Source organism: Kitasatospora sp. NPDC058170 (assembly GCF_042883905.1).
Classification (GTDB): Bacteria; Actinomycetota; Actinomycetes; order Streptomycetales; family Streptomycetaceae; genus Kitasatospora.
Window position 1 is genome coordinate 89,620 of the sequence record NZ_JBHVUV010000005.1, and the last position, 219,356, is coordinate 308,975.

The 219,356-nt window shown below is 73.7% G+C and carries 163 protein-coding genes, 1 tRNA gene, 1 pseudogene and 1 riboswitch (1 of these 166 running past the window's edge); of the genes and pseudogenes, 86 read left to right on the forward strand and 79 right to left on the reverse strand.

Annotated elements, in window-relative coordinates:
* From ACFVVX_RS07905 to ACFVVX_RS07935, 7 genes are all read left to right on the forward strand, one after another.
* Positions 1–181 carry the end of a discoidin domain-containing protein gene (locus ACFVVX_RS07905; protein WP_387942623.1) on the forward strand. Its footprint begins 2,387 nt before the window's first position, so 181 of the gene's 2,568 nt are visible here — the last part of the coding sequence; its start codon lies beyond the left edge, outside the window; it ends in the stop codon at positions 179–181.
* 274 nt (positions 182–455) lie between these two features.
* Positions 456–2,201: a glycosyltransferase family 2 protein gene (locus ACFVVX_RS07910; protein ID WP_387942625.1), complete on the forward strand. Its 1,746-nt coding sequence runs from the start codon at positions 456–458 to the stop codon at positions 2,199–2,201.
* A gap of 15 nt (positions 2,202–2,216) precedes the next feature.
* Positions 2,217–5,261 (forward strand): acyltransferase family protein, encoded by a 3,045-nt coding sequence (locus ACFVVX_RS07915; protein ID WP_387942627.1) that lies wholly within the window; start codon positions 2,217–2,219, stop codon positions 5,259–5,261.
* A gap of 249 nt (positions 5,262–5,510) precedes the next feature.
* On the forward strand, positions 5,511–6,029 hold the full coding sequence (locus tag ACFVVX_RS07920; protein ID WP_387942629.1) for a cupredoxin domain-containing protein: 519 nt from the start codon (positions 5,511–5,513) through the stop codon (positions 6,027–6,029).
* A 307-nt stretch (positions 6,030–6,336) separates the two neighbouring features.
* On the forward strand, positions 6,337–7,944 hold the full coding sequence (locus tag ACFVVX_RS07925; protein WP_387942631.1) for a hypothetical protein: 1,608 nt from the start codon (positions 6,337–6,339) through the stop codon (positions 7,942–7,944).
* 229 nt (positions 7,945–8,173) lie between these two features.
* Entirely contained in the window at positions 8,174–8,488 is a 315-nt protein-coding gene (locus tag ACFVVX_RS07930; RefSeq protein ID WP_387942633.1) for a hypothetical protein, read from the forward strand.
* Complete coding sequence (locus tag ACFVVX_RS07935) at positions 8,485–10,620, forward strand: hypothetical protein (RefSeq protein ID WP_387942635.1); 2,136 nt, start codon at positions 8,485–8,487, stop codon at positions 10,618–10,620. The genes ACFVVX_RS07930 and ACFVVX_RS07935 overlap by 4 nt, the downstream gene beginning before the upstream one ends.
* A gap of 51 nt (positions 10,621–10,671) precedes the next feature.
* Here the strand turns inward: ACFVVX_RS07935 and ACFVVX_RS07940 are convergent, their stop codons facing one another.
* Positions 10,672–11,184 carry a histidine kinase gene (locus tag ACFVVX_RS07940; protein ID WP_387942637.1) on the reverse strand — a complete coding sequence of 171 codons (513 nt, stop codon included), beginning with the start codon at positions 11,182–11,184 and terminating at the stop codon, positions 10,672–10,674.
* A 371-nt stretch (positions 11,185–11,555) separates the two neighbouring features.
* On the opposite strand from ACFVVX_RS07940, the gene ACFVVX_RS07945 reads away from it, so the two are divergent.
* Positions 11,556–11,735, forward strand: a complete 180-nt coding sequence (locus ACFVVX_RS07945; protein ID WP_387942639.1) for a hypothetical protein — start codon at positions 11,556–11,558, stop codon at positions 11,733–11,735.
* Between the two features lie 116 nt (positions 11,736–11,851).
* On the forward strand, positions 11,852–15,133 hold the full coding sequence (gene lanM, locus ACFVVX_RS07950; protein WP_387942641.1) for a type 2 lanthipeptide synthetase LanM: 3,282 nt from the start codon (positions 11,852–11,854) through the stop codon (positions 15,131–15,133).
* A 114-nt stretch (positions 15,134–15,247) separates the two neighbouring features.
* Here the strand turns inward: lanM and ACFVVX_RS07955 are convergent, their stop codons facing one another.
* Positions 15,248–17,548, reverse strand: coding sequence for a M9 family metallopeptidase (locus ACFVVX_RS07955; RefSeq protein WP_387942643.1), 2,301 nt, complete (start codon positions 17,546–17,548; stop codon positions 15,248–15,250).
* 357 nt (positions 17,549–17,905) lie between these two features.
* Between ACFVVX_RS07955 and ACFVVX_RS07960 the strand changes: the two genes are divergently transcribed.
* A complete protein-coding gene (locus tag ACFVVX_RS07960) occupies positions 17,906–18,508 on the forward strand; it encodes a superoxide dismutase (RefSeq protein WP_387942645.1) in 603 nt (200 codons plus the stop codon).
* A gap of 72 nt (positions 18,509–18,580) precedes the next feature.
* Here the strand turns inward: ACFVVX_RS07960 and ACFVVX_RS07965 are convergent, their stop codons facing one another.
* The 4 genes from ACFVVX_RS07965 to ACFVVX_RS07980 form a co-directional block, all read right to left on the reverse strand.
* A complete protein-coding gene (locus ACFVVX_RS07965; protein WP_387942647.1) occupies positions 18,581–19,087 on the reverse strand; it encodes an NUDIX domain-containing protein in 507 nt (168 codons plus the stop codon).
* 278 nt (positions 19,088–19,365) lie between these two features.
* Positions 19,366–20,367 (reverse strand): methylmalonyl Co-A mutase-associated GTPase MeaB, encoded by a 1,002-nt coding sequence (meaB, locus tag ACFVVX_RS07970; RefSeq protein WP_387942649.1) that lies wholly within the window; start codon positions 20,365–20,367, stop codon positions 19,366–19,368.
* A 12-nt stretch (positions 20,368–20,379) separates the two neighbouring features.
* Positions 20,380–22,584 (reverse strand): methylmalonyl-CoA mutase, encoded by a 2,205-nt coding sequence (gene scpA, locus ACFVVX_RS07975; protein ID WP_387942651.1) that lies wholly within the window; start codon positions 22,582–22,584, stop codon positions 20,380–20,382.
* Complete coding sequence (locus ACFVVX_RS07980; RefSeq protein WP_387942653.1) at positions 22,581–24,536, reverse strand: methylmalonyl-CoA mutase family protein; 1,956 nt, start codon at positions 24,534–24,536, stop codon at positions 22,581–22,583. Before ACFVVX_RS07980 ends, scpA begins: the two co-directional genes overlap by 4 nt.
* 471 nt (positions 24,537–25,007) lie before the next feature.
* On the opposite strand from ACFVVX_RS07980, the gene ACFVVX_RS07985 reads away from it, so the two are divergent.
* Positions 25,008–26,030 carry an NlpC/P60 family protein gene (locus ACFVVX_RS07985; protein WP_387942655.1) on the forward strand — a complete coding sequence of 341 codons (1,023 nt, stop codon included), beginning with the start codon at positions 25,008–25,010 and terminating at the stop codon, positions 26,028–26,030.
* Positions 26,031–26,116: 86 nt separating this feature from the next.
* Here the strand turns inward: ACFVVX_RS07985 and ACFVVX_RS07990 are convergent, their stop codons facing one another.
* The 4 genes from ACFVVX_RS07990 to ACFVVX_RS08005 form a co-directional block, all read right to left on the reverse strand.
* Positions 26,117–27,013, reverse strand: coding sequence for a M56 family metallopeptidase (locus ACFVVX_RS07990; RefSeq protein ID WP_387942657.1), 897 nt, complete (start codon positions 27,011–27,013; stop codon positions 26,117–26,119).
* On the reverse strand, positions 27,010–27,396 hold the full coding sequence (locus tag ACFVVX_RS07995) for a BlaI/MecI/CopY family transcriptional regulator (RefSeq protein WP_387942933.1): 387 nt from the start codon (positions 27,394–27,396) through the stop codon (positions 27,010–27,012). The genes ACFVVX_RS07990 and ACFVVX_RS07995 overlap by 4 nt, the downstream gene beginning before the upstream one ends.
* A 137-nt stretch (positions 27,397–27,533) precedes the next feature.
* The gene (locus ACFVVX_RS08000; RefSeq protein WP_387942659.1) at positions 27,534–28,787 is read right to left on the reverse strand and encodes an RNA polymerase sigma factor; all 1,254 of its coding nucleotides are present in this window, start codon (positions 28,785–28,787) and stop codon (positions 27,534–27,536) included.
* Positions 28,788–28,791: 4 nt separating this feature from the next.
* Positions 28,792–29,154, reverse strand: coding sequence for a YciI family protein (locus tag ACFVVX_RS08005; protein ID WP_387942663.1), 363 nt, complete (start codon positions 29,152–29,154; stop codon positions 28,792–28,794).
* Between the two features lie 273 nt (positions 29,155–29,427).
* Between ACFVVX_RS08005 and ACFVVX_RS08010 the strand changes: the two genes are divergently transcribed.
* The 4 genes from ACFVVX_RS08010 to ACFVVX_RS08025 all read left to right on the forward strand — a co-directional run bounded on the left by ACFVVX_RS08010 (position 29,428) and on the right by ACFVVX_RS08025 (position 33,016).
* Positions 29,428–30,072 (forward strand): dihydrofolate reductase family protein, encoded by a 645-nt coding sequence (locus ACFVVX_RS08010; protein WP_387942665.1) that lies wholly within the window; start codon positions 29,428–29,430, stop codon positions 30,070–30,072.
* A gap of 339 nt (positions 30,073–30,411) precedes the next feature.
* The gene (locus ACFVVX_RS08015; protein WP_387942667.1) at positions 30,412–31,560 is read left to right on the forward strand and encodes an acyltransferase family protein; all 1,149 of its coding nucleotides are present in this window, start codon (positions 30,412–30,414) and stop codon (positions 31,558–31,560) included.
* A gap of 32 nt (positions 31,561–31,592) precedes the next feature.
* Positions 31,593–32,807, forward strand: a complete 1,215-nt coding sequence (locus tag ACFVVX_RS08020; RefSeq protein WP_387942669.1) for a cytochrome P450 — start codon at positions 31,593–31,595, stop codon at positions 32,805–32,807.
* 11 nt (positions 32,808–32,818) lie between these two features.
* Positions 32,819–33,016, forward strand: a complete 198-nt coding sequence (locus ACFVVX_RS08025) for a ferredoxin (RefSeq protein ID WP_387942671.1) — start codon at positions 32,819–32,821, stop codon at positions 33,014–33,016.
* Between the two features lie 76 nt (positions 33,017–33,092).
* On the opposite strand, the gene ACFVVX_RS08030 is transcribed toward ACFVVX_RS08025, so the two are convergent.
* The 5 genes from ACFVVX_RS08030 to ACFVVX_RS08050 all read right to left on the reverse strand — a co-directional run bounded on the left by ACFVVX_RS08030 (position 33,093) and on the right by ACFVVX_RS08050 (position 40,290).
* Positions 33,093–34,613, reverse strand: coding sequence for an MFS transporter (locus ACFVVX_RS08030; RefSeq protein ID WP_387942673.1), 1,521 nt, complete (start codon positions 34,611–34,613; stop codon positions 33,093–33,095).
* 211 nt (positions 34,614–34,824) lie between these two features.
* Positions 34,825–35,625: an SDR family oxidoreductase gene (locus ACFVVX_RS08035; RefSeq protein WP_387942675.1), complete on the reverse strand. Its 801-nt coding sequence runs from the start codon at positions 35,623–35,625 to the stop codon at positions 34,825–34,827.
* An 83-nt stretch (positions 35,626–35,708) separates the two neighbouring features.
* Complete coding sequence (locus ACFVVX_RS08040) at positions 35,709–36,077, reverse strand: YciI family protein (RefSeq protein ID WP_387942677.1); 369 nt, start codon at positions 36,075–36,077, stop codon at positions 35,709–35,711.
* Positions 36,078–36,769: 692 nt separating this feature from the next.
* Positions 36,770–39,514 (reverse strand): FtsX-like permease family protein, encoded by a 2,745-nt coding sequence (locus tag ACFVVX_RS08045; RefSeq protein ID WP_387942679.1) that lies wholly within the window; start codon positions 39,512–39,514, stop codon positions 36,770–36,772.
* Positions 39,511–40,290: an ABC transporter ATP-binding protein gene (locus ACFVVX_RS08050; protein WP_387942681.1), complete on the reverse strand. Its 780-nt coding sequence runs from the start codon at positions 40,288–40,290 to the stop codon at positions 39,511–39,513. The genes ACFVVX_RS08045 and ACFVVX_RS08050 overlap by 4 nt, the downstream gene beginning before the upstream one ends.
* A gap of 393 nt (positions 40,291–40,683) precedes the next feature.
* On the opposite strand from ACFVVX_RS08050, the gene asnB reads away from it, so the two are divergent.
* On the forward strand, positions 40,684–42,516 hold the full coding sequence (gene asnB / locus ACFVVX_RS08055) for an asparagine synthase (glutamine-hydrolyzing) (RefSeq protein WP_387942683.1): 1,833 nt from the start codon (positions 40,684–40,686) through the stop codon (positions 42,514–42,516).
* Between the two features lie 228 nt (positions 42,517–42,744).
* Positions 42,745–43,434, forward strand: coding sequence for a DUF1275 family protein (locus ACFVVX_RS08060; protein WP_387942935.1), 690 nt, complete (start codon positions 42,745–42,747; stop codon positions 43,432–43,434).
* Between the two features lie 57 nt (positions 43,435–43,491).
* On the opposite strand, the gene ACFVVX_RS08065 is transcribed toward ACFVVX_RS08060, so the two are convergent.
* Positions 43,492–44,013, reverse strand: coding sequence for a GNAT family N-acetyltransferase (locus ACFVVX_RS08065; RefSeq protein ID WP_387942685.1), 522 nt, complete (start codon positions 44,011–44,013; stop codon positions 43,492–43,494).
* 84 nt (positions 44,014–44,097) lie between these two features.
* Positions 44,098–44,775 (reverse strand): hypothetical protein, encoded by a 678-nt coding sequence (locus tag ACFVVX_RS08070; RefSeq protein WP_387942687.1) that lies wholly within the window; start codon positions 44,773–44,775, stop codon positions 44,098–44,100.
* 398 nt (positions 44,776–45,173) lie between these two features.
* Here ACFVVX_RS08070 and ACFVVX_RS08075 point away from each other — a divergent pair, with 398 nt between their 5' ends.
* From ACFVVX_RS08075 to ACFVVX_RS08085, 3 genes are read left to right on the forward strand one after another with little or no spacing between them, the layout of a single operon-like run.
* A complete protein-coding gene (locus ACFVVX_RS08075; protein ID WP_387942689.1) occupies positions 45,174–45,698 on the forward strand; it encodes a PadR family transcriptional regulator in 525 nt (174 codons plus the stop codon).
* Positions 45,695–46,405, forward strand: a complete 711-nt coding sequence (locus ACFVVX_RS08080; RefSeq protein ID WP_387942691.1) for an ABC transporter ATP-binding protein — start codon at positions 45,695–45,697, stop codon at positions 46,403–46,405. Before ACFVVX_RS08075 ends, ACFVVX_RS08080 begins: the two co-directional genes overlap by 4 nt.
* The gene (locus tag ACFVVX_RS08085; RefSeq protein WP_387942693.1) at positions 46,402–48,630 is read left to right on the forward strand and encodes an FtsX-like permease family protein; all 2,229 of its coding nucleotides are present in this window, start codon (positions 46,402–46,404) and stop codon (positions 48,628–48,630) included. Before ACFVVX_RS08080 ends, ACFVVX_RS08085 begins: the two co-directional genes overlap by 4 nt.
* A 33-nt stretch (positions 48,631–48,663) precedes the next feature.
* Here the strand turns inward: ACFVVX_RS08085 and ACFVVX_RS08090 are convergent, their stop codons facing one another.
* Positions 48,664–49,131: an NUDIX hydrolase gene (locus ACFVVX_RS08090; RefSeq protein WP_387942695.1), complete on the reverse strand. Its 468-nt coding sequence runs from the start codon at positions 49,129–49,131 to the stop codon at positions 48,664–48,666.
* A gap of 47 nt (positions 49,132–49,178) precedes the next feature.
* Positions 49,179–50,717 (reverse strand): SDR family NAD(P)-dependent oxidoreductase, encoded by a 1,539-nt coding sequence (locus ACFVVX_RS08095; protein ID WP_387942697.1) that lies wholly within the window; start codon positions 50,715–50,717, stop codon positions 49,179–49,181.
* A gap of 281 nt (positions 50,718–50,998) precedes the next feature.
* Here ACFVVX_RS08095 and ACFVVX_RS08100 point away from each other — a divergent pair, with 281 nt between their 5' ends.
* Positions 50,999–52,438, forward strand: coding sequence for a GuaB1 family IMP dehydrogenase-related protein (locus ACFVVX_RS08100; protein WP_387942699.1), 1,440 nt, complete (start codon positions 50,999–51,001; stop codon positions 52,436–52,438).
* 6 nt (positions 52,439–52,444) lie between these two features.
* Here the strand turns inward: ACFVVX_RS08100 and ACFVVX_RS08105 are convergent, their stop codons facing one another.
* The 3 genes from ACFVVX_RS08105 to ACFVVX_RS08115 form a co-directional block, all read right to left on the reverse strand.
* Positions 52,445–53,317 carry a DUF5995 family protein gene (locus ACFVVX_RS08105; protein WP_387942701.1) on the reverse strand — a complete coding sequence of 291 codons (873 nt, stop codon included), beginning with the start codon at positions 53,315–53,317 and terminating at the stop codon, positions 52,445–52,447.
* Positions 53,318–53,492: 175 nt separating this feature from the next.
* Complete coding sequence (locus ACFVVX_RS08110) at positions 53,493–53,882, reverse strand: DUF3224 domain-containing protein (RefSeq protein ID WP_387942703.1); 390 nt, start codon at positions 53,880–53,882, stop codon at positions 53,493–53,495.
* A gap of 112 nt (positions 53,883–53,994) precedes the next feature.
* Positions 53,995–55,086: a PP2C family protein-serine/threonine phosphatase gene (locus tag ACFVVX_RS08115; protein WP_387942705.1), complete on the reverse strand. Its 1,092-nt coding sequence runs from the start codon at positions 55,084–55,086 to the stop codon at positions 53,995–53,997.
* 173 nt (positions 55,087–55,259) lie between these two features.
* On the opposite strand from ACFVVX_RS08115, the gene ACFVVX_RS08120 reads away from it, so the two are divergent.
* Complete coding sequence (locus ACFVVX_RS08120; protein WP_387942707.1) at positions 55,260–56,243, forward strand: pseudouridine synthase; 984 nt, start codon at positions 55,260–55,262, stop codon at positions 56,241–56,243.
* 80 nt (positions 56,244–56,323) lie between these two features.
* Here ACFVVX_RS08120 and ACFVVX_RS08125 read toward each other — a convergent pair whose 3' ends face one another.
* Positions 56,324–60,154, reverse strand: coding sequence for a ricin-type beta-trefoil lectin domain protein (locus ACFVVX_RS08125; RefSeq protein ID WP_387942709.1), 3,831 nt, complete (start codon positions 60,152–60,154; stop codon positions 56,324–56,326).
* A gap of 279 nt (positions 60,155–60,433) precedes the next feature.
* On the opposite strand from ACFVVX_RS08125, the gene ACFVVX_RS08130 reads away from it, so the two are divergent.
* From ACFVVX_RS08130 to ACFVVX_RS08150, 5 genes are all read left to right on the forward strand, one after another.
* Entirely contained in the window at positions 60,434–67,897 is a 7,464-nt protein-coding gene (locus ACFVVX_RS08130) for an RHS repeat-associated core domain-containing protein (protein WP_387942711.1), read from the forward strand.
* 2 nt (positions 67,898–67,899) lie between these two features.
* On the forward strand, positions 67,900–68,337 hold the full coding sequence (locus ACFVVX_RS08135) for a hypothetical protein (RefSeq protein WP_387942713.1): 438 nt from the start codon (positions 67,900–67,902) through the stop codon (positions 68,335–68,337).
* 184 nt (positions 68,338–68,521) lie between these two features.
* Complete coding sequence (locus tag ACFVVX_RS08140) at positions 68,522–69,346, forward strand: SDR family NAD(P)-dependent oxidoreductase (RefSeq protein ID WP_387942715.1); 825 nt, start codon at positions 68,522–68,524, stop codon at positions 69,344–69,346.
* A complete protein-coding gene (locus ACFVVX_RS08145) occupies positions 69,343–70,410 on the forward strand; it encodes an S-adenosylmethionine:tRNA ribosyltransferase-isomerase (protein WP_387942716.1) in 1,068 nt (355 codons plus the stop codon). Before ACFVVX_RS08140 ends, ACFVVX_RS08145 begins: the two co-directional genes overlap by 4 nt.
* Before the next feature lie 163 nt (positions 70,411–70,573).
* Positions 70,574–71,383 carry an arylamine N-acetyltransferase gene (locus ACFVVX_RS08150; RefSeq protein WP_387942717.1) on the forward strand — a complete coding sequence of 270 codons (810 nt, stop codon included), beginning with the start codon at positions 70,574–70,576 and terminating at the stop codon, positions 71,381–71,383.
* A 70-nt stretch (positions 71,384–71,453) separates the two neighbouring features.
* On the opposite strand, the gene ACFVVX_RS08155 is transcribed toward ACFVVX_RS08150, so the two are convergent.
* The 3 genes from ACFVVX_RS08155 to ACFVVX_RS08165 all read right to left on the reverse strand — a co-directional run bounded on the left by ACFVVX_RS08155 (position 71,454) and on the right by ACFVVX_RS08165 (position 77,848).
* On the reverse strand, positions 71,454–71,879 hold the full coding sequence (locus ACFVVX_RS08155) for a nuclear transport factor 2 family protein (RefSeq protein WP_387942719.1): 426 nt from the start codon (positions 71,877–71,879) through the stop codon (positions 71,454–71,456).
* A 154-nt stretch (positions 71,880–72,033) separates the two neighbouring features.
* Positions 72,034–75,663 carry a SpoIIE family protein phosphatase gene (locus ACFVVX_RS08160; RefSeq protein ID WP_387942721.1) on the reverse strand — a complete coding sequence of 1,210 codons (3,630 nt, stop codon included), beginning with the start codon at positions 75,661–75,663 and terminating at the stop codon, positions 72,034–72,036.
* A 1,000-nt stretch (positions 75,664–76,663) separates the two neighbouring features.
* A complete protein-coding gene (locus ACFVVX_RS08165) occupies positions 76,664–77,848 on the reverse strand; it encodes a thiolase family protein (RefSeq protein ID WP_387942723.1) in 1,185 nt (394 codons plus the stop codon).
* A gap of 308 nt (positions 77,849–78,156) precedes the next feature.
* Here ACFVVX_RS08165 and ACFVVX_RS08170 point away from each other — a divergent pair, with 308 nt between their 5' ends.
* Positions 78,157–78,687, forward strand: a complete 531-nt coding sequence (locus tag ACFVVX_RS08170) for a GNAT family N-acetyltransferase (RefSeq protein ID WP_387942725.1) — start codon at positions 78,157–78,159, stop codon at positions 78,685–78,687.
* Positions 78,688–78,835: 148 nt separating this feature from the next.
* Here ACFVVX_RS08170 and ACFVVX_RS08175 read toward each other — a convergent pair whose 3' ends face one another.
* Complete coding sequence (locus ACFVVX_RS08175; protein ID WP_387942727.1) at positions 78,836–79,924, reverse strand: serine hydrolase domain-containing protein; 1,089 nt, start codon at positions 79,922–79,924, stop codon at positions 78,836–78,838.
* Positions 79,925–80,187: 263 nt separating this feature from the next.
* On the reverse strand, positions 80,188–81,288 hold the full coding sequence (locus tag ACFVVX_RS08180) for a glycoside hydrolase family 19 protein (RefSeq protein WP_387942729.1): 1,101 nt from the start codon (positions 81,286–81,288) through the stop codon (positions 80,188–80,190).
* 272 nt (positions 81,289–81,560) lie between these two features.
* Between ACFVVX_RS08180 and ACFVVX_RS08185 the strand changes: the two genes are divergently transcribed.
* Both ACFVVX_RS08185 and ACFVVX_RS08190 read left to right on the forward strand, forming a co-directional pair.
* Positions 81,561–82,334 carry a GntR family transcriptional regulator gene (locus ACFVVX_RS08185; protein WP_387942731.1) on the forward strand — a complete coding sequence of 258 codons (774 nt, stop codon included), beginning with the start codon at positions 81,561–81,563 and terminating at the stop codon, positions 82,332–82,334.
* Positions 82,335–82,733: 399 nt separating this feature from the next.
* Positions 82,734–84,245 (forward strand): alkaline phosphatase family protein, encoded by a 1,512-nt coding sequence (locus tag ACFVVX_RS08190; RefSeq protein WP_387942937.1) that lies wholly within the window; start codon positions 82,734–82,736, stop codon positions 84,243–84,245.
* 16 nt (positions 84,246–84,261) lie between these two features.
* Here the strand turns inward: ACFVVX_RS08190 and ACFVVX_RS08195 are convergent, their stop codons facing one another.
* Together ACFVVX_RS08195 and ACFVVX_RS08200 are read right to left on the reverse strand one after the other, a co-directional pair.
* Entirely contained in the window at positions 84,262–84,681 is a 420-nt protein-coding gene (locus tag ACFVVX_RS08195) for an HIT family protein (protein WP_387942733.1), read from the reverse strand.
* A 131-nt stretch (positions 84,682–84,812) separates the two neighbouring features.
* Positions 84,813–85,508, reverse strand: a complete 696-nt coding sequence (locus ACFVVX_RS08200) for an MSMEG_1061 family FMN-dependent PPOX-type flavoprotein (RefSeq protein ID WP_387942735.1) — start codon at positions 85,506–85,508, stop codon at positions 84,813–84,815.
* Between the two features lie 132 nt (positions 85,509–85,640).
* Between ACFVVX_RS08200 and ACFVVX_RS08205 the strand changes: the two genes are divergently transcribed.
* The 10 genes from ACFVVX_RS08205 to ACFVVX_RS08250 all read left to right on the forward strand — a co-directional run bounded on the left by ACFVVX_RS08205 (position 85,641) and on the right by ACFVVX_RS08250 (position 94,485).
* On the forward strand, positions 85,641–85,946 hold the full coding sequence (locus ACFVVX_RS08205; protein WP_387942737.1) for an antibiotic biosynthesis monooxygenase family protein: 306 nt from the start codon (positions 85,641–85,643) through the stop codon (positions 85,944–85,946).
* A gap of 449 nt (positions 85,947–86,395) precedes the next feature.
* Positions 86,396–86,523, forward strand: a riboswitch (FMN riboswitch).
* Between the two features lie 209 nt (positions 86,524–86,732).
* Complete coding sequence (locus ACFVVX_RS08210; RefSeq protein ID WP_387942739.1) at positions 86,733–87,395, forward strand: riboflavin synthase; 663 nt, start codon at positions 86,733–86,735, stop codon at positions 87,393–87,395.
* Positions 87,392–88,039, forward strand: a complete 648-nt coding sequence (locus tag ACFVVX_RS08215; protein ID WP_387942741.1) for a nicotinamide riboside transporter PnuC — start codon at positions 87,392–87,394, stop codon at positions 88,037–88,039. Before ACFVVX_RS08210 ends, ACFVVX_RS08215 begins: the two co-directional genes overlap by 4 nt.
* The gene (locus ACFVVX_RS08220) at positions 88,036–89,397 is read left to right on the forward strand and encodes a bifunctional 3,4-dihydroxy-2-butanone-4-phosphate synthase/GTP cyclohydrolase II (protein ID WP_387942743.1); all 1,362 of its coding nucleotides are present in this window, start codon (positions 88,036–88,038) and stop codon (positions 89,395–89,397) included. The genes ACFVVX_RS08215 and ACFVVX_RS08220 overlap by 4 nt, the downstream gene beginning before the upstream one ends.
* A 41-nt stretch (positions 89,398–89,438) precedes the next feature.
* On the forward strand, positions 89,439–89,912 hold the full coding sequence (gene ribH, locus ACFVVX_RS08225; protein WP_387942745.1) for a 6,7-dimethyl-8-ribityllumazine synthase: 474 nt from the start codon (positions 89,439–89,441) through the stop codon (positions 89,910–89,912).
* A gap of 139 nt (positions 89,913–90,051) precedes the next feature.
* Positions 90,052–90,324 carry a phosphoribosyl-ATP diphosphatase gene (locus ACFVVX_RS08230; RefSeq protein WP_387942747.1) on the forward strand — a complete coding sequence of 91 codons (273 nt, stop codon included), beginning with the start codon at positions 90,052–90,054 and terminating at the stop codon, positions 90,322–90,324.
* Between the two features lie 49 nt (positions 90,325–90,373).
* Positions 90,374–91,222, forward strand: coding sequence for an ATP phosphoribosyltransferase (gene hisG / locus ACFVVX_RS08235; protein WP_387942749.1), 849 nt, complete (start codon positions 90,374–90,376; stop codon positions 91,220–91,222).
* A 126-nt stretch (positions 91,223–91,348) separates the two neighbouring features.
* The gene (locus ACFVVX_RS08240) at positions 91,349–91,786 is read left to right on the forward strand and encodes a PH domain-containing protein (protein WP_387942751.1); all 438 of its coding nucleotides are present in this window, start codon (positions 91,349–91,351) and stop codon (positions 91,784–91,786) included.
* Between the two features lie 309 nt (positions 91,787–92,095).
* Positions 92,096–93,442 (forward strand): hemolysin family protein, encoded by a 1,347-nt coding sequence (locus tag ACFVVX_RS08245; RefSeq protein ID WP_387942753.1) that lies wholly within the window; start codon positions 92,096–92,098, stop codon positions 93,440–93,442.
* Positions 93,439–94,485 (forward strand): hemolysin family protein, encoded by a 1,047-nt coding sequence (locus tag ACFVVX_RS08250; protein WP_387942755.1) that lies wholly within the window; start codon positions 93,439–93,441, stop codon positions 94,483–94,485. Before ACFVVX_RS08245 ends, ACFVVX_RS08250 begins: the two co-directional genes overlap by 4 nt.
* A gap of 72 nt (positions 94,486–94,557) precedes the next feature.
* Here ACFVVX_RS08250 and ACFVVX_RS08255 read toward each other — a convergent pair whose 3' ends face one another.
* Positions 94,558–96,546: an AAA family ATPase gene (locus ACFVVX_RS08255; RefSeq protein WP_387942939.1), complete on the reverse strand. Its 1,989-nt coding sequence runs from the start codon at positions 96,544–96,546 to the stop codon at positions 94,558–94,560.
* A gap of 445 nt (positions 96,547–96,991) precedes the next feature.
* A complete protein-coding gene (locus tag ACFVVX_RS08260; RefSeq protein WP_387942757.1) occupies positions 96,992–97,624 on the reverse strand; it encodes a uridine kinase in 633 nt (210 codons plus the stop codon).
* Between the two features lie 210 nt (positions 97,625–97,834).
* Between ACFVVX_RS08260 and ACFVVX_RS08265 the strand changes: the two genes are divergently transcribed.
* On the forward strand, positions 97,835–98,998 hold the full coding sequence (locus ACFVVX_RS08265) for an acyl-CoA dehydrogenase family protein (RefSeq protein WP_387942759.1): 1,164 nt from the start codon (positions 97,835–97,837) through the stop codon (positions 98,996–98,998).
* Positions 98,999–99,114: 116 nt separating this feature from the next.
* Here ACFVVX_RS08265 and ACFVVX_RS08270 read toward each other — a convergent pair whose 3' ends face one another.
* On the reverse strand, positions 99,115–99,567 hold the full coding sequence (locus tag ACFVVX_RS08270; RefSeq protein ID WP_387942761.1) for a hypothetical protein: 453 nt from the start codon (positions 99,565–99,567) through the stop codon (positions 99,115–99,117).
* A gap of 229 nt (positions 99,568–99,796) precedes the next feature.
* On the opposite strand from ACFVVX_RS08270, the gene ACFVVX_RS08275 reads away from it, so the two are divergent.
* The 5 genes from ACFVVX_RS08275 to fxsA all read left to right on the forward strand — a co-directional run bounded on the left by ACFVVX_RS08275 (position 99,797) and on the right by fxsA (position 104,881).
* Positions 99,797–100,237: an Lrp/AsnC family transcriptional regulator gene (locus ACFVVX_RS08275; RefSeq protein WP_030243361.1), complete on the forward strand. Its 441-nt coding sequence runs from the start codon at positions 99,797–99,799 to the stop codon at positions 100,235–100,237.
* Between the two features lie 75 nt (positions 100,238–100,312).
* The gene (locus ACFVVX_RS08280; protein ID WP_387942763.1) at positions 100,313–101,935 is read left to right on the forward strand and encodes an amidohydrolase; all 1,623 of its coding nucleotides are present in this window, start codon (positions 100,313–100,315) and stop codon (positions 101,933–101,935) included.
* 90 nt (positions 101,936–102,025) lie between these two features.
* Positions 102,026–102,481 (forward strand): GNAT family N-acetyltransferase, encoded by a 456-nt coding sequence (locus tag ACFVVX_RS08285; protein ID WP_387942765.1) that lies wholly within the window; start codon positions 102,026–102,028, stop codon positions 102,479–102,481.
* A 134-nt stretch (positions 102,482–102,615) separates the two neighbouring features.
* Positions 102,616–104,256, forward strand: coding sequence for an apolipoprotein N-acyltransferase (gene lnt, locus ACFVVX_RS08290; protein ID WP_387942767.1), 1,641 nt, complete (start codon positions 102,616–102,618; stop codon positions 104,254–104,256).
* A 55-nt stretch (positions 104,257–104,311) separates the two neighbouring features.
* On the forward strand, positions 104,312–104,881 hold the full coding sequence (gene fxsA, locus ACFVVX_RS08295) for an FxsA family membrane protein (protein WP_387942769.1): 570 nt from the start codon (positions 104,312–104,314) through the stop codon (positions 104,879–104,881).
* A 171-nt stretch (positions 104,882–105,052) separates the two neighbouring features.
* Here fxsA and ACFVVX_RS08300 read toward each other — a convergent pair whose 3' ends face one another.
* From ACFVVX_RS08300 to ACFVVX_RS08310, 3 genes are all read right to left on the reverse strand, one after another.
* On the reverse strand, positions 105,053–105,427 hold the full coding sequence (locus ACFVVX_RS08300) for an RNA polymerase-binding protein RbpA (protein ID WP_030396357.1): 375 nt from the start codon (positions 105,425–105,427) through the stop codon (positions 105,053–105,055).
* A 287-nt stretch (positions 105,428–105,714) separates the two neighbouring features.
* Positions 105,715–107,370, reverse strand: coding sequence for a hypothetical protein (locus tag ACFVVX_RS08305; RefSeq protein ID WP_387942771.1), 1,656 nt, complete (start codon positions 107,368–107,370; stop codon positions 105,715–105,717).
* 191 nt (positions 107,371–107,561) lie between these two features.
* Positions 107,562–107,756 (reverse strand): hypothetical protein, encoded by a 195-nt coding sequence (locus tag ACFVVX_RS08310; RefSeq protein ID WP_063346460.1) that lies wholly within the window; start codon positions 107,754–107,756, stop codon positions 107,562–107,564.
* Positions 107,757–108,154: 398 nt separating this feature from the next.
* Here ACFVVX_RS08310 and ACFVVX_RS08315 point away from each other — a divergent pair, with 398 nt between their 5' ends.
* The 4 genes from ACFVVX_RS08315 (at position 108,155) to ACFVVX_RS08330 (ending at position 111,111) form a co-directional block, all read left to right on the forward strand.
* The gene (locus ACFVVX_RS08315) at positions 108,155–108,571 is read left to right on the forward strand and encodes an ankyrin repeat domain-containing protein (RefSeq protein ID WP_387942773.1); all 417 of its coding nucleotides are present in this window, start codon (positions 108,155–108,157) and stop codon (positions 108,569–108,571) included.
* A gap of 24 nt (positions 108,572–108,595) precedes the next feature.
* Positions 108,596–109,126 carry a GNAT family N-acetyltransferase gene (locus tag ACFVVX_RS08320; protein ID WP_387942775.1) on the forward strand — a complete coding sequence of 177 codons (531 nt, stop codon included), beginning with the start codon at positions 108,596–108,598 and terminating at the stop codon, positions 109,124–109,126.
* A gap of 59 nt (positions 109,127–109,185) precedes the next feature.
* Positions 109,186–110,295 carry a serine hydrolase domain-containing protein gene (locus ACFVVX_RS08325; RefSeq protein ID WP_387942777.1) on the forward strand — a complete coding sequence of 370 codons (1,110 nt, stop codon included), beginning with the start codon at positions 109,186–109,188 and terminating at the stop codon, positions 110,293–110,295.
* Positions 110,296–110,613: 318 nt separating this feature from the next.
* Positions 110,614–111,111, forward strand: coding sequence for an NUDIX domain-containing protein (locus tag ACFVVX_RS08330; protein WP_387942779.1), 498 nt, complete (start codon positions 110,614–110,616; stop codon positions 111,109–111,111).
* Between the two features lie 64 nt (positions 111,112–111,175).
* Here ACFVVX_RS08330 and ACFVVX_RS08335 read toward each other — a convergent pair whose 3' ends face one another.
* The 3 genes from ACFVVX_RS08335 to ACFVVX_RS08345 all read right to left on the reverse strand — a co-directional run bounded on the left by ACFVVX_RS08335 (position 111,176) and on the right by ACFVVX_RS08345 (position 115,788).
* Positions 111,176–111,661, reverse strand: a complete 486-nt coding sequence (locus ACFVVX_RS08335; protein ID WP_387942781.1) for a hypothetical protein — start codon at positions 111,659–111,661, stop codon at positions 111,176–111,178.
* 17 nt (positions 111,662–111,678) lie between these two features.
* Positions 111,679–115,224: a CHAT domain-containing protein gene (locus ACFVVX_RS08340; protein ID WP_387942783.1), complete on the reverse strand. Its 3,546-nt coding sequence runs from the start codon at positions 115,222–115,224 to the stop codon at positions 111,679–111,681.
* Between the two features lie 237 nt (positions 115,225–115,461).
* Complete coding sequence (locus ACFVVX_RS08345; RefSeq protein WP_387942785.1) at positions 115,462–115,788, reverse strand: carboxymuconolactone decarboxylase family protein; 327 nt, start codon at positions 115,786–115,788, stop codon at positions 115,462–115,464.
* A 239-nt stretch (positions 115,789–116,027) separates the two neighbouring features.
* On the opposite strand from ACFVVX_RS08345, the gene ACFVVX_RS08350 reads away from it, so the two are divergent.
* Entirely contained in the window at positions 116,028–117,734 is a 1,707-nt protein-coding gene (locus ACFVVX_RS08350; protein ID WP_387942787.1) for a SulP family inorganic anion transporter, read from the forward strand.
* On the opposite strand, the gene ACFVVX_RS08355 is transcribed toward ACFVVX_RS08350, so the two are convergent.
* Together ACFVVX_RS08355 and ACFVVX_RS08360 are read right to left on the reverse strand one after the other, a co-directional pair.
* The gene (locus ACFVVX_RS08355; protein WP_387942789.1) at positions 117,713–120,451 is read right to left on the reverse strand and encodes a cation-translocating P-type ATPase; all 2,739 of its coding nucleotides are present in this window, start codon (positions 120,449–120,451) and stop codon (positions 117,713–117,715) included. The genes ACFVVX_RS08350 and ACFVVX_RS08355 overlap by 22 nt on opposite strands.
* Positions 120,452–120,511: 60 nt before the next feature.
* Positions 120,512–121,468, reverse strand: a complete 957-nt coding sequence (locus ACFVVX_RS08360) for a polyphosphate kinase 2 family protein (RefSeq protein ID WP_387942791.1) — start codon at positions 121,466–121,468, stop codon at positions 120,512–120,514.
* Positions 121,469–121,933: 465 nt separating this feature from the next.
* On the opposite strand from ACFVVX_RS08360, the gene ACFVVX_RS08365 reads away from it, so the two are divergent.
* The 4 genes from ACFVVX_RS08365 to ACFVVX_RS08380 all read left to right on the forward strand — a co-directional run bounded on the left by ACFVVX_RS08365 (position 121,934) and on the right by ACFVVX_RS08380 (position 126,435).
* Positions 121,934–122,698, forward strand: coding sequence for a sensor domain-containing protein (locus ACFVVX_RS08365; RefSeq protein ID WP_387942793.1), 765 nt, complete (start codon positions 121,934–121,936; stop codon positions 122,696–122,698).
* Positions 122,695–124,815, forward strand: a complete 2,121-nt coding sequence (locus ACFVVX_RS08370; protein ID WP_387942795.1) for a polymorphic toxin-type HINT domain-containing protein — start codon at positions 122,695–122,697, stop codon at positions 124,813–124,815. Before ACFVVX_RS08365 ends, ACFVVX_RS08370 begins: the two co-directional genes overlap by 4 nt.
* Positions 124,815–125,294, forward strand: coding sequence for an Imm1 family immunity protein (locus tag ACFVVX_RS08375; protein ID WP_387942797.1), 480 nt, complete (start codon positions 124,815–124,817; stop codon positions 125,292–125,294). Before ACFVVX_RS08370 ends, ACFVVX_RS08375 begins: the two co-directional genes overlap by 1 nt.
* 262 nt (positions 125,295–125,556) lie before the next feature.
* Complete coding sequence (locus ACFVVX_RS08380; protein WP_387942799.1) at positions 125,557–126,435, forward strand: GNAT family N-acetyltransferase; 879 nt, start codon at positions 125,557–125,559, stop codon at positions 126,433–126,435.
* Between the two features lie 95 nt (positions 126,436–126,530).
* Here ACFVVX_RS08380 and ACFVVX_RS08385 read toward each other — a convergent pair whose 3' ends face one another.
* On the reverse strand, positions 126,531–127,454 hold the full coding sequence (locus tag ACFVVX_RS08385) for a LysR family transcriptional regulator (protein WP_387942801.1): 924 nt from the start codon (positions 127,452–127,454) through the stop codon (positions 126,531–126,533).
* Positions 127,455–127,689: 235 nt separating this feature from the next.
* On the opposite strand from ACFVVX_RS08385, the gene ACFVVX_RS08390 reads away from it, so the two are divergent.
* The 4 genes from ACFVVX_RS08390 (at position 127,690) to cydC (ending at position 133,666) form a co-directional block, all read left to right on the forward strand.
* Complete coding sequence (locus ACFVVX_RS08390) at positions 127,690–129,000, forward strand: cytochrome ubiquinol oxidase subunit I (RefSeq protein WP_387942803.1); 1,311 nt, start codon at positions 127,690–127,692, stop codon at positions 128,998–129,000.
* 60 nt (positions 129,001–129,060) lie between these two features.
* Complete coding sequence (locus tag ACFVVX_RS08395; RefSeq protein ID WP_387942805.1) at positions 129,061–130,110, forward strand: cytochrome d ubiquinol oxidase subunit II; 1,050 nt, start codon at positions 129,061–129,063, stop codon at positions 130,108–130,110.
* 68 nt (positions 130,111–130,178) lie between these two features.
* A complete protein-coding gene (cydD, locus tag ACFVVX_RS08400) occupies positions 130,179–131,897 on the forward strand; it encodes a thiol reductant ABC exporter subunit CydD (RefSeq protein ID WP_387942807.1) in 1,719 nt (572 codons plus the stop codon).
* Positions 131,894–133,666, forward strand: a complete 1,773-nt coding sequence (gene cydC, locus ACFVVX_RS08405; protein WP_387942809.1) for a thiol reductant ABC exporter subunit CydC — start codon at positions 131,894–131,896, stop codon at positions 133,664–133,666. Before cydD ends, cydC begins: the two co-directional genes overlap by 4 nt.
* Positions 133,667–133,766: 100 nt before the next feature.
* Here the strand turns inward: cydC and ACFVVX_RS08410 are convergent, their stop codons facing one another.
* The 3 genes from ACFVVX_RS08410 to ACFVVX_RS08420 all read right to left on the reverse strand — a co-directional run bounded on the left by ACFVVX_RS08410 (position 133,767) and on the right by ACFVVX_RS08420 (position 136,179).
* Entirely contained in the window at positions 133,767–134,426 is a 660-nt protein-coding gene (locus ACFVVX_RS08410; RefSeq protein WP_387942811.1) for a vitamin K epoxide reductase family protein, read from the reverse strand.
* Between the two features lie 68 nt (positions 134,427–134,494).
* Complete coding sequence (locus ACFVVX_RS08415; protein ID WP_387942813.1) at positions 134,495–135,313, reverse strand: DsbA family protein; 819 nt, start codon at positions 135,311–135,313, stop codon at positions 134,495–134,497.
* Between the two features lie 188 nt (positions 135,314–135,501).
* On the reverse strand, positions 135,502–136,179 hold the full coding sequence (locus ACFVVX_RS08420) for a hypothetical protein (RefSeq protein ID WP_387942815.1): 678 nt from the start codon (positions 136,177–136,179) through the stop codon (positions 135,502–135,504).
* A 209-nt stretch (positions 136,180–136,388) separates the two neighbouring features.
* On the opposite strand from ACFVVX_RS08420, the gene ACFVVX_RS08425 reads away from it, so the two are divergent.
* The 3 genes from ACFVVX_RS08425 to ACFVVX_RS08435 all read left to right on the forward strand — a co-directional run bounded on the left by ACFVVX_RS08425 (position 136,389) and on the right by ACFVVX_RS08435 (position 138,471).
* Complete coding sequence (locus ACFVVX_RS08425) at positions 136,389–137,003, forward strand: hypothetical protein (protein WP_387942817.1); 615 nt, start codon at positions 136,389–136,391, stop codon at positions 137,001–137,003.
* A complete protein-coding gene (locus ACFVVX_RS08430) occupies positions 137,000–137,386 on the forward strand; it encodes a hypothetical protein (protein WP_387942819.1) in 387 nt (128 codons plus the stop codon). Before ACFVVX_RS08425 ends, ACFVVX_RS08430 begins: the two co-directional genes overlap by 4 nt.
* A gap of 197 nt (positions 137,387–137,583) precedes the next feature.
* Positions 137,584–138,471 carry a CHAD domain-containing protein gene (locus ACFVVX_RS08435; protein ID WP_387942821.1) on the forward strand — a complete coding sequence of 296 codons (888 nt, stop codon included), beginning with the start codon at positions 137,584–137,586 and terminating at the stop codon, positions 138,469–138,471.
* Positions 138,472–138,540: 69 nt separating this feature from the next.
* Here the strand turns inward: ACFVVX_RS08435 and ACFVVX_RS08440 are convergent, their stop codons facing one another.
* Entirely contained in the window at positions 138,541–139,329 is a 789-nt protein-coding gene (locus ACFVVX_RS08440) for a uracil-DNA glycosylase (protein WP_387942823.1), read from the reverse strand.
* A 148-nt stretch (positions 139,330–139,477) separates the two neighbouring features.
* Between ACFVVX_RS08440 and ACFVVX_RS08445 the strand changes: the two genes are divergently transcribed.
* Together ACFVVX_RS08445 and ACFVVX_RS08450 are read left to right on the forward strand one after the other, a co-directional pair.
* A complete protein-coding gene (locus ACFVVX_RS08445) occupies positions 139,478–140,440 on the forward strand; it encodes a slipin family protein (RefSeq protein ID WP_387942825.1) in 963 nt (320 codons plus the stop codon).
* A 151-nt stretch (positions 140,441–140,591) separates the two neighbouring features.
* Positions 140,592–141,056, forward strand: a complete 465-nt coding sequence (locus ACFVVX_RS08450; protein WP_387942827.1) for a CBS domain-containing protein — start codon at positions 140,592–140,594, stop codon at positions 141,054–141,056.
* A 104-nt stretch (positions 141,057–141,160) separates the two neighbouring features.
* Here ACFVVX_RS08450 and ACFVVX_RS08455 read toward each other — a convergent pair whose 3' ends face one another.
* The gene (locus ACFVVX_RS08455; protein WP_387942829.1) at positions 141,161–144,049 is read right to left on the reverse strand and encodes an FAD-binding and (Fe-S)-binding domain-containing protein; all 2,889 of its coding nucleotides are present in this window, start codon (positions 144,047–144,049) and stop codon (positions 141,161–141,163) included.
* A 130-nt stretch (positions 144,050–144,179) separates the two neighbouring features.
* Here ACFVVX_RS08455 and ACFVVX_RS08460 point away from each other — a divergent pair, with 130 nt between their 5' ends.
* Complete coding sequence (locus ACFVVX_RS08460) at positions 144,180–144,806, forward strand: hypothetical protein (RefSeq protein WP_387942831.1); 627 nt, start codon at positions 144,180–144,182, stop codon at positions 144,804–144,806.
* Between the two features lie 9 nt (positions 144,807–144,815).
* Here the strand turns inward: ACFVVX_RS08460 and ACFVVX_RS08465 are convergent, their stop codons facing one another.
* Together ACFVVX_RS08465 and ACFVVX_RS08470 are read right to left on the reverse strand one after the other, a co-directional pair.
* Positions 144,816–145,850: a glycosyltransferase family 2 protein gene (locus ACFVVX_RS08465; RefSeq protein ID WP_387942833.1), complete on the reverse strand. Its 1,035-nt coding sequence runs from the start codon at positions 145,848–145,850 to the stop codon at positions 144,816–144,818.
* A gap of 245 nt (positions 145,851–146,095) precedes the next feature.
* A complete protein-coding gene (locus ACFVVX_RS08470; protein ID WP_387942835.1) occupies positions 146,096–150,046 on the reverse strand; it encodes a ricin-type beta-trefoil lectin domain protein in 3,951 nt (1,316 codons plus the stop codon).
* A 428-nt stretch (positions 150,047–150,474) separates the two neighbouring features.
* On the opposite strand from ACFVVX_RS08470, the gene ACFVVX_RS08475 reads away from it, so the two are divergent.
* Both ACFVVX_RS08475 and ACFVVX_RS08480 read left to right on the forward strand, forming a co-directional pair.
* Positions 150,475–158,622 carry a ricin-type beta-trefoil lectin domain protein gene (locus ACFVVX_RS08475; RefSeq protein ID WP_387942837.1) on the forward strand — a complete coding sequence of 2,716 codons (8,148 nt, stop codon included), beginning with the start codon at positions 150,475–150,477 and terminating at the stop codon, positions 158,620–158,622.
* Complete coding sequence (locus ACFVVX_RS08480) at positions 158,606–159,076, forward strand: SUKH-3 domain-containing protein (RefSeq protein ID WP_387942839.1); 471 nt, start codon at positions 158,606–158,608, stop codon at positions 159,074–159,076. The genes ACFVVX_RS08475 and ACFVVX_RS08480 overlap by 17 nt, the downstream gene beginning before the upstream one ends.
* 176 nt (positions 159,077–159,252) lie before the next feature.
* Here ACFVVX_RS08480 and ACFVVX_RS08485 read toward each other — a convergent pair whose 3' ends face one another.
* From ACFVVX_RS08485 to ACFVVX_RS08495, 3 genes are all read right to left on the reverse strand, one after another.
* Positions 159,253–159,945, reverse strand: coding sequence for a transglycosylase SLT domain-containing protein (locus ACFVVX_RS08485; protein ID WP_387942841.1), 693 nt, complete (start codon positions 159,943–159,945; stop codon positions 159,253–159,255).
* Between the two features lie 565 nt (positions 159,946–160,510).
* Entirely contained in the window at positions 160,511–161,488 is a 978-nt protein-coding gene (locus tag ACFVVX_RS08490; RefSeq protein ID WP_387942843.1) for an EI24 domain-containing protein, read from the reverse strand.
* Positions 161,489–161,682: 194 nt separating this feature from the next.
* A complete protein-coding gene (locus tag ACFVVX_RS08495) occupies positions 161,683–163,155 on the reverse strand; it encodes an amino acid permease (protein ID WP_387942845.1) in 1,473 nt (490 codons plus the stop codon).
* 275 nt (positions 163,156–163,430) lie between these two features.
* Between ACFVVX_RS08495 and ACFVVX_RS08500 the strand changes: the two genes are divergently transcribed.
* Positions 163,431–164,714 carry a metallophosphoesterase gene (locus tag ACFVVX_RS08500; protein WP_387942941.1) on the forward strand — a complete coding sequence of 428 codons (1,284 nt, stop codon included), beginning with the start codon at positions 163,431–163,433 and terminating at the stop codon, positions 164,712–164,714.
* 117 nt (positions 164,715–164,831) lie between these two features.
* Here ACFVVX_RS08500 and ACFVVX_RS08505 read toward each other — a convergent pair whose 3' ends face one another.
* A complete protein-coding gene (locus tag ACFVVX_RS08505; protein ID WP_387942847.1) occupies positions 164,832–167,054 on the reverse strand; it encodes an MMPL family transporter in 2,223 nt (740 codons plus the stop codon).
* Positions 167,055–167,207: 153 nt separating this feature from the next.
* A complete protein-coding gene (locus tag ACFVVX_RS08510) occupies positions 167,208–167,432 on the reverse strand; it encodes a hypothetical protein (RefSeq protein WP_387942849.1) in 225 nt (74 codons plus the stop codon).
* A 193-nt stretch (positions 167,433–167,625) separates the two neighbouring features.
* Here ACFVVX_RS08510 and ACFVVX_RS08515 point away from each other — a divergent pair, with 193 nt between their 5' ends.
* Positions 167,626–168,660, forward strand: coding sequence for a Ku protein (locus ACFVVX_RS08515; protein WP_387942851.1), 1,035 nt, complete (start codon positions 167,626–167,628; stop codon positions 168,658–168,660).
* A 44-nt stretch (positions 168,661–168,704) separates the two neighbouring features.
* Entirely contained in the window at positions 168,705–168,986 is a 282-nt protein-coding gene (locus tag ACFVVX_RS08520; protein WP_387942853.1) for a hypothetical protein, read from the forward strand.
* A gap of 114 nt (positions 168,987–169,100) precedes the next feature.
* Here the strand turns inward: ACFVVX_RS08520 and ACFVVX_RS08525 are convergent, their stop codons facing one another.
* Both ACFVVX_RS08525 and ACFVVX_RS08530 read right to left on the reverse strand, forming a co-directional pair.
* A complete protein-coding gene (locus ACFVVX_RS08525) occupies positions 169,101–170,507 on the reverse strand; it encodes an NADP-dependent succinic semialdehyde dehydrogenase (protein WP_387942855.1) in 1,407 nt (468 codons plus the stop codon).
* 123 nt (positions 170,508–170,630) lie between these two features.
* Positions 170,631–170,912, reverse strand: coding sequence for a DUF6158 family protein (locus ACFVVX_RS08530; protein WP_387942857.1), 282 nt, complete (start codon positions 170,910–170,912; stop codon positions 170,631–170,633).
* Positions 170,913–171,194: 282 nt separating this feature from the next.
* On the opposite strand from ACFVVX_RS08530, the gene ACFVVX_RS08535 reads away from it, so the two are divergent.
* The 3 genes from ACFVVX_RS08535 (at position 171,195) to ACFVVX_RS08545 (ending at position 174,036) form a co-directional block, all read left to right on the forward strand.
* The gene (locus tag ACFVVX_RS08535; protein WP_387942859.1) at positions 171,195–172,193 is read left to right on the forward strand and encodes an adenosine deaminase; all 999 of its coding nucleotides are present in this window, start codon (positions 171,195–171,197) and stop codon (positions 172,191–172,193) included.
* A 116-nt stretch (positions 172,194–172,309) separates the two neighbouring features.
* Positions 172,310–172,948 (forward strand): RNA polymerase sigma factor, encoded by a 639-nt coding sequence (locus tag ACFVVX_RS08540; RefSeq protein WP_387942861.1) that lies wholly within the window; start codon positions 172,310–172,312, stop codon positions 172,946–172,948.
* Positions 172,945–174,036 (forward strand): CU044_5270 family protein, encoded by a 1,092-nt coding sequence (locus tag ACFVVX_RS08545; protein ID WP_387942863.1) that lies wholly within the window; start codon positions 172,945–172,947, stop codon positions 174,034–174,036. The genes ACFVVX_RS08540 and ACFVVX_RS08545 overlap by 4 nt, the downstream gene beginning before the upstream one ends.
* Positions 174,037–174,166: 130 nt before the next feature.
* Here ACFVVX_RS08545 and ACFVVX_RS08550 read toward each other — a convergent pair whose 3' ends face one another.
* The 7 genes from ACFVVX_RS08550 to ACFVVX_RS08580 all read right to left on the reverse strand — a co-directional run bounded on the left by ACFVVX_RS08550 (position 174,167) and on the right by ACFVVX_RS08580 (position 180,076).
* Positions 174,167–176,296 carry a ribosome-inactivating family protein gene (locus tag ACFVVX_RS08550; RefSeq protein WP_387942865.1) on the reverse strand — a complete coding sequence of 710 codons (2,130 nt, stop codon included), beginning with the start codon at positions 176,294–176,296 and terminating at the stop codon, positions 174,167–174,169.
* Entirely contained in the window at positions 176,290–176,754 is a 465-nt protein-coding gene (locus ACFVVX_RS08555; protein ID WP_387942867.1) for a hypothetical protein, read from the reverse strand. The genes ACFVVX_RS08550 and ACFVVX_RS08555 overlap by 7 nt, the downstream gene beginning before the upstream one ends.
* Positions 176,755–177,162: 408 nt before the next feature.
* A tRNA-Met gene (locus tag ACFVVX_RS08560) sits at positions 177,163–177,236 on the reverse strand.
* A gap of 138 nt (positions 177,237–177,374) precedes the next feature.
* A complete protein-coding gene (locus ACFVVX_RS08565) occupies positions 177,375–177,977 on the reverse strand; it encodes a vitamin K epoxide reductase family protein (protein ID WP_387942869.1) in 603 nt (200 codons plus the stop codon).
* Positions 177,974–178,777 carry a DsbA family protein gene (locus ACFVVX_RS08570; RefSeq protein WP_387942871.1) on the reverse strand — a complete coding sequence of 268 codons (804 nt, stop codon included), beginning with the start codon at positions 178,775–178,777 and terminating at the stop codon, positions 177,974–177,976. Before ACFVVX_RS08570 ends, ACFVVX_RS08565 begins: the two co-directional genes overlap by 4 nt.
* A gap of 70 nt (positions 178,778–178,847) precedes the next feature.
* On the reverse strand, positions 178,848–179,516 hold the full coding sequence (locus ACFVVX_RS08575; protein WP_387942873.1) for a hypothetical protein: 669 nt from the start codon (positions 179,514–179,516) through the stop codon (positions 178,848–178,850).
* 86 nt (positions 179,517–179,602) lie between these two features.
* Entirely contained in the window at positions 179,603–180,076 is a 474-nt protein-coding gene (locus ACFVVX_RS08580; protein ID WP_387942875.1) for an SRPBCC family protein, read from the reverse strand.
* Between the two features lie 192 nt (positions 180,077–180,268).
* Between ACFVVX_RS08580 and ACFVVX_RS08585 the strand changes: the two genes are divergently transcribed.
* Positions 180,269–181,138, forward strand: a complete 870-nt coding sequence (locus ACFVVX_RS08585; protein ID WP_387942877.1) for an Fpg/Nei family DNA glycosylase — start codon at positions 180,269–180,271, stop codon at positions 181,136–181,138.
* A 103-nt stretch (positions 181,139–181,241) separates the two neighbouring features.
* Here ACFVVX_RS08585 and ACFVVX_RS08590 read toward each other — a convergent pair whose 3' ends face one another.
* Positions 181,242–182,096 (reverse strand): SAM-dependent methyltransferase, encoded by an 855-nt coding sequence (locus ACFVVX_RS08590; RefSeq protein WP_387942879.1) that lies wholly within the window; start codon positions 182,094–182,096, stop codon positions 181,242–181,244.
* Positions 182,097–182,358: 262 nt separating this feature from the next.
* On the opposite strand from ACFVVX_RS08590, the gene ACFVVX_RS08595 reads away from it, so the two are divergent.
* The 7 genes from ACFVVX_RS08595 to ACFVVX_RS08625 all read left to right on the forward strand — a co-directional run bounded on the left by ACFVVX_RS08595 (position 182,359) and on the right by ACFVVX_RS08625 (position 191,844).
* Positions 182,359–183,201, forward strand: coding sequence for a polysaccharide deacetylase family protein (locus ACFVVX_RS08595; RefSeq protein WP_387942881.1), 843 nt, complete (start codon positions 182,359–182,361; stop codon positions 183,199–183,201).
* 194 nt (positions 183,202–183,395) lie between these two features.
* Entirely contained in the window at positions 183,396–183,731 is a 336-nt protein-coding gene (locus ACFVVX_RS08600; RefSeq protein WP_387942883.1) for a hypothetical protein, read from the forward strand.
* A gap of 173 nt (positions 183,732–183,904) precedes the next feature.
* The gene (locus tag ACFVVX_RS08605; protein WP_387942885.1) at positions 183,905–185,590 is read left to right on the forward strand and encodes a beta-N-acetylhexosaminidase; all 1,686 of its coding nucleotides are present in this window, start codon (positions 183,905–183,907) and stop codon (positions 185,588–185,590) included.
* A gap of 163 nt (positions 185,591–185,753) precedes the next feature.
* A complete protein-coding gene (locus tag ACFVVX_RS08610) occupies positions 185,754–186,845 on the forward strand; it encodes a class I SAM-dependent methyltransferase (RefSeq protein ID WP_387942887.1) in 1,092 nt (363 codons plus the stop codon).
* A 91-nt stretch (positions 186,846–186,936) separates the two neighbouring features.
* Positions 186,937–189,183: a BTAD domain-containing putative transcriptional regulator gene (locus ACFVVX_RS08615; protein WP_387942889.1), complete on the forward strand. Its 2,247-nt coding sequence runs from the start codon at positions 186,937–186,939 to the stop codon at positions 189,181–189,183.
* A gap of 89 nt (positions 189,184–189,272) precedes the next feature.
* On the forward strand, positions 189,273–190,145 hold the full coding sequence (locus ACFVVX_RS08620; RefSeq protein ID WP_387942891.1) for a sulfurtransferase: 873 nt from the start codon (positions 189,273–189,275) through the stop codon (positions 190,143–190,145).
* A gap of 163 nt (positions 190,146–190,308) precedes the next feature.
* Positions 190,309–191,844 (forward strand): M1 family metallopeptidase, encoded by a 1,536-nt coding sequence (locus tag ACFVVX_RS08625; RefSeq protein WP_387942893.1) that lies wholly within the window; start codon positions 190,309–190,311, stop codon positions 191,842–191,844.
* 75 nt (positions 191,845–191,919) lie between these two features.
* Here ACFVVX_RS08625 and ACFVVX_RS08630 read toward each other — a convergent pair whose 3' ends face one another.
* Together ACFVVX_RS08630 and ACFVVX_RS08635 are read right to left on the reverse strand one after the other, a co-directional pair.
* The gene (locus ACFVVX_RS08630; RefSeq protein ID WP_387942895.1) at positions 191,920–193,308 is read right to left on the reverse strand and encodes a condensation domain-containing protein; all 1,389 of its coding nucleotides are present in this window, start codon (positions 193,306–193,308) and stop codon (positions 191,920–191,922) included.
* Positions 193,309–193,516: 208 nt separating this feature from the next.
* Positions 193,517–194,449, reverse strand: a complete 933-nt coding sequence (locus ACFVVX_RS08635) for an MBL fold metallo-hydrolase (protein ID WP_387942897.1) — start codon at positions 194,447–194,449, stop codon at positions 193,517–193,519.
* Positions 194,450–194,846: 397 nt separating this feature from the next.
* Between ACFVVX_RS08635 and ACFVVX_RS08640 the strand changes: the two genes are divergently transcribed.
* The gene (locus tag ACFVVX_RS08640) at positions 194,847–197,651 is read left to right on the forward strand and encodes a M4 family metallopeptidase (protein WP_387942899.1); all 2,805 of its coding nucleotides are present in this window, start codon (positions 194,847–194,849) and stop codon (positions 197,649–197,651) included.
* A gap of 78 nt (positions 197,652–197,729) precedes the next feature.
* On the opposite strand, the gene ACFVVX_RS08645 is transcribed toward ACFVVX_RS08640, so the two are convergent.
* The 7 genes and pseudogenes from ACFVVX_RS08645 to ACFVVX_RS08675 form a co-directional block, all read right to left on the reverse strand.
* Complete coding sequence (locus tag ACFVVX_RS08645; protein WP_387942901.1) at positions 197,730–198,557, reverse strand: class I SAM-dependent methyltransferase; 828 nt, start codon at positions 198,555–198,557, stop codon at positions 197,730–197,732.
* Positions 198,557–199,276 (reverse strand): ABC transporter ATP-binding protein, encoded by a 720-nt coding sequence (locus ACFVVX_RS08650; RefSeq protein ID WP_387942903.1) that lies wholly within the window; start codon positions 199,274–199,276, stop codon positions 198,557–198,559. The genes ACFVVX_RS08645 and ACFVVX_RS08650 overlap by 1 nt, the downstream gene beginning before the upstream one ends.
* Before the next feature lie 5 nt (positions 199,277–199,281).
* A complete protein-coding gene (locus ACFVVX_RS08655) occupies positions 199,282–200,025 on the reverse strand; it encodes an ABC transporter ATP-binding protein (RefSeq protein ID WP_387942905.1) in 744 nt (247 codons plus the stop codon).
* Positions 200,022–201,973 (reverse strand): annotated as a pseudogene (locus ACFVVX_RS08660) (ABC transporter permease). Before ACFVVX_RS08660 ends, ACFVVX_RS08655 begins: the two are co-directional and overlap by 4 nt.
* 30 nt (positions 201,974–202,003) lie before the next feature.
* Positions 202,004–203,224 (reverse strand): ABC transporter substrate-binding protein, encoded by a 1,221-nt coding sequence (locus tag ACFVVX_RS08665; protein WP_387942907.1) that lies wholly within the window; start codon positions 203,222–203,224, stop codon positions 202,004–202,006.
* A gap of 44 nt (positions 203,225–203,268) precedes the next feature.
* Positions 203,269–203,682 (reverse strand): roadblock/LC7 domain-containing protein, encoded by a 414-nt coding sequence (locus ACFVVX_RS08670; RefSeq protein ID WP_387942909.1) that lies wholly within the window; start codon positions 203,680–203,682, stop codon positions 203,269–203,271.
* Complete coding sequence (locus tag ACFVVX_RS08675) at positions 203,679–206,117, reverse strand: nitrate- and nitrite sensing domain-containing protein (RefSeq protein ID WP_387942911.1); 2,439 nt, start codon at positions 206,115–206,117, stop codon at positions 203,679–203,681. Before ACFVVX_RS08675 ends, ACFVVX_RS08670 begins: the two co-directional genes overlap by 4 nt.
* A gap of 574 nt (positions 206,118–206,691) precedes the next feature.
* Between ACFVVX_RS08675 and ACFVVX_RS08680 the strand changes: the two genes are divergently transcribed.
* Entirely contained in the window at positions 206,692–207,663 is a 972-nt protein-coding gene (locus ACFVVX_RS08680) for a GNAT family N-acetyltransferase (protein WP_387942913.1), read from the forward strand.
* 39 nt (positions 207,664–207,702) lie between these two features.
* Here ACFVVX_RS08680 and ACFVVX_RS08685 read toward each other — a convergent pair whose 3' ends face one another.
* Together ACFVVX_RS08685 and ACFVVX_RS08690 are read right to left on the reverse strand one after the other, a co-directional pair.
* Entirely contained in the window at positions 207,703–210,396 is a 2,694-nt protein-coding gene (locus tag ACFVVX_RS08685) for an ATP-binding protein (RefSeq protein WP_387942915.1), read from the reverse strand.
* 233 nt (positions 210,397–210,629) lie between these two features.
* Entirely contained in the window at positions 210,630–211,439 is an 810-nt protein-coding gene (locus ACFVVX_RS08690) for a class I SAM-dependent methyltransferase (RefSeq protein ID WP_387942917.1), read from the reverse strand.
* Positions 211,440–211,733: 294 nt separating this feature from the next.
* Here ACFVVX_RS08690 and ACFVVX_RS08695 point away from each other — a divergent pair, with 294 nt between their 5' ends.
* Together ACFVVX_RS08695 and ACFVVX_RS08700 are read left to right on the forward strand one after the other, a co-directional pair.
* Positions 211,734–212,240 (forward strand): DinB family protein, encoded by a 507-nt coding sequence (locus tag ACFVVX_RS08695; protein WP_387942919.1) that lies wholly within the window; start codon positions 211,734–211,736, stop codon positions 212,238–212,240.
* Positions 212,241–212,331: 91 nt separating this feature from the next.
* A complete protein-coding gene (locus ACFVVX_RS08700) occupies positions 212,332–213,240 on the forward strand; it encodes an oxidoreductase (protein ID WP_387942921.1) in 909 nt (302 codons plus the stop codon).
* A gap of 252 nt (positions 213,241–213,492) precedes the next feature.
* Here the strand turns inward: ACFVVX_RS08700 and ACFVVX_RS08705 are convergent, their stop codons facing one another.
* The 3 genes from ACFVVX_RS08705 to ACFVVX_RS08715 all read right to left on the reverse strand — a co-directional run bounded on the left by ACFVVX_RS08705 (position 213,493) and on the right by ACFVVX_RS08715 (position 216,914).
* A complete protein-coding gene (locus ACFVVX_RS08705; RefSeq protein ID WP_387942923.1) occupies positions 213,493–214,035 on the reverse strand; it encodes an ATP-binding protein in 543 nt (180 codons plus the stop codon).
* 337 nt (positions 214,036–214,372) lie between these two features.
* Positions 214,373–215,950, reverse strand: a complete 1,578-nt coding sequence (locus ACFVVX_RS08710; protein WP_387942925.1) for a CehA/McbA family metallohydrolase — start codon at positions 215,948–215,950, stop codon at positions 214,373–214,375.
* 118 nt (positions 215,951–216,068) lie between these two features.
* Entirely contained in the window at positions 216,069–216,914 is an 846-nt protein-coding gene (locus ACFVVX_RS08715) for an SMP-30/gluconolactonase/LRE family protein (protein ID WP_387942927.1), read from the reverse strand.
* A gap of 478 nt (positions 216,915–217,392) precedes the next feature.
* Between ACFVVX_RS08715 and ACFVVX_RS08720 the strand changes: the two genes are divergently transcribed.
* Entirely contained in the window at positions 217,393–218,124 is a 732-nt protein-coding gene (locus tag ACFVVX_RS08720) for a polysaccharide deacetylase family protein (protein ID WP_387942929.1), read from the forward strand.
* Positions 218,125–218,184: 60 nt separating this feature from the next.
* Here ACFVVX_RS08720 and ACFVVX_RS08725 read toward each other — a convergent pair.
* Positions 218,185–219,356: KR domain-containing protein (locus ACFVVX_RS08725; RefSeq protein WP_387942931.1), on the reverse strand; the 1,172-nt coding region annotated here is incomplete at its 5' end.

Here is a 219,356-nt window from a genome sequence, read left to right on the forward strand (position 1 = left end):
GGACCCGACGATCCGGATGGACCACGGCTTCGAGGCCCCCGTCCGTCCGGGCGTGCGGTTCCACGACCTGCTGGTGGTCTCGCTCGGCGGCAACGGCCAGTATGAACACGTCGTGAACTCCACCGGGGCCGCGACCTCCGGCACCGCCACCACCCCGTCGACGGTGGTCTCCTTCCCCTGACCTCCTCCGGACCGCCCCGACCGCGGTGCGGTCCGGCCCCGACGGGCCGGGCCGCACCCGGCGGCGAACGTGCCCCGTACGGAAGTTGGACGACTGTTAACCCCCGCGCGACCTGCTGATTCCCGCCCCGGCCGGGCCGCCGCGATCAGATGATCACCGGCCGGGCGCGGCCCCGGCGGGAGGTGTTCCACCGCTCGGCCACTGGCGCTAATGGTCTATACCAATGGGGTACTGTGACCGCCGGAGCTGTCAGAAACGCGGCTGTGGGGGCCTCATGACCGTCCAACACCTTCCTCAACCTCCTTCCGATCAGGAGCTCTATTGGTATTTCGGGCCGCAGCGCCGCTGGGTGCTGATCTGCACCTCGCTCGCCTTCGTCTTCACAGCGGCGACCATGTTCACCTTCTCGCTGCGGACCCCGGCCCTGTGGGGCTTCCTCGCCGTCCTCGGCCTCAACGTCGTCGCCCTGGCACTGTCCTCGGTCAACAGCCTGCGCCAGCGCCGGCTGACCCGGCAGTCCCACGAGGTGCTGGTCAACGCCTGGAACCCCGGCGAGCTGCCGACCGTCGACCTGTACCTGCCCACCTGCGGTGAACCGCTCGACGTCCTGGAGAACGCCTACCGGGCGGTCCGGGACCTCGACTGGCCGGGTGCGCTGACCGTCTGGGTCCTGGACGACGCGGACCGCGCCGAGGTCGCCGAACTGGCGGCCGCGCACGGCTACTCGTACGTCGTCCGGCCCGACCGCGGGCACCTCAAGAAGGCCGGCAACCTCAACCACGCGCTCACCCTGAGCAGCGCGGAGTACATCGCCATCCTGGACGCCGACTTCGCCCCGCGCCGGGACTTCCTGCGGCACCTGGTGCCGTACCTCGCCGATCCCCGGATCGGCATCGTGCAGAGCCCGCAGTGCTTCGACACCGACGAGTCCATGGACTGGATCCAGCGCGCCGCCGGCTCCGCCCAGGAGTGGTTCTTCCGGTGGATCCAGCCCTCCCGGGACGCCAGCGACGCGGCCATCTGCTGCGGGAGCAACGCGGTCTACCGGCGCTCGGCCATCGACGCGGCCGGCGGCTTCGCCCGACTCGACCACAGCGAGGACCTGTTCACCGGCCTCGGCCTCTACGAGCAGGGGTACCGGACCCTCTACGTCCCGGTGCTGGTCGCCAAGGGCACCTCGCCCGACAACCTGGCGTCCTTCGTCAACCAGCAGTACCGCTGGGCGATGGGCAACCTTCACCTGCTCGGCTCGCCCGTGCTCAAGCGGATCCGCGCGCCCTGGCGGATGCGGCTCTGCTTCTACGAGGGCATCGTCGGCTACCTGGCCGCCTCGGTGAACCTCTTCGTGGCCCCGCTGCCGCCGCTGGTGATGATGTTCTGGTACCCGGACCAGATCCGGCCCTGGCACGTCCTGCCGCTGCTCGCGCCGCTCTGGCTCTGGCACGTCCTGCTGCCCCGGATCAGCCGGACCCGCTGGCGGATCGAGGTGATCCGCTCGAACGTCCTGATGAGCGTGGCCGCCGCGGCCGCCTTCTGGCACACCCTGCGCGGCCGCAGCGCGGCCTGGGTGCCCACCGGCGCGGGGCGGGCGAAGCCCGGCGGCCTGGCCCGCCGGGTGGTCCTGGTCTCGCTCGGCTGGCTCTGCGCCTCGATCGGCGCGGCCGCCGCCGGGCTCGCCCTGGCCACCGCCCGCAACGGCTGGGGGCACACCTGGGGCCTCGGCCTCTACCTCGCCGTCCAGTGCCAGGTCGGCCTCCCGCTGATCCGCGACCTGCTCGGCGAGCTCCGGCCCGCCCGCGCGGACCGCGCCGCCGCCGCCACCGGCCCGGACGGTGCCACCGGCCCGGACCGCACCGCCGCACCGGCCCGACGCCGGCTCGGACTGCCGGCCCTGCGCCCGACCGGCCCCGGCATGCTGCCCAGGCGCTGGCCCGAAGCGCTGGCCGCCACCGCCACTCTCGTGCTCACCGCTCTGCTTGCCTCCGGCTGGGTCAGCCCGATGCTGCCCTGGCTGGGGTGAAAGGTCATCACACCGATGTCTGAGACCACGGCGACGGACCTCCGTCCGGAGTCCTACACCATCCCCGGCCCGCCACCCGGCGGCTCCGGCTCCCGGAGGTCCGGCACCCCGGGGCCGACACCCCGCTCCGCCGGCTTCCGCCCCGACATCGAGGGCCTGCGCGCGGTGGCGGTCCTCGCGGTGCTCGCCTTCCACGCCTCCCTCCCCGGCCTGGCCGGCGGATTCGTCGGCGTGGACGTCTTCCTCGTCATCTCCGGCTACCTGATCACCGGACTCCTGGTGCGCGAGGCGGTCACCACCGGCCGCGTCCGGCTGGGGGAGTTCTTCTCCCGCCGGGCGCGCCGGCTGCTGCCCTCCGCCGCGGTCGTGCTCGGCGCGGTCGCGCTGGCCGGCGCCTGGCTCACCGTCCCGCTGCGCCGCGCCGACCTGGAGTACGACGTCCTCGCCGCGGCCCTGTCCGTGGCCAACTGGCGCTTCGTCGCCCAGCAGACCGACTACCTCGCGGCCGGCCGGGACCCGAGCCCGCTGCTGCACTTCTGGTCGCTCGCCGTCGAGGAGCAGTTCTACCTGTTCTGGGCGCCGCTGCTCGCGGTGCTGGTCCTCCTCACCGCCCGGGCCGCCCGCCGCGGCGCCGCCGTGCGCTCGGTGGCGACCGCCGTCGCCGGGGCGGCGACCGTCGGCTCCTTCGCCCTGTCGCTGCACTGGACGCACGGCTCCGTCTCGCTCGCCTACCTCGGCACGCCCTCCCGGGTCTGGCAGTTCGGAGTGGGCGCGCTGCTCGCCCTGCTGCCCTGGCACCGGCTGCCCGGACCGCGCGCGCTGCGCGTGCCGGCCGGCTGGGCCGGACTGGGCGCGATCGCCTGGTGCATCCTCCGCTACGACGCCACCACCCCCTACCCCGGGTACGCGGCGCTCGTCCCGACGCTCGGCGCCGCCGCCGTCATCCTCGCGGGCACACCGGACCGCAGCGGCGCCGGCCAGGCACCCGGCACCGGCCTCGGCGCGGACCGGCTGCTGGGCCTGCGCGCCCCGCGGGCCGTCGGCCGGCTCTCCTACAACCTCTACCTGTGGCACTGGCCGGTCCTGGTCCTCGCCGAGGCGCGGCTCGGGGCCCTCGGCTGGCCGGCCAAGGCGGCGCTGACCGTGGCCGCCGCACTGCCCGCCGCGGCGGTGCTGCGCTGGATCGAGCAGCCGCTGCGCCGCAACCGGACGGTCTCCGAACTCCCCAGGCGGGGGCTCTCGTTGGGGATCGCCGCGGTGATCATCCCGGTGGTGCTGGCGCTGGTCGTCGGCACCGGGACCTTGCGCCTGCTCGGTCCGGCCGCCCCCGTCGACATGCTCGGCCTGCCGCCCGGCTCACCCGACGGCACCTCCCTGCTGGCGCGCACCGCCACCCCGCCCAAGGGCGGCCCGGTGGTGCCGGACGCCGTCCAGGCCCGCAAGGACTTCCCGCCCGACGGTGAGTGCGAGGTGGCCCCGAGCGCCACCACCAGCCCGGCCTGCCTGTTCGGCGAGACCGGCAGCCTGGACCGGATCGTGCTGCTCGGCGACTCGCACGCCGGCCAGTGGTTCTCACCGCTGCTGGCCATCGCGGCCGGCCGCCACTGGGCCCTGGAGGAGCTGGTCAAGCAGGGCTGCCCGCTGCCCGAACTCACGGTGGTCAACCCGCAGTTGGGCCGCACCTACCGGGAGTGCGACAGCTGGCGGGCGAACAGCCTGGCCCGGCTGCAGCAGGGGCCGAAGCCCAAGCTGGTCGTGGTCTCCTCGCTCAACCGCTACACGGACGACCAGGACCTCCTGCTGCAGGCCTGGGAGAAGACCCTGGCACCGCTGCGCGCGATGGGCGTGCCGATCGTCTACCTCCAGGACACCCCGATCCCGGGGACGGACATCCCGGCCTGCGTCTCCGGGCACACCGACGACCCGGCGGCCTGCGCGTTCGCCCGGGACGGCGCCCAGTGGCCGGACCCGCTCGCGGCGGCGATCGCGGCCGGCCGGGTGCCCGGCGTCCGGTCCGTCGAGGTGAACTCGGTGCTCTGCCCGGGGGCGGGGCGCACCTGCCCGGCGGTCCTGGAGCGGATCCTGCTCTACCGCGACGACGCGCACCTGACCAACGTGGCGGCCGTCGTCCTCACCCCGAGGCTCGAACGGCTGCTCACCGAGGCCGGGTTGGTGCCCGCCGTCACACCGGGCGGCTCGGCGGGCGGTGCCGCGGGCGGCGCCGCGGCGGGGCCGGACGGCTGGACGCAGGTCCTGCGGGACGACTTCGACGGTCCCGGCGGCAGCCGGCCCTCCGCCACGAACTGGCAGTACGACCTGGGCACCTGCTACCCGGGCTGCCCGGCCGCCCAGTGGGGCACCGGGGAGATCGAGACGATGACCGACTCGACCGCCAACGTCCGCCTCGACGGCAGGGGCGCATTGGAGATCGTGCCCACCCTGGAGAACGGCCGCTGGAGCTCGGGCCGGATCGAGTCCCGCCGGGCGGACCTCGCGCCCCCGCCGGGCGGGGTGATGCGGATCGAGGCCTCGATCGCGCTGCCCGACGTCACCGGGCCCGCGGCCGCGGGCTACTGGCCGGCCTTCTGGACCCTCGGGTCCGGGCTGCGCGACGGCTACACCGGGTGGCCGGCGATCGGCGAGCTCGACGTGATGGAGAACGTCAACGGCCGTGACTCCGTCTTCGGCACGATGCACTGCGGCACGCTGGACGGCGGCCCCTGCCAGGAGCCCAAGGGCCTCGGCTCGGGCGACCGGGCGTGCCAGGACTGCCGGACGGGCTTCCACTCCTACGCGGTGGAGGTCGACCTGACGCCCGGCGCCGAGCAGGTGCGCTGGTACCTCGACGGGCGCGAGTACCACCGGGTGACGGCGGCCGGGATGGACGCCGCGACCTGGGACCGGGCCGTGCACCACGGGCTGTTCCTGATCCTGAACGTGGCCGTGGGCGGCAACCTGCCCGCCGCGCTCGGCGGCGTCCCGGGCCCGGCCACCGAACCCGGTCACCCGATGCGGGTCGACTACGTCGCGGTCTCGACCCGGGGCGGCGGCCACTCCTGACGCCGGCGCCGTGCACGCCGTCCGGGCCCGGGAGCGCAGTCCGCTCCCGGGCCCGGACGGCGTTCCGGGGTGTTCCAGGGGGTTCCGGGCTCTCCGGCGGGCCCCGGTGGTGCGGTGTGTCCGCGCGTACCGGCGTTCGGGTGGCCCGCGGTCCGGCTGACGGGCCGCCACGGCCGTGCTTGCGCCCTGTCGTTTCGGCAGGGCCTAGCGTGGGCGGGTCGCCGCAGGTAGAGAGGCTGGAGCCGCCCGATGACCCTCCGTTCTTCCCGTTCATGGCGGACCGCTGTCGCGGCCGGCGCGGCGGCCGGGCTGCTGCTCGGCGCCGCCGGCTGTTCCAGCGGCGGGGGCGGATCGTCCGCCTCCTCCGGTGCCGCGGCCGTCTCCTCCCTCGCCTCGGCCGCTTCGTCCCTCGCCTCGTCCCTTGCCTCCGCCTCCGCCTCCGTCTCGGCGAGCGCGTCCGCGTCCGCGTCCGGCTCACCGTCCGGGTCGCCGTCCGCCTCCGCCTCCGCGGGCAAGATGGTGGTGACGATCAAGAACTTCGCGTTCCATCCCGCGACCTTTACGGTGTCGCCGGGGACGACCATCACCGTCACCAACCAGGACGACACCGGGCACACGCTGACCGCCACCACACCCGGCCGCCAGTTCGACACCGGCCTGCTCTCGGCGGGGGAGTCGACGACGATCACCGCACCGTCCGGCCCCGGCCCGTACGCGTACCACTGCGACGTCCACCCGAACATGACGGGCACGCTCGTGGTGGCCTGACCGCGCCCGCCACCGGGCCGCACCCCTGCCGAACGGCGGGGGTGCGGCCCTGCCGTTTGAGGGGGTAGCGGGGCGCCGACTCCCGCCGAAGGCCGGGCCTGGATGCCGGCCGAGTTGACCTGACGAATAGTCAATATTCTTGACTGACAACAGAATTGATGCCGAAAAGCCGCCGTCGAGGCTGTTTGCATGTCTTCGACAAACTTATTCCTCATCAGTAACATAGCGCTCGCGGCCGTTCGCGCCGCCTTCGCGTCCCCTGATCACGAGCGGTCGTGTCCTCGTCCGCCGCTCCGGAAGAGTCTTGTTGAAGAGCTCCATAGGCACGGCCGTCCGCCCTGCCCTCGTCTCCCTGCTGCTGCTCGGCGCCGCCGCCTGCGGGCCGAACTCCGCTGTGCCGCAGGCCGGTTCGACCGCCGCCGACGCGGTCGCCCCGGTCGTCCCGTCCGTCGCCGCCTCCCCGGCGGGGGTCGCGACGCCCCGGTCGGGGGCCGGTGCGCCGCGCGCCGCCGCCTCGACGCCGGCCGCCGCCCCGCCCGCGTCCCAGCGCCCCGCGGCGGGCGCCCTGCCGGTGGCGGCGGCCCAGCCCGGCGTCCAGCAGGTCGCCATCGGGACCCCCGGGAAGGACGGCGCCGCCGTCTCCTCCGCGGCGAGCACCCTGCAGCTGGCCGCCTACGACCCGGTCAAGGGCACGGCGGTGCTGTCCGGAGCCGCGGCGGCCACCGCCCCCGCGGGCCCGGCCTCGCCCTCCGCCGCAGCCACGTCCGCGCCGGCCTCCGCGGCGGCCTCCGCGCCCGCGGCCTCGCCCGCGTTGCCGTCCGCGCCGTCCTCCGGCTCCTCGGCCACGCCCCCGCAGACGGGCCAGGCCGCGGCCGTCAAGCCCGGCCAGCTCATCGCCAGCCCGCCGACGGCCGCCGCCCCCCAGGGCGCGCTGGTCGCGGTGACCGAGGTGCGCCCCGGCACCGGGGACACCGTCGGCATCTCGACCCGGCCGGCCACCCTGGCCGAGCTGCTGGGCGGAGCCGAGGCGGACGGCCAGGTCGCCGTCGACCCGCAGGCCATCAAGGTGACCCCGCTGGTCAAGGACCTCAAGGCCACCGTGGGCCGGGAGAACGGCACGACCCGGGCCGACGCCTCCGGCACCCTGGAGGTCGACGTCAAGGCCCCGATCCCGCTGCCCGACGGCGCGAGCGCCGACGCGTCCGGATCCCTGCAGCTGCACCCGGCCGTCCACTTCGCCTACCACGGGGCGGGCGCGGGCAGCCCGCGCACCGCGTCGATCGGCTTCGACCTCGGCGCCCACGCCCAGTGGAAGGTCACCGGCGACCTCGGCCGCGCCACCGGCACCCCGGTGCGCCTGCCGTTCGCCAAGCTCCAGGCCAGCCCCGTCCTCACGGTCGCGGGCCTGCCGGTCGTGGTCAACCTCGGGCTGACCTGCTACCTGGAGATCAGCGCCGACGGCAAGGTCCACCTGGAGGCCGAGCAGGAGGTCACCGGCGCCTGGAGCGTCCGGGCCGACTACGCGGGCGACCGCGGCTGGAGCCCGGTCACCGACGCGGCGAACACGACGGTCTCCCCCGTCCGGCTGCGGCTCTCGGGCAAGGCGGCGGTGCGGGCCGGCCTCGGCGCCGAGGTGAGCGTCGGCCTGTACGACACGGTCGGCGTGGAGGCGACGCTGGCGCCGTACCTGCGCGGCCAGATCGACGGCTCGCTCGCCGTGGACACCTCGGGCAACCCGCCGCAGGTCCAGGGAAGTTGGGGCCTCTTCGGCGGGATCGACCTGAACGGGTCGCTGCTCGCGCACCTGAAGGTCTTCGGGACCCCGATCGTGGAGGGCAAGCTGCCGCTGCCGCCGTTCCACCGGGAGTGGCCGCTGCTGACCGGCGCGCTGCCCTCGTCCCGTCCGACGGGCTGAGCCGCCGCGGCACCGACAGCGACGCGAACCCCGGGCCGGCTACTCCGGCCCGGGGTTCGCGTCGCTGTCCACCCCCGCCGCCCGTGCGTCGTGCGCTTTCGATGAGTTGGTAACAACCCGTCAAGGCCTCTTGCTGGCAGTAGCGGTGGCCAGTTGAGTAGAGCCCGTCACGCGGGGTCCGTGCGTGACATTCGACCGGTTGTTTTCCGATGGGGGAGGAGTTCCGGACATGACCGCACCGGGACCGAACGGCGGGTTCAGCGTGAACACGCAGGCGCTCAACAGCGCCCAGACGGCACTGAACGGCATGGCGCTCGACAGCGCGAACATCGGTGCGCTCGCGAACGAGTCCACCGAGACCGCGGCCCAGGGGCACCGGGGGTGGGACACCGCGGCGGCGCTGCGCGCCTCCCTGACCGAGTGGCACGAACAGGTGGAGGCACTTACCGCGCGGCTGCACAAGAACAGTGCGGCCATGCAGCAGACCTCGCTCAACTACCAGTCCACCGACGGCTTCCTGGCCGACCCCTTCAAGGCGGGGTGAGCACCGTGCTCGGATACGAGGACGTCCTCAACGCAAAGCCCGAAACCCTCTCCGCCGCCGCCGTGCAGTGGCGCGCCATGGCCGAGCGCTTCCACGCCATGGAGGGGACGATGGACCGCGACGTGCTCGCGGTGACCGGCACAGGGTGGAACGGGCCGGTGTCCTATCTGGCCTCTATCCAACTGCAGGGCACCAAGGGCCAGATCGTCGCCGCGCAGGTCGAGGCGAGGGCCATGGCCTCCCTGCTCGACGACGCGGCCGCGGACTTCGCGGCCGCGCAGAAGCAGGTCCGGGACGCCGCCGACGGCGCCGTGAAGGCGGACCTCAAGGTCACCGGTACGGGCGTCGTGGTGTTCGACATCGGCATGTTCGACCCGCAGACCCGGAACGCGATCCAGCACGACCCCGGGGCGTCGCGGGAGTACCAGGAGGCCGCCGCCAAGTGGAGCGCCGCCATCCAGGCCGGGATGCAGCGCGCCACCGACGCCGACCAGCGGGCGTCACGCGCCCTGCGCAGCGCCTCCAAGGCCGGCAGTGTCGAGAACTCCTTCAACAAGGACGCCATCGGCGGCGGCGACGCGGCCGACGCCCAGCGGGCCGCGGCCCTCGCCACCCGGATCGACGGCCTCAACGCGGACGAGCTGCAGCAGCTGCAGAACCTGATGCGGGCCAACGCCGACAGCCCGCAGTTCTCGCAGGCGCTGCTCGACAAGCTCGGCACCGACGGCACCCTCAACCTGGCCGAGAAGCTCAACGACCCCGGCAAGGACGCCGCGAAGAAGGCCGCGTTCGCCGGTCTGCAGACCGACCTGACCCGATCCCTGGCCTCCGCCACCCAGGACACCAACAGCGACTTCTACCGCAGGTGGCGGGAGGAGATGAAGAAGACCGGGACGAAGAACTTCGGCTCCGGCACCGAACCGGTCTACGGCTACCAGATCCTCGGCACCCTGATGGCCAAGGGCGACGCCAAGTACTCCACCGGCTTCCTCAGCAACCTCGCCGACGACATCATCGAGGTCGAGAAGCACGACAAGAACCCGTGGGGCTACAAGGCCTCCCACGACGGCACCTCGCTCGGCGCGGACCCGTTGGACGAGGTCCTCGGCGTGATGGGCCGCCAGCCCGAGGTGGCCACCTCCTACCTGGACCCGGGCCCGGACGGCTCCAACAAGAGGCTGCACTTCCTGCTGAAGGACCGGGACTGGCCCGAGGGTTGGATGACCGCCTACGTCGCCCTGGCCAGGACGGACGACGCGCTCGCCCGGAGCGGTCTGGCCGCCGCTCTCGAAGCCGCCTCCACCGGCGAGCCGGCCGGCGCCCCCCACGACGGGAGGCACACCGAGGCACAGGCCCGCATCATGCACGACACCATCGTCACCCTGGACGAGGGCCACGGCGGGGACAACATCAAGGGCCCGTTGCGTCAGCCGCTCGCGAACGCGCTGGCCGACTACACCGGTGACACCCACGAGCTGCTCAACGGCCGCAACGACCTCTACAACGGCCACACCGGGCACGACTCGGTGTGGACGGAGGGAGACACCGTCCGGATGGCGGTCGGCCAGGACAGCCTGGTGCGGTTGATGCGCGGCGTCTCCGAGAACCCGGATGCGTACGGCACCCTGCACCAGGCCGAGACGGCGAAGGTCGCCCAGGAGTTCGCGGCCCTCGGGCCCAACCCCAGCAGTGACCAGCTGAAGGACGTGATGGGAAAGGGCGCGGCCGGGCTCGGCACCTACGACGCCATCCGGGCCGACATCGAGATGGACAAGCGCGACGACAAGAACGCCCAGGCCGACTGGAAGGCCAAGGCGCTCTACCACACCATCGGCACCCCGATCACCGCGGTGAAGTGGGTCGGCGACGGCGCCCAGCGCCTGCTCGACACCTGGACGTACGCGGTCAGCCTCGACGTCAAGGACCACAACAACAGCGAGGCCAACGCCAAGATCTCGGACACCTACCTGGGTGCCAACCGCGAGATGTCCGACCTGGTCGCCATCTGGGCCCGGGACCACGGCCGGAGCCCGGACAGCGCGGAGATCAACGCGCTCCAGGACGACATGCTCAACAGCCGCAACCGCAGCAACGACGTCGCCAGCCGCTACCTCGGGCGGGGCAACGCCTGACACCGGCAGGGTGCCGCTCCCGCCACCGGCTTCCCGGGGGCGGGAGCGGCGTCAGCCGGCGTCCTCGGAGGACTCCTCGGCCCGGCGCTCCGCGGCGCGGACCTGTTCGGCGAACTCGTCGGCCACGATCCGCTCCACCGTCGCCGCCCCGAAGCGCGCGGCCAGCCGGTCGGCCGGTTCCGGGGAGGACTCCCTGATGTCCAGGACCAGCAGCGACGCCCCGTCCGGCACCCGGGCCGACAGCACGATCAGCCCGGCCCCGTCGGCCGTCGTCCGGCCCTCCTCGGCGGCGTTGCCCAAGGCTGCCCCGGCGGCGAAGCCCAGCAGCATCCCGAGCGGGCCGCCCAGCAGCCCGACCAGGCCGCCGACCACGCCGGAGCCGACGGTCGCCACGCCCGCCCCCCGGGTGTAGCCCTCCCGCACCTCCAGCAGGCCGTCGGCGGAGCGCTCCAGCACCGCGCACTGGCGGATGCCCGGCAGGTGCTCGGCCTCCTCGAAGGCGGGGTGGCAGCCCTCGCCGCCCTCGAAGGTGAGCAGAACGACATGGTGCTGGTGGTCGGTCATCGCACTCCGATCGGGTCGGGCTCGCCGTGGACCTTCATCCTGGTCGCGGCCGACCGGGGGTGCCACTCAGAGCAGCCCCTCGGCTCCCCCGGGCGAGGCGTCCGAAACCTTCCGTCCTGTTCGACCGGTCGGCGTCGTCCGGATTCCGGTCACATGCCGCCCGGCGGGCGCGGAGCCCCGTCCGGCGGCCGAGGCGCAGGCCCGGGGCCCGCCCGGCGGGTCGCGGGGGCCCCGGGCCGGGCCGAGTCGGCAGCGCGATCCTGGCCGGAACCGAGCCGCGCCCGCGGCACGGCCCTGGTGCGGCGGATGACGCGCTGGGAGGATCCGGGGCCTGGCACGTTCATGTCGGATTCGACTCCCCAGGAGGCATCATGCTGCCCACGGCAGACCAGGTCCGCGCACTCAAGGACGAGGACTTCCGCCTGACCCTCGGCCAGGGCCACCAGCTGCACCCGGCCGGCGACCCGGCGGGCGAGGTCTACGTCACGGCCGCGGTGCAGAACAGCACCTGCTTCTCGCAGTCCAGCTGTAGCCGGCTCTGCAGCTTCTGAGCCGCCGCAGCCGCTGACCGCGCGGTGTGTCCCCGGGCGCCTCGGCCCGGGGGCGCACCGCACCCGGGCCCGTCCACCCCGGCCGGGTCCACGAAACGAGAGAGGTGGCACCGGCCGTGCCCGACGCGTCCGAATTCCGGCGGGCCTCGGCCCGGGCCGTACCGCTCGGCCGGCGCGGCCGGGCCGCGCAGGGCGGCACGCCCGATCCCGCGAGTGTGGAGCGGGCCGAGCGCGTACTGCACCGCTGGCGGGGCCAGGCACCGTTCGACCAGGACGACTGGTTCGAGCGTCGGCTCGCCGCCGACGGCCTCGCCACCGACACCCTGCGCGCCCTGCTCGCCGAACCACCCGAGGCACTGGCCGAACGCCTCGGCGCGCCCGAACCGTGGGCGGAACGGCTCGCCGCCGCCTACGAGTCGCCCGCCGCCCCGGACGGGCTGCGGATCGGCGAGGAGAACGCCTTCGCCGCCGTCGCCGCCCCGCTGCTGGCCGCCGCCCGGGACCGCCTGCGGGCCGGCCTCACGGAGCTCCGCCGCACCGACCCCGGCGCCGCCGCCCTGGGCACCCCCGAGGAGCTCACCGCCCTGCTCGTCCCGGCGCTCACCGCCGCCGCGCACGCGCTGACCGTCCGCACCGTGATCACCGAGCTCCACATCGCCCGCCTCACCGGCCAGTTGACCGGCGACACCCCCGAACAGCGCTACCAGTCCTTCCTGGACCGGATCACCGAGCCCGAGCAGGCGCTGCACCTCCTCACCGAGTACCCGGTGCTGGCCCGCCGCCTCGCCCTGGCCGCCGAGCAGTGGACCGACACCAACCTCACCCTGCTGCGCCGCCTCGCCGCCGACCTCCCCGCGCTCTCCCGGGTCTTCGCCGCCGGCCGCCCGCTCGGCCGGATCACCGAACTCGCCACCGGCCTCGGCGACTCCCACCGCGGCGGTGCCACGGTCTGCGCCCTGCGCTTCGAGCACGGCACCCGGATCGTCTACAAGCCGCGCCCGTTCGGCGTCGAACTCCACTACCGCCGACTGCTGCAGTGGCTCAACGCGCGGCTGCGGCTGCCGCTGCTCGACCCGGACCACCTGGCCGGCGACGGCTACGGCTGGGCCGCCCACATCACCGCCGAACCCGCCCGCAACCAGCGCGAGTTGCGGGACTTCCACCACCGGGCCGGCTCGCTCGCGGCGCTCCTCTACGTCCTGGACGCGGTCGACTGCCATGCCCAGAACCTGCTCGCCGTCCGCGACCAGCCCGTCCTGATCGACCTGGAGGCGCTGCTCCACCCCGACCTGCGCGAGCCCGCCAAGGACCTCTCCGAGTCCGAACGCCTGGCCCGCCACCAGGCCCGCCACTCGGTGCTCCGCTCCGGCCTGCTCCCCGAGCGGATGTGGGACGAACAGGGCAACGGCGGCACCGACCTGTCGGCGCTCGGCTGGGATCCGGACAGCCTGCCGCCGCGCGCCGCCCCCGTCCTGGCCGGCCTGGGCACCGACGAACTGCGCATCGAGTACCGGCGGGTGCCCGTCGAGGCGACCGGCAGCCGGCCCGTCCCGCCGGGGCAGCCGCTGCGGACCGCCGACTACGCGGCCGAGCTGGAGGCCGGGTTCACCGAGGCCTACCGGCTGCTGGGGGGGGAGAAGGACCAGGTCCGCGCGCTGCTCATGGACTTCGCGGGCGACGAGACGAGGCTGCTGCGCCGCGACACCCTGGAGTACCGCAGCCTGCTCGCCACCGCCTGCCACCCCGACCTGCTGCGCGACGCCCTCGACCAGGACCGCCATCTGGACCGCCTCTGGGCCCTCGCCCGCTGGGAGGAGCACGCCCGCGCCTTCCTCGACCACGAGCGCGCGGACCTGTGGCTCGGCGACGTCCCCGTGTTCACCATCCGCCCCGACGGCGTCGACGCCCGCGCGGCGAGCGGTGCCGTCATCCCCGGCGTCACCGACCGCCCCGCGCTGGACCTCGCCCTGGAGAAGCTGGCCGCCCTCGGCCCGGCGGACCTCGCCCGCCAGGTGCAGCTGCTGCGGCTCTCCGTCGCCACGGCCGACGGCGCCCGGGAGCCGCGCCGGACGGCGGCGCCTGCCTTGTCGGCCGCATCGGTCGCATCGGTCGCTCGGCCCGCCGCTGAGTCTGCTGCTGGGCCCGTCGCTGAGCCCGCCGTCGACCCTGACGCCGAGCCCGCCGGGGCGGCGCTGCGGTCGCGGGCACTGGCCAAGGCCGTCGAGGCCGGCGAACAACTGCTGCGCGAGGCGTACCGGGGCCGGGCCGACCTCGCCTGGGCCGGGCCGAACTGGGCGCCGCCCGGCCGCTGGGCCCCGGCCGAACTCGGGCCGGACCTGTACAGCGGCACCGCCGGAGTCGCCCTCTTCCTCGACCGCCTCGCCCGGGTCACCGGTGAGCGCGAGCACCACACCGCCGCCCGCGCCGCCGAACTGACGCTCCGTCACCAGATCCGCCGCAAGGCCGACCGCCTCGGCGGCGGCCTGACCGGCACCGGCGGACTCCTCTACGCCCTCGCCCAGCTCGCCGCCCACCGGCCGGACCCCGAACTCGACGCCCTCGCCGAGCGGTTGGTCCGGCGGGCGGCGGCCACGGCGGGCGAGGACACCGCCCACGACCTGATCGCCGGCGGGGCCGGCACCATCGGCGGCCTGGCCGCCTGGGGAGCGCTGCGCCCCGGCGCGGCCGTCACCGACGCGCTGGCCCGCTGCGCCGAACGGCTGGTCCAGCAGGCCCGCCCGCACCCCGAGGGCGGCGCCGGCTGGCTGCCCGCCGCGCTGGCCGGCACCGCGGACCGGCCGCTCGCCGGCTTCGCCCACGGCGCCTCCGGCATCGCCTGGGCGCTGGCCCGGGCCGGCCGGCTGCTCGGCGACGAGCGGCTGCCCGAACTCGCCCTCGCCGCCCTGGCCTACGAGGACACGCTGTTCGACCCGGGCGAGGCCAACTGGCGCGACGTCCGCGAGGACGGCGGCCCGTCCGGCCCGTCCTTCCCGGTGCTCTGGTGCCACGGCGCCGCGGGCGTCGCGCTCGCCAGGGTCGAGCTGTCCGGGCTGCTGGACGGCCGCCGGGCCGAGCTGCTCCGCAAGGGGCGGGAGACCGCCCTGGAGACCGTGGCCGGCCACGGGTTCGGGCTCAACTTCTCGCTCTGCCACGGGGATCTCGGCAATCTGGAGCCGCTGCTGCTGGCCGGCGGGCCCTGGCGCGGCGCCGGTTTGCGGCAGGCCGCCGCGACCCTGGACGCCCTCGACGGGCGAGGCTGGGTCTGCGGACTGCCGCGCGGGGTCCACAGCCCCTCCCTGATGGTGGGCCTGGCGGGCATCGGGTACGGCCTGCTCCGGCTGGCCGCGCCCGAGCTGGTCCCCTCGGTGCTCGCCCTGCATCCGCCGGTCCGGGACTGACGGTCCGCGGCGCCCGTCGCCGCCCGTGCCGCCCTGCGGCTTCTCCGTGGGAGGCGCACGGAAACGGGCCCCGCGGAGAGATCTCCGCGGGGCCCGCCGTGAGGTGACGGTGTATCAGCTCGTGGTGTACGTGGTGGTGACGGTCGCGCCGCTGAAGCCCTGCTGGGCGTAGAGGCTGAAGTAGACCCAGCCGGCGGGCGGGTTGGTGATGGTGAGGCTCTCGCCGTTGCCCTGGTTGGCGGACTTCGCGAGGTACGAGCTGTTGGTGGCCCAGCTGCCGCCGTTGTAGTACAGGTCGGCGTTGCCGGCGCCTCCGGCGCTGGTGATGGTCAGCGACTTCACCCCGGCCGGCAGGTACAGGAAGCTGTAGCTGTAGTTGCCGGTGGTGGCCGCGGCGTTGTCGCGGCGGCAGTTCTTGTCGAACTGCCGGGTGTCGGGCAGCGTGCAGAGCGGAGCGGTCTGGACCGGCGGCAGGGTGCCGCAGTTGTCGGCCGCGCAGGCGGTCAGCCAGCTGGCGAAGTCGGCGTCGTACGAGGTGCCGATGGTGCTCTTGAGCAGGGTGCGGGCGCCGTTCCAGTCACCGGTGCGGTACTTGGCGAGCACCGCCTTCACGTCGTCCGGGTGCGACTGCAGCATGTAGCGCACGGCCAGGTAGCCCCACCGGTAGACCCGGTTCGAGTTGACGTTGGCGTCGGGGGTCTGGTCGTAGACGGTGTCGAAGAGCTCGCTGAGCTTGTAGGTCTTCTTGCCGGCCTCGGTGATCGCGTCGGCGTTGCGCACGTTGCGGTAGCTGTAGGAGATGTACTCCGCGATGCCCTCGACCCACCAGATGGTCGGGGTGACCATGCCGGCGTCGAAGTCGCCGTACATGTTGTAGCGGCCGTCGAGGTAGTGGGTGTACTCGTGGTTGAGGTTCCAGATCTGGAAGTCCGGACGCAGCCAGCTGGCCTCGTGGGCGATGAACCGGGCCTGGTTGCCGGCCTTGGTCGGGTTGCCCTCCTCGTACATGCCGCCGTTGTCGACCGCGATGCCGTACATCGCACCCGCGTAGAGGCTGTACTCGTAGTAGTCGTCGAAGACGACGACCTCGAGGTTGGTGTTGACGTCACCGGGGATCGCGCCGTTGTCCTGGATCACCTTGTGGAACAGGGCGTCCTCGTTGATCAGGCTGGTGCAGGTGTCCGCCAGCTGCTGCGCGGTCATCTCCTGGGCGCGGACGCGCAGGTTGGCGTTGCAGGTGCGCTCGTTGGTGAGCACCAGCGGGGGGAGCCGGGTGGGCAGGTCACAGAGGCCGTAGACGGAGCAGTTGCCCTTGTCCTTGTTCTCCGTGAACCAGACCAGGTTCATGGTGAGCGGCGCGGTGGCGCCGACCAGCGGGAAGCGGGTGACCAGGTCCTTGATGATCGGCCGGCCCTGGGCCTTGAGCTCGTCGTGGGCGACGAGGTTGCCGATCAGGATGCCGATCGAGGTGACCATGTCGCCGCCGTTGATCAGCGAGGCGTTCCGCGTCACGAACGAGGACATGGTGGTGGCGAAGCCCGGGTCGGCCTGGAGGGCGGCGATGTAGGCGGGCTGGTCGAAGCCGTCCTCGATGACGGTCTTGGTGTTGGCCACGGCGTCGGTCATCGACTTGGGCCAGGAGGTGGTGTAGTCGCCGAGCAGGCGCTTCACCGGGGCGGTGTACCGGGCGTTCTCCTGGGCACTGTCGATCAGGGTGACGGCCTCGGACAGGGTCTCGCCGTTGGCCTGGGTGACGTCCGTGCTGTGCGGGGCGGCGAAGAAGGCGTCCAGCGCTCCGCGGATCGAGGTCTGCAGCGTGGGGCCGTACTGGCCGACCACGTCGCTGTGGTACCACTGCACGTAGTAGCCGGCGCGCAGGAACTGCACCAGCTGCCCGGTGGAGGCGGAGTTGTCGCCGGGGTAGGCGGCGGCGTTGGTGCGCAGGGCGTCGGCGACGGCGACCATCTTGGCCTCGCCGAAGACCTTGCCCGCGTCGGTGCCGGTCAGCGGGTAGAGCGTGTTGAGACAGTCGAGGCTCGCGGCCTTGACGTTGGCGACCAGTGCGCTGCCCGAGGCGTTGGTGAAGGCGGAGAGGTCGCAGGTGCTGCCCGCGGCGGCCGCCGAGAACTGCTTGGCGGCCCTGGTCGGGGTGGTGGTGGCGGCGGCCTTGGGCGTGGCGGCCTTGGCGTCGTCCTCCGCGGCGAGCGGACGGCCGCCGGTGGTGGCCTCGGGGGACTTCGGGACCGGGATCGCCCGCGGGGCGGCGGCCTTGGTGGCCGGCGGCGTGGCGGCGGACGCCTGGCCGGCCGGGGCGGCGAAGCTCTGCGGGGCGAACAGGCCGAGCGCGACGAAGAAGGCGGCGCCGAGCGCCGGCACCCTTCGCGCCTGGGCCTTGGATATCCGGAAGGGACGCATCTGTGGGGGCCTCCGGGGCCGTTCGGGGCCGCGTGTTGGGGGGCGCGACCGCTCGATGTGTGACATGTAAAATGGCACATGTCGCATCGCGACGGGAAGGCCCTGGGCGGGATTGATCCCCACCGCAACCGAAACGTTGTCAGGGACCCGTACACCGGCGTGCGCCGCCACCCCCCTCCGGCGGGGCTCGCGCAGCGCCCCGCAGCGTCTCGCAGCGTGCGGAAGAGTCGGCCGGTCGGAGCCCCCGGGCCGCCAGGAATACACAGACGCATATGCTTCGTTCTTGCAACTAATACGCAATAGTGTGTACCCGGCACGATCATCACAGCTGAACTCGCCGAAAGGGGCCGTGTCCTGATGGGCACCTACTCGCTTCCCGACCTGCCGTACGACTACTCCGCGCTCGAGCGGGCGATGTCCGCCGAGATCCTGGAGCTGCACCACTCCAAGCACCACGCGGCGTACGTCAAGGGCGCCAACGACACCCTGGAGCAGCTCGCCGAGGCGCGCGACAAGGAGCAGTTCGGCGGCCTCGTCGGCCTGCAGAAGACCTTCGCCTTCCACCTGTCCGGCCACGTGCTGCACTCGCTGTTCTGGGAGAACCTCTCCCCGGAGGGCGGCGACCGCCCCGACGGCGAGCTGGCCGATGCGATCACCGAGCACTTCGGCAGCTTCGAGGCCTTCAAGAAGCAGCTCACCACCGCCACCACCGGCGTCCAGGGCTCCGGCTGGGGCATCCTCTCCTGGGAGCCGCTCGGCAAGCGCCTGATCGTCGAGCAGGTCTACGACCACCACGGCAACGTCGGCCAGGGCACCACCCCGCTGCTCGCCTTCGACGCCTGGGAGCACGCCTACTACCTCCAGTACCGCAACGTCCGCCCGGACTACGTCACCAAGCTCTGGGACGTCGTCAACTGGCAGGACGTCTCGCAGCGCTTCACGGCAGCCACCTCCGCCTGACGGACCCACGGCAGCAGAACGCCCCCGGCCCGGCCTCGGCCGGGCCGGGGGCGTTCTGAGGTCCGGAACCCGTCACCAGAGGGGTGCTCCATCGTGGAGGTACCGGGTGCGCCCGTCGTCGAGTGCGAGGAGCGCGGCGTCTAGCCGCCTGCGCAAGCGGTCACGCACCAGCCCGCGGACCTCCGATGCCGGTAGGAACGCGGCCTCGGAAAGCTCGTCGTCGTGCGGCTCCAGCCGTCCGCCGACCGAGGTCACACCGGCATCGAAGATGAAGGAGATCTGGTCGTCCCAGGGACCGTGGGGTGCCACCCAGTCCACGACCAGCAGGCCACGAAGCGCCACGTCCAAGCCCAGCTCCTCGCGCAGCTCGCGGACGGCTGCGGAGTGCGGCGGCTCGTTCGCCTCGACCATGCCCCCTGGCAGGTCCCAACCGTCCTTGTATGTCGGGTTCACCGCGAGGATCCGGCCGACCGGGTCACGGAGAAGGACGTCGGCGGCGACGCGCTTGCGGGCCTGCTTGGCGTTGCCCTCCGCGAGGTAGGCGTTCCAGGCGGCAGGGTCGGCAGGCGTGGGCCTCACGATGTTCCTCCCCGAGACGGCGGGATGATGTCGGCGAGCAGCAGCATCCGGGCAGCTCGCGCCTCGTCGAATCGTGCCAGGTACTCACGGACCATCGCGGCCCCCACCTCGACAGCTGGGACAGGCTGCCGTGCGCGGCCAGGAAGAGTCCACCGCGGCATTCTGGCTCGGCCGCTGGCCGTGCGGTGTCTTCTCGGCCTGATGAACGGTTGCCGGTGCCGCCTGGTCGACGCAGGAGCAGGGACGCCCCCGGCGTTGGGCCGGGGGCGGTTCCGTGGTCAGGTCTGGTCGGGCGGGCCGAAGAAGCCGTCCAGGATGTGCTGGGCTGCCAGGCTGGCGGGGAGGGTGCCGTCGCGGACCTGGCGTTCGAGGCCGGGGGTGAGGCGCTGGACCTCGGGGTGTTCGTGGAGTCGGGCGAAGAGCTGGTCGTGGACCATCGCCCAGGTCCACTCGACCTGCTGGTCGCGGCGCCGGGCCTCCAGGGCGCCGGTCGCGTCGAGCACCTTGCGGTGCTGCTGGAGGCGCTCCCAGAGGGTGTCTAGTCCGCTGCCGTCGCGGCCGCTGCAGGTGAGCACCGGCGGCGTCCAGGCGGCGTCCGGGGCCTGCAACAGGCGCAGTGCGCCCGCGAGTTCGCGGGCGGCGGCCTTCGCGTCGGTCTCGTGCGGGCCGTCCGCCTTGTTGACCGCGATCACGTCGGCGAGCTCCAGCACGCCCTTCTTGATGCCCTGCAGCTGGTCCCCGGTGCGGGCCAGGCTGAGCAGCAGGAAGGAGTCCACCATGCCGGCGACCGCGGTCTCCGACTGTCCGACGCCGACCGTCTCGATCAGCACCACGTCGTAGCCGGCCGCCTCCATCACCACCATCGACTCGCGGGTGGCCCGGGCCACGCCGCCGAGCGTGCCCGAGGTGGGGGAGGGACGGACGAAGGCCTTCGGGTCGACCGCCAGCCGCTCCATCCTGGTCTTGTCGCCGAGGATGGAGCCGCCGGTGAGGCTGGACGTCGGGTCGACGGCGAGCACCGCGACCCGGTGGCCGAGTCCGGTGAGCTGGGTGCCGAAGGCGTCGATGAAAGTCGACTTGCCGACACCGGGCACACCGGTGATGCCCACCCGGATCGCCCCGCCCGCGTGCGGCAGCAGCATGGTGAGCAGCTGCTGCGCGAGCGCGCGGTGGTCGGGGCGGGTGGACTCGACGAGGGTGATGGCCCGCGCGATGTGCGCACGCGAGCCGGCCAGCACCCCCTGCGCGTACTGGTCGAGGTCGATCGTCCGGGGCGGCATCGGCTCAGCGGCTCACAGCTCGTGGCCGAGGTCGGCGGCGAGCGCCTTCAGCAGGTCGAACGCCGCGTCCGGGATCACCGTGCCGGGCGGGAAGACCGCCGCGGCGCCCGCCTCGTACAGGGCGTCGAAGTCCTGCGGGGGGATGACCCCGCCGACCACGATGGTGATGTCCTCCCGGCCCGCCTCGGCGAGTTCGGCGCGCAGCGCGGGCACCAGGGTGAGGTGCCCGGCGGCCAGCGAGGAGACGCCGACGATGTGCACGTCCGCCTCGACGGCCTGGCGGGCGACCTCCTCCGGGGTCTGGAACAGCGGGCCGACGTCCACCGTGAAGCCGAGGTCGGCGAAGGCCGTGGCGATCACCTTCTGGCCGCGGTCGTGGCCGTCCTGGCCCATCTTGGCGACCAGGATGCGCGGGCGCCGGCCCTCGGCCTGCTCGAACCGCTCGACCAGGTCGCGGGTGCGCTGCACGGGGGCCGACGGCCCGGCTTCGTCTCGGTACACACCCGAGATGGTACGGATCTGGCCGGAGTGCCGGCCGTACACCTTCTCCAGGGCGTCGGAGATCTCGCCGACCGTGGCCTTGGCCCGGGCCGCGTTCACCGCGAGGGCGAGGAGGTTGCCGTCCAGCGAGCCGCCGCGCTGCGGGCCGGCCTCGGCGGCCCGGGTCAGCGCGTTCAGGGCGTCGCGGCAGACGGCCTCGTCGCGCTCGTCGCGCAGCCGGCGCAGCTTCTCGATCTGGAGGGTGCGCACCGAGGAGTTGTCGACCTTGAGCACGTCGATCTGCTCGTCGCTGTCCACCCGGTACTTGTTGACGCCGATCACCGGCTGGCGGCCGGAGTCGATCCGGGCCTGGGTGCGGGCCGCGGCCTCCTCCACGCGCAGCTTGGGGATGCCGGCGTCGATCGCCTTGGCCATGCCGCCGGCCGCCTCGACCTCCTGGATGTGCTGCCAGGCGCGGCGGGCCAGGTCGTGGGTGAGCTTCTCGACGTACGCGCTGCCGCCCCACGGGTCGATCGAGCGGCAGGTGCCGGACTCCTGCTGGAGCAGCAGCTGGGTGTTGCGGGCGATCCGGGCCGAGAAGTCGGTCGGCAGCGCCAGCGCCTCGTCGAGGGCGTTGGTGTGCAGCGACTGGGTGTGGCCCTGGGTGGCGGCCATCGCCTCGACGCACGTGCGGGTGACGTTGTTGAACACGTCCTGGGCGGTCAGCGACCAGCCGGAGGTCTGCGAATGAGTGCGCAGCGACAGCGACTTGGCGTTCTTCGGGTCGAACTGCTTGACCAGCTTGGCCCAGAGCAGCCGGGCCGCGCGGAGCTTGGCGACCTCCATGAAGAAGTTCATGCCGATCGCCCAGAAGAACGACAGGCGCGGCGCGAAGGCGTCCACGTCCAGCCCGACGTCCAGGCCCGCCCGCAGGTACTCCACGCCGTCGGCCAGGGTGTAGGCCAGCTCCAGGTCGGCCGTCGCCCCGGCCTCCTGGATGTGGTAGCCGGAGATGGAGATCGAGTTGTACCGCGGCATCTTCTGCGAGGTGTACGCGAAGATGTCCGAGATGATCCGCATCGACGGCTGCGGCGGGTAGATGTAGGTGTTGCGGACCATGAACTCCTTGAGGATGTCGTTCTGGATGGTCCCCGCCAGCTTCTCCGGCGGCACCCCCTGCTCCTCGGCCGCCACGATGTACAGCGCCAGCACCGGCAGCACGGCGCCGTTCATGGTCATCGACACCGACATCCGGTCCAGCGGGATGCCGTCGAAGAGCTGGCGCATGTCGTAGATGGAGTCGATGGCCACGCCGGCCATGCCGACGTCGCCGGTGACGCGCGGGTGGTCGCTGTCGTAGCCGCGGTGGGTCGGCAGGTCGAAGGCGACCGAGAGGCCCTTCTGACCGGCCGCCAGGTTGCGGCGGTAGAAGGCGTTGGACTCCTCGGCGGTGGAGAAGCCCGCGTACTGGCGGACCGTCCAGGGCTGGTTGACGTACATGCTCGGGTAGGGCCCGCGCAGGTACGGGGCGATGCCCGGGTAGGTGCCCAGGAAGTCCAGGCCGGCCAGGTCGGCCGAGGTGTACAGCGGCTTGACGCCGATGCCCTCGGGGGTGTCCCAGACCAGCTCGTCGACGTCCTTGCCGGTGGCCTGCCGCCAGGCGGAGCGCCACTGGCCGTCGCCGACCGCCGCTCCCGCTCCGCCGTCCAGCCCGATTCCGGTGAAGTCGGGAATCATCGCGCCACTCCGTCCGTGTCGAGGACCCCGGCCGGGATCTCGTTCAGGCTCTCGCCAAGGGTCGGCGTCGGGGCCTCGCCGAGGATCCGGTCCAGCAGCGAGGTCAGGACGGCGACCGCGTCGCCGCCCGCGAAGACGAAGTCGTCCACGCCCGCCCGCTCGTACGTCTCGCGCTGCTCACCGGGACGCCCGGCCAGGAGCACTCGTGCGGCGCCCGCCGCCTTGAGCGCCTTCGCGACCGCCTCGGCGTGCTCGCCGTAGAGCTGGTCGCTGGAGCACAGGCAGGCCACGGTGGCGCCGCTGGCGGTGAACGCCTCGGCGAACGCCGCCGCGTCGGTGCCCGCCACGGAGGTGGTCGCGATGCCGCCGGCCTGGAACAGGTTGGCGGCGTAGGTGCTCCGGGCGGTGTGCGCGGCGGCCGTGCCGATGGAGGCCAGGAACAGCCGGGGGCGCTCGCCGGTGGCGGCGAGGTGCGCGTCCGAGCGGGTGCGCAGCACCTCGTACGCCTCGGAGCGGCGCACCCGGGGCAGTCCGCCGCCGGGCCGGGCCGGGGCCGGCGTGCGGACCAGCGGCTGCTCGTCCAGGTTCGGGAACTCGCTGACGCCGGTGACGGGTTCGCGGCGCTTGGCCAGCGCCTTGGTGCGCACGGCCCAGGTGGCGGCGATCCGCTCGCCGACCAGCCCGGCGGCCAGGGCGGCGCGCTGGCCGCCGGCCCCCTCGATCTCCTGGAACCAGGCCCAGGCGGCCCGGGCCAGTTCGTCGGTGAGCTGCTCCACGTACCAGGAGCCGCCGGCCGGGTCGACGACCCGGGCCAGGTGGGACTCCTCCAGCAGGATCGACTGGGTGTTGCGGGCGATCCGGCGGGCGAAGGCGTCCGGCAGGCCGAGCGCGCTGTCGAAGGGCAGGACGCTCACCGCGTCCGCGCCGCCGACCCCGGCGGCCAGGCAGGCCACCGTGGTGCGCAGCATGTTCACCCAGGGGTCGCGCTCGGTCATCATCACGGTGGAGGTGACGGCGTGCTGACGCTGCGCCGACGCCTCCGCGGCGGCGCCGGAGACCTCGGCGACCCGGGCCCAGAGGCGGCGCGCCGCACGGAACTTCGCGATCGTCAGGAACTGGTCGGCGTCGGCCGCGTAGCGGAACTCCAGCTGGCCGAGCGCCGCGTCGACGGTCAGGCCGGCGGCGGTCAGCGTCCGCAGGTAGGCGACGCCGGTGGCCAGCGAGCAGCCGAGCTCCTGCGCGGGGGAGCCGCCGGCCTCGTGGTACGGGAGGGCGTCGACGGTCAGTGCCCGGACGCCCGGGTACTCGGCGGCGCAGCGGGCCGCGAGCGCGGCGGCGTCGGTGAGCAGGGCGTCGGTGGGGCCGTCGTCACCGGTCCGGGCCAGCAGGCCCAGCGGGTCGGCGCCGAGGTTGCCGGTCGCGGCGCCGGGGGAGACCTCGCGCTCGCGCAGCAGTGCGAACAACTGCTCGGCGGCGGCCACCGATTCGGGGCCCGCGTCGAGCACGACGGCGGCCAGGTCGAGGTAGACGCCGGACAGCGCGTCAGGCAGCGCCGTGACCGGCAGACCGTTGCCGCCCAGCTCCAGCCAGATCGAGCTGCCGCCGTTCTCCAGGTCGGCGAGGACCGCCTCGTTGGTGCGGCGCGGGTCGGGATCGGCGTGCCGCTGGCGCAGGTCCCAGCCGGAGACGGACGCGCCCTGGGGCCGCCCGCCCCGCACGAACGGCGGGAAGCCGGGGTAGCCGGCGTCGGCCGAGGTGTCCTCGGCGGTGTACAGCGGACGGGCGCGCAGCCCGTCCTGGAGCGCGGTGGTGAGCGCCTCCTCGGCGGCCGCGCCGTCCGCGGGCGCCGCACCCGACTTGCGCAGCACGCCCTCGACGAGGTGCTGCCACTGCTCACGGGTGCCGGCCGGGAACTCGGCGGCCAGGGGAAGCCCTTCGGGCGGGACCGTCATGCCCCGCAGGTTAGCGGTCGGTGGCGGGAGCGCAGCAGAGGCGGAGGGTGTGACCTTTCCCTCCCTTTGCACTCCGTTGCACTCCTGGTCACGCGCCTGGGGGGTGGGAGGAGGCGCAGAGGGGGGTGAGCGGCGGGAGGGAGGGGTCGGCGCGCGCGACGGGAGGGGGCCGAGTGGCACGGGGGAGGGGGCCGGGCGCGGAAGGAGAGGGGGGTGGAGAGGGGGGTTGCGGGCTGACGGGCATCATCTATTAAGTTACTTAGTAGAAGGTGGCGGATGGGGACGGTTCCCCCCTCTGTCACCCCCCTGCCTTGTTTTGCCCTGCCTCGCTCCGCCTTGCCGTGCCCTCGCGCGCCCCTGCTGTGCCCCTTTTGTAGTGGTTCGTCCGGTAGTGCCCAGCCCCGCTCAGTCGTACCCCGCCCAGCCGTACGCCGTCCTGCTCTGTCATGCCCCTGAAGGAGTACACCGCCCATGGGAAAGCGCCGCAAGCCCAGCCCGCCGAGCCGGGCCCGTATGGCGGTCGTGACGACGGCGGTGGCCGGCGGCGCGGTGTTCTCCGCCGGGCCGGCCCTGGCCGAACCGGCGCCCGCGCTGAACTCCGTCAAGGAGCAGGTCGACCAGCTCAACGAGGAGGCCGAGCAGTCGATCGAGCGCTACAACGGCTTCCAGGAGAAGCAGCGGAGGCTGCAGGGCGAGGCCGGCCGGATCCAGGAGAAGGTGGCCCGCGGCCAGGAGGAGATGAACCAGCTGCGGACCCAGCTCGGCGCGATCGCCGCCGAGCAGTACCGCACCGGCGGCATCGACCCGTCGGTCCAGCTGATGCTCAGCTCGGACCCGGGCAGCTACCTGGACCGGGCCGCCGCACAGAACCAGGTGGTCGACTCCCAGACCGCCCTGCTCAAGCAGGCCCGCAACGATCAGCGCAGGCTCGACCAGGACCGCACCGAGGCGACCGCCATGCTCGCCCAACTCGACAGCGTCGGCACCGCCCTGGCGGAGGAGAAGAAGAAGGTCCAGGACCGGCTCGCCCAGGCCCAGGCACTGCTCAACAAGCTCAGCGCCGGCGACCGCGCCCGGGTCAACGCCCAGGACGCCGCCGCCCGGGCCTCCCGCGCCGCCGAGCGCCCCGCCTTCACCGGCCCCGCCACCGGCCGCGCCGCGGCGGCGGTCCAGTTCGCCTACGCCCAGCTCGGCAAGCCCTACGTCTGGAGCGCCACCGGCCCCAACGGCTTCGACTGCTCGGGCCTGACCGGAGCGGCCTGGCGCGCCGCCGACGTCAGGCTCCCCCGCATCTCCCAGGACCAGTGGAACGCCGGCCAGCGCATCTCCCGCGCCGACCTGCAACCCGGCGACCTGGTCTTCTTCTACCCGGACCTGCACCACGTCGGCCTCTACATCGGCGACGGCAAGATGATCCACGCCCCGCGCACCGGCAAGAACGTCGAGGTGCTCCCGATCTCCGCGATGCCCTACGTCGGCGGGGTCCGCCCGTAGACCCGCCCGGGCCGCAGACCTGCTCCCGCCGGCGGCGTGACCGACGCTCCCGTCCGGGCGACGCTCCCGTCCGGCCGACGCTCCCGCTACGGGTGCGGCGCGCAGGCCAGCAGGTAGGGCAGCACCGGGCCGGACGCGGCGGCGATGCGCCACGCGGGGGCGAACCGGCGGGCGCGCGGGCCGCCGGTCCGGCCGAGGCGCTGCACCCGGGCCAGTACCCCGGTGGAGGCCGCCGCGAGGGAGGCGCCCGGAGCGCCGCCCACCGGGGCCCCGGTGGCCAGCGCGCACAGCGCGGAGGCCAGGACCGTGGGCGGTACTTCGGCCAGCGCCGCGTCGTCGGCGGCCATCTCCAGCAGCAGCGCCACCTCGGCCCGGCCGGTCCGGGCCAGCGGCAGCGGGCCGAAGACCAGGGCGAAGGCGTCCACCCCGGCCCGCACCAGGTGGTGGCGGCCGCGGAGGTGCCCGTGCTCGTGTGCGAGGGCGGCCGCGAGCTGGCGCCCGTCCAGCAGGTCCAGCGCGCCGCGCGAGACGACCACCCGGGCCCGCCGGCCGGGCAGGCAGTAGACGGCCGGCCGGGGGTCCTCCAGGACCAGGACGTCCGACCGGCGGTCGCGGACGGCGACCAGGTCGAGGACCGCGCGGTGGCGGCGGCGCAGCCGTGCCGCGCGGAGGGCCACCCCGAGGGCCGTCGCGCCCAGGGCGGCCGCGGCCGCGGCGGGGGCCCACCACGCGGCCGGGCTCCCGGCGCCGGGAGCCGGCTCGGCGTGTGGCAACAGGCCCACCAGGCCGGCGGGTTCGTGCCCGAGCGGGGCGGCCAGGTGGTGGGCCGCCAGCAGCAGCGCGGTGACGAAGGAGGCCATCAGCGCGACCCAGACCGCCGCACCCGCCGCCGGATGCGCCTGGAGCCGGGTCGAACCCGCCAGCCGCCTCGGCAGTACCGCGCCGACCAGCAGCAGATGGAGGCCGAGCAGCGCGAGCGTCACCCGGCGTCCCCGGGGCCCTCGCCGTCCCGGTCCCTCACCCGGGCGAGCGCCGCCAGCAGGGCCGAGGCCTCGTCCCCGCTGATCCGGTCGACGAAGTGCAGCAGTGCCCCGGCCCGGTCCGGCGTGCTCTCCAGGGCCTGGTGCATCAGCTGTGCGGTGTACGCCTCCCGGGTGCAGGTCGGTTCGTAGACCCAGGCCCGGCCGACCTTGTCCCGGCGCAGCCAGCCCTTGGTGTGCAGGATGTCCGCCACGGTGGTGACGGTGGTGTACGCCACCGCCCGCTGCCGCCGGAGGTCGTCGACGATCTCCCGCACGGCCGCCGGCCGGCCCCAGGACCAGAGCCGGTCCATGATCTCGGCCTCCAGGTCACCGAACCCGCGCAGCACCTCGGCGCCCCTCTCCACACCCGCCCGACCACTCGTACCGCGCCATCGTACGGGGGGCGGCCCCGGAACCCGGCCGGGCCCTGAGGTCCCCGAACCGCTGCCGGGACCTCAGGGCCCGGTGGTCCGGCGGTCGGTCACCGCTGCTCGTCCAGCGCATCGGCCCGGGTCTCCAGGTAGCGGCGCTCGGGAATGCTCCCGGTACGCCGGGCGGCCTCCCGGAAGCTGTTCCGGGCCGCCGTCAGGTCCCCGCTCATCTCCAGCAGGTGGGCGCGGACCGCGGCGAGCCGGTGGTGGCCCTCCAGCCGGCCGTCGGACTCCAGGGTCGCCAGCAGTTCGAGCCCGGCCGCCGGGCCCTGGACCATCGCGCGGGCGACCGCGTGGTTGAGCGTCACCATCGGGCCGGGGGACATCTGCTCCAGCACCTCGTACAGGGCCATGATCTGCGGCCAGTCGGTGTCCTCGGCGTGCGCGGCCTCGCCGTGCACCGCCGCGATGGCCGCCTGCACCTGGTACGGCCCCGCCACCATCCGCGGGAGGGTCTCGGCGATCAGCGCCAGCCCCTCCTTGAGCGCGGTCTGGTCCCAGCGGGAGCGGTCCTGCTCGGCGAGCGGGACGAGGCTGCCGTCGGGCCGGGTGCGGGCCGGACGGCGGGCGTCGGTCAGCAGCATCAGCGCCAGCAGGCCCGCGACCTCGCCCTCCTCGGGCAGCAGCCGGTGCAGCTCGCGGTTCAGCCGGATGGCCTCGCGGGCGAGTTCGGGCTGCTGGAGGTCGGGGCCGCTGGTGGTGGTGTAGCCCTCGTTGAAGACCAGGTAGAGCACCTGGAGCACGACCGCCAGCCGTTCCGTGCGCTCGCTCTGCGGCGGCATCCGGAACGGCAGCCCGGTGGCCTTGATCCGCTGCTTGGCCCGGCTGATCCGCTGGGCCATGGTCGACTCGGGGACGAGGAACGCGTGTGCGATCTGCGCGGTGGTCAGACCCCCGACGGCCCGGAGGGTGAGCGCGACCTGCGAGCCGGGTGTGAGCGAGGGGTGGCAGCACAGGAACAGCAGGGTGAGCATGTCGTCCTGCTCGGCCGCCTTGGGCTCCTCGCCCGGGCCGGGTGTGACCGTCTCGTCGGCCGGGGTGAGCGCGGCGGCGGTGGCCTCCCGGCGCTGGCGGGCCTGCTCGCTGCGCAGTCCGTCGATCACCCGGCGGGCGGCCACGGTGATCAGCCACGCCCGGGGGTTGTTGGGGACGCCCTGGTCGGGCCACTGGACGGCGGCGGCCAGCAGCGCGTCCTGGACGGCCTCCTCGCAGGCATCGAAGTGCCCGTAGCGGCGGACGACCGCGCCGAGGACCTGCGGTGCCAGCGATCGGAGCAGATCCTCGACCCGGGCGTCACGGTTCATCGGCTCAACTCTCGGTATCGGCTTCGAAGACGACCTGGCGGACCTCGATGCCGGTGTACCGGGCCTCGGGGATCCGTCCGGCCAGTTCGACCGCGCGCTCCCTGGACTCGCAGTCGACCAGGTAGTAGCCGGTGAGGAACTCCTTGGCCTCCAGGTACGGGCCGTCGGTGACCGCGGGCCGGCCGCCGCGGACCCTGACCGTGGCGCTGCTGGACGGATCGGCGAGGGCCTGGGTCATCACCATCTCACCGGAGTCGAGGATGTCCTGCTGAAAGGTGGCGTGTTCGGAGAAAACGGCGTTCCGCTCTCTCTCGGACAGACCGTCCCAGACTACCGGGTTCATGTGGATCAGCAGCATGTACTTCATCTCATCATTCCTTGATCCCTTGCGCGACCGGCTGGTGCCCTGTACCTGAGACGTCGCCGCGGGCGGCCCTCCCTCGACATCCAAGCCGAGCCCACTGCACTTCGCCCGGGTTTTCGGACCATCACCGGGCCCGGCGCCTGCCGGCTCCGGCGGGGCGCGGTCACCCGGACGGTCCACGACCGCGTGCCCCCGCCTGCGCGACGGTCGTTGGGAGGCGCGGGCGCCGGACCGTACGGGTGGCCGGATCGCCCCCCGAGGAAAGGTGTGGAAGGCATGTCGCAGCTGGTGAGGGTGCAGTGCTTCAACGTGTCACGGGACGGGTTCGGTACGGGTGAGGGGCAGTCCCTGGAACGGCCCTTCGGCCACGCGGACCCCGGGCCCCTCTTCTCCTGGGCCGGTGCCACCGCGAGTTGGGTCAACCGCACCGACCCCGGCGGCACCCGCGGCCTGGACGACTACCTGACCCGCGACCACGCCCGCCCGCCGGGCGCGGTGATCATGGGGCGCAACAAGTTCGGCCCCCAGCGCGGTCCCTGGGAGAACCACGAGTGGAAGGGGTGGTGGGGCGCGAACCCGCCGTTCCACGCGCCGGTCTTCGTGCTCACCCACTACGAGCGCCCGTCCTTCACCCTGGCCGACACCACCTTCCACTTCATCGACGCGAAGCCGGCCGAGGCGCTGGAGGAGGCACAGAAGGCCGCCGGGGACCGGGACGTGCGCATCAGCGGGGGAGTCACCACCGTCCGCGAGTTCATCGACGCCGACCTGGTCGACACGATGCACTTCGCCGTCGCGCCCGTCGACCTCGGTCGGGGGGAGCAGCTCTGGAAGAGCCACACCGAGCTGCTCGACCGCTACCACCTCGACACGGTGCCCAGCTCCAGCGGAGTCACCCACCTCCTGTTCTGGCGGCGGTGACCACCGCCCCGCACCGATCGAACACACCACTTCGGCACCACTCGAACGCATTACTCGAACACGCAGCCGCAACAACCGCCGGTCCGTGGCCGGGGCTTCGGCCCCGGCCACAGCCGTCGGTCCGTCAGGGCGCCCCGACAGGCGTCCGAGGAGTAGCACGTTGGAAGAAATGACGATGTCGAATTCCCTTTCCCGGGTCCGACGTACCTGCGAGTGGCGTCGCGCGGCGCCACCCGCCCAGCGAAAGATCGGATTCCACCACCCGGCCGTTCCCCACCACGGAGAAAGAGGATTCCCATGAACTCGCCGTTACCTGCCCGAGCGGCAACACTGCCGTCGTTGGAGGGCCTGCGGGCCGTCGCCGTCGTCTTCGTCTTCGCCAGTCACGCGCTCGTCCTCGGAGCCTTCTCGGACCCGGACCCGCTCTCCGTCTTCAACACCCTGACGGGCAACGGGCGCATCGGATTCCTCGCGGTCTCGTTCTTCTTCGTCCTCAGCGGATTCGTGCTCACCTGGTCGGCCAAGCCGGGCCAGACGGCGGTCGGCTTCTGGCGGCGCAGAATGGTGCGCATCGGCCCCGCCCACGTCCTGATCGCGGTCATCGCCCTGAGCCAGTTCGCCGCCGCGGGCGAGACGATCAGGTGGGGGCCGGCCATCGCCAACCTCTTCCTGGTGCAGAACTGGTGGCCCTCCCAGAACCTGATCATGTACCAGTTCAACGGCGCGACCTGGACGCTCGCGGTGGAACTGCTCTGCTACGCGATGTTCCCGCTGCTGCTCCGGTTCGTGCGGCGGCTCAGCTACCGGGCGCTGTGGTCCTGGATCATCGGTCTCGGTGCGACCGCCATCCTGCTCCCGGTGATCAGCTACCCGCTGCTCTCGGGGTTCCCGCCGAGCCAGTTCTACCCCGCCGGATCCTGGCCCCAGCTGTGGGCGCTGTACTTCTTCCCGCCCGTCCGGTCGATCGACTTCGTGATCGGCATGTTCCTGGCCCGGATCATCGCCTCCGGGCGGTGGCCGAGGATCCGGATCATGCCGGCCGTCCTGCTGAACCTCGCGGCCTTCCTCCTGCTGTACCACCTGCCCATCCCCTTCGGGATCGCGGCGTTCTACCCCGTCCCGGCCGCGCTGCTGATCGGCGCCCTGGCCGTCCGGGACCAGTCCGGCCGCCGCACGATCCTCAGCACGCCCTTCATGGTGTGGCTCGGGGAACTGTCCTTCGCCTTCTACATCATCCACATCACCGTGATGTTCGCGGTGCACGCGGCGTTCGCGGGTGACCTGGTGGGCTACGCGCACTCCTACACCCCGACGGCGTTCAGCACGCCCGTCGCCATCCTGTTCATCATCGGCCTCTACGCCCTCTGTGTCGCGCTCGCCTGGGTGCTGCACAAGACCGTCGAGGTGCCCGCCATGCGCCGGTGGAGCCGCCCGGCGCCCCGCCCCGCGCCCAACCGTCCGAAGTCTGAGCCCCAGCCCCAGACCTGACTGACCCTCACCAGTCACCATCGGAGGAAGCCATGGCCGACGCGGCCGACCCGACCCAGTATCCCGAGCCCCCGTCCTATCCGATGCCCAGGACCTGCCCGTACACCCTGCCGGAGGGGTACCGGGACCTGCGCGAGCGACCGACCCTCGGCAAGATCAGGCTGCCCAGCGGAAAGCTCGCCTGGGCCGCGACGCGCTACGAAGACGTCAAGGCGATGCTGGGCGACGACCGGTTCAGCTCCGACCTGCGCCGCCCGGGGTACCCGCTGATGATGGACCACCAGGTCCCCGCGCCCGAGTTCTCCACCTCGCTGGTCGGGATGGACCCGCCCGAGCACACCTCGGCCCGACGCGCGGTGGCCGCCGACTTCACCCCCCGCAGCATCAGCCGCCTGCGGCCCCGGATCCAGGAGATCACCGACGAGTACGTCGACCGGCTGCTGGCCGGGCCCCGCCCCGTCGACCTCATCGAGGCCTTCGCCAACCCGGTGCCGCTGCTGGTGATCTGCGAACTGATCGGCGTCCCCTTCGCCGACCGCGCGTTCTTCCTGCGGACCTCGTTCATCCTGATGAATGCCACCACCCCCGAGGCCGGCGGCCGCGCCACCGCTGAACTCATGGGCTACATGGACAAGTTGGTCACCGACAAGGAGCGGGAGCCGACCGACGACCTGATCGGCCGGCTGGCGGCGCGGCGCGGCGAGCCGGGCGTTCCCGACCACCGCGACCTGGTGGGCATGGCCTTCATGCTGCTGATGGCCGGCCACGAGACCATCGCGAACGTCATCGGCCTGGGCGCCATGCTGCTCCTCGACCGCCCGGTGCTGCGCAAGTCCCTGATGGCCGACCCGTCGCGCTGGCCGGCGGCGGTCGACGAGCTGCTGCGCTACTTCACCATCGCCGAGATCGCCAACTCCCGGGTGGCCCTGGAGGACGTCGAGATCGGCGGGGTCCGGATCGCGGCTGGCGAGGGCGTGCTCGGCCTGACGGTCGGCGCCAACCGGGATCCGGAGCGCTTCCCGGACCCGGACGCCTTCGACATCGACCGGGTCGACCGCAGCCTGGCCTTCGGGTTCGGCGCACACCAGTGCCTCGGCCAGCACCTGGCGCGGACCGAGCTGGAGGTCACCCTGACCACCCTGTTCGAACGCATACCCGAGCTGCGGGCGGTCGAGTCCGTCGACGCGCTGCGGTTCAAGGAGCAGCACGTCAACTACGGCCTGCACGCGCTGCCGGTCACCTGGTGAGGGGGGAACCCATGCAGATCCGTACCGATCCGGACCGCTGCATCGGCGCGGGCCGGTGCTACCTCGCCGCGCCGGAGCTGTTCGACCAGGACGACCACGACGGCACGGTGGTGGTACTGGTCGACCGGGTCGCGGGCGCCCAGCTGGACGGCGCGCGGGCGGCGGTCGACGACTGCCCGACGCGCACGCTCTCCCTGGTCGAGCACTGACACCAGGTGACGACAAGGCCGGCGCGGGACCCCCGAAGGTCCCGCGCCGGCCTCGTCGTACCGGGGTGCCGCCGGGTCAGTCGCCGGTGGCGCCGCGGCTCGCCCGCTGGAAGTAGATCCCCGCCAGCAGCGCCAGCAGGACGAAGACCCCGGCGGACACGGCGGCGACGGTGTTCAGACCGTCCACGAACGCCGCGTGCGCCGTCTTCAGCAGCGCCGCGGAGGCGTCGGCCCCGAGCTGCGCGGCCTCGTCGGCGGCGCCGGCGACCGTCTCCTGTGCGCGTTCGGAGCCGATCCCGCTCATGCCGTTGCTGTAGACCGCGGAGCCGATCGTGCCGAGGACCGCCAGGCCGAGCGCACCGCCGAGGTAGTTCGCGGTCTCGGCCATCGAGGCGGCCGAACCCGCGCGCTCCGGGGGCACCGATCCCACCACCAGACCGATGCCGAGCGCGAACATCGGACCGGCTCCCAGGCCGATGACCGCGGTGCCGAGCACGATCGGCCAGGCGCCGTGGTCGCCGTTGACCCCGATCAGCACCGCCGCGCCGACCGCGGAGAGGAGCATGCCGCCGATGATCGCGGTCCGCGGCTGGATCGAACGCAGCAGGGCGGGCGTGGACATCGTCCCCACCGCCATGCAGAGCCCCATCGGGACGAACCACATGGCCGAGGCCAGCGGGGAGTAGCCGAGCACCGTCTGCAGCAGCTGGGTGACGTTGAGGGCGGTGCCCGCCAGGATCATCCCGGCCAGCGCCAGGGCGGTCAGGATCAGGGTGAAGGAGCTGTTCGCGAAGAGCCGCACGTCGAGCAGCGGGTCGTCGCCCGAGAGCTGACGGCGCACGAACACGACGCCGAACACCAGGCCGACGGCCAGCGGCACCAGGCCGGACAGGACGCTCCCGTTGCCCAGCGAGAGCACCTTGATCGCGTACACCACCGGCAGGATCGCGAGCAGGGAGAGCACGACGCTGACGAGGTCCAGGCGCCGCGCCTGCTCGGGGCGGAACTCCGGGATCACCAGCGGACCGGCGATCAGCACCACCGCCGCGACCGGGATGGCCAGCAGGAACACCGCGCCCCACCAGAACGGCACCAGCAGCACGCCGCCGAGCACGGGCCCGAGCGCCGCGCCCGTGAAGGTGCAGGTGGCCCAGATCGAGATGGCCTTCCCGCGCTGCTTGTCGTCGCGGAAGATGTTGGTGATCAGCGCGAGGGTGGAGGGCATCAGCGTCGCGCCCGCGATGCCCTGCACGCCGCGCGCCACGATCAGCATCATCGGGCTGGTCGCCCAGGCGCAGGCCAGCGAGGCCAGGGCGAACAGCGCCATGCCCGCCATCAGGAGCCGGCGGCGCCCGATCCGGTCTCCGATCGTGCCCATGGTGATCACCAGGCCGGCCACCATGAAGGCGTAGGCGTCGGTGACCCACAGCTGCTGGACGTTGCTGGCGCCGAGTTCGGCGGTGAGCCTGGGCAGCGCCAGGAACAGGACGTTCGAGTCGAGCGCGACCAGTAGCGTCGGCAGTGCGAGGATCGCGAGTGCCAGCCAGGGCCGCGCAGACGTGCGTGGGAGGTCTGTCTCCGCTGTAGTGACGGACATGGCCCGTCCTTTCGCTCATTTCGGAATGTCGCTCACTACGTTGTCGAGACAGCGGACCGATTCTTGCGCCGGTTCGGGGAACTTTTCCGCGAAACTTCTCCGCGCGGGCCGCCGCGCCGCTCGGACGGGCCCCGGCCCCGGTACTGCTGCCCGAAAAACGGATCACCGGCTGCCGATCGGGTCGGCAGCCGGTGTCAGGTCCGTGGCGAGGTCAGTGGTGGTACTCGCCGCAGTTGACGTCGAAGGTGTGGCCCGTGACGGCGCGTGCCAGGTGCGAGGCGAGGAAGATCACCACGTCGGAGGTCTCCTCCGGCGTCTGCAGCCGGCGCAGGTCCATGTCGGCGGCCACCTCCGCGTAGCCCTCCTCGACCGACAGGCCGCGCATGGCGGAGAGCTCCCCGATGAAGTCCTTCACCTTGTCGGTCCACATCGGTCCCGGCGCCACGGTGTTCACCCGGATGCCCTCCGGGCCCAGCTCGGTGGCGAGGATCTGGGCCGCCGCGAGCAGCCCCGACTTGGCGATCTTGTAGGCGCCGCAGGCGCGCTTGGAGTGCCGCAGGACCGACGAGTTGATCATCACGATCGAGCCGCGGCTGTCGCGCAGCGCCGGGGTGAACAGCTTCGAGAGCCGCAGCGCCGCGTAGACGCTGACCTCCATGCCGAGGCGGATGTCGTCCAGCTCGGTGTCGGCGAGCTCCGTGTGCGGCGGCTCCACCAGTGCGTTGTTGACCAGGGTGTCGACCCGGCCGAACTCGGCGAGGGTCGCGGCGACGAGCGCTTCGGCGGCGGCCGGATCGGTGATGTCGGTGGGTACCGCCAGGGCGCGGCGCCCGGTCTCCTCGACGGCCTTGGCCACGTCGTCGAGGTAGGAGGAGGTGCGCGCCGCGAGCACCACGTCGGCGCCGGCCCGGGCGCACCGCACGGCGAGCGTCCGGCCGAGCCCGGCGCCCACACCCGACACGACGACGACCTTGTCGCGGAGCAGCTCCGGAACCTCGATGTGTTCGTCCATGTGTCCGTCCTCTCGATGCGGGGCGCACGGAGTGCCGAAGGAAAAAGGGGAGCCCGGGGGCCTCGCGGCCCCCGGGCAGGTGCTCAGACGGACGCGCCCTCGCTGTAGACGATCGGCCGGACCTCGATGCCCAGGCCCTCGACCGCGGCGTCCGGGATCATCGCGGCGATCTCGTGGGCGCGCGCCAGGTCCTTGGCCTCGATGATGTACGCGCCGCCGACGTACTCCTTGGCCTCGGCGAACGGGCCGTCCGTCACCGCGGGCACGCCGCCGCGAACACGCACCACAGCGCTCTGGTCGTGGCCGGCCAGGGCCAGGGTCCCGACGAACTCGCCGGTCGCCTTGATCTTCTCCATGAACCCGCCGTGACCCTGGAAGACGGCGTTGCGCTCGTCCTCGGACAGCGCGGCCAGGACATCGGCGTTCGGGTACATCATGATGAGGTACTTCATGGTTCCGCTCCTTGCGACGTGAGACGCCCGCGGCGCCCCTCTACTTGTTCGTCGGCGCCGATGCGCCGTTCTCGACATGGTCGCGAAAAACTTTTTCCCGGCCCAACCGGACCGCCGGCGTCCGCTCCGCGGTGGACTCGCCGGACCGGGTGAGCCCAGTATCGGCCGCCCGGATCCCGGCGGGCTTCTCCGACCGTGCTGTGCACTCCCGGCCGGAATCCACCGCCGTGGCGGAGCATCGGCCCGGCGCTGACCTGCCGGAACACGTCGAGGGCGGCCTCCGGCGAGGTCGCCGCGGTCGGTGCCGGGGCGGGCACGGTGGCCCGACGGAAGGGCCGTGCCGCCCCCCGGCGGCACGGCCCCTGTCGGGCCACCGTGGTCAGGGGGCGGAGACCTCCGCGGGGGCCGGGAGAAGGCAGCACGCCCGGCGGACGGGTCGTGCGGTGCGGCGGGGCGGCATGGCCTTCTTCTCCGGTGGGTTGACATGACCTCAGTGGGCGGTGACAGCACGCTACTTCGCCCCCGATCATCAGATGATCGTCAGACTGTCCCGATTCTGTCCCGGCCATCGCGCCGCACCCCGCGACCGCCGCCCCCGGAACGGTGGGCCTGCGGACACGACCGCGCCGCCCCCGCGGCGGAAAGCCTGCGGAGGCGGCGCGGTCGAACGGCCCGACGCGGCCGACCCGGTGTCAGGAGGCGCGTCGCACCAGCGGTACCCGCGAGCGCGTCAGCGCCGCGGCCGCCAGCCCGGCGACGATCGGCAGGCCCAGCAGCATGAGCCCGATCGTCCCCCAGGGCGCGGCCTCCAGGGCCCCCTGCATGCCCAGGTTGAGGGTCCTCGACCGCAGCAGGCCCAGGGCCGGGACGAACCCGCTGACCGTGCCCAGCACACCCCCGAGGAAGGCGATCAGCGCACACTGCAGGGCGGCCAGGGTGCGGCGGATCAGGGGCGGGGCGCCGACCGCGGCCAGCGTCGCCTGGTCCTGCCGGGAGTCGGCGGCCGCCAGGCCGGTCGCGATGCCGGCGGCGCCGAGCACCACCAGGGCGGCGAAGCCGGTCAGCGCGAGGGACATCAGGTCGTCCTTCGGCTGGTAGCCGCGCTCCACCTCCAGCCGGGCGAGCCGGTCCAGCCGGGCCGTCGCGGCCTCGGCACGCTGCTGCGTCCGGTCGTCCGGCGGCGTGGCGGGCAGCCACACCGAGCCGGTGGGCTCGGGGCTGAGCCCGGCCTTCTGGACGGTGGCCGGGCCCACCAGGCCGGAGCCGAAGCGGGCGGCCGACGCGTTCTCGACCAGCACCGCCTCCACACCGACCTCCTGGAGCTCGGGCTTGGGGGCCTCGCCGGGCTTGGTCGCCCCGCCGCTGCCGCGCAGTTCGAGCACGGCCTTGCCGTCGTGCAGGTACGCACGGTCGAACACGACGGCCTTGCCCGCGGCGAGCGCCTGCTCGGCGGCCTGGTCCTGCACGCCGAACTGGTTGTGCAGCACGGCCGCGTCGCCGACGACCAGCTTCCCCGGGTCGACCCAGCGCTTCGTCGCCGGCTCGCCGCCCTTGAGGTTGACGGTGCTGGAGCAGTTGTCGCAGAACCGGTAGACGGCCTGGTAGAGGTCGGCGCGGGCGCCGAGGCCCGGCATCTCCTGCTCCATCGCACTGCGCAGCTGCGGCAGTTCGGGGGCCTTGCCGACCACCGTCAGCGTGACGGCTCCGTTCGGGGTCTGCGGGCGGTAGTCGTGGCGGCCCTCGGCGTCCATGCCGCTGGTGTAGAGGCCGACGGCGACGGAGCCGGCGACGGCGGCCATCACCGCCGCGACGGCGGGGGCGGTCCGGGAGCGGTGGCGGGCCGAGTCGCGCAGGGCGAGTCGGGGCCCGATCGGGAGGTGGCGGGCGAGCCGCCCGAAGAGCGAGACCAGCAGCGGGGTGCAGGCGAGCAGGCCGAGTTCGGCGGTGGCGGCGCCGCCCAGCACCGCGAGGGTGCGGGCGTCGAACCCGCCGGCCACCGGTTCGCCCGGCACACCGGTGCGGGTGACGGCGCCGAACAGGGCGAGCGCGCCGCCGCCGAGCAGCATCAGCACGCCGAGCAGGGTGGTCCAGCGGTTCGGCGGGCGGACGGTGTCGCGGCCGCTGAGGCCCGCGGTGACGCTGCGCCGGGCCGCCTGCACGGCGGGCAGCGCGGCGGCCAGCAGGGCGGTGAACAGGCCGATGCCGGCGATGGCCAGCAGGTCGACCGGCGGCACGGCGAAGTGGCCGAAGCGGCTGCCGCCGGCCCGCTCGATCCACGGCCGCAGCAGCGCGACCAGACCGGTGCCGAGGACGACACCCGCGAGGGCGCCGGCCAGTCCGAGGACGACCCCGGCGCCGAGCACCACCGCGCCGACATGGGCGCGGTTGCCGCCGGCGGCGCCGAGCAGGGCGAGCTGGCGGCGCGAGCGGCGGGCGCCGACCGCGAAGGCGGGGCCGGCCAGCAGGGCGACCTCCAGCAGCGCCATGCCGGTGACGGTGCCCACCGCGAGCTTGGTGGTGTCCGGGGCGGACGTCTCGGCGTACCGGAAGGCGTGCTCGAAGTAGGGGACGGCCGACCGGGCGGGCGGGTCGAGGGCGATGGCGCGCGAGGTGACGGTGTAGCCGTACCGGTTGAACTCCTGGACCTTGGCCCAGTCGATCGTGGCGCCGGCCGGGAGCTTGACCAGCCAGGTCTGCTTGGCCGGCGGGGCCTCGGAGGGCGCGGTCTTCGCGGCGGCCTCGCTCGCGGCGAGCGGGTCGATCAGCTCTCCGGGGCGGCCGACGAGCTCGACCTTCCGCAGGTCGTCGGGGTGCTCGATGACGCCGGTGATGGTGAAGGGGGTCTTCTCCAGGCCCTTGAGCGCGGTGGAGCCGCCGAGCGCGAGGCCGGACCGGTCGAGGAAGGCCCGGGTGACGGCCGCCTCGTGCGGGGCGCTGGGGACGCGCCCGTCGACCAGGTCGAGCCGTCCGGTCCACACCGGGTTGGTCAGGTCGGCCTCGGTCGTGGTGGTGCGCAGCAGGCCCTCGCGGGAGCCGGCGCTCGCCTCCGGGCCGGGCCGGGCGCCGATGAGGGTGCTGCCCTTGGGCAGCAACCCGGTGACCAGGGCGGCGGGGTCGGTGCTCGCGCTCCTGGTCTCCTCGGGCGTGGCGGCCTTGCCCTGCGGGACCTGGGTGACGAGGGTGCCGTCCTCGGCGAACGGCGCCTGCTCGATCGTCCGGCCGAGCGAGAAGCTGCTGATCAGGGCGTCGGAGCCGCCCATCAGCCGCTCGACCCGCTCGGTGGGGGTGAGCTGGCCGCTGCGGTGGACGATGTCGGCGCCGGCGACGCCGAGGACGGGCAGCGCGACCATGGCGACGACGAGGGCGCTGCGGCCCTTGGCGCGCAGGGCGTCGCGGCGGGCGATGCGCAGGGCGACCCTGACGGCACTGAGCTTCACCGGGTCACCCCGCTCTGCCCGTAGCCGCCGAGCCGCGCCGACGCGTCGGGGGTGACGTTCATGCTCTCGTTCACGATCAGGCCGTCGCGCAGGTAGACCACGCGGTCGGCCCAGGCGGCGTGGGCCGCCTCGTGGGTGACCATCACCGCGGCGGCACCGGCGTTGCAGCGGGCGCGCAGGACGGCGAGGACGGCCTCGCCGGTGGCGGAGTCGAGGGCGCCGGTGGGCTCGTCGGCGAGCAGCAGGCGGCGCTCGCCGATCAGGGCGCGGGCGATGGCCACGCGCTGCTGCTGGCCGCCGGACATGTCGTCGGGGAAGCGGTCGGCGAGCTCGGGGATCCCGAGCTCCTTCAGGGCGGCGAGGGCCTCGCGGCGCACCGAGCGGCCGGAGGCGCCGTCGAGCTCGCGGGGCAGCGTGATGTTCTCCGCGGCGGTGAGGGCCGGGATCAGGTTGTAGTCCTGGAAGACGTAGCCGATCGAGCGGCAGCGGACCGCGGCCAGCTTCCGGCGGCTCAGCCCGCCGAGGGCGGTGCCCTCGACCAGGACCTGGCCGGTGCTCGGGCTGTCCAGGCCGCCCGCCAGCGTCAGCAGGGTGGACTTGCCGGAGCCGGACGGGCCCATCACGGCGACGAACTCGCCCGGGTGCACCAACAGGTCGATGCCGCGCAGTGCCTGCACCTCGGACGCGCCCTGGCCGTGGACCCGGGTGACGTTGTCCAGGTGCAGCACGGTGTTGCTGGTACGTCCGGAACGGCCGGTCGGATCGGTGTGGGACACACTTCCCCCTCAGTTTCGTGGTCCGACCCTCGTTCAGGCGGACTGCATATGTCGGGTGACTATATATGCAGGACGGTGACTAGTCAGCCCCCGGTTCCGGGTCGCCGCGGAATTCCGTCGCCGCGGGGTCCGGCCGGGAGAGGGCCTGCGGCGGCCTCGGCGGCGGCCTCGGCGGGGGGCTCTGGCCGAACGGGCGGGCGGCCGACGGAAAACCGTCCGAACGGCTGGAACCCCGGGCGGCCGCCGCCCGACTGGTGGATCGGGCACCTCCGGGCGGCGGCGCCGGCCCGGGCCACCCGGGGCCGGACACCGACCCGCGTGCCCCGCCGGCTCCACCCACGGTCCGACCCGCCACAAGGCCCGTCACAGGCCCGCCACAAGGAGTGCACGCACATGTGCGGAATCACCGGCTGGGTGTCCTTCCACCAGGACGTCCGCCAAAGCGCCCCCGTCATCGAGGCGATGACCGCGACCATGGCCCTGCGCGGGCCCGACGCAGGAGGGGTCTGGATCGGCCCGCACGCGGCCCTCGGCCACCGGCGACTGTCCGTCATCGACCTCGACGGCGGCGCCCAGCCCATGGCCGACGTCCGGGACGACCCCGCAACGGTGCTGACCTACAGCGGCGAGGTCTACAACCACCACCAGCTGCGCGCCGAACTCCAGGCCAGGGGACACCGGTTCGCGACCCGCAGCGACACCGAGGTGGTGCTGCGCGCCTACCAGGAATGGGGCGACGCCCTGGTCGACCGGCTGGAGGGCATGTACGCCTTCGCGATCTGGGACGAGCGCGCCGAACGGCTGCTGCTGGTCCGCGACCGACTCGGCGTCAAACCGCTGTTCTGGGCCGAGGTCGACGGCGGACTGGTCTTCGGCTCCGAGCCCAAGGCGCTCTTCGCGCACCCCGGCCTCACCCCGACCGTGGACGCCGACGGACTGCGCGAGGCCTACAGCCTGCTCTTCAACACCGGACCCACCGTCTGGGCCGGCGTGCGCGAGGTCCACCCCGGCGCCCTGCTCGTCCTCGACCGCGGCGGCGTCCGCGAGCGCCGCTACTGGGAGCTCCAAGCCCGCCCGCACACCGACGACCTGGACACCACCGTCGAGCAGGTCCGCTCGCTGGTCAACCGCGCCGCCCGGGCCCAGCTGGAGGCCGACGTCCCGCTCTGCAGCCTGCTCTCCGGCGGCCTGGACTCCACCGTCGTCACCGCCCTGGTCGCCGACGAACTCCGCCTCGCCGAGGGCCCCGAGGCCCGGCTGCGCTCCTACGCCGTCGACTACAGCGACCAGGCCGAGCAGTTCACCGGCGACGTGCTGCGCACCGGCCACGACACCCCGTTCGCCGCCGAGGCCGGGGCCTTCATCGGCAGCGACCACTCCACCGTCGTCCTCGACCCGCGCACCCTGCTCGACATCGAGCACCGCCGGGCCGTCGTCGTCTCGCGCGACTCGCCGATCGGCGTCGGCGACATGGACACCTCGCTCTACCTGCTGTTCGGCGAGATCCGCAAGCACTCCACCGTCGCCCTCTCGGGCGAGGCCGCGGACGAGGTGTTCGGCGGCTACCCGTGGTTCCACAACCCCAAGGCGCTCGCCGCGCAGACCTTCCCGTGGCTGCTGGTCACCGGCGACGAGGCCGCCATGCCGATCAACCCGGACCTCGCCGCCCACCTGCGGATCGGCGAGTTCCGCGACGACACCTACCGCAGCGCGCTCGCCGCCGTCCCCCACCTGGACGACGAGAGCCCCGCCGAACACCGGCAGCGCGAGATGCAGCACCTCTCGCTGACCCGCTGGCTGCGCCAGCTGCTGCACCGCAAGGACCGCCTGTCGATGGCCCAGGGCCTGGAGGTACGGGTGCCCTACTGCGACCACCGGCTCGTCGAGTACGCCTTCAACGCCCCCTGGGCGATGAAGAGTTACGACGGCCGGGAGAAGAGCCTGCTGCGCGCCACCGGCCAGGGCCTGGCCCCCGACTCGGTGCTCTGGCGCCCCAAGAACCACTACCCGGCCACCCACCACGCCGACTACAACAGCGGCCTGCAGCAGCTCGCCCGCGAGGCGCTGGACGCGCCGCACGTGCGCGACATCGCCGACGAGACCGTCATCAAGGCCAGCCTCGACACCCCGGCCGACCAGCTGCAGTGGGGCCACCGGCTGCGACTGGAGCGGGTGGTCGACCTCGCCCTCTGGCTGGACCACCACCGCCCCGCGCTCGCCTTCTGACCTGCGGCGGCCTCCGCGAGCCGGCGATCCCGCGATCCCAGGGCGCGGAGGCCCCGCACGTCGGACCGGGTGCGACCGGCGCCGGCGCCCGCAGGACGGACGCGACGCGCCCGGGCGGCGCTCGCCCGACCCGGCCCGCGGAGCGTAGAACGGGGTGCCGGGGATCCCCGGGGGCGCACGACGGGAGGACGCGTGGTGGAGCGCAGGTGGTCGGCCGGGGTACGGCGGATGGTGACGCCCGAGCGCCACGGTCCGTTGGTGCCGATGCTGTTGCTGCTCACCCTCGGCACCGGCACGGTGGACGCGGTCAGCTTCCTCGCGCTCGGCCACGTGTTCGTCGCCAACATGACCGGGAACGTCATCTTCCTGGGCTTCGCGCTGGCCGGCACGGCGGGCCTGTCCGCGACCTCCTCGCTCACGGCGCTGGCCGCCTTCCTGGCGGGCGCCCTCGCGGGCGGCCGCTTCTGCGAGCGCCGGCCCGTCCACCGGGGCCGGACCCTGGTCGCCGCGATGGCGGTCCAGGCGGGGCTGGTGGCGGCCGCCGTGGTGCTGGAGGCCGTGGTCGGCCACGGCGCCACCCCGGTCCGCCACACCCTGATCGCCCTGCTGGCCTTCGCGGTCGGCCTGCAGAACGCGGTCGTGCGTCACCTCAGGGTGCCCGACCTGACCACCACCGTGCTCACCATGACCCTGACGGCCCTGGCCGCCGACCGCGCGGGCCTGCGCCGGATCGCCTCGGCGGTCTCGATGTTCACCGGCGCGCTGCTCGGCGCCCTGCTCGTCCTGCACGTGAGCGTGACCACCGCGCTGGTGGTGGCACTCGCCCTGGTGGTCGCGGTCGCCGTGCTCACCCGCCGCGCCTGCGCCGCCCGCCCGGGCGCACCCGATCCCGCCTGGACCCGCCCGCCGGGGGCCTGAGCCCAGGAACGGAGGGCCCAGCCGCGGAGCCGGGACCTGAGCCCAGGCGTGGAGGGATCAGGGGCGGGTGGCCAGGAAGGCCTCCATCTCGACGCCGTACCAGCGGTCGGTGCGCCCGAGCGGGGCCATGCCGAGGCGGCGGCAGACCGCGGCCGAGGGCCCGTTGTCCGGGCGGACGACGGCGTGGATGCCGGTGAGGCCCTCCGCGAAGCCCTTGGCGAGCGCGCCGCGGGCGGCCTCGGTGGCGAAGCCGTGGCCCCAGGAGTCCGGGTGCAGGTGCCAGCCGACCTCGACCCGGCCCTCCTCGGTGCGGCCGTCGCCGTCGGGCAGCGGGACGAGCAGGACCGAGCCCACGACCTCGCCGCTGTCGTGCCGCTCCAGCGCCCACACCCCGTAGCGGGGGTCGGCGGACCGCTCCCGCCAACGGGCGATCAGGGCGGGTACCTCGGTGGGGGACTCCAGCGCGCGGGGCCGGGCGCCGAGCCAGCGCATGACCTCCCAGCGGGAGTAGATGTCGTAGGCGCGCTGCTCGTCGCCGTCCTCCCAGAGTCGGGCGGTCAGTCGCTCGGTGCGGAACACGATCGGTCTCCTGGGGGTGGGTGCGGTGACTGTGGTCGGGGCCCGTCGAAACCGCGGGCGGTGCCGGTAGCCGGTAGTACGTCGCTACGTCTCCGGCGGGCCGCCCGGGCCCGGGCGGTGGTGGCTGGTGCGGCCGCTCCAGCCGGGTTCCAGCCGGGCCCAGGAGCGCTGCCACGCCAGCTCCGCCCGGCGGTCGAGCACCCGCAGCCGCAGGGCCAGGCCGCCGCCGACCAGGCCGGTGAGGCCGACGAGGGCGAACAGGCCGGTGCAGACGGCGTCGACGACGAGTCCGGTCGGGGTGGCCGGCGCGTCGGCGGGAGCGCCGGCCCCGTCCACCCAGGCGGTGACGGTGTCCCCGGTCCGGGCGGTCCGGGGCACCGTGAGGGTCCCGGTGCGCGGCTGCCCGTCGGGGGAGGTCCAGGCGGCCTCGACGTCGGCGCGGTTCCCGTACCCGCCCGCCCGGCGGCCGGCCGCGGCGGCGGCGTGCCGGGGGTCGGTGAGGAGGACGGCCTCCACCCGGTGCAGCCGCGCCCGGTCGGCCGCGGCGTGCCGGTCGGTGAGCCGGTGGGCGAGCAGCGCGGCGCCCGTGGCGGTGAGCAGTGCGAGCAGCAGGCCGAGCGCGGCGGCGAGCAGGGCCCGGCCGCGGGCCCGGTCCACCGGCCGGACCAGGGGATCGCTGCGGGAGCCGACGGTCCGCCGGAGTTGCCGGGCGGCCCGGCGGGGCCGCGAGGCGGGTCGGGGCGGGTGGGGTGTGCTGGGCAACGCGCTGCCTCCTCACGGGTGTTCAGCGCCCGGGCGGTGGCGTCCGCCGGGCGTCGGTCCCAATCTCCCTCCGCTCCCGGCCCGGGCACAAGGGCAGGGCGGACCGGTGCCGCCGGGCCGGCCGCGCGGGACCGGGACGTTCGGCCCTCGGCGGGGGAGGGTGCGGGAGGGCAGGCTGGTCCCGATCGCGCCCTTTGTGCCGGGGCGCGGCACGGGCCGGCCGGCTGTGGGGGCCTGCCGGACCACGGCGCGGAGCCGGGGGCGGACATGGGGCCGCCTCCGGCTCCCGCCTGTCCCGGGTCGGCATCACTCGCGGGGGAATCGTGAATCACCCCAGCTCAGCGGCCTATTCTCGCCAGCTATACACTCAGAGTATATCTCTGATGTATGGTCATCTCATGAGTGTTCCTTTGACCCTTCTGGGGCTGCTGGAGCGAGAGTCGAGCCATGGCTACGACCTCAAGCGCGACTACGACGCCTTCTTCGGACGGGGCAAGCCCCTGCCCTACGGCCAGGTCTACGCCACGCTCGGCCGACTGGCCCGCGACGGCAAGGTGGTGCCCGGCGAGGCCGAGCCCGGCGACGGGCCGGAGCGCAAGCGCTACGTGATCACCGACGCCGGTGTGACGGAGTTCGAGCACTGGCTGACCGAGCCCGTCTCGCCCGAACCCAACCTGCAGACGGTGCTGTTCACCAAGGTCGTGCTGGCGCTGATGCTCGGCCGCGACGCCGAGGTGTACCTCGACACCCAGCGCGCCGCCCACATGCGGCGGATGCGCGAACTGACCGACCTGCGCCGTAAGGGGGAGCTGGTCGACGCCCTGCTCGCCGACCACGGACTGTTCCACCTGGAGGCCGACTTGCGCTGGATCGACCTGACCACCGCCCGCCTGGACGCGCTCGCCGAGGCGGTGCGGGCATGACGCCGCTGATCGAGGCCCGCGACATCACGCTCGCCTTCGGCGAGACCCCGGCCCTGCGCGGCGCCAGCCTGGCGGTCCACGCCGGAGAGGTGCTCGCCATCATGGGCCCCAGCGGCTCCGGCAAGTCGACGCTGCTGCACTGCCTGGCCGGCATCCTCACCCCCGACTCCGGCGAGGTCCGCTTCGACGGGCAGCGGGTCGACACCATGGGCGAGGCCCAGCGCAGCGCCCTGCGCCGCGACCGGTTCGGCTTCGTCTTCCAGTTCGGCCAGCTCGTCCCCGAGCTGACCGCCGAGGAGAACGTCGCCCTGCCGCTGCTGCTGAGCGGCACCCGGCGGGCGGCCGCGCTGGCCGAGGCCCGGCCCTGGTTCGCCCGGCTCGGCCTGGACGGCATGGAGCAGCGCCGCTCCGGCGAGCTGTCGGGCGGTCAGGCGCAGCGCGTCGCGCTCGCCCGCGGCCTGGTGGCACGGCCCCAGGTGCTGTTCGCCGACGAGCCGACGGGTGCGCTGGACTCGCTCACCGGCGAGCAGGTGATGGAGCTGATGGTCGGCGCCGCCCGTGAGCAGGGCACCACCGTCATCCTGGTCACCCACGAGCCCCGGGTCGCCTCCTACGCGGACCGCGAGGCGATCGTCCGGGACGGCAGGGCCACCTCGTTCCCGGCGGAGCCCTTCGCGGACCACGCGGCCGAGCGGGTCGCCTCGTGATCCGCTTCTCGCTCCGCCTCGCCGTCAGCGGCGGCCGGCAGGCCGTCGCCCGGCTGCTCATCATCGCCGCCGCGGTGGCGGTCGGGGTCGGCCTGCTGCTCTCCACGCTGGCCAGCATCAACGCCGTCGACAAGGCCAACGAGCGGCAGTTGTGGACCAACAGCGGCGCGGCCAGCCGCACCGAGACGGCGCAGGTGGACCCGCTCTGGTGGTGGGGCCACAACGACTACTACGGCGGCAGGCAGATCCTCGAGGTCGACGTCGCCGCCACCGGCCCGACCGCGCCCGTCCCGCCCGGACTGACCGGCGTCCCCAAGCCCGGCGAGTACTACGCCTCGTCGGCGCTCGCCCAACTGCTGCGCGAGACCCCCGCCGTGGAGCTCGGGGACCGCTTCCCCGGCCGGCTGGCCGGAGTCCTCGGCAACGAGGCACTGCCGTCCCCGGACTCGCTGTACGCGGTGATCGGCCGCACCCCCGACGAGCTCAAGGACCTGGACGGGGCCAGGCAGATCACCACCATCGCCACGGCCCTGCCGGCCGTCTGCGAGGACGACTGCCCGGGCCGGGGCGTGCGTGGCGACGCCATGACGCTGATCCTCTCCGTGGTGGCCGGCGCACTGATCTTCCCGGTGGTCATCTTCATCGGCACCGCCACCCGGCTCTCCGCCGCCACCCGGGAGCAGCGCTACGCCGCGATGCGGCTGGTCGGCGCCACCCCGGGGCAGGTCTCGGTGATCTCCGCCGTCGAGTCCACGGTCGCAGCCGCGGTGGGGACGGTGGTCGGCTTCGGCCTCTACGCCGCGCTGCGCCCGCTGGTGGCGACCATCCCGTTCACCGGCGACCGGTTCTTCGCCGACGACCTGGTGCTCACCCCGCTCCAGGCGGTGGCGGTGGCCCTGGGCGTCCCGGTGGCGGCCGCGGTCGCGGCCCGGCTGGCGCTGCGGCGGGTCACCATCTCGCCGCTGGGCGTCACCCGCCGGGTCACCCCGAAGCCGCCGAGCGCCTGGCGGGTGGTCCTGCTGCTGGCCGGCCTCGCCGAGCTCGCCTACTTCGTCGACCGGCGCCCCGCCGACACCGACGCGCAGACGGCGGCCTATCTGACCGGCTTCCTGATGATCATGCTCGGCCTGGTGGTCGCCGGTCCCTGGCTCACCATGGCCGCCGCCCGGGGCGTCGCCCGGCGCACCAGCCGCCCGGCCATGCTGATCGCCGTCCGGCGCCTCGCGGACGACCCCAAGGCGGGCTTCCGCTCGGTCGCCGGCCTCGTCCTCGCCCTCTTCGTCACCACGGCGACGGTCTGCATCATCGGCACCATCAACGAGAACCGCGGCACGCTCAGCGGCGTCCCGCAGACCCGTGCCGCGGTCGAGCACGGCGCGAGGGTCGGTGAGCCGCCGATGACGGACGCCCTGTCGGACCGGGTCGTCGCGGACCTGCGGACGGTGCCGGGGTTCCGCAGCCTGGCCGTGGCCCACGCCAACCCGGACGGGATCGGCAGGGCCCCGGGGGAGACCCGGCAGTTCCAGCCGAGCCTGGTGCTCTGCTCCGAGCTGGCGACGACCCCGGTGGTCGGCCACTGCCCGGCCGGAGCCGCCGTCGGAGCCGTCCAGCCGTACGCCTTCTTCGACCTGGAGTCCAACGAGGACCGGGAGTGGCCGGCCGCGCCGATCTCCGCGGAGGAGCTCGCCAAGCTGCCCGTGCAGACCGTCTACGTCACCACCGACGGGTCCACGGCCGCCCTGGAGCAGACCCGGACGGTGCTCACCAAGGCCTACCCGCACCACCAGGCCCGGACGGTCGGTGACTGGGGCTCCACCGCGCAGAAGGAGCTCGCCGGCTGGCGGCAGCTGGCCAACGTGGTGCTGCTGACCACCCTGCCGATCGCCGGCTGCAGCCTGGCGGTGAGCGTGGTCGCGGGCCTGTCCGACCGCAAGCGGCCGTTCGCGATGCTGCGGCTCACCGGTGCGCCGCTGCGCCTGCTGCAGCGGGTGATCGGTCTGGAGAGCGCGCTGCCGCTGCTGGTGGTGGCGGTGATCGCGACCGGTACGGGCTTCGCCGCGGCGGCGATGTTCCTGAAGTCGCAGATGGACTACGACCTGGTGTCGCCGGGCGCGGTGTACTTCGGCCTGGTGCTGGCCGGCCTGGCGGCCTCGCTCGGGATCATCGCCTCGACGCTCCCGCTGCTGAAGCGGATCACCGGACCGGAGGCGGCCCGCAACGGCTGACCGCGCCCCGGGCCGCGTACCCCATCTCCGGACCTAACCGGAGACGGGGTACGCGTACGTCCCGGCCCGCGCCGCCGAGGGGTGGTCCGTCAGCCAGCTGCCGAGGACCAGCGCGGACGGGTAGAACATCGGCGCGGGCAGCCGGTCGACGGCGAACCGCTCCCAGCCGGCGCAGGAGTGCGGCTCGGTGACCAGCGCGGGCGCCAGGCTCGGCGGGGCGAGCACGGCGGCGGTCAGCCGGGGCCGGCCCAGCTCGTGGTCGAGCAGGACGGCCAGCACCCGCATCGCGTCGGCCGGGAGCACGATGCCGGTCTCCTCGGCCAGCTCCCGGGCCGCCGCCTGCTCGAAGGACTCGCCCGGCTGGTCGACCTTGCCGCCGGGCAGGCTCCAGGTCGGCGGCTCGCCGGCCGCGGTGCGGCGGCCGAGCAGGACCCGGCCGTCCCCGGTGGGCACGATCACGCCCGCGCCGAGCATGGGCGCGGTGGTCACCCCGGTGGTCACCCCGGTACTCCTCCCCGGGCGCGGCGGCCCGTCGGGTGGTGCGGCCGTCACCAGGCCGCGCGGTCGAAGTCCTTCAGGAAGCAGCCGAACAGGTCCTCGCCCTGCTCGCCGCGCACGATCGGGTCGTAGACCCGGGCCGCGCCGTCGACCAGGTCGAGCGGGGCGTGGAAGCCCTCGTCGGCCAGCCGCATCTTGTCCGGGTGCGGCCGCTCGTCGGTGATCCAGCCGGTGTCCACGGCGGTCATCAGGATGCCGTCGGTCTCGAACATCTCCTGCGCGCTGGTGCGGGTGAGCATGTTCAGCGCGGCCTTGGCCATGTTGGTGTGCGGGTGGCCGGCGCCCTTGTAGCCGCGCTGGAACACGCCCTCCATCGCGGAGACGTTGACCACGTACTTGCGGCGGGAGGCGGAGGCCGCCATCGCCGGGCGCAGTCGGCTGATCAGGATGAACGGCGCGGTGGAGTTGCAGAGCTGGACCTCCAGCAGCTCCACCGGGCCGACCTCGTTGACGGTCTGCACCCAGCTGTTGGTGGGGGCGAGGTCGGGCACCAGGCCGCCCGCGTCGATCGCGGTGCCGGCCTCGATCCGGGCGGGGGTGGCGGAGCCGGTGACCAGCGCGAGCGAGGTGACGTCGGCGGCGGAGATCCGCTCGGCGCCGCCGTCGGCCTGTGCGGGGAGGGCGGGCAGGTCGACGCTGCCGCTGCCGAACCGGCCGATGGTGGTGGACTGCGGGAGCTCGCCGGCCGGCAGCGGCGCGGACTCGGCGTTGACCAGCTCGCGGTAGGACTCCGGCGGGCGCCGCACGGTCTGCGCGGCGTTGTTGATCAGGATGTCCAGCGGACCGTCGGCGGCGACCTCGTCGGCCAGTGCCAGGACCTGGGCCGGGTCGCGCAGGTCGATCCCGATGATCTTCAGCCGGTGCAGCCAGTCGGCGCTGTCCGGCATCGCGGTGAAGCGGCGGATCGCGTCGTTGGGGAAGCGGGTGGTGATGGTGGTGTGGGCGCCGTCGCGCAGCAGCATCAGCGCGATGTACATGCCGATCTTGGCGCGGCCGCCGGTGAGCAGCGCGCGCTTGCCGGTGAGGTCGGCGCGCGCGTCGCGGCGGGCGCGGTTCTTCACGGCGCAGCTCTGGCAGAGGTTGTGGTAGAACGCGTCCACCTCGACGTACCGCTGCTTGCACGTGTAGCAGGAGCGCGGGCGCTCCAGGATCCCGGCGATCTCGGTGGTGGTGACGGTGGTCAGGCCGAAGGCGCCGGCCGTCTCGTCGTCGATCCGGGTCGGTGCGCCGGTCGCCGTCCGGGCGGTGACCTCGCGGTCGTTGGCGGTCTTGCGGGCCCGGGTCTCCTGGCGGCGGCGCTGCTTGAGGGTGCGGAATATGCCGCCGACGGCCTGGCGGACGGTGATCGCGTCCGGGTGGTCGACGTGCAGCTCGTCCAGCTCGGCGATCACGTCGAGGCAGAGCTTCAGCCGCTCCGGGTCGAGCCCCGGGCCGAAGTCGATCTCCTCGGCGGTCTCGATGCCGTCGCCGTCCGCACGGTTCGCGCTGTCCGTGATGGGGTCCTGCTGGATGTCCACGCCCGCCGTCATGCCTGTTTGCCGCTTCCCTGTTGCCACCGCCGTTACCGCGTGAATGCTACGGGAGCGGGGGTGGCGGGGGCGAAAAGCCGATCGCTTGGAGGAACCTCCAGTCCTGACGGCGATCCGATGATCATGCTTTGTGTACTGCACCAGCAATCGTGTTCGAACTGGCTTTTGCCTCCGGGGTGCCGGAGAATCGAATGTTGGGTGCGGGGCGCCCGAGTGCGCCCCGCGGCATCGCCGCTACCGCACCCGAGGTGTACCTTCTCCCAGCCAGAGAGCCCCATTTCATGCGCTTCCTGAACGACCTCAAGCCCTCGTACGACCTCACGTACGACGACGTCTTCATGGTCCCCAGCCGCTCCGCCGTGGGCTCCCGGCAGGGCGTCGACCTCTCGTCGAACGACGGCACCGGCACGACCATCCCGCTCGTCGTGGCCAACATGACCGCCATCGCCGGCCGCCGGATGGCCGAGACCGTCGCCCGCCGCGGCGGCCTGGTCGCCATCCCGCAGGACATCCCGACCGAGGTCATCGCCGACGTCATCGGCTGGGTCAAGCAGCGCCACCTGGTGCACGACACCGCGATCACGCTCGGCCCCGGCGCCACCGTCGCCGAAGCCCTCTCGCTGCTGCCCAAGCGGGCCCACGGCGCGCTGGTCGTGGTCGAGGACGGCAAGCCGATCGGCGTGGTCACCGACTCCGACTGCCAGGGCGTCGACCGCTTCACCAGCCTCACCGACGTGATGTCCCGCGACCTGCTGCTGCTGGACCAGGGCATCGACCCGCGCGCCGCCTTCGACAGGCTGAGCGAGGCGCACCGCAAGCTCGCCCCCGTGATCGACGGCGAGGGCCGCCTGGTCGGCCTGCTGACCCGCAAGAACGCGCTGCGCGCCACCCTCTACACCCCGGCCGTGGACACCGAGGGCCGGCTGCGGGTCGCGGCCACCGTCGGCATCAACGGCGACGTGGCCGGCAAGGCCAAGGCCCTGGTCGAGGCCGGCGCCGACGTGCTGGTCGTCGACACCGCGCACGGCCACCAGGAGTCGATGATCAGCGCCCTGCGCGCGGTGCGCGGGCTGGACCCGCAGATCCCGATCGTGGCCGGCAACGTGGTCTCCGCCGCGGGCGTCCGCGACCTGGTGGAGGCGGGCGCCGACATCCTCAAGGTCGGTGTCGGCCCCGGCGCGATGTGCACCACCCGGATGATGACCGGCGTCGGCCGCCCGCAGTTCTCCGCCGTCCTGGAGTGCGCCGCCGAGGCGCGCCGGCTCGGCAAGCACGTCTGGGCCGACGGCGGGGTCCGCCACCCGCGCGACGTCGCGATGGCGCTGGCCGCCGGCGCCTCCAACGTGATGATCGGGTCCTGGTTCGCCGGCACCTTCGAGTCGCCCGGCGACCTGCAGACCACCGCCGACGGCCGCCAGTACAAGGAGAGCTTCGGGATGGCCTCGGCGCGCGCGGTGAGCAACCGCACGTCCCAGGACTCCGCGTACGACCGGGCCCGCAAGGCGCTGTTCGAGGAGGGCATCTCGCACTCCCGGATGTTCGTCGACCCGGCCCGCCCGGGCGTCGAGGACCTGATCGACTCGATCGTCGCGGGCGTGCGCAGCTCCTGCACCTACGCGGGCGCCTCCAGCCTGGAGGAGTTCCACGAGAAGGCCGTGGTCGGCGTCCAGAGCGCCGCCGGCTACGCCGAGGGCAAGCCGCTGCACTCCAGCTGGGCCTGATCCCGATCAGCTCACGGCCGGCCGGTTCCTCGCCTCGGGGAGCCGGCCGGCCGTTGTGCTGTGGCCGTGGCCGTGGCCGTGGCCGTGGCTGTGGCTGTGGCCTTGAGGGCGAGTGTGGCCGTCGCCCGGGGGCTGGTGGTGGCCCGGTTCGGGGTGCCGGTCGTGCGGTCCGCCCCGGCCGTGCAGGCCCAGCGGTGTGAGCAGGGCGCGGCCGAGCAGTCCGACCGAGCCGTCCAGCGCGGCGGTGAGCGCCCGGGCCGCGAGCGGTACCCCGTGCAGCGCCCGCAGGGCGACAACGCTCGCCCAGGCCGCGTCCCGGGCGGCGTCGACCGTCCAGGCGCCGACCAGGTGCGTCAGCGGCTCGGCGAGCTCCAGCACGTCCGGCCCGGGCATCAGCCGCTCCCGGACGGCCGTCTCCACCTCCGCCAGCAGCTCGCCGATCCGCCGGTAGTCCGCGGCCAGCGCCTGCGGCTCGCAGCCGAGCCGGTCGCAGGTCTCGACCACCGCCAGCGGCAGGTCGTGCTGGATGTGGGCGTTCATGCCGGCCAGCGCGAACTGCACCGGGTGGATGCCCGGGTGCGCGCGCAGCTCGAACAGCGGCCGCCAGCAGGCGGGCGGCCGCCGCCCGGCCCCGACCGCGTCCACCGCCAGCAGGTAGCGCCCGGCGAACACCGCGTCCAGCTCGGCCATCGCGGCCGGGTCGGCGAAGCACGGCTGTCCGAGGCGGTGGCGGACCAGCTCGGTGACGGTGAGGTACATCGCGTTGAACACCGCCACGCCGTCGTCCCCGGGCAGGCCGGCCCCGATGTCCCGCAGCCGGCCGATCACCGCGTCGACCCCGGCGATCGCGCTCCCCGCCCGCACCGCTGCACCCGGCATGCGCCACACTCCGATGTCGATCGTGCACTGATCGCATCATCGTGACAGCGGCACGCCCCCACGCCGGGGCCGCCGCGCGAACGGGCGCCCGTCAGGGTGAGCCGCCGGCGGGCCCCGGCGGGCCAGGCCGGCGGGGCAGGCCGTTCGTCCAGGCAGGCCTGGCAGTCGTCGGTGGTCAGCCCAGCTCGTACTCCAGGACGTAGGTGTGCCCGCCCGCCTCGTCGACGGACAGCCGGAACGTCCCGGTGATCCCCGCCAGCTCACCCGCACCCGTGCCCGCCACCACCTGGATCACCACCCCGTCGGCGCCGAACGCGGCGTGCTGCAGCGCGAAGGAGCCCTTGCGCCCCTCCAGCTCGCCGGTGAAGTGCTCCACCGCCACGTACGACGCCGGGGCACCCGCGCCGTCCAGCACGGACAGCATCCGCACCACGCTGCTGCCCGTCATCCCGCCGGTGAAGTCCTTGGTGATCCGGACCCGGCCGAGCGTCGCGCCCGGCTGCTCGTCCGTCTCCTCCGGCTCGAAGCTGGTCAGCTCGAACGCCCCGCCGGCCTTGTTCCCCATGGCTCTGTCCCCTCGAAGGCAACCCGCGCCCGGCCTTCCGCCGACCGCGCCCACAGCCTTGCACGGGCCACTGACAACCGCGCCCGAGAACAGCAGCGGGCGGTCCCGGACCCTAGTGCTCCCAGCGGACCGCCAGCAGTGCCGCGTCGTCGTCCAGCCCGCCCGACCCCACCCAGGCGCCGACGTCCTTGAGCAGCGCGTCGAGCAGGTCCTCCGGATTCCCGGGGTGCAGCCCCGCCCAGCGCTGCGCCAGCGGGTAGAAGCGGCCGGCGGCGTCGCGGGCCTCGGAGACGCCGTCGGTGTGGAGCAGCAGCAGGTCGCCCGTCCGCGGCTCGAACCGGCCCACCAGGTACTGCCCGCCGACCAGTCCGAGCAGGCCCAGCGGCGGCGCGTGCAGCTCCGGCGCCAGCTCCACCACCAGGCCGTCGCGGCGCAGCAGCGGGTGCGGGTGCCCGCAGTTGACGAAACCGGCCGTCCCGCCGGTGGCCGGCACCTCCAGGAACAGCGCCGTGACGAACCGCTCGTTCGCCGGGCGCCCGGCCAGCGCCGCGTCCAGGCGCTCGGCGAGCCGGGCGAGGTCCGGCTCGGTGCGCGCCGCCTCCCGGAACACCCCGAGCACGTCGGCGGCCGTCTCCACCGCCGGAAGTCCGTGGCCCTGGACGTCCCCGAGCAGGATCCGGATGCCGTACGGCGTGTCCGCGACCTCGTACAGGTCCCCGCCGATCCGCGCCTCGGCCGCCGCCGCGGCGTACCGCACGGCGATCCGCAGCGGCCCGATCCGCTCCGGCGCGGGGCGCAGCAGGGCCCGCTGCGCCGCCTCGGCGACCGTCCGGACCTGTGACAGCTCGCGTTCCCGGGCCGCGACCAGACCGACGTTGGCCGCGCTCGCCAGGGTCGCCGCCAGCACGGTGATCAGCGCGGTGACGTGCACGGACTCCGGCAGGCCGTGGTTGCTCAGCTCCAGCAGCGCCACGGCGGCGATGGCGATCGCCCCGGTGATCATCGGCACCCGGGGTCTGCGGGTGGTGACGCCGACGAGTATCGGCGCGACCGCGAGCACGGGGGACAGCGTCGTCCCCGGCCCGGTCACCAGGTCGGCCACGACGGCCGCGACCAGCAGCAGGAACGCGCCGCCGAGCAGCACCCGGATCCGCCGCGGCAGGTGCAGCGGCGGCGCCGCGTCCTGCGGGCGATCGCCGGTCACGCGCACTCCTCTGAACGGGTGGGCCGGTCGGGTCCGACCCCTCCTCCGTCCACTCTCCACCGCGGCCGCCACCCTCAGCACCTCGGGGCGGATCCGTCCCGCCGGTCCGCGGTCCCGGGCAGGGACCGCCCGGGACCGGCCCGGTGGGACCGCCCGGCTAGGCTGACCGGGAGATGAGACGCAAGCGGAAGGTGCCGCCCACCCCCCTGCCCCAGCGCAACGGGGTGGATCCGGTGCACCTGCGGCTGCCCGCCGAGGGGGACTGGCCGACCCTGCGGGCCTACCTGGCCGACCGGCTGCCGACCGTGGATCCGGCACGGATCGACGCGCTGCTGGGCGGGGGCGAGATCGTCGGCGAGCACGGCCCGGTCGCCCCGGACGAGCCGTTCCGGCCCGGCGCCCACCTCTGGCTCCACCGCGACCTCCCGGACGAGGTGCACGTCCCGTTCGAGCTGGACGTGCTGTACCGGGACGAGCACCTGGTGGTGGTCGACAAGCCGCACTTCCTGGCCACCACCCCGCGCGGGCGGCATGTCGTGGAGACGGCCCTGTCCCGGCTGCGGCACTCGCTCGCCCTGCCCGCGCTCAGCCCCGCGCACCGGTTGGACCGCCTCACCGCGGGCCTGGCGATGTTCGTGGTGAGGCCCGAGGAGCGGGGCGCCTACCAGACGCTGTTCCGGGACCGGCTGGTCCGCAAGGAGTACCAGGCCGTCGCGGGGTACGACCCGGCGCTCACGCTGCCGCGCACGGTGCGCAGCCACATCGTCAAGGAGCGCGGGGTGATCGCCGCCCAGGAGGTCGACGCCCCGCCGAACAGCGAGAGCCGGATCGAACTGGCCGAGCTGCGCGGCGGGCTCGGCCGCTACCGCCTGCGGCCGCTGACCGGGCGCACCCACCAGCTGCGCCTGCACATGAGCGGCCTCGGCCTGCCGATCCTCGGCGACCCGGTCTACCCGGTGCTGCTGCCCGAGCCGGCCCCGGACGACTTCCGCCGGCCGCTGCAACTGCTCGCCTCGGTGGTCGAGTTCACCGATCCGCTGACCGGTAGGCCGCACCGCTTCGAGAGCCGCCGCAGCCTGACCGCCTGGTCGGACCCGGACACCTGGGCCCGGGAGGCGGACGACCCCGGTCTCCCGGTCCAGGCTGTCAGGGGCTGAGACGCAAGGCGCCGCGAGCAGCACGGGCTGCTCGCGGCGCCTAGGGTCCGTGGTCCGTGGGCCGTGGGGGGCTCAGGAGGTCAGGGACCGGTCTCGGGGTTCAGGGTCCACTGCTGGTTGCCCTGGAGGCCGGGGCAGTCCCAGATGCCGAGGCGGATGCCCTGGTCGGGGTTCCACCCCGGGCGTTCCAGGCAGCGCCCGGTGGGCGCGGCGGCCGTGACGGTGGCCGGGAGGTAGATCCGGCCGTCGGAGGTCGTCGCCCACTTCTGGGTCGGCTTGTTCTCGCAGAAGGCGAGGACCGCCTTGGCACCGTTGTTGAGCGACGGGTCCTGCACGGTCAGGCAGTAGCCGGAGGCGCGGATCGTGCCGTCGATGCCGAAGGTGAAGCGCTGGTTGGCGGTCTCCCAGCACCCGTAGACGGACATCTCGGCCCCGTTGCGCGGGCCGCCCTCGGCGTCGGCGCACTGCCAGGAGACCTGGTTGGAGCGCAGGGACACGCTCGTGTTGGCGTAGCCCATGACGGAGTAGCCGGTGAAGCCGTCGACCCTGCCCGGCGTTCCGGTGGTGGTGGTGCCGGTGAAGATGGCGATGGCACCGGTGTTGTCGATGACCCAGAGGTCGGCGAAGCCGTCACCGTTGAAGTCGGCGGCGCCGATCTTGGGGTGGCTGGTGGAGTTCAGGCCGCTGGTGGTCTCGATCGGCCGGCCCTCGCTGGGCCTGGTCAGCGCGCTGAAGTCGGCCTTGCCGTTCGCGCTGCGGGTGATCGGGTAGGCGTAGACCCCGCCCGTGGTGCGGTTGCGGGCCCAGAGGGTGGCCTGCTTGGCGTCGTCGAGGCCGGCCGTGGTGGTCGTGCCGTTCGCGGCGCCGGGGTTGATGAGGTCGTAGTCGTCCCAGCTGCCCGTGCCGGGGGCGGTGGGGATGAGCAGGGCCGGGGAGTTGACCTCGTTCCACTTCAGCTCGCTGGCGTCGTGCAGCCAGAGCCGGCCGCCCTCGACGGTGAGCAGCGAGGTCTGGCTGATGATCGAGGTCTTCGCCGGGTCGGTCGGGGTCTCCGGAGTGGTGCTGGTCAGCTCGCCGTCGGGGGTGCCGAGGGCGACCACCTGGCTGACCTCGGACCAGTCGGCGGCGTACGGCCGACCGGTCGGGCAGGTCAGACCGGAGGTCGGAACGGCGGCGCAGGCGGTGGACTTCTGCCGGGTCAGCGGAATCTTCGTGTAGACGTCGTACCGGCCGGTGCCGTCGTTGTCGATCAGGTAGAGGTACTTCTTGAGGTTGGCGTCCCGGGTGTTGTGGACGACGAGCTGGTCCAGCGCCCCGGACTCGTTGAGCGTGCCGCGGTGGGTGACCTGGTAGTCGGCCCAGCTCGTGGTGGTGTCGTTGACGCCGTTGCGCGGTGCGCTGACCCCGGTGGCGGTGATGGCCCGCGCCGGGTCGGCGTTGCCGCTCAGGGTGCGCAGGTTGCCGCCGGCGTCGGGGGTGACGATGTCGGGGATCTGGTCACCGTCGGTGTCGCCGAAGACGGGGACGAAACCGGGCCGCCAGGGGGCGTAGAAGGAGTAGTCGGCGCGCTGGCTGTAGTTGCCGGCGACGTCCATGGCCCAGGCGTAGACGCTGTTGGTGCCCCACCGGGTGGGCGTGAACGGGACCGCCGTGCCCGGGTCGTAGGTGCCGGAGGAGCCGCACTGCCAGCCGGTGACCGGGGTCGGGTCGCTGCTGAAGCGCACGCAGGCGATGCCGGAGGCGTTCAGGCCGGGGCCGGGGGCCGGGTCCTCGGCGTTGACGAGGAAGGTGGCCGGGTTGGTGTCGTTGGCGTACCGGGTGGGGTGGTCGTTGGGCGTCCCGGACGGCGGGAAGTCGGGCGAGCTGATGCTGAGGCGGGGGTTGGTGCGGTCGACGCGGAAGTAGCACCAGGCGCTCGGCGGCGAGGTCAGGGCCTCGTCCGTGGCCTCGGCGTACCAGCCGTACTGGTGGCCGTCGGAGAGCGAGCCGACCGGGAGGCTGTAGCCGGGGTCGTTGTAGCTGCCCAGCCAACCGCCGTTGACCAGGCCGAAGCCGCCGTCGTTGTCGTCCCACAGGTGGAAGCGCGTGTAGACGCTCTGCCCGGTGGGGGACCAGCTGTTGGCGATCAGGTTGATGTTCATGTTGTTGCCGATCCAGCCCGGGTTGTCCCACGGCCGGGTGCCGCCGCTGGTGCACTCGGCGCTGGTGTGGCTGTCGGCGAAGCCCGGACCGGGGCTGGTGCGCGGGTACCAGACGGTGGGGGCGATGTTGTAGGTGGTGGCGATGCTGGGGTTGCTGGCGATCTTGACCCGGTAGAGCTTCTCCATCTCGCTCGCCCGGGGCGCGATGCCGACCGTCCAGACCGCCCACTGGCCCGCGGCGGCCAGCTTCATCCACTCGGTCACGTCGACGGACATCGGGCCGCCGCCCGTGCTGGTCTGGCTTCCGACGTAGGTGCAGTTCTCCATGACCGGGGCGCCGGTGGCGCACGGCTGGTCGTTCCAGTTGCTGTGCTCGTGGATGACCCTGCCCTGCGGGGCCGAGTAGACGCCGAGCTCGGTGGGTGTTCCCGGGCTGGAGGGGTTGTTGACCTGGGCGTTGAGCGTGGAGGTGTACAGCGTGGGCGGGCCGTCGGCGCCGTTGGGCTTGGTGTAGACCGCCGGGTTGATCCGGAACTGGAAGTAGGCGCGCTCGCGGCCCTTGACGGCGCAGTTCAGGTTGGGGTCGGGGCTGCTGTAGCCGCAGTAGCCGGTGGCGACGTTGGTCTTCTTGTTGTAGTTCTCGATGCCCTTGTAGTTCTCCTGGACCTGGACCGAGCCCTCGGAGTAGCTGGCCACCGGGGTGAGGGTCGGGTCGAGATACCAGGGGCCGGTGCCCGAGCGCAGCGCGGTCTGGTCCGGCACGAGTTCCAGGGCGTCGCCGACCACCTTGGTGGCGATCGCGGCGACGTTGGCGCCGTCGCCGGGGCCCTCGACGGTGGAGGCGGGCGGAGCCGGGGGCGCGTCGAGCTCGCTGCGCGCCGCAGCCGACTTGGCCGACTTGGCGGACCTGCCCGTCGCGGCGGGCTCGGCGGCGGGCCGGGCGGAGTCCCACTGCAGCGCGGCGGGGGAGCGGAACCGGACGGTACCGCCGGCGTCCTTGACCTCCACCTCGCCGGAGTCGGCGGCGGAGACGGTGAGCCCCTCGGCCCTGAGCGGGAAGCGCAGGGTCTTCAGGGCGGGGCTGGCGGCGGCCTCGGCGGTGCGGACGACGATCACGTCGCGCCAGCCGCCGACGGACAGCGCGGTGAGCTGGAGGTCGACTCCCGGCAGGACGTCCGGGTAGGTGGCGGTGGCGCCGTCCAGGGTCGGCCTGGGGAGGGCGAACGGGGCCTCGACGGAGAGCTTCTTCCCGTCCTCGGTGCTGATCGTGGCCATCGGGCCGCGGCCGCCGCCGGAGAAGGAGACCGGGATGGAGGCGACGGCCGGGGTCAGGGTGCCGTCGGGGTTCGCGTGCAGCGTGGCGTCGAGCTCGGCCCAGCTGCCGGACCGCCTGGTGCGGACCGGCACGCTGTCGTCGGTGGTGGTGAGGGTGCCGTTCGGGTTGGCGACGGTCCGGGAGGCCTCGGTGGTCATCGCCTCGACGACCACCGGCTTGCCGGTCGACTTCGCCGTGGTCACCGCGTCCAGCATGGCCTGCTGTTCGAGGGTGCGGGCCGGCGCGGGGCCGATCGGCGCGACCGTCGCCGTCGCCGGGGTGCCGCCGGCGGGGCCGGGTGCGGCCGCGGCCGTGGGGGCGCCCGTTCCGCCGAGCAGTCCGAGGCCGAGCGCGAGGCTGGTGCCGAGTGCGGCGAGGGCCCGGTTCGGCGATCCGCGACGGCCGGCGCGAGGTATCCGGCCCTGTGGTGATTGTGTGGTTCTGATGGACGACATCGGTCCCCTCCGGTGAAGCCCGCCCGTCCCGGGCGGCGCGTACGGGAACGAACGATGCTGGCTGACCTGGCAGATGGTCAAACCCGTTCGGTGCTTTGTCTTCACATATCCCATTGGCGTGGCGACCTTCGGTAACAAAGGTATAAACCAATTCCGGTATGCCCGATTCGTGGTGGCAGGCCGTGGCTGACGATCACTAAGGTCCGTGCGCGATTGGTGTACGGACGGGCGCTGCCCACTACTGAGGCAGCGTCATGCCGTCTGACGGAGGGGACAGTAGTGGAGCTTCGGCATGCCCTGGGGCGGGTCGGGAGGGCGAGGCGGCGCGGCCGCTGGTCGCCCGGCCTGGCCGCCCTGCTCGCGTTGACCTTGACCGGTGTGGTGGTGCCACCGAGTGTGGCCTGGGCGGCGCCACCGGAGTCGGAGGACCTGGTCTGGTCCCCTCCGCAGACGCCCCTGGGAGCCGACACGCCGTCGGTTCCGGGCCGTGACCACCTGCCAGGAGGCAAGGGCAGCAAGGACGGTGGGAATCCGCCGCCGCGTCCGGAGTCCTGGACGCCGGTCGTGGCGGCGCCGGTGGTGCCCGGCAAGGCCACCGTCCAGCTGGGCGCGGACGGGCCGGCGGCCAAGGCCGCCCGCGCCGCGACCGGTGGGGCGTCCCCCGCCTCGGGCGGCGCCACCGTGAGCCGGGCCGGCACGCTGCCGGTCCTGCTGGCACCCGCCACCGGTGACGCGGCGCCCGCCGCCGACGCGGCAGCCGCCACCCCGGCACCGCCCGCCACCTCGGTGTCCGTCGAGGTGACGGACGCCGCCAAGGGCCGGGCCGCCGGCGCGGACAGCGCCCTGGTCGCGCTGACCGATGCCGACCCCGCGCCGTCCACCGAGGGCCGGCGGACCAGGGTCACCCTGGACCTGAAGGGCCTCCAGGCCGCCGCCTGGGCCGACCGGGCGCGGCTCGTCGCGCTGCCCGCCTGTGCGCTGACCACGCCCGAGCGGGACGAGTGCCGGACCAGGACACCGGTGGAGTCCACCGTGGAGGCGGGCGGCAGGATCTCCGCCGACGTGCTCCTGCCCGGCGCCGACGCCGCCGGGTCCGCGAAGACCCCGGCGCCGGCCACGAAGGCCGCCCCGGGTGCGGACGCCGCCCCGGGCACGGACACCGCGCCGGCCGCGCGGAGCGCCCTGGCGGCCCCGATGGTGCTGGCCGCCGAGTCGACCGCGTCGGGCGCCGGCGGCAGCTACGCGGCGACGCCGCTGGCACCGTCGATGGACTGGAGCGCCGGCTCGAACGTCGGCAGCTTCACCTACAACTACACCGTCCAGACCCCGCCGACCCTGGGCGGCCTGGGGCCGTCCGTCGTGCTCGGCTACAACTCCTCGGCCGTCGACGGGCGGACGTCCGCGACCAACTCCCAGTCCTCCTGGATCGGTGACGGCTGGTCGTACGAGCCCGGCTTCGTCGAGCGCTCCTACCGCACCTGCGACAAGGCCGGCGACAGGGGCATCAAGGACTCGGGCGACCGCTGCTGGGGCGGGCAGAACGCGACGCTGTCGCTGGCCGGCCGCTCCGGCACCCTGGTCCGCGACGACACCACCGGCGTCTGGCACCTGCAGAGCGACGACGGATCCAAGGTCGAGCAGCTCACCGGAGCCCCGCGCGGGGCCGGCGAGCGGGAGTACAAGGACACCGAGTACTGGCGGATCACCACCCCGGACGGCACCGAGTACTACTTCGGCAGCAACCACCTGCCCGGGGGCGACGGCACCGACCCGGCCGCCCGGTCCGTGCTGACCAACCCGGTCTACTCGCCCAACCCCGGCGACCCCTGCTACAGCGCGTCCACCGGCAAGGGCTCCTGGTGCCAGATGGCGTGGCGCTGGCAGCTCGACTACGTCGTCGACACGCACAAGAACCTGATCACCTACCGCTACGCGCCCGAGACCAACCACTACAGCCGCGGCGGCGGCCAGAACAACGGCAACGGCACCCTCACCGCCTACGAGCGGTCCGCCACCCTGGCGCAGATCGGCTACAACCAGCGCTACGACGAGCAGAAGGCCGCGAAGGGCGCGCTCACCCCGGGCGCGCTGGTGGCGTTCGACGCGACCGCCGAGCGCTGCAACCCCGGCGGGGCCGTCACCTGCGCCGAGGACCAGCGCACCACCGCCAACGCGGACGCCTGGCCGGACGTGCCGCTCGACCAGCTCTGCGCCTCCTCGGGCACCTGCACCAACTACGGGCCGAGCTTCTTCTCCACCAAGCGGCTCACCTCCATCACCACCCAGGTGGCGACCGGCTCCGGCCAGGTCACCGTGGACAGCTGGGCCCTCGGCCAGTCCCTGGTCGAGCCGGGTGACGGCACCAAGCGGACGCTCTGGCTGGACTCCATCAGGCGGACCGGGACCAACGGCCACCCCGAGGCGAAGCTTCCGGCCGTCACGTTCGCCTACAAGATGATCGCGAACCGGGTGGACGGCCTGGTGCCGGCCTCGCCGATGTTCATGCGCCCGCGCGTCCGGGAGATCACCACCGAGACCGGCGGCCGGATCAACGTCCGCTACAGCGACGCCGAGTGCTCGCGCGTCAACAACCACATGCCGGCCTCGGCCGACAGCAACGCCATGGCCTGCATGCCGGTCAACTGGTACCCGCCGGGCCGGGTACCGCTGCCCGGCCAGACCGAGGTGTTCCCGGTCAACGACTGGTTCACCAAGCCGCTGGTCCTGACGGTCACCGAGCAGGACCTGGTGACCAGCCCGTCGACCAGCCGGACCACCGAGTACACCTACCACGGCCCCGCCGCCTGGCACCGCGACGACGCCGAGTTCACCGACCCCAAGGCCCGTACCTGGGACTACTTCCGCGGCTACGAGGCGGTCACCACCACGACCGGCAGCGCCGCCACCGGCGAGGCCCCGAAGACCCAGAAGAAGGACACCTACCTGCGGGGCATGGACGGTGACTACCGCGCCAACGGCTCGACCCGCAGCGTCGACGTCGCCAGCCCGCTCGGCGGCACCGTCAAGGACAGCGACTGGCTGGCCGGCACCGTCGTCGCCACCGAGGTCTTCGACAGGGCGGGCGGCACCGTGCAGGCCGTCTCCGGCAGCGTGCGCTCCGGTCAGACGAACACCGCGACCCAGACCCAGAGCGCGGGCGCGCCGAAGATCTACGCCCGGTACCCGGACTCCCAGGTCACCGAGATCAGCAAGAGCAAGCTGGCGAACGGCACCTGGAACACCACCACGTCGGTCACCACCACCGACCCGGCGCACGGCAACCGGGTCCTGAGCACCTCCGACAAGGGCGACGGCACCGCCGCCACCCCGGAGCTGTGCACCACGCTCGAGTACGCGGTCTCCGACAACCCGGTGCTGATGATCCTGCCCGCGGGCCGGACCACCGTGCAGGGCCCGTGCACCGCCACGGCGACCGCCGCGAACACCGTCGGCGGCAGCCGGACCCTGTACGACGGACGGCCGTTCAAGCAGGCCGGCACGATCGGTGACGCCACCGCCGTCCAGGTGCTCGACCACTACGACGGCGCCGGGAAGCCCGTCTACACCCACGGCGGCAGCACCACCTACGACGCCTACGGCCGCACCGTCACCACCGCCACCCCGGACGGGTCGTCGTACGACGCCAACGGCGCGCAGCTGAGCGGCGTCTCGCTCACCCCGGCCGTCACCGGCACCACCCGCAGCCCGGCCACCGGCCTGTTCCCGACCACCGTGACCACCACCGGCCCGCTGGGCGCCGACTGGACGGCCGTGGTGAACCAGGAGCCCGGCCGCGGACTGGCGCTCAACGAGACCGACGCCAACCAGCGGACCACCACACAGGAGTACGACGGCCTCGGCCGCCGGACCGCCGTGTGGATCCCCGGCCGGGACCTCGCCGAGCTGCCCAACCAGCGGTTCAGCTACGACGTCAACGGCACCGCGGGCCCCTCGGTGATCACCAGCGAGTGGCTCCAGCGCAGCGGCGGCACCTACTCGGGCCGACGCGAGCTGTTCGACGGCCTCGGCCGAACCCGGCAGGTCCAGCAGACCAGCGACGCCCGGGCCACCGGCCGACTGATCACCGACACCGTGTACGACTCGCACGGCTGGGTGATCAAGACCTCGTCGCCCTACTACGAGGCCACCACCGCTCCCAGCACCGCGCTGTACCTCCCGCAGGACTCGCAGGTGCCAGCGCAGACCTGGACCTCGTACGACGGCCTCGGCCGCCCGGTGCGCGCCGAGTTCCGCTCCAACGCCAACCTGCAGTGGGCCACCACCACCGCGTACCGCGGCGCCGACCGCGTCGACGTGACCCCGCCGGACGGCGGCACGCCGACCACCACGATCACCGACGCCCGCGGCCGCACCGTCGCGGCCTGGCAGTACCGCACCGCGACGCCGACCGGCAACCCGGCCGACGCCGACATCAGCACCTACACCTACACCGCGCTCGGCCAGCCGGCCACGCACAAGGACGCCGTCGGGAACACCTGGACCTACACGTACGACCTGCTCGGGCGGCAGACCTCGATCACCGACCCGGACGCCGGCACCTCCAGGACGTTCTACGACGCCAACTCGCGGGTCGACCACACCGTCGACGACAAGGGCAGCACGCTCGCCTTCACCTACGACCTGATCGGCCGGAAGACCGGTCAGTACAACGGCAGCGTCGCCCCGGCGAACCAGCTCGGCTCCTGGACGTACGACACGCTCGCCAAGGGCAAGCCCACCTCGTCCACCCGCTACGTCGGCGGCGCGGACGGAGCGGCGTACGTCAACGCCGTCACCGGCTACGACGTCGGCTACCGGCCGACCGGCACGGCGGTGACCATCCCCTCCGCCGAGGGCGCGCTGGCCGGCACCTACGAGACGGCGGCCACCTACGAGCCCGTCCTCGGGCTGGTGGACACCCTCACACTGCCGGCCGCCGGCGGGCTCCCGTCGGAGACCATCGGCTACACCTACAACGACACCGGGCTGCTGGTCTCCAGCAAGAGCCTCAAGAAGTCCGTGGTGGCCGAGGTCATCTACGACGCCGCCGCCCGGCCGGTGCGCACCACCGTCGGCCCGTACGGCCGCCAGGTGGCCTCCACCCAGCAGTACGACTGGGCCACCGGACGGGTCGTCAACTCCTTCGTCGACCGGCAGAACGGCACCGTCTCGGCCGACCAGACCACCTACACCTACTCGGCCTCCGGCCGCATCACCTCGGTGACCGACCTGCAGGACGCCCGCGACCGGGACCTGCAGTGCTTCACCTACGACGCGCTCGGCCGGCTGACCAACGCCTGGACCGACACGGGCGGCACCCACACCACCGCGGACTGGACGGACTCCTCCGGCGTCGAGCACGGCACCGGCAGCTCCACCAACGTCCCCGGTGTGGGCGGCTGCGACAACGCCACCGGCCCGGCGGCCGTCAGCCCGGGCGGGCGCACCGTCGGCGGCCCGGCGCCGTACTGGAACACCTACGGCTACGACGCCACCGGCAACCGCACCCGCCTGGTCCAGCACGACATCAGCGGCAACAGCCTCAACGACACCACCACGACCCAGACCTTCGGAGCCGCCGGCACCCGCAACACCCCGACCAGCGCCCCCAACACCGGTGGCGGCACCGGCGGCCCGCACGCGCTGCTGAACTCCACCAGCACGGGCCCGGCGGGCACCAAGACCACCCGCTACCAGTACGACGCGGCGGGCAACACCACCGCGATCACCGACACCTCCGGCACCACCAGCCTGGCCTGGAACGCCGAGGGCAAGCCGACCACCGTCGGCAAGACCGGGACCGCCGGCGACACCACGTACGTCTACGACGCGGACGGCAACCAGCTGGTCCGGCACAGCCCCGGCAAGACCGTCCTGCTGGTCGGCAGCGACGAGCTCACCCTGGACACGGCCACCGGGGCCACCACCAACACCCGCTCCCTCTCCGGTGGCGGCGGGCTGACCTTCACCCGCAACACCGCCGCGGTCGGCGGCGGCACCGTACTGATCCAGGCCGCGGACCCGCACGGGACCAACGGCGTCCAGATCGGTATCGACGCCGCCATGACCGTCACCCGACGGTCCACCGACCCCTTCGGCAACCCCCGCGGCACCCAGCCCGCGGCCTCCGCCTGGGGCGGCACCAAGGGCTTCGTCGGCGGCCTCGCGGACGAGACCACCGGCCTCACCAGCCTCGGGGCACGGCAGTACGACCCGGCCACCGGCCGCTTCATCAGCCCCGACCCCATCCTCGACCCGGCGAACCCACTGCAGTGGAACTCCTACGCCTACAGCTACAACGACCCGGTCAACACCAGTGACCCCAGCGGCCTCTACGGCAGCTGGTGCGCCACCCAGGCCTGCGCCGAACAGACCCAGGCGGAGGAGGACAGGAAGGCCGCCGCCGGCAACGGCGGAAGCGGCGGGACCGGCGTGACCACCGGCACTGGTGGAGACGGGGGCGGTGGCGGCAGCGGCTCGGGTCCGGCCCCTGTGGCCGCCTCGACCCAGCGGGTCTACGTGGCCATCACGATGACCGTCGCCGTGCAGGACGACGGCTCCGGTCTGGCCCGGAAGCTCCAGAAGGCCTACGAGGCCCAGGTCCAGAAGATCCCGCACCCCGAGTTCATGACGGTGAAGGACGAGAACTCCGCCCTCGCCGCCGCGTGCAAGGCCATCGGCCCGGCCTGCACGGACGAAGTCCAGGCGTTGATCGAGAACATCTCCATCATCAACGGCTTCGCTGCCAACGGGCAGGAGGCTCCCATGGAGCGGGCCAGCCTGCTGGTCAACTCCTGTGCCTTCCACAGCTCCTGCGGACGCGACAACAACGGCACCTTCGAAACGAACGACGAAGGCACGTTCGGCGACAAGAACAACTCGGGCCCCGGCCCCTACACCATCGACTACGGCGGCGGCTACGGGCTGGTCTGCCACAGCTTCCCCGCCGGGACGCCGGTGCTGATGGCGGACGGCACCCTGGTGCCGATCGAGCAGGTCCAGGCCGGGGACCAGGTCCTCGCCGCCGATCCCCAGCAGGGGCTGAGCAGGCCCGAGGCCGTCACCGGTGCGATCGTCACGGACGACGACGGGGAGTTCACCGACCTCTCCGTCGAAGCGTCCGGTACGAAGCCCGCCACCCTCACCACGACCGCGCACCACCCGTTCTGGAACACCGTCACCCAGCGCTGGGAAGAGGCCCGCGACCTCCAGGCCGGCGAACTGCTCCAGAAGCCGGACGGTGGCTCGGCAGCGCTGACCGCGGTGAACCACCGGGTCGGTGAGGCCCGTACCTACGACCTCACGGTCTCGACCCTCCACACGTACTACGTACTCGCGGGCGCCACGCCGGTTCTGGTGCACAACTGCGACTTCATCGGACCGAAGGACAGTGTGGCACTCGGTCGCGATCTGGAGGGGCCCGCCAACGTCCAGGACTTTGCCGCGGCGGTCAAGGCCCGGCATTTCATGAACTCCACGGACTGGGAGGCAGACGTCCTCGGTGCCGTCGAGAGGCTCAAGCGAGGCGAGGCCCGGATATCCTTCATGCTCGACGGCCTTCCGGGCGGCGGCCAGGGACCCGAGCGCGCGTTGAAGAGGGCCCAGGAGGACTTCGCGAGCGGGAAGTTCCTGGCGACGCAGTGGGAACTGCTTGAGATCGAAAAAGCAGGGCTCATGGGCAGGGTCGACTTCTACCGGTACAGCCCCAGGATCGGCACGTGGAACCTGGTGAAGAGGAAATGAGCATGACTCGATCCGAAGTGAATGTGACCGACCGGCGCCAGTTCAGCTTCGTCGACTATCGGCACGGCCACACCTACGTGGTGATCCGCGGCTTTCCGCCGATGGACGACGACGCTCCCGGGGGTGCTCCGGTGCGGGTTCTCGACCTGTTCTTCACGGGTGTCAAGCGCATCTCGTGCTGGAGGGACCTGAGGTCGCTCCACGTTCGCCGCGCCGACAGCGCTGAACGCGCCGACCTCGAAGGCCGGATCGGGAGGATCCGACCGGACTCGGACGTCTTCCTCCTGGAGGAGGGCTCCGTCGAGAGCTACGTCATCGCTTCACGGCTGCACTGGGCCGAATTCGACCTCCATGGGGACGTGAGTCCCTTCGTCTCCAGCGACCGGGAGTACCGGTCCGCCCATCCGCCTGTCGGCGGCGTGATCAACAGTTCGGCCTGACCCGTAGTGCCTGTGGTGCCCCTCTCCGGAGAAATTCCGGAGGGGGCACTTCTGCATCCGAAACGAGGCGGCGCGGCAGTACCGGACCGCAGCCCTAAGCCGGGCGGACTACGCCGAAGGTACGAGCCGGTCACCGGGCCGGTGGCCGATCCACTCGGGGCCGGTCCGGGGCGATCGTGGTGCCATGAACGCACCGCAGAACACCGTCGGCGCCGCCGCCTCGGCCGCCTCCGCCAACCCCGGCACCCCCGGCACCCCCGCAACCCCCACGGCCCCCGTCGCCCTGGTCACCGGGGCCTCGCGCGGCCTCGGGCGCGCCCTTGCCCAGGCGCTGGCCGAGGCGGGCTGGCAGCTGGTCATCACCGCCCGCAACAAGGGCGAACTCTCCGTCGCCGAAGCCGAACTGGCCGCCACCACCACGGTGGTCGCGCTCGCCGGCTCGGTCGTCGACGACGACCACCGCGCCCGCCTCGCCGAGGCCGCCGCCGACCTCGGCGGGGCGAGCCTGCTGGTCAACAACGCCGGGACGCTCAACGGCTCCGACGGACGGGGCGAGCCGCTGCCCCGCCTCGCCGACGTCCCGCTGCCCGATCTGCTGGAGACCTTCGAGGTCAACGCCCTCGCGCCGATCGCGCTGACTCAGCTCGTCCTGCCCCAGCTGCGGGCGCACGCCGGGGCCGTCCTCAACATCAGCTCGGACGCGGCCGTCGAGGCCTACCCGGGGTGGGGCGGCTACGGCGCGAGCAAGGCCGCGCTGGACCACGCCTCCGCCGTACTGGCCCGGGAGGAGACGGAGTTGAAGGTCTGGGCGGTCGACCCCGGCACCATGCGGACCAGGATGTACCAGGACGCCTGCCCGGGCGAGGACATCTCCGACGAGCTGCCGCCCGAGGCCGTGGTCCCGGCACTGCTCGGCCTGCTGCGGAGCGGTGCCGCCTCCGGCCGCTACCGCACCGGTGACCTGCCGGCCGAGGCGGGCCGGGCGGCGGCCGCCCGGGAGGACCGGTGACAGCACTCACGGATCCCGGGATCGACGTCGACGTCCCGCCCGAACTCTCCGCCCGCGCACCGGCGGAGGCTCGCGGCACGGCCCGGGACGGCGTGCGGATGCTGGTCGGGCGCCGCAGCGGGACGGCCGTCGAGCACCACCGCTTCACCGACCTGCCCGCGGTGCTGCGCCCCGGGGACCTGCTGGTGGTCAACAACTCGGCCACCCTGCCCGCCGCGCTGTCCGGCCGGCTGCCGGACGGCACCCCGGTCGCGCTGCACCTCTCCTCCGCCCAGCCGGACCAACGCGGCGCGTTCCTGGTGGAGTTGCGCAGGATCGTCCCCGGTGAGGCCGCCGCCTACTATCCGCCCGCCGAGTCGCCGGCCCGCCCGGGTCTGCGGGTGGCACTGCCCGACGGTGCGTCGGCCGAGCTGACCGAGCCGTTCACGGCCCGGCTCTGGCGGGCCCGACTGGACCTTCCCGCACCGCTGTTGCGCTACCTGGGCCGCCACGGGAGGGCGATCCGGTACGGCTACGTGGACCGGGACTGGCCGATCGAGGCCTACCAGACGGTCTTCGCCGCCGTCCCCGGCAGCAGCGAGATGCCGAGTGCGGCCCGGCCGTTCAGCGCGGAGGTGGTGGCCCGGCTGGCCGGTCGGGGCGTTCTGGTCGCACCGGTCACGCTGCACACCGGCGTCGCCTCACCGGAGGCGCACGAGGCGCCGTACGCGGAGCGCTTCCACGTGTCGGCGTCCACCGCCCGCCTGGTCGGGCACGTCCGGGCCGGCGGCGGGCGGGTGATCGCGGTCGGCACCACGGTCGTCCGGGCCCTGGAGTCGGCGGTCGGTCCCGGGGGAGAGGTGCAGGAGGCGGACGGCTGGACGGAGTTGGTGATCACCCCCGAGCGCGGCGTACGCGCGGTGGACGGCCTGCTCACCGGCTGGCACGAGCCGCGCGCCTCGCACCTGCTGATGCTCGCCGCCGTCGCCGGCCGTCCGCTGCTGCGGCGCTGCTACGCGGAGGCCGTCCAACAGCGCTACCTCTGGCACGAGTTCGGCGATGTGAACCTGCTGCTGCCGAACTGAGGACGCCCATCGCGTCTTCTTCGCCGACCGCACCGACCGCACCGACCGCACCGACCGGGTCGGCTGTCTTGCAGGCCCGACCGGGGTCCTAGGTCGGGCGGTCCATCGCGATCGGGTCCACGGGTGGAGGCCAACGGCCCCGGGCGGTCCCTAGGGTGGCCGTATGACCGTTGATCTGGAGAAGTACTTCGCACGCATCGGATGGGACGGCGAGCCCGAACCGACCCTCGCCACCCTCCGTTCCCTGCACCACGCCCACGTCCTCGGCATCCCGTTCGAGAACATCGACGTGGTCGTCGGCACGGTCCCGTCACTGGACCTCGCCGACCTGCAGGCCAAGCTCGTCGAAGGCTCCCGCGGCGGCTACTGCTTCGAGCACAACACCCTGCTCGCCGCGGTACTGGAGAAGCTGGGGTTCGAGGTCACCCGGCTCACCGGCCGCGTCCTCGTCGGAGCGGGCCCCGGGGAGATCCGCCCGCGGACCCACATGGTGCTGGCCGTCCGGGTGCCGGGCGAGTCCGGGCGTCACCTCGCCGACGTCGGTTTCGGCGGGCGCGGCGCGCTGCTGGAGCCCCTCCCGATGGTTCCCGACCGGGTCAGGGACGGCGCGGGGCGCCAACACCGCCTCCTCGTCGAGGAACCGGACGGTCCCGCGCCCGTCTGGGTGCTCCAGGCCAGGACCGACGGTGCCTGGGACGGCCAGGTCGCCTTCACCCTGGACCGGGTCCCCACCCCCGACATCGGGGTCGCCAACTGGCACGTGGCAACCCATCCGCGCTCGCCCTTCCGGCGGCTCTACGTCCAGTACACCAAGCCGGCCGGCCACCTGCGGCTCGACGGCACCACCTTCACCCGGACGGAGGCCGACGGTACGGTCCTGGTCCGGGAGCTCGAAAGCCCGGAGGAGGTCGCGGAGTTGCTGGAGGGCGAGTTCGGGATAGTCCCGCCGCCCGGCCTCCGGTCGAGCGTCTGAACGCGGCCGTGCGGGGCTGAACGCGCCAACGGCCCCAACGGCCCCAACGGCCCCAACGGCCCCGACGGCCTCAGCCCGTGGCGCCGAGCGGTCCTGCGAACAGCGTCTGTGCCGCGTGCTGGGTGTCCAGGTACTCGCGCACCGAGGTGATCAGCCCGTTCTCGACGGTGAAGATGCCGAGGGCCTGGTTGTCGTAGCTCGACCCGTTCGCGGCGGTGCCCTTGGCGCTCCACTCGGCGACCACCTGGTTGCCGTCCGCGAGGAGGCCGGTGAGCGCCACCGCGGGGGCGCCGTCGGGGGCGAACAGGCTGCCCACCGAGCCGAGGAAGTCCTGGACGATGGCGTCCCGGCCGCGCCACTGCCGCGACAGCGGCAGGTTGCCCGGGTACGTCCAGGTGGCGTCCTCGGCGAAGGAGGCCACGATGGTGTCGAGGTCGCCCTCGGCGACGGCGGTGACGTAGCGCTCCACGACGGTCCGGGGGTCGAGCTGCTCCATGGTGACTCCTGTGCTGGCGGGTCGGGATCGGGCCGGTTGCCCGGGACCAAGCCAATCCGGTGGCGCCCGGGCGGTCCAACAACCGCGGGGGAGTACCGACAACCGCCGGTTGTCGCCAGAGGTCACAACCCGGGCGGAGTGGCCGGACGGAACCCTAGTAGTCGGTGGAGAGCCCCGGTGGAAGCTCCAGCTCGAACCAGACCACCTTCCCGTCCCGGGTGCGGCGGCTGCCCCAGCGGTGTGCCAGCTCGTTGACCAGGTGCATGCCGCGCCCGCCCTCGTCCTCCTCCCGGGCCCGCCGGATCCGGGGTGCCTCGCTCTCCTGGTCGGCGACCTCGATGGTGAGCACCCGGTTGCAGAACAGCCGCAGCTGGGTGGGGGATCCGGCGTGCACCAGGGCGTTGGTGATCAGCTCGCTGGTGAGGAGTTCGGCCCAGTCGGCGAGCGCGTCGAGTCCCCAGGCGGCGAGCGTCTCGCGGGTGAACCGGCGTGAGTGCGCGACCATGGCGTGGTCGCCGGTCAGCGGCAGCGTGGCGATCCGGTCGGTGCCGACCGGCTGGACCTGCGCCAGGATGATCGCGATGTCGTCCTCGCTGGTGCGGCCGGTGAGTTCGGCGAGCACCGCGTCGCAGGTCTGCTCCAGCGAGCCGCGCCGGTTGGCGATCGTGCGGCAGAGCAGTTGCAGGCCCGTGTCCAGGTCGCGGCCCCGCCGCTCGACCAGGCCGTCGGTGTAGAGCGCCAGGATGCCCTCCTCGGGGAGGGTGAACTCGACGCTCTCGAAGGGCACTCCGCCGACGCCGAGGGGTGCCCCGGGCGGCATCTCGACCAGTTCGGCCCGCCCTTCGGTATCGGCCAGGACCGGCGGCAGATGGCCGGCGCAGGCGGCCGTGCAGAGCCGGTCCACCGGGTCGTACACCGCGCAGACGCAGGTGGCGAACTGGCCCTCGCCGATCGCCGTCGTCGCCTCGTCCAGCCGGTGCAGCACCCGCGTCGGGTCCAGGTCGAGGGTGATCAACGTCCTCGCCACCGTCCGGAGTTGGCCCATCGTGGCGGCGGCCCGGATGCCGTGGCCCATGACGTCCCCGACCACCAGGGCGACCCGGCCGGAGGAGAGCGGCACCACGTCGAACCAGTCGCCGCCGACCTCGCTGACCACGCTGCTCGGCAGGTAGCGGTAGGCGATCTCCAACCCCGGTGTGCGGTGGATCTCCTGGGGGAGCAGGCTGCGTTGGAGCATCAGTGCGGTGTCCCGCTCGCGCCGGTAGAGCCGGCCGTTGTCCATCGCCAGGGCGGTCCGGGCGGCGAACTCCTCGGCCAGCGCCCGGTCCGCCGGACCGAACGGCAGCGGGTTGCGGATCCGGATGAACTCGGCGCCGCCCAGCACCAGTCCACGCGCCAGCAGCGGCACCATCAGGTAGGAGTGCACCCCGGCGTCCAGGCCCGGCTGCACCCGGTCCGGTGAGGCCACGATCCGGCGCAGCGCGGCCTCGTCCACCTCGGACACCAGGATCGACCGCCCGGTCCGCAGGCTCTCCGCGTACACCTGCGCGGACATCGAGGTCTCGCCGATCTGGTCCGCCGCCGCGGCCATCGTCCCCTCGGGGCCCAACTCGCCGACGGCCACCGCCCGCATCAGCACCGAGCCGTCGTGCGGCATCGGGCCGGGCTCCTCGCCGCTGAGCACCGCGTCGCGCAGGTCGACGGTGACGAAGTCGGCGAAGCGGGGGATCACCACCTCCACCAACTCCTCGGCGGTGCGGTGCAGATCGAGCGTGGTGCCGATCCGGGTGCTGGCCTCGTTGATCAGCGACAGCCGCTGCTGGGCCGCCCAGGCCTCGTCCAGGGCGCGCTGGCGGGCCACCGCGGCGTCGCGCTCCCGGGTGAACAGCAGCGCGTTGTCGATCGACACGGCTGCCCGGACCGCCAACTCCCCGGCCAGCGCCAGGTCCTCCTCCTCGTACGGGCGCTCCACCACCGTCCGGTAGAAGCCCGCGACGCCGACCGGTGCACCGCGGGCGATCAGCGGCACCACCATGAAGGAGCGGACGTTCTGCTTCCGTACGGCCGACTGCCGTACCGGGTCGTCGGCGAACCAGGCCATTCCGGCCTCGTCCATCCGCGGTACCAGTACGGGCGCGCGGTTCGCCAGGCTCCAGGCGTACGGCGATCCGGGCTGGAAGCGCTGCACGCCGCCGGTCCGGGCGATCGGCTCCAGCGTGGAGCCCTGTGCCGAGTGGAACGCCATCCGCCGCAGCACCGCCGAGCCGTCCTTCTGCACCCGGGCCTCGCGCTCGCCGCGCACCAGGTCGTCGAGCACCTCGACCACCACCGTGTCGGCCAGCCTCGGTGTCGCGACTTGCGCCAACTCCAGGGCGGTCTGGGCGAGATCGAGCGTGGTGCCGATCCGGGTGGACGCCACGTTGACCAGCGCCAGCCGCTCCTGCGCGGCCTTCGCCTCGCGCAGCGCCTGCTGGCGGGCGAGCACGGTCTGGTGCTGGCGCAGGTAGAGCCGCGCGTTGTCGATCGCGACGGCGGCACGCGAGGCCAACTCGTCGCCGAGGGTGATGTCCGCCGCGACGAACGACTCCCGCTCGCCGCGCCGGGAGTACACCACCATGCCCAGCGTGGTGCCGCGGGCCACCAGCGGGGTGATCCGCACCGAGCGCGGGCGGTCGCCGAGATAGGCCTGGCGGCGGCTCTCCGTGATCCCCTCGCTCAGCATCGGCAGTTCCCAGGACGGCACCACGACCGTCCGCCCGCTCGTCATCGCCCGCGCGTAGGGCGAGTCCGGCGCGACCTCGTACACCGCCTCGACGGGTAGCGCGTCCGCCGGGTACAGCGGGTCGTCGGTGGCCAGCGCCAGGCGGCGCACCAGCTGGGGGACGGCGGGGTCCAGCGGCTCCACGTTGCGGCCCGAGACCAGCACCTCCAGCGCGAACACGCCGCTGATGTCGGCGACCCTCGGCACCATCGCGTCGGCCAGTTCACGCGCGGTCTGCCGCAGGTCGAGCGTGGTGCCGATGGACGTGGTGGCGTCGACGAGCAGGGACAGCCGCTCCTGCGCCCGGGCGGCACGGGCGTCCGCGCGGAACCGTTCGGTGATGTCGATGAGGGTCGAACTGACGCCCAGGACCTCGCCGCCCGGCTCCTCCAGCCGGAAGTAGGAGGCGGACCAGGCGTGGTCGTGCTCCGGATCGTTGGGGGTGCGGCCGTGCGAGCGGGCGTCGATGACCGGCTCGCCGCTCTCCAGCACCTGCCGCATCACCGCCTCGCTCTCCTCGCCGTTGATCCCCGGGAGCAACTCGCTGAGGGTGTGGCCCAGATGCTGCTCGACGCTGAGGCCGTTGACCCGGGCGAGCGCCTCGTTCAGCCGGACGAAGGCGAGCCGGGAGTCGAACACCGCCATGCCGACCGGCGACTGGGTGAAGAAGCCGTCGAGGACGGCCAGATCCGCCTGGATCCGGAGCAGTGTGGTGACGTCCGATGCGACGGCCAGCACCAGCGGGGCGCCGCCGGGACCTGAGATCGGATGGGTGCGGAACTCCAGGTTCACGTGGTGGCCGTCCCGGTGCCGGACCGGGAAGACGCCGGACCAGCCACGGCCGTCCAGAATGCCCTGGAACAGCTCCAGGATCTCTGGCCGCTGGCTGTCCGTGGCCAGCAGCTGTGCGGCCCGCGCGCCGATCGCCTCCTTGGCGGAGTAGCCGAGCAGGGCCTCCGCGTCACTGCTCCAGTGCAGGATGCGGCCGTCGGCCTCGATCAGCGCGGTCGCGATCGGCACCATCAACAGGGCGTCCTGGTGCGGCCCCCGACCGGCACCTCGCTGCTCGTTCACCATAGCCAGAGAACCGCCCGGAGATCGTTCCCATCAGCCCTGCCATCTTCCCACGCTGCCCCGGCGAACCGCTCTCCGTGCCGGCCCGGCCCTCCGGGAACGGCCCCTCCGGCAGGGGGTCCAGCAGGCAGTTCGGCGGGAGCTCCCGCACGAGCGGCGGGCAGGAGCGCCGCCTCCTTGCGCCACCGCCGCGCCGGGCTGGATCGCCGGCCACCGCCTCCGCCGCCCCAGCCCCCGTTCTCGCTTCCCCGCTTCCTCCGCCCCAACCCCCGCCTCCCTCACCTCCTCCGCCCTTGCCTCTGCCGCCTCCTCCGCCCTTGCCTTCGCCGCCTCCTCCGCCCTTGCCTCTGCCTCCTCCGCCGCGACGGGGTGACCTGGGCTGGGCGGTAAATATGTCGACCGGTCTACTGATTCAGCCGCAAGGGTTCGAAGAATATGTAGACCGATCTCTATATTTGGCGCCCGGATGCACAAAGTCTCTAGACCGGTCTACATATTCTTCTGCCGTTGGAACCGCTTCGGAGTAGGAAGTCGGCTGGGTCGACTTCCTACTCCGGAACGTCATGGGGGTGGGTCGGTCGGTTGGAAATCCGGGGGACCGAATCCGGGGAGCCGGGGACCGGAGAGTCGGGGGGCCAGGGGATCGGGGAGCAGGCGCGGGGCGCACCGTCCTCTAGGCCCTCCCGGCCGAGCTGCCTGAACCGATTCCGGCCGGTGAACCGATGGCAGCTGGGTCGCCGTCGGCGGATTCGCCCTGCCGGACGCAGCGGGGGCGCGGGGTACGGACAGGGTCGGGTGGCGGGGATGGCGCCTGAAGCGAAGGCCAAGGCCAAGGCCAAGGCCGAGTCGGCGACCGCGGAACGGCGGTGCGCGGACGGGGCCGCCGGTGGCCCGGCAGAGTGGCCCGGAGAAGCGGCCCGGCAGAGCGGCCCGGAGGAGCGGCCCGGCGTCAGTCCAGCGTCTCCAGGATGGTGGCGTTGGCCAGGCCGCCCGCCTCGCACATGGTCTGCAGCGCGTAGCGGGCGCCGCGCTCGCGCATCGCGTGCACCAGGGTGGTCATCAGCCGGGTCCCGCTGGCGCCCAGCGGGTGGCCGAGCGCGATCGCACCGCCGTTGACGTTGACCTTCGCCGGGTCTGCGCCGGTCTCCTTCAGCCAGGTCAGCACCACGCTGGCGAAGGCCTCGTTCACCTCGAACAGGTCGATGTCCGTCAGGGAGAGGCCTGAGCGGTGCAGCACCTTCTCGGTCGCGGGCAGCACGCCGGTCAGCATCAGCAGCGGGTCCGAACCGGTGACCGCGAAGGAGTGCAGCCGCGCCAGCGGGCGCAGGCCCAGTCGCGCCGCCGTCTCGCTGCTGGTGATCAGGACGGCCGAGGCGCCGTCGTTGATCGGGCTGCTGTTGCCCGCCGTCACCGACCAGTTGATCTGCGGGAACCGCTCGCCGAAGCCCGGGTCCGCGAACGCCGTCCGCAGGCCGGCGAGCACCTCGGGCGTGGTGCCGGGGCGGACCGACTCGTCCATCGTGACCAGGCCGTCGGGCGTCGCGACCGGGGCCAGCTCCGGCCCGAACAGCCCGGCCGCATGGGCGTGCGCGGCCTTGGCGTGCGAGCCGGCGGCGAAGTCGTCCATCGCCTCGCGCGAGAGCGACCACCTGGCGGCGATCAGTTCCGCGCTGATGCCCTGCGGAACCAGCCCGCCGGGGTAGCGGGCGGCGATCGCCGCGCTGAACGGGTCCGCCCCCGGAGGGACGTTGGACCACATCGGTACCCGGCTCATCGACTCGATCCCGCAGGCGACCACCACGTCGTAGGCGCCCGCGATCACCCCCTGTGCGGCGAAGTGGGCGGCCTGCTGGGAGGAGCCGCACTGCCGGTCGACGGTGGTCGCCGGGACGGACTCGGGCAGCCCGGCCGCCAGCCAGGCGTTCCGGGTGGTGTTCACGGCCTGCTCGGCGACCTGGTCGACGCAGCCGCCGATCACGTCGTCGACCAGCGCCGGGTCGATCCCGCTGCGCCCGACCAGGGCCTGGAGGGTGTGGGCGAGCAGCTCGACCGGATGGACGCCGGAGAGGGCCCCTCCCGGCTTGCCCCTGCCGATGGGGGTGCGGACGGCTTCGACGATCACGGCGTCACGCATGACGGCCGCCTTCCTCTGGGTGGTGCCGGGTGGGTGGTGACGGGTCAACTGAGCCCAAACGTCGAGCTCAGTTGGAAAAGCAAACCCACTATAGAGTTGGTGGGTTTGGAATTCCAACCACCCGAAGATGTGGCCCGGGCCACTGCTCCTGGTGCGCTCCGGCACCCCGGCTGTCGCCCGGAGACTCCGGTCGGCCGGACCGTCCGGGGACTGGGCGGCGGGACGGCGGGAGGGGAGCGCCGGTACCGGCGCCGGTGCCAGGGAAAGTGTTTGCCGACCGCGCTGTCGCGTGGGTAGCGTCGCCGTCCGTGACCCCGACTCTGCGCACCGAGCGGCTGCTCCTGGAGCCCTACGTCCCCGCCGATGAAGAGGGCTTCGTGGCCCTGTTCCAGGACACCAGCGTGTCGCGGTGGATGGGCGACGGCCCTGCTTCCGAAGCGGCGGACCGGGCCCTGTTCGGGCGGATCTTCACGAAGGTCTATGCCCAGGACCTCTTCGACGTCTGGGCTGTTCGCCGGGACGGACTCCTGGTCGGGCATGCCGAGATCAAGCCGACCGACGTCACCGGAGGCCACGAGATCATTTACGCCCTGGCGCCAGCGGCCTGGGGATCCGGTCTGGGGACCGAGCTGGCGGAGGCGATCACCGCCTACGGCTTCGGCACGCTCGGACTGACCAGGGTCTACGCCACCGTGGCCGCGCCGAACACGGCCTCACTGGCCCTGCTGGACAGGATCGGGTTCGAGCATGTCCAGGACGTGGAAGAGGACGACGGAAGCACCACCCGGGTGCTGGTCCGCCGGCTGGCCGCGGGCGACCCGTCGCCCCTCACCCGATAGGGCCTGACAAGGTCCGACATGGGTGAGCAACCCGCCGCCGTCGGACCGCCCGCCGGAGGTCCGGCGGGCGGTGGATGAGGCGACGGGTGAGCCGACGGATGAGCCGACGGGCGGGTGAGGCGACGGGCGATCAGCCCGTGCCGCAGGCCTACCCGGCGGTCGCGTAGTCGTTCTGCAGGGTACGCAGCAGGGCCGTACCCGCCGGGTCGACCGAGCGTCGGGTGTTGGCCAGGGCTATCACGCCCACCTGCTTCTCCGGGTCGAAGGCGACGAAGGAGGCGAAGCCGCCCGTCCCGCCGTTGTGCCAGATCTGCAGGTGGCCGCCCTGGTGCGGGTGCAGGCGGTGGCCGAGCCAGCCCAAGTGCGCCCAGGCGAAGGGGTTGACCCGGTGCTTGACCTCGCGGGTGAGTGCTATCGCGGGGGCGAGCGGGCTGCCCTCGCCCGGGGCGCCCTCGCCCGGTCCGCCTTCGCCACGGCCGGAGGCCAGTTGGGCGCGGAGGAGTACCGCGAGGTCCGCGGCGGTCGAGCGCAGCGCCCCGGCGCCTGCCAGGTCGGCCAGGTTCCAGCGGGGCACGGGCCGTCGGCGTGGGCTGTGGCCCTGGGCGAGCCGGGCCGACTGCTCCTCGCTCACCTCGATCACCGTGTCGGCGAGCCCGAGCGGCTCGCCGATCTCCCGCGTCACCAGCTCCCCGTACCCGATGCCGGACCGGTGGGCGAGCGCCAGGCCCAGCAGTCCGGCGCCCAGGTTGGAGTAGCGGAAGCCGCGGCCGGGCGCGGTGTGAAGTCGCGTCCGGGCGAGCCCGGCGAGCAGGGCCTCGCCGGTGCAGTGGACGTACGGGTCGGGCTTGCGCGGGTTGAGCAGGGCCGGCAGCAGCATCCCCGCGGGCAGTCGGGGCAGTCCGGCGGAGTGGGTGGCGAGGTGCTGGAGCGTTATCGCCGTGCCGCCCTTGCTCGGGACGGTGGAGCCGGACGGCAGTACGTCGGCGAGCGGCTCGTCCAGGGAGGCCGATCCGGCGGTGACCAGCCGGGCCAGGACGAGCGAGGTGAACACCTTGGTCACCGAGCCGACTTCGAACAGCGTGTGCTCTCCGGGCACGCCGGCGGCCGGGCCCGTACCGGTGCGGCCGGCGCCGCGGATCTCCACCGCGTCACCGGCCAGCCCGGCGACGACCACACCGACCTGTTGGCCCGCGAGCCGGTCGGCGGTCTGCTGGACAAGGCTGCCAAGATCGCTCATGCCTGCGAGCCTAGGCGCCCGCAACCTGCCCGGTCGTCAGCCGTAGCGATGATTCCGCTCCCCGCCGGTCCGCCCACAGGCGTATGCCAACCGGCATACCTGAGCGACCGCCGAAGGCCTGCGCACCTGCCGACCCGGCCCGAACGACGCCGGCCCGAACGGCCCTGGCCCAAACGACCAGGGCCCAAGCGACCCCGGCCCGGCCGACCCGGCCCCGACAGGCGGGGGCCGGTCGCCCGGCCCCCGCCCTCCGATCGGCGAGGTCAGCAGCTCAGGTTGGAGCCCGGGACGGTGCCGAGGATCTGGGTGAAGCTCTGGTAGGCGTTGATCCGGCTCTGCACCTGGGCGGGGTTGCCGCCGTTGCACTCCAGCGAGCCGTTGATGCTGCGGATCGTCTCACCGAAGCCGTACCCGTTGACCATGGCGTTGTGCGGGGTCATGGTGCCGGGGCCGGTCTGGGTGTTCCAGTACCAGAGCGCGGTCTTCCAGGCGACGGCCGGGTCCGTCTGGACCAGGTTCGGGTTGTGCAGCAGGTCGATGCCCAGGGCGTCGCCGGCCGCCTTGTAGTTGAAGTTCCAGCTCAGCTGGATCGGCCCGCGCCCGTAGTACGCGGCCTGCCCGGCCGGGCACCCGTACGGCTGCGAACTGTCACAGTAGTGCGGGTAGTTGGCGGTGTTCTGCTCGACCACGTAGACCAGCGCGCCGGTCTCGTGGTTGACGTTGGCGAGGAAGGCCGAGGCCTCCTGGCGGCGGACGGTGTCGCTGCCGGTGCGCGCGAAGGCGGGGAAGGCGGCGGTGGCGTCGATCAGGCCCTGGTAGGTGTAGAAGGGGTTCCGGTTCGGGAACATCTGCTGGAACTGTGCCTCGCTGACCGGGAATCCGCCCGGGTTGGGGGTCTGGGTCGAGGTCGGCGTGGCGGTCGGCGTCGAGCCGCAGTTGTACGGCTCCCAGTACCAGGTGCTGATCACCGGGTCGTAGCCCGGGTTGTCGTGGGTGGCCCGGTAGAGCCCGCCGTTGGTGTAGTGCACGATCGTGCCGGTGGTGTAGGTGCGCCCGGCGACCCAGTCCGGGTAGGAGCAGGTGCCCGAGGTGGGGGTCGGGGAGGTCGGGCCGCCACCGCCGCAGGTGCCCTGGTCGGCCCAGACGCCCGTGCCGGCGGTGCTCGGGGCTTCGTTCTGGGTCCACCACTTGGCGGACCAGTTGTGCCCGCTGTAGGAGACGGCCGCACCGCCGGTGTACGCGGTGGAGGCGTTCCAGGGGGCGGCGCAGGCCGCCGCGTTGGCCGCGGAGGCGGGCAGCAGCAGCGCGACCGCCAGTGCGGTCACCACGGCGGAGAGCAGCGCGAGTAGGCGTTTCGTGGACACTTCATCACCCCTTGTGCGGTGGGGGCCGCACGGTCGTGGAGGAAGGGAGGAAGGAACGTTCGGCGCAGGGGGGCCGGGCCTCGTCGGGGGTTGCGGCGCGCGGGCACGTCGTGGGGGACGGGCCGACCGGGGTGCGGGCCGGTGCGCCGGTGACGACGGGGCTGACCCAGACTCAAGCGGAATGGTCTATACCTGTCAAGGGGTTGCGGGGTGATGCGGCCCCGGTCGTGCCGGATTCGGCCGGAATCGGCTGGGTCTGCGAGGATGTCCGAATGGACGACACTCCCGGCTCCGCCGCCCTGCCCGGCCCCGGCGGGCCGATCCGGTCGGGCATCCCGGAGCACGGCCGGGTGCCCAAGTACTACACGGTGAAGGGGCAGTTGGAGGCGCTGCTCGACGAGCTCGGCGAGGACGGCGTACTGCCGACCGAGCGCGAGCTGGCCGCCCGCTTCGAGGTGGCCCGCGAGACCCTGCGCCAGGCGCTGCGCGACCTGCTGATCCAGGGGCGGGTCCGCCGGCGCGGCCGCAGCACCGTGGTGGCCGGGCCCAAGCTGGAGCAGCCGCTGTCGCTGTCCAGCTACACCGAGGGCGTCCGCCGCCAGGGGCGCACCCCGGGCCGCAACCTGATCGGCCTGGAGCGGATCGCCGCCGATGTCCACCTGGCCGGCCAACTCCGGCTCGCGGTGGGGGAGTCGGTCTGGCATCTGGAGCGGGTGCTGCTGGCGGACGGTGAGCGGGTCGGACTGGAGAGCACGTACCTCGCGGTGGCCAGGGTGCCCGGGCTGGACCGGGAGTTCGACCCCGAGTCGTCGTTCTACGCGTTCCTCAAGGAGCGGGCGGGCATCGCCTTCGGCGCGGCCGACGAGCGGATCGAGACGGTCCTCGCCTCGCCGCGGGAGGCGCTGCTGATCGGCACGCCGCCCGCGCTGCCGATGCTGCTGCTGCACCGGCTGACCAGGGACGCGGCCGGAGTCCCGGTGGAGCGGGTGCGCTCGCTCTACCGCGGTGACCGGTTCAGCTTCACCACCCACCTCGCCGCCGACTGAGACCGCTCCCCGCCGCGCCGCCGAGCCCGCCGCACCGCACCGCCGAGCCTGCCGCGCCCCATCGCCGACCCCGCCCCGGCCCCGCCGCACCGCGCCCGCCCCGGCCCCGCCCGCCGCCCCACCGGTCACCGCCCCGACCCGACCCGCCGCCCCCAGTTGATCACCAAAAGGTAACGGGTCTGGACCGAATTCGGGCGCTGTTCACGCCCGGGACGAAACCCGGGCGACCTCCGGCCACCCGCCGCTCCGACCGTTGTCACCGCTCCCCCTTCTGCTCCCCTTCCGCTCCATGACGCAGCCCCAGGAGACGACGTGACCGCCGGAACCCCCGCCCCCGGAATCCCCGCCACCGAACCCCGCACCACCGGAACCCGCCCCGCGGGCATCCCCCGCCGAGGACTGCTCCTCGGCACCGCCGCCGCCCTGCTGGCCACCGGCCCGCTGGCCGGCCGCGCCGTGGCCGCCGCGACCGGTACCGCGGCCACCCCCGCGACCACCCCGGCCACCGCCGCCGCCGCAGCCCGCACGCCGAAGGTCCTGCTCATCGGCCTCGACGGCACCATGCTCAACCGCATCAAGGACGCCGGCGCCGCCAACCTCAACGCCCTGATGGCCGGCGGCCTCACCGCCGCCAGCAGCCTCTACGCCAAGCCGATGGCCGAGACCGCCTCCGGCCCCGGCTGGTCCACCGTCGCCACCGGCGTCTGGCCCGACAAGCACAACGTCCGGGACAACAACTTCACCGCCCCGGCCTTCGCCGCCTACCCCGACTTCCTCACCCGCATCGAGACGGCCGCCCCCGCGCGCTCCACCCACGTGATCGCGTCCTGGGCGCCGGTGGCCACCACCATCTGCTCCGGCAGCGTCGACACCCGCATCGCCACCCCGTCCGCCGAGTACGACACCGGCACCACCTCCCGCGCCGTCGCCCTCCTGCGGGACGGCAACCCGGACGCCGTCCTCGTCCACCTCGACAACGTCGACCACGCCGGCCACTCCAGCGGCGCCGCAAGCCAGGCCTATCTGGACGCGATCCGCGGCGTCGACGCCCAGGTCGGCCAGCTGGTGGCCGCCGTCGGCGGCCGGGCCGGCTACGCCCAGGAGGACTGGCTGATCATGGTCACCGCCGACCACGGCCACACCGACACCGGCGGCCACGGCGGTTCCAGCTGGAGCGAGCGGCAGACCTTCGTCATCGCCAACGGCGGTGGCCTCCCGGCCGGTTCGGTCCGCTACGACGTCCGGATGGTCGACCTCGCGCCCACCGCCCTGGCCCACCTCGGCATCGCCGTCGACCCGGCCTGGGGCCTCGACGGCAGCCCGATCGGCAGCCTCGTCCCGGACGCCTTCGACGCGCTGCGCCCCCAGCTCACCGGCCGGGTGGACGAGACCGGGATCGCCGCCGGCACCCTCGGCTTCACCCACACCCCGCCGAGCGGCTGGTCGGTCGACAACTCCGCCATGGGCACCGGCGGCATCGCCGAGTGGCGCGGCTGGAGCTTCACCACCGACGAGTTCTGGACCAAGACCCAGCGCGACCAGAACCGCGAGCTGAACGTCCGCTCCCGGAACGTCTTCGCGGTCGCCGACTCCGACGAGTGGGCCGACAAGACCTTCAAGGGGAGCTACGACTCGACCCTGGTCAGCCCGTCCTACCCGGTGGCGGGGCTCGGCACGGTCAACGTCTCGTACACCACCTACTACCAGCCCGAGGGCAGCCAGACCGCGCAGGTCCTGGCGGTCTGGGACGGCGGCACGCCGACCGTCGTCAAGACCTACACCACCCAGGTCAACGGCCCGCAGACGCTCGCCCTCGCCGTCCCGGCCGGTGCCACCGGCCTGCGGCTGCGCTTCCGCTACACCGGCGACAACAACTGGTACTGGGTGCTCGACAACGTCCGGGTGGGCTGACAGCGCGCGGCGGCGGTCACCCGGGCTCGGCGAGGGCGGCCCGCAGCCGCTCGGCGACCTCCGCCGCGCCCGCCTCGTCCGGGTACCGCCCGCGCGGCCAGAAGAAGCCGCGCAGCCCGTCCTTCGGGTTGCGCGGCACCACGTGGACGTGCAGGTGCGGCACCGACTGGCTGATCCGGTTGTTCGCCGCCACGAAGCTGCCCGCCGCGCCGAGCCCCCGCTCCACGGCGGCGGCCACCCGCTGCACCCGCAGGAAGAACGGGCCCACCTCCGCCGCCGGCAGGTCGGCGAGCGTGCGGTGGTGGGCCCGCGGGACGACCAGCACATGGCCGGGGAAGAGCGGCCGCCGGTCCAGGAACGCCACCGCCACCTCGTCGTCCAGCACCCGGTGGGCCGGTTCCCCGCCCGCCACCACCGCACAGAACACGCAGTCCATCCGCCCATTCAAGCCGCCGCCCGCCGCCCTGGCACGCCGTCGGCGCCGCTTCACCCGTCCGGCGGCGACCCGGGTGCGGGCGGGCGCCGGCGCGGGCCACCCCGCCCCGCGCGCACCCCGCGTGGTCACTCTCACTCGTACCGGTACAGCAGCGACTCCCGCTCGGTCTGCTCGATCATCTCCACGGTGAGCGACGGGTCCCGCAGATGCGAGAGGGTGATCTCGGCCGAGCTGGGCTGCTCGTCCTTGCCGAGCCAGTTCTCCGGCTTCCACGCCGAGCTGCGCAGGAACGCCTTCGGGCAGTGCGCGTAGACCTCCTCGACCGCCAGCACGATCGCACTGCGCGGCGGCTTGCCGACGGCCGTCAGCTGCTCCAGCAGCCGCGGGTCGGTGGAGACGCAGGCCCGCCCGTTGACCCGGAGGGTGGTGTCCCGGCCGGGCACCACGAAGATCAACCCGGCCCGACCCGTCTCGACGATGTTGTGCAGGGTGTCCAGCCGCTTGTTGCCGGTGGCGTCCGGAACGGCCAGCGTGTACTCGTCCAGCACCGACACCAGCCCCGCCGGCCCGCCGCGCGGCGACACGTCGCACCGCCCGGCGGCGTCGGCGCTGGCCACGAAGACCAGCGAGGAGCAGGCGATCAGCTGCCGTGCCACCTCGTGGATGTGGTCCACCTGCTTGCGGCGGGCGTGGTCGCCCGGCTGCTCGTAGATCTCCCGCAGGCTCGCGGCATCCCGGACGGCGCTCTCGCCGAGAGCCGCGAACAGGCTCCCGGGGGCGCCCGACGGGCTGGTTGACGGAACGGCAGTTTCCGATGTGCTGGTCATACCGGGAATCTAGCCGAGCGCCCTCCCGAGCCCTCCGGCCACTGTCCGGGAAAGCCCGGCCAGACCCTCCCCACCAGCGGTTTTCCGCCGATAATGGGGGCCAGGGACGCGCTTTCGCGGGAGGTGGCGGCCGTGATCATCAGGATCTGGGCCGGGCAGGTCATGGCCGGCCATATCGAGGAGTTCTGCGCGCTGCTCACCAGCCGGGTGATCCCCGAGCTCAGGCGAACGGACGGCTGTCTGGGCGGTGAGCTGATGCAGTCGGTGACCGACGACGGCCGCCGCGTGCTCGTGGTGAGCCGCTGGCGCGACGAGGCCGCCCTGCGCGGATACGCCGGGCCGATGTGGCGGATCCGCCCAGTCTGGTCGGAGGGCGAGCTCCGCTATCTCGCGCACCCGCCGGAGGTCACCCACTTCACACCCATCCCGACCGCCTGACGCGCGGCTTCCCGAGCGGCCTGTCCGGGCAGGCCCGCCCGATCCTGCCCCCCCCCCCCGCGCCGCCCCGGCCCCCGCCCCGCGCCGGTCGCCCTTCTTCCAGAGTGCGAGGAATGTTCGAGCCGGACAAGCCAACACCTGTAGTGCCGCACACAGATAGGTGCCGATGTGTGCCGATGCGGGAGGAGCGCCCGGGGTGCCGCGATCGCGCGGACCTCCGCCCACCGCATCGGCGACCGGGTCGCCGACCTGCGACGACGGCACCGCCGTGGCGGGCTGTGGCGTCGGATCCCCGAGTGCCGGTCGTGCCAAGGCGGGAGGCGACGGGGACGCGGCCGAGCGCACCCCGGCGCATTCCCGCCCGTCGCGTGAAACAGACCACAGCGGAAGCCTCTCCCTGGGCCTGTGCGGACCATGGCACAATGACGTCAGAAGTAGCAGTGACGTTCAGCGCACTCCGGGGTCGGTGAAAATCCGAACCGGCGGTTACAGTCCGCGACCCGTCCGCAGCCAGCGGCCGGTTGACCAGGTGAAATTCCTGGACCGACGGTTAAAGTCCGGATGGGAGGTGTGCGCGGCGGACGAAGAGCAGTGCCCGTGGTCCCCCGGTGGACCTCGGGAAGGTGTGCGACGGGAGGACTCCCTCCCGGCGGTCCGACACCCCGACTTCGGGGGGCCGGTCACCGCGACGACGGGCCCGCCCGGTCGGCTCGCGCACCCGTGCCCGTCCGTGTCCTCTCCCGTGCCGCCCCGGAGTCCGCGCCCCCAAGCGCGAGGAGAACCCGGGTGTTCACCGGCATCATCGAAGAGCTCGGCGAGGTCGTGTCGATCGAGGAGATCGGCGACTCCTCGCGAATCCGTCTGCGCGGCCCGGTGGTCTGTCAGGGCGCGCACCACGGCGACTCCATCGCGGTCAACGGCGTCTGCCTGACCGTTGTCGACACCCCCGAGCAACTGGCCGCGGACAGCGGTGAGTTCAGCGCGGACGTGATGGCCGAGACGCTGCACCGCTCCAGCCTCGGCGAACTCGCCCCCGGCTCCCGGGTCAACCTGGAGCGCGCGATGGCCCTGGGCGCACGGCTCGGCGGGCACCTCGTGCAGGGCCATGTCGACGCCACCGGAAAGCTGTTGGCCCGCGAGCCCGGCGAGCGGGACGCGGACGGCAACCTCCGCTGGGAGGTGCTGCGCTTCTCGCTGCCCGCCACCATCTCCCGCTACCTGGTGGAGAAGGGCTCGATCACCGTCGACGGCGTCAGCCTCACCGTGGTCGAGGCCGCCCTGGACAGCTTCACCGTCAGCCTCATCCCCGCCACCCTCGCGCTGACCACGCTCGGCGCCAAGTCGGCCGGCGAGAGCGTCAACCTCGAAGTGGACGTCCTCGCCAAGTACGTGGAGCGCCTGCTCGAATCCCGCACCCTCCCCACCACCATCGCCGGAGATCCCCAGTGAACTGGCTCAGCGGAATCGCTTTCACGGCCTTCGGCGAGCACGTGAAGTGGGCCGACATGATCGGCAACCTGCTCGGTCTGTCCGCCCTGGCGCTCGGCTGGCGCCGCTCGGTGTGGAGCTGGCCGCTCCAACTGCTCTCCGGCGCCGTGCTGATCACCGCGTACCTGAACGGCCATGTGCCGGGCCTGATCGGCAAGCAGCTGATCGTGGTCGCCACCGCGGCCTGGGGCTGGAACCAGTGGCAGCGCGGCCGCCGTGACACCGGCGGGATCGCCGTGCGCTTCGCCAGCTGGCCCGAGCGGGCCGTGCTGGTGGCCGGCACCGCCTTCGGCACCAGTGCGCTGGCCTGGCTGTTCCTGGCCAACCCCAGCCTGTCGTGGAGCCCGTGGTCGGACGCGTACATCTTCGTCGGCACGCTGGCGGCGATGGTCGCCCAGGCCCGCGGCTGGGTCGAGTTCTGGTTCGCCTGGGTCGCCGTCGACGTGGTCGGCGTCCCGCTGGCCTTCAACAGCGGCTACGCCTTCTCCGGCCTCACCTACTCCATCTACTTCGTCCTGGTGCTGCTCGGCCTGCGCTCCTGGTGGCTGAGCACCCGTGAGCCGCGCATCTCGTCCGCCACCGTCCCGCAGGGAGTCACGGCATGACCGCCAACCGGACCACGAACCAGAGCACGAATTACAGCGCGAACCAGAGCGCGAGCGAGACCGCGCAGCAGGCCACGCAGCAGGCCGCGAGCCGGGCCACCGGACCGGGCGACGGCCTCGACCTGGTGCTCGACCCCGTCGAGCGGGCCATCGCCGACATCGCGCTCGGCCGCGCCGTGATCGTGGTCGACGACGAGGACCGCGAGAACGAGGGCGACATCGTCTTCGCCGCCTCCGCCGCCACCCCCGAGCTGATGGCCTTCACCATCCGCTACAGCTCCGGCGTGATCTGCACCCCGATGACCGGCGACGAGCTGGACCGGCTCAAGCTGCCCCCGATGACCCAGGTCAACGAGGACCGCAAGGGCACCGCCTACGCCGTCTCGGTGGACGCCCGCGACGGCGTCGACACCGGCATCTCCGCCGCCGACCGCGCCCGCACCGTCCGCCTGCTCTCCTCCACCGGCACCGAGCCCGGCGACCTCACCCGCCCCGGGCACGTCTTCCCGCTGCGCGCCGTCGAGGGCGGCGTGCTGGTGCGCCCCGGCCACACCGAGGCCGCCGTCGACCTGGCCCGGCTCGCCGGGCTGGCGCCGGCCGGTGCCATCGCCGAGGTGGTCAACGACGACGGCACCATGGCCCGGCTGCCCGAGCTGGTCGCCTTCGCCCGCGAGCACGGCCTGGCGATCATCTCCATCGAGGACCTGATCGCCTACCGCCGCCGCACCGAGCTGCACGTCGACCGGGCGGCCGTCACCGCGCTGCCCACCGCGTACGGGGAGTTCACCGCGGTCGGCTACCGGGGCACCATCGACGGCGTCGAGCACCTGGCCCTGGTCGCCGGCGGCCTGGACGCCGACGGCCGGCTGCCCGACGGCGAGGACGTCCTCGTCCGGGTCCACTCCGAGTGCCTGACCGGTGACGTGTTCGGCTCGCTGCGCTGCGACTGCGGCCCGCAGCTCCAGGCCTCGCTGGAGAAGGTCGCCGCCGCCGGCCGCGGCGTCGTCCTCTACCTGCGCGGCCACGAGGGCCGCGGCATCGGCCTGGCCCACAAGCTGCGCGCCTACGAGCTGCAGGAGCAGGGCCGCGACACCGTCGACGCCAACCTCGACCTCGGACTGCCCGCCGACGCCCGGGACTACAGCATCGGCGCGCAGATGCTCGGCGACCTCGGCGTGCGCTCGCTGACCCTGCTCACCAACAACCCGGACAAGCTGGCCGCGCTCACCGAGCACGGCCTCAAGGTCAAGGGCCGCGAGCCGATCGAGACCCCGCCCGGCGAGCACAACCTGCGCTACCTGCGCACCAAGCGCGACCGGATGGGCCACGAGCTGCCCGGTCTCGGCCAGGACTCCTGAAGCACCCCACCCACGTACCGACCACCGAGAGGGAACAGCACATGAGCGGCCACGGAGCCCCCGAGCTGACCATCGACAACGCCGCCGGCCTGAAGGTCGCCGTGATCGCCGCCCAGTGGCACGACAAGGTGATGAACGGGCTGCTGGACGGCGCCCACCGGGCGCTCAAGGAGCTCGGCATCGACGAGCCCACCGTGCTCCGGGTGCCCGGCACCTTCGAGCTGCCGGTCGCCGCCAAGCGCCTCGCCGAGCGCGGCTACGACGCGGTGATCGCCCTCGGCGTCGTCATCCGCGGCGGCACCCCGCACTTCGACTACGTCTGCCAGGCGGCCACCTCCGGCCTCACCCAGGTCAGCGTCGACACCGGCGTCCCCGTCGGCTTCGGCGTGCTGACCTGCGACAACGAGCAGCAGGCGCTGGACCGCGCGGGCCTGCCCGGCTCCGCCGAGGACAAGGGCCACGAGGCCGTCACGGCGGCCGTCGCCACCGCCGCCGTGCTCCGCCGGATCGCCTGAGCACCGACCGCGAGCAGGCCCGCCCACTTCGGCGGTACGACCAGCACACCGGGATCCGGACCGTGGACGTCCATCGGACTGTCCACGGTCCGGGACTGTTTACCGCCCGTAAGCCCGCACGCCGTAAGGTGAGTCCATCATGGCTCTGAAGACATTCGAGGAGCTCTTCACCGAGCTCCAGCAGAAGGCCGCCACCGGCGACCCCTCGTCCTCCCGTACCGCGCAGCTCGTCCAGCAGGGCGTCCATGCGATCGGCAAGAAGGTTGTCGAGGAGGCCGCCGAGGTCTGGATGGCCGCCGAGTTCCAGTCGGACGAGCAGACCGCCGAGGAGATCTCCCAGCTCCTCTACCACCTTCAGGTGATGATGGTCGCCCGCGGGCTGACGCTCGAAGACGTTTACAAGTACCTCTGACCCGGCCGACGTGCCACTCCACTCCCCACCAGGTAAGGAACCGACCTCCATGCTGCGCATCGCCGTCCCCAACAAGGGTTCGCTCTCGGGTCCCGCGGCGGAGATGCTCCATGAGGCCGGCTACCGCCAGCGCAAGGACCCCAAGGAGCTCGTCCTCGTCGACCCGAACAACGAGGTCGAGTTCTTCTTCCTGCGTCCGCGCGACATCGCCGTCTACGTCGGCTCCGGCCGCCTGGACGTCGGGATCACCGGCCGCGACCTGCTGCTGGACTCGCACTCCAACGCCGAGGAGGTGCTGGCGCTCGGCTTCGGCGGCTCCACCTTCCGCTTCGCCCGCCCGGAGGGCGTGGAGGTCAAGGACGTCCAGGGCCTGGAGGGCCTGCGGATCGCCACCTCGTACACCGGACTGGTCGAGCAGCACCTCGCCGACCACGGTGTGAAGGCCACCGTCACCAAGCTGGACGGCGCGGTGGAGACCGCGGTGCAGCTGGGCGTCGCCGATGTGATCGCCGACGTGGTGGAGACCGGCACCAGCCTGCGCAACGCGGGCCTGGAGGTGTTCGGCGACCCGATCCTGGTCTCCGACGCCGTGGTGATCCGGCCGAAGGGCGCGGGGGAGGACGCGGGCGTCGACCAGTTCCTGCGCCGTCTGCAGGGCGTGCTGGTGGCCCGCCGCTACGTGCTGATGGACTACGACATCCGCGCCGAGCAGGTCGGCGCCGCCGTCGCGCTGACCCCGGGCCTGGAGTCGCCGACCGTCTCCCCGCTGCACACCGAGGGCTGGGTCGCGGTCCGTTCGATGGTGCTCCGCAAGGAGGCCCAGCGGATCATGGACGACCTGTGGAGCATCGGCGCCCGGGCCATCCTGGTGACCAACATCCACGCCTGCCGCCTCTGACACCGGCGACCCGGCTCCGGGCGCGGAGCTAAGCAGCGGTTCAATGGGGCGGGGACGCGCACAGCGTCCCCGCCCCTTTCCCTGGAAACCCCGCCGGTTCCCTGGCAACCCCCACCGGAGACCCACGTGTCCACCCCCGCCGAGTTCCCCGTCACCTGGGCCCCGCGCCGCACCCGGGCCGTGCTGCTGCCGGTCTGCGCGCTGCTGGTCGTGATGTTCGCCGTGATCGCCGTCGCGCTCCCGCAGAACTGGCAGCTCAACGACCGGATCATGATGGCCCTCAGCGGCGCGCTGTTCGCGGCGGCCGGCCTGATGCTGGCCCGGCCCCGGGTGAGCGCCGACGCGGACGGCATCACCGTGGTCAACTTCGTCCGCAGCCGCCGGCTGGCCTGGGAGGAGATCGTCCGGGTCAACTTCCGCCAGGGCGACCCGTGGGCGACGCTGGATCTCGCGGACGGCACCTCGCTGGCCGCCGTGGGCATCCAGTCCGGCGTCGGCAAGGCCCAGGCCATCGCGGACGCCCGCGCGCTGCGCGACCTGGTCGAGAGCCGCGGCCGGGCCTGAGCGCCCGGCCCGAGCGCCCGGCCCGAGCGCCCGGCCCGGGAGGTGGACCCGAACACAGGGCCCGACCGCCGGGCCCGAAGCCGCTCCGGGGCACCGACCGCAGCGCGGGTCCGAACAGGGATCCGACTCCCGCTCGGGGTATCGTCTACGCTGGAAAAAGCAGGGCAAAGGTTTCGCCCTGCCCGAAAACGCCTCCCGCCACCAACGCCTCCCGCTACGACCTGAGGAGTGACACACCCCCTCGATGGACGATCCGTCCGGTAGTACCTGCGCCGCCTCGCTTCCGCCCGCCGGAAGGCAGGCGGCACTGTGATCACCGCCTGGCTGCTGCTGTTCGCGGCGCTTCTGCTCATCCTCGCCAACGGCCTGTTCGTGGCCGCCGAGTTCGCCTTCGTGACCGTGGAGCGCGGTGCGGTGGACCGCGCCGCCAAGGCCGGTGACGCCAAGGCCCGCCGGGTCGCCAGGGCCCAGCGGCACCTCTCGTTCGAACTCTCCGGCGCCCAACTCGGCATCACCGTCACCTCGCTGGTGGTCGGCATGCTCGCCGAACCGGCGCTCTCCGTGCTGCTCAAGCCCGTGCTCACCGGCATCGGCCTGCCCGACGGCGCCGCCCGCGGTGTCGCCCTGATCGTCGGCATGGTGCTGGCCACCGTGGTGCAGATGGTGATCGGCGAGCTCGTCCCCAAGAACTGGGCGATCTCCCGGCCGCTCCAGGTGGCCCGCGCGGTCGCCGCCCCGCACATGGCGTTCTCCTTCGCCTGCCGGCCGCTGATCAGCTTCCTCAACGGCGCCGCCGACCGGACGGTCCGCGCCTTCGGCATCGAGCCGCAGGAGGAGCTGGGCCACGCCCGCACCCCCGCCGAGCTGGTCTCGCTGGCCCGGCACTCGGCCAAGGCCGGGGCGATAGACGAGGAGTCGGCCACGCTGTTCGTCCGGACCCTCGGCCTGGGCGATCTCACCGCCGAGTCGGTGATGACCCCCCGCGTCGACGTCTCCGCCCTGCAGAGCGACGCCAGCGCCGCCGACGTCCTCAACCTCACCCGGGCCACCGGCCTCTCCCGCTTCCCGGTCTACACCGACAGCCTGGACGAGGTCGCCGGCACCGTCACCCTCAAGGACGCGCTCGCCGTACCGCCCGCGCGGCGCGGCCTGGTCCGGGTCGCCGAGCTGGTCTCGCCGCCGCTGCTGGTGCCCGAGACCCTGCCCGCGGAGCGTCTGCTCGACCAGCTGCGCCGGCTCCAGCCGATGGCCATCGTGGTCGACGAGTACGGCGGCACCGCCGGCGTCGTCACCGTCGAGGACATCGTCGAGGAGATCGTCGGCGAGGTGCAGGACGAGCACGACCCCGCCGACACCCCGGAGCTGGTCCCGCTGCCGCCCGTCGACGGGCTGCCCGTCTGGGCCGCCGACGGCCGCGCCCGGACCGGCCAGCTGGAGTCGATCGGCCTGCACGCCCCCGACGGCCCCTACGAGACGCTGGCCGGCCTGGTCTCCGACCTGCTCGGCCGGCTGCCCGTCCCCGGGGAGCAGGCCGAACTGCCCGGCTGGCGCTTCACCGTGGAGGCCGTCGACCGCCATCGCACCAGCCGGGTGCGGATCGAGCGGACCGGCGAGCGCCACCGCTTCGGCCGTGACGACGAGGACGGGACCCGATGACCGCGCTCCAACTGGCCGTCGCCCTTCTGCTGCTGCTCGGCAACGCCTTCTTCGTCGGTGCGGAGTTCGCCGTGATCTCGGTGCGCCGCAGCCAGATCGAACCGCTCGCCGAGGCCGGCAACAAGCGTGCCCGCACCGTGCTGCACGCGCTCTCCAACGTCTCCGCGATGCTCGCCGCCGCCCAGCTCGGCATCACCGTCTGCTCGCTGGGCCTGGGCGCGCTCGCCGAGCCCACCATCGCGGGCCTGCTGGAGGGCCCGTTCCACGCGATCGGCGTCCCCGCCGGGCTGATGCACCCGCTCTCGTACGGGATCTCGCTCGCCGTGGTGGTCTTCCTGCACATGGTGATGGGCGAGATGGTGCCCAAGAACATGGCCCTGGCCGGACCGGAGAAGGCCGCGCTCTGGCTCGGCCCGCCGCTGGACCGCCTCGCCCGCTGGCTCGCGCCGGTGATCCGCTTCCTGAACGCCTTCGCCAACACGGTGCTGCGGCGGTTCAGGGTCGAGGGCAAGGACGAGGTGGAGTCGGTCTTCACCACCGAGCAGCTGATGTACCTGCTGGCCGACTCCCGGGACGCGGGCCTGCTCGACAAGGGCCGCCAGGAGCGCCTGGAGGACGCCCTGGAGCTGGGCCACCGCCCGGTCACCGACGTCCTGTTGAAGCCCGAGCAGCTGGTCACCGTCGACACCGGGGTGACCGCCGCGCAGGTCGAGGAGCTGGCGCTGCGCACCGGCTTCTCGCGCTTCCCGGTGACCGACGGCGACCCGGCCGGCCAGGGCTACCTCGGCTACCTGCACCTCAAGGACATCCTGGACGTGGAGGACCCGTCCGTACCCGTCCCGGCCCGCCACTGGCGCCCGATCACGGTGCTGCGCGGCACGCTCCCGCTGGACGACGCCCTCGGCGCGATGCGCAGGGCCGCCTGCCACCTGGCCGCCGTGCTGGACCAGGACGGGCGCACGCTCGGCGTGGTCATGCTGGAGGACGTGCTGGAGGAGCTGGTCGGCGAGGTGCACGACCCGGACCACCGCTCCGTGGCCTGAGGGGGGGGTCCGCGTTCGGCGAGGCGACGGCCCTGCGGGGCCGTCGCCGGTCGACGGCCGGCCGCCGCGGTCTCAGCCCCGGCCGTCGATCAGCTCCCCGTACGCCTGGACGACGTCCGGCAGGCGCAGCGTCGCCAGGTCCTCCCGGCCGGGCGGCCGGCGCAGCAGGGAGAGCCGCAGGTCGCGGTAGGCGCAGGACTTCTCGTACAGGGTGCGGATGAACCGCCCGTTGCCCAGCTCGTCGATCCAGCCCTCGCGGACCACGTGGGTGCAGATGCTGGCCAGCTCCTCGGCCGCGTCCTCGTCCCAGCCGTCGCCGTCCCGGTCCGCGAGGGCCGCGCCGATCGCGGTCAGCTCACCGGGGCGGTAGCTGGGGAAGTCCACCCGGGTGGTGAAGCGGGAGTTGAGGCCCGGGTTGGTGGCGAGCAGCCGGGTCATGCCCTCCGGGTAGCCGGCCAGGATCACCACCAGCCGGTCGCGGTTGTCCTCGGCCCGTTTCAGCAGGACCTGCAGGGCCTCGTCGCCGTAGGCATCGCCCTTGCTGTAGCCGGAGTTGGAGAGGCTGTAGGCCTCGTCGATGAAGAGCACGCCGTCCAGCGCGGAGTCGATCAGCTCGTTCGCCTTGACCGCGGTCTGGCCGAGGAACTCGCCGACCAGGTCGGCCCGCTGGGCCTCCACCAGGTGGTCGCCGGAGAGCAGGCCGAGGGCGTGGAAGACCCGGCCGAGGATCCGGGCCACCGTGGTCTTGCCCGTTCCCGAGGGGCCGGAGAAGACGAAGTGCCGCTTCGGCGGCTGCACCGGCAGGCCCTGTTCCTCCCGCAGCCGGGACATCCGTAACTGCGCGGAGAGCGCCCGGACCTGCCGCTTCACCGGCTCCAGTCCGACCATCCGGGAGAGTTCGGCCAGCGCGGCGTCCAACTCGCGGTCGTCGCCCGTGCGTTCGGCACCGTAACCGCCGAAGGTGCCGGGCGGCGCCTCACCCCGGGCGGGGACGGGCACGGGCGCCGCGGGGGCGGGCCCGTCCGGTGGGAGGGCCGAGCCGGCGCGCTCGCCGGCCGGCGGCGGGCCGCTCTCCTCGTCCACCGGTTCGGGGCCGCCGTCCGGTGCCTCGTCGGTGGATCTGTCCGCCTCCGGCGCCGGCTGCGGGTCGGCCCCGGGGCCCTCCTCGTCGGCGAACTCCGGGAAGCCGTACGGGTCCAGGTCGACATCCAGGTCGACGTCCACGTCCGGTCCGGCGGGGTCGTAGGGGTCCTCCGCCCCCGTCCCGGCCGACCGCCCGGCCTCCCGGCCGGTCCCGGCGGAGTCGAGCAGCGAGTCGACCACGCCGTCCTCGGCCGAGATCGCGGCCAGCCGGGCCGCGGTGTCCATGAAGGCCGGGTCGGCCCGGTGCACCGCCCGGTAGAGCGGCAGCGCGGCGGCGCTGCGCCCGGCCCCCTCGTAGGCGCGGCCGAGCCAGTAGCGCAGCTCCTTGCGCTGCGGCTGCTCGGAGCGGCAGCGGGCGAGCGAGGCCGCCAGCGGGGCCTGCGCCTGTGCGCACATGTCCAGTCGGACCCGGGCCATCCCGGCGAACAGCCCGGCCTCGATGCCGAGCAGCTGGTCGTCGAGCAGGCGGTCGGTGTCGCGGATCAACTGCTCCCAGTCCTTGAGCAGATAGGACCGGCAGGCGTGCAGGAAGCGCACCGACGGGTCCTGCTCGGCGGGCGGGCACTGCTCCAACGCCTGGTCCAGCCGGGCCAGGTGGCGCCCGTCCAGCCAGTGCGAGGCGTGTGCGAGGGCGAGGTCGCGGGAGTCCTCCAGGACGGGTTGGACCCACCACCCCAGCCAGTACCAGGAGCTGAGCGGCCGTCGGTGGATCCGGCGCTGCTCGCCGAAGCGCTTCTGGTGCCGGTACATGGCGAGCAGGGCGCCGGAGGTGTCGCTGCGCAGGGCGTGCAGGCCGAGCCAGGCGTCGGCCATTCCCGGGTCCAGCCGGACGGCCGTGCGGAACTCCTCCTCCGCGCGGGCGTAGGCGCCCGCCGTGTAGGCGTCCATGGCACGCAGCCAGGCCCGGTCGGCGAGCAGGTTCGGGGCCGGGCCGCCCGTCCGGCCGCCGCCCGCACCGCCGACCGCGCTGTCACCGTCCGCGTGGCCGCCGCCCGCGTCGTTGCTGTCGGAACTGTCCACCGTCGTCACTCACGCCCCCCGCGGTGTGCCTCGGGGCTCGGCCGGCGGGTCGGGTGCGCAGAGCCGGCCGGTGGTCGATAGCCCCCGGGGCGCAGATGCGCCTGCCTGGAATCGTACCGGCGCAGCGCTGATCCGGAAGGGTGCCGCGCCGGGTCAAATGCGATCGGGGGCGGGGCCGTTGGGCTCCCCGGGGGCGCCGGGGGAGGGCACGGGCGCACGGGGGTGGGAGAAGGGGGCGGCATCCCCGGCTCACGGGGGAACAAGCCGGGGATGCCGGGCCCGATGTTGCGCGATCAACAAATCGAGCAACTGATGAGAACCTAAGTCCTGGTGATACCGCAGGTCAAGGGCTTGTTGAAGGTTCACCGACGGTGCCCGGCGAGATCCGCCCGGTCACTCCGTCCACCGTCGTCCCGGCGTGCGGACGGCTCGGGTCGGCGGCGAAATGCGCCGATTCGGCCCGCGCCCAGCCCTCCCAGAACTCCGCGAGGGCCGGCCCGTCCCGCTCCTCGCCGCGTCGGCGGGCGGAGTCGGCGTCCAGCTCCATCCAGATCAGCCGGGCCAGCCACGGCCGAAGCTCGCGCCGCCCGGCGCCGACTCCCTCGACCAGCACCACCGGGGCGACCGGCACCGCCGCCGTCCCGGCGAACCGGCGCAGCGTCCAGTCGTACACCCGGTACCCGGCGTCCCGCCCGGCCGCCAGCGGCTCCAGCACCTGGGCGTGCAGCGGCCCGGGCCAGCCGAACGGCTCGGCGTGCGTGGCCAGGTCGTCCAGGTGGACGACCGGCGCCCCGCCCAGCGCCCCCGCCAGCCGGGCCGCGAACGTCGTCTTGCCCGAGCCCGCGTGCCCGTCCACCGCGACCAGCCGGACCGGTCCGCAGGACGGCGCCAGCGCGCGCAGCTCCCCGGCCAGCCGGGTCAGGCCGTCGGGGGCGGGCGCCGGAACAGCGGTTTCGGGGATTTCGGAAGCAGCCACAACGGCAACCCTACGGCGGTCCGTACTCCAGTACGGACAGTGATTCCATGCAGGTCGTGACGGCAGCGCCGTGATCGGGCATACTCGCTTCGCCGCACATGTGAACGGCCGTTCACCGTAACCCGGTGCCGGTCCGGCCGACCTGCCACACCCGCTCCGCGCCCGTCACACCGGGGTGCCGGAGCCTGATCGAGGAGGCGACCAACCGCCATGACCCCCGCCCCTGCGAAAGCCGTGGACCGCCAGCTGCCGAGCGAGGAGGCCCGCGAACTGCTGAGCCTCACCCGGGACCTCGTCCAGCGCGAGCTCCAGCCCCGCGCGGCGGAGGACGAGGACGCCGGACGCTTCCCGCGCGAGGTCTTCCGCACCCTCGGCGAGGCCGGCCTGCTCTCCCTGCCCTACGGCGAGCAGTACGGCGGCGGCGAGCAGCCCTACGAGGTCTACCTCCAGGTCCTGGAGGAGCTGGCGGCCGGCTGGCTGGCCATCGGCCTCGGCGTCAGCGTGCACACCCTCTCCTGCCACGCCCTGGCCACCTTCGGGACGGAGGAGCAGCGGGCCGACTGGCTGCCCGGCATGCTCTCCGGCGAGCAGCTGGGCGCCTACTGCCTCTCCGAGCCGCAGTCCGGCTCGGACGCCGCCGCCCTGCGCACCCGCGCGGACCTGGACGGCGAGGACTACGTGGTCAGCGGCACCAAGGCGTGGATCACCCACGGCGGCCAGGCCGACTTCTACAGCGCCCTGGTGCGCACCGGCGAGGAGGGCGCCCGCGGCATCAGCTGCCTGCTGGTCCCCGGCACCGTGGCCGGCCTCTCGGCGGCGCCGCCGGAGCACAAGATGGGGATGCGCTCCTCCCCGACGGCGCAGCTGCACTTCGACGGCGCCCGGGTGGCCCGCGAGCGGCTGATCGGCACCGAGGGCCAGGGCTTCCAGATCGCGCTCTCCGCGCTCGACTCCGGCCGCCTCGGCATCGCCGCCTGCGCGGTCGGCGTCGCCCAGGCCGCGCTCGACCTCGCCGTGGACTACGCGCGCACCCGCCGCCAGTTCGGCCGGCCGATCGCCGACTTCCAGGGCCTGTCGTTCCTGCTCGCCGACATGGCCACCCAGATCGAGGCCGGGCGCGCGCTCTACCTGTCCGCCGCGCGCCGCCGCGACGCCGGCCTGCCGTTCTCCAAGGAGGCGGCGATGGCCAAGCTGTTCTGCACCGACGCGGCGATGAGGGTCACCACCGACGCCGTCCAGGTGCTCGGCGGCTACGGCTACACCCAGGACTTCCCGGCCGAGCGCTACATGCGCGAGGCCAAGGTCCTGCAGATCGTCGAGGGCACCAACCAGATCCAGCGCCTGGTCATCGGCCGCCACCTCACCAAGGGCTGACAACGGCCCTCCCGCGAACGGCCTCCGGGCGTCACTCCAGGGTGCGGAGTGACGCCCGGAGGCATCTCGGGCCCGGGCCCGACGGCGAGCCGTCAGCCGAGCCGTCGCTCGTTCCGTCAGCGGCGCGCCAGCCGGCGGCGCTGCTCCGGGATCGCCGGGGCCGCCTCGACCCGCACCGGGCGGTGCGCCACCGCGTGCGAGAACGGCTGCGTGCGCCAGTCGAGTTCGGCCGGCAGCGTCAACAGCGCCTCCAGTCCGGGGGCCTGCGCGTCCTGCGCGTCCTCCACCTCCGCGAGGTCGTCCGCCGCAACGCCCGAACCCGGGCAGAGCGCGGGGGAGAAGGGGTGCCAGGCGGTCGGCAGCACCGCGTGCTGCGGCAGCCGCTCCTCGTCGCCGACCAGGGCGATCGGGCGGCGGCACTCGGGGCAGTGCACCCGGAAGATCTCCCAGGTGTCGCCCTCGCCCGGGTCGACCCCCGGAGCCGGGTCGTGGCCGACCGCGAGATCCTCGCGGCCGGTCGTATCGTGGGTGTCGTCGGCGCCCAGCGAACGCTCGTCAGTTGCAGGCATGGTGATCCCCCTTGGATCGGGCCCGGCGTGGTCGCCCGGGGCCACAACCAGCACTTCCCTGCGACGCGGACTCATAATCCTGCGGCCCGTTGCACTGTGATGCACCGGGTGTGTCCTTCGCCACATTCGTCCGGCATGTGCCCACCCGGCACGCCGCACCGCCTCCCGTGCCACCGCGTGCGCCCACCCGGGCGCCGCGCGCGCCCCCGACCGGGTAGGTTTGCGCCTTGTGGAGGATCTCGACCAGCGCATCGTTCAGCTGCTCCTTGAGGACGGCCGGATGAGCTACACGGACCTGGGCAAGGCCACCGGCCTGTCCACCTCGGCGGTGCACCAGCGCGTGCGCCGCCTCGAACAGCGAGGGGTGATCCGCGGCTACACCGCGATCATCGACCCCGACTCCGTCGACCTGGCCCTGACCGCGTTCATCTCGGTCAAGCCGTTCGACCCCAGCGCCCCGGACGACACACCGGAGCGGCTGGCCGGCCTGCCCGAGATCGAGGCCTGCCACAGCGTCGCGGGGGACGAGAACTACATCCTCAAGGTCCGCGTCGGCGCCCCCGGCGACCTGGAGGACCTGCTCGCCCGCATCCGCAGCGCGGCCGGCGTCTCCACCCGCACCACCGTGGTCCTCTCCACCCCCTACGAGGCGCGGCCCCCCAAGCTCTGAGCACGCCCCACGAGGTGCAGACCCGGGGTGCTCACCCGCTCATCCGACGACATCCGAAAGAAGCGCCCCAGCGCCATGACCGAACGCACCCTCCGGACCGTCCTGCTGCGCGGCGGCGCCGTCTACAGCCCCGCCGACCCCTTCGCCACCGCGATGCTCGTCGAGGGCGAACACATCGCCTGGGTCGGCAGCGACGGAGCCGCCGAGGCGTACGCCGACACCGTCGACGAGATCGTCGACCTGGACGGTGCGCTGGTCACCCCCGCCTTCGTCGACGCCCATGTGCACGCCACCTCCACCGGACTGGCGCTCACCGGCCTCGACCTCACCGGCAGCCCCTCGCTGGCCGCCGCACTCGACGCCGTCGCCGCCTTCGTCGCCGCCCGGCCGGAGCCCGACGGCGTCCTGATCGGCCACGGCTGGGACGAGACCGGCTGGCCCGAGGGACGCCCGCCCACGCTCGCCGAGCTCGACGCGGCCGCCCGCGGCGCCGCCGTGTACCTGTCCCGCACCGACGTGCACTCCGCGCTCGCCACCACCGCGCTGCGCGCCCTCACCGAGGGCCTCGCCGACCGGCCCGGCTTCCACCCCGAGGGCCCGCTGACCCGCGACGCCCACCACGCCGTACGGCGGACCGCGCTCGCCCACCTCACCCCCGAGCAGCGCCGCCGCGCCCAGCGCGCCGCCCTCGACCGCGCCGCCGAGCTCGGCATCGGCGCCCTGCACGAGTGCGCGGGACCGGAGATCTCCTCCGAGCAGGACCTGGCCGCCCTGCTGGCCCTGGCCGCCGACGGCGACGGGCCCGAAGTGTTCGGGTACTGGGGAGAGTTGGGCGGAGCGGGCCGCACCGGCGTGGAGACCGCTCGGCGGCTCGGCGCGGTGGGCGCCGGCGGCGACCTCTTCGTCGACGGCGCGCTCGGCTCGCACACCGCCTGCCTGCACGCCCCCTACGCCGACGCCGAGCACACCGGCACCTCCTACCTGAGCGCCGAGCAGGTCGCCGACCACGTCGCCGCCTGCACCGAGGCCGGCCTGCAGGCCGGCTTCCACGCCATCGGCGACGCCGCCGTCACCGCCGTCCTCGACGGCGTCCGGGCGGCCGGGGAGCGGGTCGGCGCCGACCGGGTCAGGGCGCTGCGCCACCGCGTCGAGCACGCCGAGGCGCTGGACGCGACGTCCATCGCCGCGTTCGCCGAACTCGGCCTGACCGCCTCCGTCCAGCCCGCCTTCGACGCCGCCTGGGGCGGCCCGGACGGCATGTACGTCCAGCGCCTGGGCACCGAGCGCGCCGCCGCCCTGAACCCCTTCGCCGCCCTGCTGCGGGCCGGCGTCCCGCTCGCCTTCGGCTCCGACGCCCCCGTCACCCCGCTCGACCCCTGGGGCACCGTCCGCGCCGCCGCGTTCCACCGGACGAGCGAGCACCGGATCTCCGTCCGCGCGGCCTTCACCGCCCACACCCGGGGCGGCTGGCGGGCGCTCGGCCGGGACCAGGACGGCGTCCTCGTCCCCGGCGCGATCGCCAGCTACGCGGTCTGGGCCGCCGAGGAGCTGGTCGTCCAGGCGCCCGACTCCCGGGTCGCCGGCTGGTCCACCGACCCGCGCTCCGGCACCCCCGGCCTGCCCGACCTCACCCCCGGCCGCCCGCTCCCGGCCTGCCTGCGCACCGTCGTCCGGGGCCGCACGGTCCACCTCGCCTGAGCGACACCCCGCCTGGCGGCACCCCGCCCGGCGGTACCCCGGTCCGAAAACCTGGTGAACGGCGTGCCGCCGGTGCGTAGGTTGACCGGCATGAACGATCACCCGCTGGTACCCGCCGACTTCACCGTCCCCCGCGAGCTCGTCGCCGAGGGGTTCCGCCTGGAGCCCCTCGGCGAGCAGCACAACACCTCCGACCTCCTGGCCTGGACGTCGAGCATCGACCACATCCACGCCACCCCGGGCTGGACGGGCACCTGGCCGCCCGGAGAGGGCATGTCCCCCGAGCAGAACCGCGCCGACCTGCGCCGCCACGCCGCCGACTTCGAGCACCGCCGCGGCTTCACCTACACCGTCCTGGACCCCTCCGACGGGGAGGTGATCGGCTGCGTCTACATCTACCCGGACAGCGAGCACCCGTCCGCCACGAAGGTCAGCTCCTGGGTCCGCGCGGACCGCGCCCACCTCGACGCCCCGCTGTACCGCGCCGTCGCCGGCTGGCTCGCCGAGGCCTGGCCGCTCCGGGAGGTCCGCTACACCCCGCGCTGACGCCGGCCGGTGGCGGGGACCGGAACCCGACCTCACGGTTGGGTGTCATTCCGGGGTACCTTCTTCGGACAGCGTCCGAACAGTCGCCCCGCGCCCGCGGGGACGGCACCCAGAGAGATGGTGCGCCGGTGGCCATGCCCGTCACCCAGGAGCGGCCCGGAGCCGCACCCGAGACACCCGACGTGGCAGCCGCGCCCGGCCGGGCCGCCCGCGCCCTCGCGAAGGTCCGCGCCGGGCTGCCCCGCACCGGCCTCGCCGTGCTCGCCGGCCTGCTGCTGGCCCTGGCCTTCCCGCCGTTCGACCTGTGGCCGCTGTCGATCGCCGGCGTCGCGGCGCTCTCGCTGCTGACCCGGGGCCGCACGGCCCGCCAGGGGGCGTGGACGGGGTTCGCCTTCGGGCTGCCGTTCTTCCTGCTGCTGCTCAGCTGGCTGCGGGTGGTCGGCTGGGACGCCACCGTCGGGCTGTCCGTCATCGAGGCGCTGTTCCTGGCCGCGCTGGGCGCCGGGCTGGCCGTCGTCTCCCGCCTGCCCGGGTGGCCGCTGTGGGCGGCCTGCCTGTGGGTCACCCAGGAGTGGGCCCGCGACCGGCTGCCGCTCGGCGGCTTCCCGTGGGGGCGCCTCGCCTTCGCGAACACCGCGACCCCCTTCACCCCGCTCGCCGCGCTCGGCGGCGCCCCGCTGGTGACCTTCGCGGTCGCGCTCAGCGGCACCCTGCTGGCCTGGGCCGCCCTGCGGCTGCGCGGACCGCGCCGGTCGCCGCGGGCCGCCGCGCTCGCCGCCCTCGGGGCCGTCGGCGCGCTGTCCGGCGGGTACCTGGTCCCGGTGCCCACCGAGCCCGCCGACACCGTCAAGGTCGCGCTGGTCCAGGGCAACGTGCCGAACCCCGGCATGGACTTCCTCGGCCGCCCGATGATGGTCCTCAACAACCACGCCTCCGCGACCGAGCGGCTCGCCGCCGACATCAAGGCCGGCAAGGTCGAGCGCCCGGACCTCGTGATCTGGCCGGAGAACTCCTCCGACCTCGACCCCTTCACCGACCCGCTCGCCTACGAGCGCATCGACGCGGCCGTGAAGGCGATCGGGGTGCCCACCCTGGTCGGCACCCTGGTCGAGGGACCGGACGAGCAGCACGTCCAGAACGAGGGCATCGTCTGGGACCCGAAGACCGGCCCCGGCGCCTCCTACACCAAGCAGCACCCCGTCCCGTTCGGCGAGTACGTGCCGTTCCGCGACCAGCTCTCCAAGGTGATCACCCGCCTCCAGCGGGTCGCCCAGGACTTCTACCCCGGCGACCACAACGGCGTCATGCAGCTCGGACCGGCCAGGATCGGCGACGTGATCTGCTTCGAGGTCGCCTACGACGAGATCGTCCGCGACACCGTCGACCAGGGCGCCCGGGTGCTGGTCGTGCAGACCAACAACGCCACCTACGCCAGGACCGGCCAGCCCGAGCAGCAGCTCGCGATGTCCCGGCTGCGCGCCGTCGAGCACGGCCGGGCCGTGCTGATCGCCGCCACCAGCGGCATCAGCGCCGTGATCGCCCCCGACGGCTCGGTGGTCCAGCAGACCGAGGAGCTGACCGCCGCCGAGCTGTCCGCCACCGTCCCGCTGCGCGACGGCATCACGGTGGCCGACCGGGTCGGCGCCGTGCCCGAGTGGACGCTGGCCGTCGGGGGCCTGCTGGCCTGCGGCGCCGCCGTACTGCTCGGCCGCCGCCGGTCGCGCGCCGGAGGAACACCCGGCAGCGGCGAGTCGTTGGACCAGGTGGTGCCGTAGCCGGCCCGGACCTCCCGTGCGGCGCGCAGAGCACCGCTTGGAGTGGATTCGTACCGTGAGCCAGCAAGCTACCCCCGCCCGACCCGCTCCGCGCGGAAAGCTCCGGCGGGTGCTGCCGCTGCTGATCACCGCCTGGCTGGTGCTGGAGATCTGGCTGCTGGTCCAGGTGGGTTCGTGGCTCGGCGGCCTGACCGTCGTCCTGCTGCTCATCGCCGGCGCCGTGATCGGCGGCTCGCTGATCAAGCGGGCCGGCCTGAAGGCGCTGTCGGCGGCGATCGACCAGAGCCGTGACCCGAAGTCGCAGCAGCCCCAGACCGGCACCAGCCTCACCGTGCTGGCGGGCCTGCTGCTGATCGTGCCGGGCTTCCTGTCGGACGCCCTGGCGCTGACCCTGCTGTTCCCGCCCACCCGGGTGCTGTGGCGGGCCGCCGGGCGGCGCGTCGCCGACAAGGCGCTGCGCAGCACCGCCGGCGCCGGGGCGGACCCGTTCGCGGACGCGGTGCGCCTCCAGGAGCAGCTGCGCATCCACCGCCCGGACGGCAAGGTGATCCAGGGCGAGGTGGTCGAACCGGGTGTCGGCCCGCAGGGCCCGGACACCACCTACCGCCCGCCGATCAACGGCTGACACCGCTCGGCGACGGCCGGTGGCCCGGACCGGGCCACCGGGCCGTCGCCGTCCAAAGCGGTCCGAACCCGTCCGAAGCTCGACCGGACCCTCCCGGATCGGGACAGCGCGAAAGGGACCCTGGTGCCCAGGGTCCCTTTTCGGCGTGCTCCCGCTGGGGCGGGAGCGGGGTCAGGCGCTCTTGCGGGTGTCCCGCGGGTGCACCGCGAGGTTCATCCCGCCGGAGCGGAGCACGGCCAGCCGCTCGGCCAGTACCTCCTCCAGCTCCTCGCGTGTCCGGCGCTCCATCAGCATGTCCCAATGGGTACGCGTCGGCTTGGTCTTCTTCTCCTCCGGCTCATCACCGTCGAGGAGTACCGCCTCCTGGCCACAGAAGCGGCATTCCCAGGCCGAGGGGATCTCCGCCTCGACCGAGAAGGGAACCTCGAATCGGTGTCCGTTCTGACATGCATACTCGACGGTCTGGCGGGGAGCCAGATCGATACCGCGGTCGGTCTCGTAGCTAGTGGCCCCGAGTCGCGTGCCGCGGAGAGCTCGCTCGCTCATGAATCGTGCCTCCCGGGCTTATGGCCCACAGGACTAGTGGTCGCTGTTCTTCGTCGTTCGGTCAACGCTCGGCTTCCGACGAAGATTCCCGTCCGGGGACATGCGTCGTCTGTCGTGCCGCCCCTGTTTGTACCCACCGGCGCCCGATTTGTCACATCTGGCCGGTGATATCACCCCAGGTGTCACCTATTTCACATCTGGTGATCGGTCGGCCTTTCCGTGACGAGCGTACCGGGCGGGGCTCCGGCGCCGCTCCCCGACCCTCGCCGGGGAGCGGCGCCGTGCGGTCAGGAGACCGGACGCGGGCGAACCGCCGAGTGCTCCTTGGCGAGGTCGACGCCCGCCCGCAGCACCGGGGCGGGCTCCGCCGACAGTACCGGTGGCGGCCCGTCCGGGTGGGGCGGCACCTCGGCGGGCGCGGTGGGCGCGGCGGCCTCGGTGCGGGTGTCGCGGTGCGGCAGCAGGGCGATCACCGCCTCCCGCAGCTGGGCGGGCGCCTCCTCGTCCAGCGGGTCGACGGTGGCCGGCACCTGGAGGCGGACCGGCGCGCCGTTGCCGATCCGGGCGTAGCCCCGCCCGGCGGGGGCGTGCGCGGCCGGCACGATGTCCAGCGGCACCCCGAGCGCGGCGTAACCCTCCTCCGGTCCGGTCGGGCCGAGCACCACCCGGGCCCGGGTGGTGGCCCGGACGGTGTGGGTGATCCGGTCGCGGGCCTCGACGTCGTCGGCGATCACCACGGTGACCCGGGCGGCGCGGCCGTGCCGCAGCGGGAGCTCCAGCAGGTCCTGCGGATCGGGGCGGCCCTCGGCGTGGGCCAGCTCGCTGAGCTCGGTCGGGTGGTCCAGCAGCAGCCAGAGCGGCCGGGTGACGTCCTCGGGGACCGCCGTCCCGGAGTGCCGGGCCGCGTTCAGCGCGGCGAGTCGGCGCTCGGTCTCCTGGGCGGCCCACTCCAGCGCGGCCAGCGCCCCGTGCAGGCTGGTCTCCACCGTGTGGACGCCGGGCCGGTTGACCAGGCAGGCGTGCTCGCCGGTGCCGGCGCCGTCGATCACCACGAGGTCCCCGAACGGGAGCGCCTGGAGGGCGATCGAGCGGATCAGGCTGGAGGTGCCGTAGCCGGTCGAGCCGAAGGCCAGCAGGTGCGGCTCGGCGGAGCGCGGACCGGTGCGCCAGACCACCGGCGGCTGCTGGGTGATCACCCCGCCCTGGCCGACCGGGATGGTCCGGGCGCTGCCGTCCTCGTCGGTGAAGCCCAGCACGATCTCCCCGGGCGCTGCCACGAAGCGCTGCGCGGCGATGTCGGTGGGCAGCGGCGGCAGCGCGGAGATCCGCAGCTTGTTGGACTCCTCGTCCCAGTCGAAGCGGTACTCCCGCGCGCGGCCGGCCTTGCCCTGGACGACCTGCTCGATCCGGGCCCGGGCGGCGGGCTCGGTGTCGGTGAAGTACGCCGGGTAGGCGAGCTCCAGCCGGGAGAGCCGGCCCTCGCCGTCGAACTCCCAGGCGGAGAAGGCGTTCTTGTAGGCGCCCTCGTGGCGGTACAGCGGGTTGAGGTCGTCGGGCCCGGCCAGGTACGGGGTCAGCGCCGCGTACAGGGCGGTGAGCTTGATGTCGGCGACGTCCGGCTCGGGCGGGGCCGGCGGCGCCTTGGGGGCCCGGCCGACCCAGGCCGTGCTGGCCATCAGCGCCACCAGGGCGAACAGCAGCCCGTGCGGCAGCAAGTAGATCCCGAGCAGCATCGCGGCGACCAGGAAGACCGTCGGACCGCGGCGCTCCCTGGGGGTGGCCTGCCAGCGTTCCCTGGCCCAGCCGGCGTGATGGCGCAGGCCGCGGCCGATGACGGTCAGCGGCGCGAACATGTCGGAGGCGTGGTCGCCGGCCGTGCGGGCGAGGTCACGGCCCCTGGTGAGGTGGTCGCGGCCCTTGCTGAGGTGGCGGTTGAGCGGCATTCCTGGGCTCCCCGGGCGAGTGGGACGGTCGGGTTCGGGAGGGTCGGGTCCGGAAGGTCGGGTTCCAGCGGCTTCGCGGGTGTACGACGGAGCCCGGGGCGGTGGGATCCGCGCCCGGGCCCGTGCGGGGAGTGGCGGCAGGGCGTGTTTGCAAAGTCGCGTCGGACCTGGCGGGACTTTGCAAACACGCCCTAGAACTTGAGGCCGCCGAGCAGGCTGGCGAGGCTCGCGCCGCCCGCGGTGATGCTCGGAGCGATCGACGAGCCGGCCACGTAGAAGCCGAAGAGGGCGCAGACGACGGCGTGGGAGACCTTTAGTCCGTCCCTGCGGAAGAAGAGAAAGGCGATGGTGCCGAACAGGACGATGCCGGAAATCGAGAGGATCACGCTCTGCTCCTCGGTGAGGGGGACAGGGACAGTGTCACGGAAAGTGCCCTAATCGTGACAAAAAGTAATAGATGATGGAACGGTGCAAATGGGTGGTTCTTTCCGTCAATACCGGTCCGGACCTCCGGGGGAGGTATGCGAACCGCCCCGACCGGGGCCTCGCACCGCTCCGGACCGGCGTGGCGAGGCATTCCCGGTGGGTGGGCGGGAGGCTTCCGGGGGTGCCGGGAAGTTCGCCCGAACGGCTGCGCAACCTTCCCGCCCGCGTGTCGTGCGGGGGATGCCGCCATCCGGAATCCGGACGTGTACTGGTTCGTCCGGGTGCCCGGCCGCTACGGTGCGGTACGCGCAGCCGGCACCACCGCCACGACCTGTCGACCACCGAGGAAGGGTCCGCCATGACCGACGCCGCCACCCCGCAGTCCCCCGACGCCCCCGACGCCGAGGTGATCGCGCTGGCCGGGAAGCTGTTCGACGCCGCCCGCACCGGTGACACCGACACCCTGGCCGCCTACGTGGACGCCGGGGCGCCCGCCGGGCTCACCAACGACCGCGGCGACACCCTGCTGATGCTCGCCGCCTACCACGGCCACGCCGCCACGGTGGGCGCCCTGCTGGCGCGCGGCGCCGACCCGAACCAGGCCAACGACCGCGGCCAGACCCCGCTGGCCGGCGCCGTGTTCAAGGGCGCCGAGGACGTGCTCGCGGTCCTGCTGGACGGCGGCGCCGACCCGGAGGCCGGCACGCCGTCCGCCGTGGACACCGCCCGGATGTTCGGCAAGGAGGATCTGGTCGCCCGGTTCGAGGGTCGCTGACCGCAGGTCGTAGGCTTTTCAACCATGGAGAGCACCACGGGGACCACGACCGTCCAGAACGGCACCATCGAGATCCGCGTCACCGGCTACGGCCACCCGGACGCGCAGCGCCTGTCGGCGGAGGTGCAGGAGGAGTACGTCCGGCGCTACGGCGACGGCGACCTCACCGTCCTGCACCCCGACGACTTCGAGGCGCCGGCCGGGCTGTTCCTGATCGCCTACCTCGACGGCGAGGCCGTGGCCTGTGGCGGCTGGCGCGCCAAGACGGCCGGCCCGCACGGGCTGCGCGACGGCGACGCCGAGCTGAAGCGGATGTTCGTGGTCCCCACCGCCCGCGGCCGGGGCCTCGCCCGGGCGGTGCTCCGCCGGCTGGAGACCACCGCGGCCGAGGCCGGGCGCACCCGGTTCATCCTGGAGACCGGGACCGAGCAGCCCGAGGCGATCGCGCTCTACACCTCCGAGGGGTACGGGCCGGTCGAGAAGTTCGGCATCTACCGCGAGCACCCGCAGAGCATCTGCCTGGGCAAGGAGTTCACCGGCGCGGCCGCCGTCTGACCCGGCGCCCGCTGGGTAGGCTCCCGCCCGGCGGGGCGGGCCGACGGGCGGGGGAGCAGATGGACGAGCAGCCGCGGCGACCGGCGGGGCCGGGCAGTGGCCCGGCTCCGGCCGGGCTCGCCGGACTCGACGAACTCGGCGGCCCCGGCGGGGTGTTGGACCGGCTGGTGCGGGAGGCGCTGCCCGCGGTCGGAGCCGGCGCCGTCTGGGCCGTCGGCGACGCCGGCGGGGCGCGCGGCCGCGGCTGCTCCGGCGCGCTGGGGCAGGGCCCGTACGAGCGGCTCGCGATGCGCCGCGACACCCTGTTCGACCTCGCCAGCCTCACCAAGATCGTCGCGCTCTGGCCCTGTGCGGGCGCACTGTGGCAGGCCGGCCGACTGCCCCTGGACGAGCCCCTGGGGCGCTACTGGCCGGCCGCCGCCGACCGGCCGACCGGCGGGGTGACGGCCCGTCAACTGCTCACCCACGCAGCGGGGATGCCGCTGCGGACCAACCTGGAGGCGCTCTACGGCCGCGACCCGGAGGCCATCCGGACCGGCCTCCTCGCCGCCCCGCTGCACCGCCCGCCCGGCAGCGCCGTCGAGTACACCGACCGCGCCGCCATCATCCTCGGCCACCTGGTCGAGCACCTCGCCGGCGACCCGCTCGCCGAGCTCGCCGCCCGACAGGTCTGGCGACCCCTCGGCATGGCCGACACCCGGTTCGGACCGCTGGACCCGGCGCGGACCGCCCGCGCCGCGCCCACCGAGTACGAGCCGACCGCGGGCGGCCACCTGCGCGGCGTCGTCCACGACCCGTCCGCGCGCCTGCTCGGCGGCGCCTGCGGCAGCGCCGGCGCCTTCTCCACCGCCGACGACCTCGAACGGTTCCTCACCGCGCTGCTCGCCCCGCCGCCCGCGCTGCCCTGGGCGGGCCCGTGGACCGCCGAGTCCCTGCGCGAGCAGACCGCCCCACTGGCCCCCGCCCGCGGACTGTCCTGGCTCTGCGCCCCCGGCACCGACCCCGCCGAGGGCACCTTCGTCCACTACGGCTTCACCGGTACCGGGATCTGGATCTCCCGCCGGCTCGGCCGCTGGGCGCTGCTGCTCACCAACAAGGTCCACTACAGCCGCGAGACCCAGCCCCTCACCGACCTGCGCAACGCCCTCCGCCGGGCCGTCTTCGGCTAGGCCCTGCCCGGCCGATCTTGCCGGGCGCGCGACGCCGGGCATCCTCCCCCAGCCTTCGGCCGGGAGGTACCCCCAGCTGGACGCACGCCCGAATCACCCAAGTACGTCCAGTACGAGGGCGATCCGGGCGCACGCCCAGCCGGGCGCCCAACGCCGCGCGCTGATCCGCCAAGATCGACCGGACAGGACCTAGGCCCTACCTCGCCGGTGGTGCCCGGCCCACTCGATCGGGTGGATCCGGGCACGAACAGCCCTGCGCGGTACGGCCCTCCGGCAGAGTGGCCCTTCCCGGCCAAGGCCACCAGCGGAGGAGGCGCCGTGACCGACACCTGGCTCTCGGAGGAGGAATGGCTGGCCGGCATGGTCCGCGCCTACGTCGGCTGCAGCGTGCTGCTCACCGACCCGGACGGCCGGGTCCTGCTGCTGAAGGCCACCTACCGGGGCCGGTGGCAGTTCCCCGGCGGTGCGATGGACCCGGGCGAGGACCCCGCCGAGTGCGCCGCCCGCGAACTGCGCGAGGAGACCGCACTGGTCGCCCCGGAGCTGCGCCTGCTCGTCGTCGAGTGGCGCGAGCCCATCCCCCGGCAGGGCCGAAACGCCCACCCCGCCGTCCAGTTCATGTTCGACGGCGGCACCGTCCCGGCCGACACCCCGCTCACCCTGCAGGCCGAGGAGGTCGCCGACTACGGCTTCTTCCCGCCCGCACAGGCCGCGCCGCTGCTGCACCCCTGCGCCGCCGACCGGCTTACCCGGGCCCTGCACCTGCGCCGGACCGGCGGCACCGCGCTGCTGCGCTCCCCGGGCTACCTCGGGTAGCCCGGGGAGGGCCCGCGGATCAGAGCAGGGTGCAGAGCCGGACGAGCGCACCGCCGAGGTCCTGCTACGGCTGCTGGGCCCGGCCGAGGAGCTTGGCCAGGGCCTGCACCAGACCGCTGCCCGAGGTGTAGACGACCTCGTTCTCGTACCGCAGCTTGCCGTCCTCGTCCAGCTCCAGCCTGGTCCGCTCCTCGGCCTTCCCCTTGCTGAGGACGAGGGCCAGGCCCGCGATCACCAGTGCGCCCACCGCGATGATCTCGGTGACGCCGAAGACGAACGCCTTGTGCCCCACGGAGTCGAGCGCCTCCTCGACCGCGGGCCGCAGCTCCGGCGTGAGCGCCGCCGCCGAGAGCATGATCCGGGCCAGGTCGTCGACGTCGGCGAGGAGCCCGTACGGGCTCTGCTCCACCTGCGCCAGCAGCTCCCGCGCGGGCTCGTCCTGCGGGGCGTCGGCGGGCAGCAGGTCGTCGAGCGCGAGGACGGCCTCGAAGGCCTCCTCCCGGCTGAGTCCGGCGATCCGGGTCGCGAGGTCGGTGGCGTCAGTGGTCACGATGGTTCTCCTCGGGGTCACAGCCAGCTGCCCTTCAGTGCGAAGGGAGCCCAGTGGAAGGGGTGTTCGAAGCGTGCTCTGGTCTCCAGGAGCGCCGCGCGGTAGTGCCGGGCGAGCGGTCGGCCCGGCGCGGCGGTCCAGTGCGCGTACAGGGCCTCGACGAAGGCCAGCGCGGAGGCTTGGTCGACGTCCCAGAGCGGGGCGACGAGGGCCCTGGTGCCGCCGGCGAACAGGGCCCGCTCCAGTCCGATGCGGGTGCCGCCGGCACCGGGGCGGCTGCGCCCGGACGAGCAGGCTATCGAGACGACCACGTCCGGACAGGCCGGCGCGGTGACCAGATCGGCCGCGTCGAGCAGGAACCGCCGCAGCTCCGCCGCCTGTTCGACCGGCAGCGGGGCCGGCGGCAGCGCCGAGCCGTCCGAGACGCAGACCCCGCGCCCGTGCGCGGGCAGGGAGTTGGCGCCGTGCGCCAGCAGCAGCAGGTGCCGGACGCGGGGGAGCAGCTCCAGGCAGGCCGCCTTGGTGACGGCTGTCCCGTCGAGCCGGGAGGCCCCCGGCCCCAGCAGGTCGGCGAGGCGGCCGGCGGCGCCGCGCAGCCGGTCCCCGAAGTCCTGGCGGTCGCGTTCCTTCGGCACGCTCAGCACCGCCGCCGGGTGTCCGCCGGGCGCGGGCAGGGCGCCGGCGGCGAGGACGGACTCGACCACCTCGAGGTTGGGCCCGTAGCTCAGGCCGTTGCGCTCCAGCAGCAGCCGGCCGCCGGACAGGGTCGCCGCGTGGAGCGGGAAGCCGAGCAGCTCCGAGCTGGGGAGCAGCACCACGTGCTCGCCCTCGCCGGTCTGCTCGGCGACCGTTTCCCCGAGCCGCCGCAGGAAGTCCTCCAGCGGTGCGAGGGCGCGGCGCTGCTGGCGGGCGGTCACACAGCCAGGCCCGGCGCTGCGGTCGAACGCGGCGCTCAGGGAGCGGAGTTCGGGCAACCCGACGCCCAGGGGGACGGACCGCACCACTCCGTCGGAGCCGGCGGTCACCACCCGCAGCCCGTCGGGTGTCTCCACGAAGGCGGCCAGGGCGGCCGTCACCCCGCTCTGCCGGCTGCGCTCCAGCAGGGCCGCGGTCCGGTCGACGGTGCTGCGGCCTGGGCGCGCGGTCGGCGGTGGGGCGTGGCGGCTGCGGACCTCGCGGCCGTTCACGAACTCGAAGACCCGCAGGTACTCGCCCGGCGCGGCGACGCCGCGGGACTCGGCCTCCGTGAGGCAGGCGACCAGTTCGCGCTGGACCTCCTCCTTGTCGACGAGCCAGGAGCCGACCAGGTCCGGATCGCCCGGCGCCTGGACGATCCTGTCGTCCAGGGCGTCCAGCACCAGCCGGGCGGCCGACCACCGCTTCGCCGGGTCGGCGGGGTCCACCAGCAGGAACCGCTGCCACGGGAACTGCCAGGGAAGCCCGACGACGCCCATCAGCGGTTCGACGGCGGCCATCGCCGCCCGTGCGGCGTCGAGCTCGCCGCGCTCCCGGTGGTACTGGGACAGGCGCAGCACCGCCAGCGGGTTCGCGGAGCCCGCGCCGACCAGGTCGGTGAGGAACTCCTGGGCGGAGGCCACCAGGTGCTCCGCGACCGTGGCCCGGGTCGCGCAGTGCAGGATCGCCCCGGCGGCCACGGCCCGGGGGCCGCGAAGACCTGCGCTGAGCTCCCAGGCCTGCTGGAGCTCGTCGAGCACCGGCTCCTCCTCCACGGCCGCGCGGAGCTCGGCCAGCCTCGTCCGTATCCGCACCCGGTCGCCGACGTGGTTGGGGGAGAGCGGTACGGCGGCCGCAGCGCGCACCACCGCCAGGGCGGCCTCGCGCCGGTTGACCGCGAGATGGCACTCGGCGAGGCTCACCGAGTACCCGACCCGGGCCACCGAGTCGGGCGGCTCCTGCGCGATCGCCTCGGTGAGCAGGGCGACCGCCACGTCCACCCGGCCCAGGTCGCGCAGCACGATGGCGCGGTTGGTCCGCAGGATCCGGCGCTGGTACGGGGTGACACCGTCCGTCGCCGTCGCCGCCGCGGCCTGCGAGCTCTCGTACGCGGCGAGGGCCTCCTCCAGCCGTCCCTCGTACCGGAGCACGTTGCCGCGCTCGTTCTCCAGCGCGGAGCGCAGCGCGGGGGAGGGGCCGCCGCGCAGGACCCGGGGGCGGAAGCGCTCCAGCAGGCGGCGGACGAGGCGGAGTTCCCACACCTCGGCGAAGGCGGGGGCGATCCTGACCACCGTCCAGCCGAGCTCCTCGCCGCGCCCGGCCGCGGCGAGGCGGTGGCACAGCGTCCAGGCGAACTGTTCGGCCGCGGCGACGCGTCCGGCGGCGACCAGGGACCGGCAGCACGCCCCGGCCAGCAGCAGCCCGGGGCCGTCGGAGCCGTCAGTCTCGTCGGTCTCGTCGGTCTCGTCGTCCGCGAGCACCATGTCCAGCATCGTCGCGGTCAGGCTCGCGTCGTCCTTGTCGAGGGCGGCGAGCCGGAAGGGCAGGCCGCCCGCCATCTCGTCCCGGAACCGTTCGGCCGCCCCGACGTGTTCGAACCAGGCCGCGAAGTGGCGGTGCGTCTCGCTGTCGCGCCACCCCGGCATGGCCGCGTTCCAGGCCGCGGGGAAGGTGATCGTCCGCCGCAGGACCTCGGGGGTCAGCAGCGCGGCCGGATCGACGACGATCCCGGGCGTGCGGGACAGGGCGAAGAGCGTGAAGCACAGCGAGGCCCAGACCTCCGCCCTTGGGTTGGGCCGGCCGGCGAGGGCGTGGGCGAGGCTGTTGAGGTACTCGTACCGGTGGATCCGGTCCACCTCCGAAGGGTCCGTCAGGCTCTCCGGCCCGACCGCCGGACAGCGCTCCGCCAGCGCCGCCAGGACCTCCGGCCGCAGGCACTCGACCGGGACGCGGTGCTCCAGGACCTGCGGCAGGGTGGCGATCCCGCCGTGGTGGAAGGCGTAGGTGAAGGACCGGTCGACGAGCTCGACGACACAGGCCGTGAACAGCCGGGTGACCCGGGCGACCCGCTCGGCCGCCTCCCCGGCCCCCTCGCCGGGGGCGGTGATCCCGGAGCTGAGCTGGTACTCGGCGAGCAGCAGGGCCAGCGGTGTCAGCAGCAGCGGAACCCGCTCGTCCCGGTAGCCGGGAAGCTCGCCGTCGGTGTACTCCCGCAGCGCGCGGGCGAGCAGTGCGTCGGCCCGGCCGCGGACGGCATCGGCCAGCTGCTCCACCGAGTCGTGGCCGACGACCAGGGGGAGCGTGCCGTCCGCCAGGCGGGCCTGCTCGGCGAGGCGCGGCAGGTAGCGCTGCGGGAGCGCCCCGACGGCCAGCTCGGACCCGTCCCCGACCACCACGACGACCGGCGTCCGGACCCTGGTCCCGGCGCCGCACACCGGGCAGCGGTGGACGTTCAGCCGACCGGTGACCAGGTCGAGCACCGTCCGCGCATCACCCGGGAAGTGGAGGAAGCGGCGCAGGCGCGCGGTGGTGCGGACCGAGCACCTGCCGCAGACGATCTCCGTCTCCTGCCACGACGTCGCCGCCCCGTCCGTCCCTGGAATCGCCAAGCCGCCTCCCCGCCTCGTCCCCGACCGAGCCTATGGCCTCCGGTGACGGCGCGTCAGGGGCAGGCCCGAATCCCTCCGGCTGCTGTTCGACGACGGTGTCCACGGTGTCCACGGTGTCCCTGGCGATGACGGCCTCGGCGGGCAGCACGGCAGCGACACCTGCACCGTCGACGCCGGGGACACCACCACCGGCACGGGGCCGGAGCGGGACCCGGACCGGGACCCGGACCGGACGGGCTACGCTCCGGGGCCGAGGTCGGTCTCGGCCACGGCGATGGCGAAGCCGAGTGCCTCGGTGATGTGGGCGGCCGCCGACATCACGCGGGCGGTTCCCACGATCGGGGCGATGGCCACGAGGACGTCCTGGAGCTGGTCGACGGTCAGCCCGGACTCCATGGCGGGGCCGAGGTGAGCGAGGTAGGACATCGCCGGTGCGTCCATCGCGACGAGCGCGGAGATCCGCGTGAGGATGAGGGTGTCCTCGGGCATGCCGCACCGCTCGATCGAGTCGAGTGTCATGGCGGCGAGGGTGTCGAGGACAGGAGTTTCGGACGAAGTCGTCATGTCGGTCATCTCCTGGATCGGTCGGCAGAGCGACGCGGATCGGTGGCGGGAACGGGGGCTTCCCCGCGCCCTGCCTGTCCATCGACCTTAAGGACATTTCGCCACGGTCGCACTTCTGTGCGACCGGGGTGGCGCGGGGCGCCGGAGTGCGGCCGGCCGGGGCGGACGCGCCGGGCGGGGCGTCCTCCGGTACGGCCCGTCGCTGGCGCATCATGGGCCGGGCGGACGGAAGGAGACCCATGCCGGAGCCTGCCCCGAGCAGCCGCGGACGGCGACCCGCCGTCCCCTCCCTCCCCGGGCTCACCGTGCTCAGGGGGTACCGGCGCGACTGGCTGCGTGGAGACCTGCTGGCCGGCGGCACCGTCGCGGCGTACCTCGTACCGCAGGTCATGGCCTATGCCGGCGTGGCGGGCCTGCCGCCGGTCGCGGGGCTCTGGGCGATCCTCCCGGCGCTGGCCGTGTACGCCTTCGTCGGGTCCTCCCGGCTGCTGTCGGTGGGGCCCGAGTCGACGACGGCGCTGATGACCGCCACCGTGGTCGGGCCGCTGGCCGGCGGGGACGCCGGCCGCTACGCGGTGCTCGCCGCGACTCTCGCCGTGGTGGTCGGCGCGCTGTTCGTGCTGGCGTGGCTGGCCCGGCTGGGATTCGTCGCCGACCTGCTCTCGCGGCCGGTGCTGATCGGCTACCTGGCCGGGGTGGCGCTGATCATGATGGTGGACCAGCTGTCCAAGCTGACCGGCGTCGAGGTGGAGGGCGAGGGGTTCGGCCCGCAGCTGACCTACTTCGTGCGGCACCTCTCGCAGGCGGACACCGCCACCATGGTCCTCAGCGCGGCGGCGCTGCTCTTCCTCTTCGCCCTGGACCGCTTCCTGCCCGGGCTTCCCGGCCCGCTGCTGGCCGTTGTCGTCGGTACGGCCGTGGTCGGGATGTTCGGGCTGCAGGAGCACGGCATCGCGGTGATCGGTGAGATCCCGGCCGGACTGCCCAGCCCCTCCCTGCCGGACCTGGGCGAGGTGCGCCGACTGCTTCTGCCCGCTCTCGGGGTGCTGCTCGTCGGCTACACCGACGTGATCCTCACCGCGCGGGCCTTCGAGTCCCGCGACCGGGGCGAGAAGCTGGACGCCAACCAGGAACTGCTCGCCCTGGGCGGCGCCAACCTCGGTGCCGGGCTCCTGCAGGGGTTCCCGGTGAGCAGCAGCGCCAGCCGCACCGCGCTCGCCCAGTCGGCCGGCGGGCGCACCCAGGCGTACGCGCTGGCCGCGGGCGTGGTGGTGCTCGCCGTCCTGCTCTTCCTGAGCCCGCTGCTGACGTACACGCCGTCGGCCGTGCTGGGTGCGCTGGTCGTGTTCGCCGCGATCCGGATGATCGACGTGGCGGGGCTGCGTCGGCTGAAGGGCTTCCGGCGCCGGGAGTTCCTGCTGGCGGTCGGCTGCCTGGTCGGTGTGCTGGCGCTGGACATCCTGTACGGGGTGCTGGTGGCCGTGGGGCTGTCGGTGGCGGAGCTGCTGAGCCGGGTGGCCCGCCCGCACGACGCCGTCCAGGGCCTGGTGCCCGGAGTTCCCGGCATGCACGACATCGACGACTACCCGCAGGCACGTACCGTCCCCGGGCTGGTCGTCTACCGCTACGACTCGCCGCTGTTCTTCGCCAACGCGGAGGACTTCCGCAGCCGGGCGCTGGCCGCGGTGGCAGGGGAAACCGATCCGGTCCGGTGGTTCGTCCTCAACACGGAGGCCAACGTGGAGGTCGACATCACCGCGCTGGACTCGGTGGAGGCGCTCCGGGCCGAACTGTCCGGGCGCGGCGTCGTCTTCGCGCTCGCGCGGGTCAAGCAGGACCTGCGGGGTGAGCTGGACGCGTACGGGCTGACCGACTCCGTCGGCGCGGACCGGATCTTCCCCACCCTGCCCACCGCTGTGGCCGCCTACCGGGCCTGGGCCCGGTAGGCGGGTGCGGCGCGGCGCTGTCGGGCGGCGAGCTTGCCCAGCTCCCACAGGAGCAGCAGCGCCACGGGGGCGAGCAGGGCCCAGCCGAACTGGGCGAGGGTGAGTTCGGTGGTGCCGAGGATGCGGCGGAAGGCGTCCGTCTGTGTCACCAGGACGGCGAGGACGAACTCGCCCAGGGCCGCCCGGTTCATCGGCCTGCTGTCGAAGGTGCCGGCGCTCAGGACGGTGGCGTGTTCGCTGCGGCATTCGTAGGCCGCCACGATCAGGCAGAGCGCGAAGGCGGTGAAGGCGATCGAGCTGCCGGTCCTCACGCTCCCGTAGTGGTGCTCGCCCAGTTCGATGAGCAGCAGCAGGAACACGGTGACGGCCAGTCCGCTGAGTCCGACGGTGAGCATGACGGACCTGGTCAGCAGCGATTCGCCGCGCGGGCGCGGGGTGCGCCGCATCAGGCCGGGGCTGGCCAGGTCGAAACCGAGGGCGAAGCCGAAGGGCGCGTTGACGACGAAGTGGATCCACAGCACCTGCGGTGGGGTGAACGGCTCGCCGGCGGCGATGTTGAAGACCGTCGCGCCGAGGAAGGTCAGGACGAAGGTGACCAGGAGCATCAGGACGAAGCGGATGTACTTGGTGAGGTTGTCGTAGAGCTTCCGCCCCTCCTCGACCGCGAACACGATGGTGGCGAAGTTGTCGTCGGAGAGGATCATCCGGCCGGCGTTCTTGGTGACGTCGGTGCCGCTGCCCATGGCGATGCCGATGTCGGCGGCCTTGATGGCGGGTGCGTCGTTGACGCCGTCGCCGGTCATCGCCACGACCTCGCCCTTCTTCTTCAGCGTGTCGGCGAGCAGCACCTTGTGTTCGGGCGAGACCCGCCCGAGCACGCCGATGCCGTCGATGCGGGCCAGCCGTTCCTGCTCCGGCAGGGCGGCGAAGTCCGCCCCGAGGATCGCCGTGCCGGGGATCCCGAGCTGGTGGGCGATGGCCTCACCGGTGGTGACGTCGTCGCCGGTCACCATACGGACCCGGATGTGGGCGGCCTGGGCGGCGGCCACGGCGGCCTTGGACTCCGCGCGCGGCGGGTCGACCATGCCGACCAGGCTGGTCATCCGCAGCTCGGTGACGAGCGCGAGCAGGTCGCCGTCCGGGTCGAAGTCGGAGGGGTCGAGGTCGCGTTCGGCGGCGGCCATGACCCGCCGGCCCTCACCGCCCATCCGCGCGGACTGGGCCTCGGCCCTGGCCCGCAGGTCGGCGTCCCACGGGACGGTCCGGTCGGCCGCGAGGGCGCTGGTGGCGCGGGCCATGACGGCGGGCGCCGCGCCCTTGACGAAGCAGCGCACCACCGGACGGCCCGCCGCGTCCACGGCCGGGGTGAAGACGGCCATCAGCTTGTACTCGGGGTCGAACGGCAGGGTGGCGAGCCTGGGGTGGCGCTCCCGGGTGGCCTCGATGTCCAGGCCCGCCTTGTGGCCGAGTACGAGCAGCGCCCCTTCGGTCGGGTCGCCGACCACCGTGCCGTCCACCAGCGTGGCGTCACTGGCGACGAGGTACGGCAGGACGGCGTCCTCGATGCCGGCCGAGGAGCCGGCGGCGTGGTGGATCCGCCCCTCCAGGCCGTAGCCGCTGCCCGAGACCGTGTAGCGGTCGGTCGGGCTGATGACCTCGACGACGGTCATCTGGTTCATCGTCAGGGTGCCGGTCTTGTCGGAGTTGATGGCCGAGGTGAAGCCGAGGGTCTCCACGGAGGGCAGTTCCTTGACGATGGCGTTGCGTTTGGCGAGGTTCAGGCTGCCGACCGAGAGGATCACCTGGGTCACGGTGGGCAGGGCTTCGGGGATGGCGGCGATGGCCAGCGAGACGGCGCTGACGAACAGCACGTCCCAGGCCTCACCGCGACTGCGGCCCAGGGCGAACATCACGACCATGGTCAGGCCGGCCGCCGCCGCGATCCACAGGGTCAGGGTGTTGAGTTCCCGGGTGAGGGGTGTCTGCTCCTTCTCCGTCGCCGAGAGCATTCCCGAGATCTTGCCGAGCTCCGTCCCGGCGCCCGTGCCGGTGATGACCAGGACGCCACTGCCGTGGGTGACCGGGGTGTTCATGAACGCCATGCTCGTCTGGTCGCCCGGACCGAGCGGGCCGTCCGGGAGGGTGTTCGCGTCCTTCGCCGCGGGCACGCTCTCGCCGGTCAGCGCCGACTCGTCGATCTGCAGCGAACTGGCCCGGACGATCCGGCCGTCCGCGGGGACGGTGTTGCCCGCGGCGATCAGGACGACGTCGCCGACCACCAACTGCTCGGCGGGGACCTCCGCCTCGACTCCGTCCCGGCGGACCCGGGCCGTCGTCTTCATCATCGACCGCAGCGCGTTCATCGCGCTCTCGGCCTTGCCCTCCTGCCGCAGGCCGACGACGGCGTTGAAGAGCGTCAGCACGATCAGCAGGACCGCGGTGCTCCACTCGCCGATCGCCATCGCCACCACGGCCGAGGCGACCAGGATGACCTGCATGTAGCTGCGGTACTGGTCGAGGAAGCGCAGCCAGCCGGGCCGCACGCTCTCCTCCGGCAGCGCGTTCGGCCCGTTCGCGGCGAGCAGGTCCGCGGCCCGGGCGGCCGGGAGCCCGACCTCCGGGTCCACGCCGAGCCGCGCCGCGACCTCCTCGGGCGGTGTCGCGTACCAGGGCCGCACGGCCGGACCTGCCGCCGACGGGTCGGTGTGCGCCGTCATCCCTGCACCTCTCCCACGATCCGGTTCCCCCGGCGGGCCGGCGGTCGGCCGCCGCTGCGCTCAGTCACGGTGTCCGGCGGCGTACGGGTCGCGCTCGGCGCCCTCCGGGGCCTGCGACTCCAGCAGCCTTTTGGCGACCCGCAGTTCCTTGCGGGCCTTCTTGCCGACCACCGGGTACCGGGGGTCGATCTCCATGAGCGTGTGCGCGAGGACCGCGGCGGCGCAGATGCGCGCGAACCACTTGCGGTCGGCCGGCACGACGTACCACGGCGCCCACGGGGTACTCGTGGCCGAGAGCATCTCGGAGAAGGCGTGCTGGTAGTCGTCCCAGCGCTCGCGTTCGCGGAGGTCCGCCGCCGAGAACTTCCAGTTCTTCTCCGGCAGGTCGATCCGCTTCAGGAAGCGCGTGCGCTGCTCCTCCTCGGAGAGGTTCAGGAAGACCTTCACGACGCGGAACCCGTTGTCGCAGAGGTAGCGTTCCCAGTCGTTGATCTCCTGGTAGCGGCGGGTCCAGACGTCCGGTCCCCTGGCGCCGTCGGGAAGCCGCTGCCGGTCGAGGTTCTCGGGATGCACCCGCACCACGAGCACCTCCTCGTAGTGCGACCGGTTGAAGATCGCGATGTCCCCGCGGGCCGGCAGGCGCCGCGCGTAGCGCCACAGATAGTCGTGGTCGAGCTCCTCGGCGGAGGGCACCTTGAAGCTGCTGACGTGCACGCCCTGTGGATTGACCCCGCTCATGACGTGGCGGATCGTCCCGTCCTTCCCGCCCGCGTCGATCGCCTGGAGACAGAGCAGCACACCGTAGGTGTCCTGCGCGGCCAGCTTCGCCTGGTACTCGGCGAGCAGGCCGACGCCGGTGCGCAGCAGCTCGGCGCCGTCCCGCTTCCTCATCCGGGCCTTGTAGCGCGGGTCGAAGTCCTCGGCGAGGTCCACGCGCGAGCCCGGCTCCACGCGCAGCGGCTCGATGAACTTCGCGATCCTTCTGGCCTGCTTGTCGGACTTCGCCTTGCCGGACATGGCCACCCCGCTTCCTCTCGGTCCGAGATGCTCAGGCGACCGAGCGGCCGCCGCGACGGCAGCCGCCGGACCCGGTCCGTCCCGGTTGGTCCGGTCCCGGGCGAGGTGCGGGCGCCCGGGGCGGTGGCCCCGACCGCCGGTCGGCCGACCTCGGTACCCACCACCCTTCGGCCGACCGCCGGGGCCGTCCATCCGGGTACGGCCGTCCGGGTGCCCCTCGGCGATCGCGGTGCCGCGCGCAGCGTCAGGGTCGGGTAGGGAACCGTGCCCGGTCCGGCCGCACGTCGAGCGGCACATGTGGGAGGCCAACGTCCGCTTCCTTCCGGCTGGTTGCCACTCCGAGAAGGCTCTGCGGAATCTCAAATCGGGCGGGAGGGTCTTGCCCTGCAAGACGGCGTAGGTGACGGTAGGCGTCCGGGGCTTTCACAGAACGCAACCCGAGTCGCGTCATTGGGGGAGATCAGCGTGACAGAGAACTCCGACTACGTCCTTGCGCCGCCGCTGCCCGGCCCGGAGGATCCCGCGGCACCCGGGCGGCGTGCGCTGCTCCGCTCGCCGCGCGTGCCGTGGTTGCTGCTGGCGTTGGTCTCCGTGTTCTGCGTCGGGTTCGCGGCGGTGGCGGGCTGGCTCTGGCTCCGTGAGCCCGATGCGGTGGACACCTCGCTGCACGTGGCTGCCGGGACGGTTCAGGCGGACCTGCTCTCCCCTGACGAGGTCAGCGCGCTGGCGGGGACCACGTTCGTGGCCGGCGCACGAGCCGGCGAGCCGGCCGCCGCTCTCGGAGCCGAGCCGTCGACGTGCGCGGCCGCAGTGGGGCCGGCCACCAAGGCCGTCTACGGGCAGGGCTGGACGACCTTCGTCTCGGCGACGTACGGCGATGCCGCTGGAGCGGGCGACTACACGGCGACCCAGGTCATCGGCATCTACCCGGAGGCGGGGGCCGCCGGGGCCGCGCTGCGCGTGCTGGCGGACGGGCTCAGGAACTGTCCGGCCGCCCAGCGCGCCGAGGCGGACGGCCGGAACTCGACATGGACCTACAAGACCGACACCGTCGCCCCGGAAACGGTCGTCTGGACGGCGGTCCAGGACGCGGGGGACGGCTGGGCGTGCTACCGCCAGGCCCGGGCCACCGGCCGGGCCCTGGTGCAGGTGGCGCTCTGCGAAGCGGGTGACGGCAGTTCGGCCGTGTCGAAGATCGCCGACCGGCTCGCCGCGAAGGTGACCCAGTGACCGGGCGCGGCGCGGTGCGGCGCCCGGCCGGCACCCGTGCGAGGGCCGCCATGGGACGCGGCCTGTGCCTGGCGCTCCTCACCGTGTTCGTGCCGGCGCTCGCAACCGGCGAGAGCACCGCGGCCCCGGCGGCAGATCCACCGGTCCCCGGCCTTGCCGCGCTGGCATCCGGCGCACCGGCCCCTGAGCCGCTGCGGCCGAGTCCGGCCTACCCCTCCGCCCTGAACAGCCAGGTCGCCGCGTTCAGCCAACAGGCCGCAGCCCTGCCGCAGCGCACGAGCGAACTCATGGGTGCTACCGAGAACCTGAGCCAGGCCACGGAGTCGTTGCAGGCGCGCTCCGCGGCGGCGGGTGAGGACGCCGCCTCCGTCAACGGCAAGGTCTCCGCTCTCAACGCCAGGTCCGAGGCCCTCAGCGGCCGGATCGCGGCGCACAACGCTGCTCCGCACGTGTTCCAACTGCCCGCGCAGGCCGGGGCGGCGAGCGCCTACGACGCGGAGAAGGCTCAGCTCGAAGGGGAAGCCGCCCAGCTCGGCGCGGAACGGGCCGGCCTCGAGTCGGAGCGCTCGCAGGTGGTCGCGAGGCAGCAGGAGCTCGCCAAGGACGCGTCGAAGGTCAGCACCGACGCGCTCGCGCTCGGCCGGCAGGCCACGGCGCTCCTTCAGGACATGCAGCAGCTCGGCTCCCAGCGCGAGCAGTTGCTCCAGCAGATGGCGTCGTCGAACCAGGCGGTCGTCAACGCTCCGGCCGGTCCGCCGGCCACGACCACGTCCATGGCGCAGGGCGCTGACGCGGCGCGGCCGCTGCGGCTCGCCGACCGCAGCCCCGCGGCGGCGGACGATCGTGACCACCGGCAGGCGGGCCGCAAGAACGCAGCCGTCGACGCCTACGCCCAGCAGCACGGTGTCAAGGTCATCAAGCGGCCCGTCGCCGCCTACCTGGCCCCCGACGCGGTCAGCCGCCTCCCCGCCGCGGACCTTGCCCGGCTCTCCCCCGTCGCCACGTACGACGCCCTGGTACGCAAGCCCAACGGCCACTACAAGGCATTGGAGGTGTGGGACCCGCGCGCCAGGCCCGGCAGCGGCCAGGAGGAGTTCAACTCCGCACTCTCCAAGGGTGCCCAGGCCGTCGCCGCCGGCGGTAAGGAGATCATCGACGAGGTCGAGTCCCTCACCACCTGCGCGCCCAACAGCTTCCCCGCAGGCACCCGGGTCCTGCTGGCCGACAACACCACCCGCCCCATCGAGACCATCCGCGCCGGTGACCTCGTCACCGCGGCGGACCCCACCGCCGGCCTCTCCGGACCGCGGGCCGTGACCGGCACCATCCACACCCCCGACGACCGCGACTTCACCGAACTGACGATCCGTCACGACGACGGCACCTCGGGCGCGATCACCGCGACCGACCACCACCCCTTCTGGGTCGACACCACCCGGGCCTGGACCGACGCCGCGGCGGTGCGTGTGGGCGACACGCTGCGCACCGACGCCGGTGCCACCGCCCAGGTCGCCTCGATCCGGCACTGGACCGGTCTCGCGCCGGCCTACAACCTCACCGTCGAGGGCCTGCACACCTACTTCGTGCTGGCCGGCGACACCCCGGTCCTGGTGCACAACGCCAACCCGGCGGACTGCGACAAGCTGACCTGGGAGATCCTCGACAAGCTCCCCGTCAGGCCCGACGACAAGGGCTACACCACCGGCCAGCCCGTGCTCAGGACCAAGAGCGGAACCGCGGGGCGCTGGGGCGGACTCGTCTACAGCGGTTCGTACATGGGGCAGGACAAGGCACTGGTCACCAAGATCAGCGACTGGCTGAAGGATCCCAGGAGCGGCGCCCCCAGGATCCCGACCCCGAACGCAGAAACCGTCTACCCGAGCTCCAACCACGTCGAGGCCAAGGTCGCGTGGAAGATGGCCGAGAACAACAAGACCGTCACGGACGCCGAGGTGATCATCAACAATCGGGGAGGAGTGTGCAAGGGAGATGGTCTGACGTGCGATGACGTAGTCCCCTTCATCCTCTGCGCCGGCCAGACGCTGGTGGTCATCTACCAGAAGCCGGACGGAAATCTGGCCGACCCCCACCCCATCCGCGGAAGAAGGAATTGCTGATGGTTCTTCGGATCGACTACGCGGGCGACAGGAAGTTCCCCGTCGGTGAAGCGGAGACCTCCCGGACAGTGGTCGAAGCCCTCGAATCAAGCAGCTTCGAGCGCAGGCCGGTGACGTTCGCCCTCATGGATCCCCCGGCCGAGTTCCCGGTGGCGTACCTCACCGTTTCGGTCAGCGCGGACCACAGCTGCGGCGCACTGGTCTGGTGGGCGAGCGGGAGCCTGCTGGAGAAGGGCGGGGTCTACGGGAACATCTGGCTCTCCGACAACCCGCAACCTCCGGTTGCCGACCCGGACGTGGTCTCGGACGCCTACACGGGACGGCGGCACGATCCCGCCAGCACCCTTCCCATCCACCGCATCAGGACCGCCGTCGAGGAGTACCGCCGAACCGGCACCGGAGCGCGCCCGGAATGCATCGACTGGGTGACCGGAGAGATGAACGGCCAGCGGCACGACAGGCCGATCGTCGAAGACTGACGGACCGCCGGGACCAGCGAGCGGTGGCCGATGACCGCCCCGTGCTGCGGTCGGGGCTCAGACGAGTGGCTGTGACCCCGCGGCCGCGGCAGCCTTCGGTTAACCCTTTGCCGAGGAGCCGGTGGACCGGCTACGTTCTCCCAGCCGTCCATGTTGATCCGGACCGGCGCTGTCGACGAGGAGGTGTGGAGCACATGCGCAGGAGTGCCCGGCAGGTGAGCCCGCGTACCGACCTTTGCCACCTCCTCACCACGGAGACACCTTGTCGTTCCGCATCACCCCACTGACCGACCCCGCCGACGGGGCGCACAGCCGGCGCCTTGCATGGCTGGCGTCCGACGCCGACTCCATCCCTGTCGGGGCGGCCTTTCTGCGCCTGTTCGACGGCGGACAAGAGCACCTGGCCGAACTGACCGTCCAGGTTCATCCCGTGGAGCGCCGCAAGGGCGTCGGTTCCCGGCTCCTCGACACGGCCGTGGCCGCCGCCCGGGACAACAGTCGGCGCTGCGTCGTAGCGCAGGCCGAAGCCGGATCGCCCGGTGACCTCTTCCTGTCGGCCGGCGGCTTCCGCAAGGTCCTCACCCTGAGGTACGCCCGCCTGCCCCTGGCCGGTGTGGACGTCGCCTCCCTGGCAGAGATCATCGAGCGTCCGCATTCCGGCTACCGGCTGGCGTCCTGGCAGGGAGCCGTCCCCGACGATCTCGCGCAGACCTTCGCCGACTCACGTCGCGCCATGGACGACATGCCCATGGAGGACACCGACCACGGCACCACGGCCTGGGACGTGGACCGGGTCCGGGCTGCGGCGAAGGCCGTCGAACAGCGCGGCGACCACCTGCACACCGTCGTCGCCATCGACACCTCCAACGGCTCGGTCGCCGGGTTCACCGAACTCGTCGTCCCCGGCAACGGCACGGGTGACGCCCAGCACTACGGCACCGGCGTCCTGCCCGAGCACCGCGGACACGGCCTCGGCCGCTGGATGAAGGCCGAGTCGATCCGACATGCTCACGGGCACTACCCGGACCTCGGCGGCCTCCTGACCGACACCGCCGACAGCAACACGCACATGCGACACATCAGTGACAGCCTCGGCTACCTGCCCACGCACACGACACTGCAGTACCAGCTCGACCTGTAGGGACGAGCGGACGGGCCGGACCTGGGCGTCACCTCGCCCGGCCCGTCGGCACTTTCACAACAGGCCCACGGCTCGATGCAGAAGTCCGGGGTCGGTCAGGCCCGCTCGCCCGCCGTCCGAGGGGCCGGCCGACGGTGTGTCATGAGCGGCCTGCTGACGGTGAACTCCCGGAAACGGCAAGCCGCTTCGGAATGGTAGGCGGCCCCGTTCCACACCAGGGTCAGCACCCGGTGGCAGTTCGGCGCCGCCACGTGCACCCAGGCCACCGGCACGTGCGCGTCGCTGCCGGCCAGCCGGGACATCGCCGGAATGAGTCCGATGCCCAGGCCGCTGCTGATCATGTCCTGGCTGGCGCCCGGCTCGTCGCCCTCGCAGGACAACCGCGGGGTGAGCCCCTCGGTGGCGAACATCCGGTCCAGCAGGGCGCGTTGCCAGTGCCCGCGGCGGGTGGTGACGAACGGCTCGTCGGCGAGCTCGGCGATCGTCACGCTCTTCCGGCCGTCCAGCCGGTGCCCGCGCGGCACGGCCAGCAGCACCTCCTCACGGAGCAGCTCTACCGACTCCAGGTCCGGGCCGTCCAGCGGCTGCGAGGCCACGCAGAAGTCGATCTCCCCCGCACGGAGTTGGCGGTCCATCTCGTCCACGGTCGACTGGAAGAGCCGCACCTCGGCGCCCGGGAAGGCGGCCCGGAAACCGCCCATCAGATGGGTGACGGTCAGCAGGGTCTCGGAGGCCACGCCGACCCGGCCGAGCCCGGTCTCCCGCGCCTCGCTCAGCGCCCGGCGCGCGTCGTCGAGCTCGCTCAGCGCGCGGTCGACGTGGCGCAGGAACACCACTCCGTACTGGTTCAGCCGGATCCGCCGGCCGTGCCGGTCGAAGAGCGGCGAGCCCAGCTCGGCCTCCAGCCGGGCGATGGTGCGGCTGAGCGAGGGCTGGGCGACGTTGAGCTCCTCGGCGGCGCGGCTGATGTGCTCGAAACGAGCGACGGCCTGGAAGTAGCGCAGTTGCAGCAAATCCACGGTTCACCTCTGCTTATGCCTCACGGGTTATCCACACATAACAGAACCGGTCTTGGAAGGCATAAGCAATCCTCGCCTAACGTCCTCGGTGGGGTTCGTCGCACAGGCGGTGGCAGCGCTCCTGCCCACCACCCGCACACGCGAAGCGAGGAATCCTCCCTTTCCCCCCCATCCCCTGTCCTCCCCTGTCCGCCTGCCGACCCGGAGGCCGACCGCCCCCCAGGAAGGTCGCATCATGAGCGCTGCGGATCTGGCCCGACTCCAGTTCGCGGCCACCACCAGCGTGCACTGGCTGTTCGTCATCCTCACCATGGGGCTGGTCCCCATCGTGGCGATCATGCACACCCGGGCCGCGTACACCCGGGACCCCGCCACTCGCGCGGTACGGGAACGCATGACTCGCTTCTGGGGCCAGCTCTACGTCATCAACTACGCGGTCGGGATCGTCACCGGCCTCGTCATGGAGTTCCAGTTCGGACTCAGCTGGAGCGGCCTGAGCAAGTTCGCGGGCAACGTCTTCGGCGCCCCGCTGGCGCTGGAGACCCTCATCGCCTTCTTCGCCGAGTCCACCTTCCTCGGCATGTGGATCTTCGGCTGGGGCCGGCTGCGCCGCGGCGTGCACGTCACGCTGATCTGGTTGGTCGCCCTCACCGCGTACGCCTCGGCGTTCTGGATCCTGGTCGCCAACGGCTTCCTCCAGCACCCGGTCGGCTACGAGGTGCGCGACGGCGCCGCCTACCTGACCGACTTCGGCGCGCTGCTGACCAACGCCAACGCCCTGGTGGCGCTCGGCCACCTCGCCCTCGCCGCGCTCACCACCGGCGGCATGTTCGTCGCGGGCATCAGTGCCTGGCACTTCGCCAAGGGCACCCGGGAGACCGCGCTGTTCCGCAGCTCGCTGCGCCTGGGCGTCTGGATCAGCATGGCGGCCTCGTTCTTCGTCATCATCGTCGGCAACCTGCAGATCCCCGTGATCGAGCGGACCCAGCCGATGAAGGCGGCCCTCCTGAAGGGCAGCGGCGTCGCCGAGGAGCAGGCGCGGCTGGTCGCCCAGCACGGCGCCGGGGACTACGTGCCCTGGCAGGGCTGGGTGAGGAACTCGATGGACCTGATGACGATCCTCGGCAACACGGTGTCGACCATCACGTTCGTCGCCGCCTTCCTGCTGCTGAAGGACCTGCTGGTGCGCAAACGCTGGCTCGCCTACTTCATGACCGCGACCATCCCGCTGCCCTTCATCGCCTCCGTCGGCGGCTGGGTGGTGCGCGAGATCGGACGCCAGCCGTGGCTCGTCTACGGGGAGCTGACCGTCGAGGACGCGCTCTCGAACGTCGGCAGGGGATCCCTGACGGTGTCCTGCGTGGTGTTCATCGCCGTCTTCACCGCCCTCGCGGTGACCAACTGGACGCTGATCGCCCGCTTCGCCCGCCGCGGTCCGGACGGCGCCCAGCTCGGCGCCGGCGAGCTGCCTGCCGGCGACCTGCCTGCCGACGACCTGCCCGGTGCGGGCGGCTCCGACGGGAAGCAGCCGGTCCCGGCCTTCTGAACCGGACCACCGGCCCCGCACCGAGATGAACTCCACCGACATGACGGAAGGTTGGTCCACATGAGCCTGGAGACCCTCTGGCTGGCCCTGCTCGGCCTGCTGCTCGCCGGCTACTTCACGCTCGGCGGCTACGACCACGGCGTCCAGATGCTGTCCCCGTTCCTCGGTACCGCCGGAGGTACCTCCAGCGGTACCTCCGGCGGCACCCCGACCGGTCCGCGGGAACGGAACGCCGCGCTCGACGCGCTCGCCCCGTTCTTCCTCGGCAACGAGGTCTGGCTGGTCGCCTTCGCCGGCGTGACGTTCGGCGCCTTCCCACACCTGGAGGGCAGCCTGCTGTCCGGCCTGTACCCGCTGATCGTGGCGATCCTGGTCGGCCTGGTGCTCGGCGGCGCCGCGGTCCAGCTGCGCGGCCGCTCCCGCGACCCCCGGGCCCTGCGCCGGTGGAACGCCCTGGTGGTGCTGGGCGGCGCACTGCCCGCCGTGTGCTGGGGCATCGTGGTCGGCCTGCTGCTGCACGGCGTGCCGCGCCGGGCGGACGGCTCCTTCCACATCGGCGCCGGCGACGTGTTCGCCCCGTTCGCGCTGACCTGCGGGATTGCCACCGCGCTGCTCTTCGCCGGACACGGCGCGGCATTCGTCGCACTCCGCTCGGAGCCCGAACTCGCCGCCACCGCACGGCGGATGGGCGCCACTCTGGTCGCCGCGGCCGGAGTCGCGGGCGCCCTCGCGCTGGTGCTCTCACTGTTCGGGGCGGGGGCCTCGATGACCAGGCCGGGCACCTCGGCGGTGCTGTTCGCCCTCGTCGAGGCGGCCCTCGCGGCCGGCTGGTGGCACCTGACCCGCGGGAACGACGCCCTGGCGTTCACCGCCACCTGCGCCGCGACCGCGCTGCCGGTGCTGCTGGTCGGAGCCGGCCAGTACCCCTACCTGCTGGTCGCGTCCTCCGGGGCGGGGATCACCGTCGCCGACGCCGTCGCCGACCGGGCCACGCTGAAGCTGCTGACCGGGTTCGGCGTGGTGGTCGTCCCGGTGATCCTCGCCTACCAGGCCTGGAGTTGGTGGGCGTTCCGCGGCCGGACCGGCCGGCGCCACCCCAACTACTTCTGACCCACCGCCGCCGGCCGCCCGCCACGCGCGGCACGCGGCCGGCGGCAACACCCGGGAGGGACCACGGGATGAAACCGGTCGAACACCGCCTTCGGCGCGAACTCCACGTGCTGCGCCACCACTTGACCACCTCAGTCGGACTCGCGCTGCTGGGCGCCGGACTCGTCGTCGGCCAGGCCGGCCTGCTGGCCGGCCTGCTCGCGGACGGCTTCGCCGGACACGGCCCGCGGACCACCGTCCTCGCCGCCCTCGGAACCGTCCTCGCCCTGCGCGCCCTGCTGGCCTGGGTCCGCGGCGCCCTCGCCCAGCGCACCGCCGCCGAGGCCAAGCGCGTGCTGCGTGACCGCCTCGCCGAACGCCTGCGGCGCACCGGCCCCCGGCGCCTGGCCGCCCGCCGGCACGGCGAGACGGCCACCCTGTTCACCCGCGGCCTCGACGCCCTGGACCCGTACGTCACGGGCTACCTGCCCACCATGGCCGCCACCGCCGTCGTCCCGCTCGTGGTCGTCGGATGGCTGTGGTGGACCGATTGGAGCTCCGCGCTGATCGTCGTGATCACGCTCCCGCTGATCCCGGTGTTCGGCGCACTCGTCGGGATGCACACCGCCCGGCGCACCGCCCGGCAGTGGCGGCTGCTCGCCCGGCTCGGCGGCCACTTCCTCGACGTGGTCGCCGGACTGCCGACGCTGCGCGCGTTCGGCCGTGAGCACCACCAGACCGGGGTGGTGCGGGAGATGGCCGACGCCCACCGCCGGGCCACCATGCGGACGCTGCGGGTGGCCTTCCTCTCCTCCCTCGTGCTGGAGACCGTCGCCACCCTGTCGGTGGCGCTGGTCGCCGTCCCGGTCGGCCTGCGGCTGCTGGCCGACGACCTGGACCTGCGCACCGCCCTGGTCGTCCTCTTCCTCGCCCCCGAGGCCTACCTGCCGCTGCGCGCGGCGGGCGCGGCGTTCCACGACAGCGCCGAGGGCATCACGGTGGCCGAACGGGTCTTCGCCGTCCTCGACGAGGAGGAGCCGACGGTGGCCGCCACCGCCACCGCCACCGCCGCCGTCCCGCCCAGCCCCGTCCCCGCCGGCCCCGGCCCTGTCCCCTGCCCCGACGCCCGGACCGCGCGGCTGCGGCTCGACGGGGTGACCGTCCACCACCCCGACCGCGCCGCGCCCGCCCTCGACGCCGTCTCGCTCACCGTCCACCCCGGCGAGCACCTCGCCCTGGTCGGCCCGAGCGGCGCCGGAAAGTCGACCCTCCTCGCGCTGCTCCTCGGCTTCGTCACCCCCGGCGCGGGCCGGGTCCTGGTCGACGGCACCGACCTCGCCACGCTCGACCCCGAGGCCTGGCTCGCCCAGGTGGCCTGGGTGCCGCAGCGCCCGCACCTGTTCGCCACGACCGTCGCCGACAACATCCGCCTCGGCCGCCCCGACGCGACCGACGCCGACGTCCGCGCGGCCGCCCGGGCCGCCTGCGCCGACGGCTTCGTCGACGCGCTCCCGCGGGGGTACGCCACGCCGCTCGGCGAGCACGGCGCCGGGCTGTCCGCCGGACAGCGCCAACGGATCGCCCTGGCCCGCGCGTTCCTCAAGGACGCGCCCGTGCTGCTGCTCGACGAGCCGACCGCCCACCTCGACCCGGAGAGCGAGGCCACGGTCACCCGGGCCACCGTCGACCTCATGCGCGGGCGCACCGCGATCGTGGTCGCCCACCGCACGAGCCTGCTGCCGTACACCGACCGGACCGTCACCGTCCGGGCGGGCGTCCTGGCCGCCGACGGGCTGGTGCCCGCATGACCCGTCCACCGCGCCCCGGAGCCCCCGTACCCCGGCTCGCCGCCACCCCCGGTTCCCAGCCCGCCACCGCCCCCGGTCCCCGCCCCGTCCTCCGTCTGCTGCGCCACCTCCTCCCGTACTGGCACCGGCTGCTGCCCGCTGCCCTCGCCGCCGCCGGCAGCGAACTCAGTGGCGCCGCCCTGACGGCCACCGCCGCCTGGCTGATCACCCGCGCCGCCGAACAGCCGCCGATCTCCGCCGTCGCCCTCGCCGTCGTCGCCGTCCGCGCCCTCGCCCTGGGCCGCGGCACCCTGCGCTACGCCGACCGCCTGCTCGGCCACGACGGTGCGCTGCGCGCCGTCGCCGACTTCCGCGCCCGGGTGTACGAGGCACTCGTCCCGCTCGCCCCGGCCTGCACCCCGGCGTTCCGCAGCGGCGACCTGCTGACCCGCCTGGTCGACGACGTCGACGCCGCCCAGGACCTGCTGCTGCGCGTTCTGCTCCCGGTCACCGCCGCCGGCCTGGTCGCGCTCGCCGCCACCGGCACCGCCCTCACCCTGCTCCCCTGGGCGGGACTGCTGCTCGGGGCGCTGCTCGCCGTGGCGGGCCTGCTGGTGCCCGCCCTGGTGCTCGCGCTGTCCCGCCGGGCCGCCCGCACGGAGAAGACCGCGCGCGCCGAACTCGCCGCACTCACTGTCGACCTGACCGAGGGCGCCGCGGACCTCGCCGCGTACGGCGCCTGCGGCCGCGTCCACGCGCGGGCGGGCGCGGCCACCGCCCGGATCGCTGCGCTGGAACGCCGCAGAGCCCTGACCACCTCGCTCGGCTCCGCCGTCGTCCTGCTCCTCCAGGCCACGGCCACGGTCGGCGTCACCTGGCTCGGCCTGAACGCCCACGCGGACGGCCGGCTGCCCGCCGTTCACCTCACCGTCCTCGCGGTGCTCGCCCTGGTCTCCTTCGACGCCCTGGCCGGCTTGCCCGCCGCCGCCCGCCGGCTCGCCGACGTCCGGGCCGGCGCCCGTCGGCTCGCCGACCTCATGGACACCTCGGCCCCGGTCAGCGACCCGGCCGACCCGGCCCCGCTGCCCGCCGGCGGACCGCTCGGCGTCGAGATCACCGACCTACGGGTGCGCCACCGCGCCAACGGCCCGGCCGCCCTCGACGGCGTCAGCCTGCGGCTGGCGCCCGGCCGCAGGGTCGCGCTCCTCGGCGCCAGCGGCTCCGGCAAGTCCACGCTGATCGCGGCGCTGATGCGGTTCGTCCCGTACGAGAGCGGCAGCATCCGGGTCGGCGGGCGCGAACTGCGCGACTGCGCGGGCGCCGACGTCCGCCGCGTGATCACCGGCGTCACCCAGGACGCCCACGTCTTCCACACCACGATCCGGGCCAACCTGCGCCTGGCCTGCCCCGACGCCACCGACGAGGCCCTGCGCGAGGCCGCCCGCCGGGCCCGGCTGCTCGACTGGATCGAGTCACTCCCCGAGGGCTGGGAGACCGTGCTCGGCGGCGACGGCGCCACCATGTCCGGCGGCCAGCGCCAACGCCTGCTGCTGGCCCGCGCCCTGCTCGCCGACCCGCCGGTCCTCGTCCTGGACGAACCCACCGAGGGCCTCGACCCGGACACCGCCGCCGCCGTCCTGGCCGACATCCTCGACGCCACCCGCGGCCGCACCACCCTCCTGGTCACCCACGACGACGCCGCCCTCGACGCCGTCGACGACGTCCTCACCCTCACCGACGGCCGCCTCGCCGCCACCTCTCCCACACGGGAGACGCCTGCGATCCGGTGACACGTGCAACGCCCGGGTGGGCAGCCGTTCGGCTCTGGTGCTCCAGTCCCGTCGGCCCGATGACACGGAACTCGGGTTGCGTGGGACAGGTCGGAGCGGGTCAGAGCAGGGTGCTCCAGTAGTACCAGAACCGGTTCAGGATCAGCAGGGCGATCACCGCCGCCCACAGGGCGGGCAGTGCCCAGTGGTAGCGGGCGGCCTCGCGCACCACCGGGCGCAGGCGTGGACCGACCGGGATCACGCCGGTGCGCAGATTGTGCAGCGTCGTGTACCAGAACAGCAGGATCACCGTGGCCCAGACCACCATGCAGTACGGGCAGAGCGCGCCGATCTCGTACAGCGCCTGGTCGATCAGCCAGTGGACGAAGACCACGCCGAGCAGGGTGCCCGCGTGCAGCCCCAGCCAGAACCAGCGGCGGTGGGCGGCGCCGGCCAGCAGCCCCGCGCCGATCGCCGCCAGCGCGGCGAAGGCGGCCAGGCCGAGCAGCGGGTTGGGGAAGCCGAAGACCCCGGCCTGTTCGGTGCGCATCACCGAACCGCAGCTGATCACCGGGTTGATGTTGCAGCTCGGGACGTAGGAGGGGTTCTCCAGGATGCGGAGCTTGTCGAAGGTCAGGACGGCCGAGGCGGCCAGTCCGAGCAGCCCGCCGAGCAGCAGGAGCAGGGCGAACGGCCGGCTCGCGCCGATCGGCGCGCGGCCGGACGGCGAGTCGTCGGCGGCCGCGGGGCGGGAGGGGTTCACGACGGTCGGGGCGGTCATGGCAGAGCACTCCGGTGGGTGTGAAGGGACCGGCCCGGCCGGGACGTCGGCCGGGCCGGTGGTGCTCACTACAAGCCCGCGGCCTGCTTGACCTGCGTGGTGAACTGCTCGGGCGTCACGGCGCGGTTGCCGCTGAACAGCGTGATCGGCTTGCCGTCCAGCTTCACCGTCGGCGTGCCGGTGACCCCGCTGCCGTTGAACGCCTCCGCGACCTTGGCCGCCCACGGCGCGTACGTCCGCTCGGTGACCGCCTTCACGAAGGCGTCCGACTTCAGCCCGGGCACCTTGTCGGCCAGCTCCAGCAGGTGGTTGACGTTGCCGAAGCCGTCCTCGCGCTCGTCCGGCTGGTTGGCGTACAGCACGTCGTGGAACTGCTTGAACTTGTCCACGCCCTCGTTCAGCGCGGCGCCGACGGCCGCCAGGGCGGTCCGGGAGCCCTTGCCGCCGAGGTTCTTGTCCAGGAACGCGGCCAGGTGGTACTCGACCTTGACCGTGCCGTCGTCGGCCAGCTTCCTGACCGTCTCGCCGTTGCTCTCCTCGAAGTTCTTGCAGACGGGGCAGCGGAAGTCCTCGAACACCTGCAGGGTGTGCGCGGCGTCGGCCTTGCCGTACACCACCAGGGTGCCGTCCGGACCGGAGGCGTTGGCGGGCACGACCAGGGCCGTCGGCTCGGCGGCCGCCGACGGGGCCGAGGACTTGCCGTCGCCGCCCGCCGCGTTGATCGCCAGCGCGGTGCCGCCCGCCAGCGCGAGCACGGCGACGATCGAGACGCCGACGACGATCCGCCGCCGGCGGCCGGCGGCCAGCTCCTCCAGGCGCTGCGCCTCCTGGATGCGCTCGCGGGCGCTGACGCGCTGGGACTGCTTACGGATGTTGGGCTGGTTCATGGGTGGGTCGACTCCTGTACGGGGCGCGCGGTGCGCGCGGGATCGCCGCCTCGGCGCGGCGCGCGGCGCGGGAGGGCGCCGGCCGTCGCGAGTGGTCTGGTCAGGAGGAGCGCGCTGCCTGCGGGCGTGCGACGAGGTCCGCCGCGGTGCCGGGGGACGTCGCGGAGACGGTCCGGGCCGGTCGGGGCTCAGCAGGCAGGCGCGAAGGCCGGCGGACCGCGCCGGGGCGCCGGGCTGAGGACGACGTCCTCGCGGCGCGGGAGCAGCCGGTCGGAGACCGGCAGCGGCACCCGCAGCACCGGCCGCTCCACCGCCGGGACCAGCAGCAGGAGCAGGGCCCGCAGCGGGGCCGCGAGCGACTGGCGCAGCGCGCGCAGGGCACGGGCCAGGCCCGACAGGGCGGCGTCGCCCAGGCGCAGCCAGGCGGCGGCGGCCAGCGCCACCAGCAGGTGCACGAGCAGGACGAGCAGCTGGGTGGCCGCGGGTGCGATCGCCCCGGCGTGCCCCAGCGGCCCGGAGAACAGCGAGCCGTCCACCGAACCGCCGCCGCAGACCAGCAGGTTCATGCCGCGCGCGGGGGCGTGCTCCGCCCCGAGGACCGGACCGCAGCCGGACTGGCCCAGGTTGAAGGTGGTGTTGAGCAGCAGCTCGATCGGTACCAGCACGGCCGAGATGTGCAGCAGCCGCCGCTCCCCGCCGGCCAGCGCGGTCGCGAGGAGGAAGACGACGGCGGTCGCGGCCGCCACCAGGTTGAGCGGCAGCGGGCGACCGGTGATGACGACCTGGCCCAGCGCGGACAGCGGCACGGCGAGCGCGGTGAACACCGCGGCCCGCAGGGCCCTGGTCGCGTGGGTGGAAGGCGTCATGCCCCGGAGTATGCCACGAGGCTTACCGCCCGCACGAGAGTGCCTCAGGAGTCGGCCCGCTCGCGGTCGAACAGGTTGCCCGTCGGCGGTCGTTCGTTCGCGGGGCGGGGGTGGGGAGTTCACCGGGGCGATGGGTTTGCGGCCGGGCGGCGCGCTGAAAGACCGTCAAGGGCTGCCGGACCGGGCGGAGGCGATCCGACAATCGGGCGATGGACCATGCCACCGGCCTGCCGACCCCGCCGGTGCCGCCGACGGCACCCGCGCCGCCGACACCGCACCTGCCGCACCTGCCGCATCCGCCCACGCCGCAGCCACCCCACCCGCCCGCGCCGCCGACGCTGCACCCGCCGCCGTACTGCCCGAACCCGACGGCCTCTCCCTCCGCCTCCGTGACCGCCTCCGCCACCCCCGCCGCTCCGGCGCCGCCACCACCCTCGGCCTCCGCAGCGCCCTCGCCGTCACCCACCCACCCGGCTCCGGTGGCCGACCCGTCGACCGCCCGCCCCGCACCCCCGCGGACCACGGCCGCGTCCTCGCCCGCACCCGGGAGGCCGACGAAGCCCGTCGGACCGCTCGCCGCCGCGCCCGCGCCGTGGCAGTCACCGAGCCCGGTCCCCACTCCCACCCCGACTCCCACCGTTCCCACCGCCTCGACGACCGCGACCATCGCCGTCGTCGCCGCACCCCCGCCGCCCGCCGCCGGCCCCGCCACGGCCGGGCTCGACCCGGTCGTCTGGACGGCCGTGCTGCTCCTCACCGCCCTGATCCCGGCCGCCCTCGCCGCAGCGATCGGCCACCACCCGACCCACCGGAGCCGCCGATGAACCCCGGCCCCCTGCTGAGCGCCGCCGCGGCCGTGGCGGTCGCCGTCACCGCCCTCGCCGTCGCCCACCGCTTTCGCCCCGCCGTCGCCGAGGGCGAGATCCCGCCCGAACCGCATGCCACCCTCGCCAGCATCGGCTCCGGCCTGCTCTCCGGCTTCATCCTCCTCACCAGCTTCCTGATCGCCACCGGCTGGGCCTCCCACACCACCGGGCTCGTCCCGCCCCGGGGCCTCTACGCCGCCGACCTCGCCGCAGGGGTGGCCGTCCTGCTCTACCCCGCCCTGGCGGGGCTCCCCTTCAGCCCGCGCTACATCACGGCGGTGTGCTTCTTCGCCGCCCTGGTCGGCTACTCGATGTCCCTGGCGATCCAACTGCGGCCGTAGGAGCCCGCCCCGGCCCCGAGCTGACGCCGGGTCAGGATGTCGGCGGGGGTGGGGAGCGGGCCCGACCGGATCAGCACACCCGCGAGGGCACCTCCCTGACTCCGCGCCTCGGGCCACCGCCCGGCGCGCCCCCGGCCACCGGCCGGCGGGCTAGCCTGGAAGGCGTTTCGAAGGCCCCGTCGAGAGGGTGAGCGCCGATGGCAGCAGCGGAGACCACCGTGGGCACCGTCCTGCTGGAGCGGATCGGGGCGCAGGCCGAGGTGCTGGCCGGGCTGGACGACGCCGTACGGGCGGACGCGCCGGACGCGGTGCACCGGATGCGGGTCGCCTGCCGGCGCCTGCGCAGCGCCCTGCGGACGTACCGGCGACTGCTGCGCACCGGTGCCGCCGACGGGCTGGTGGCCGAGCTGCGGTGGCTGGGCGCGGAGCTCGGGCGGGCCCGCGACCGGGAGGTGCTGGGCGAGCGGCTGGTCGCACGGGCGCGGGAGCTGCCACCGGAGTGCGGTCCGGACCGGGTCGTCGCGGCGCTCCGGCGGTGGGAGCGGGAGGAGTACCGGCGGGACTGGCCGGAGGTGGTCGCGGCGGTGGACAGCCCGCGCCGGCGCGCCCTGGGCGAGTCGCTGGCCGTGCTGCTCGCCGACCCCCCGCTGCGCGGGCGGGCCGGGCGTCCGGCGGGGCCGGAACTGGCCCGGATCGCGGCGCGGGAGCAGAGCCGGACGGCGGAGCGGATCCGGCTCGCGCTCGCGGTGCAGGGAGCCGGTCCGGAGCGGGCGGCGGCCCTGCACGAGGCGCGGAAGGCGGCGAAGCGGGCCCGGTACGCGGGGGAGACGGCGCAGCCGGCGGCCGGGCACGCGGCGCAGCGGTACACCGAGCGGATGAAGGCCGTGCAGGAGCTGCTCGGGGAGCACCAGGACGCGGTGGTGGCGGCCGCCGCGCTGCGCGAACAGGCCGCGCCCTCGGGGGAGCCCTTCGGGTACGGGGTGCTGTACGCGCGGCAGCTGGCGGACGCCGACGCGGCACGGCGGAGCCTGCCGGCGGTGTGGGCCCGGGCGGCGGAGCCCGCACTCGCGCATTTCCACGGCTGACGGCTGACGGCCGACGGCGCTGCCGAGCCCGATGTCGACGGTTCGCGGTCCGGGCGGACAGGACAGGCCTCAGGTACGGGGTGAGAGGCCCGCCGAGCGGGCCGCGGTGCGCAGCAGTTCGCGGAGCATCGCGGTGGTGAGTCGGCCGGTGTTCGTGTTGCGCGGGCTGACGTGGTAGCAGCCGTACAGCTCCAGCGGCGGGCCGCCGTCGGTGCCGGGCAGGGTGGCGTGGGCGCCGTGTCCGAAGGCCGGCCGGGGCCGGGGGACCTGCCAGCCGGCGGCGGCGACGGCCGGGAGCAGGGCCTGCCAGGCGAAGCCGCCGAGGGCGACGACGGTGCGGACGGTGGGCCGCAGCAGCTCCAGTTCGCGGGTGATCCACGGACGGCAGGTGTCGCGTTCGGCGGTGCTGGGCTTGTTGTCGGGCGGGGCGCAGCGGACCGGGTCGGTGATGCGGACGCCGTCCAGGCGCAGTCCGTCTCCGTGGCGGACGGACTCGGGACGGTTGGCCAGGCCGAGGTCGTACAGCGCGGCGTAGAGGAGGTCGCCGGAGGGGTCGCCGGTGAAGATCCGGCCGGTGCGGTTGGCGCCGTGCGCGGCGGGGGCGAGGCCGACCAGGACGAGCGGGGCGTCGGCCGGTCCGAAACCGGGGATCGGGCGGGCCCAGTAGTCCCAGTCCCGGTAGGCGCGGCGTTTGGTGCGGGCGGTCTCCTCGCGCCACTCGACCAGCCGTGGACACGCTCGGCAGCCGGTGACGACGCGGTCCAGCGCGGCCAGCCCGTCGGCCCGGGCGGCGGCCTCGGCGGGGTGGCGGGGGTGGCCGGGGTCGGCGGCGGGGCCTTCGTCGACGGGCTGCGGCATGGGGATGATCGTAGGGCTTCGAGGGCGTACGGCCCGGCCGTTCCGGCGGTGCTCCGGCAGGCGTAGCGTGGAAGCAGCTGCTCCGGCGGTCCCCGGCTGGGCCGGGTCGCGACGGCCGGGGCGCGGTGCTGGGCGCGAGGAGACCGCGATGCTGATTATCGATGCGGTGGTGGTGGCCATCGTGCTGGCGGCGATCTGGGCCGGGCTGAGCGTCCGGGTCGTCCAGCAGTACCAGCGCGGGGTGGTGTTCCGCTTCGGCCGGGTGCGTGAGCAGATCCGGGAGCCGGGGCTGGTCAGGATGCTCCCGGTGGCGGACCGGTTGCGCAAGGTGAACGTGCAGATCGTGACGATGCCGATCCCCGCGCAGGAGGGCATCACCCGCGACAACGTCACCGTCCGGGTGGACGCGGTGGTGTACTTCCGGGTGGAGGACCCGGTGAAGGCGACCGTCAACGTGCAGGACTACAACTTCGCGATCTCCCAGGTCGCGCAGACCTCGCTGCGCTCGATCATCGGCAAGAGCGAGCTGGACGATCTGCTCGCCAACCGCGAACCGATCAACCAGGGCCTGGAGCTGATGATCGACAGTCCGGCACTGGGCTGGGGCATCGAGATCGACCGGGTGGAGATCAAGGACGTCGCGCTGCCCGAGTCGATGAAGCGCTCGATGTCCCGGCAGGCGGAGGCCGAGCGGGAGCGCCGGGCGCGGATCATCACGGCGGACGGCGAGTTCCAGGCGTCGGCGCGGCTGTCGGAGGCCGCGGCGGTGATGAGCGCGACCCCGGCGGCGCTCCAACTGAGGCTGCTGCAGACGGTGGTGGAGGTGGCGGCGGAGAAGAACTCGACGCTGGTGCTGCCGTTCCCGGTGGAGCTGCTGCGGTTCCTGGACGCCGCGACGGACACCCACCGGCAGGCGCAGCCGGCGTCGGAGGGGTCGGTGGCGGCGGCCGAGGGCGTGCCGGGCGCGCTGGACGCGCCGGTGCCGGGCGTGGAGCAGCTGGAACTGCCGCCCCTGGAGGAGCTGCTGGAACGGTCGCCGCTGGACCCGCTGCCCGAGCCCTCGCAGAACGGCGGCGGCGCGGGCCCGGCAGCCCCGCGGACGGCGGCCTGAGCCCGGCGCTGCGCCGGGTGCGGCCCTCGTGCGGCCCGGGTGATGTGCCGGTGGTGCCGGTGACGTGCCTGGTGACGTGCCCGGTGGCGGCGCTCCCGGGACCGGACCAGGATGGAGTCACGGGAGTGGCAGGCAGGTCAGGAGGCCGATCATGACCAGAGCCGGAGACATCATGCACCCGGGCGCGGAGTGCATCGGCGAGCAGGAGACGCTCGCCGCGGCGGCCCGGATCATGCGGGAACGCGACGTCGGGGCGCTGCCCATCTGCGGTGAGAGGCAGAAGCTGCTGGGCATCGTGACCGACCGGGACATCGTGCTGAAGTGCGTCGCCGAGGGCCTCGACCCGGCGAAGGTGACGGCGGGCGAGCTGGCCCAGGGCCGGCCGATGACGGTCGAGGCGGACGAGGACGTGGAGCAGGTGCTGCGGATGATGGAGCAGCACCGGGTGCGGCGGCTGCCGGTGATCAACCACCCGGAGCACGAACTCGTCGGGATGATCAGCGAGGCGGACATCGCGCGCGGGATGCCCCAGGCGCGGCTCGCGGAGTTCGTGTCGGCGGTCTGCGCCGAGGAGACGCCGAGGTCGACGGAGGTGCAGCAGCCGCAGGGCGCGTAGTGCGTCGGCGCCGGCTAACCCCGGCAGCCGACCGTGGCGGTCAGGGCGGCCAGCCCGCCGGATCAGCATGCCCGTCCGCCGGCCGGTGATGGAGCCGCGCGGCCCTACCTCCCCTCGCGGAGCGCCCGCTGGATCAGCTCCGCGAGGTGCAGGGCCCGGCGGCCCTCGGCGAGTTGGGAGATCTGGGTGCGGCAGCTGAAGCCGTCCGCCAGCAGGACGGTGTCGGGGCCGGCGGCGCGGACCGCCGGGAGCAGGACCCGTTCGGCGATGGCGGTGGAGACCTCGTAGTGCCCCTGCTCGAAGCCGAAGTTGCCGGCCAGCCCGCAGCAGCCGGAGTCGAGCACCCGGTTGTGCAGCCCCAGCCGGGCCTCAACGCGGCGGTCGGCGGCGGTGCCGAGCACGGCGTGCTGGTGGCAGTGGGTCTGGGTGACGGCGTCGACGGGGAGGTGGGGGAGCGGGGCGTCGGGGGCGTACTCGTCGACGAACTCGGCGAAGGTGCGGGTGCGTTCGGCGAGCGGGCGGCCGTCGGGGCCGAGCAGCCGGGGCAGATCCTCGCGCAGGGTGGCGGTGCAGCTCGGGTCCATGCCGACGACCGGGGTGTCGGCGGGCAGCCCGGCGGCGGCCAGCGCGCGCAGGCTGCGGCGCACCACCCGCCGGGCGGCGCCGAGTTGGCCGGTGGAGTACCAGGTCAGCCCGCAGCAGACCGGCCCGTCCGGCAGCCGGACGTCGAAGCCCAGGTGCTCCAGCACCTCCACCGCGGCGCGCAGCACGTTCGGCTGGAGGTGGTCCGAGAAGGTGTCCGGCCAGAGCAGGACGGGCCGGGCGCCCGCCGGCGCCGGGTGCGCGGCGCGGTGGCGGCGGTACCAGCGGCTGAACGTCTCCGGCGGGAAGACCGGGATCACCCGCCGCCGGTCCACGCCGCCGAGCCGTTTGAGCAGCCCGGCGGCGGGCGAGCGGGCGATCAGGTTGGCCGCGCCGGGCGCCAGTGCGACGGCCCGCAGCCAGAGCGGCAGCCAGCCCATCGAGTAGTGCGCGACGGGCCGCACCCGGCGCCGGTAGTGCTGGTGGAGGAACTCGGTCTTGTAGGCGGCCATGTCGACGTGGACGGGGCAGTCGCTGGCGCAGCCCTTGCAGCCGAGGCAGAGGTCCAGCGACTCCCGGACCTCCGGCGAGCGCCAGCCGTCCGGGACGGCCTCGCCGCGCAGCATCTCGGCGAGCAGCCGGGCCCGGCCCCGGGTGGAGTGGCGCTCCTCGCCGGTGGCCATGTAGCTGGGGCACATCACCCCGGTGCTGGTGTCCACGCACTTGGCGACGCCCACGCAGCGGTGCACCGCCTTCAGCAGGCTGCCGTCGTCGTGTTCGTACGGCAGGGCGAGCGGCAGTTCGCGGACCGGCCCGGAGAAGCGCAGATCGGCGTCGAGCGGGCGCGGGTCGACCAGCGCGCCCGGGTTGAGCAGGCGCTCCGGATCCCAGATCCGCTTGAACTCACCGAACAGGTCGATGATTTCGGGCCGGTACATGCGGGGCAGCAGCTCGGCCCGGGCCTGGCCGTCCCCGTGCTCGCCGGACAGCGAGCCGCCGTAGGAGACCGCGAGGTCGGCGGCCTGCTCCATGAACTCCCGGAAGACCGGCAGGCCTCGGGGCTCGGCCAGGGGGAAGTCGATCCGCAGGTGGACGCAGCCCTCGCCGAAGTGCCCGTACGGGATGCCGTGCAGGCCGTGGCGGCGCAGCAGGGCCCGCAGGTCGCGCAGGTAGTCGCCGAGCCGCTCGGGCGGGACGGCGGAGTCCTCCCAGCCGGGCCAGGCCTCCCCGCCGCCGGGCAGCCGGGTGACGATCCCGGCGCCGGCCTCGCGGACGGCCCAGAGCTGCCGCTGCTGGTCCGGGTCGGTGACCACCGAGACCGTGGCGGTGCGCTCGCGCCGTACGGCGTCGGCGAGTCGGCGGGCGGCGTCGAGGGCCTCGGCCCCGGTGGCGCCTCCGGTCTCCAGGAACAGCCAGCAGGCGCCGTCGGGCAGCCGGTCCAGGGCGGGCGGGCGCGGGCCGGCGGCGAGCAGCGCGGCGACCAGGTCGGCGGCCATGCCCTCGACGGTCAGCGGGCGCAGTGGCAGCAGCGCGGGGACGGCATCGGCCGCGGCGCTCTCGTCCGGGTAGCCCGCCACCACCAGGGCGCGCGCGGGCGGCTCCTCGACCAGCCGGACGGTGGCGCCGAGCAGCAGCGCACAGGTGCCCTCGGTGCCGGTGAGCGCGCGGGCGAGGTGGTGGCCGCGCTCGGGCAGCAGGGCGTCCAGCGGGTAGCCGGAGGTGCGGCGCGGCAGTTCGGGCATGCCCTGGCGGATCACGGCCAGGTTCCGTTCGGTGAACTCCTGCAGGGTGTGGTGGAGTTCGCCCGCCCGGCCGGGGAGCGCGCGGAGCGCGGCGCGCTCGGCGGGGGTGAGCGCGCCGCCGACGGTGAGTTCGGTGCCGTCGGCGAGCAGCAGGTCCAGGGTCTCGACGTTGTCGGAGGTCCGCCCCCAGGCCACCGAGTGCGCACCGCAGGAGTCGTTGCCGATCATGCCGCCGAGGGTGCAGCGGCTGTGCGTGGACGGGTCGGGTCCGAACCGCAGGCCGTGGCGGCGGGCGGCGCGCTGGAGGTCGTCCAGGACGGCTCCGGGCTCGACCCGGGCGGTCCGCCGCTCCGGGTCCACGTCGAGCACCGCGCCCAGGTACCGGCGGAAGTCGAGGATTACGGCGCCCGGGCCGATCGCCTGCCCGCCGATGCTCGTCCCGGCGCCGCGCGCCACCACGGGCGTCCCGTTCTGCCGGCAGAGCGCGAGGGCGGTGCGGACGTCGTCCAGGTCGGCCGGCTTGACCACACCGAGCGGCAGGTGGCGGTAGTTGGAGGCGTCGTGGCTGTACACGGTGCGCTCGGCGGCGCCGAAGCGCACGTCCCCGCGCAGGGTGGCGGCCAGCTCGCGGGCGAGATCGGCACCGGCGGCGGCGGAGGGGCGGCTCACGTGGGTCCTCCCGGAGGCGGGGCGGGGTGTCCTTCGTACCGCCGCCGATCATCCCAGCCGGGCGGGTCCGGCCGCCTCCGGCCACCCCGGTGTGCAGCCGACGAAATGTCATATGGCACTCTCGACTGCCATGATCACTGACTCCCCGGCCGACGGCACCGCAGGACCCGGCCGCTTCCTCGCCCGGCTGCCGATCGGCGAGCGGCCGCCGCTGCGCGCCGACGGCGCCCACTCCTGGGACATCTTCCCGTACGACGGCGACCTCCGGATCAAGGTCCTGGACGCCCCCGAGCTGCCCGAGCCGCCCCGGCACGGTGACGGCGGACCGGACAGCTGCGGGCAGTGCGCCCGCCCGGACGAGGACTTCCTCTGGACGGACGCGCACTGGCGGCTGAGCGCCTCGCAGGCCTCCTCCGGGCTGCCCGCCGTCGTGCTGCTCCAGCCCCGCGCCCACCACGACCTGCTGGACCTCCCGCCCGAGCGGGCCGTCGAGATCGGCCCGATGCTCCAGCGGGTCGAGGCGGCGCTGCTGTCGCTCGGCGGGATCGGCCGGGTCCACGTCAACAGGTGGGGCGACGGCGCCTCGCACCTGCACTTCTGGCTGCTGGCCAGGCCCGAGGGCATGATGCAGCTGCGCGGCTCCACCCTCGCGCTGTGGATGGACGCCCTGCCGCCCGCCCCCGCCGAGGAGCGGGCCGACACCGCCCGCCGGATCGCGGCCGCGATGGCCGCCGACGGGGGCACCGCCCACGTGTAGGGTCCGCCGTCAGGCCGAGGCGCGGCGGCGGGCCGTGCCGGTCAGGGTCCCGCGGGCGATGTGCGAGAGCTTGGCCATCTCGAAGGCCGGGTAGGCGCCCCCGGCGAGCAGCGAGAACTTCACGCCCTCGCGCCCGCCGGGCCGCCGGTGCCCGGCCGGCTGGAAGCGGCGGTGGTGCTCGGCGGCGCGGTGGAAGAACTGCGGGCGCTCGGCGCGGGCCACGCACCCGGCGAGGTCGAAGACGAACAGGTAGTGCCGGATCATCCTGGTGAACAGCGCGTCGCGGGCGGCAGCCGAGCCGGGCAGGTCGGCCGCGAGCTCGTCCAGCAGGGCGAAGCTCCGCTCGTACTGGTCGAAGATGTCGAACCGGCTGCTGCCCGGCGAGCCGGCCGGGTGGACGGTCTCCCGGCGCCGCAGCTGGACGCAGGCGCGCGGCAGGACGGCGATCCGTCCGGCGGCCAGCAGCGCCTGGTGGGCGAGCGGGATCTCCTCGTACCGGCCGTCGGGGAAGGCGAGCCCCGCGTCCTGCCAGAAGCCGCGGCGCAGCAGCTTGTCCCAGGCCAGCGCGGGGGCGCCGAACAGCTCGGGGTGGTCCAGCGGCCCGAACGGCTCGGGCCCGGCCTCGGCCAGCAGCGACTCCGCGCCGCCCGGCCAGTCGCGCCCGCCGTGCCGCCGGGTGTGCCCGAAGAGCAGCAGGTCCACCGGTCCGGTCCGGTCGAGCCGGTCGGCGAGCGACCCGAGGCCGTCCCGGGGGAGCAGGTGGTCGGCGTCCAGGAACAGCAGGTACTCGCCGCGGGCCCGCGCGGCGCCCGCGTTGCGGCTGACGCCGACGCCGACGGCCGCGTTGAGGTGCAGTACGGACACCCGCGGGTGCCGGGCCGCGTACGCGTCGACGAGGTCGGCCGGGGTGCCGGGGGAGCGGTCCGCGACCACGATGACCTCGAAGTCGCGGAAGGACTGGGCGAGGAGTGAGTCCAGGCAGTCCGTCAGCTGTTTCTGCTGGTCGTAGGCGGGGAGTACGACGCTGATCAGGGGTGAGGGCATGAGGCCGGAGCGTAGGAGCGCCCGCGGGGGGTGGCAAAGCCCTGACGGTCTGTGATTGCGGTCAATACCGGCAAATGGGCTTCGTGTACGCCATATCTTCACCCCGTGCACCAGTCGCGTGCACGTCAGACGGTCGGCGGGCGGATACCGGAGGGCGGCGCGGACGGGCAGGAGCGGGCAGCCCCAGGCAGGCCGCGGGCCCGCAGCACACGAAGCGCTGCGGGCCCGCGGGGGAGTGCGGTGGATCAGGCGGTGTTGACGGACAGGTTCCAGAGCTGGTTGCGGTTGCCGGTGATGCAGTCCCAGATGTCGAGCGACCGGCCGTTGGTGTTGTCCCAGCCGGGGATCTCCAGGCAGCGCTTGGAGTTGGGGTTGAACAGGCTCCCGTCGCTGCGCAGGGTCCACTGCTGGCCGGGTTCGCCGAGGCAGTCCAGGACGGCGACCGACGAGCCGTTGTAGATGCCGTTGTCACGGACGCCGACGCAGTACCCGCCGGCGCGGAGCGTCCCGTCGGGGGCGAAGGTGAACTTCTGGCTCACCCCGTTCCAGCAGTCGTAGATCGCCACGTCGTGCCCGAGCATCGGCCCGTAGTGGTCGAGGCACTTGCCGCCGTCGTAGGCCGAGCGGACGTGGTAGCCGGTGGGCCGGTTCGGTACACCGAGCGTGATCGGGGCGCCGAAGCGGGCCAGCCCGTTCTCGGCCGCCGTGCCGGGGACCTGGCTGAGCCGACCGTCCGCGCCGGTGGCGTAGAGGTCGGGGAAGCCGTCGCCGTGGACATCGCCCGGCGACTCCAGACCGGGGTACTCGGCACTGGTGAAGCCGGGCGTGAGCGCGGCCTGCGGGGTGAGCTGCCCGGCCGCACCCGCGCCGTCCCACTTCTGGCTGACGTCGGCGGAGCAGTCCCAGATGATCAGGTGGTTGCCCGGGGTGTTCAGGCCGTCGGGGACGCCCAGGCAGCGCCCGGACACCGGGTTGCGCAGGGTGCCGGGGATGGTGCCGGCCTCCCACTTCTGGTTGTTGCCGCCGGAGCAGTCCCAGAGCACGACGTCGGAGCCGTTGTCGGTGCCCTCGCCGCGGATGTCGAGGCACTTCCCGAGGACGTGCACCAGCCCGTCCGCGCCCAGCGTGAACTGCTGGTTGGGGCTGCCGGCGGCGCAGTTCCACAGGAGGGCGGTGGTGCCGTTGGCGGTCCAGCCGTGGTCGACGTCGGCGCACATGTTCGCGCCGGCCGCGTCCTTGACGGCGGAGACCAGCGGACGGTGGACCGGGGCGTGCAGCGTGCCGGTGGGCGTGCCGTCGGCGCCGAAGGCCAGTGGGTAGCTGAGGACCGCGCCGGTGACGTTGTCGCGGGCCCACAGGGTGGGGGTGCCGCCCACGGTGCCGGGGGTGAGCAGGGTGACCCCGGACCAGTCGCCGTCGCCGAGGGTGACGCCGGCGCTCAGCCGGCAGCCGCCGGTGTAATCGCCCACGTAGAACCGCAGGAGGTTGTTCTCCACGGTGATCACGTTGGGCAGGCCACGCGGGTTGCCGTAGGCGCCCGGGGAGACCAGCTGGGTGATGTTGTCCCAGGTGCCGTCGATACCGCTCGCGCAGTTGCCGGACACGCCGAGCGGCATGAAGGTCCCGAGGCTGAAGTGGCCCGGAGTGCCGGCGGGGACGGCGGAGGCGTCGTTGAGGTAGGCGTAGAGCTTGTGGGTGCCCTTGTTGTAGGCGATCAGGTCGTCGACGCTGCGCTCGGTGACGGAACCGCGGTGGGCGATCAGGTAGTTGTTCCAGCTGTCGTGCTCGGGGCTCTGGCTCTTGGCCGAGGACACGACGGGCGCGGCGGTGACGTCCGCGTTGCCGGGCAGCAGGGTGAGGTTGCCCTGGGAGTCGGGGGCGAGGAAGTCGGGCGTGCCGTCGTCGCTCACGTCTCCCGGGATGACCTTGTTGGCCGGGTTCCAGGGGGCGTAGAAGTCGTAGACCGCGGCTTCGGGCTGGGTGTTGCCCGCGCCGTCCACGGCCCGGACGTACAGCCGGTGGGTGCCCCACTGGTCGCGGGGGAGGTTGATCGGGATGTCCGCGACGGCGGTGCCGTCGGCGTCGGGGGCGGCCTCCTTGAAGTTGGCGCCCACCGGCGGGATGTTGTCGTCCAGCGCGTACTGGAAGCCGCGCACGCCGCTCTTGATGCACGAGCCGCGGGTGCAGCCGCCGGGGGTCGGGTCGTTGCTGCTGACCGTGATGCTCACACCCTGGTCACCGGCGTGGGCGGTGGGCTTCAGGCCGCTGCCCAGCGGCGGGAAGGACTGCAGGGGGGTGAACTGCGCGAGGGACGGCGCGGTGAGGTCCACGTTGAAGTAGCAGTACGCCGACCCGGGACTGTCGAGCAGGCCGTCGGAGGCCCAGGCGTTCCAGCCGTACTGGTGGCCGTCGGAGACCCGGCCGCCGATGTTGGCTCGGCCCCAGCCGGCCGAGCCGATGGGCTCGCTGGCCCGCCAGGTGGCGTCGGACGGATTGCCGTGGCCGTCGTCGACCATGTTGTCCCAGGTGTGGAAGCCGACCACCAGGTTGTTGCCGGACATCGGCGTCGAGGCGTACGCGTTGAGCGTGATGTTCGAGGCGTCGCCCGCCAGGGTGGTCATGCCGATCCAGCCGGGCTGGCCCCCGCCACAGGCCGGGCCGGACGGGTTCTGCGAGGCCGGGCTGGTGTCCATCGAGTCCGGGGTGTTCGGGGCGATGTCGTACTTGGCCTGGATGTACGGGTTCTTGTTGAAGCGCATGAACCCGTAGTTGCCGGCGGAGCGGGTCTCGTCGCCGAACAGGCCGAGCGTCCACTGCTGGATCCCGCCCTGGGCGACCTCCCGCGCGGCGCCGGTCACGTCGAAGTTCACCGGCTGCTGGCTGCAGTAGGCGCTCTTGGGCCGCTTGGTGTCGAGGTCCTGGTGCCACCTCGGCTGGTTGAGCCAGTTCGTCCCGCTCCCGATGGCGTCCTTCATCCACTTCAGGGTGACGGGCGCTTCGGCGTTGCAGTCGTGGTTGGCGCCGTAGGTCTCGTAGAAGTAGGCCGTGGCCTCGGCGATGTACATCCGGCTGTTCAGCGCCGAGGTGTCGAACTCGTAGTACGAGCGCTCCATGCCGAAGCAGTTGTCCTGGTACTGCTGGTAGCCGGCGCCCTGCCCCTTGGGCTGCTCCTTGTCGAGCTGGGACCCGGGCGAGGGGCAGCCCTCCATGACCTGCACGAAGTGGTTGGTGCCCATCGGCGCGGTGGGCGTGAACGTCGGGTCGATGTACAGCGGCCAGGTGGTGCCCTCGCCGGCGAGCAGGCCGGCGTCGGGGGTGAGCGTCAGCGCGCCGGCCTCGGCCCGCACGCCGATCGGGCGGATCTTCGCGCCGTCGCCGGGACCGTCGGTGGAGGACGGCTGGGCGGGGCCCGCCGCGGGCTGCGCGGCCGCCTCGGCCGCGCCGGGCGCCGACTTGGCGGCGCGGCCCTCGGGCTTGGCAGCCGCCGCGGGAGCGGCGGTCGCCGAGTCCCACATCACCGGGGCCGGCGTGCTGAACACCGCCGTGCCGTCGGCCGCCCGCGCGGTCACGCCGCCGGCCTCGTCGGCGGAGACGGTGAGGTCCTTGGCCGAGGTGGTCAGCCGCAGCGAGGCGAGCCGCGGGTCGGCGGCGGCCTTGGCGTCCTTCACCACCAGGACCTCGCGCACCGCGCCCTGGTCGGTGACGTCGACCTGGAGGTCCACGCCCGGCAGCACCTCCGGGTACCGGGCGCCGGATCCGCTCACGGTCGGCTTCGGCAGCGTGACCGGGAAGGTGAGGGCCAGGCTGCGGCCGGCCTTGTCGGTCAGCGTGGCCAGCGGGCCGGTGCCGCCGCCGGAGAGCGCCACGCCCGAGGGGGTGGCCCGGGGTGACCAGCTGCCGTCCTGGTTGCGGGCGAGGCCGGCGTCGACCGGGGTCCAGGCGTCGGCCTTCCTGACCCGGGCGGCCTGCAGATGGGTCGTCAGGGTCACCTTGCCGTCCGGCTCGGCGACGGTGAGCGAGCTCTCGGTGGTCAACTCGTCGACCGTGACCGGCTTTCCGGTGGCCTTCGCCTTGAGCCTGGCCGCCTGGAGCGGGCCGCCCGGCGGCGGTGTCGGCAGCGCCTCGGGCCGCGTGCTCTGGGCCGGTTTGACGGCGAACGGCCGGTCGTCGGCGAATGCCGTTCCGGCGGCTCCCACAACAAGTCCGCCGAGAGCGGATATCAGTGCCAGACGGTGCGTCAGTCTACGTGTACGGCTTTGCCGGACACGGCGGGGTTCCCCCACGAATGGTCCCTTTCAGGATGGTTCGACCGGCCCGGCCCCGGCTGCGTGTCGAACGTCACACAGGCGGGCCGGAACCGGCCGCGGAGCGGCGGGTTCGGGCTTTGAACAGGGAAGGACCGGCGCGGAGCCTCGCGCCGCACCGGTCGACCGCGGGCAGGCTATTGCGCGGTTCGTGCCCGTGACAATACGGTTCCGGCGACCACGCACGATCGCCCGGGAAATTCACTGGATTCCGGGTGATGAACATTCATAGGCAGTTATCAAACGGGGGGTTGACGGTGCGCGCGAGGCTGCGCTGGTTCGGGTCCGATTCAGGCGGGCGCGGCTTTCGGCGAAGGGCGGTGACGGTCGCCGCCCTTACCGCGGCGCTGTCCCTCCTGGTGCCGATGGCGGGCGCCGAGGTCGTCGGCGGATACCACCACGATTACGACGAGAAGAGCTGGCCCTCGGACCCGCCGCAACCGCTGCCCAAGGTTCAGGGGCGCAACGGGGACGGTACCGGCCGTGTCGAGGCCAAGGTCCAGGCGGGCGCGCGCGAGCTGACCGCCGCCAAGCCGGGCCCCGCCCAGTGGCCGGCCGAGGCCACCGCCACCGTCAACCTGGGCGGGGCGGCCGCGAAGTCCGCCGCCGCACCCGCCGGCAAGCCCGGCGGGGCCGCGGGCGCGCCGGTACGGGCCGGTGCCACGCCCGTCCTGGTCGGCGCCGCGGAGCCCGGGCAGCTCGGCGCCCAGGCCCGCGACATCGCCGGGTCGCAGGCGCCGGTCAGTACGCCGTCCTCGGTCGAGGTGAAGGTCGCCGACCGGGCCAAGGCCCGGTCGGCCGGCGTGGACGGCCTGCTCGTCGGACTGTCGCGCGCCGACAGCCGCACCGAGGCCGGAAGCGTCTCGGTCGCCCTCGACTACGGGGCGATCGCCCAGGCCTACGGCGGAGGCTGGGCCTCCCGTCTGCGTCTGGTCGCCATGCCCTCCTGCTCCCTGACGACCCCCCAGCTGGAGGCCTGCCGCCAGCAGGCACCGGTGGAGTACCAGAACGACCAGGCCGGCCGGAAGCTGACCGGTACGGTCGCGATCCCGGCGGCGGGCGGATCGGACGGCGCCACGGGCGCCAAGGCCTTCGCCGCCCCCGCGTCGGACGCGCAGGCCTCCGCGCAGGCCGCGCCGTCGATCGCGCTGGCCGCGGTGCCGGACATCGGGGGCTCCCAGGGCTCCTACGGCGCCACCTCGCTCTCGGCGTCGGGCAGTTGGTCCCAGACCGCCTCGGGGGCCTTCACCTACAGCTACCCCGTGCCGCTGCCGCCCTCGCTGGCCGGTTCGGTGCCCTCGGTGGCCCTGAGCTACAACTCCCAGGCCATCGACGGCGAGACCTCGGCCCGCAACTCGCAGGCCTCGTGGATCGGTGACGGCTGGTCGTACAGCCCCGGCTTCATCGAGCGCTCCTACAAGGGCTGTGGAAACGCGGGCATCGACGGCTCCGCCGACCAGTGCTGGAGCGGCTGGAACGCCACGCTGTCGCTCGGCTCGCACTCGGGCGAGCTGATCCGCGACGCCAACGGTGTGTACCACCTGGAGTCGGACGACGGCACCCGGGTCGAGCGACTGACCGGTGCCGCCAACGACCTGTGGGAGGGCGAGTACTTCAAGGTCACCACGACCGACGGCACCGCCTACTACCTCGGCCTCAACCACGCGCCCGGCATCAGCTCCGACAACGCCACCAACAGCGCCTGGGCCGAGCCGGTCTACCACCCGAACAGCGGTGACCCGTGCTACACGGCGGCCAAGGGCAAGGCGTCACAGTGTGACAAGCAGCCCGGCTACCGCTTCAACATCGACTTCGTCGTCGACCCGCAGGGCAACCTGCAGCGCTACGACTGGGCGAAGGAGACCAACTTCTACAGCATGGGCTACGGCCAGGCGGCCAAGTCCGGCGGCTACGGCTCCCTGCAGTCGTACACCCGGGGCGGCCACCTGACGGGCATCTCCTACGGCTACAAGCTCGGCGACGCCACCGCAAGCCGGGAGCCCTCCTCCCGGGTCACCTTCGGCACCGCCGAGCGCTGCGTGGTCAACGACGAGCTCTGCAAGGCGTCGAACCTGAACACCTCCACGGCGAGCAACTGGCAGGACACCCCCTACGACCTCAACTGCCAGGCGGGCTGGCCGACCAGCGGGACCGGGCCGAACGTCTGCAAGATCGCCTCGCCGACCTTCTGGTCCACCGTCCGGCTGAACCGGATCACCACCGAGATCCGCACCGCCGCCGGGTGGAAGAGCGTCGACCAGTACGACCTCAAGCACCTGTTCTCCGAGGCCGGTGCCACCATCGACCCCGTCACCGGCACCGAGGGCGACACCAAGAACGCCGGCTCCCTCCAGTCGGTGCTGTGGCTCTCCGAGATCAGCCACACCGGCCTGGACACCAGCGCCGGCGACCGCGAGCAGGCGGTCACCCTCGACCCGGTGAGCTTCAAGGGCATCGAGGTCGACAACCGCGTGGACGGCCTGACGCCGGCCGCACCCCCGCTCTACCGGCCCCGGATCTCCGGCATCCAGACCGACACCGGCTCCTTCATCGCGGTCTCCTACCGCGACCAGGAGTGCTCCCGGAACAAGGGCACCATGCCGGCCTCGGCCGACACCAACACGATGGCCTGCTTCCCGGTGTACTGGACCACGCCCGGCGGCGGCGAGCCCATCGCGGACTGGTTCCACAAGACCCTGGTCGCCAAGGTCACCGTCTCCGACCTGACCAAGGCCGCCTCGCCCGCGCAGTCCACCTCGTACACCTACGGCGAGGACGGCCTGGGCGCCGCCTGGCACCGCGACGACTCCGAGCTGACCGACGACCGGTTCCGCACCTGGAACGACTTCCGCGGCTACCGCACCGTCAGCACCACCACCGGCGCGGCCCCGGACGCGATCACCAAGAGCACGGTGACCTACTTCCGGGGCATGAACGGCGACTACCTCGCCAACGGCACCACCAAGCGGCAGGTCTCCTGGAAGAACTCCGTCGACGCGGCCGCGGTCGACGACAACCCCCTGCTGGCCGGCATGCCGCAGGAGACGACGACCTACACCAAGTCCGCGAACGGCACGGCCGTCGCCAAGTCCATCCCCGACGTGCCGACCACCGCGGAGACGGCCTCCAAGGCCCGCACCGCCTGGGCCTCCAAGAAGACCACCCCGCCGCCACCACCGCCCCGTGACCTGTCGACCCTGCCGGCCCTGACCGCCCAGCGGATCACGGCCACCGGCAACCGCGAACTGTCGCTGCTGTCCGACGGCCAGACCTGGCGCACCACCCGCACGAACACGGAGTACGACGGCCTCGGCCGCCAGTCCAAGGTCCACGACCAGGGCGACGTCTCCGTGCCCTCCCAGCAGACCTGCACGACCGTCACCTACGCGGACCCGCCCACCGCCAACCCGATGATGCTGACCTACCCCAAGGAGAGCGTCAGCGTCGCCGGCCCGTGCGGCACGGCCGAGGGCACCGACCGGACGATCGGCCACAAGCGGTACGTCTACGACGGCAACGGCGACGTCGCCAACCCGGGCGCGGTCGGCGTCCTCGGACAGAACGGCACCTCGCTCGGCCTGCTCACCGCCACCCAGTCCGTGAAGTCCTACGACGGCTCCGGGCAGCCGGTCTTCCAGACCCTGGGCGCGCAGAGCCACGACCAGTACGGCCGCGTCGTCCGCGACGTGGACGCCGCGGGATCCGTCACCACCACCGCCTACACCCCCGCCACCGGCACCCTCGCCACCGAGCTGGCCACGACCAACTCCCTGGGGTGGACCGGGAAGAGCATCATCGCGCCCACCCGGGGCCTGGTCACCCGGGCCGTGGACGTCAACGGGCGGATCACCGACTCCACCTACGACGCCCTCGGCCGCCGCACCAAGGTCTGGACGCCCGGGCGCAACAAGGACGACGGCAAGAGCGCCGACCGGACCTTCGAGTACGCCGTCCACGGCAAGGGCGAGAAGCCGGACGTCTCCAGCATCACCACCGGGACGCTGCGCGAGAACGAGACCTACAGCACCTCGGTCGTGATCTACGACGGAATGCTGCAGGCCCGGCAGAGCCAGAGCACGCCGGCCAACAACTCCGAGGGACGACTGGTCAGCTCGGTCCGGTACGACAGCCACGGCTGGCCGGTCATCACCATCCCCACCTGGTCGGACCCGACCACCGCGCCCGGGTCGACCTACTTCGAGGAGACCGAGAACACCCTGCCCTCCGAGCAGGTCACGGTGTACGACGGCCTCGGCCGCCCCACCGCGCAGCAGATGTACGCCAAGGCGAGCCTGCTATGGCAGTCCACCGCGGCCTACCCGGGCGCCGACCGGGTCGACTCCACCCCGCCGCAGGGCGGCACGGCGACCACCACGTTCACCAACGCACTCGGGCAGACCACCTCCTCGGTCGTCCACGGCGGCCCCGGCATCGGCGACGTCACCACCAGCTACAGCTACAAGCCCGGCGGCGAGGTGTCCGCCATCTCCGACACCGTCGGCAACACCTGGTCGTACACCTATGACCTGCGGGGCAACCGGACCTCCCAGACCGACCCCGGCAGCGGCACCTCCACCGTCGCCTACGACGACCTCGGACGCGTCTCCACCAGCACCGACGGCCGCGGCCGCTCGCTGTCCTTCACCTACGACTCCCTCGGCCGGGTCACCGGACAGTACGACGGCACGAGCACGGCCGACCCGGCCAAGCTGCTCACCTCGTCCACCTACGACACGCTGCCCCTGGCCCACGGCTACCCGGCCTCGACCACCCGCTACGTCAACGGCGCCTCGGGCGACGCCTACGTGCAACGGGTCAACGGCTACAACACCGCCTACCAGCCCACCGGCACCACCACGACCATCCCGGCGTCCGAGGGCAGGCTGGCGGGCGAGTACACCACCTCCGCCGCGTACACCAAGAACATCGGACTGCTCGGCTCCATCGGCTACAACGCCGACGGCGGCCTGCCCGCCGAGACCCTCGGCTTCGGCTACAACAACCAGGGCGAACTGCTCCAGACCGGCACGGCGGACACCCCGCTGCTCGACCTGGCCAGCTACAACCCCCGCGGCCAGCTCCTCGAGTCCACCTACGGCAAGGCCGGCGGACTGCTGCGCACCAAGCAGACCTACGACGACGCCACCGGCCGGCTGACCACCAACCGGGTCAGCCTCCAGACCGCGGAAGCCAACCCGATCTCGGCGAAGACCTACGGCTACGACCAGGTCGGCAACCTCACCAACGTCGCGGAGCTGCAGTCCTCCGGCAGCACCGACCAGGCCTTCGACGTCCAGTGCTACCGCTACGACGGGCTGAACCGCCTCACCGAGGCCTGGACCGACACCTGGGGCGTCAGCAGCCCGACCGCGGGACAGGTGTCGCACTGCAACAACACCGACCCCGGCCCGGCGAACATCGGCGGCCCGGCCCCGTACTGGCAGAGCTGGCAGTACAACCTGCTCGGTGACCGTACCCAGCAGGTCAAGCACGACATCACCGGCGACACCTCGCGCGACGTCACCCAGACCAGCAGCTACCCCGGCGGCGGCCGCACCCCGGCGACCAAGCCCAACGCCGCCACCGCCGTCACCACCTCCACCGGTGCGGCGACCAGCACGGTGACCTCCGCCGTGCCGACCGGCTCCACGCCCAACTGCCTGGACGTCAACGGCGCGCGGACCGCGGACGGCTCCGCCGTCCAGTCCTACACCTGCAACAGCAGCGGCGCGCAGAAGTGGACCCGAGGCGCCGACGGCACCCTGCGGGCGCTCGGCAAGTGCGCCGTCCCCGAGGGCAACTGGGCCGGCGCCGCGATCGAGCTTCGGACCTGTGACGGCAGCGCCCTGCAGACCTGGCAGGACGGCGCCAACGGCGCGCTGGTCGACGCCGGCGCGAACCTCTGCCTAGACCTGCCGGCGTGGAACAGCACGCCGGGCACCCGGGTCGCGCTCTGGTACTGCAACGGCGAGGCGAACCAGCAGTGGTCCGTCACCGCCAACGCCCCCACCGGTCCGTCCTCCAACGCGACCCTGACCCCGCAGTACGACCAGGCCGGAAACACCGCCTCCCGGGCGAGCACCAACAGCGGCACCATCGCCTCCGGCCTGCCCTCCGGCACCACCACCCCGCTCTGCCTGGACGTCGACCACGGCTGGAACGCCGACGGCACGGGGATCTTCTCCTTCACCTGCAACGGCGGACCCGGCCAGCAGTGGACCGCCGGCACCGACGGCACCCTCAGGGCGGTCGACAAGTGCCTGCGCCCGGTGGGCGGCTCCGGCACCAAGACCGCGCAGCTGGAGCTGTGGACCTGCGACGGCAGCGCCGGCCAGGTGTGGCGCCCCGACGCGGGCGGCACGCTGGCCAACCCGGCCTCGGGCCTGTGCATCGACATCCCCGGCGCCGACAACACCCCCGGCAACCGGGTCATCCTGTGGAACTGCGCGCCGGGCAGCCCCAACCAGAAGTGGGACTCCGCCGACGGCACCCCGGCCCCCGGCGCCACCCAGACCTTCACCTACAACGCCGAGGGCCGCACCGAGACCGTCACCACCCCCAGCGGCGGCGTCAACCGGACGTCGACCTACCTCTACGACGCCAACGGCAGCCTGCTGCTCCAGCGCGGCCCCGACAGCACCGTCCTCTACCTGTTCGGCGGCGAGGAGCAGCTGACGCTCGACCGGGCCACCGACAGCGTCTCGGGCACGCGCTACTACTCCAACCCCGACGGCACCGTCATCGTCCGCTCCAGCAGCGGATCGCTGACCTACCAGCCGACCGACCTCCAGGGCACCTCCGGCCTGCAGATCGACGGCGCCACCAGGGCGGTCACCCGCCGCGCCTTCGACCCCTACGGCAGCCCGCGCGGCACCGTCCCGCAGTCCTGGGCCGACAACCACGGCTACCTGGGCAAGCCCACCGACGCCACCAGCGGCCTCAACCTCCTGGGCGCCCGCAACTACGACCCCGCCCTCGGCCGCTTCCTCAGCGTCGACCCGGTCCTGATGGCCGGCGATCCCAACCAGATGGGCGGCTACGCCTACGGCAACAACAACCCGGTCAACCTGAGCGACCCCAACGGCCTCTGGCCCAGCTGCGGCTGGTGCAAGAAGGCGGGGAAGTTCGTCGCCGGAGCCGTCGACAGCGCGGTCGGCTGGATGGCCGAGAACAGCCCGTACGTGGCGATGAACAACGCCGCGAACGAGATGAGCAAGGAAGCCGGGGTCCCGCTCTTCGGGCCCACCTACTACATCGAGCCGACCGCCCACCCGATGGCCGACACCTTCGGGATCCCGCACGACGACCCCTACTACGTCGCCGGTGAGATCGTCGAGACCGTCGTCGAGATCGCGGTGGACGGAGTCGGACTCGTCAAGGCCGGGGCGAAGGGCATCCGGCTGGCGGCCAAGGCCATCCAGGACGCGGGCGGCGTCCGCAAGGCGGTCGGCAACCTCTTTCCGAAGAGCCCCAAGCCGTCGGGTCCGAAGGGTGGCGGCTCACCCTCCGGGCCGAGTACTCCCCACCAGGAGCCCGCCGCCCCGAAGGTCCACCAGGCCGACCCCAAGGCACCGGCCACGCCCAAGGCCGACCCGTCCCCGCCGCACGGCACCACCTGCAGCTTCACGCCCGAGACCCCGGTCCTGATGGCCGACGGCAGCAGCAAGGCGATCGGCGACATCAAGACCGGCGACCTCGTCCAGGCCGCCGACCAGGAGACCGCCACCGAACAGGGCGCCCGCGCCGTCACCGCCACGCTCGTCCACGAGGACAAGGAGCTGATCGACCTCACGGTCCGGACGGAGTCCGGTACCGAGAGCACCGTCCACACCACCGCCGAGCACCCGTTCTGGGACGACACCACCCGCACCTGGGTCCCCGCGGCCGACCTCACCGAGGGCCACACCCTCAAGACCACCACCGGCACCCCCGTCCGCATCACCGCCGTGCGCCCCTTCTCCGGCGCCCAGCAGATGTACAACCTGACGGTCGCCCAGCTCCACACCTACTATGTGCTCGCCGGCACCACCCCGGTCCTGGTCCACAACATCTGCCCGACGCCGGGTCCCGCGCCTGAGGGTTCTACTCTTGAGGAGTTCGCTGAGGCGAATCGTGGGCACAACAAGGCCTCGACGCCGGACTTTGTCACTGAGTACACGTCACCGAGTGGCAAGCGCTACTACGGGCGGACCACCGGGGCTGACAGGATCACGGATATCGAACCTGGATCGGCACTCGATGACACGCTCGGGTCCAGGTTCCGTCGGTCCTGCTCGGAGGTCTGCGCGTTGAACGAAGCGCAGACGGCCGAAGGGGAATCAGCCCTGATCGGAGGCCATTTCCGGACCCTCAGGGTTCGGCCCGTAGGATCGCCCTATCCGAGCGGAACGCTGGCAGATCCTTGCGACATCTCATGTGAGACATTGATAAAGCAAAGGGTGTACGGAACCTATGACAAGGTCCCTTAGCGGTGGTGATGCCGATGTCAGGACTGCCTTGCTCGCCGCAGGGTGGTTCGAGGGCAGGCGCTACGAAACGGCTACCTGGAGGCGTCAACTGGTGGCTGCGGGCTTCGAGATCAATGATCTTGCCGTGCGGGTCTGGTCTGAATTCGGGATGCTACGGGTTGTCAGTTCTTCGCTCAGGGAGCAGGGCTGCTCGATCGTCGTTGACCCTGCCGATGCTTGCATCGACACCATGGACGAGGCCGCGGAGATTGCCGGGAGGCTGGGGCAGAACTACTCGCCGCTGGGCATGTGGTCAAGCCAGTTCAGGGCGTATATCGGGGTCGATGGGCACACGATTGCCATTGGACCCGCATCGCTGTGGAACCTAGGCGACAGCTTTGCCGAGGCGCTCAAGGCAACCGTTCTGGGCCGGCCTGGCGTGGACCGACCCGAGTCCATCGACTGGCTGCCGTAGAGCGATCCACTCGGACAGTGACATGAGGGCCGAGCAGGCCCGGTAGGGCCAGAACTGGCGGAGCACCCGGCGAGCGTTTGCCGGGTGCTCCGCCAGTTTCGGAGGGTGCCAGCTGAAGCGCCGGGCCTTCGAAGTGAGTCAGGGGCGTGTGGTGCGACGCCCTCGGATTAGTCGGCTTAGTACCAGTGGTGGCTCTGCCAGAAGGCCCAGGCGCCGCAGGGGCTGCCGTAGCGGGAGTTCATGTAGTCGAGGCCCCACTTGATCTGGGTGGCGGGGTTGGTGCGCCAGTCGGAGCCGGCGGAGGCCATCTTGGTGCCGGGGAGGGCCTGGACCAGGCCGTAGGCGCCGGAGGAGGCGTTGACGGCGAGCGGGTTCCAGCTGCTCTCGTGGGACACGATGTTGCTGAAGCACTGCAGCTGGCCGGCCGGGACGATCTGGGCGGCGATCTCGCGCGGGCTGCCCGAGTAGGTGGGCTTGGCGTTGAGCGCGGGGCGCTGCTGCGAGCGGGAGGCGGCGGCCTCGGCGTCGGCCTTCGCCTTGGCGTCCGCCTGGGCCTTCGCCTCGGCCTCGGCCTGTGCCTGGGCGGCGGCCTGGGCCTGCGCGGCGGCAGCGGCGGCGTCCGCCTCGGCCTGCGCCTGCGCCTGCGCAGCGGCTGTAGCCGCAGCAGCCGAAGCAGCGTCCGCCTGGGCCTGCTCCGCCGCCGCTGCGACCGGCTGTCCGTCCACGGAGACGCCGGCCGCCGGCGCGGCCGCCGGGGCGACGGCGTCGGCGCTCTGCGGGATGGCGAGGGCGGCGGTGGCCGCGCCTGCCACCACGAGGGTGGTGATGCCGGTGATCAGGGAGTTGCGGCGGGCATGGCTGAGCTGCATGGAGCGGACGATCCTTTTCCGTCGGGGCCGAAACCGGAGGCGCGGGCGCATCCGGTACGGGCTCGGGGGAGCAGGCCCGCAGTGCCGTCGGTGACGGCCATGCACCCCGGCCGGTGAGGGCGGGGCGGGCGGGATGCGCGGCGGACGGGCCGGTCCGCGCTGCCTGGCGACTGGACATTCTTTGCAGAGCCCGGAGCGGGCGGCAAAGGCAACCGCTACTACCGCCGGTAGTGGCCGTGCCGGCCCCGAACGCCGAAGCGCCCGGCCGAGGCCGGGCGCTTTGTGGTGATTTGACCGATTTGGGGGATCCTTGGCCGGATCCGGCCTGCCGCCGTCGATCGGGAGGCGAAAACGCGGTGGTGGCCTGCGGTGTTCGGGGCCGGTGGGCCGCACCCCGACGGGCCGGGCCCGGGTGGGCCGCCCCCCGCCGCCCGCCGGGAGGCGGGCCCCGGCGGGTCGGCAACTATCGAGGGCAGTAGGTGCCGAAACCCCTGTGGGCGGCCTCACAGCCGCAGCCGCCTACGGTCGACGCACCGTGACCGGTCGATCACGGCGCTGCGGTGGTTCAGCTGCGCCGGTACGGATTCTGCTCGGCCGGGGCCTGCGGCTGGGCGTAGGGATTGCCGTCGTAAGGGTTGGCGGCGTACGGGTGCGCGGTCTGCGGCCCGCCCGCGTACGGGTTGCCGGGGGCCGGCTGCTGCCCGTAGGTGCTGCCGTAGGAGGCCACGTCCGGCACCGGCGGCTGCCCGCCCTCGTCCGGCCGCCCGTCCGGCTCCTCGTCGTGCTCCTGCGCCGCCTCCCCGTCCTCGACCGGCACCAGGTCGCGCGCCAGCAGGGTCGCCCCGGCCACCGCGCCCGGCATGGCCAGGACGGTCACGAACGGGATCAGGAACCCCAGGATCAGCGGCACGCCGAAGCCCAGCGCCAGCCCCAGCCGGGCGCGCAGCAGACGGATCCGCTCGCGCTGCGGCACCCCGCGCCGCTGGAGCCCGACGGCGGTGAGCTCGACCGTGAGGAAGAACCCGGACACCAGGAACCCGGCCACCGGCACCAGCGTCTGCCCGACCACGGGGATGAACCCGCAGGCGAACAGCAGGATGCCGAAGCCGAGCACCCGGACCAGGACGTAGAGGCTGTCGCGCGCCGAGATCCACAGCTCGCGCCAGAGCGGGACGTCCGGCGGGGTGGGCGCGCCGCCCTCGGTCTCGTCGACCTTCTCGCAGAGCGACTCGTAGAACGGCTGGCCGACCAGCAGGGTGACCGCGGTGAAGGTGATCACCGAGATCAGCAGTCCGCCGCCGAAGACGATCGCGGCGAGTGCGGTACGCAGCATGCCCTGCCAGGGGGGGCCCCAGTCGTCCGCGAAGGGCGTGACCCACTCGGCGAGGTCCTCCGACCAGCCGCCGAGGAACACCAGCGCGACCACGTACCCCGCCAGGGTGATCAGCGCGGGCAGCATCCCGAACGCCCACCAGCGGCCGTGCCGCCCCACCCATTTCTGGCCCTTGGCCAGATACCCCATCCCCGCCACAAGATCTCGCATAGGGGAAAAGGTAGAGGGTGCCGGTCGGGAGGTCATATCCGTCCCGTCATGATCCGGTACCGAAGCCGGCCCGCCTCACCGCCCCACCGCCTCACCGCCCCACCGCCGGACCGGCGGCAGGAGAACGACGCCGGGCCCGGGAGCCTCCGCAACGGCTCCCGGGCCCGGCGTCCTGGGACGGCGGTGCGGACGGCTCAGGCAGCCGCCTCCGCCGCCCGGCGGCGGCGGCCCACCACGGCCGCCGCCGTCAGGACGATCGCCGCGGCGACCAGCGACAGGTACATCTGCTGGCGCCCGTCGGCGTCGGTGAACATGTACGCCATCACGAAGCCGATCATGCCGATCGCCGTCCACGTCAGGTACGGGTACAGCCACATCCGCACGGTCAGGCGCTCCGGCTGCTCGCGCTCGATGATCTTTCGCATCCGCAGCTGGGAGAAGCAGATCACGAGCCAGACGAACAGCGCCACCGCGCCCGAGGAGTTGAGCAGGAACGAGAAGACGGTCTTGGGCGAGGTGTAGTTGAAGAACACCGCCACGAAGCCGAAGACCACCGAGGAGAGGATCGCGACCCGCGGCACGCCGCGCTTGGTCACGGTGGCGAAGGCCTTCGGGGCGTCGCCGCGCTGGCCGAGCGAGTAGGCCATCCGGGAGGCGGTGTACATGCCGGAGTTGAGGCAGGAGAGCACGGCCGTCAGCACGATCACGTCCATCACCTGGCCGGCGCCGGGGATCCCGACGTGCTCCAGCACCGCGACGTACGGGCTGCCCTTGACGGCGGCGGAGTCCCACGGCAGCAGGGTCACGACCAGCAGGATCGAGCCCAGGTAGAAGATCCCGATGCGCCAGATCACGCTGTTGGTGGCCTTGCTCACGGCCTTCTCGGGGTCCTCGGACTCGCCGGCGGCCAGGGTGACGATCTCGCTGCCCATGAAGGCGAAGACGACGGTCAGCATGCCGGTGAACACCGCGCCCACCCCGTGCGGCAGGAAGCCGCCGTGGTCGAGGAGGTTCTCCGTGCCGACCGCGTGGGTGCCGGGGAGCAGGCCGAACGCGGCCAGCACACCGATCACCAGGAAGGCGGCGATCGCCACCACCTTGATACCGGCGAACCAGAACTCGAACTCGCCGTAGGAGGCGACCGAGAACAGGTTGGTCGCGGTGAGCACGGCCATCACGATCAGGGCGAACGCCCACTGCGGCACGCCAGGCACCCAGTTGTGGAGGATCTTCGCACCGGCGGTGGCCTCCACCGCGAGCACCACGACCCAGAAGAACCAGTACAGCCAGCCGATGGAGAACCCGGCCCAGCGGCCGAGCGCCCGGTCCGCGTACGCGGAGAACGAGCCGCTCTGCGGGTCGGCCGCGGCCATCTCGCCGAGCATCCGCATCACCAGCACGACCAGCACACCGGCCAGCGTGTAGGAGAGCAGGATGCCGGGGCCGGTGGACGCGATGCCCGCGCCGGAGCCGACGAACAGCCCTGCGCCGATCACGCCGCCGATGGCGATCATCGACAGGTGCCGGTTCTTGAGCCCGGCCTTGAGGTGGGCGTCGCCGCCCTGGCCGTGCTGACCGGCGCTGCCGTGCTGACCGGCCTTGCCGGACTGCTGGGGGACGGCGTCGGCCGGCGGCGATCCGGCCGAGGTGGTGGTTTCCGCACTCATGGAGGGTGTGCCTGTGCCTTTCCAGCGCGGCTTGCCCTCGGCTCGTACGCCGGAGGGTGGGGGACGGACCCGCGCAATGCGGTGCAACTTAACTTCTACCTACGAGTATCGGAACAAGGCATCGGAAACTGTCCGCTCAGCGGACACAAAAGGCCTGGTCAGGGCAGGTGCGGCAGGATCCGGGAAAGCTCAAATCTGATGCAGCGTCAGGCGCCCCGACGGGCCCGGGGGCCGTCGTCGGGGTTCGTCGGGGCGCCGTACATACTGTCCGCGTGATGATCGTCCTCGTGGTGCTCGGCGTGCTCGCCGTCCTGGCCGTGCTGGCCCTCGCGCACTGGTACCTCTGGCGGCGCCTGGTGCGCGACGTCTCCGTACCGGGCGGGTGGTGGCGGCGCACCGGGACGGTGCTCGCCGTGCTGCTGCCGCTGCTCGCGGTCGGCGCCCTGGTCGGCGGGCGCTCGCTCCCGCTGGCCGTCGAGCGGTGGCTGGCCTGGCCCGGGTACCTCTGGCTGGCGGTGCTGCTCTACCTGCTGCTCGCCCTCGCGGTCGGCGAGGCCGTCCGCCCGCTGCTGCTCCGGCTGCCGCGCCGGGCGGGCACCCCGACTTCCGTCCAGCCCGAGCCCGAGCCCGAGCAGTCCGAAAAGTCCGAGCAGTCCGACGAGCCCCAGCAGGACGAGCAGCAGGACGAGCAGCAGCCCGAGCAGCCCAAGAACAGCACCGCCGCCGCGCCCTCCCCGGAGCGCCGCCTGTTCGTCGCCCGGACGGTGGCGATCGGCGCCTCCGGGGTGGCGGCCGCGGTGGTCGGCAACGGCGCCTACGGGGTGCTGCGCGGCCCCCGGCTCAAGCAGGTCACCGTGCCGCTGGCCACCCTGCCCGCGCGGGCGCACGGCTACCGGATCGCCGTCGTCAGCGACATCCACCTGGGCCCGATCCTGGGCCGCGCGCACACCCAGCGGATCGTCGACACCATCAACGGCGCACAGCCCGACCTGATCACCATCGTGGGCGACCTGGTCGACGGGTCGGTCCCCGAGCTCGGCCGCGCCGCCGAGCCGTTGGCCCAGCTGCGGGCCCGCGACGGCGCGTACTTCGTCACCGGCAACCACGAGTACTTCTCGGGTGCGGCGCCCTGGGTCGACTTCGTCCGCGAGCTGGGCGTCCACCCGCTGCAGAATGCCCGCGTCGAGCTCGCCGGCTTCGACCTGGCCGGCGTCAACGACCTCGCCGGGCGGACGGAGGGCGACGGCCCGGACTTCGCGAAGGCGCTCGGCGACCGCGACCGCTCCCGCACCTCCGTGCTGCTCTCCCACCAGCCGGTGACCGTCCACGACGCCGTCCGGCACGGCGTCGACCTCCAGCTCTCCGGGCACACCCACGGCGGCCAGCTCTGGCCCGGCAACTACCTGGCCGAGCTCGCCAACCCCACCGTGGCCGGTCTGGAGCGGTACGGCGACACCCAGCTCTACGTCACCCGGGGCGCCGGGGCCTGGGGCCCGCCGGTCCGGGTCGGGGCGCCGTCCGACATCACCATCGTCACCCTGGCCTCGCTCCAGGCGTAGCCACCGCGGCGCTGCTCCCGGACGCGGGGGAGCCGACCGCAAGGGAGCCGGACACGGCGGAGCCGGGCGAGGGAACCTCGCGCCCGGCTCCGCCGTGTCCGGCAGCACCCGCCCCGATCAGGGCGTCTCGCCCTCGCCCTCGGTGTCGATGTGCGGCAGGATCCGGTCCAGGAAGCGCGGCGTCCACCAGGCCTTCGGGCCGAGCAGCGTCATCACCGCCGGCACCATCAGCAGCCGGACGATCGTGGCGTCGATCAGGACGCTGACGGCCAGCCCGAGACCCATCATCTTGATCACGATGTTGTCGCTGACGATGAACGCGGCGAAGACGCTCACCATGATCAGCGCGGCGCAGGTGATCACCCGGGCCGTGATCTCCAGCGCGTGCGCGACGCTGCCCCGGCTGTCGCCGGTGCGCAGCCACGCCTCGTGGACCCGGGAGAGCAGGAAGATCTCGTAGTCCATGCTCAGCCCGAAGACGATCGCGAACATCATCATCGGGACGTAGCTCTCGATCGGCACGGTGCCCGAGACGCCGAGCGCCGGCCCGCCCCAGCCCCACTGGAAGACCGCCACCACGACCCCGTACGAGGCCGCGATGGAGAGCAGGTTGAGCACGGCCGCCTTGACCGCGATCAGCAGGCCGCGGAAGACGGCCAGGATGATCAGGAAGGCCAGCCCGACCACGACCGCGATGATCAGCGGCAGCCGGCTGGACACGATGTCGAGGAAGTCCACCTGGGCGGCGGTCGTCCCGGTCACGTAGGTCTGGGCGCCCGTCCCGCTGACGGCCTGCGGCAGGACGGTGTCGGAGAGGCGGTTCACCAGTTCCGTGGTGCTCTTGTCCTGGGGCGCCCCCGCCGGGATGACGGTGTTGAACAGGACGGCCCCGTCCGGGCTGGTCTGCAGCGGGGTGGCGCTGGCCGCGCCGGGCACCGCGGTGAGGGCCTGCTGCAGGGAGCTCTGCAGGGCCGGCCGGGCGTCCGCGGCCACCGCGCTCTGGTCGACCACGACCGTCAGCGGGCCGTTGGAGCCGGGCCCGAAGGCCTCGGACATCAGGTCGAAGGCCCGCCGGTCGGTGAAGGTGGTCGGGTCGGCACCGTCGTCGATGTGGCCGAGCTGGATGGAGAACAGCGGGATCGCCAGGATGGCGATCACGATCACGCCGCCGGTGAGGAACCACCAGGGCCGGCGCTCGACCCGCTTGGCGTAGCGGTGCCAGGTGCCGGTGATCTCCTCGCCCGGCGCGGCGCCGGTCTCGGCGACCGGTTGGCGGACGGTGAACCGGTCCATCCGGCGGCCGATCAGGCCCATCAGGGCGGGCAGCAGGGTGAGTGCGCCGAGCACCGCCGACACCACCGTCACCCCGGCCGCCAGGCCCAGTTTGGCGATGAAGGTCACCCCGGAGACGGAGAGGCCGGTCAGCGCGATGATCACGGTGCAGCCGGAGACGAGGACGGCCCGTCCGCTGGTGGCGACCGCCTGCCCGGCGGACCGCACCGGGTCCACACCGTCCATGAGGTTCTGGCGGTGCCGGGTGAGCAGGAAGAGCGCGTAGTCGATGCCGACGCCGATCCCGATCATGGTGGCGAGGGTCGGCGCGACGGTGGCGAAGGTGGTCGCCGCGGCCAGCAGCCCCAGTACCCCCAGCCCGACGATGGCCGCCACCAGGGCGGTGACCAGGGGCAGGCCGGCCGCGATGGCGCTGCCGAAGCCGATCAGCAGCACCACGATCGCCACCGCGAAGCCGATTGCCTCGCTCGTCCGGTCGTCGGCGGTCGGCCGCGCCAGCTCGCCCAGCGGGCCGCCGTACTCGACCTGCACCCCGGCGTTGCGCAGCGGGGCGACGGCGTCGTCCACGCCGGTGAGGTAGTCGTCGCCCAGGGTGGTGGGGTTGGTGTCGAAGCGGACGGTGATGTAGCCGGTGAGTCCGTCCGTGGCCAGCGGCCCGCCGGGCGGGCTGGGCTGGCCGGGCGGCGGCAGCGGGCTCTGCACGCTCTGGACGTGGGGCAGTGCCTGCAGCGACGTGATCGCCTGGCCGATCTCCCCCGCGAAGCCGGTCAGCGGCTGGGCGTCGTGCAGCACCACCTGGGAGCTGGTGCCCCCGAGGGAGGGCACGTGCGCCTGGAGCACGTCCTTGCCCTGTGCGGACTGGGTGCCGGGCAGCGAGAAGTCGTCGGAGTACTCGCCGCCCACCGACCGGTTGGCCACCTGGATGCAGGCGAGCGCGACCAGCCAGAGGGCGATCACGATCAGGAAGTGGCGTGCGCACCACTCGCCGAGCGAGCGCAGTGCGCCGGGCCGGGCCGGGGCGGTGGGCGCAGGGGGGGATGGCGGCATGGGCTCTCCCGGGGCGTGGAGTTGACGGGCAGTCACCCAGCACTGGGCGGAATGATCGAAACCTGATGCTAGGTGGTGAAATGTCCCAACCGGCGGGGACACGTCGCCCGTGGTCCGTTCGGGGCGGTCCGGCGCCGCTCGGCCGGACAGGGCCTAGAGCGCGCGCACGTCGAGCAGCACGATCCGGCGCCCGTCCGCGGGCCGCCCGGTCAGCCGGGCGGCCAGGATCCGCGGGATGTCGCTCTCCTGCGAGTACCCGGGCACCAGCGTGACGTCCGCGCGCCGTACGCCGGCCCGGCCGGCCACGGTGTAGGTGACGCGGTAGGCCGTCCACGCGGGCGGGGGAGCGCAGTCGCGCCGGGGGTCGGATCCGGACACCGCCGCCACCTCCTCGTTCGCTCCGCATTCTCCTCCCGGACCGGCCGGGGCTCCTCCCGGAGCAGTGCGGCCTCCCCCGGACCGGCACGGCCTCCTCCCGGACCGGCCGGGGTGCGATCGTGTGGCCGATCGGGGTTAATCCGGGCAGAGTGGGAGATCTCCGGTAGGGGGACCTCCGGGAAGGGGCGACCCCATGCAGACCACCTGGAAGGGGACGATCAGCTTCGGGCTGGTCAGCATCCCCGTTCACCTGTACTCCGCGACCCAGGAGCACGACGTCCCGCTGCACCAGGTGCACGCCAAGGACGGCGGCCGGGTGCGGATGAAGCGGTACTGCGAGCAGGAGGAGAAGGAGGTCCCGTACGCGGAGATCGCCAAGGGCTACGAGTCGCCCGACGGCCGGACCGTCACCCTGAGCGACCAGGACCTCGCCGACCTGCCGCTGCCCAGCAAGAAGATCATCGACGTGCTGGCGTTCGTGGACGCGTCCGAGATCGATCCGTTGATGTTCTCCAAGGCGTACTACGTCGGCGTGGCCGACAAGGCCGCCGCCAAGCCGTACGCGCTGCTGCGGGACGCGCTCACCGCGTCCGGGCAGATCGCCGTCACCAAGATCGCGCTGCGGACCAGGGAGTCCCCGGCCGTGCTGCGGGTGCACGACGGCACCCTCGTCCTGCAGACCTGCATCTGGCCCGACGAGGTCCGCCCGGCGGCCGGCATCGCCCCCGAGGAGGAGGTCGTCGTCCGGCCGCAGGAGCTGAAGATGGCGCGGTCGCTGATGGACACCCTCTCCGAGGACTTCGACCTCGCCCAGCTCCACGACGACTACCAGCAGGCGCTGCAGCAGGTCATCGAGGCTCGGCTGCAGGGCGTCGAGGTGCCCCACGAGGAGGACGCGGGCGAGGCGCCGGACAACGTCATCGACCTGATGGAGGCGCTGCGCAGCAGCCTCAAGGAGGCCAAGGGCGGCCGCCGCCGGTCCGCCGGAACCAGGTCCGAGTCCGAGCCCGAGCCCGACGCCGAGGCGGCCGGGCCCGGAGCCGCGGAGGAGGAGCCCGAGCAGCCGGCCCCCCGCAAGCGTGCCGCCGCCAAGAAGGCCGCACCCGCCAAGAAGACCGCGACGGCCAAGGCCGGGACCGCCACGGCCAAGGCCGCCACCGAGAAGAAGAGCACCGCCCGGAAGACCACCACCGCCAAGAAGTCCGCCGCTCACCGCACCGCCTCGTGAGCGGCGACGGCCCGCCACCCCTCGGAAGCCTGGAGGCGATCCCGATGGACCTGCTGACCTACAAGGAGCTCGACACCGGCCCCGACGCGCCGGAACACCCCGGCTGGGCGCACCGCGCCTGGCACGGCCTGCTGAGTGTGGGCCCGACGACCGTCCTGTTCCTGCTGGCGCTCTCGCTCGGCCTGGGCATGGCCGCCGCCCAGATCACCCTGCTGCCGGTGCTGGTGGTGTTCAGCATCGTGTGGGCCGTGACCCTGGTGGCCCTGATCGGGGTGATCGCCCGCTGGGTGACGCCCGGCCGGGGCCGGCACCGCGTGGCGGCCTGACCTCCCCGCCCCTTCCCGTCGCCCTTTCCCGTCCCATCTCTCGCTCTCTCCCGTCCCCGCCGGGCGGGAGGCCGTTCCCGCTCCGGGTCCGCCCTCCCGCCCGGCGGGGGTCGTTCAGGACGGCCCGAGCCACACCGTGGTGATGTTGCAGAACTCCCGGATGCCGTGCCCGGACAGCTCACGCCCGAACCCCGAGCGCTTGACGCCGCCGAACGGCAGCGCCGGGTGCGAGGCCGTCATGCCGTTGAAGAACACGCCACCCGCCTGGATGTCCCGGACGAAGCGCTCCTGCTCGGCCTCGTCGGTCGTCCAGACGTTGGAGCTGAGCCCGAACGGCGTGTTGTTGGCGAGCGCCACCGCCTCGTCCAGGTCCGCCGCCGGGTACACGGTGGCGACCGGGCCGAAGGTCTCCTCCAGGTGGATCCGCATCGCCGGGGTGATGCCGGTCAGCACGGTCGGCTGGTAGAACCACCCGGCGGCCAGGTGCTCCGGGAGCCCGTCCGGCCGGCCGCCGCCGCACTCCACCCGGGCGCCGTGCGCCCGCGCGTCCTCGACCAGCTCCGCCAGCTCGTCCCGGCCCTGGCGGCTGGCGAGCGGGCCGACCTCCGTCGCCTCGTCCATCGGGTCGCCGACCCGCAGCGCGCCCATCGCCGCGGCGAATGCGGCGGTGAACCGCTCGTACACGTCGGCGTGCACGATGAAGCGCTTGGCGGCGATGCAGGACTGGCCGTTGTTCTGCGCCCGGGCCCGGACGGCGGTGCGGACGGCCGCGTCCAGGTCGGCGCTGGGCAGGACGACGAAGGGGTCGCTGCCGCCCAGCTCCAGGACGGCCTTCTTCACCTCGTCCGCCGCGGCCGAGGCCACCGCCCGCCCGGCCGGCTCGCTGCCGGTGAGGGTCACCGCGGCCACCCGCGGGTCGCGGACCACCGCCTCGACGGCGCCCGAGCCGATCAGCAGGGTCTGGAAGCAGCCGGCCGGGAACCCGGCCCGGTGGAACAGCTGCTCCAGCGCCACCGCCGTGCGCGGCACGTTCGACGCGTGCTTCAGCAGCCCCACGTTGCCCGCCATCAGCGCGGGCGCGGCGAACCGGACCACCTGCCAGAACGGGAAGTTCCACGGCATCACGGCGAGCACGACGCCGATCGGCCGGTAGCGGACGTAGGCGCGGACGGCGCCGGAGTCTGCGACGTCGGCCGGGCTCGGGTGCTCGTCCGCGAGCAGGGCCTCGGCGTTGTCGGCGTACCAGCGCATCGCCTTCGCACACTTGGCGGCCTCGGCGCGGGCGGCGGCCAGCGGCTTGCCCATCTCCTCGGTCATCGTGCGGGCGAGGGCCTCCAGATCCCCGTCCAGCAGGTCGGCCGCCCGGTGCAGCAGCGCCGCCCGGTGCGCGAAGGAGGTGGTGCGGTACGCGTGGAAGGCGGCCTCGGCGCGGGCCAGCCGCTCTTCGATTCCGGCGGCGTCCAGCGGCTCGAAGGGCTGCAGGGTCTCGCCGGTCGCGGGATTGATGCTGGCGATGGGCATCGGGGCTCCCAGGGGTGGTCGGGATCGGGGGTTCTTCCTTCTTCCCCACCCTCTCCGACAACCACTCCCCGGGCACGCCGGAGCCGCCCGGCGTGTCCCGCCGGGCGGCCCCGCCGCCGCGCCCTACTCGGGCAGCGACTCCACCCGGGCCGCCGCCTCCCGGGCCCGGGCACCCGCCCGCGTCCGGGCAGCCGTGATCTGCCGGTTCGGGAACCGGTGCAGGTACTCCGCCTCCAGCTGCCCGGTCCGCAGGGTGTGCCGCTTCAACGCGTCCTCCGAGCCGTACAGGAACGTCTCGTGCCGCGTCCGGTGCAGCTGCTCCAGCTCGTGCAGCAGGACGTCGTTGCCCAGGGCGTGCGGGGAGATGCCCTCGGGCCTGCTGTGCGGAGCGTCGGGGTGCCGCATGTCCGTTACCTCCTCGGCGGAAGCCCCCCGCCTTCCCGGTGCCCCCCGTGCGCTGCGATACACCCATGCTCGCCGCCCCGGCCCGCCCGCGCCACCGACTGCTGCGACCGCTGCCCGGGTGCCGCGGCGCCCGGCCGACGGTGCAGCGCGGGGGTCGGCGGCGGGGGCGGTCGAGCGGGGCCGGTCGGGCGGGGGCGGGAGCTGCCGGTGGGGCAAGTGGATCAGGTCATAGGATGATTTATCGACCTTCCTCCTACGACCCCGGAACCGAGAAGACCCCCCATGCCGCTGCCCAAGGCCGAACTCCACCTCCACATCGAAGGCACCCTCGAGCCCGAGCTCGCCTTCGCCCTCGCCGCCCGGAACGGGATCACCCTCCCGTACGCCGATACCGAGGAGCTGCGCCGCGCCTACTCCTTCAGCGACCTCCAGTCCTTCCTGGACCTGTACTACGCGCTGATGGCCGTACTGCGCACCGAGGAGGACTTCGCGGACCTCGCCGACGCCTACCTCGCGCGGGCGGCCGAGCAGGGCGTGCGGCACGCCGAGATCTTCTTCGACCCGCAGGCGCACACCGCGCGCGGGGTGCCGCTGGGCACGGTGGTGGACGGGCTCACCCGGGCCCTCGCGCGCAGTGAGGAGCGGTACGGGATCAGCACCCAGCTGATCATGTGCTTCCTGCGGGACGAGTCGGCCGAGTCCGCCCTGGAGACCTTCGAGGCCGCCCGCCCGTACTTCGACCGGATCGCGGGCATCGGCCTCGACTCGGCGGAGGTCGGCAACCCGCCCGCGAAGTTCCGCGAGGTGTACCGGCGGGCCGCGGCCGCCGGCCTGCGGCGCGTCGCCCACGCGGGCGAGGAGGGACCGGCCGCCTACATCACCGAGGCGCTGGACGTCCTCGGCGTCGAGCGCATCGACCACGGCCTGCGCTGCCTGGAGGACGAGCAGCTCGTCGCCCGGCTCGTCCGCGAGCAGATCCCGCTCACCCTCTGTCCGCTCTCCAACGTGCGGCTGCGCTGCATCGACACCCTCGCCGACCACCCGCTGCGCACCATGCTGGACGCCGGGCTGCTGGTCACCGTCAACTCCGACGACCCCGCGTACTTCGGCGGCTACGTGGACGACAACTTCCGCGCGGTGCAGCAGGCCATGGCACTGGACGAGCCCACGCTGCGCCTGCTCGCCGCCAACTCCTTCCGCGCCGCCTTCCTGGACGAGCCCCGCCGCGCCCGGCTGCTCGCGGAGGTCGCCGCCCACGAGTTCGGGCCCGCCCGCGGCTGACCCCCCGGGAGTCGACGGCCCCGAGCGGGGAGGCGCGGGCACGGCCGCGCCTCCCCGCTGCGGCGAGTGATCCACATCACGGGAACCCGCCACCGCTCCCCGGACAATGGAATGACGTGAACCATCCACTGCACGACCGGCTCCGTGCCGGGGAGCCCGAAGCATTCCGTGAACTGTTCCGCGACCACGCCCGGCTGGTCCACCGGCACGCGGTGCGCGTGACCGGGGACTGGGCGCTCGCCGAGGACGTCGTCTCGCTGACCTTCCTGGAGGCCTGGCGACTGCGCGGCAAGCTCCGCGACGAGGGCGACAGTCCGCGCCCCTGGCTCATGGGCATCGCCGTGAACGTGCTGCGCAACGCCACCCGCGCCGCCCGGCGCCACGCCGGCGCCATGGCGCGGCTGCCCGCGAACGATGCCGTCCCGGACTTCGCCGACGAACTCGTGGGCCGGATGGCCGACTCCGAGCAACTGGCCGCCGCCCAGCGGGCGCTGGCGCGCCTGCGGCGGTCCGAGCGCGAGGTGTTCGCGCTGTGCGTCTGGTCCGGGCTCGGCTACGCCGAGGCGGCCGCGGCCCTCGGCGTGCCGATCGGCACCATCCGCTCCCGCCTCTCGCGCGCCCGCACCAGGCTGCGCAAGCTCGCCGACGAGGAACTGCGCACCGCACGCGGAAAAACGGAACCGGCCCCGCCCTCCGGACAAACACAGAGCAGCCGCATCCCTGCGGCCAGGTCGCACGAGGAGACGTACCGATGATCCGCAACACGCAGCGGCGCGACGAACCGCTGGACCACGCGGAGCTGGCCCGTCTGCTCCCCGCACCTGCCGATCCGCACGTGGCGCCCGAGCGCCTCCTGCTGCTTGAGGAGCACTTCATGGACGAGGTCCACCGGACCCACCCGGACACCGCCTCCGCACCTGTCTCCGCACCCGCCGCCGCCTCCGCACCCGCCCCGGCGCGCCGCCCGCTGCGGCGGGCCGTGTTCTTCGGGACACCCGTCGCCGCGGCCGCCGCCCTCGCGGCCGTCGTCGCCCTCGCCGGCACGCCGGGCCCCGCCGGGCAGCGCGAACCGCGCCCGGTCAAGGCCCCCGTGGTGCAGGTGGAGGCCGGAAGCACCGTCCAACTCGCCTCCACCGTCCGGGCGATCGCCGCGGCCGCGCAGGCCAACGGCACGCCGCAGCCGAAGCCGGGCCAGTTCATCTACGTCAAGCGCCAGGTCTCCTGGGTCTCCACCCGCCACGACGCCGATGCCGGCACCATCACCACCTGGGTCCAGCCGCTGCACACCCGGGAGGTGTGGAAGTCCCCCGACGGCTCCAAGGGCTGGCTGGACGAGCCCGGTTACCAGGACGAAGGCGGCATCACCCTCGACAGCGACAGCCGGCCGAACCACCTGACCTACCAGTGGCTCGCGGAGCAGCCCGCGGACGCCGGGCAGCTGCTGAAGGCCGTGTACGGCACGGTCAGCGGCCCCCGCGACCGCGACCAGCAGGCGTTCAACGAGATCGGCGCCATCATCGGCGAGCAGCTCGTCCCGGCCCAGCTCGCCGCCCCGCTCTACCAGGCGGCCGGCGAGATCCCCGGCGTCGTCGTGGTCGAGCACTCCCAGGACGGCGCGGGCCGCGACGGCATCGCCCTGGCCCGCCTCGATCCGCAGACCGGCGAGCGCATCGAGTGGATCTTCGACCGCACCACCTACCAGTACCTCGGCAGCCGCGGCGTCCAGGTCACCGCGCAGGACGGCATCCAGCCGGGCACCGTCGTCGAGCGCACCACCGTCGTCGAGCGCGCCGTCGTCGACGCGAAGGGCCAGCGCCCCCGGGCGGGCGAGGCCAACGCCTGACCGGCCGAACCGGCCCGGTCCGCAGGGCTGTTGCCCCGCGGACCGGGCCGGACCAGGCCGGGCCGGACCAGGCCGGACCGGTGCAGGCCGGCCGGGGCGCCGCCCGGTCGCGCCCGGTCGCGGACGGTCGTCATAGGCGGAAGGGGTTGCCTCCCTGACCGGCGATCAGGTACCAGGCCGTGGCTCCGGTGTGCGGGGCGGCGTAGTAGATGTCGCCCTCCCCGGTTGTCAGGCCGTCGCTGGAGGCGGCGACGATCGAGGAGCCGTCGGCGTTGGGTGCCATGGACTGGGCGTCCTTCAGGGTCTTCTGGAGGACGGCCGCCTTCGCGTCGTCGCCGACGGCCTGCCGGGCGTGGTAGGCGGCGAGGAGGTGCGCGGTGCCCTCGAACCAGACCTTGGAGGTGTCGGCCTTGGCGAAGCTGACGCCCTGGAAGGGGCCGTCGGTGGCGGCCAGGTTGGTCGCCGCCCAGTCCACCGAGCGGGAGAAGACCGGGTCCAGGGTGGCCAGATAGCTCCAGGTCTGGACGTCCTCGGGGACGCTGTCGCGGTTCTGGGTGACACCGTCGGTTCCGGTGCCGGTCCACAGACGCCCGTCGTCGGCCTGCATCCCGCGCACGAAGGCGAATGCGTTGTCCGAGCGGGACTTCCAGGCCTGGTCGCCGGTGAGCTGTGCGAGCATCGCGAAGAACGCGCCCACGTCGATGTTGTGCTCCGTCGCCTTCCACTCACGACGGATCATCTCGGCGCCGGTGCCGGTGTTGTCGACGTAGCCGCCGGTGTACCCGCCGAGCCCCCGGGTGTCGGCGGCATTGGTCTGGATCCAGTTCGCGGCCTTCAGCGCACCGTCGAGGAAACGCTGCTCGCCGGTCTCCCTGTACAGGCGCGAGAACGCCATGCCGGCCCAGGCCATGTTGCCGGTGTAGACGGAGAAGCTGCCCACGTACGGGTTGCCGGTGCTGGTGACGAAGGGGTTGGGCTCGTAGGAGGCCCGGATCCTGCCGTCGGGCACGATGTCGTGATCCTGGGCGTAGAGCAGGCTCTCGCCGAGCCGCTTCGCCCGCTTGAGGTCCCGGCTGCCCTTCTGCAGCATGGAGGTGATGATGACGGCGTTGTCGTAGGTGAACGAAGCCTGGTAGCCGTCGGGGCCGAACTCGGCACCGGGGGCGAAATGGCCGCCGGTGTAGCTCTGGGGCACCGTCATGCCCAGCGCGAGGTACTTGTCCTGCGCCGCGGCGAGGGAGCCGAACGCCGCGTTCATGGACGATCCCGGCGCGTTGTCCACGACGGACCCGGGGCACAGTTCGGCCTCGGCCGGTGTACTCGGGACGGCCGGATCCGGCGAGCACAGGCCGGACGAGGGAAGGTGGCGGGTCAGGATGAGCGCGAGGATGTTCCTGAGCGTATCCGCCGTGAAGAGCTGCGCGTGGTTGGAGCCCGCGTCCAACGTGTAGTCGGCCCCGGTCAGATAGCCGCCGCTGAGGGCGGACCAGCCCTGGATGACCGACTGGTGGTCGGCCATGAACATCTGACCGCCGGTCAGGAACGTTCGGCGGACCGTGGTCTCGATCATTCTGTTCCGGGCCGCCTCCGGGAGGGCGGTGGCAAGGATCAGGAGATCGTTCCTGAAGGCGGCGGGGTTCGTCGACTGCCGGTCGGCGATCCGTGAGACCGCGCCGCGCAGGGTCCACTCGTCCAGGCTGAAGTTGAAGGGATTCGGACGAATTCCGTCGGGGCCCGGTTCGGGGCCCATGTTGGCATAGGTGTCGCCGTGGTCGAGGCGCACCAGGGTCGCCGGGGCACGCCCGAAGGCCGAGTTGAAATCCATCTGCAGTGGATTGAGGTTGTGGAAGTAGAAGAACGTGTCCGTGGCCGGGCGATAGAAGCCCATCATGTAGACATTGGTCCTGTTGAAGACCAGCTCCACGTCCTCGTCGTACTGATAGCCGAGGTTTCTGACCGAGACCCTCGCCATTCCTCCCGCCGACAGCAGGCGAGGTGAGACGCTCGCCTGTCCGGATCGCGAGGTGGAGGGGGTGTGGTCGTCGTACATCCCCTCCCGGATCCGGTTGACGACGTCCCAGTACGACATCGCGTACATGCCGCGCCTCGTCGTCTCCGGGTCCGGCGCGGCATGGGCGGGGCGATCGAGGACGCTGACGGTCAGCGTCAGCGGAAGGGCCAGCAGGAGCAGCCAGCGCACCAGGATGTTGCCGCCCGGACGCAGCCGCGGCGCAGCTGCGCCGACCGTCGTGCCTACCACGGGACCACGTACTCGAGAGTCGCGAGCGGCGCGCTGTTGGACTCGGTCTTCCCGCCCTCCCAGTACGCCACCGTGTAGGTCTGCCCGGACTGCATCCCGTTGTCGCCCGCGGGAATCACCGCGGCGCCGAACGAGGCGCAGCGCGCCTCGTCGTTCGGGCACACGTAGTCCCAGTCGATGCGGGCGGAGCTGTTCAGCTGCCCCTGCTTGTAGATCCCCACCCAGTCGTTGTTGGCCTTCGGGTTCCGTCCGGGCGGCGCGAGGTACATGACCACCAGGCCGGTGTCGGCGGGATTGAAGGGGTGGATCCCCTTCTCGATGATGTCCGCCGTGGTCCACGCCGCGTCCAGCAGGTGGAAGCCGACGGTGGCCGTCCCCCCGGCGGCGGCGGTCATCCGCCGGCCTTCGGGGCCCGGCGTGCCGTTCTCGGCCGAGGTGAGGTACTGGGCCCCGAGCATCACGCCAACCGTGCAGAATATCGCAGTGATGACGGGGAGGGATTTTCTGAGTTTTCCTCGAAAGGGCTTCACGGAGAGTCTTCTCTCTGAATTCGCGAAATCGCGAACAATCGGGATCAGAAACAAAACCCTGTGCGGGGCGTCGGGTTCGGCGAGGGATTCCGAGGGCGCGGTCGCTTAGGGCGGGAACATCACACCAGGGCCCGTTCGTTGCCCGCAATGACTCTCCGGGCACCCGCCCATGGCTGATCGGGCACCCTCCGCCACCCGTCACCCGGTTCTGCACGGCACCCCGAACAGGCCGCGCACACCGTCCAGTACCAGGGCGCTGAGGCTGACACCGGCATCGGCCGACAACGCACAAGGCCCGGCGCCGCGCACACTCTGCGCGGCCCCGGGCCTTCGTCGTAGCGGGGACAGGATTTGAACCTGCGACCTCTGGGTTATGAGCCCAGCGAGCTACCGAGCTGCTCCACCCCGCGTCGGTAGACCCGACTGTACGCCATCGCAGCCCGCAGGAGAAACGCGATACCTCGCCCGGCAGAACCCGCGCACCACAGCGCCCGGCACGCCACCATGCACCATCGCCGTCTCCGAGGATTCCCGTCCGCCGGAGCGGGTCAGAGCAGGGTGCGCCAGTAGTACCAGAAACGGTTGAGGATCAGCAGTGCGATCACCGCGTACCAGAGCGCCGGTACCACCCAGTGGTAGCGGGCGATCTCCCGGACCGCCGGGCGCAGTGAGCGCGGGGTCGGGATGACGCCGGTGCGCAGGTTGTGCAGGGTGGTGTACCAGAACAGCGGGATCATGGCCGCCCACACCACCATGCAGTAGGGGCAGAGCGCACCGATCCGGTACAGCGCCTGGTACATCAGCCAGCTGACGAAGCCGGTGCCGAAGAGCGTCCCGGCCTGGAGGCCGAGCCAGAACCAGCGGCGGTACGAGGCCCCGGCCAGCAGCCCGGCGCCGATGGCGAGGACGACCGCGAAGCCGATCAGGCCGAGCAGCGAGTTGGGGAAGCCGAAGGCCTCGGCCTGGTCGCTGCGCATGATCGAACCGCAGCTGATGATCGGGTTGATGTTGCAGTTGGGGACGTAGGACGGGTCCTGGAGGAGCTTGATCTTGTCCAGGGTGAGGACGATCGAGGCGAACAGTCCGAGGCCGCCGGTGATCAGCAGCAGGACGGCGAACCGGCGCGGCGGCGCGGCGACGGGGGCCGTCACCCGGTCACCTTCTTGACCATGGCGGTGAACTGCTCGGGGCTGACGGGCGCGCCGTTGCCGAAGACCTCCAGCTTGGTGCCGTCCAGCCTGACGGTCGGGGTGCCGGTGACACCGCTCTTGTCGAAGGCCTTGTCCACCTGGTTCGCCCACGGCGCGTAGGTGCCGTCCTGCACGGCCTTGACGAAGGCGTCGGTCTTCAGGCCGGGGACCTGCCCGGCGAGGTCGAGCAGCCGGCCGGTGTCGGCGAAGCCGTCGTTGCGCTCGTCCGGCTGGTTGGCGTACAGCACGTCGTGGAACTGCTTGAACTTGTCGACGCCCTCGTTCAGCGCGGCACCCGCCGCGGCCAGCGCCGTGCGCGAGCCCTTGCCGCCGAGGCCCTTGTCCAGGAACGTCGCCAGGTGGTACTCGATCTTGTACGTGCCGGCATCGGCCAGCTGCTGGATGGTCTTGCCGTTGGTGGTCTCCAGCTGCTCGCAGTACGGGCAGCGGAAGTCCTCGTAGATCTCCAGGGTGTGCGGGGCGTCGGCCTTGCCGTAGGTGATCACGGTGCCGTCCGCGCCGCTCGCGTTGGCGGGGACGACCAGCGGGCCGTTCGCGGCGGCGTCGCCGGATCCGGAGGAGCCGCCGACGGCGAAGGCCACGCCCGCCGCGAGGGCGAGCACGGCGGCGGAGGCGGCGCCGACGATCGTCCGGCGGCGGATCTTCGCGGAGCGCTCGGCGCGTGCGCGCTCCTCGCGCAGCCGCTCGGTGGCGGCGCGGCGGGCGGCGTTCCTGCCGGTACGGGGGGAGGAGTTGCTCATGGTGGGTGTCGTCCTGTGCTCTCGGTGCGAAACGGTGCGGGCGCGGGGCCGGCCGAGAGGGAACGCGTTCTCAGCAGGCCGGGGCGAGCACCGGCGGACCACGCCGGACGGTGGGGCGGAGCAGGACGTCCTCGGCGGGCACCCGTTCACGGCTGGCCCGCGGGAAGGGCACCCGGGCGAGCGGACGGGCCGGGACGGGCGCGGCGAGCAGCAGCAGCCAGCGCGCGGCGGCGGGCAGGAAGTGCCGGCCGAACTCGCGCAGCGTGCGGACGGTCCGCGCCAGTCCGGTCAGGGCGGCGTCGGCGCGGCGCAGCCAGAAGGCGCCGACCAGCGCGATCGCGGAGTGCAGGGCCAGGAGCAGCAGCACCCCGACGGCCCGGGACGCGCCGTGGCCCAGCAGGATACCGCCGAGCGAGCCGCCGCCGCAGAGCAGCGGCTCGAAGCCGCGGGCGGTGCCGGGCGGCAGCGAGGGGCAGGTCGTCTGGGCCAGGTCGAACAGGGCCGCGAGGCCGAGCTCCAGCGGCAGGAAGACCGCCGCGATCCGCCCGTACCCGCGCTCGCCGCCCGCCAGCGCGAACGCCACCGCGAAGACGGCGCCGCCGGCCAGCGACAGCGTGCCGACCGGCAGTGGCCGGCCGGTGACCAGCACCTGGCCGAGCCCGGCGAGCAGCACGACCAGCGCGGCGAAGACCGCCGCGCGGAGCGTCCTGGTGGCCGGGCCGGCCTGGCTGTCGTTCATGGCATCCGAGTCTGCCACAGGTTGAAACCCGAACCATCGGGTCGGAGGTCCGTTGTGAAGATCCTCACGATGGCCCTGACCAGCGCTTATGCGCTCCCTACCGGCGGGTCGGCGGGCTCCGCCGACGCCTCGACCCGGGCCTCCACCAGGCCCCGGAAGAGCTCCAGGTCGGCCCGGACCGCCCGCTCGACCGCCCCGGCCAGGGCGAAACCGCGCGGACCGCCGAAGGCCTCGTGCACCGCGTCCGGGTCGTACTCCAGCCTGATCTGCAGCCGGGTGTGCGCTCGGTCCAGCGCCCGCAGCGCGAAGGCCCCGCTGAGCCGGAGGTCGTCGCCGGTGCGCCAGGACATCACCCGGCCCCGGCCGCGGTCGGTGATCTCGGTCTCCACGTCCCGCTCGGCGCCGTCGATCTCCACCCCGAGGTGCGCCAGGTTGCGGCCGTGCGGGTACGCGCTGCGCACGCCGCCGACGAACTGCGGGTAGTCGTGGACGCGGTGCAGCTGCTCCCAGGCGGCCAGGACGGGGGCGTCGATGTCGATCTGTTCCTCAAGCGTGCTCATGGCGGGTGGGAGCCTCCTCGTCGCGTCCGGACATCCTCGCGTCCGGACATCCTCCAGCCTGCGCCTCTCGGGCACCGGCGGGCAAAGGCGGGCACGACAGGGGAGGGGAGCCGGGGAGAGCCGGGGCGGGGTGCGGCGTGCGGCGGAGCCGGCCGGCGGGCGGATGGTGGAGGGCTGCGACAGACTGGGCCCATGCCGGAGCTGCCCGAGGTCGAGGCCCTCAGCGCCTTCCTGTCCGAGCGGCTGACCGGGCGGGTGATCGCCAGGGTCCAGCCGGTGGCGATCAGCGCGCTCAAGACCTACGACCCGCCGGCGACGGCGCTGGAGGGTCTGACGGTCGGCCCCGTCACCCGGCACGGCAAGTTCCTGGACATCGAGGCCGGCGGCCTGCACCTGGTGATCCACCTGGCCCGGGCCGGCTGGCTGCGGTGGAAGGAACAGCTCCCCGTCGAGCCCCCGCGACCGGGCGGGCGCAACCCGCTCGCCCTGCGGGTGCGCCTGGACGGCGAGGCGGGCGACGGCTTCGACCTCACCGAGGCGGGCACCAAGAAGGGGCTCGCGGTGTACGTGGTGCGGGATCCGGCCGAGGTGCCCGGCGTCGCCCGGCTCGGTCCGGACCCGCTGGACCCGGGCTTCACCCTGGCGGACTTCACCGCCCTGCTGCACGGCGAGCGGCGCCGGCTGAAGGGCGTCCTACGGGACCAGGGCGTGCTGGCGGGTGTGGGCAACGCCTACTCGGACGAGGTGCTGCACGCGGCGCGGATGTCGCCGTACAAGGTGGCGTCGACCCTGACGGAGGAGGAGACGGCCCGGCTGTTCGAGGCGCTGGGCGGCACGCTCCGGGAGGCGGTCGAGCGCTCGCGGGGCCTGGCGGCGGGGGAGCTGAAGGCCGAGAAGAAGAGCGGCCTGCGGGTGCACGGCCGGACCGGGCAGCCGTGCCCGGTCTGCGGTGACACCGTGCGGGAGGTGTCGTTCGCGGACTCCTCGCTGCAGTACTGCCCGACCTGCCAGACCGGGGGCAAGCCGCTCGCGGACCGCCGGATGTCGCGACTGCTGAAGTAGCCGAGGTGGCCGAGGTGGCTGAAGCAGCCGAGGCAGCCGAGGCAGTCGAAGCGGCTGAGGCGGCGGCCGGAGCCGGGGGTGCCTCCCCCGGCTCCGGTGGCGGCTACTTCTTGCGGGCGACCGCGCCCCAGTAGTAGGCGGCGGTCGGGTCGGCGGGCGGCTCGCCGTCCGGGCGCCAGGCCATGACGGGGGAGACGCCCGGCTCGATCAGCTCCCAGCCGTCGAAGAACCGGGTGACCTCCTCGCGGCTGCGCGGCACCAGCGTCATCCCGCCCTGGCGCGCGGCCTGGGCGACCTTGTCGACGCCCTCCGGGTCGAAGTCCTGGGTGGGGTGGGTGAGCGCGATGCAGCTGCCGGACGGCAGCGCGTCGCGCAGCTCGGCGACCTTGGCCCAGGGGTCGTCCTGGTCGGCGATCAGCATCAGCACGGCGATCAGCAGCAGGCCGACCGGCTGGTCGAGGTCCAGCGTGGAGGTCAGCGCCGGGTCGGCGAACAGCTCGGCGGGCTTGCCCAGGTCGGCGTGGATGTAGGTGGTGTGGCTGCCCGGGGTGCTGACCATCAGCGCGCGGGCGTGGGCCAGCACGATCGGGTCGTTGTCCACATAGACCACGCGGGTGCCGGGGCTGACGGCCTCGGCGATCTCGTGGGTGTTCGGCGAGGTGGGGATGCCGGTGCCGAGGTCGAGGAACTGGCGGATGCCCTGCTCCTGGGCCAGGAAGCGGACGGCGCGGCCCTGGAAGGCGCGGTTCTCCTTGGCCATCGCCTTGATGCTGGGGATCGCCTGTTCGATGGCCTGTCCCATGGCGCGGTCGGGCGGGAAGTTGGTCTTTCCGCCCAGCCAGTAGTCGTACACGCGTGCGGAGTGGGGGGCGCTGGTGTCGACGCCGAAACGTTCCCACTGGCTCTGCTCGACGGGGTCGTTCCCGGGCTGGTCGGAGAAGTCCTGACTTGACGTCATGGCCACGTCCTCTAAAGACAGATCATCACACTGGTTGTCACGCTGGAGGGGCCAGCGTAGCGGTCCCGTCCGGTTGTGGTCGATCGGTGCCGGGGCGGTCGCGGAGGCGGTCGCGGAGGTGGCTGCGAGGCTGGGCCGTCGGAGTGGTGATCAGGGCCGTCGGTGTGGCCCGCGGGACGCTGTGGGCGGGGCGGGGGATGCATGAAGAATGTTGTCGGATCGTCAGATTACTTCGCGCAGATTGCTGCTGGTCGCGGCCGGAATGTCGCTCCTGGGGGCCGCCGGCTGCCGCAACCCGCTGGGTGGCGGCGGTGGTGACGGCGAGGCCGCGCCGGAGGCGCCGCCGGGCGCCCCGACGGGGTCCGAACCGGCCTCCGCCCCGGGCGGAGCACCCGCCGCCGTGCCCTCCTCCACTGCCCCGCCGACCCCCACCTCCGCCCCCGCCTCCTCGTCCGCGCCCGCCGCCGCGTCCTCCGCCGCCCCCTCCGCGGTTCGGGCGGTGACCGCGGCCGAGAGCAAGCCGGTCTACGAACTGGACGCCGCGCGGCGGGTGGTGGCCCTCACCATCGACGACGGGCCGGATCCGAAGCACACGCCGATCGTGCTGGCGCTGCTCCAGCAGTACGGGATCAGAGCCACCTTCTTCCTGATCGGCGAGAACGCGGCCGAGCACCCCGCGCTGGTCCGCGAGATCGCCGACCGGGGCCACCACATCGCCAACCACACCTGGACCCACCCCGACCTGCGGGAGTTGTCCGAGGGGAAGGTCCGCGACGAACTGGAACGCACCTCCGACCTGCTCCACCGGGCGACCGGGCGGGCGCCGACCTGGTTCCGGGCGCCCGGCGGGGACTGGGGTTCGAGCTCGCTCAAGGTGGCCGCCGGGCTGGGGATGCGGCCGATGGCCTGGTCGGTGGACCCCCGGGACTGGGCCCGGCCGGGGACGACGGTGATCACCGACCGGGTGCTGAAGGACGTCCGGCCGGGTGCGATCGTGCTCAACCACGACGGCGGCGGGGACCGTTCGCAGACGGTGGCCGCCCTGAAGGCGTACCTGCCGGTGCTGATCGACTCGGGCTACCGCTTCACGGCTCCGCCGTCGTGACGGGGGCGCTTCTCCCGGTCGCCGCAGGGCGCCGTTCCGCGGGAGGCGGCGGCCGGTCGGTAGCGGTTATTTGGGTTAAACCACCCGAAAGGATGGTTTGGGAGAACCGTTTCTGCTGATTTTGGGCCTCTAGGGTGATCTCGCATCAATTCCCCAGGTACCACCGGGTACCGCCCTGAAAGGGCTCATCCGCCATGCGTCTCCGCAACGCCGTGCTCGCCGCCGCCAGCGCGCTCGCCCTCGCCCTCGCCGTCCCCGCCTCCGCGACCGCCGCGGGCGGCGAGTTCCGCTACAAGTACCGGAACTTCCTGGGGGAACAGCTCGGCGCGCTCTTCGACCCGGCCGGCCGCGCATGCGTCAACCTGCCGGAGGCCGGCCGCAACGAACCGGCGTACGCGCCGAACAACCGCACCAACTCCACCGCCACGGTGTTCCCCGAGTTCGACTGCGAGGGGGACACGTACTACGTCCTGCGGCCGGGCGGGCGCGCCGGGGACCGGCTGCTGGTCCGCTCGGTGGTGTTCTCCTAGTGCCGCGAAGGGGTGCCACCCGTGCCGCGTAGGGAGGCGGACGTGCTGCCGGAGGGCGGCGCGTCCGCCAATTCGCTCCGGGCGCGGGACAATTCGAAGATTGGTTGAGACCATTCCGGTGAAGCGGCCGTGAACGGCGGCCGGCAGCGTGCACCACGACACCGGGGGCGGCCTTGCCGATTCGACCAGCCGGGCTCTCCGCCCGCACCAGCAGACTGCTGATCATCGCCGCCGTCCTGGTCCTGGCGGCGGGGTTCGGCCTGCACCGCGCGCTCGGCGGCGGCGAGGGCGACGGCGGCCTCCCACAGTTCGAGGACCCGGTCGGACCGCGCACCGGCGCCCGGATCATCCCGGCGCCGCTCTCCGCGACCGCAGGCACCGGGCCCTCCTTCGCACTCTCCGCGCAGACCGCCGTCCGCACCGGCACCGGCGGCACGGAGGAGCAGCGCGCGGAGGTCCGCCGGACCGCCGAGCAGCTCGCCGAGGCGCTGCGCCGCCCGACCGGCTTCCCGGTCGCCGTGTCGGACGCCGAGCCGGGCGGACCGGCCGACGGCATCGTGCTCGCCCTCGACCCCACAATGCCCGAGGAGACCGGCCCCGAGGGCTACCGGCTGACGGCCGGCGGCGCGACCGCCCGGATCACCGCCCGCACCCCGGCCGGCCTCTACCGGGGCACCCAGACACTGCGTCAGCTGCTCCCCCCGGAGATCGAGAGCCGCACCCCCGTGGCCGAGCCGCCGAGCTGGCGGGCCGCCGCCGTCGACATCACCGACCGGCCCCGCTACGCCTACCGGGGCGCCATGCTCGACGTCGCCCGGCACTTCTTCACCCCGGACGAGGTCAAGGGCTTCATCGACCGGCTGGCCCTGTACAAGGTCAACCACCTGCACCTGCACCTGACCGACGACCAGGGATGGCGGATCGCCGTCCCCGGCCGCCCGGAGCTCACCGCGGTCGGCGCGACCAGCGAGGTCGGCGGCACCCCGGGCGGCTTCTACACCGAGGCCGACTACCGGGAGATCGTCCGCTACGCGCAGGAGCGCTACCTCACCGTCGTCCCCGAGATCGACCTGCCCGGGCACAGCAACGCCATCCTCGCCGCCCACCCCGAGCTGGACTGCGACGGCAGCGCACGGCCCTGGCCCTACACCGGGATCGAGGTCGGCTTCAGCATGGTCTGCGCGAAGGACGAGCGGACCTACGCCCTCACCAAGGATGTGATCACCGAGATCGCCCGGCTCACCCCCGGCCCCTACCTGCACCTCGGCGGCGACGAGGTGCGCAAGCTGGCGCCCGAGGACTACCGCGAGTTCGTCCGCCGGGTGAGCGCGCAGGTGGTCGCCGCCGGGAAGATCCCGGTCGGCTGGAACCAGACCGCGCCGGCCGCCGGCCCGGGCGGGGTCGGGCTGCTGCAGTACTGGGACGGCAAGGGCGGCCGCGACCAGGAGATGAAGGACGCGGTCGCGCGCGGCGCACAGGTGATCATGTCCCCGGCCGGCCGGACCTACCTCGACATGAAGTACGACGCCTCCTACCCCCTCGGCCTGCGCTGGGCCGGGACGGTGGACGTCTGGTCCGCCTACTCCTGGGACCCGGACACCGTGGTGGCGCTGCCGCCCGGCGCGGTGCTCGGGGTCGAGGCGCCGCTGTGGACGGAGACCCTGAGCACCCCGGCCGAGCTGGACCGGATGCTGCTGCCCCGGCTGCCCGCGATCGCCGAACTCGGCTGGTCCGACCGGTCCGCCCACGACTGGCCGCGGTTCCGGCAGCGGCTCGCCGAGGAGGGCGCCCGCTGGGAGGCGGCCGGCTTCGGATACGAGAAGCGCTCGGAGGTGCCCTGGCCGAGCCCGAAGCGCTGAGCGGGCCCGAAGCCCTGAGCGGGCCCCGACGCCCCGCCGGGCGGCCCGCCCGGTGGGGCGTAGCGTGGCTGGGGGGAGGGCTTTTCGCGGACGCCCGGCCGGGGCCGCGGGAGGGAGAGGCCGGTGCCGGGCCACGCGTGATCCCGGTGACGGAGGAGGAACGATGGCCGTACGGGAACCGGACCCGGTGAAGCAGGAGGCCTTCGCGGGTCGCATGGTGCAGGTGCTGAACGATGCCTGCCTGGGATTCATGGCCAGCGTCGGCCACCAGACCAACCTCTTCGACACCATGGCCGGCCTCGACGCCTCGACCAGTGCGGAGATCGCCGACGCCGGCGGGCTGGACGAGCGCTACGTCCGGGAGTGGCTGGGCGCCATGGTGGTCGGCGGCATCGTCGACTACGACCCGGAGCACCGCAGCTACACGCTGCCGCCCGAGCACGCCGCCTCGCTGGTCCGGGCCGCCGGGCCGGAGAACATGGCCGGCCTGATGCAGTACCTCGCGCTGATGGGCGAGGTCGAGCAGCGGGTGGTGGAGTCCTTCCGGCAGGGCGGCGGCGTGCCCTACACGGCGTACCCGCGGTTCCAGGCCCTCCAGGCGGAGGAGTCCGCGCGGGTCTACGACCTGGCCCTGGTCGACGGGATCGTCCCGCTCGTCCCCGGGCTGACCGAGCGGCTGCGGGCCGGGATCGACGTCCTCGACATCGGCACCGGACAGGGCCACGCGGTGAACGTGCTGGCCGGGGCGTTCCCGGCGAGCCGGTTCACCGGCCTGGACATCGCCGAGAACGGCATCGCCGCCGCCCGCGCCGAGGCCGCCGCGCTCGGCCTGGCCAACGCCGACTTCGCGGTCGCCGACTCCGCCGAGCTGGCCGGACCCTACGACCTGGTGACCGCCTTCGACGTGATCCACGACCTGGCCCGCCCGGCCCGCACACTGGCCGCCGTCGCCGGCGCGCTGCGCTCCGACGGAGTCTTCCTGATGGGCGACATCGCCGCCAGCAGCCTGCTGGAGGAGAACATCGAGCACCCGCTGGGCCCGGCGCTGTACGCCCTCTCGACCTTCTACTGCATGACCGTCTCGCTGGGCGAGGGCGGCGAGGGGCTGGGGACGGTGTGGGGCGAGCAGACCGCGCGGCGGATGCTCGCGGAGGCCGGGTTCGGCGCGGTCGAGGTCGAACGGGTGGAGGGGGACGAACTGAACCTGTACTACGTGGCCCGGCCGGACGGGCGGGTAGCCGACGGGGACGGGTGACCGGCAGAAGGGCGCGGGCAGGACTCGCCGACGGCTCGTCCCGGGCGTAGGTTCGAGGTGTTCGAGGTGTCCGCACGGAAGGCACCGGCGCATGCTCGAACTGCGGATAGGACTCCTCGGCGGTTTCCGGGTCCGGGTCGGCCCGCGGGAGGTCGCCGACGGCGACTGGTACCAGCGCAAGTCCCGGGACCTGGTCAAACTGCTCGCCCTCGTGCCCGGCCACCGGCTGCGCCGCGAGCGGGCCGCCGCCGCGCTCTGGCCCGAACTGCCGCCGCCGGCCGGCGCCGACCGGCTCCTCCAGGCCCTGGACGAGGCCCGTCGCACCCTCGACGCCCACCCCTCGGCCCCCCACCGCTACCTGGCCCCCGGCGACACCCCCGCGCTGCGCCCGGAGCTGGTCCGGGTGGACGTCGAGGAGTTCGAGCAGGCCGCCCTGCACGCCCGCCGCAGCCGCGACCCCGCGGCCTACGAGCGGGCCGTCGCCCGGTACCGCGGCGACCTGCTGCCCGAGGACCGCTACGAGGGCTGGGCGGTCCGGCGGGAGCAGGCCCTGCACGCCGAGTACCTGGCGCTGCTGGTCGAACTCGGCGGGCTGCGCGGGGCCCGCGCCGACCTGGACGGCGCCGCCGCCGTGCTGCGCCGGGCCGTGGCGGCCGACCCGCTGCACGAGGAGGCCTCGCTCGCCCTGATGCGGGTGCACGCGCTGGCCGGGCGCCGGCTCGCGGTGCTGCGCGAGTACGACCGGCTGGCCGCCGCGCTGGAGCGGGAACCGGACGGCGGCGGGCCCGGACCCGCCGCGCAGCGGCTGCGGGAGCGGGTCCGCACCGGCCGGGAGGTCCGGGCCGAACGTGCCGGTGAGCTCTGGGAGCGGATCGGCGACCTGCGGATGCGCTCCGGCGACACCGCCGGGGCCACCGCCGCGTACGGCTGCGCCCTGGAACCGGCCGTGGTCGACCTGCCCGCCTCGCCGGGGCTGACCACCCCGGCCGCACTGGTCGTGGTGGCGCGCGGCGGCCTGGTGCTGCGGGCGGCGCGCCTGCACCGCAAGGCGGCCGCCGCCCGGCTGGCGGACGGCGACGGCGCCGCCGCCGAACCGCATCTGATCGCGGCCGAGAGCGTGCTCGCCGGAGCCGGCGGCGACCCGGCAGAGACCGGCCGGCTGCTCGGGGTACGGGCCGCCTGGCTCGCCTCCACCGGCCGGGACGTGCCGGCCCTACGCGCCGCCGAAGCCGCACTGGCCGCCGCCGAGGAGCACGGCACCCCCGAGGACCTGATGGCGGCGGACGAGGCGCTGGCCCGCGTGCACCACGCCCGGGGCACCTGGCGGGAGGGTCTGCACCGCGACATCGAGCGGCTCGGCGCCGCCGCCGGGGACGCCAGGACGGACCGGCTCTTCGAGCTCCACGGCTGCCTCGGCCAGTACCAGCTGGTCGGGGACGGGCTGAGCGAGGGCGTCGAGGACTACGCCCGGCGGACGCTGGACCTGGCGATCGCCCGGGGCGCGCGCCGGGCCGAGGCCTTCGCCTGGTGTCTGCTCGGGGAGTCGCTGCTGCTGCGCGGCCGCTGGGACGAGGCACCGGGCTGCCTGGAGCACAGCGCCCACCTGCACGAGGAGCTGGGCGGCCCCGGCGGTGCCCTGCCCTGGCAGCGGCTCGCGGAGCACGCCGCCGGGCGCGGCGACAGCGCGGCCGCGGCCGACTTCCTGCGCCGGGCCGCGGCCGCCGCCGCTGCCGCACCGCCCGGGCGGCACTCGGTCGGCCGGCTGTACGCCACGGCGGCCTTCGACGCGGTCGAGCGCGGGGAGCCGGGCGAGGCCGTCCGGTCCGCGCGGGCCGCCGCCGCGGCCGCAGCCCGGTACGGCGAGTGCCCGACCTGTACGGCGCTGCTGTACCCGGTGGCGGCGGAGGCCTTCGCCGCCGTCGGCGACGCCGGGGGCGCGGCCGAGCACGCGGCGGCGGCGCAGGACGTCGCCGGGAGGTTCGAGAGCTCGGCGTGGCGGGCGATGGCGCAGTCGGCGCTCGGCTCGCTGGCGGCGGCGAAGGGCGACCGGGTGGGGGCCCGGGCCGGGCACCTGGCCGCCGCCCGGCTGTACGAGCGGGCCCGGCAGCCGTTCTGGGCCGCCCGGGAGAAGGTGCGGGCGGTGACCGGCGTCCCGGGGCCGGCGGACCTCGCGGGTGCGGGTGCGGGTGAGGGCGCGGGCTCCGCACCGGGTGCGGGTACGGCGGCGGATGCGGCGCTGTGCGGGGAGGCGGCGGCGGTGTTCGAGGCGCTGGGCGCCCGGCGGTCCCTGGAGCGGCTGCGCGCCGCTCCGGCCGGAGCGGGCGGGAGGCCGGGATGAGGAGCTCGCGGCGGAGCCGGGGATCCGGCGCACCAGGTGAGGTGGGACGAGATGGGACGGGACGGGATGGGACGAGAGGAGAGACGACCATGACCGGCAACGGTTACGCACACCCCGAGTCGCTGGTCCGCACCGAGTGGCTGGCCCAGCACCTGGACGACGGCACGATCCGCGTCGTCGAGGTCGACGAGGACACCACCGCGTTCGAGCAGGACCACATCCCCGGCGCCGTCGGCTGGAACTGGACCACCGACCTGCACAGCCCGGTGGGCCGCGACTACGTCGACCGCGAGGGCGTGCAGCGGCTGCTGCGCTCGGCCGGCGTGGAGGAGGACACCTCGGTGGTGCTGTACGGCGGCAACAACAACTGGTTCGCCGCGTACGCCTACTGGCTGCTGCGGCTGCGCGGCTTCGAGCAGGTGCGGCTGCTGGACGGCGGGCGCAAGAAGTGGGAGCTGGAGCAGCGCGAGCGCACCCCGGAGGTGATGGACTACCAGCACACCGGCTACCGGCTGCCCGGACCCGAGCACCCCGAGGTACGGGCGCTGCGCGACGAGGTGCTGGCCAAGGCGGAGGTCTTCGCCAAGCCGGGCTCGGACGCGGTGCTGGTGGACGTCCGCTCGCCCGCCGAGTACCGGGGCGAGGCGCTGGCCCCGCCGCATCTGCCGCAGGAGCAGGCACAGGTGCCCGGGCACATCCCCGGCGCGGTGAACATCCCCTGGTCGCAGGCGGCCAACGAGGACGGCACCTTCCGCTCGGCGGAGGAGCTGCGCGCCCTGTACGGCGGGCAGGGGGTGGAGCCGGAGCGCGAGGTGATCGCGTACTGCCGGATCGGCGAGCGCTCGGCGCACACCTGGTTCGCGCTGACCGAGCTGCTGGGCTACCCGCACGTCAAGAACTACGACGGGTCGTGGACCGAGTACGGCTCGCTGGTCCGGGCGCCGGTGGCGGTGGGGGCTTAGGGCTTGTCCGAGGGCCCGCACCCGGGTGCGCGTTACGGTGAGTTTCTTCGCATGAACATTTCATAACGGAGGCGTGGAGCAGGGCCGAACGGGACAGGGATCGAGCCGGATCACCCCAGTGATCGGCACCATCCCACCGTCCCAGTGACCCTGGAGGACCACCGTGCGCAAGAGGCTGATCGTCTCTGCCGCCAGCGCTGTCGCCCTGCTCCTGGCCGTTCCCGCGTCCGCCGCCCAGACCGGGCCCGGTGCGGCCGGCGCCGGGGACGCGTACTACCCGACCTACGGCAACGGCGGGTACGACGTCTCGCACTACGACATCCGGTTGAAGTACCAGCCCGCCACCGACGAACTGGAGGGCACCACCACCATCCTGGCCACCGCCACCCAGAACCTGTCCCGGTTCAACCTCGACTTCGCGCTCGACGTCAAGCAGGTCCTGGTCAACGGGCGGGTGGCCAAGTTCGCCGCCACCGGGGAGCAGGAGCTGGAGGTCACCCCCGACCGGCCGCTCGCCAAGGGCGCCCAGGCGACCGTCGTCGTCCGCTACGCCGGGATCCCGTCCAAGGTGAAGCGCTACGGCTTCACCGCCTGGCTGCGCTCGCCCGACGGCGGCGTGGCGGCCGGCGAGCCCGAGTCCGCCTGGTGGTGGTTCCCGAGCAACGACCACCCGACCGACAAGGCGACCTTCGACGTCTCGGTCCTGGTGCCCGACGGCAGCCAGGTGATCAGCAACGGCATCCTCACCGGCCAGACCTCCCAGGCCGGTTGGACCAGGTTCAGCTGGCGCGAGAACAAGCCGCAGGCCACCTACCTGGCCACGCTCGCCGTCGGCAGGTTCGACATCAGCACCGACACCACCCCGAGCGGCCTGCCCGTCTACAACGCGTACAGCAAGGACCTCGGCGACAACGCGGACGCGGCCCGCGCCAGCGTCGAGCGCACCGGCGAGCTGGTCGACTGGCTGAGCGGCTACTTCGGCGAGTACCCGTTCAGCTCGGTCGGCGGCTACGTCCCGAACGTCACCGCCGGCTACGGCCTGGAGACCCAGACCCGGATCTTCTACGGCCCGCGGCAGTTCGCGCGCGGCGCCAACACCTCGGTCGTCGTGCACGAGCTGGCCCACCAGTGGTACGGCGACAGCGTCTCCGTCCAGCGCTGGAGCGACATCTGGCTCAACGAGGGCTTCGCCCGCTACGCGCAGTTCCTCTGGTCGGAGCACGAGAACGAGGGCACGGCGCAGGAGCTCGCGGACTACGTGTACGCCTCCCACCCGGCCGACGACACGTTCTGGACCATCAAGCCGGGCGACCCGGGCGCCGACAACCAGTTCGCCGGCGCCGTCTACGACCGGGGCGCGGTCGCCGTCCAGGCGCTGCGCAACGCGGTGGGCGACGACGCGTTCTTCCGGATCCTGAAGGGCTGGCCGGCCGAGCGGAAGTACGGCAACGCGACCATCCAGCAGTTCCAGGCGTACGCCGAGCGGATCTCCGGGAAGCAGCTCGGGGACCTCTTCACCACCTGGCTGTTCACCCCGGCGAAGCCGGCGCTCTCCTCGGCCGGTGTCCCGGGGGCGGCCGTCACTCCGGCCGCCAAGGCGCCGGCGCAGGCTTCGGCACCCGCGCAGCCGCAGGAGCCGCAGGAGCCGAAGTCGTGGAAGGCGATCCAGCAGACCAACACCGTGCACGAGGCGCACTGACGCCCCGTCGGCGGTGCGGGTGACGTGCCCGTGCCCGGCCCGCAGCGCGCGGGCCGGGCACGGGCACGAGCACGGTCAGGCGTGGCCGAGCGCCAGGGCCTCGGTGAGGACCAGCTCCTCGACGCCGAACAGGAAGCGCTCGATGTCCGGGCGGGGGAGCACCGCCGGGTCGGCGGTCATCGAGAGCCGGAGCGCGTCGGGCGTCTGGAGGGCGTCCAGGGCGTAGGAGAGCCCGGGGCGCGGCTCGAAGTCGACCGGCCAGGTCAGTGTGGTCCTGGCCCGGGCCTGCGCCAGCGACTCCCCGGCGGGCGGGATCGCCGCGTCCTCGTCCTCCGGCCGCAGCGGCGGTGCCAGCTCCCGGGTGTCGTTGACGATGCAGGAGCGGTCGGCGAGCGGGACCTGCTCGGTGGTCAGCTTCTCGATGTCCTCGTCCAACAGCTGCTTGTCGTAGTACGCGTGGCGGTAGGCGGCGATCGTGGACGCGTGGGTGCGGCGGACCAGGGCGGCGAAGTCCTGTCCGGCGTCGGGCAGATGGAGGATGCTGTCGCCCGCCACCACGCTCACCGCGTGCGTGAGGCCGGGCAGGAAGCGGTTGTTGACGATGACCTGGAGCACCGGATCCGGGTGGCCGGACAGCCGGGAGGTCATCGTGGCCACCGCGGCCAGCAGGACGGAGGCGGAGCTGGCCCGGTGGCCGGCCGCGACCAGGTCGACGGCGCGGAGCAGGGCCGGGGAGCTCAACTCGGCGTTCGGGAAGCGCCGGTCGGGGTCGGCCCCGGCCGGGAGCGGGAAGAGCCGGGGCGGGCCGACGCGCAGCTTGCGCAGGGCGTGCTGCCGGGCGTTGGAGTCGCGCCGCCGGCCGCGGTCGGAGGTCTGGAACTCGGCCTCCTCAAGCGGCTGTTGGCTGGGCCGCAGCTCCCTGATCCGCTCCGGTGAGCTGCCCAGGACGAGGTCGGTGAGGTCCATCACGAGCTGGCGCATGCCCGTGCCGTCGACCGCGGTGTGGGACAGCACCAGCGTCAGATGCCGTACCAGGCCCTCGGATTCGACCAGGCCGACGCGGATCGGCCACTCCTCGGCGCAGTCGAAGGGCAGCGCCGCCAGTTCGTCGTGCAGGGCGCGGCCGGCCTCGTCCGCCTCCTGCCGGCCGCCGCCGCACGGTCGGGAGTGCACGGGCAGCCGCCCGGCGGGGTCGACGGTCTGCCGCAGCGTGCCGTCCTCGTCCCGGTGCAGCCGGGTGTGCAGGGAGTCGTGCAGGTGGAGCAGGTGCCCGAGGGCGTCGAGCACCGCGGGCACGGGAACGCCCGGGTCCACGGGGGTGGCCACCGTGATGTTGTAGCGCGGCGCGTCGGCCGGCGCGAGCCTGCTCACGGCGGTCCAGATGGCCCGCTGGCCCCAGGTGGCCGGTCCGGTGCCGGACCGGCCGGACGAGAAGGCGATCTCCAGCTGCTGACTCGTGGTCACCGTATGGCTCTCCGATGTGCGGTTCCGGGCCGGGCCGGGTGCCTGGCCCTGGAGGTTGGTCGGTACGCGGTGCCGGGTGGAACGAGTGTGGCGTACCGTCCCGCCCGCGTCGAGACTGGGAGCCCCGGGGTCTCGGTATGTGGCCGGGACCCGCGGGTCGGGAGGTGCGAGTCGGGAGGTGCGAGTCAGGAGGTGCGGGCCTGGCGCCTCAGGCCCGGCAGGTCGGCGGCCGGCCGTGGAACCGGACCATCTCGGCGAACAGCGCGCCGACGTCGAGCGGGTCGCCGGGCGGCGCCCCGCGGAGCTCGGCGTAGGCACGGTGCAGGTTGGGGACGAGCCGTTCGGAGTCGACCAGCCGGGCGAACTCGCCGAGCTCGCAGCCGCGGGCGGCCTGGAGCGGGGTGAGTCCGGCGGCCAGCCCGTCCCGGGCCACCTGCAGCACCCACCGCAGGTAGCGCTCCGATTCGTCGAACACCTCGGGGCCGCCCACCGGTCCGTGGCCGGTCACCACCGTCCGGGCGCCGAGGGACCGCAGCCGCTCGATCACCGCGATCGACTCGGCGACCGAGCCCATCGCGCAGAACGGCGTGACCCCCGACATCACGATGTCCCCGGTGAACAGCACGCGCTGCCCGGGCAGCCAGACCACCGTGTCGTCGGTGGTGTGCGCCGGTCCCGGGTGGATCAACTCGACCACGGTGTCGCCGACATGGAGCGTCACGCCGTCGCGGTAGGTCAGCGTGGGCAGGGACAGCTCGATGTCGCCCCAGCACACCTGCGGCCACAGCGTGGTCAGGTGCAGTCCGGCCGCGGCCATCTCGCTGCGGGTGCGCTCGTGGCCGATCACCAGGGCCTCGGGGAAGACGAAGTTGCCGAACGCGTGGTCGCCGTGGAAGTGGGTGTTGACCAGGTACTCCGGCATCGTCGGGGACACCGTTCGGACGGCCTCCCGCAGGCGGCGGGCCCGGGCCTCGGTCGCCGCGGTGTCGATCAGGGCCGTCCGGCCGCCCGAGACGACGAGGCCCGCGTTGTTGATGCACCAGCCGCCGCCCGCCTGGACGTAGGCGAAGACCCCGTCGGCGACCTCCTCCAGCCGGCCGTCGGTGCGGGGGTCGGTGGCTGCCTGCTCGGGTGCGGTCACGGGATTCTCCTGAGAGGTCCGGATGGTTCGGGCGGGGCCGTTCGGACCCGGGTCCCACCATCGCCGCCGGGCGTCGAGTACCGCTCGAACACCGGGGCCGGGCCCTCCCCCTCGGCCTCCATGTGCAGGTAATCGACATATCTCGGTTGATGACATATGGTCGGCACATGGCGGCCCGTCAACTGCAGTTGTCGGCAAGCCTTGTGACCGCCGCGCCGGCCTGCGCCCTTCGGCAGGGCCGCGCGATCACCGGGGTCGTCCGGGCTGTCCGGGCCGCCCCGGCGGTCCCCGGCCGCCTCCGCAGGCCGGGTCGGGCCGCTCGCCGCATGTTTCCCGGCGGGTGGCCGACCCCCCGCGGGCCACCACCACCGATCCCGTACTCCATGGGAGGACCGCAGTGCACCACCGTTCCCGCACGCCCAGGGCGCTCGGCGTCGGCATAACCGCCGCTCTGAGCCTGGTCCTGGCCGCCTCGCCCGCCCTGGCCGGACCGGCCGTCGACCCCGACCCCGTCCCCGGCCTGGTGGCCGGCGAGGGCACCGCCACCCCGCAGTTGGTCACCGGCCTGTCCGACGCCGCCCCCGGCAATCCGGCCGACGCCGCCCGGGCGTACCTCGCGGCCCACTCGGACCGGTACAAGATCGACCCCGGGCAGCTGGCCGAGATCGGCACCGAGCGCGCGGCCGACGGCCGGCGCACCGTCAGGTTCGAACAGCGCCACGGCGGACTCCCGGTGCTCGGCGCGCAGTACCTCGTCCACCTGGTCGGCGACGGCGCCGAGCAGCGGGTCGAGTCGGTCGGCGGCAAGTACTTCACCGGGCTCACCGCGCCGACCACCCCCGCCGTCCCGGCCCCGATCCTGCGCGAGCGGGCGCTCGACGCCGTCAAGGACCCGCGGGCCCGGGCCGGGGCCGCCGTCGAGGACCACGGCCTGGTCGTCCTGCCCGGCGGCGCCGGCCGACTGGCCCAGCACTTCACCCTGCGCGGCAGCGACCCGGCCACCGGCGACCGGGTGGTCCGCGAGGTCTACGTGGACGCCACCGTCGGCGTGGTCGCCCTCGCCCACGACGCCCGCGCCCCCTACTCGGTGGGCGGCGGCAGCGCCGCCGGTGCCGCGGCCGGTGCGAAGGCCGGGGCCAGGGCCGCCGGCAGTCCCGCCGCCCGCGCCGAGGCCGACACCGACGGTCGCGGCGGTGCCGTCGCCGGCGCCGCCGCCGGGGTCGAGCCCGCCACCGGTACCGCCCCGGACCTCTCCGGCCGCTCCGTCAAGGTGAACATCGGCCGCCTCCCGGACGGGAGCTACCAGCTCACCGACCTCACCCGGTCGGCCGCCATCACCACCTACGACGGGGCCGGCCGGGACTCCGACGACTTCAGGGGCGGCATCCCCGCCGACAGCGCCCCGGCCCACTCCGCGGGCCCGGACTTCCCCGCCTCCACCGGCACCAGCGGCGCCACCGACGCCCACGTCAACGCCGGTACCGTGTACGACTTCTACCGCAACCGGCTCGGCCGGGAGGGCCTGGACGGCAAGGGCGGTCCGATCACCTCCGTGGTCAACGTGACCGCCGGCGGCCAGTCGCTCCCGAACGCCTACTGGGACGGCTCGAAGATGGTCTACGGCAGCGGCGACGCCAAGTACCGCCAGTTCGCGGTGGCACTCGACGTGGCCGGGCACGAGATGACCCACGGCGTCATCGACCACACCGCCAAGCTCGCCTACGTCGGCCAGTCCGGCGCCATGAACGAGGCGCTGGCGGACTACTTCGGCAATGCCATCGAGGTGACCGCCCGCGGCCAGTCGATGAACGACCCGAAGGCCGCGCTGCTGGGCGAGTCCCTCTGCCGCACCGGTACCCCGGAGGCCTGCGCGTCACGCCGGCTCGACGACCACCGCACCACCGTGACCGACTACGTCGGTGCGGGGATCAGCGTCGACAACGGCGGGGTGCACCTCAACTCCACCATCTTCGGCGGGGCGTTGTGGGACATCCGGCGCACCCTGGACCCGCTGACCGCCGACCGGCTGGTCTACCGCGCGCTGACCGAGTACCTCACCCCGCTGGACGACTTCGTCGACGGCCGCAACGCGGTGCTCACCGCCGGCCGGGCGCTCAACCTGAACCGGGCCCAACTCCGCGCGGTGGAGAAGGCGTTCGACGCACACGGGATCCGGGCCGGCTGGCAGAGCCGACTCGGCCTGGACAGCCGCCCGCTGCTGCGCGACATCTCCACCTCGATGGCCGCCCCGGCCGCCGCCAACGGCCGCTGGGTGATGATGTCCAACACCGAGACCCTCAGCAAGACCGCCCTGTTCACCGGCGCCACCAACGGCTCCGGCACGCCCACCCGGCTCAGCCCGGAGGACGGCCGCTACCACGGCTGGGCCGCCACCGACGGCAAGTCCGCCGCCTGGGTGGCCATCGGCCCGGACGCCCAGGGCGTCTTCGGGATGGAACTGCTGACCAGCCCGCTGTCCGGCGGTCCGGTCCGCAGCCTGTACCGCTCCGCGAACCAGCAGCCCGGCGAACTCGGTGTGTCCGGTAACGAACTGGTCTTCCGGACGACCGACTACACCACGGACCGGACCACGATCCACCTCTACCGGGACGGCACCCAGGCCGCGGAGATCCCGCTGCCCGCGGGCCACTCCGCGGGGAGCCTCACCTTCAAGGACGGCACCATCGCCTGGTCCGAGCAGTGGGCCGTCGGGGAGGACTTCGTCCTGGCGCCGACCGTCTACTCGATCGCCGCCGGCAAGGTCACCGCCCAGTACCTGAACAGTGTCGGGCCCGGGGGCACCGACACCCTGCTCGCGGGCGGGCGGCTGCTCTGGAGGGAGACGCCCATCGACGGGTCCAAGCCGAGCTCGATCCGCTCCGGCGCCCTGGACGGCTCCGGTGTGACCGACGTGCTGCCCGCCGACTCGCCCGCCGCCGTGCGCGGCCTCTCCTTCACCGCCTCCGACCAGGCCGTCACCTTCGAGCAGCCGGGCAGCAAGCCCAGCAGCGGCTGGACCAACGCCGCGCTGCCCAAGCTCTGGCAGCTCCCGATCACCGGCGGCACCCCCCAGCGGCTCTCCTGCAACCGGGGCAGCCAGATCTACGCCGCGGCGGACCAGGGCACCCGGGTCGTCTGGCTGGACGCCACCGCAGGCCGCACCGACCTGGTGGTCCGCGACCGCCCGGCCGGCTCCTGCTGATCCCCGCCGACCCGCGGCCCGGCCGAGCCGCAGCCGTGGCGGTGCCCGGCGGGCGGGCGGCTCACCTGGGCGGGTGGCTCACGCGGGCCTGCGGGCCGAGGTCGAGACCAGGGTGTAGGACAGCGCCTCGAAGCCGGGCCTGCGGACCAGGGCGCGGAACCGCTCCAGCTCGTCGAGCGTGAGACCGGCGGCGAGCAGGGGCTCCTGGAGCTGGCGCGAGTTGATGTCGTGGAGGCGGGCGCCGCCGTCGTGGGACCAGCTCTCGGCGTGGACGGCGGTGTGCACCCCGCACAGCCCGAGGCCGGTCATCTCCGCGTGGACCCGGCGCCCCCAGTCCAGGTCGGCGCCCCGCTCGCCCAGGACGGCGAGGACGGCGTCGACGACCCGGGCGAAGAGCTCGCGCTCGGACGGGTCGGCGGGGGTGAGGACGGAGAGCGGGCTGCGGTCGAACTCCTCGACCAGCAGCACGCCGCCGGGCCGCAGGGCGCCGGCCAGGGTGGCGAGCACCGCGCGGCGTTCGGGCAGGTGGAGCAGGAGCAGCCGGGCGTGGATCAGGTCGAAGGGCCCGCCGGGCGGCGGCTCGTGCCGGACGTCGTGCCGCAGGACGCGCACCTCCGCGGCCGGCCCGGCTTCCCCGGCAGAACCCGCGGATTCGGTGGACCCGGTCAGCCGGGTCGGGTCGAGGTCGGTGGCCGTCACCGACCCCTCGGGGCCGACCAGCCGGGCGAGCAGCCGGGCGACCGAGCCGGCGCCCGCCCCGACCTCCCAGCAGTGGGCGCCCGCCGGGACCCCGAGCCGCTCCAGGTGGGAGGCGGTGATCGGGTCGAGGGCGGACTCCAGGACCCGGAGCTGGTCCACGGCCTCGTCGGCCCGGTTGTCGAAGGCGTAGTGCGCGTCGGTTGGCATCAGTGCGACTCCTGCGGTGCTTGGCGGGGCGGGGCGAGGGCGGCGAGCACACGGGCCGGGTCCCGGCGCGCGGCGGCGCCGTCCAGTGCGGTGGTGACCCGTCCGGCGCCGAGCACGGTGATCCGGTCCGCGATCGGGAGCACCTGGGCCGGACGCGGGGCGGCGAGCAGGACGGCCAGTCCGTCGGCGGCCAACCGGCGTGCCAGGTCGAGGACGTCGGCGGCGACGGCCGGGGCCAGGCCCTCGGTGGGCTCGTCCAGCAGCAGGACGCGGGGGCCGGTGAGCAGGGTGCGGGCGAGGGCGAGCATCTGCTGCTCGCCGCCGGAGAGGTGGTCGGCGCGCTGGTGCAGCCGCTCGCCGAGCCGGGGGAGCAGGTCGAGGACGCGCGCGGGCGACCAGGCGGTCGGCCGCCGCCGGTGGGCCACCTTCAGGTGCTCCGCCACCGTCAGCGACGCGAAGACCCGGCGCCCCTGGGGGACCAGGCCGATGCCGGCCCGGGCTCGGCGGTGGGCCGGGAGGCGGGTGACCTCGGTGCCGGCGAGCTCGATCCGGCCCGAGCCCACCGGGACCAGCCCGGCCAGTGCGTGCAGCAGGGTCGTCTTCCCGGCGCCGTTGGGCCCGAGCACGGCGTGCACCGAGCACCGGTCGGCCGTCAGGTCGATGCCGTGCAGCACGGTGCCGCCGTGGTACCCGGCCCGCAGGGAGCGTGTTTCGAGCATCCGCCTCACCCGGACCGGACGTCGAGGTAGGCCTCCCGGACGGCGGGGTCGGCGCCGATCTGCTCCGGAGTGCCGTCGGCGATCGCGCGGCCCTCGTGCAGGACGGTGATCCGGTCGGCCAGGGCGTTGACGAAGGCGAGGTCGTGCTCGATCAGCAGCACGGCGACCTCGGCGGAGACCTGCCGCAGGGCCGCCACCAGCCGGTCGCCCTCCGCCTCGGTGAGGCCGGCGGCCGGTTCGTCCAGCAGCAGGACCCGGGGCCGGGCGGCGAGCGCGGCCGCGATCTCCACCAGCCGCTGCTGGCCGTGGGACAGCCGGCCGGCGGGGTGGGCGGCCAGCTGCGCGAGGCCGACCCGGTCGAGCAGGTCGTGGCAGCGGCGCCCGAGCTCCCGGTACCGGCGGGGGCGCCAGAGCCCGCGCAGTTCGGTGTGTCGCCAGGCGGCGAGGGTGACGTTGTCCAGGGCGCTCAGGCTGTCGAGTACCGCCGGCTGCTGGAAGGTGCGGGCGATGCCCAGGCGGGAGCGCCGGGCCGGGCCGGTGCCGGTGATGTCCCGCCGGTCGAGGGTGATCCGGCCGGCCGACGGCGCGACCGTGCCGGCGAGCAGGCCGAGCACGGTGGACTTGCCGGCGCCGTTGGGGCCGATCACGGCGTGGCGGGCCCCGGGTTCGACCGTCAGGTCGAGGCGGTCGACGGCGACCAGTCCGCCGTAGCGGCGGGTCACCCCGTGGAGGGCGAGCAGGGCGCTCACGGGCCGGCCTCCGGGGAGGTGGTGCGGGCCGCGGGCCGGGCGGGAGGCACCGGCGGCGAGCCCTGCGGGAGCCGGGGCGGCAGCGGTGGGCGAGGGAGCCGGGGGAGGCGGATCCCGGCGAACCCGCGGGGCAGCAGGTACACGGCGGCGATGAACAGGGCACCGAGCAGCAGCGGCCCGTGCCCCGGCCAGTGCGCGGCGAGCTGGTCCCGCGTGATCAGCACCAGGGCGGTGCCGGCGAGCGCGCCCGGCGGCGAGGTCACGCCGCCGAGCACGGCGGCGAGCAGGCACAGCGAGGAGGTGGTGAAGCCGACGTCGGCGGGGGAGACGTAGCGCTGCGCGGTCACCAGCAGGTGGCCGCCCACCCCCGCCAGGACGGCGGCCCCGACGTGGGCGCCGAGCAGGACCAGGGTCACCGGGTGGCCGCCGGCGCGCATCCGCGGCTCGTGGTCGCGGCACCCGGCGAGCAGGAGCCCGAGGGGCGAGCGCAGCACCAGGACCGTCGCCGCGGCCGCGCAGGCCGCGACGGCGACCACGTACCGGTAGACCGCCGGGTCGTCGGTCAGCGGCGCCGTGCCCCAGAGCACCCGGAGCGGCGGAATGCCGGCCAGGCCGTCGGTGCCGCCGGTGACCGAGCTCCAGCGGGCCGCCGCGGTGGCGGTCAGCTCTCCCAGCGCCAGTGTGATCATCAGGACCGTCACGCCCCGGGCCCGGGCCACGACCGGTCCGGTCAGCAGTGCGAACAACGCGGCGGCCAGGGCCGCGGCGGCGAGCTGCACCGGGGCGGTGTCGACGCCCGCGCGGCCCAGCAGCGCGGTGGTGTAGGCGCCGACCGCGTACGGCGCGGCCTGGCCGAGCGTGGGCAGCCCGGCCCGGCCGGTGAGGACGGTGATGCCGACGGCGGCCAGGCCGAGCGCGGGTATCGGGGTGAGCAGGCCGAGTGTCGACTCGTCGACCAGGGCCGGCACGGCGAACAGGGCGAGCGCGGTCGCCGACAGCGCCCGGAGGGCCGGGTGCACGGCCGGACGGCGGCCCGGCGGCCGGGTTCCGCCGCCCCCGGTCATCCGCGGGCTCCACGGGCTCCGTCGGCTCCACGGGTGCCGCGGCCGCGCAGGACGAGCGCCGCGGCCATCGCCGCGAACAGGAGGTAGGGGGCGAGGTCCGGTGCCAGGTCGACGCCGAGGGTCTGCACCTCGCCCACGGCCACCGCCGCCACCAGGGCGCCGAGGACCGAGCCCAGGCCGCCCAGCACCACCACGATCAGCGAGAGCAGCAGGACGGTGTCGGCGGTGCGCGGGCCCGGGCCGATGATGGGGGCGCCGAGGACGCCCGCGAGGCCCGCGAGGGCTCCGGCGCCCGCCAGCACGGCGGCGTGCACCACCCGGGGGTTGGTGCCCAGCCCCGCGACCATCGCGGCGTCGTCCACCGTGGCCCGCAGCAGCGCGCCGGCCCGGGTGCGGCGCAGCAGGAGCTGCCCGGCCGCCGCCAGCAGCGCCGCCACCAGGATGAAGACCAGCCGGTAGACCGGGTAGCGGTGCCCGCCGAGGTCGGCGCTGCCGTCGAGGGCCGACGGCAGGGCGACCGGGAGGTCGTCGGGCCCGGCGAGCGTACTGAGCAGGTCGCCGCCGACCAGCGCCACGCCGAAGGTGAGCAGCGCCTGGGAGAGGTGGCCGCGCCGGCGGACCGGCGCGGTGAGCGCGGCGAGCAGCCCGCCCCCGGCGCCGGCCGCCGCGGTGCCGACGGCCAGGGCGAGCAGCAGCCCGCCCCACGAGCCGTCCGACAGCGTGGCGGCCGTGTACGCGCCGACGGCGTAGAGGGTGCCGTGGGCGAGGTTGAGGACGTCGCCGGTCCCGAACGCCAGCGTCAGGCCGGCCGCCGCCACGTACAGCAGCAGGCCGTAGGCCACGCCGTCGACCGCGGGCACCAGATGTGCGTCGATCAGGCCCATCGGCCGACCTCCCCGCTCCCCGGTACCCGGTCAGTTCCCGATGGTGGCGAGGTCCTGGACCATCTGGTTGGACAGGGCGCGGCCGTCGCTCTTGACCTCGCGCAGGTACCACTTCTGCACCGGCGAGTGGGTGTTGCTGCCGAACTGCCAGGTGCCGCGCGGGCTGTCGATCTGGCCGAGGCCGGCGATGGCGGTGTTCAGCGTCTCGGAGTCGAGCGTGGCGCCCGCCGCGCCGATCGCCTTGTCGAGCACGGAGGCGGCGTCGTAGGAGGCCATCGCGTACGTGGTGGGCGGGGACTGGTACTTGGACTGCCAGGCCGAGACGAAGGCCCGGTTGGCCGCGTTGTCGAGGTCCGGGGCGTAGTTGAGCACCGAGCGGATCCCCTTGGCGGCGTCGCCCTGGGCGGTCAGCACGCCGCCCTCGGTGAGGAACCCGGCGGCGTACAACGGGGTGCCGGCCAGGTCGGACTGGGCGTACTGCTTGACGAAGTCGACCGCCGCGCTGCCGGCGTAGAAGCAGTACACCGCCTTGGCCTTGGAGTTCTTGATCTTGTTGAGGTAGGGGGTGAAGTCGGTGGTGCCGGGGAACGGCGTGAAGGTCGCCTTGCCGCCGCCGGCGAGCTGCCCGCCGGCCTTGGCGAACGCGTCGGTGAACCCGCGCAGTTCGTCCCAGCCGCCCTGGTAGTCGGGCCCGATCGCGAAGACCGGCCCGTCGACGGTGTCGTGCACGTACTGGGCGATCGCCGCCCCGGGCTCGTCCGACATGAAGCTGGTGCTCCACTGCCGGCTGACCTCCTTGACGGCGGGGCGGCCGTTGGAGCTCACCAGGGGGATCCCGGCGTCGCCGAGCAGCGGAGAGATCGCGGCGACCGAGCCCGCGCCGACCACACCGGTGACGGCCAGGACCTTGTCCTGCTTGACCAGCTTGGTGGCGGCGGGCAGGGCGGTCGGCGCGCCGTCGCCCTCGTCGGCGATCACCAGGTCGACCGGGTGGCCGCCCAGTCTGCCGCCGTGGGTGTCCAGGTAGAGCTGGAAGCCGTCCCGCAGATCGGTGCCGACGGACTTGTACGTCCCGGAGAGCGACGCCAGCAGCCCGATCTTCACCGTGCCCGCACCGCCGCCGGCCGCGTCGCCGCCGCGGTGGCCGCCGGAGCAGCCGGTGGCGAGCAGCAGGGCGGCGAGGAGGACGCACCCGCGGGCCGACGGGCGGGCGGCGCCCCCGGTCGAGCGGCGTCCGAGGATCGGTGGCATGTGGGCTCCCGGAGTAGGGGTGGCGGACCGGTGTCGAGGACCGGTCAGGAGGGTGTGTCGAGCAGCTTGGGGCGGGCCGTGGGGGTGAGTTGCGGGCCGACCTGGTTGATCAGCTCGGCCATCTCGAAGGACACCTGGCCGATGTCGCAGGCCTTCGAGGCCAGCACCAGCAGCGAGGCGCCGGTGCTGACCGCCATCGAGAACAGGAAGCCGCCCTGCAGTTCGGTCAGGTTGCTGATCACCGGCTCGGCCTTCAACAGCCGTCCGGCGCCGGCCAGCAGGCTGACCAGACCGGACGCGATCGCGGCGAGCTGGTCGGCGTGCGCGGTGTCGACCTCGGCGGTGGCCGCGATCAGCAGCCCGTCGGCGGACACCGCCACCGCGTGGGTGATCTCCGGGACCCGGGCCGCGAAGTCGTTCAGCAGCCAGTCGAGATCGTGGGTCGAAGGGGAGGTCATGCGTCTTCCTTCTGGTTCGGGGTGGAGAGGAGGGGCTTGGGGGCGCCGCGTCCGGCGCGGCTGGCGCCGATGCCGCGGGCGTAGGCGGCCATGGAGGCCGAGACCTGCCCGGGGTCGCGGTGTGCCAACCCGTGCGAGGGGTGGGTGACGGGCTGGGGCGACTCGGGCGGCTGGGGCGACTCGGGGGTGCCGGGGGCCGCCGGGTGGGCGGTGCCTGGCTCGGTGCCGGCCTCGGTGCGCGGTCCCGCCGGCCGTCGGCGCCGGGGCAGGCCGCTCCCGGTGGTGCCGGCGCTCGCCGCCTCCGCCGGGGGCGGTACCGGGAGCGGCCCGGCCGGTGCCGGGAGCGGTGCCGGCGCGGTGGCGGGGGGCGCGTCCGGGGCGGCGGCCGGTGCCGCGGTCGGAGGCAGGGCGGGTACCGCTACCGGTACCGGGGGCAGGCCGGGAACAGGGGCCGGGGGCAGGCCGGGAACGGGGACCGGGGTCGGGCCGGGTACCGGTGCCGGGGTCGGGGCGGGAACGGGGACCGGGTCGGCGGCCTTGGCCAGGCCGAACACCGAGTCCGGGAGGGTGACTTCGGCGATGGTGCCACCGCCGGGGCGCGGGCGCAGTTCGACCCGGATGCCGTACCAGGACGCCAGGTGCCCGACCACCGTCAGGCCCATCGCGCGGACGGCGGCGATCTCGACCGGCGGGGGCGCGGCGAGCTTCTCGTTGGCGGGTGCCCAGCGGTCCTCGGCCAGGCCGATGCCCTGGTCGCAGACCTGGATCACGAGCCGGTCCGTCAGCAGCCTGGCCTCGGCGGTCACCCTGGTCTCGGGCTTGGAGAAGGCGGTGGCGTTGTCGAGCAGTTCGGCGACCAGGTGGACCAGGTGGTCCACCGCCCGGCCCTCGATCAGGACGCCCTGGTCCGTCGTCCCGACGTCGACCCGCGTGTAGCGCTCGATCTGGGCCGCCGCCGCCCGCAGGACGTCCTCGACGGGGGCGTCCCCCGACCGCACCCGGGCCGTCGCCTCGCCACCGAGGACGAGCAGGCTGTGGTTGTTGCGGCGCATCCGGTTGGCCAGGTGGTCGAGTTCGAAGAGCCGGGCCAGCCGTTCGGGGTCGGGCTCGTCCCGCTCGGCCGCGTCCAGCGCCCGGACCAGTGCGCCGGTCAGCCGCTCGGCCCGGCGGGCCAGGCCGACGAAGACGGTGCCCATCCGGTCGCGCATGGCCGCCTGTTCGGCGGCGATCCGCACGGCCTCCCGGCTGACGGTGTTGAAGGCGGCGCCGACCGCGGCGATCTCGTCCCGGCCGCGGACCTCGACGGCGTCGCCCGCCGCGGCGGCGAACTCCTCCGGCGTCGCCCCGCCGAGGGCGCCTCCCGTGGACAGGGCGGCGACGGCCGCGGGCAGGCGCTCGTGGGCGACCGCGTGGGCGGCGTCGCGCAGCCGGCGCAGCTCCCGGATCATCGGCCGGCCCAGCCGCAGGGTGAGGACGATCACCGCGATCACCGCCAGCAGCACTGCCACGCCCTCGCTCAGGGCCAACCTGCGCTGCGCGTTGCGGAAGTCGGTGACACTGGCGAGCGTCGAGGCGTCGACCTTCTGCTCGACGCGCTGGAGCCGGTCGGTCCGCTCGTCCGTCACCGTTGTCCAACTCGCGTCCACCGGCAGCGGTTGGCCCGGCGCGGTACGGGCGACGGCGTCCTCCAGCCGGCCCGCGGCGATGATCCCGGGACCGGTCAGCGACCGGTCCAGCCAGGTCTGCCACTCCGGGGTGGCGGCCCGCTGGAACTCCAGGACGGCCTCGGTGTATCCGGTGCGGGTGGCGGTGATCGCCTGCTGCGCGGCCGGGGTGAGGACTCCGGAGGCCCGCGAGGTCAGGACCGCGACCTCCTGCTGGCTCACCGACTCCTGGGCCCGGGCCAGGGCCACTCCGCTGTTGATCCGGTCCGCGAGGTCGGCCCCGGCCCGCCCGGCCTCGGCGACGTCGCCCCGGTAGGCCAACAGGTCGGCGATGAGGATCCGGTAGCGGAAGGTGGTCGCGGACAGGGCGGTGCTCGGGCCCGACTCCACCTGCTTGCGGAGCGCGGGCAGGGCCGCCAGGTCGTCGTCCACCTGGCGCAGGAGCCCCACGGTGTTGCCCCGGCCCGCGTGCATCCGGCCCCGCAGTTGGCGGTACTCCGCGATGCTCGCGTCGGTCGCCTGGATCTGCCGGAGGTAGGCGTTGGTCCGGTCGGGATTGGCCTCGCCGGTCAACAGCGCTGCGGCGCAGGTGCGTTCCCGTTGCAGCTGGCGTGTCAGGTCGCCGGCCTGGGCGCTGATGGCGACCATCGAGCGCAGCTGCGCGGCGCCGAACACCTGTCCGGCGGTGATGCGCAGGGCGAGCGCCGCGAAGGCGACCACCGCGAGCAGCGGTACCGTGGCGAGGATGGCGAGTTTGCGGGTGATCCTCACCGGGCCGGTCCTCCGGCCGTCGGCAGGGGGTTGGTCGGGCCTTGCTGGTGAGCAGTCATGGCGCGCCTTGCGTGGTGATCGGAGGGAGCGGGCGGGGAGTTGAGGGTGCGTCAGCCGCTGGGTCGGTCCTCCATCGGGCGCGTACCTGACATGATGCTGCGCCGATCATAGTGGCGGCGGTCGATCACGTCTTCGAAACCTGCGGAAGCCTAGCCAACTGATGAGGCGTTAGAAAGTCCCCTGGTGATCCCCGTGTCCGGTCGGGCTCCGGGCCCCCGTTCCGGCGCGCCCCCGGCTTCCCCTCCGAGGCGGTGCCACCTCGTGGGTGCTACCTCGCGGGCGCTACCTCGCCGGGGTGGCCGGAGCCGGGTCGGCGGGCTTCGCGGCGGTTCGGGGCCTGCGGAGGAAGAGGACGAGGACGGACACGAGGCCACGCGCAGCGCCCGGACCGGCCCGGCAGGTCGACGGCCGGTCACATTACGTCGGGATGACTGATGCCCGTCGGGAGGCGCCCCGTCTATCGTCGATGACGTCACCCCGCCTCGTCCGAGCCGAAAGCAGGCCTTCCACCCCTATGCTGTTCCGTTCCACCACCGAGACCGACCTCGACCGCGTCACCGCCGTGACGGTCGACGAACCCATCGGCTGGATCCCCGCCGACCGCTACCTGGAAGAACTGGCCGAGGGCATGTACCGGCCGGAGTGGACCTGGATCGCCGAGGACGGCGACCGGATCGTGGCCCGCGCCCTGTGGTGGGGCCAGGCCTCCAGCGAGCACCCGATCGCACTGGACTGCCTGTACGTCGACCCCTCGGTCGGCGACCGGGCGGCGGTCGCGGCCGGGCTGATCACCGCGAGCCTGCGGGCCTTCGCCGAACAGGGGGCCACCAAGCCCCCGCTGTACAACGTCACGCTGCCGAACGGCTGGCGCGAGGACCCGGCCGTCGTCGCCGCCCTGGCCTGGCGGCAGGAGGCCGCCCTGGCCGCCGGGCTCACCGACGAGGTGGAACGGCTGCGCCTGGAGTGGACCCCCGACGCCGGGCTCCCGGCCTCCAGCGGGCGCCTCACCTTCACCGAGGGCTCGGACGAGGAGTTCCTCGACGTCTTCCGGCGGATCGCGGTGGGCAGCCTGGACGGCGAGACGCGCCGGAACGTGGCGTCCATGGGCGTCGAGGCCGCCGCCCAGGACGAGGTGGACTTCTATCTCAGCTGCCCGGGCGAGCGCGCGTGGTGGCGCCTGGCCCGCACCCTGGACGGGCAGGTCGCCGGACTGGCCCTGCCGTCGGCGACGCCGTACAACCGCAACGTCGGCTACCTGGGCGTCGTCCCCGAACTGCGCGGACAGGGGTACGTCGACGACGTGCTCGCCGAGATCACCCGGGTGCAGGTGGAGGCGGGCGCCGAGCTGATCACGGCCACCACGGACACCGACAACGCCCCGATGGCCGCCGCCTTCGCCCGGGCCGGCTACCGGACCGCCCAGACCCGGATGATCTACTCGGTGCCGGACGCCTCCGCGGCAGCGCCGCAGGATCCGGCCTCGTAGGCTTCGACCCCGCACGCTCCGACCCCGCAGGCTCCGGCCTCATGAGGCCAGCAGCGTGGCGAGCTCGGTGCGGGAGCTGACGCCGAGCTTGGGGAACGCCCGGTAGAGGTGGTGCCCGACCGTGCGCGGGCTCAGGAACAGCTGCGTGCCGATCTCCCGGTTGCTCGCACCGGCGGCGGCCAGCCGGACCACCTCGCGTTCCTGCGGGCTCAGCAGACTGATCGGCCCGTCATGGCGGGCGGTCAGCCCGGTCTCCCCGCCCGCTGCTCCCAGCTCCGCCCGGGCGCGGTCGGCCCAGGGCCGGGCGCCGAGCCGCTCGAAGACCTCCAGCGCGGCGCGCAGCTGCTCCCGGGCGTCGATCTGGCGCCGCAGGCGGCGCAGCCATTCCCCGTGGACCAGCGCGGTGCGGGCCCGGTCGTAGTCGCTGCCGCCCTCGTGCAGGGCCAGCGCCGCCGTGAAGTGCTCCTCGGCCACCCGGTCGGAGCCGGTCAGGGCCTGGCAGCGGCGGGCCAGGGCGGACAGACCGGGCCGCCCCAGCGCCGCGGCCCACTCCCCGAGCAGCCGTGCCGGCTCCGCCGCCCGCTCCGGGCGGCCGGCCCGCACCGCCGCCTCGACCAGGTCCGCCAGCAGGGGCAGCGAGAGCAGCGGATGGGCCGCCTCCCGCAGCGCCGACTCCAGCGGCTCCAGCGCCGCCTCGGCCCGGCCGAGGCCGAGTTCGAGCAGGCCCAGCGCCCACAGGGCGTCCGCGCTGCCCCGGCCCACCCCGCGCGGCCGGGTGTAGTCCAGGGCCTCGCCGGCCAGCGCCCGGACCTGCTCCTCCTGTCCGCGGACGCCCGCCAGTACGGCCAGGGCGGCGCGCAGATGGGCGGCCCGGTGGGCCAGGTCGTAGTACTCGGCCAGCCGGAGCCCCTCGGTGGCGTGCGCGGACGCGTCGTCGTGGCGGCCGAGCGCCAGCTCCGTCAGGGCCAGCAGGTGGAGCGTGGTGGGCAGCCAACCACTGATGCCCTGGTCGCGGCAGTGGGCGACCGCTCCGGCGGCGGCCTGCCGTGCGGCCGCGTGGTCGCCGGTCAGCCGGCAGTAGATCCCGGTCATCAGCTGGTCCATCACACCGGTGGCGCCGTCCGGGCCGCTCTCCACGAGCGCGCGCAGTGTGTCGAGTGCGTCGAGTCCGCCAGGCACGTCACCGCCGAACAGCCGGGCGGGTACGGCCAGGACCGGCAGGTCCGGGGCGCGGGACGCGACCTCCCCGATCAGCGCGGCGTCCCCCGCGGCGAAGGCCGCGTGGACCGCGTCGGCCAGCAGCGACGCCGTCGTGTCCGGGAGGTCGGCGCCGGTGAGGTCGGCGCTGTCGACCAGGATCCGGGCGGCCGTCTCCGGCCTGCGGTAGCCCAGCTCGACCACCGCCCGGGCGCGGGCGAAGTCCGCCGCCACCCCCGGGTCCTCCAGCGGCAGCGGCACCTGGTCGGCCAGCATCGCGCACCGCTCGTCCTGCCCGGCGTCGGCGGCCTTCTGCGCCGCCCGGACCAGGCGGCGCCCACGCCGCTGCGGATCCGCGGTGAGCTGGGCGGCGCGCTCGTAGGCGGCGGACGCGGACGCCATGGCCTGCCGGCTCCCGGCCCACTCGGCGACCCGCTCCAGCTCCTCGGCGACCCGCTCGTCCGGGCCCGTCGACGCGGCGGCCAGGTGCCAGGCCCGCCGGTGCACCTGGCCGGCGGCGCCGAGCGCCTCCGCCAGCGCCCGGTGCGCGGCGATCCGCCGGGCGAGCGGGGCGCCCTGGTAGGCGGCGTACCGCACCAGCGGGTGCCGGAAGCGCACCGCCGCCCCGGACAGCAGCAGGAAGCCGGAGCGTTCCGCGGGTTCGAGGTCCTCGACCGTGCCGCCGAGCGGCTCCGCTGCCCGCAGCACCAGCGCCAGATCGCCGGTGTCGTCGGCGGCGGCCACCAGCAGCACCGCCTGGGCGGCTTCGGGCAGCCGCCGGATCTGCTCCAGGAAGCCGTCCCGGATCCGGCTCGGCAGCCCGGCGGCCGCCTCGGGCAGCGCCAACGGGCCCAGCCGCCCGGCCCGCTGGGCCGGGGTCAGCGCGGCCGAGAGCTCGATCAGGGCCAGCGGGTTGCCGCCCGCCTCCTCGATGACCCGGTCCGCGACGTACGGCGGCAGGCCGGGCAGCAACTCCGCGGCGGCCGCGGGGTCGAGGCCCTCGACGAGCAGCCCGGGCAGTCCCTTCACGGTGGCGCCGGGCGCCCCGTCGCGGACGGCGAAGAGCATCACGACGCCCTCCGCCCGCAGCCGGCGCGCGGCGAACGTCAGCATGTCCACCGACGGCTGGTCGAGCCACTGCGCGTCGTCGACCAGGCACAGCAGCGGGCCGTCGGTGGCGGCCTCCGACAGCAGCGTCAGGACCGCGAGGCCGACGGTGAAGCGGTCGCGCACGCCGTCGCCGGTCAGCCCGAAGACCGCCCGCATGGCCGCGGCCTGCGGCTGCGGCAGGGCGTCGACGAGGTCCAGGACGGGCAGGAACAGCTGGTGGAGGCCGCCGAAGGCCAGTTCCATCTCCGACTCGATGCCCTCGACGCGCAGGACGCGCACGCCCTGCGCCCGTTCGGCGGCGTGGTCGAGCAGCGCGGTCTTGCCGATTCCGGCCTCACCGTGCACCAGCAGGACCCCGCTCGTCCCCTGCCGGGCGTCGGCGAGCAGCTGCTCGATCCGGTCCCGCTCCGCTTGCCGCCCCCGCACGCCGTGCCCCTGTCCCCGTGTACCGATCGCCCTGCCCGGGCCCGGCGAGACCGTGCGACGGCGGCCGGAGCCGCCTCGATGACCTCCCCGCCGGGCGTTTCCGAGTCATTATCACTGGTCAGACGGGGTCGGTCGGCACCGGTCGGGCCGGGTCGGTCCGACCCGGTGGTGTTGCCGGTGCCGCTTCGGGCGGTGCTTCCGGTGGTGCGCAGGGAGGCCGGGCCCGGCCGGGGTCACGCCCGGTCGGCGGTGACGAGGTGGTAGTCGAGCAGGCCGCTCCTCCAGGCGGGGAGGAAGTTACGGGTCCAGTGGCCGGGCGGGACGGTGTCCTCCAGGTAGCGGTCCAGGCCGGGCCAGACGTCGGCCCCGATCGACACGGTACGGACGTCGGTGAACCCGGCGTCCGTGAGGTCGGCGGTGAAGGCGTCGAGCGGATGGGCGACGTCCAGGCCGTCGGCGAAGCTGCCGAGCAGGATGCTCAGCCGTTCGGCGACCTCCGGGCCGGAGCTGAAGAAGGTGGTCACCACCAGCCGGCCGCCGGGGCGCAGCACCCGCGCCGCCTCGCGGGCGAAGCCGGTCAGCTCGCGGAAGTGCTGGGCCGCCTCGACCGAGTAGACGCCGTCCAGCGAGCCGCCCCGGAAGGGGAGCTCGTCGGCCGCGCCGAGGGCGTACGCCAGTCGGTCGGGGAACGTCGCCAGCGCCTTGGAGTTGACCGTCCGGGCGCGCTCGATCTGGTCCGGGTGGATGTCCACCCCGGTCACGGCGGCGAACCGGAACTCCCGCAGCGCGAGTGCCGCACCCAGCCCGCGCCCGCAGCCCACCTCGGCCAGCCGCAGCCGCTCGGCCGGCCCGGGGAAGGCGCTCAGCACCCGGCGGTACAGCTGCTCCTGGCTGTGGATCCGGTCCTCGGGGCTCGGAGCCGTGATGTCGATCCCGTGCCAGTCGCCGAAGTTGATGAAGCCGCCGGCGAAGCTGGCCGCCATCGCGAGGTCGCCCACGCCGTACGTCTGGCGCACGGTGGCGGGGATGCGGTCGTGGTTCATGGATACTCGGTCTCCTCTCGGGTCGCCGCCCGGGGGCCGCGGCGGGCCCGGTGCTCGGGCGCGCGCCGCAGTACGTACCCAAACCTGATGGCGGGCGAACGCCGGAAATCGACCGGATGACGTAAGGGGCAAGCGAGTTGACGGTCATACCGAATGACGAATCCGCCGTTGGTGGGAGCGCGGTGCACGGGGCCGGGAACGGGACGGAAGTAAAAGGAGTGGACAAGTGCGGGCCGGGAGCACCTAGATGGTGAACCGGGACCGTCCGGCCCCACCGCCGTGAAGGAGAACGGGATGACCACCGAACGCATCGCGCCGCCGCTGACCGGGGGCGAGCGCGAGATGCTGCGCGCCTTCCTGGACTTCCACCGGGCGACGCTCGCCATGAAGTGCGACGGGCTCACCGACGAGCAGCTGCGGCTCAAGTCGAGCCCGCCCTCCACGCTCAGCCTGCTCGGGCTGGTGCGGCACATGGCCGAGGTCGAGCGGGCCTGGTTCCGGCGGGTGATCGACAAGGAGGACGTCCCGTGGGTCTGGTCGCCGGAGGGGGACTTCCAGGTGGCGTACGACGCGACCGGCTCCTCCCGGGCCGAGGCCTTCGAGGCCTGGCAGGCCGAGGTCGAGCACTCCCGGCGGATCGAGCGGGAAGCGGAGTCGCTGGACGTGACGAGCTACTGCGCCCGCTGGGGCGAGGACGTCTCGCTGCGGCTGGTGATGCTGCACCTGATCCACGAGTACGCCCGCCACAACGGGCACGCCGACTTCCTGCGCGAGAGCATCGACGGCGTGGTGGGCGCCTAGACGGGTCGGGCCGGGGCGGCCGTCGCGGGGCCTTGGCAGTTTGCTGCCATTTCGCGCGGGAGGCCCGGCGGGCCGCTGACAGACTCCCGTCATGACCTCAGAGACCATTACCGCGGCGGCCGCGGGCACCTGGAAGCTCGGCGACCTGACCGTCAACCGGATCGGGTTCGGCGCGATGCGCCTGACGCAGTACGGCGAGGCGCTCGGCAACGGCGTGCCGCGCGATCGCGAGCAGGCGATCACCGTGCTGCGCCGGGCCGTGGAGCTCGGGGTGAACCACATCGACACCGCCGCGTTCTACTTCTCCTCGCTGCGCTCCGCCAACGAGCTGATCAACCGGGCCCTGGCGCCCTACGCGGACGAGCTGGTCATCACCACCAAGGTCGGCCCGGCGCGGGGCCCGTCGGGGGAGTGGGCGGCCCACGCCCGCACCCCGGAGGCGCTGCGCGGGCAGGTCGAGGAGAACCTCCGCCAGCTCGGCCGCGACCACCTGGACGTGGTGAACCTGCGCATCGTCGGCACGGACTCGATCGCCGAGCGCTTCGGAGCGCTGGCCCGGCTGCGGGAGGCCGGGCTCATCCGGCACCTGGGCATCTCCAACGTCGGTGCCGGGCACCTCGCCGAGGCCCTGGCCATCGCACCGGTGGTCTGCGTGCAGAACCGGTACGGGATCGGGGCGGCGCCCGAGCAGGAGGCGCTGCTGCGGACCTGTGGTGAGCAGGGCATCGCGTTCGTGCCGTTCTACGCGATCGCCGGCGCGGGCGGCCAGGGGGGCACGACCGGCACGGACAGCGAGGAGGTGCTCGCGATCGCCCGCGAGCGCGGGATCAGCGCCGCGCAGGTCCGGTTGGCGTGGACCCTGCACCGGGGCCCGCACGTGCTGGCCATCCCCGGCACCGGCGACCCGGACCACCTGGTCGAGAACGTGGCGGCCGGCGCGCTGCAGCTCTCCGCGGAGGAGCTGGCCCGCCTGGACGCGGTCCACACGGCCGCCGCGTAGCCGGGCGGAAGACCGGGGCGCACGGCGGACCGGGCACGGGCGGGGCGGCCCCGGCCCGCCGGGGAGAGGGCGGGCCGGGACGGCCGGGCGGGCCGCCGCAGACAGGGGGGAGCGGTGGCCGGCCTAGGCCGGAGGCCGACCGGGTTCACAGCGGGCGGGCCTCCGATCTGGTCAACGGCGCACGGACCGTCCCAGGTTCATCGAGACCGGTCATCGAGGCAGCTCACCATGGCCGGCCACCCACTGCTGGTGCTACCAGCCCAGCAGGTACGCGCCCCGGAGCAGCCCGTCCAGCACGGTCTTCACCACGGTCGCCGCGTCCGCCGCCGGGTCCACCGGGACTTCGTGCCGCTCCAGCGCGCCCAGGCCGCCGAGCGACCCCTCGTCCGCCGGCCGGGACTCCTCCCGGGCCGGGTCGGGGCACAGCAGCACGTAGTGCAGGGGCGCGCCGGTGGCCCGGCTCTCCCGGCGGAAGGCGTGCAGGTCGGACGGCGCGATCCGGCCCTCGACCACCACCTGGTAGCCGCCGCTCGCGAAGGCGAAGGCGGCCTGGGCGGCGGCCGTCAGCACCGTCTCGTTCTGCCGCCGGGCCTCCGGCAGGTGCGGCGCGACGAACCCGCGCCGGATCGCTCGCCCGAAGTCCTCCGCGCGCAGGTGCGCACCCGGGTGCAGCGCCTCCGCCAGCAGCGGTGCCACCGCGTCCTCCCCGGCCCCGGGCCGGCCGGAGAGCACGACGACGCCGCCGGATCCCCGACCGCCCCCGAGTTCCGGTCCACCTACGGTCGTACGGTTCACAGCTGCTGATCCCTTCGCGAGCCGGCGATGGACGGGCGGGCCGGGGCGGGCGCCCGGCGCCGAGATCAACTTAGTCCACGGTGCCGCCCCGACGCCTCCCCCTCCCTAGGGTCCGCCTTCAAGCTCCCGTCGTTCGCCCGGAGGGCGGGCTTGGCGGCGTTCGGGTGCGTGCATCGCAAGGCGGAGGAGGGAGCCACTGCGGTGGGGGCACCTCCCGGCCGAAGGCTGGGGGCCATTGGCGACTGACGACAACGCGGCGTGGGGGTACCTCCCGGCCGAAGGCTGGGGGCGTGCGTGCCCGAACGCCGCCAAGCAGACGGGAGCTTGAAGACGGACCCTAGAGCTCCTCGCTGCGCAGCACGATCGGGTTGGTGAGCGCCGCCATCGGACCCCAGGGGAGGTCCGCGCCCATCGCGTTGCCCTTGCCGGGGGTGCCGTCGGCCTTCGGGTGGCGGACCTCGGCGCGGACGTAGGAGGCCAGCGAGGCCGTCGTCCGCCAGACCACCGTGCCGACGCCCTCGGCGGGCAGCGACTCCTGGTGCAGCTGCCCCTCGTCGGTCAGCAGCCGGACCGTCCCGCCCGGTACCCCGGACACCGCCAGCCGTACGTCCACCGGCGCGTCCGCCGGGACGGTCAGCTGCTCGCCGATGCCGGCCTGGCGGCCGTGGCCGGTGGCGGTGAAGTCCAGCTGTACGGAGGCGGATTCGGCCAGCCAGCTGTGCCCGGACCGCAGGCCGTCGAGGACCGCGTCGCGGGTGAGGTCCTCGGCCCGGACGACGGTGTGCGGCGAGCCGATCACCTGCGGGGCGCTGTGCGCGTCGCTGTTGCCGACGGCGGGCAGCCAGGGCCGGTCCTCCCGCAGGGCGACGGCGAGTTGGGCGTCCCAGGTGTCCACCGCCGACTCGTCGTCGTACGTCCACGGGCCGTTCCAGACCTCCACCGCGTCGGCGTCCTGGTAGCCGAACTTCCACTGGCAGCCGACGTACGGGCAGTACGGGTGCGCGGGCACCACCAGCCCGCCCTGGCGGCGTACTTGGCGGGCCAGCCGGGGGAAGGACTCGTCGCGCGAGCGGTACCGCCAGTCGACGAACCGGCCCGGCTGGAGGCCGAGCGCCAGCCAGTGGCCGTTGCGGGTGGTGACCTCCTCGCCCAGCACGATCAGCAGGTCCGGACCGGCCAGCGGGCCCCAGACGGCGTGCGAGGAGGTGGTGTTGTGGTCGGTCGAGACGATGAAGTCCAGCCCGGCCGCCCGGGCGCCCTCCGCGACCTCGGCGGGCAGCCGGCGCCCGTCGGAGTGCACGGTGTGCAGGTGGCAGTCTCCCCGGTACCAGGCGCGGCCCCGACCGCGGGCCCGCTCCGGCGGGTAGGACGGGGTGAACTCGGGCCCGGGGGCGCCGAATCGGAGCGTGACGCGGACGGTGTAGTCGAGCCCCTGCGGGGCCACCTGGTAGGGGCCCAACACCACGTGCCAGGTGCCGGGCCGGATCGGGCCCGGGAGGTAGCCGGGGGTCGCCTGGTCGCGGGCGACGGCGAACTCGGTGCGGAACCCGCCCGACCAGCCCCGGAAGCCGCGGCCGCCGAGGTCCGTCCCGCGCTCGTCGAACAGGCCGATGTCGCAGGAGTTCCCGGGGGTGCCGGCCGGTACGGGTGGTTTGTCGTAGCTGTAGGAGACGGCGATCTCCCGTACTCCGGACGGTACTTCGACGGGCAGGTAGACGAAGTCCGGTGCGCCGGTGGGGAGGTGGCCGGTGAGGGTGAGCACGGTGTCGGTCGGGGCGGTCGGGGCGGTCGGAGCGGCCTCGGCGGAGCCGGCGGCGTCGAGGCCGAGGGCGGTGGCGGTGCCGGTGGCCAGGCCCGCCTGGAGCAGCCGGCGGCGGGCGAGCGGGGGATGGTCGGCGTTCTCGGGGGTGGGCATGCGGGTGGCCTCCGGTCGCGGGCGGGCACCGGCGGCGGGGGGTCCCGGACCGGTTCGTCCGCCCCCTACCCCCGCCGGTGAACCCGGGGTGAGCCGCGCCCCACCGTGGTGGGTCGGGTCAGTGAAGGAGGCCCGGCACCCCGACCGGGACGGCCAGCAACCGGCCGCTGCGGGTGCCCTCCGGGGTGGGCCACTCGGCGGCGGTCACGTAGAGGGTGCGGCCGTCCGGTCCGCCGAGCGCGCAGGAGAAGCAGCCGAGTTCCAGGGCGACCCGCTGCACCACCTCGCCGCCCTCGCGGACCCGCACGCAGCAGCGGCCCGGGACGTCCGCGAACCAGAGCGCGCCCTCCGCGTCGAGGCTGATGCCGTCCGGTGCCGACCCCGGTACGGCGGCCCAATCCCGCCGCCCGGTCAGGCCGCCGTCCGGGGCGATGTCGAAGGCGGTGAGCCGGCCCGCGTAGGACTCGGCGACGACGAGCGTCCCGCCGTCGGGTGTCACCGCCATGCCGTTGGGGAAGGCCAGGCCCTCGGCCACCCGGCGTACCGCGCCGTCCGGGGTGACCAGCGCGATCAGGCCGGGGCCGGGCGCCTCGCCGCCCATCAGGTCGAAGCCGATGCAGTTGACGTAGGCGTGGCCGCGGGCGTCCACCGCGACCTCGTTCCACGGGCGGTCGCAGACCGGACGCAGGTCGGCGTACGGGGTGAGCGTGCCGTCCGCCTCGCGCCGCAGCAGCCGGCGGTCGCCGCCGGCCACGACGAGCAGCCGGCCGTCCGGGGCGGGCAGCCAGTCGATGCAGAACGGGAACGAGGGGATCCGGGCGGCCACGGTGGCGGCGCCGTCCTCGTCGACGGTGATCAGCTCCTGGGCGCCCCAGTCGCAGAGCCAGAGGCGGCCGTCGTGCCAGCGCGGTGACTCGCCGAGGACGAGCCCGGTCAGGACGGTACGGACGGCTGCTGCGGCCATGGCGGACTCCTCGGTGGCGGGCCCGGCGGCCGGGCGCCGTTGGGCTGTCCGGAGCAGGGGACCGGACCGGCCGACTTCCTGGTTCGCGCCCGTTCCCGCCGGGCGGAGTGCCGGGGCGGCGGGGGCCTGGAGTTGCGGGCGACGGTCGATCAGAGTTCATAGAAACAGACAGTCGGCTTGTCCGACCGTACTGACGGCTGTGGAGGTGGGCATGTCGCTGAGTCGGCGGAGGCTGCTGGCGCTGGCGGCGGGTGGTGCGCTGGCGGGGTGTCAGCCCACGGCCGGGGACGGGGCCGGTGCTGCTGCCGGGGCCGGGGCCGGGGCGGCGCCGACCGTTTCGGCAGCGGCCTCGCCCGGGGCCGCCGCGCCGGCCCCGGGGTCTGCCTCGGCATCGGTCCCGGGGTCTGCCTCGGCGCCGGCCTCGGTCTCGGCCGATCCCCCTGCGCCGCCGGTCCCGGCCCCGGCCCCGGCCGCTCCCGTGCCCGCGCAGACCGTGACCCGGGTCGTGACCCGGGCCGAGGCGGTCGCCCGGTACGGGGACGCCGAGCCCACCGCGTGGGGGCTGGAGGGGGCCGGGGTGATCACCGGGCTGCCGGAGGGCGAGCGCGCGCTGGCGCTCACCTTCGACGCCTGCGGCGGCCCCGGCGGGAACGGCTACGACGCCGACCTGATCGACTTCCTTCGGGCGAACGGCGTGCCCGCCACCCTCTTCCTCAACGCGCGCTGGATCGACGCCAACCGGGAGGAGTTCGACGGCCTCGCCGCCGACCCGCTGTTCGAGATCGCCAACCACGGCACCGCCCACCGCCCGCTCTCGGTGACCGGCCGCTCCGCGTACGGCATCGCGGGCACCCGGGACAGCGGCGGGGTGTACGACGAGGTCGCGGGCAACGCCGAGAAGCTCACCGGCCTGCTCGGCCGCCCGCCCCGCTTCTTCCGCTCCGGCACCGCCCACTACGACGACGTCGCCACCCGGATCGTCGCCGACCTCGGCCAGCGGGTCGCGGGCTTCACCGTCAACGGCGACGGCGGCGCGACGCTGACCGCGGGCCAGGTCCGCCGGGAGGTGGGCGCCGCACCGCCCGGCGCCATCGTGATCGCCCATATGAACCACCCCGGCGGCGGCACCGCCCCCGGCGTCGCGGCGGCCGTGCCGCCGCTGCTCGCGGCGGGGACGCGCTTCGTCCGGCTCTCGGACGTCCTCGGGTAACAGGCCGGGGGCCGCCGCCGCGTCCGCGCGCGGCGGCGGCCCCCGGTGGGGTGCGGCGGGCTACTCCTCCGATCCGAGCTGGCCTTCGATGAGGCGGAACAGCTCGTCGTCGTCGGCCAGGTCGAGCTCGGTGGGGAGCTCGGCGGCCGGGGCGAGCCGGGCCAGTACGGCGGCGAGGCGGGCGGTGACGCGCTCGCGGGTCCCGTCGTCGGGGGCGCCGTCCAGGGCGGCCTCCAGCTCGTCCAGTCGGCCGAGCAGGGCCGCCGCCCCGCCGGGGAGGCGGTCGGCCAGTTCGGCGCGCAGGTGGGTGGCCAGCGCGGTGGCGGTCGGGTGGTCGAACAGCAGGGTGGTCGGCAGCCGCAGGCCCGTCTCCGCGCCCAGACGGTTGCGCAGGTCGACGGCGGTGAGCGAGTCGAAGCCCAGGTCCAGCAGGCCCCGGTCGGCCGGGACCGGGCGACCGGACGGGCGGCCCAGCACCTCGGCGATCACCGCGCGGACCAGGTCGAGGGCGACCCGCGGCCGGTCCGCCTCCGACGCCTCGCCGAGCTTGCGCACCCACGGCGGTGTCGCGTCCGGCCCGGACGGCCTCCGTGCGGCCGCCGGGTCGGTGACGCCCGCGGAGTCGGTGGCGGTGGCGGCCGCCGGTGCGGACCCCCGCACCAGGCCGCGCAGCAGCGGCGGCACCCGGCCGGGATCGCCCGAGGCGCCCAGCGCCACCAGGTCCAGCCGGGCCGGTACGGTGGCCGCCGGTCCGGCCGCGAGGGCCGCGTCGAACAGGGCCAGCCCCTCCTCGATGCCGAGCGGTGCCACCCCCGTCCGGGCGATCCTGGCCAGGTCGGCACTGCTCAACGCACCGCCGAGACCGCCCTGTTCGGCCCATAGGCCCCAGGCGAGCGAGCTCGCCGGCAGGCCGAGGGCGCGGCGGTGCTGCGCCAGCGCGTCCAGATAGGTGTTGGCGGCCGCGTAGTTGGCCTGACCCGCGTTGCCGATCACGCCCGCGATCGAGGAGAACAGCACGAAGGCGTCCAGGTCGAGCTCGCGGGTGAGCTCGTGCAGGTGCCGGGCCGCCTCCGCCTTCGGCCGGAGCACCTGCTCGAAGGCCTCCTCGGTCAGCGAGTCCAGCGTGGCGTCCGCCGTGACGCCTGCGGCGTGGATGACGGCGGTGAGGGGGTGGGTGGTGGGGATGGTGGTGAGGAGGTGGGTGAGGGCTTGGGGGTCGGTGGTGTCGCAGG

Coding starts and splice junctions, on each gene's coding strand:
- ACFVVX_RS08435 (WP_387942821.1), top strand. CDS start 137,584: ATGGCAGCAGCGGAGACCACCGTGGGCACCGTCCTGCTGGAGCGGATC.
- ACFVVX_RS08520 (WP_387942853.1), top strand. CDS start 168,705: ATGGACCTGCTGACCTACAAGGAGCTCGACACCGGCCCCGACGCGCCG.
- ACFVVX_RS08670 (WP_387942909.1), bottom strand. CDS start 203,682: ATGACCTCCCCTTCGACCCACGATCTCGACTGGCTGCTGAACGACTTC.
- ACFVVX_RS08530 (WP_387942857.1), bottom strand. CDS start 170,912: ATGCGGCACCCCGACGCTCCGCACAGCAGGCCCGAGGGCATCTCCCCG.
- ACFVVX_RS08495 (WP_387942845.1), bottom strand. CDS start 163,155: ATGAGTGCGGAAACCACCACCTCGGCCGGATCGCCGCCGGCCGACGCC.
- ACFVVX_RS08040 (WP_387942677.1), bottom strand. CDS start 36,077: ATGAAGTACCTCATCATGATGTACCCGAACGCCGATGTCCTGGCCGCG.
- ACFVVX_RS08320 (WP_387942775.1), top strand. CDS start 108,596: ATGGAGAGCACCACGGGGACCACGACCGTCCAGAACGGCACCATCGAG.
- ACFVVX_RS08200 (WP_387942735.1), bottom strand. CDS start 85,508: ATGACCAGCACATCGGAAACTGCCGTTCCGTCAACCAGCCCGTCGGGC.
- ACFVVX_RS08650 (WP_387942903.1), bottom strand. CDS start 199,276: ATGCTCGAAACACGCTCCCTGCGGGCCGGGTACCACGGCGGCACCGTG.
- ACFVVX_RS08000 (WP_387942659.1), bottom strand. CDS start 28,787: ATGAACCGTGACGCCCGGGTCGAGGATCTGCTCCGATCGCTGGCACCG.
- ACFVVX_RS08690 (WP_387942917.1), bottom strand. CDS start 211,439: ATGAACCACGACCGCATCCCCGCCACCGTGCGCCAGACGTACGGCGTG.
- ACFVVX_RS08075 (WP_387942689.1), top strand. CDS start 45,174: ATGAGTGTTCCTTTGACCCTTCTGGGGCTGCTGGAGCGAGAGTCGAGC.
- ACFVVX_RS08060 (WP_387942935.1), top strand. CDS start 42,745: ATGGTGACGCCCGAGCGCCACGGTCCGTTGGTGCCGATGCTGTTGCTG.
- ACFVVX_RS08195 (WP_387942733.1), bottom strand. CDS start 84,681: ATGGACTGCGTGTTCTGTGCGGTGGTGGCGGGCGGGGAACCGGCCCAC.
- ACFVVX_RS08390 (WP_387942803.1), top strand. CDS start 127,690: ATGAGCGCTGCGGATCTGGCCCGACTCCAGTTCGCGGCCACCACCAGC.
- ACFVVX_RS08105 (WP_387942701.1), bottom strand. CDS start 53,317: ATGCCGGGTGCAGCGGTGCGGGCGGGGAGCGCGATCGCCGGGGTCGAC.
- ACFVVX_RS08325 (WP_387942777.1), top strand. CDS start 109,186: ATGGACGAGCAGCCGCGGCGACCGGCGGGGCCGGGCAGTGGCCCGGCT.
- scpA (WP_387942651.1), bottom strand. CDS start 22,584: ATGATTCCCGACTTCACCGGAATCGGGCTGGACGGCGGAGCGGGAGCG.
- ACFVVX_RS08270 (WP_387942761.1), bottom strand. CDS start 99,567: ATGCCTGCAACTGACGAGCGTTCGCTGGGCGCCGACGACACCCACGAT.
- ACFVVX_RS08005 (WP_387942663.1), bottom strand. CDS start 29,154: ATGAAGTACATGCTGCTGATCCACATGAACCCGGTAGTCTGGGACGGT.
- ACFVVX_RS08505 (WP_387942847.1), bottom strand. CDS start 167,054: ATGCCGCCATCCCCCCCTGCGCCCACCGCCCCGGCCCGGCCCGGCGCA.
- ACFVVX_RS08020 (WP_387942669.1), top strand. CDS start 31,593: ATGGCCGACGCGGCCGACCCGACCCAGTATCCCGAGCCCCCGTCCTAT.
- ACFVVX_RS08080 (WP_387942691.1), top strand. CDS start 45,695: ATGACGCCGCTGATCGAGGCCCGCGACATCACGCTCGCCTTCGGCGAG.
- ACFVVX_RS08175 (WP_387942727.1), bottom strand. CDS start 79,924: ATGAGCGATCTTGGCAGCCTTGTCCAGCAGACCGCCGACCGGCTCGCG.
- ACFVVX_RS08265 (WP_387942759.1), top strand. CDS start 97,835: ATGACCCCCGCCCCTGCGAAAGCCGTGGACCGCCAGCTGCCGAGCGAG.
- ACFVVX_RS08395 (WP_387942805.1), top strand. CDS start 129,061: ATGAGCCTGGAGACCCTCTGGCTGGCCCTGCTCGGCCTGCTGCTCGCC.
- ACFVVX_RS07940 (WP_387942637.1), bottom strand. CDS start 11,184: ATGACCGACCACCAGCACCATGTCGTTCTGCTCACCTTCGAGGGCGGC.
- ACFVVX_RS07920 (WP_387942629.1), top strand. CDS start 5,511: ATGACCCTCCGTTCTTCCCGTTCATGGCGGACCGCTGTCGCGGCCGGC.
- ACFVVX_RS08230 (WP_387942747.1), top strand. CDS start 90,052: ATGGCTCTGAAGACATTCGAGGAGCTCTTCACCGAGCTCCAGCAGAAG.
- ACFVVX_RS08140 (WP_387942715.1), top strand. CDS start 68,522: ATGAACGCACCGCAGAACACCGTCGGCGCCGCCGCCTCGGCCGCCTCC.
- ACFVVX_RS08620 (WP_387942891.1), top strand. CDS start 189,273: ATGACCGGCAACGGTTACGCACACCCCGAGTCGCTGGTCCGCACCGAG.
- meaB (WP_387942649.1), bottom strand. CDS start 20,367: ATGCCGCCCCGGACGATCGACCTCGACCAGTACGCGCAGGGGGTGCTG.
- ACFVVX_RS08110 (WP_387942703.1), bottom strand. CDS start 53,882: ATGGGGAACAAGGCCGGCGGGGCGTTCGAGCTGACCAGCTTCGAGCCG.
- ACFVVX_RS08300 (WP_030396357.1), bottom strand. CDS start 105,427: ATGAGCGAGCGAGCTCTCCGCGGCACGCGACTCGGGGCCACTAGCTAC.
- ACFVVX_RS07945 (WP_387942639.1), top strand. CDS start 11,556: ATGCTGCCCACGGCAGACCAGGTCCGCGCACTCAAGGACGAGGACTTC.
- ACFVVX_RS08100 (WP_387942699.1), top strand. CDS start 50,999: ATGCGCTTCCTGAACGACCTCAAGCCCTCGTACGACCTCACGTACGAC.
- ACFVVX_RS08165 (WP_387942723.1), bottom strand. CDS start 77,848: ATGCGTGACGCCGTGATCGTCGAAGCCGTCCGCACCCCCATCGGCAGG.
- ACFVVX_RS08430 (WP_387942819.1), top strand. CDS start 137,000: ATGAACCCCGGCCCCCTGCTGAGCGCCGCCGCGGCCGTGGCGGTCGCC.
- ACFVVX_RS08425 (WP_387942817.1), top strand. CDS start 136,389: ATGGACCATGCCACCGGCCTGCCGACCCCGCCGGTGCCGCCGACGGCA.
- ACFVVX_RS08515 (WP_387942851.1), top strand. CDS start 167,626: ATGCAGACCACCTGGAAGGGGACGATCAGCTTCGGGCTGGTCAGCATC.
- ACFVVX_RS08250 (WP_387942755.1), top strand. CDS start 93,439: ATGACCGCGCTCCAACTGGCCGTCGCCCTTCTGCTGCTGCTCGGCAAC.
- ACFVVX_RS08450 (WP_387942827.1), top strand. CDS start 140,592: ATGACCAGAGCCGGAGACATCATGCACCCGGGCGCGGAGTGCATCGGC.
- ACFVVX_RS08360 (WP_387942791.1), bottom strand. CDS start 121,468: ATGTCCGGCAAGGCGAAGTCCGACAAGCAGGCCAGAAGGATCGCGAAG.
- ACFVVX_RS08595 (WP_387942881.1), top strand. CDS start 182,359: ATGTCGCTCCTGGGGGCCGCCGGCTGCCGCAACCCGCTGGGTGGCGGC.
- ACFVVX_RS08420 (WP_387942815.1), bottom strand. CDS start 136,179: ATGACGCCTTCCACCCACGCGACCAGGGCCCTGCGGGCCGCGGTGTTC.
- ACFVVX_RS08025 (WP_387942671.1), top strand. CDS start 32,819: ATGCAGATCCGTACCGATCCGGACCGCTGCATCGGCGCGGGCCGGTGC.
- ACFVVX_RS08580 (WP_387942875.1), bottom strand. CDS start 180,076: ATGAGCACGCTTGAGGAACAGATCGACATCGACGCCCCCGTCCTGGCC.
- ACFVVX_RS08410 (WP_387942811.1), bottom strand. CDS start 134,426: ATGACCGCCCCGACCGTCGTGAACCCCTCCCGCCCCGCGGCCGCCGAC.
- ACFVVX_RS08585 (WP_387942877.1), top strand. CDS start 180,269: ATGCCGGAGCTGCCCGAGGTCGAGGCCCTCAGCGCCTTCCTGTCCGAG.
- ACFVVX_RS08125 (WP_387942709.1), bottom strand. CDS start 60,154: ATGTCGTCCATCAGAACCACACAATCACCACAGGGCCGGATACCTCGC.
- ACFVVX_RS08155 (WP_387942719.1), bottom strand. CDS start 71,879: ATGGAGCAGCTCGACCCCCGGACCGTCGTGGAGCGCTACGTCACCGCC.
- ACFVVX_RS08150 (WP_387942717.1), top strand. CDS start 70,574: ATGACCGTTGATCTGGAGAAGTACTTCGCACGCATCGGATGGGACGGC.
- ACFVVX_RS08305 (WP_387942771.1), bottom strand. CDS start 107,370: ATGCCGCTCAACCGCCACCTCAGCAAGGGCCGCGACCACCTCACCAGG.
- ACFVVX_RS08135 (WP_387942713.1), top strand. CDS start 67,900: ATGACTCGATCCGAAGTGAATGTGACCGACCGGCGCCAGTTCAGCTTC.
- ACFVVX_RS08440 (WP_387942823.1), bottom strand. CDS start 139,329: ATGCCGCAGCCCGTCGACGAAGGCCCCGCCGCCGACCCCGGCCACCCC.
- ACFVVX_RS08480 (WP_387942839.1), top strand. CDS start 158,606: ATGACAAGGTCCCTTAGCGGTGGTGATGCCGATGTCAGGACTGCCTTG.
- ACFVVX_RS08280 (WP_387942763.1), top strand. CDS start 100,313: ATGACCGAACGCACCCTCCGGACCGTCCTGCTGCGCGGCGGCGCCGTC.
- ACFVVX_RS08590 (WP_387942879.1), bottom strand. CDS start 182,096: ATGACGTCAAGTCAGGACTTCTCCGACCAGCCCGGGAACGACCCCGTC.
- ACFVVX_RS08600 (WP_387942883.1), top strand. CDS start 183,396: ATGCGTCTCCGCAACGCCGTGCTCGCCGCCGCCAGCGCGCTCGCCCTC.
- ACFVVX_RS08095 (WP_387942697.1), bottom strand. CDS start 50,717: ATGACGGCGGGCGTGGACATCCAGCAGGACCCCATCACGGACAGCGCG.
- cydD (WP_387942807.1), top strand. CDS start 130,179: ATGAAACCGGTCGAACACCGCCTTCGGCGCGAACTCCACGTGCTGCGC.
- ACFVVX_RS08120 (WP_387942707.1), top strand. CDS start 55,260: ATGAGACGCAAGCGGAAGGTGCCGCCCACCCCCCTGCCCCAGCGCAAC.
- ACFVVX_RS08615 (WP_387942889.1), top strand. CDS start 186,937: ATGCTCGAACTGCGGATAGGACTCCTCGGCGGTTTCCGGGTCCGGGTC.
- ACFVVX_RS08555 (WP_387942867.1), bottom strand. CDS start 176,754: ATGCTCGGGGCCCAGTACCTCACCTCGGCCGAGAACGGCACGCCGGGC.
- ACFVVX_RS08030 (WP_387942673.1), bottom strand. CDS start 34,613: ATGTCCGTCACTACAGCGGAGACAGACCTCCCACGCACGTCTGCGCGG.
- ACFVVX_RS08350 (WP_387942787.1), top strand. CDS start 116,028: ATGCCGGAGCCTGCCCCGAGCAGCCGCGGACGGCGACCCGCCGTCCCC.
- ACFVVX_RS08285 (WP_387942765.1), top strand. CDS start 102,026: ATGAACGATCACCCGCTGGTACCCGCCGACTTCACCGTCCCCCGCGAG.
- cydC (WP_387942809.1), top strand. CDS start 131,894: ATGACCCGTCCACCGCGCCCCGGAGCCCCCGTACCCCGGCTCGCCGCC.
- ACFVVX_RS08315 (WP_387942773.1), top strand. CDS start 108,155: ATGACCGACGCCGCCACCCCGCAGTCCCCCGACGCCCCCGACGCCGAG.
- ACFVVX_RS08160 (WP_387942721.1), bottom strand. CDS start 75,663: ATGGTGCCGATCGCGACCGCGCTGATCGAGGCCGACGGCCGCATCCTG.
- ACFVVX_RS08220 (WP_387942743.1), top strand. CDS start 88,036: ATGACCGCCAACCGGACCACGAACCAGAGCACGAATTACAGCGCGAAC.
- ACFVVX_RS08610 (WP_387942887.1), top strand. CDS start 185,754: ATGGCCGTACGGGAACCGGACCCGGTGAAGCAGGAGGCCTTCGCGGGT.
- ACFVVX_RS08415 (WP_387942813.1), bottom strand. CDS start 135,313: ATGAACCAGCCCAACATCCGTAAGCAGTCCCAGCGCGTCAGCGCCCGC.
- ACFVVX_RS08345 (WP_387942785.1), bottom strand. CDS start 115,788: ATGACGACTTCGTCCGAAACTCCTGTCCTCGACACCCTCGCCGCCATG.
- ACFVVX_RS08035 (WP_387942675.1), bottom strand. CDS start 35,625: ATGGACGAACACATCGAGGTTCCGGAGCTGCTCCGCGACAAGGTCGTC.
- ribH (WP_387942745.1), top strand. CDS start 89,439: ATGAGCGGCCACGGAGCCCCCGAGCTGACCATCGACAACGCCGCCGGC.
- lnt (WP_387942767.1), top strand. CDS start 102,616: ATGCCCGTCACCCAGGAGCGGCCCGGAGCCGCACCCGAGACACCCGAC.
- ACFVVX_RS08185 (WP_387942731.1), top strand. CDS start 81,561: ATGGACGACACTCCCGGCTCCGCCGCCCTGCCCGGCCCCGGCGGGCCG.
- hisG (WP_387942749.1), top strand. CDS start 90,374: ATGCTGCGCATCGCCGTCCCCAACAAGGGTTCGCTCTCGGGTCCCGCG.
- asnB (WP_387942683.1), top strand. CDS start 40,684: ATGTGCGGAATCACCGGCTGGGTGTCCTTCCACCAGGACGTCCGCCAA.
- ACFVVX_RS08460 (WP_387942831.1), top strand. CDS start 144,180: ATGATCACTGACTCCCCGGCCGACGGCACCGCAGGACCCGGCCGCTTC.
- ACFVVX_RS08665 (WP_387942907.1), bottom strand. CDS start 203,224: ATGCCACCGATCCTCGGACGCCGCTCGACCGGGGGCGCCGCCCGCCCG.
- ACFVVX_RS08575 (WP_387942873.1), bottom strand. CDS start 179,516: ATGAACGACAGCCAGGCCGGCCCGGCCACCAGGACGCTCCGCGCGGCG.
- ACFVVX_RS08375 (WP_387942797.1), top strand. CDS start 124,815: ATGGTTCTTCGGATCGACTACGCGGGCGACAGGAAGTTCCCCGTCGGT.
- ACFVVX_RS08355 (WP_387942789.1), bottom strand. CDS start 120,451: ATGACGGCGCACACCGACCCGTCGGCGGCAGGTCCGGCCGTGCGGCCC.
- ACFVVX_RS08490 (WP_387942843.1), bottom strand. CDS start 161,488: ATGCGAGATCTTGTGGCGGGGATGGGGTATCTGGCCAAGGGCCAGAAA.
- ACFVVX_RS08695 (WP_387942919.1), top strand. CDS start 211,734: ATGACCACCGAACGCATCGCGCCGCCGCTGACCGGGGGCGAGCGCGAG.
- ACFVVX_RS07985 (WP_387942655.1), top strand. CDS start 25,008: ATGGGAAAGCGCCGCAAGCCCAGCCCGCCGAGCCGGGCCCGTATGGCG.
- ACFVVX_RS07910 (WP_387942625.1), top strand. CDS start 456: ATGACCGTCCAACACCTTCCTCAACCTCCTTCCGATCAGGAGCTCTAT.
- ACFVVX_RS07915 (WP_387942627.1), top strand. CDS start 2,217: ATGTCTGAGACCACGGCGACGGACCTCCGTCCGGAGTCCTACACCATC.
- ACFVVX_RS07980 (WP_387942653.1), bottom strand. CDS start 24,536: ATGACGGTCCCGCCCGAAGGGCTTCCCCTGGCCGCCGAGTTCCCGGCC.
- ACFVVX_RS08535 (WP_387942859.1), top strand. CDS start 171,195: ATGCCGCTGCCCAAGGCCGAACTCCACCTCCACATCGAAGGCACCCTC.
- ACFVVX_RS08715 (WP_387942927.1), bottom strand. CDS start 216,914: ATGGCCGCAGCAGCCGTCCGTACCGTCCTGACCGGGCTCGTCCTCGGC.
- ACFVVX_RS08445 (WP_387942825.1), top strand. CDS start 139,478: ATGCTGATTATCGATGCGGTGGTGGTGGCCATCGTGCTGGCGGCGATC.
- ACFVVX_RS08525 (WP_387942855.1), bottom strand. CDS start 170,507: ATGCCCATCGCCAGCATCAATCCCGCGACCGGCGAGACCCTGCAGCCC.
- ACFVVX_RS08570 (WP_387942871.1), bottom strand. CDS start 178,777: ATGAGCAACTCCTCCCCCCGTACCGGCAGGAACGCCGCCCGCCGCGCC.
- ACFVVX_RS07955 (WP_387942643.1), bottom strand. CDS start 17,548: ATGCGTCCCTTCCGGATATCCAAGGCCCAGGCGCGAAGGGTGCCGGCG.
- ACFVVX_RS07960 (WP_387942645.1), top strand. CDS start 17,906: ATGGGCACCTACTCGCTTCCCGACCTGCCGTACGACTACTCCGCGCTC.
- ACFVVX_RS08010 (WP_387942665.1), top strand. CDS start 29,428: ATGTCGCAGCTGGTGAGGGTGCAGTGCTTCAACGTGTCACGGGACGGG.
- ACFVVX_RS08465 (WP_387942833.1), bottom strand. CDS start 145,850: ATGCCCTCACCCCTGATCAGCGTCGTACTCCCCGCCTACGACCAGCAG.
- ACFVVX_RS08700 (WP_387942921.1), top strand. CDS start 212,332: ATGACCTCAGAGACCATTACCGCGGCGGCCGCGGGCACCTGGAAGCTC.
- ACFVVX_RS08500 (WP_387942941.1), top strand. CDS start 163,431: ATGATCGTCCTCGTGGTGCTCGGCGTGCTCGCCGTCCTGGCCGTGCTG.
- ACFVVX_RS08485 (WP_387942841.1), bottom strand. CDS start 159,945: ATGCAGCTCAGCCATGCCCGCCGCAACTCCCTGATCACCGGCATCACC.
- ACFVVX_RS08645 (WP_387942901.1), bottom strand. CDS start 198,557: ATGCCAACCGACGCGCACTACGCCTTCGACAACCGGGCCGACGAGGCC.
- ACFVVX_RS08710 (WP_387942925.1), bottom strand. CDS start 215,950: ATGCCCACCCCCGAGAACGCCGACCATCCCCCGCTCGCCCGCCGCCGG.
- ACFVVX_RS08680 (WP_387942913.1), top strand. CDS start 206,692: ATGCTGTTCCGTTCCACCACCGAGACCGACCTCGACCGCGTCACCGCC.
- ACFVVX_RS07930 (WP_387942633.1), top strand. CDS start 8,174: ATGACCGCACCGGGACCGAACGGCGGGTTCAGCGTGAACACGCAGGCG.
- ACFVVX_RS08545 (WP_387942863.1), top strand. CDS start 172,945: ATGATCCGCAACACGCAGCGGCGCGACGAACCGCTGGACCACGCGGAG.